The organism is Dehalococcoides sp. UCH007, assembly GCF_001010485.1.
Taxonomy (GTDB): Bacteria; Chloroflexota; Dehalococcoidia; order Dehalococcoidales; family Dehalococcoidaceae; genus Dehalococcoides; species Dehalococcoides mccartyi_A.
Window position 1 is genome coordinate 1,252,618 of the sequence record NZ_AP014722.1, and the last position, 220,931, is coordinate 1,473,548.

At 46.1% G+C, this 220,931-nt stretch carries 217 protein-coding genes, 4 tRNA genes, 2 pseudogenes and 1 CRISPR repeat array (1 of these 224 running past the window's edge); of the genes and pseudogenes, 82 read left to right on the forward strand and 141 right to left on the reverse strand.

The genetic code is table 11. The features are described 5' to 3' along the window. The 9 genes from UCH007_RS06670 to UCH007_RS06710 all read right to left on the reverse strand — a co-directional run. Nucleotides 1-435, reverse strand: partial view of a 4Fe-4S binding protein gene (locus UCH007_RS06670; protein ID WP_012882533.1) — the 5' portion only. 735 nt of this gene lie to the left of the window's left edge; 435 of the gene's 1,170 nt are visible here — the first part of the coding sequence; its start codon is at nt 433-435; its stop codon lies beyond the left edge, outside the window. Between the two features lie 172 nt (nt 436-607). Beyond that, nucleotides 608-889, reverse strand: a complete 282-nt coding sequence (locus UCH007_RS06675; RefSeq protein WP_012882534.1) for a hypothetical protein — start codon at nt 887-889, stop codon at nt 608-610. 40 nt (nt 890-929) lie between these two features. Then, nucleotides 930-2,486, reverse strand: coding sequence for a reductive dehalogenase (locus UCH007_RS06680; RefSeq protein ID WP_046961387.1), 1,557 nt, complete (start codon nt 2,484-2,486; stop codon nt 930-932). Between the two features lie 272 nt (nt 2,487-2,758). Continuing rightward, entirely contained in the window at nt 2,759-4,411 is a 1,653-nt protein-coding gene (locus tag UCH007_RS06685; RefSeq protein ID WP_046961388.1) for a recombinase family protein, read from the reverse strand. Then, nucleotides 4,398-4,625, reverse strand: coding sequence for a hypothetical protein (locus UCH007_RS06690; protein ID WP_046961389.1), 228 nt, complete (start codon nt 4,623-4,625; stop codon nt 4,398-4,400). Before UCH007_RS06690 ends, UCH007_RS06685 begins: the two co-directional genes overlap by 14 nt. A gap of 17 nt (nt 4,626-4,642) precedes the next feature. After that, nucleotides 4,643-4,837 carry a hypothetical protein gene (locus UCH007_RS06695; RefSeq protein WP_023652786.1) on the reverse strand — a complete coding sequence of 65 codons (195 nt, stop codon included), beginning with the start codon at nt 4,835-4,837 and terminating at the stop codon, nt 4,643-4,645. A 4-nt stretch (nt 4,838-4,841) separates the two neighbouring features. Beyond that, a complete protein-coding gene (locus UCH007_RS06700; RefSeq protein ID WP_046961390.1) occupies nt 4,842-5,465 on the reverse strand; it encodes a ParB N-terminal domain-containing protein in 624 nt (207 codons plus the stop codon). Next, nucleotides 5,452-6,165 carry a Mom family adenine methylcarbamoylation protein gene (locus UCH007_RS06705; protein ID WP_046961391.1) on the reverse strand — a complete coding sequence of 238 codons (714 nt, stop codon included), beginning with the start codon at nt 6,163-6,165 and terminating at the stop codon, nt 5,452-5,454. Before UCH007_RS06705 ends, UCH007_RS06700 begins: the two co-directional genes overlap by 14 nt. 59 nt (nt 6,166-6,224) lie before the next feature. Beyond that, nucleotides 6,225-6,392, reverse strand: a complete 168-nt coding sequence (locus tag UCH007_RS06710) for a hypothetical protein (protein ID WP_155760401.1) — start codon at nt 6,390-6,392, stop codon at nt 6,225-6,227. An 89-nt stretch (nt 6,393-6,481) separates the two neighbouring features. Between UCH007_RS06710 and UCH007_RS06715 the strand changes: the two genes are divergently transcribed. Then, nucleotides 6,482-7,618 (forward strand): hypothetical protein, encoded by a 1,137-nt coding sequence (locus UCH007_RS06715; protein WP_046961392.1) that lies wholly within the window; start codon nt 6,482-6,484, stop codon nt 7,616-7,618. Between the two features lie 163 nt (nt 7,619-7,781). On the opposite strand, the gene UCH007_RS06720 is transcribed toward UCH007_RS06715, so the two are convergent. Further along, complete coding sequence (locus UCH007_RS06720) at nt 7,782-7,991, reverse strand: helix-turn-helix domain-containing protein (RefSeq protein WP_023652791.1); 210 nt, start codon at nt 7,989-7,991, stop codon at nt 7,782-7,784. Nucleotides 7,992-8,123: 132 nt separating this feature from the next. Between UCH007_RS06720 and UCH007_RS06725 the strand changes: the two genes are divergently transcribed. Beyond that, nucleotides 8,124-8,609 (forward strand): hypothetical protein, encoded by a 486-nt coding sequence (locus UCH007_RS06725; RefSeq protein WP_046961393.1) that lies wholly within the window; start codon nt 8,124-8,126, stop codon nt 8,607-8,609. A 17-nt stretch (nt 8,610-8,626) separates the two neighbouring features. Continuing rightward, entirely contained in the window at nt 8,627-8,848 is a 222-nt protein-coding gene (locus UCH007_RS06730; protein ID WP_046961394.1) for a hypothetical protein, read from the forward strand. Nucleotides 8,849-8,876: 28 nt separating this feature from the next. Here the strand turns inward: UCH007_RS06730 and UCH007_RS06735 are convergent, their stop codons facing one another. Together UCH007_RS06735 and UCH007_RS06740 are read right to left on the reverse strand one after the other, a co-directional pair. Next, entirely contained in the window at nt 8,877-12,050 is a 3,174-nt protein-coding gene (locus UCH007_RS06735) for a DNA polymerase III subunit alpha (RefSeq protein WP_072555797.1), read from the reverse strand. Nucleotides 12,051-12,254: 204 nt separating this feature from the next. Further along, a complete protein-coding gene (locus UCH007_RS06740) occupies nt 12,255-13,436 on the reverse strand; it encodes a DNA polymerase Y family protein (RefSeq protein WP_046961397.1) in 1,182 nt (393 codons plus the stop codon). A gap of 98 nt (nt 13,437-13,534) precedes the next feature. Here UCH007_RS06740 and UCH007_RS06745 point away from each other — a divergent pair, with 98 nt between their 5' ends. Continuing rightward, nucleotides 13,535-14,368, forward strand: coding sequence for a DUF72 domain-containing protein (locus UCH007_RS06745; RefSeq protein WP_052753403.1), 834 nt, complete (start codon nt 13,535-13,537; stop codon nt 14,366-14,368). 260 nt (nt 14,369-14,628) lie between these two features. After that, nucleotides 14,629-15,141, forward strand: a complete 513-nt coding sequence (locus UCH007_RS06750) for a hypothetical protein (RefSeq protein WP_046961398.1) — start codon at nt 14,629-14,631, stop codon at nt 15,139-15,141. A 48-nt stretch (nt 15,142-15,189) separates the two neighbouring features. Here the strand turns inward: UCH007_RS06750 and UCH007_RS06755 are convergent, their stop codons facing one another. From UCH007_RS06755 to UCH007_RS06795, 9 genes are all read right to left on the reverse strand, one after another. Beyond that, complete coding sequence (locus UCH007_RS06755; protein WP_081372242.1) at nt 15,190-15,456, reverse strand: helix-turn-helix domain-containing protein; 267 nt, start codon at nt 15,454-15,456, stop codon at nt 15,190-15,192. 24 nt (nt 15,457-15,480) lie between these two features. Next, nucleotides 15,481-18,825: a Swt1 family HEPN domain-containing protein gene (locus UCH007_RS06760; RefSeq protein ID WP_046961399.1), complete on the reverse strand. Its 3,345-nt coding sequence runs from the start codon at nt 18,823-18,825 to the stop codon at nt 15,481-15,483. Nucleotides 18,826-18,838: 13 nt separating this feature from the next. Beyond that, complete coding sequence (locus UCH007_RS06765; protein ID WP_046961400.1) at nt 18,839-21,715, reverse strand: DUF1156 domain-containing protein; 2,877 nt, start codon at nt 21,713-21,715, stop codon at nt 18,839-18,841. Next, entirely contained in the window at nt 21,712-25,896 is a 4,185-nt protein-coding gene (locus UCH007_RS06770; RefSeq protein ID WP_046961401.1) for a sacsin N-terminal ATP-binding-like domain-containing protein, read from the reverse strand. The genes UCH007_RS06765 and UCH007_RS06770 overlap by 4 nt, the downstream gene beginning before the upstream one ends. After that, entirely contained in the window at nt 25,897-29,481 is a 3,585-nt protein-coding gene (locus UCH007_RS06775) for a helicase-related protein (protein WP_046961402.1), read from the reverse strand. Nucleotides 29,482-29,566: 85 nt separating this feature from the next. Continuing rightward, complete coding sequence (locus tag UCH007_RS06780; RefSeq protein ID WP_046961403.1) at nt 29,567-29,785, reverse strand: MarR family transcriptional regulator; 219 nt, start codon at nt 29,783-29,785, stop codon at nt 29,567-29,569. A gap of 781 nt (nt 29,786-30,566) precedes the next feature. Then, on the reverse strand, nt 30,567-32,318 hold the full coding sequence (locus UCH007_RS06785; protein ID WP_046961404.1) for a DEAD/DEAH box helicase: 1,752 nt from the start codon (nt 32,316-32,318) through the stop codon (nt 30,567-30,569). Between the two features lie 332 nt (nt 32,319-32,650). Then, on the reverse strand, nt 32,651-33,628 hold the full coding sequence (locus UCH007_RS06790; RefSeq protein ID WP_081372243.1) for a helix-turn-helix transcriptional regulator: 978 nt from the start codon (nt 33,626-33,628) through the stop codon (nt 32,651-32,653). 97 nt (nt 33,629-33,725) lie between these two features. Next, on the reverse strand, nt 33,726-34,196 hold the full coding sequence (locus UCH007_RS06795; protein WP_046961406.1) for a hypothetical protein: 471 nt from the start codon (nt 34,194-34,196) through the stop codon (nt 33,726-33,728). Between the two features lie 145 nt (nt 34,197-34,341). Here UCH007_RS06795 and UCH007_RS06800 point away from each other — a divergent pair, with 145 nt between their 5' ends. The 18 genes from UCH007_RS06800 (at nt 34,342) to UCH007_RS06885 (ending at nt 54,541) form a co-directional block, all read left to right on the forward strand. Next, nucleotides 34,342-35,652, forward strand: a complete 1,311-nt coding sequence (locus UCH007_RS06800; RefSeq protein ID WP_231854693.1) for an AAA family ATPase — start codon at nt 34,342-34,344, stop codon at nt 35,650-35,652. A 10-nt stretch (nt 35,653-35,662) separates the two neighbouring features. After that, entirely contained in the window at nt 35,663-36,133 is a 471-nt protein-coding gene (locus UCH007_RS06805; protein WP_046961407.1) for a zinc ribbon domain-containing protein, read from the forward strand. A 146-nt stretch (nt 36,134-36,279) separates the two neighbouring features. Next, nucleotides 36,280-37,752 carry a DUF2779 domain-containing protein gene (locus UCH007_RS06810; protein WP_231854694.1) on the forward strand — a complete coding sequence of 491 codons (1,473 nt, stop codon included), beginning with the start codon at nt 36,280-36,282 and terminating at the stop codon, nt 37,750-37,752. 49 nt (nt 37,753-37,801) lie between these two features. Beyond that, nucleotides 37,802-38,413 (forward strand): hypothetical protein, encoded by a 612-nt coding sequence (locus tag UCH007_RS06815; protein WP_046961408.1) that lies wholly within the window; start codon nt 37,802-37,804, stop codon nt 38,411-38,413. Nucleotides 38,414-38,483: 70 nt separating this feature from the next. Next, nucleotides 38,484-39,257, forward strand: a complete 774-nt coding sequence (locus UCH007_RS07880) for a uracil-DNA glycosylase family protein (RefSeq protein ID WP_081372244.1) — start codon at nt 38,484-38,486, stop codon at nt 39,255-39,257. Between the two features lie 76 nt (nt 39,258-39,333). Further along, on the forward strand, nt 39,334-42,012 hold the full coding sequence (locus UCH007_RS06825) for a CRISPR-associated helicase/endonuclease Cas3 (RefSeq protein WP_046961576.1): 2,679 nt from the start codon (nt 39,334-39,336) through the stop codon (nt 42,010-42,012). Beyond that, entirely contained in the window at nt 42,005-43,636 is a 1,632-nt protein-coding gene (casA, locus tag UCH007_RS06830) for a type I-E CRISPR-associated protein Cse1/CasA (RefSeq protein WP_046961409.1), read from the forward strand. The genes UCH007_RS06825 and casA overlap by 8 nt, the downstream gene beginning before the upstream one ends. Further along, complete coding sequence (casB, locus tag UCH007_RS06835) at nt 43,626-44,159, forward strand: type I-E CRISPR-associated protein Cse2/CasB (RefSeq protein WP_046961410.1); 534 nt, start codon at nt 43,626-43,628, stop codon at nt 44,157-44,159. Before casA ends, casB begins: the two co-directional genes overlap by 11 nt. Next, nucleotides 44,152-45,432 carry a type I-E CRISPR-associated protein Cas7/Cse4/CasC gene (gene cas7e, locus UCH007_RS06840; protein WP_046961411.1) on the forward strand — a complete coding sequence of 427 codons (1,281 nt, stop codon included), beginning with the start codon at nt 44,152-44,154 and terminating at the stop codon, nt 45,430-45,432. The genes casB and cas7e overlap by 8 nt, the downstream gene beginning before the upstream one ends. Beyond that, nucleotides 45,429-46,049, forward strand: a complete 621-nt coding sequence (gene cas5e / locus UCH007_RS06845) for a type I-E CRISPR-associated protein Cas5/CasD (RefSeq protein ID WP_046961412.1) — start codon at nt 45,429-45,431, stop codon at nt 46,047-46,049. The genes cas7e and cas5e overlap by 4 nt, the downstream gene beginning before the upstream one ends. A 21-nt stretch (nt 46,050-46,070) precedes the next feature. Further along, nucleotides 46,071-46,700, forward strand: a complete 630-nt coding sequence (gene cas6e / locus UCH007_RS06850; RefSeq protein WP_046961413.1) for a type I-E CRISPR-associated protein Cas6/Cse3/CasE — start codon at nt 46,071-46,073, stop codon at nt 46,698-46,700. Continuing rightward, nucleotides 46,700-47,629, forward strand: coding sequence for a type I-E CRISPR-associated endonuclease Cas1e (cas1e, locus tag UCH007_RS06855; protein WP_046961414.1), 930 nt, complete (start codon nt 46,700-46,702; stop codon nt 47,627-47,629). Before cas6e ends, cas1e begins: the two co-directional genes overlap by 1 nt. Further along, nucleotides 47,520-47,834, forward strand: a complete 315-nt coding sequence (gene cas2e / locus UCH007_RS06860; protein ID WP_072555805.1) for a type I-E CRISPR-associated endoribonuclease Cas2e — start codon at nt 47,520-47,522, stop codon at nt 47,832-47,834. The genes cas1e and cas2e overlap by 110 nt, the downstream gene beginning before the upstream one ends. Before the next feature lie 41 nt (nt 47,835-47,875). Further along, a CRISPR array of direct repeats spans nt 47,876-50,349; the repeat unit is 29 nt; unit sequence GTATTCCCCACGCGTGTGGGGGTGAACCG. Between the two features lie 317 nt (nt 50,350-50,666). After that, nucleotides 50,667-51,140: a DUF362 domain-containing protein gene (locus tag UCH007_RS07935; protein WP_052753405.1), complete on the forward strand. Its 474-nt coding sequence runs from the start codon at nt 50,667-50,669 to the stop codon at nt 51,138-51,140. Nucleotides 51,141-51,181: 41 nt separating this feature from the next. After that, nucleotides 51,182-51,526, forward strand: a complete 345-nt coding sequence (locus UCH007_RS06870) for a NifB/NifX family molybdenum-iron cluster-binding protein (protein ID WP_046961415.1) — start codon at nt 51,182-51,184, stop codon at nt 51,524-51,526. A 46-nt stretch (nt 51,527-51,572) separates the two neighbouring features. Continuing rightward, on the forward strand, nt 51,573-52,442 hold the full coding sequence (locus tag UCH007_RS06875; RefSeq protein ID WP_046961416.1) for an ATP-binding protein: 870 nt from the start codon (nt 51,573-51,575) through the stop codon (nt 52,440-52,442). After that, nucleotides 52,411-53,277 carry an ATP-binding protein gene (locus tag UCH007_RS06880; protein WP_046961417.1) on the forward strand — a complete coding sequence of 289 codons (867 nt, stop codon included), beginning with the start codon at nt 52,411-52,413 and terminating at the stop codon, nt 53,275-53,277. The genes UCH007_RS06875 and UCH007_RS06880 overlap by 32 nt, the downstream gene beginning before the upstream one ends. A gap of 112 nt (nt 53,278-53,389) precedes the next feature. Beyond that, nucleotides 53,390-54,541, forward strand: coding sequence for a Fic family protein (locus UCH007_RS06885; RefSeq protein ID WP_046961418.1), 1,152 nt, complete (start codon nt 53,390-53,392; stop codon nt 54,539-54,541). A gap of 207 nt (nt 54,542-54,748) precedes the next feature. On the opposite strand, the gene UCH007_RS06890 is transcribed toward UCH007_RS06885, so the two are convergent. Both UCH007_RS06890 and UCH007_RS06895 read right to left on the reverse strand, forming a co-directional pair. After that, nucleotides 54,749-55,021 carry a hypothetical protein gene (locus UCH007_RS06890; RefSeq protein WP_046961419.1) on the reverse strand — a complete coding sequence of 91 codons (273 nt, stop codon included), beginning with the start codon at nt 55,019-55,021 and terminating at the stop codon, nt 54,749-54,751. Nucleotides 55,022-55,044: 23 nt separating this feature from the next. Next, on the reverse strand, nt 55,045-56,589 hold the full coding sequence (locus UCH007_RS06895; protein WP_012882589.1) for a reductive dehalogenase: 1,545 nt from the start codon (nt 56,587-56,589) through the stop codon (nt 55,045-55,047). 285 nt (nt 56,590-56,874) lie between these two features. Here UCH007_RS06895 and UCH007_RS06900 point away from each other — a divergent pair, with 285 nt between their 5' ends. Both UCH007_RS06900 and UCH007_RS06905 read left to right on the forward strand, forming a co-directional pair. Next, on the forward strand, nt 56,875-58,155 hold the full coding sequence (locus UCH007_RS06900; RefSeq protein WP_046961420.1) for a PAS domain-containing sensor histidine kinase: 1,281 nt from the start codon (nt 56,875-56,877) through the stop codon (nt 58,153-58,155). Next, nucleotides 58,152-58,829: a response regulator transcription factor gene (locus UCH007_RS06905; protein ID WP_046961421.1), complete on the forward strand. Its 678-nt coding sequence runs from the start codon at nt 58,152-58,154 to the stop codon at nt 58,827-58,829. Before UCH007_RS06900 ends, UCH007_RS06905 begins: the two co-directional genes overlap by 4 nt. 173 nt (nt 58,830-59,002) lie before the next feature. Here the strand turns inward: UCH007_RS06905 and UCH007_RS06910 are convergent, their stop codons facing one another. The 6 genes and pseudogenes from UCH007_RS06910 to UCH007_RS07945 all read right to left on the reverse strand — a co-directional run. Then, nucleotides 59,003-59,770 (reverse strand): adenosylcobinamide amidohydrolase, encoded by a 768-nt coding sequence (locus UCH007_RS06910; RefSeq protein ID WP_023651786.1) that lies wholly within the window; start codon nt 59,768-59,770, stop codon nt 59,003-59,005. A 310-nt stretch (nt 59,771-60,080) separates the two neighbouring features. After that, on the reverse strand, nt 60,081-60,515 hold the full coding sequence (locus UCH007_RS06915) for a hypothetical protein (protein WP_231854695.1): 435 nt from the start codon (nt 60,513-60,515) through the stop codon (nt 60,081-60,083). A 38-nt stretch (nt 60,516-60,553) separates the two neighbouring features. Beyond that, the gene (locus UCH007_RS06920; RefSeq protein WP_012882594.1) at nt 60,554-60,856 is read right to left on the reverse strand and encodes a zinc ribbon domain-containing protein; all 303 of its coding nucleotides are present in this window, start codon (nt 60,854-60,856) and stop codon (nt 60,554-60,556) included. A gap of 57 nt (nt 60,857-60,913) precedes the next feature. After that, nucleotides 60,914-61,210, reverse strand: coding sequence for a hypothetical protein (locus UCH007_RS06925; protein WP_023652839.1), 297 nt, complete (start codon nt 61,208-61,210; stop codon nt 60,914-60,916). A 1-nt stretch (nt 61,211) separates the two neighbouring features. Beyond that, entirely contained in the window at nt 61,212-61,751 is a 540-nt protein-coding gene (locus UCH007_RS07940) for a 4Fe-4S double cluster binding domain-containing protein (protein WP_395843498.1), read from the reverse strand. Nucleotides 61,752-62,741: 990 nt separating this feature from the next. Further along, nucleotides 62,742-62,810: pseudogene (locus UCH007_RS07945) on the reverse strand (twin-arginine translocation signal domain-containing protein); the annotation flags it as partial. Nucleotides 62,811-63,092: 282 nt separating this feature from the next. Here UCH007_RS07945 and UCH007_RS06935 point away from each other — a divergent pair. Then, entirely contained in the window at nt 63,093-63,572 is a 480-nt protein-coding gene (locus tag UCH007_RS06935; protein WP_046961422.1) for a MarR family winged helix-turn-helix transcriptional regulator, read from the forward strand. A 252-nt stretch (nt 63,573-63,824) separates the two neighbouring features. Here the strand turns inward: UCH007_RS06935 and UCH007_RS06940 are convergent, their stop codons facing one another. From UCH007_RS06940 to UCH007_RS06950, 3 genes are all read right to left on the reverse strand, one after another. Beyond that, nucleotides 63,825-64,157, reverse strand: coding sequence for a hypothetical protein (locus tag UCH007_RS06940; RefSeq protein WP_046961423.1), 333 nt, complete (start codon nt 64,155-64,157; stop codon nt 63,825-63,827). A 368-nt stretch (nt 64,158-64,525) separates the two neighbouring features. Then, the gene (locus UCH007_RS06945) at nt 64,526-64,813 is read right to left on the reverse strand and encodes a hypothetical protein (protein ID WP_012882599.1); all 288 of its coding nucleotides are present in this window, start codon (nt 64,811-64,813) and stop codon (nt 64,526-64,528) included. A gap of 21 nt (nt 64,814-64,834) precedes the next feature. Further along, a complete protein-coding gene (locus UCH007_RS06950) occupies nt 64,835-66,391 on the reverse strand; it encodes a reductive dehalogenase (protein ID WP_023652842.1) in 1,557 nt (518 codons plus the stop codon). A gap of 231 nt (nt 66,392-66,622) precedes the next feature. Between UCH007_RS06950 and UCH007_RS06955 the strand changes: the two genes are divergently transcribed. Then, complete coding sequence (locus tag UCH007_RS06955) at nt 66,623-67,093, forward strand: MarR family winged helix-turn-helix transcriptional regulator (RefSeq protein ID WP_023652843.1); 471 nt, start codon at nt 66,623-66,625, stop codon at nt 67,091-67,093. A 225-nt stretch (nt 67,094-67,318) separates the two neighbouring features. Here UCH007_RS06955 and UCH007_RS06960 read toward each other — a convergent pair whose 3' ends face one another. Further along, nucleotides 67,319-68,293 (reverse strand): helix-turn-helix transcriptional regulator, encoded by a 975-nt coding sequence (locus UCH007_RS06960; protein ID WP_046961424.1) that lies wholly within the window; start codon nt 68,291-68,293, stop codon nt 67,319-67,321. 569 nt (nt 68,294-68,862) lie between these two features. Between UCH007_RS06960 and UCH007_RS06965 the strand changes: the two genes are divergently transcribed. Both UCH007_RS06965 and UCH007_RS06970 read left to right on the forward strand, forming a co-directional pair. Next, nucleotides 68,863-69,063, forward strand: a complete 201-nt coding sequence (locus tag UCH007_RS06965; protein ID WP_012882604.1) for a hypothetical protein — start codon at nt 68,863-68,865, stop codon at nt 69,061-69,063. Further along, nucleotides 69,053-70,558, forward strand: coding sequence for a glutamine synthetase family protein (locus UCH007_RS06970; RefSeq protein ID WP_046961425.1), 1,506 nt, complete (start codon nt 69,053-69,055; stop codon nt 70,556-70,558). The genes UCH007_RS06965 and UCH007_RS06970 overlap by 11 nt, the downstream gene beginning before the upstream one ends. Nucleotides 70,559-70,911: 353 nt before the next feature. Here UCH007_RS06970 and UCH007_RS06975 read toward each other — a convergent pair whose 3' ends face one another. From UCH007_RS06975 to UCH007_RS07015, 9 genes are all read right to left on the reverse strand, one after another. Beyond that, nucleotides 70,912-71,199 carry a hypothetical protein gene (locus UCH007_RS06975; protein ID WP_046961426.1) on the reverse strand — a complete coding sequence of 96 codons (288 nt, stop codon included), beginning with the start codon at nt 71,197-71,199 and terminating at the stop codon, nt 70,912-70,914. A 27-nt stretch (nt 71,200-71,226) separates the two neighbouring features. Further along, nucleotides 71,227-72,759 carry a reductive dehalogenase gene (locus UCH007_RS06980; protein WP_046961427.1) on the reverse strand — a complete coding sequence of 511 codons (1,533 nt, stop codon included), beginning with the start codon at nt 72,757-72,759 and terminating at the stop codon, nt 71,227-71,229. Nucleotides 72,760-72,944: 185 nt separating this feature from the next. Further along, on the reverse strand, nt 72,945-73,682 hold the full coding sequence (locus tag UCH007_RS06985) for a diphthine--ammonia ligase (RefSeq protein ID WP_046961428.1): 738 nt from the start codon (nt 73,680-73,682) through the stop codon (nt 72,945-72,947). 77 nt (nt 73,683-73,759) lie between these two features. Continuing rightward, entirely contained in the window at nt 73,760-74,026 is a 267-nt protein-coding gene (locus tag UCH007_RS06990) for a hypothetical protein (RefSeq protein WP_046961429.1), read from the reverse strand. A 30-nt stretch (nt 74,027-74,056) separates the two neighbouring features. Further along, complete coding sequence (locus UCH007_RS06995) at nt 74,057-75,529, reverse strand: reductive dehalogenase (protein ID WP_023652852.1); 1,473 nt, start codon at nt 75,527-75,529, stop codon at nt 74,057-74,059. 69 nt (nt 75,530-75,598) lie between these two features. Then, nucleotides 75,599-76,177, reverse strand: coding sequence for a YkgJ family cysteine cluster protein (locus UCH007_RS07000; protein ID WP_046961430.1), 579 nt, complete (start codon nt 76,175-76,177; stop codon nt 75,599-75,601). 136 nt (nt 76,178-76,313) lie between these two features. Continuing rightward, nucleotides 76,314-76,583 (reverse strand): hypothetical protein, encoded by a 270-nt coding sequence (locus UCH007_RS07005; protein ID WP_041331553.1) that lies wholly within the window; start codon nt 76,581-76,583, stop codon nt 76,314-76,316. A 27-nt stretch (nt 76,584-76,610) separates the two neighbouring features. Beyond that, nucleotides 76,611-78,086 carry a reductive dehalogenase gene (locus UCH007_RS07010; RefSeq protein WP_046961431.1) on the reverse strand — a complete coding sequence of 492 codons (1,476 nt, stop codon included), beginning with the start codon at nt 78,084-78,086 and terminating at the stop codon, nt 76,611-76,613. 187 nt (nt 78,087-78,273) lie between these two features. After that, complete coding sequence (locus UCH007_RS07015) at nt 78,274-78,792, reverse strand: MarR family winged helix-turn-helix transcriptional regulator (RefSeq protein ID WP_046961432.1); 519 nt, start codon at nt 78,790-78,792, stop codon at nt 78,274-78,276. A gap of 750 nt (nt 78,793-79,542) precedes the next feature. On the opposite strand from UCH007_RS07015, the gene UCH007_RS07020 reads away from it, so the two are divergent. Continuing rightward, nucleotides 79,543-80,004 (forward strand): zinc-ribbon domain-containing protein, encoded by a 462-nt coding sequence (locus UCH007_RS07020; protein WP_046961433.1) that lies wholly within the window; start codon nt 79,543-79,545, stop codon nt 80,002-80,004. A 379-nt stretch (nt 80,005-80,383) separates the two neighbouring features. Here the strand turns inward: UCH007_RS07020 and UCH007_RS07025 are convergent, their stop codons facing one another. From UCH007_RS07025 to UCH007_RS07050, 6 genes are all read right to left on the reverse strand, one after another. After that, nucleotides 80,384-80,656, reverse strand: a complete 273-nt coding sequence (locus UCH007_RS07025) for a hypothetical protein (protein ID WP_046961434.1) — start codon at nt 80,654-80,656, stop codon at nt 80,384-80,386. A gap of 33 nt (nt 80,657-80,689) precedes the next feature. Beyond that, complete coding sequence (locus UCH007_RS07030; protein WP_046961435.1) at nt 80,690-82,213, reverse strand: reductive dehalogenase; 1,524 nt, start codon at nt 82,211-82,213, stop codon at nt 80,690-80,692. A 368-nt stretch (nt 82,214-82,581) separates the two neighbouring features. After that, the gene (locus UCH007_RS07035; RefSeq protein ID WP_046961436.1) at nt 82,582-83,262 is read right to left on the reverse strand and encodes a response regulator transcription factor; all 681 of its coding nucleotides are present in this window, start codon (nt 83,260-83,262) and stop codon (nt 82,582-82,584) included. Beyond that, nucleotides 83,259-84,461: a PAS domain-containing sensor histidine kinase gene (locus UCH007_RS07040; RefSeq protein WP_082111143.1), complete on the reverse strand. Its 1,203-nt coding sequence runs from the start codon at nt 84,459-84,461 to the stop codon at nt 83,259-83,261. Before UCH007_RS07040 ends, UCH007_RS07035 begins: the two co-directional genes overlap by 4 nt. A 511-nt stretch (nt 84,462-84,972) precedes the next feature. Next, nucleotides 84,973-85,260, reverse strand: coding sequence for a hypothetical protein (locus UCH007_RS07045; RefSeq protein ID WP_012882610.1), 288 nt, complete (start codon nt 85,258-85,260; stop codon nt 84,973-84,975). Between the two features lie 26 nt (nt 85,261-85,286). Next, on the reverse strand, nt 85,287-86,804 hold the full coding sequence (locus UCH007_RS07050) for a reductive dehalogenase (RefSeq protein WP_041331540.1): 1,518 nt from the start codon (nt 86,802-86,804) through the stop codon (nt 85,287-85,289). A gap of 231 nt (nt 86,805-87,035) precedes the next feature. Here UCH007_RS07050 and UCH007_RS07055 point away from each other — a divergent pair, with 231 nt between their 5' ends. Next, complete coding sequence (locus UCH007_RS07055) at nt 87,036-87,506, forward strand: MarR family winged helix-turn-helix transcriptional regulator (RefSeq protein ID WP_023652843.1); 471 nt, start codon at nt 87,036-87,038, stop codon at nt 87,504-87,506. 113 nt (nt 87,507-87,619) lie between these two features. Here UCH007_RS07055 and UCH007_RS07060 read toward each other — a convergent pair whose 3' ends face one another. From UCH007_RS07060 to UCH007_RS07075, 4 genes are all read right to left on the reverse strand, one after another. Continuing rightward, nucleotides 87,620-87,889 (reverse strand): hypothetical protein, encoded by a 270-nt coding sequence (locus tag UCH007_RS07060; RefSeq protein ID WP_046961439.1) that lies wholly within the window; start codon nt 87,887-87,889, stop codon nt 87,620-87,622. Nucleotides 87,890-87,910: 21 nt separating this feature from the next. After that, entirely contained in the window at nt 87,911-89,434 is a 1,524-nt protein-coding gene (locus UCH007_RS07065; RefSeq protein WP_041331542.1) for a reductive dehalogenase, read from the reverse strand. Between the two features lie 174 nt (nt 89,435-89,608). After that, a complete protein-coding gene (locus UCH007_RS07070) occupies nt 89,609-90,247 on the reverse strand; it encodes a response regulator transcription factor (RefSeq protein WP_041331543.1) in 639 nt (212 codons plus the stop codon). A gap of 174 nt (nt 90,248-90,421) precedes the next feature. Next, entirely contained in the window at nt 90,422-91,114 is a 693-nt protein-coding gene (locus UCH007_RS07075) for a winged helix-turn-helix domain-containing protein (protein ID WP_046961440.1), read from the reverse strand. Between the two features lie 595 nt (nt 91,115-91,709). Here UCH007_RS07075 and UCH007_RS07080 point away from each other — a divergent pair. After that, nucleotides 91,710-92,195: a MarR family winged helix-turn-helix transcriptional regulator gene (locus UCH007_RS07080; RefSeq protein WP_012882616.1), complete on the forward strand. Its 486-nt coding sequence runs from the start codon at nt 91,710-91,712 to the stop codon at nt 92,193-92,195. A 180-nt stretch (nt 92,196-92,375) separates the two neighbouring features. Here the strand turns inward: UCH007_RS07080 and UCH007_RS07085 are convergent, their stop codons facing one another. The 13 genes from UCH007_RS07085 to UCH007_RS07145 form a co-directional block, all read right to left on the reverse strand. Beyond that, nucleotides 92,376-92,663, reverse strand: coding sequence for a hypothetical protein (locus UCH007_RS07085; protein ID WP_012882617.1), 288 nt, complete (start codon nt 92,661-92,663; stop codon nt 92,376-92,378). 24 nt (nt 92,664-92,687) lie between these two features. Beyond that, on the reverse strand, nt 92,688-94,205 hold the full coding sequence (locus tag UCH007_RS07090) for a reductive dehalogenase (RefSeq protein WP_046961441.1): 1,518 nt from the start codon (nt 94,203-94,205) through the stop codon (nt 92,688-92,690). 185 nt (nt 94,206-94,390) lie between these two features. Further along, entirely contained in the window at nt 94,391-95,128 is a 738-nt protein-coding gene (locus tag UCH007_RS07095; protein ID WP_046961442.1) for a diphthine--ammonia ligase, read from the reverse strand. Nucleotides 95,129-95,163: 35 nt separating this feature from the next. Then, nucleotides 95,164-95,709 (reverse strand): YkgJ family cysteine cluster protein, encoded by a 546-nt coding sequence (locus UCH007_RS07100; RefSeq protein WP_041331551.1) that lies wholly within the window; start codon nt 95,707-95,709, stop codon nt 95,164-95,166. Between the two features lie 136 nt (nt 95,710-95,845). Then, on the reverse strand, nt 95,846-96,115 hold the full coding sequence (locus UCH007_RS07105; protein ID WP_041331553.1) for a hypothetical protein: 270 nt from the start codon (nt 96,113-96,115) through the stop codon (nt 95,846-95,848). Between the two features lie 27 nt (nt 96,116-96,142). After that, nucleotides 96,143-97,618 (reverse strand): reductive dehalogenase, encoded by a 1,476-nt coding sequence (locus tag UCH007_RS07110; protein WP_041331556.1) that lies wholly within the window; start codon nt 97,616-97,618, stop codon nt 96,143-96,145. A gap of 516 nt (nt 97,619-98,134) precedes the next feature. Beyond that, nucleotides 98,135-98,653 carry a MarR family winged helix-turn-helix transcriptional regulator gene (locus UCH007_RS07115; RefSeq protein ID WP_012882624.1) on the reverse strand — a complete coding sequence of 173 codons (519 nt, stop codon included), beginning with the start codon at nt 98,651-98,653 and terminating at the stop codon, nt 98,135-98,137. A 200-nt stretch (nt 98,654-98,853) separates the two neighbouring features. Next, nucleotides 98,854-99,303: a hypothetical protein gene (locus tag UCH007_RS07120; protein ID WP_046961443.1), complete on the reverse strand. Its 450-nt coding sequence runs from the start codon at nt 99,301-99,303 to the stop codon at nt 98,854-98,856. A gap of 4 nt (nt 99,304-99,307) precedes the next feature. Then, a complete protein-coding gene (locus tag UCH007_RS07125) occupies nt 99,308-99,883 on the reverse strand; it encodes a YkgJ family cysteine cluster protein (RefSeq protein WP_023652857.1) in 576 nt (191 codons plus the stop codon). A gap of 64 nt (nt 99,884-99,947) precedes the next feature. Continuing rightward, a complete protein-coding gene (locus UCH007_RS07130; protein WP_012882627.1) occupies nt 99,948-100,217 on the reverse strand; it encodes a hypothetical protein in 270 nt (89 codons plus the stop codon). Between the two features lie 30 nt (nt 100,218-100,247). After that, a complete protein-coding gene (locus UCH007_RS07135) occupies nt 100,248-101,735 on the reverse strand; it encodes a reductive dehalogenase (RefSeq protein WP_041331559.1) in 1,488 nt (495 codons plus the stop codon). 308 nt (nt 101,736-102,043) lie between these two features. Further along, nucleotides 102,044-102,721 carry a response regulator transcription factor gene (locus tag UCH007_RS07140; protein ID WP_023652860.1) on the reverse strand — a complete coding sequence of 226 codons (678 nt, stop codon included), beginning with the start codon at nt 102,719-102,721 and terminating at the stop codon, nt 102,044-102,046. Beyond that, nucleotides 102,696-104,300: a sensor histidine kinase gene (locus UCH007_RS07145; RefSeq protein ID WP_023652861.1), complete on the reverse strand. Its 1,605-nt coding sequence runs from the start codon at nt 104,298-104,300 to the stop codon at nt 102,696-102,698. The genes UCH007_RS07140 and UCH007_RS07145 overlap by 26 nt, the downstream gene beginning before the upstream one ends. 214 nt (nt 104,301-104,514) lie before the next feature. Between UCH007_RS07145 and UCH007_RS07150 the strand changes: the two genes are divergently transcribed. Then, on the forward strand, nt 104,515-107,793 hold the full coding sequence (locus UCH007_RS07150; RefSeq protein ID WP_046961444.1) for a PAS domain S-box protein: 3,279 nt from the start codon (nt 104,515-104,517) through the stop codon (nt 107,791-107,793). 45 nt (nt 107,794-107,838) lie between these two features. On the opposite strand, the gene UCH007_RS07155 is transcribed toward UCH007_RS07150, so the two are convergent. From UCH007_RS07155 to UCH007_RS07165, 3 genes are all read right to left on the reverse strand, one after another. Then, on the reverse strand, nt 107,839-108,237 hold the full coding sequence (locus UCH007_RS07155; RefSeq protein WP_041331564.1) for a NifB/NifX family molybdenum-iron cluster-binding protein: 399 nt from the start codon (nt 108,235-108,237) through the stop codon (nt 107,839-107,841). A 164-nt stretch (nt 108,238-108,401) separates the two neighbouring features. Continuing rightward, nucleotides 108,402-108,671: a hypothetical protein gene (locus tag UCH007_RS07160; protein ID WP_012882556.1), complete on the reverse strand. Its 270-nt coding sequence runs from the start codon at nt 108,669-108,671 to the stop codon at nt 108,402-108,404. Nucleotides 108,672-108,697: 26 nt separating this feature from the next. Continuing rightward, nucleotides 108,698-110,182 (reverse strand): reductive dehalogenase, encoded by a 1,485-nt coding sequence (locus UCH007_RS07165; protein ID WP_046961445.1) that lies wholly within the window; start codon nt 110,180-110,182, stop codon nt 108,698-108,700. Nucleotides 110,183-110,656: 474 nt separating this feature from the next. Between UCH007_RS07165 and UCH007_RS07170 the strand changes: the two genes are divergently transcribed. Continuing rightward, nucleotides 110,657-111,172 (forward strand): MarR family winged helix-turn-helix transcriptional regulator, encoded by a 516-nt coding sequence (locus UCH007_RS07170; RefSeq protein ID WP_012882634.1) that lies wholly within the window; start codon nt 110,657-110,659, stop codon nt 111,170-111,172. Between the two features lie 64 nt (nt 111,173-111,236). Here UCH007_RS07170 and UCH007_RS07175 read toward each other — a convergent pair whose 3' ends face one another. Together UCH007_RS07175 and UCH007_RS07180 are read right to left on the reverse strand one after the other, a co-directional pair. Next, nucleotides 111,237-111,509, reverse strand: coding sequence for a hypothetical protein (locus tag UCH007_RS07175; protein WP_046961446.1), 273 nt, complete (start codon nt 111,507-111,509; stop codon nt 111,237-111,239). Between the two features lie 15 nt (nt 111,510-111,524). Continuing rightward, nucleotides 111,525-113,024: a reductive dehalogenase gene (locus tag UCH007_RS07180; RefSeq protein ID WP_046961447.1), complete on the reverse strand. Its 1,500-nt coding sequence runs from the start codon at nt 113,022-113,024 to the stop codon at nt 111,525-111,527. A 381-nt stretch (nt 113,025-113,405) separates the two neighbouring features. Here UCH007_RS07180 and UCH007_RS07185 point away from each other — a divergent pair, with 381 nt between their 5' ends. The 5 genes from UCH007_RS07185 (at nt 113,406) to UCH007_RS07205 (ending at nt 120,589) form a co-directional block, all read left to right on the forward strand. Continuing rightward, nucleotides 113,406-114,041, forward strand: a complete 636-nt coding sequence (locus UCH007_RS07185; protein ID WP_080775298.1) for a DUF4389 domain-containing protein — start codon at nt 113,406-113,408, stop codon at nt 114,039-114,041. A 54-nt stretch (nt 114,042-114,095) separates the two neighbouring features. Further along, on the forward strand, nt 114,096-115,022 hold the full coding sequence (locus UCH007_RS07190; RefSeq protein WP_052753406.1) for a 4Fe-4S double cluster binding domain-containing protein: 927 nt from the start codon (nt 114,096-114,098) through the stop codon (nt 115,020-115,022). Nucleotides 115,023-115,203: 181 nt separating this feature from the next. Continuing rightward, entirely contained in the window at nt 115,204-115,398 is a 195-nt protein-coding gene (locus tag UCH007_RS07195) for a hypothetical protein (protein ID WP_156171841.1), read from the forward strand. Then, the gene (locus UCH007_RS07200; RefSeq protein ID WP_046961448.1) at nt 115,395-119,534 is read left to right on the forward strand and encodes a hybrid sensor histidine kinase/response regulator; all 4,140 of its coding nucleotides are present in this window, start codon (nt 115,395-115,397) and stop codon (nt 119,532-119,534) included. The genes UCH007_RS07195 and UCH007_RS07200 overlap by 4 nt, the downstream gene beginning before the upstream one ends. Beyond that, nucleotides 119,534-120,589, forward strand: coding sequence for an HD domain-containing phosphohydrolase (locus UCH007_RS07205; RefSeq protein WP_046961449.1), 1,056 nt, complete (start codon nt 119,534-119,536; stop codon nt 120,587-120,589). Before UCH007_RS07200 ends, UCH007_RS07205 begins: the two co-directional genes overlap by 1 nt. A 104-nt stretch (nt 120,590-120,693) precedes the next feature. Here UCH007_RS07205 and UCH007_RS07210 read toward each other — a convergent pair whose 3' ends face one another. The 4 genes from UCH007_RS07210 to UCH007_RS07225 form a co-directional block, all read right to left on the reverse strand. Further along, complete coding sequence (locus UCH007_RS07210; RefSeq protein WP_012882641.1) at nt 120,694-121,095, reverse strand: hypothetical protein; 402 nt, start codon at nt 121,093-121,095, stop codon at nt 120,694-120,696. A 19-nt stretch (nt 121,096-121,114) separates the two neighbouring features. Next, nucleotides 121,115-121,657, reverse strand: coding sequence for a COG1470 family protein (locus UCH007_RS07215; protein ID WP_046961450.1), 543 nt, complete (start codon nt 121,655-121,657; stop codon nt 121,115-121,117). A gap of 150 nt (nt 121,658-121,807) precedes the next feature. Next, nucleotides 121,808-122,263: a YqhA family protein gene (locus UCH007_RS07220; RefSeq protein WP_041331578.1), complete on the reverse strand. Its 456-nt coding sequence runs from the start codon at nt 122,261-122,263 to the stop codon at nt 121,808-121,810. Next, entirely contained in the window at nt 122,260-122,874 is a 615-nt protein-coding gene (locus tag UCH007_RS07225) for an acetate uptake transporter (protein WP_046961451.1), read from the reverse strand. Before UCH007_RS07225 ends, UCH007_RS07220 begins: the two co-directional genes overlap by 4 nt. A 333-nt stretch (nt 122,875-123,207) precedes the next feature. Here UCH007_RS07225 and UCH007_RS07230 point away from each other — a divergent pair, with 333 nt between their 5' ends. The 4 genes from UCH007_RS07230 (at nt 123,208) to UCH007_RS07245 (ending at nt 130,512) form a co-directional block, all read left to right on the forward strand. Then, nucleotides 123,208-125,763 (forward strand): histidine kinase N-terminal 7TM domain-containing protein, encoded by a 2,556-nt coding sequence (locus UCH007_RS07230; protein ID WP_046961452.1) that lies wholly within the window; start codon nt 123,208-123,210, stop codon nt 125,761-125,763. A gap of 113 nt (nt 125,764-125,876) precedes the next feature. Further along, the gene (locus UCH007_RS07235) at nt 125,877-126,521 is read left to right on the forward strand and encodes a DOMON domain-containing protein (RefSeq protein WP_046961453.1); all 645 of its coding nucleotides are present in this window, start codon (nt 125,877-125,879) and stop codon (nt 126,519-126,521) included. 138 nt (nt 126,522-126,659) lie between these two features. Continuing rightward, on the forward strand, nt 126,660-128,606 hold the full coding sequence (locus tag UCH007_RS07240; protein ID WP_041331582.1) for an ABC transporter ATP-binding protein: 1,947 nt from the start codon (nt 126,660-126,662) through the stop codon (nt 128,604-128,606). Nucleotides 128,607-128,760: 154 nt separating this feature from the next. Further along, nucleotides 128,761-130,512, forward strand: coding sequence for a YgiQ family radical SAM protein (locus UCH007_RS07245; protein ID WP_046961454.1), 1,752 nt, complete (start codon nt 128,761-128,763; stop codon nt 130,510-130,512). 98 nt (nt 130,513-130,610) lie between these two features. Here UCH007_RS07245 and UCH007_RS07250 read toward each other — a convergent pair whose 3' ends face one another. The 4 genes from UCH007_RS07250 to UCH007_RS07265 all read right to left on the reverse strand — a co-directional run bounded on the left by UCH007_RS07250 (nt 130,611) and on the right by UCH007_RS07265 (nt 136,061). Continuing rightward, nucleotides 130,611-133,607, reverse strand: coding sequence for an efflux RND transporter permease subunit (locus UCH007_RS07250; protein WP_231854696.1), 2,997 nt, complete (start codon nt 133,605-133,607; stop codon nt 130,611-130,613). Between the two features lie 40 nt (nt 133,608-133,647). Beyond that, nucleotides 133,648-134,097, reverse strand: coding sequence for a MarR family winged helix-turn-helix transcriptional regulator (locus tag UCH007_RS07255; RefSeq protein ID WP_012882653.1), 450 nt, complete (start codon nt 134,095-134,097; stop codon nt 133,648-133,650). A gap of 245 nt (nt 134,098-134,342) precedes the next feature. Continuing rightward, complete coding sequence (locus UCH007_RS07260) at nt 134,343-134,615, reverse strand: hypothetical protein (protein ID WP_046961456.1); 273 nt, start codon at nt 134,613-134,615, stop codon at nt 134,343-134,345. An 18-nt stretch (nt 134,616-134,633) separates the two neighbouring features. Then, nucleotides 134,634-136,061 carry a reductive dehalogenase gene (locus tag UCH007_RS07265; protein WP_012882655.1) on the reverse strand — a complete coding sequence of 476 codons (1,428 nt, stop codon included), beginning with the start codon at nt 136,059-136,061 and terminating at the stop codon, nt 134,634-134,636. Between the two features lie 318 nt (nt 136,062-136,379). Between UCH007_RS07265 and UCH007_RS07270 the strand changes: the two genes are divergently transcribed. Further along, a complete protein-coding gene (locus UCH007_RS07270) occupies nt 136,380-136,904 on the forward strand; it encodes a MarR family winged helix-turn-helix transcriptional regulator (RefSeq protein WP_023652870.1) in 525 nt (174 codons plus the stop codon). Nucleotides 136,905-136,928: 24 nt separating this feature from the next. On the opposite strand, the gene UCH007_RS07275 is transcribed toward UCH007_RS07270, so the two are convergent. From UCH007_RS07275 to UCH007_RS07295, 5 genes are all read right to left on the reverse strand, one after another. Then, nucleotides 136,929-139,076 (reverse strand): B12-binding domain-containing radical SAM protein, encoded by a 2,148-nt coding sequence (locus UCH007_RS07275; RefSeq protein WP_046961457.1) that lies wholly within the window; start codon nt 139,074-139,076, stop codon nt 136,929-136,931. A gap of 116 nt (nt 139,077-139,192) precedes the next feature. Further along, nucleotides 139,193-140,854, reverse strand: a complete 1,662-nt coding sequence (locus UCH007_RS07280; RefSeq protein ID WP_041331589.1) for an MDR family MFS transporter — start codon at nt 140,852-140,854, stop codon at nt 139,193-139,195. Between the two features lie 15 nt (nt 140,855-140,869). Next, nucleotides 140,870-141,304 (reverse strand): MarR family winged helix-turn-helix transcriptional regulator, encoded by a 435-nt coding sequence (locus UCH007_RS07285; protein WP_023652873.1) that lies wholly within the window; start codon nt 141,302-141,304, stop codon nt 140,870-140,872. Between the two features lie 142 nt (nt 141,305-141,446). Continuing rightward, entirely contained in the window at nt 141,447-141,716 is a 270-nt protein-coding gene (locus UCH007_RS07290) for a hypothetical protein (RefSeq protein WP_041331592.1), read from the reverse strand. A 27-nt stretch (nt 141,717-141,743) separates the two neighbouring features. Continuing rightward, complete coding sequence (locus UCH007_RS07295; RefSeq protein ID WP_046961458.1) at nt 141,744-143,234, reverse strand: reductive dehalogenase; 1,491 nt, start codon at nt 143,232-143,234, stop codon at nt 141,744-141,746. A 226-nt stretch (nt 143,235-143,460) separates the two neighbouring features. Between UCH007_RS07295 and UCH007_RS07300 the strand changes: the two genes are divergently transcribed. Then, nucleotides 143,461-143,949 carry a MarR family winged helix-turn-helix transcriptional regulator gene (locus UCH007_RS07300; protein WP_023652876.1) on the forward strand — a complete coding sequence of 163 codons (489 nt, stop codon included), beginning with the start codon at nt 143,461-143,463 and terminating at the stop codon, nt 143,947-143,949. 71 nt (nt 143,950-144,020) lie between these two features. On the opposite strand, the gene UCH007_RS07305 is transcribed toward UCH007_RS07300, so the two are convergent. Both UCH007_RS07305 and UCH007_RS07310 read right to left on the reverse strand, forming a co-directional pair. Further along, on the reverse strand, nt 144,021-144,293 hold the full coding sequence (locus UCH007_RS07305) for a hypothetical protein (protein ID WP_046961459.1): 273 nt from the start codon (nt 144,291-144,293) through the stop codon (nt 144,021-144,023). Between the two features lie 18 nt (nt 144,294-144,311). After that, nucleotides 144,312-145,790 carry a reductive dehalogenase gene (locus UCH007_RS07310; RefSeq protein WP_023652877.1) on the reverse strand — a complete coding sequence of 493 codons (1,479 nt, stop codon included), beginning with the start codon at nt 145,788-145,790 and terminating at the stop codon, nt 144,312-144,314. Between the two features lie 272 nt (nt 145,791-146,062). Here UCH007_RS07310 and UCH007_RS07315 point away from each other — a divergent pair, with 272 nt between their 5' ends. After that, nucleotides 146,063-147,241 carry a PAS domain-containing sensor histidine kinase gene (locus UCH007_RS07315; RefSeq protein ID WP_023652879.1) on the forward strand — a complete coding sequence of 393 codons (1,179 nt, stop codon included), beginning with the start codon at nt 146,063-146,065 and terminating at the stop codon, nt 147,239-147,241. Continuing rightward, nucleotides 147,238-147,915 (forward strand): response regulator transcription factor, encoded by a 678-nt coding sequence (locus tag UCH007_RS07320; RefSeq protein WP_012882665.1) that lies wholly within the window; start codon nt 147,238-147,240, stop codon nt 147,913-147,915. The genes UCH007_RS07315 and UCH007_RS07320 overlap by 4 nt, the downstream gene beginning before the upstream one ends. Nucleotides 147,916-147,987: 72 nt before the next feature. Here UCH007_RS07320 and UCH007_RS07325 read toward each other — a convergent pair whose 3' ends face one another. From UCH007_RS07325 to gatB, 9 genes and pseudogenes are all read right to left on the reverse strand, one after another. Beyond that, nucleotides 147,988-148,344 carry a hypothetical protein gene (locus tag UCH007_RS07325; RefSeq protein WP_046961460.1) on the reverse strand — a complete coding sequence of 119 codons (357 nt, stop codon included), beginning with the start codon at nt 148,342-148,344 and terminating at the stop codon, nt 147,988-147,990. A 152-nt stretch (nt 148,345-148,496) separates the two neighbouring features. Then, a complete protein-coding gene (locus UCH007_RS07330; protein WP_046961461.1) occupies nt 148,497-149,330 on the reverse strand; it encodes a porin PorA family protein in 834 nt (277 codons plus the stop codon). 277 nt (nt 149,331-149,607) lie between these two features. Further along, the gene (locus tag UCH007_RS07335) at nt 149,608-149,880 is read right to left on the reverse strand and encodes a hypothetical protein (RefSeq protein WP_012882668.1); all 273 of its coding nucleotides are present in this window, start codon (nt 149,878-149,880) and stop codon (nt 149,608-149,610) included. Nucleotides 149,881-149,899: 19 nt separating this feature from the next. Further along, nucleotides 149,900-151,402 carry a reductive dehalogenase gene (locus UCH007_RS07340; RefSeq protein WP_041331600.1) on the reverse strand — a complete coding sequence of 501 codons (1,503 nt, stop codon included), beginning with the start codon at nt 151,400-151,402 and terminating at the stop codon, nt 149,900-149,902. 381 nt (nt 151,403-151,783) lie between these two features. After that, nucleotides 151,784-152,614 carry a prephenate dehydratase gene (gene pheA / locus UCH007_RS07345; RefSeq protein WP_012882670.1) on the reverse strand — a complete coding sequence of 277 codons (831 nt, stop codon included), beginning with the start codon at nt 152,612-152,614 and terminating at the stop codon, nt 151,784-151,786. 450 nt (nt 152,615-153,064) lie between these two features. Beyond that, nucleotides 153,065-153,280: an SAM hydroxide adenosyltransferase gene (locus tag UCH007_RS07950; protein ID WP_413544602.1), complete on the reverse strand. Its 216-nt coding sequence runs from the start codon at nt 153,278-153,280 to the stop codon at nt 153,065-153,067. A 186-nt stretch (nt 153,281-153,466) separates the two neighbouring features. Continuing rightward, nucleotides 153,467-153,855, reverse strand: a pseudogene (locus UCH007_RS07955) (SAM-dependent chlorinase/fluorinase); the annotation flags it as partial. A gap of 69 nt (nt 153,856-153,924) precedes the next feature. Then, nucleotides 153,925-154,143 (reverse strand): preprotein translocase subunit SecG, encoded by a 219-nt coding sequence (gene secG, locus UCH007_RS07355; protein ID WP_011309994.1) that lies wholly within the window; start codon nt 154,141-154,143, stop codon nt 153,925-153,927. Between the two features lie 2 nt (nt 154,144-154,145). Then, a complete protein-coding gene (gene gatB, locus UCH007_RS07360; protein WP_046961582.1) occupies nt 154,146-155,624 on the reverse strand; it encodes an Asp-tRNA(Asn)/Glu-tRNA(Gln) amidotransferase subunit GatB in 1,479 nt (492 codons plus the stop codon). Nucleotides 155,625-155,751: 127 nt separating this feature from the next. Between gatB and UCH007_RS07365 the strand changes: the two genes are divergently transcribed. Both UCH007_RS07365 and UCH007_RS07370 read left to right on the forward strand, forming a co-directional pair. Next, nucleotides 155,752-155,827, forward strand: a tRNA-Ala gene (locus UCH007_RS07365). A gap of 399 nt (nt 155,828-156,226) precedes the next feature. Next, complete coding sequence (locus UCH007_RS07370; protein WP_046961462.1) at nt 156,227-156,652, forward strand: hypothetical protein; 426 nt, start codon at nt 156,227-156,229, stop codon at nt 156,650-156,652. Between the two features lie 334 nt (nt 156,653-156,986). Here UCH007_RS07370 and UCH007_RS07375 read toward each other — a convergent pair whose 3' ends face one another. The 13 genes from UCH007_RS07375 to UCH007_RS07435 all read right to left on the reverse strand — a co-directional run bounded on the left by UCH007_RS07375 (nt 156,987) and on the right by UCH007_RS07435 (nt 168,137). Further along, a complete protein-coding gene (locus tag UCH007_RS07375) occupies nt 156,987-157,508 on the reverse strand; it encodes a putative immunity protein (RefSeq protein WP_231854697.1) in 522 nt (173 codons plus the stop codon). A 122-nt stretch (nt 157,509-157,630) separates the two neighbouring features. Further along, nucleotides 157,631-157,819 (reverse strand): hypothetical protein, encoded by a 189-nt coding sequence (locus UCH007_RS07380; protein WP_012882674.1) that lies wholly within the window; start codon nt 157,817-157,819, stop codon nt 157,631-157,633. After that, on the reverse strand, nt 157,816-158,148 hold the full coding sequence (locus tag UCH007_RS07385) for a 4Fe-4S dicluster domain-containing protein (RefSeq protein WP_313769646.1): 333 nt from the start codon (nt 158,146-158,148) through the stop codon (nt 157,816-157,818). Before UCH007_RS07385 ends, UCH007_RS07380 begins: the two co-directional genes overlap by 4 nt. After that, entirely contained in the window at nt 158,091-158,801 is a 711-nt protein-coding gene (locus UCH007_RS07390) for a MerR family transcriptional regulator (RefSeq protein ID WP_046961463.1), read from the reverse strand. Before UCH007_RS07390 ends, UCH007_RS07385 begins: the two co-directional genes overlap by 58 nt. 93 nt (nt 158,802-158,894) lie before the next feature. Next, entirely contained in the window at nt 158,895-159,932 is a 1,038-nt protein-coding gene (locus UCH007_RS07395; RefSeq protein ID WP_231854698.1) for a nitrogen fixation protein NifH, read from the reverse strand. 132 nt (nt 159,933-160,064) lie between these two features. Continuing rightward, the gene (locus UCH007_RS07400; RefSeq protein WP_046961464.1) at nt 160,065-160,361 is read right to left on the reverse strand and encodes a hypothetical protein; all 297 of its coding nucleotides are present in this window, start codon (nt 160,359-160,361) and stop codon (nt 160,065-160,067) included. Beyond that, the gene (locus UCH007_RS07405) at nt 160,361-160,753 is read right to left on the reverse strand and encodes a hypothetical protein (RefSeq protein WP_046961465.1); all 393 of its coding nucleotides are present in this window, start codon (nt 160,751-160,753) and stop codon (nt 160,361-160,363) included. Before UCH007_RS07405 ends, UCH007_RS07400 begins: the two co-directional genes overlap by 1 nt. A 236-nt stretch (nt 160,754-160,989) precedes the next feature. Beyond that, a complete protein-coding gene (locus tag UCH007_RS07410; protein WP_046961466.1) occupies nt 160,990-161,505 on the reverse strand; it encodes an NADH-quinone oxidoreductase subunit B family protein in 516 nt (171 codons plus the stop codon). A 10-nt stretch (nt 161,506-161,515) separates the two neighbouring features. Continuing rightward, a complete protein-coding gene (locus UCH007_RS07415) occupies nt 161,516-163,096 on the reverse strand; it encodes a hydrogenase large subunit (protein WP_046961467.1) in 1,581 nt (526 codons plus the stop codon). A 3-nt stretch (nt 163,097-163,099) separates the two neighbouring features. Further along, a complete protein-coding gene (locus tag UCH007_RS07420; protein WP_046961585.1) occupies nt 163,100-164,581 on the reverse strand; it encodes a proton-conducting transporter transmembrane domain-containing protein in 1,482 nt (493 codons plus the stop codon). Beyond that, nucleotides 164,581-165,261, reverse strand: coding sequence for a hydrogenase-4 component E-like protein (locus tag UCH007_RS07425; protein ID WP_023652896.1), 681 nt, complete (start codon nt 165,259-165,261; stop codon nt 164,581-164,583). Before UCH007_RS07425 ends, UCH007_RS07420 begins: the two co-directional genes overlap by 1 nt. A 3-nt stretch (nt 165,262-165,264) precedes the next feature. Continuing rightward, entirely contained in the window at nt 165,265-166,206 is a 942-nt protein-coding gene (locus tag UCH007_RS07430; protein ID WP_046961468.1) for a respiratory chain complex I subunit 1 family protein, read from the reverse strand. Then, nucleotides 166,203-168,137 carry a proton-conducting transporter transmembrane domain-containing protein gene (locus UCH007_RS07435; protein WP_046961586.1) on the reverse strand — a complete coding sequence of 645 codons (1,935 nt, stop codon included), beginning with the start codon at nt 168,135-168,137 and terminating at the stop codon, nt 166,203-166,205. The genes UCH007_RS07430 and UCH007_RS07435 overlap by 4 nt, the downstream gene beginning before the upstream one ends. A 278-nt stretch (nt 168,138-168,415) precedes the next feature. On the opposite strand from UCH007_RS07435, the gene UCH007_RS07440 reads away from it, so the two are divergent. Further along, nucleotides 168,416-168,847: a methylglyoxal synthase gene (locus tag UCH007_RS07440; protein ID WP_023652899.1), complete on the forward strand. Its 432-nt coding sequence runs from the start codon at nt 168,416-168,418 to the stop codon at nt 168,845-168,847. A 135-nt stretch (nt 168,848-168,982) separates the two neighbouring features. Next, a complete protein-coding gene (locus UCH007_RS07445; protein ID WP_012882686.1) occupies nt 168,983-169,225 on the forward strand; it encodes an FmdB family zinc ribbon protein in 243 nt (80 codons plus the stop codon). Between the two features lie 74 nt (nt 169,226-169,299). Here UCH007_RS07445 and UCH007_RS07450 read toward each other — a convergent pair whose 3' ends face one another. The 4 genes from UCH007_RS07450 to UCH007_RS07465 form a co-directional block, all read right to left on the reverse strand. Then, nucleotides 169,300-170,667, reverse strand: coding sequence for a mechanosensitive ion channel family protein (locus tag UCH007_RS07450; protein WP_023652901.1), 1,368 nt, complete (start codon nt 170,665-170,667; stop codon nt 169,300-169,302). Nucleotides 170,668-170,727: 60 nt separating this feature from the next. Then, nucleotides 170,728-171,219 carry a TetR/AcrR family transcriptional regulator gene (locus UCH007_RS07455; RefSeq protein WP_411814592.1) on the reverse strand — a complete coding sequence of 164 codons (492 nt, stop codon included), beginning with the start codon at nt 171,217-171,219 and terminating at the stop codon, nt 170,728-170,730. A gap of 194 nt (nt 171,220-171,413) precedes the next feature. Then, nucleotides 171,414-172,403 carry an SDR family oxidoreductase gene (locus UCH007_RS07460; protein ID WP_046961469.1) on the reverse strand — a complete coding sequence of 330 codons (990 nt, stop codon included), beginning with the start codon at nt 172,401-172,403 and terminating at the stop codon, nt 171,414-171,416. Continuing rightward, nucleotides 172,400-173,389, reverse strand: a complete 990-nt coding sequence (locus UCH007_RS07465; protein ID WP_046961470.1) for an NAD-dependent epimerase/dehydratase family protein — start codon at nt 173,387-173,389, stop codon at nt 172,400-172,402. The genes UCH007_RS07460 and UCH007_RS07465 overlap by 4 nt, the downstream gene beginning before the upstream one ends. A 445-nt stretch (nt 173,390-173,834) precedes the next feature. On the opposite strand from UCH007_RS07465, the gene UCH007_RS07470 reads away from it, so the two are divergent. The 7 genes from UCH007_RS07470 to UCH007_RS07500 all read left to right on the forward strand — a co-directional run bounded on the left by UCH007_RS07470 (nt 173,835) and on the right by UCH007_RS07500 (nt 177,695). Continuing rightward, entirely contained in the window at nt 173,835-174,476 is a 642-nt protein-coding gene (locus UCH007_RS07470; protein ID WP_046961471.1) for a peroxiredoxin, read from the forward strand. Between the two features lie 9 nt (nt 174,477-174,485). Further along, nucleotides 174,486-174,707, forward strand: a complete 222-nt coding sequence (locus tag UCH007_RS07475) for a hypothetical protein (RefSeq protein ID WP_046961472.1) — start codon at nt 174,486-174,488, stop codon at nt 174,705-174,707. Between the two features lie 132 nt (nt 174,708-174,839). Continuing rightward, nucleotides 174,840-174,916, forward strand: a tRNA-Arg gene (locus tag UCH007_RS07480). 169 nt (nt 174,917-175,085) lie between these two features. Continuing rightward, a complete protein-coding gene (locus UCH007_RS07485) occupies nt 175,086-175,295 on the forward strand; it encodes a hypothetical protein (RefSeq protein ID WP_023652912.1) in 210 nt (69 codons plus the stop codon). A gap of 200 nt (nt 175,296-175,495) precedes the next feature. After that, on the forward strand, nt 175,496-175,876 hold the full coding sequence (locus UCH007_RS07490; protein ID WP_046961473.1) for a zf-TFIIB domain-containing protein: 381 nt from the start codon (nt 175,496-175,498) through the stop codon (nt 175,874-175,876). A gap of 41 nt (nt 175,877-175,917) precedes the next feature. Further along, the gene (locus UCH007_RS07495) at nt 175,918-176,484 is read left to right on the forward strand and encodes a LemA family protein (protein ID WP_012882700.1); all 567 of its coding nucleotides are present in this window, start codon (nt 175,918-175,920) and stop codon (nt 176,482-176,484) included. A 17-nt stretch (nt 176,485-176,501) separates the two neighbouring features. After that, on the forward strand, nt 176,502-177,695 hold the full coding sequence (locus UCH007_RS07500; protein ID WP_041331611.1) for a M48 family metallopeptidase: 1,194 nt from the start codon (nt 176,502-176,504) through the stop codon (nt 177,693-177,695). Nucleotides 177,696-177,776: 81 nt separating this feature from the next. Here the strand turns inward: UCH007_RS07500 and cysE are convergent, their stop codons facing one another. From cysE to tatA, 14 genes are all read right to left on the reverse strand, one after another. Next, nucleotides 177,777-178,469, reverse strand: a complete 693-nt coding sequence (gene cysE / locus UCH007_RS07505; RefSeq protein ID WP_046961474.1) for a serine O-acetyltransferase — start codon at nt 178,467-178,469, stop codon at nt 177,777-177,779. A gap of 27 nt (nt 178,470-178,496) precedes the next feature. After that, a complete protein-coding gene (gene cutA / locus UCH007_RS07510; RefSeq protein WP_046961475.1) occupies nt 178,497-178,841 on the reverse strand; it encodes a divalent-cation tolerance protein CutA in 345 nt (114 codons plus the stop codon). A 4-nt stretch (nt 178,842-178,845) separates the two neighbouring features. Next, complete coding sequence (gene nadA, locus UCH007_RS07515) at nt 178,846-179,754, reverse strand: quinolinate synthase NadA (protein ID WP_046961476.1); 909 nt, start codon at nt 179,752-179,754, stop codon at nt 178,846-178,848. A 125-nt stretch (nt 179,755-179,879) separates the two neighbouring features. Then, the gene (locus UCH007_RS07520; RefSeq protein WP_046961477.1) at nt 179,880-180,545 is read right to left on the reverse strand and encodes a class I SAM-dependent methyltransferase; all 666 of its coding nucleotides are present in this window, start codon (nt 180,543-180,545) and stop codon (nt 179,880-179,882) included. Further along, nucleotides 180,542-181,615, reverse strand: coding sequence for an AIR synthase family protein (locus tag UCH007_RS07525; protein ID WP_046961478.1), 1,074 nt, complete (start codon nt 181,613-181,615; stop codon nt 180,542-180,544). The genes UCH007_RS07520 and UCH007_RS07525 overlap by 4 nt, the downstream gene beginning before the upstream one ends. 224 nt (nt 181,616-181,839) lie before the next feature. Beyond that, nucleotides 181,840-182,286 carry an RrF2 family transcriptional regulator gene (locus UCH007_RS07530; RefSeq protein WP_012882707.1) on the reverse strand — a complete coding sequence of 149 codons (447 nt, stop codon included), beginning with the start codon at nt 182,284-182,286 and terminating at the stop codon, nt 181,840-181,842. 198 nt (nt 182,287-182,484) lie between these two features. Next, entirely contained in the window at nt 182,485-183,519 is a 1,035-nt protein-coding gene (locus tag UCH007_RS07535; protein WP_046961480.1) for an FAD:protein FMN transferase, read from the reverse strand. 76 nt (nt 183,520-183,595) lie between these two features. Continuing rightward, complete coding sequence (locus UCH007_RS07540; RefSeq protein ID WP_023652922.1) at nt 183,596-184,789, reverse strand: 4Fe-4S binding protein; 1,194 nt, start codon at nt 184,787-184,789, stop codon at nt 183,596-183,598. Nucleotides 184,790-184,979: 190 nt separating this feature from the next. Further along, nucleotides 184,980-185,102: a hypothetical protein gene (locus tag UCH007_RS07900; RefSeq protein ID WP_023652923.1), complete on the reverse strand. Its 123-nt coding sequence runs from the start codon at nt 185,100-185,102 to the stop codon at nt 184,980-184,982. After that, nucleotides 185,066-186,217: an FMN-binding protein gene (locus tag UCH007_RS07545; RefSeq protein ID WP_046961481.1), complete on the reverse strand. Its 1,152-nt coding sequence runs from the start codon at nt 186,215-186,217 to the stop codon at nt 185,066-185,068. The genes UCH007_RS07900 and UCH007_RS07545 overlap by 37 nt, the downstream gene beginning before the upstream one ends. A 154-nt stretch (nt 186,218-186,371) precedes the next feature. Further along, nucleotides 186,372-187,160: a twin-arginine translocase subunit TatC gene (gene tatC, locus UCH007_RS07550; RefSeq protein WP_012882711.1), complete on the reverse strand. Its 789-nt coding sequence runs from the start codon at nt 187,158-187,160 to the stop codon at nt 186,372-186,374. Further along, complete coding sequence (locus tag UCH007_RS07555) at nt 187,157-187,444, reverse strand: Sec-independent protein translocase subunit TatA/TatB (protein WP_023652925.1); 288 nt, start codon at nt 187,442-187,444, stop codon at nt 187,157-187,159. Before UCH007_RS07555 ends, tatC begins: the two co-directional genes overlap by 4 nt. 66 nt (nt 187,445-187,510) lie before the next feature. Next, nucleotides 187,511-187,747 (reverse strand): twin-arginine translocase TatA/TatE family subunit, encoded by a 237-nt coding sequence (locus UCH007_RS07560; RefSeq protein WP_012882713.1) that lies wholly within the window; start codon nt 187,745-187,747, stop codon nt 187,511-187,513. A 90-nt stretch (nt 187,748-187,837) separates the two neighbouring features. Next, the gene (tatA, locus tag UCH007_RS07565) at nt 187,838-188,035 is read right to left on the reverse strand and encodes a twin-arginine translocase TatA/TatE family subunit (protein WP_012882714.1); all 198 of its coding nucleotides are present in this window, start codon (nt 188,033-188,035) and stop codon (nt 187,838-187,840) included. Between the two features lie 226 nt (nt 188,036-188,261). Here tatA and folP point away from each other — a divergent pair, with 226 nt between their 5' ends. From folP to UCH007_RS07610, 9 genes are all read left to right on the forward strand, one after another. After that, nucleotides 188,262-189,110 (forward strand): dihydropteroate synthase, encoded by an 849-nt coding sequence (gene folP / locus UCH007_RS07570; protein ID WP_046961482.1) that lies wholly within the window; start codon nt 188,262-188,264, stop codon nt 189,108-189,110. Beyond that, nucleotides 189,101-189,631, forward strand: a complete 531-nt coding sequence (gene folK / locus UCH007_RS07575) for a 2-amino-4-hydroxy-6-hydroxymethyldihydropteridine diphosphokinase (RefSeq protein ID WP_046961483.1) — start codon at nt 189,101-189,103, stop codon at nt 189,629-189,631. The genes folP and folK overlap by 10 nt, the downstream gene beginning before the upstream one ends. Then, entirely contained in the window at nt 189,631-190,002 is a 372-nt protein-coding gene (queD, locus tag UCH007_RS07580; protein WP_041331618.1) for a 6-carboxytetrahydropterin synthase QueD, read from the forward strand. Before folK ends, queD begins: the two co-directional genes overlap by 1 nt. A gap of 123 nt (nt 190,003-190,125) precedes the next feature. Continuing rightward, complete coding sequence (gene recA / locus UCH007_RS07585) at nt 190,126-191,139, forward strand: recombinase RecA (RefSeq protein ID WP_012882718.1); 1,014 nt, start codon at nt 190,126-190,128, stop codon at nt 191,137-191,139. A gap of 88 nt (nt 191,140-191,227) precedes the next feature. Then, nucleotides 191,228-191,872 (forward strand): regulatory protein RecX, encoded by a 645-nt coding sequence (locus UCH007_RS07590; RefSeq protein WP_046961484.1) that lies wholly within the window; start codon nt 191,228-191,230, stop codon nt 191,870-191,872. Nucleotides 191,873-191,940: 68 nt separating this feature from the next. Further along, nucleotides 191,941-193,524: a ribonuclease Y gene (gene rny, locus UCH007_RS07595; protein WP_023652930.1), complete on the forward strand. Its 1,584-nt coding sequence runs from the start codon at nt 191,941-191,943 to the stop codon at nt 193,522-193,524. 11 nt (nt 193,525-193,535) lie between these two features. Continuing rightward, the gene (locus tag UCH007_RS07600) at nt 193,536-194,306 is read left to right on the forward strand and encodes a TIGR00282 family metallophosphoesterase (protein ID WP_041331620.1); all 771 of its coding nucleotides are present in this window, start codon (nt 193,536-193,538) and stop codon (nt 194,304-194,306) included. 2 nt (nt 194,307-194,308) lie between these two features. Then, on the forward strand, nt 194,309-195,172 hold the full coding sequence (locus UCH007_RS07605) for a PHP domain-containing protein (RefSeq protein ID WP_046961485.1): 864 nt from the start codon (nt 194,309-194,311) through the stop codon (nt 195,170-195,172). Then, complete coding sequence (locus tag UCH007_RS07610) at nt 195,169-195,867, forward strand: glycerol-3-phosphate acyltransferase (RefSeq protein ID WP_023652933.1); 699 nt, start codon at nt 195,169-195,171, stop codon at nt 195,865-195,867. The genes UCH007_RS07605 and UCH007_RS07610 overlap by 4 nt, the downstream gene beginning before the upstream one ends. Before the next feature lie 29 nt (nt 195,868-195,896). Here UCH007_RS07610 and UCH007_RS07615 read toward each other — a convergent pair whose 3' ends face one another. From UCH007_RS07615 to UCH007_RS07625, 3 genes are read right to left on the reverse strand one after another with little or no spacing between them, the layout of a single operon-like run. After that, nucleotides 195,897-196,568, reverse strand: coding sequence for an endonuclease III domain-containing protein (locus tag UCH007_RS07615; protein ID WP_046961486.1), 672 nt, complete (start codon nt 196,566-196,568; stop codon nt 195,897-195,899). Beyond that, nucleotides 196,550-196,993 (reverse strand): tRNA (N6-threonylcarbamoyladenosine(37)-N6)-methyltransferase TrmO, encoded by a 444-nt coding sequence (gene tsaA / locus UCH007_RS07620; protein WP_046961487.1) that lies wholly within the window; start codon nt 196,991-196,993, stop codon nt 196,550-196,552. The genes UCH007_RS07615 and tsaA overlap by 19 nt, the downstream gene beginning before the upstream one ends. A 55-nt stretch (nt 196,994-197,048) precedes the next feature. Further along, the gene (locus tag UCH007_RS07625; protein WP_012882726.1) at nt 197,049-198,296 is read right to left on the reverse strand and encodes a homocitrate synthase/isopropylmalate synthase family protein; all 1,248 of its coding nucleotides are present in this window, start codon (nt 198,294-198,296) and stop codon (nt 197,049-197,051) included. Nucleotides 198,297-198,456: 160 nt separating this feature from the next. Here UCH007_RS07625 and UCH007_RS07630 point away from each other — a divergent pair, with 160 nt between their 5' ends. The 8 genes from UCH007_RS07630 (at nt 198,457) to UCH007_RS07665 (ending at nt 203,499) form a co-directional block, all read left to right on the forward strand. After that, entirely contained in the window at nt 198,457-198,939 is a 483-nt protein-coding gene (locus UCH007_RS07630; RefSeq protein ID WP_046961488.1) for an HIT family protein, read from the forward strand. 154 nt (nt 198,940-199,093) lie between these two features. Beyond that, complete coding sequence (locus tag UCH007_RS07635) at nt 199,094-199,366, forward strand: AbrB/MazE/SpoVT family DNA-binding domain-containing protein (protein ID WP_023652938.1); 273 nt, start codon at nt 199,094-199,096, stop codon at nt 199,364-199,366. Continuing rightward, nucleotides 199,363-199,677 carry a YbjQ family protein gene (locus tag UCH007_RS07640; RefSeq protein WP_023652939.1) on the forward strand — a complete coding sequence of 105 codons (315 nt, stop codon included), beginning with the start codon at nt 199,363-199,365 and terminating at the stop codon, nt 199,675-199,677. The genes UCH007_RS07635 and UCH007_RS07640 overlap by 4 nt, the downstream gene beginning before the upstream one ends. A gap of 16 nt (nt 199,678-199,693) precedes the next feature. Further along, nucleotides 199,694-199,885 (forward strand): PLD nuclease N-terminal domain-containing protein, encoded by a 192-nt coding sequence (locus tag UCH007_RS07645; protein ID WP_012882730.1) that lies wholly within the window; start codon nt 199,694-199,696, stop codon nt 199,883-199,885. Between the two features lie 3 nt (nt 199,886-199,888). Further along, nucleotides 199,889-200,830 carry an ABC transporter ATP-binding protein gene (locus UCH007_RS07650; RefSeq protein WP_046961489.1) on the forward strand — a complete coding sequence of 314 codons (942 nt, stop codon included), beginning with the start codon at nt 199,889-199,891 and terminating at the stop codon, nt 200,828-200,830. Then, entirely contained in the window at nt 200,827-201,588 is a 762-nt protein-coding gene (locus UCH007_RS07655) for an ABC transporter permease (RefSeq protein ID WP_046961490.1), read from the forward strand. The genes UCH007_RS07650 and UCH007_RS07655 overlap by 4 nt, the downstream gene beginning before the upstream one ends. Before the next feature lie 34 nt (nt 201,589-201,622). Beyond that, complete coding sequence (locus UCH007_RS07660; RefSeq protein ID WP_046961491.1) at nt 201,623-202,963, forward strand: InlB B-repeat-containing protein; 1,341 nt, start codon at nt 201,623-201,625, stop codon at nt 202,961-202,963. Between the two features lie 92 nt (nt 202,964-203,055). Beyond that, a complete protein-coding gene (locus tag UCH007_RS07665) occupies nt 203,056-203,499 on the forward strand; it encodes a PPC domain-containing DNA-binding protein (RefSeq protein ID WP_046961492.1) in 444 nt (147 codons plus the stop codon). 166 nt (nt 203,500-203,665) lie between these two features. On the opposite strand, the gene UCH007_RS07670 is transcribed toward UCH007_RS07665, so the two are convergent. From UCH007_RS07670 to UCH007_RS07690, 5 genes are all read right to left on the reverse strand, one after another. Further along, nucleotides 203,666-203,833: a desulfoferrodoxin FeS4 iron-binding domain-containing protein gene (locus UCH007_RS07670; RefSeq protein ID WP_012882735.1), complete on the reverse strand. Its 168-nt coding sequence runs from the start codon at nt 203,831-203,833 to the stop codon at nt 203,666-203,668. A 32-nt stretch (nt 203,834-203,865) separates the two neighbouring features. Then, entirely contained in the window at nt 203,866-204,075 is a 210-nt protein-coding gene (locus UCH007_RS07675; protein WP_023652944.1) for a hypothetical protein, read from the reverse strand. A gap of 124 nt (nt 204,076-204,199) precedes the next feature. Continuing rightward, a tRNA-Glu gene (locus UCH007_RS07680) sits at nt 204,200-204,275 on the reverse strand. Nucleotides 204,276-204,324: 49 nt separating this feature from the next. Further along, on the reverse strand, nt 204,325-205,350 hold the full coding sequence (gene argC, locus UCH007_RS07685) for an N-acetyl-gamma-glutamyl-phosphate reductase (protein ID WP_046961493.1): 1,026 nt from the start codon (nt 205,348-205,350) through the stop codon (nt 204,325-204,327). Nucleotides 205,351-205,405: 55 nt separating this feature from the next. Next, a complete protein-coding gene (locus UCH007_RS07690; RefSeq protein WP_023652946.1) occupies nt 205,406-207,109 on the reverse strand; it encodes a cation:proton antiporter in 1,704 nt (567 codons plus the stop codon). Nucleotides 207,110-207,263: 154 nt separating this feature from the next. On the opposite strand from UCH007_RS07690, the gene UCH007_RS07695 reads away from it, so the two are divergent. Both UCH007_RS07695 and UCH007_RS07700 read left to right on the forward strand, forming a co-directional pair. Beyond that, nucleotides 207,264-208,037 (forward strand): MBL fold metallo-hydrolase, encoded by a 774-nt coding sequence (locus UCH007_RS07695; protein WP_046961587.1) that lies wholly within the window; start codon nt 207,264-207,266, stop codon nt 208,035-208,037. A gap of 51 nt (nt 208,038-208,088) precedes the next feature. Continuing rightward, nucleotides 208,089-209,921, forward strand: a complete 1,833-nt coding sequence (locus tag UCH007_RS07700; RefSeq protein ID WP_046961494.1) for a TIGR03960 family B12-binding radical SAM protein — start codon at nt 208,089-208,091, stop codon at nt 209,919-209,921. Nucleotides 209,922-209,991: 70 nt separating this feature from the next. On the opposite strand, the gene gyrA is transcribed toward UCH007_RS07700, so the two are convergent. Then, nucleotides 209,992-212,421 carry a DNA gyrase subunit A gene (gene gyrA / locus UCH007_RS07705; RefSeq protein ID WP_041331633.1) on the reverse strand — a complete coding sequence of 810 codons (2,430 nt, stop codon included), beginning with the start codon at nt 212,419-212,421 and terminating at the stop codon, nt 209,992-209,994. Nucleotides 212,422-212,424: 3 nt separating this feature from the next. Then, nucleotides 212,425-213,231, reverse strand: a complete 807-nt coding sequence (locus UCH007_RS07710) for a tetratricopeptide repeat protein (RefSeq protein WP_023652950.1) — start codon at nt 213,229-213,231, stop codon at nt 212,425-212,427. Between the two features lie 213 nt (nt 213,232-213,444). Between UCH007_RS07710 and UCH007_RS07715 the strand changes: the two genes are divergently transcribed. Beyond that, a complete protein-coding gene (locus tag UCH007_RS07715; RefSeq protein ID WP_012882743.1) occupies nt 213,445-213,663 on the forward strand; it encodes a NifU family protein in 219 nt (72 codons plus the stop codon). A 56-nt stretch (nt 213,664-213,719) separates the two neighbouring features. On the opposite strand, the gene UCH007_RS07720 is transcribed toward UCH007_RS07715, so the two are convergent. The 3 genes from UCH007_RS07720 to UCH007_RS07730 all read right to left on the reverse strand — a co-directional run bounded on the left by UCH007_RS07720 (nt 213,720) and on the right by UCH007_RS07730 (nt 216,457). Beyond that, the gene (locus UCH007_RS07720) at nt 213,720-214,937 is read right to left on the reverse strand and encodes an aspartate kinase (protein WP_046961495.1); all 1,218 of its coding nucleotides are present in this window, start codon (nt 214,935-214,937) and stop codon (nt 213,720-213,722) included. A 112-nt stretch (nt 214,938-215,049) separates the two neighbouring features. After that, nucleotides 215,050-215,253, reverse strand: a complete 204-nt coding sequence (locus UCH007_RS07725) for a hypothetical protein (RefSeq protein ID WP_012882745.1) — start codon at nt 215,251-215,253, stop codon at nt 215,050-215,052. 22 nt (nt 215,254-215,275) lie between these two features. Beyond that, nucleotides 215,276-216,457 carry a cofactor-independent phosphoglycerate mutase gene (locus tag UCH007_RS07730; protein ID WP_046961496.1) on the reverse strand — a complete coding sequence of 394 codons (1,182 nt, stop codon included), beginning with the start codon at nt 216,455-216,457 and terminating at the stop codon, nt 215,276-215,278. 72 nt (nt 216,458-216,529) lie between these two features. Between UCH007_RS07730 and UCH007_RS07735 the strand changes: the two genes are divergently transcribed. Further along, nucleotides 216,530-216,607: transfer RNA gene (locus tag UCH007_RS07735), tRNA-Pro, on the forward strand. Nucleotides 216,608-216,609: 2 nt separating this feature from the next. Here UCH007_RS07735 and mazG read toward each other — a convergent pair. Together mazG and UCH007_RS07745 are read right to left on the reverse strand one after the other, a co-directional pair. Beyond that, entirely contained in the window at nt 216,610-217,404 is a 795-nt protein-coding gene (gene mazG / locus UCH007_RS07740) for a nucleoside triphosphate pyrophosphohydrolase (RefSeq protein ID WP_046961497.1), read from the reverse strand. Between the two features lie 113 nt (nt 217,405-217,517). Then, nucleotides 217,518-218,216 (reverse strand): zinc metallopeptidase, encoded by a 699-nt coding sequence (locus UCH007_RS07745; RefSeq protein ID WP_046961498.1) that lies wholly within the window; start codon nt 218,214-218,216, stop codon nt 217,518-217,520. 138 nt (nt 218,217-218,354) lie between these two features. Between UCH007_RS07745 and rpsT the strand changes: the two genes are divergently transcribed. The 3 genes from rpsT (at nt 218,355) to UCH007_RS07760 (ending at nt 219,962) form a co-directional block, all read left to right on the forward strand. Further along, nucleotides 218,355-218,621, forward strand: a complete 267-nt coding sequence (rpsT, locus tag UCH007_RS07750) for a 30S ribosomal protein S20 (protein WP_010937308.1) — start codon at nt 218,355-218,357, stop codon at nt 218,619-218,621. A 100-nt stretch (nt 218,622-218,721) separates the two neighbouring features. Further along, complete coding sequence (gene lexA / locus UCH007_RS07755; protein ID WP_012882749.1) at nt 218,722-219,366, forward strand: transcriptional repressor LexA; 645 nt, start codon at nt 218,722-218,724, stop codon at nt 219,364-219,366. Between the two features lie 14 nt (nt 219,367-219,380). After that, nucleotides 219,381-219,962, forward strand: coding sequence for an aldolase (locus UCH007_RS07760; RefSeq protein ID WP_046961499.1), 582 nt, complete (start codon nt 219,381-219,383; stop codon nt 219,960-219,962). On the opposite strand, the gene fmt is transcribed toward UCH007_RS07760, so the two are convergent. Further along, a complete protein-coding gene (fmt, locus tag UCH007_RS07765; RefSeq protein ID WP_046961500.1) occupies nt 219,959-220,906 on the reverse strand; it encodes a methionyl-tRNA formyltransferase in 948 nt (315 codons plus the stop codon). The two genes, UCH007_RS07760 and fmt, sit on opposite strands and share 4 nt — an antisense overlap. Nucleotides 220,907-220,931: the final 25 nt, after the last annotated feature.

Sequence of the window (220,931 nt, forward strand, 5' to 3'; positions counted from 1 at the left end):
GCCGTTTGAAGATATGGTGGCACCTGATATTGCATCTACATCTTCACCAAGGGTTAATGGTACACAGTAATTTAGCCCGATATATTGTTCAAAGAATCCGTATTGATAGAGGGTATCAAACCAAACTTCACTCTCTTTGTTTTTAGGAACGGTTATTGCTGCGATTGTGCCATCTGTACTATAGGTTGTAACAACCGTAAGAGGGCCACCATAACCATAGCCTTCTGATACAGCAACATAACCTAATATATTAGCATCATATCCGCCATATAAATAGTTGTCCCCGTTCGAACCTTCAAGCAAAAGAGAAAACTCTTGCGCTTCAGGTAAAGCTTCAGCTAGATACGCATCAATATCTTGATCGCCGCCGGTATTTCCATATATGCCGGCGCCCAATAAGACCAGCGCAATAATTGCAATAATAAACTTCTTCACTGTCTATTTGTATCCATTTTCTCGTTATATTTGCACATAAAAGAAAACTATAATCCCCCGAGTTGCCACGGGTAATACAACTCGGGGGTTAACTTTTATGAAATAGCTCTTGATTGCTTTATTAAGCGTGCAACCCAAGCGACTTACTACCTTATCTACTTAAAGATACCCGTTATTTGTCTACCCTGCGTCTTACTGATCTTGCCGCAAATAACAACGGTACTACAGCTAACAATAACACTATGACGCCCACTATCCATGCTGACGTATATTCAAATTCATATGTAGCACTGGCATATGTGTGTTGAATAGCAAACAAAGCTAGTAACAGCCCCAATATGCCAAGTACCCACTCATTCCACTTTAAAGTGATATTATTCTTTTTAAACCAGGTAAATAGCATAGTTAGTCCAACTGCTAATGCAATTGTTAAGAAAAAATATATAGCATCCATTTCAATTTCCTTTATTTTCTATCGAATTTAGTATCTATTTCTAAGTACCGGGATCAAAGCCGTATATCGGTCCTTCTTCTTTCCACCAGTTAGAATTTTCCATGGTTAAATCACCATATCCTAATGCTTTCTCCATATTGGTAAAAAAACTATTAAAAACAGTCGTGTTAGCAACAACACCTTTTACTATTTTGTGCACTAATGAAGCATTTTCCAAACCTAAATAAGTAAAAGGGCAGGAGGATTGACACATACCGCACTGGTTATGGCAACCACTCCAATCCGTTCGGTAGCCGAGATATCCTTGTACATTCCACCAATTACCTGAATCCCAAGTTGGTTCGTCTTCTTGGTGCACACCCCCAGAGACGCAAACGTCACGGCATATATAACAGGTTTTGCAAAACTCAAACATACCTGCATCAATTGGCGGGGTAGGAGCTATCGGTAAATCAGTTACTACTCTGTCAGAACCACGTTGTGAAGAACCAAACTTCCAATGGATAGCAGCACCTGTTCTACCCTGTTCACCTTGCCCGTCAAAAGTGGTAAAGCAACCACCCGGTCCCCATCCAATTGGCCAATATAAAGCGTGATAACCTAGATTCTTAATAAACATTTGGACTAAAGTGCCTACCCTAGCGAAATCTTTGTATACAGTATATGATCCAGCACCTGCTATACCACCCGTCCTCTTATTGAGTTCTTGTGGTTGAGGTAGGGTGAAAGTGAAAATGGATTCACACTTTGTTGGAATAACCCACTCTGCATCATTGTAGTAGCTATAATCCGCTTCCTTAAAGTTAATAGGTACGGCATGGTCAGGAACCTTGGGATAAAATTTTGCATCGATCATTCCTGGTCCACCTATTTCACTGTATGTTCCTTTTCCTAGAGTCATCGGCTGAGCTTTCTTATATATTAGTTTTTTGCATTTGGGATCTGCCAGGTTAAGAGCACCAACGCCACCAGCACCAAAATATTTTGCAGCTGCCCTCAGCATTAGAAAATTGTCTTCTGGAGTACCCTCCCATTTTGGTACGCTCCCATCAGGTGGCGCTGAATCATGTGGCGGACCATACAAACCCCATCTCGCGTAAAACTTACCGGGTTGATCAGGATAAGTTTGGAATAGTCCGTGCCCTTCCTCACCACTACCAGGAAATGGTTGAGTTACTGCGTAAAATAGTGCATCCGCCCGCTGATCCCCTCTCCCGTGTAACCCACCGTCCCAACCAGGGAACCTCTCTTTTTTAGCGGCCAAAATTCGCTTCTTTTGCTCTTCACCTGACATTCTCATCTGAAGCCTATTGCCCCATGATGTAAAGGGAGCATCTGGAGGGCCTTCATAGACACCCTTATGCTGATACCCGTCATATCTATCAAAAATATCCCAGTCAACTGTAATCGTAGGGTCAAAATGCTCTCGATGCTTAACGTACCAAGGTTGATCTTTAGTAGAATTTGCTTCGCTTGAAACAAATTCATCAATGTCATGAAAAACCGGAGCTGACGCCGCAACACCAATACCGCCCCCGGCTAATCCTAGTCCTTTCATGAAATCTCGGCGGCTAATCGTTTTATGAAATTTACTCATAAATTTATCCTAAAGATATATTTAGGTCTTTCCCTAGAGCCATTCAGTCTTTCCTGAACGCCAAATATCCATAAGCGTTTCCTCAGTACAAATACACAGTTGATTATTTGTATTCTAGCATTTTATATAGTAATGTCAATTGCACAAAATACGCAAAGATATATAAAATAAATGTACTTAAGTATTAATACTTAAGTACTAGTCTTTGCTAATTTACTACATATCGAACACGAGTTACTTTAAATAATAAAAACTACAGTTATTTTTGCATCTTAACATCCTGCAAACCCCATCACCATTGTTTCAGGGAGAGTCCAACCCTCCCCCGTCTCCACCAGAAACACGGACGAGCCGGCGGGTGAAGTACCCAAAGGCTCGTTTAAGATACGTATTTTGGATTCCTTCTTTGATACCGCCACCTGAAAAATGGGTTTAAAGGGCGGTTTTACCTTAACTGCAATCACCGAGCGGCTCTGTTTCACATCCACATACACCCCGTCCAGCATGGTTAAAAGTATCTTCCTCTGTTCAGCAAGGTTTGCCTTGCTCCAGAGTACAGGCAGATTCTGGATAAGTTTCCCAGCCTGCTCGGATGCATCATAATCAGGTACAACCAGTGATTCCAGACTGAGTTCCAGAAGTCTTTTCTGCCTTAAGTATTCTTCCTCAGGTATCAGACCATCTATATAGGTCTTGGCCATGCGGTGGAGCTTACCTGTTACCTGCTCTTTTTCTTTTTTAACTCTTTCCACTTCATCCTTAAGGCTTATGATGGAGAGTACCTCTTCAAGCCAGCCCGGACCAAGCTCTATAGCGGAAACAAGTTCCCTTATCTGATTATCTATTACATGGCAGGCTATAGTACCGCCATGTCCGGGGCATTCCTGTATGCTTCTTGAAGCCTGATGCTCCCGATAGTAGCTGTTTCCGCTTTTATAAGTTTGTGCCCACATAGGCATTCCGCAATAGGCACACCTGACCAGTCCTTTAAGCACGTATTCTCTACCAGGTGAAGTAGTCAAGGTTTCAGATCTGCCCGAATTCTTTTTTAAGGCTAGTTGGACAGTATCAAATAATTCCCGGCTGATTAAGGCTTCATGGGCACCGGTTAGGATTTCATCCCGGTGGTTTATCTGCCCGGTATAGAAGGGGTTATGCAGGATATTTCTGACTGAGGAACTGGTAAATAATCTTGGCCCTGAAACCAATTCTCCGTTGGCATCAGGTAGATTTTTGGTATTGCGGGTACGAAATCCCTGTTCATTTAGCCAGATAGCCAGTTGGGAGAGAGTGGTTGTACCAGAGGAATAGCGCCGGAAAAGCTCGGCTACGGCTGGTCCTTCCCTTGAGTGAATGTGAAGTCCCCCGGGGTGTTCCTTCTCGCAGCGCCTTTTCTTTTCTCCTTTGTCGCCTATCTCCCAACAGGATTCATAGCCGAATGGGATACAGCCATTGTGTTTGCCTTCCCTAGCTCTTTGGTCAAGTCCTTTTCTGACATGGGTACTTAAGGCTTCACTGAAATACTGGGCAAATGCCCCCAGCATCTGGGTGAAAAGGATACCATCCGGTTTAGAATAATCCAGATTTTCAACAATAGAGACCAGCCCTATCCCGTACCTGCCCAGTAGTTTTAGTGATTCCAGAGTAACGGTAAGATTCCTCGACCAGCGGTCAAGTGTATGTACAACTACAATCTCAAATTCATTTTTGGCTGCATCTTCCAGGAGTTTCCTGAAGACCGGTCGTTTATGAATACTGTCTACATGGGCGGATTTGCCTTCTTCCCGATATATACGTACAGCCTGCCAACCCCGGTTCTTGCAGAGCTCGGTAAATAGCCTTTCCTGGGCATCCAGAGAGTAACCCTCAACCTGTGAAGCCGAAGAGACCCGGACATAGGCAACCGCCCGTTTAGTTTCGACCATTTCCTGTTTCCCTGTTAGCTTCACGCTGAGAAACTGAAAATGCCACCTCTGCCAGAGTTGTCAGAAACTGTTCTACCATCATCTTTTGCATTACCTCAACCTCAGAAGTGGCGGTTAGTGTATACGCAGCACGTATACGTGTCAACTCATCCGATTTATCGGATCGAGTTATCCCTTCAGATGCAAGCTTGCCGCCATCTTCCTGTATAGACATCTCTAACAATTCCTAATTCATTTGCAGAAGAGTCTTTCAGATTTTTCTACTACCTGTCTCACATATTCTTGTTGAGTAATAAATCCCCTGAAATGCCTGCCATCTTTCGGGCAGACAAACATAATGAAAGGTTTACCGGATTTACGGCCGCTGGCCAGTTTCACCTCCAGCGTTTCACTGCAGACCGGGCATTTTATGGATTCGACTGCCATATCTTTACTCCTTATCCAAATACGATTGACATAATAGATACAAAGCCTGTCCTCTTAGAGTGGGATTATCACTTTTATTACCTCTGGCAAAGGGAATAAACCGGGTTATGGCTTCTTCTACAACTTTCTTCTGGTCATTTGTCAATTGAAAATTGAGATGACTCAATTTGGTAAGTCTGGATTGCTGCCAGTTTTGGAGCTGAACACTCAATTCTTCCTGGCCTATGGAAGCCAGAGAAGTCAGATTATCCGAGGATTCAGGTAATACCAAAAGTACTTCTTCCTGTTTAATCTGGGACAAAATTTCCCGTAGAAGTTGAGCTCTGAGCCCCAGGTCATCCACCCCGTGGATATGATTTAGAGCCTGAGTCAACAGTTTAGCTTCAGAGTCATTTAATTCAAGTACAATACAAGGCACAGTTTGTATCTTAAGTTCAACCAGTACCTTTAATCTCTGGTTGCCGGATAAGACTTCAAAATACCCATCTTTAGATCTGACCACCAGATTTTCAACCAGTCCATATCTTTTAATGCTCTGTTTCAATTTCTCAAGTGTCTTCTCATCCAGTTGGTTCGGGTTCCAGACCGCTTCCCTGAGAATCTCCAAGGGCAAATTAGTTGTTTCCACTACTTCCCTCCTTTATAGGGTAGGGTAATACCGCAGATTTCAGGTATTCCCTCCATTTCGAATCCAGAAAATATAAATATCTGTGCTTGGCAGATTGTTTAATCGCATTAATTTTTATCCCCTGTTTTTTTAGGTAGCCCTGTTCACGACTGCCCAGAAAATTATTTAAAGAGCGTCCGTGCCTGAGTCGGCCATCTCCCAAATCATACAGGGGCATCGCCGAGGATAGTCCGGTATAAAGCCAGCCGGTAGCCTGATAGATAATTCCCAAGTGACCTACCGATGGATCGCTGTAGGATATCAGAAACTTTAAATCTGTATGACGTTTTAAGTACCTGAATATCACCCCTAAAACCCTTGATTCAGCATTTTTAGGTAAATCATCTGATAACCAAAATCTGGTAAGAGTTAAACAATCTTGAGGCTCTGCCCCATCCACCAGTCGGTAAGCCAAGGCTGGACCGGCACCTAAAGTAATGGCACCGGTCAGCCGGTTATCCAACATAACCCCAAAACAAAGCATCGTGCCTGCCGGAAATGAATGCAGATAGTGCTCCCGCTCCAGAATCCGGGCAGCCGCTTTCCGGGGAATTGGGCAAACCAAGAGGTTATGGAGCGCCGCGCTGGGATTTAAACCCGCTCCTGTATCCCGGCAGGATACCATGCTACTCATCACACCCGCGGCGCAATTTACATCCATAAAAACCTTCCTTGCCTTAAGATCCCAAAACCATTTGGTTCCCCAAATTATCTATCTCTCTATTCATCATCATTTTCCGGGTCATAAGTTTCTTCCTCCTCTCTGCGGCGTGCAATTTCTCTGGCTCGGTACGCAAGAGTATGGAAAATAGAATCCTCCAGCAAGATTTCATCCGCCCTGATACCCAGCCGGTATAGTACACCCAAGAGTTGCGCTAAAGTTTTCATTGTTGCCTCCTCTTGCCAACTTTCTGTTGGCATCAATAAAAGTATGTCCTATAATTCATGAAGTGTAATTGCGTCATAGGGGGGTATCTATGACAACGGATAAAATACAATGGGCGTTAAATACCTTATTCCCCAAAGGTGAGGAGAATGGAGGGCCAGCGTATTTAATATTAGACAAATATCAACCCGCAATAACAAGTTTACGCAAAAAAGATCCTGCTTTAGCAAGAAGAGTTGAACGTACGCTTAAACTAATATTTCCAGAGTACTTTCCTCGGAGAAAATATATCAAATGGGACGATACTTATCGTGCGACAAAGGCTAGAATAAACCTTTTACCTCATAACCCATATCTTAGAAAAGATATCTCGGATATTAGAAATGCACTTGGTCTTCCTGATGAGCAAATTAAGATACCATTTGAACAAAAAATATATTCTGATAAATTACAATTATTGATGAAACCGAGAAAAAACCAGGAAAAAGTATCTCAAGAAGAGGCCCAAAGGATAATCGGAGTTGAAGTACTATTGGAGTGGTTAAAAGTATTTCATGAAGTCGAGACCAAACATCAAATAGCTGATAGTGATTTACCCCTAGATATCAGAAAGATGGCGATCAAATCTGCAGAGAAAACCTTCAATACTACGAATTTCCCTGTCTGGTTGCAAGAGCACCTTACATCAACAGTAAATGATGAAACTTCTTTTATAGATAAAGTTATAGACCTACTAATCAAACGACACAGACTGCCGTTTGATTTATATTGGAAGTATGCGATTCAACAATTAAAATACTATCTATTAACTAATAATCCAGAGTGGGTCACAAACTTGGGATATAAAAACATTATAATTTCACCAACATTTTATAAGGGTAGTTACGTAACTCATTTTAATGCCACTATCACAAATATCGATGAGACCTTCACTTTTGAAGATTGGACCAAGTTATGGAATAAGTATATAAAGCCAGAAAATAATGCACTACTGGAAGCAAGTGGTAGTATACCTCAAGGGCGCCTCCCTGTCGGAGTTGATTTTAATAAATTAGAGAAACGGATTAAATTTTTCGAACCCATGATTAATAACAATTTAAGTCCACAGGAGATCGCGAATGATTGTCCAAAATACTTAGATTTAAACGATGACGAGCAGAATTTAGAGCAAGAGTCGATTGTTGATTCAATGAAAAAGTTGAAGACACTTCTAGAACCAAATGATTAGAACGATATGAACTGGATCCCTAAGAGTTAACACTAGAATAAAATGCGCTGATTATTTAAAACAAATCGGCTTTTAATGGTATTAAAATTATCAGTAAAATACGAACATTTTGCAGGTAAATTTGTCATATTTATCATATTTTATAACACACCTTTGATGTAAACTATGGCGATGATTTTTGGGATTTTACCCAGTTAATCAGATCCTCTTTTATGAACACCCGTTTATTTCCCAGCTTATATGAAGGTAAACCTTTCTTAATCAGATTGTAGATTGTCTGGTGACTGATACCCAGAAATTCCTGAGCCTCTGAAAAAGATAAAAAACCGCACTCAATCTTCGTTTCTGACTTCTCTATTTTCTTTCTAACCATTGTAATACTCCATTTATTTATGGAATATTACACATCCGTATTGTTTTAGGCACATATTGATTATATTTGATTATTATTGACACCTATGCGTTTATGTTATATCATCTCTTTATCCATGTACGGGAGGATCTAATGCGAAAACTAATTATCTCATTAGCTGTTATTTTTACCTTGCTGCTTTCCATTTGCCTTACTGGCTGCAATACCAATATCTTTGACCCCTCAGGTAACAACCCGGGATTATTTAATCACCCTCTGGTAACCAAGATCTCATATTTTATGGATAATACATTTGATATTTCCGCAGGTGATTATTATAAATTCGAGTTTACTATTTCTTCGGATATGCTTAATACCCGGGTTGGGGGTTCGTTTTATGCTTCCGGTGGATCAGGTAATGATATCCGGATGCTTATTCTGGATAGTACCGATTACGTTAACTGGGCAAACGATCACTTTGTAACACCTTGTTATGACTCAGGCAAACTGACCACTCATTCATTTATGTTGAATCTTACCGCTGGCACCTACTATCTGGTTTTAGACAATACTTTCTCCTTCATTTCTTCCAAGCAGGTTAAAATCGATGCTGGGATGGAATGGCAGGAATACGAATAAACTTAAGGAGAATTTACATGGCACTCGGATTCAGCCTTACAATAATCGGTTTAATCCTGTTCGCAACCTGTTATGCAGCCTTTGGAATAGACCTCAGCCAACTGGGCATCAGAATCGGGCCTATTGAGTACCAAATGCTTCAATGGGTGATGATAATTGGAGGAGGGCTGTTCCTATTAGGATTAGTTAGGATCATTGCGAAATCTATTGAACGCAATAATCACGATAATAAAGAGTAGTAGATTTGCATTTAATATAAGAAGGTGACTATCGCCAATCCCTGGAGGCAGTCACCTTTTCTTTCACATCCAGAGACTCCACTTTCTGAATAACCAAATTACAGGCTCCGTCTTTCCGCGAAAGATAACCACTCACTATCAGAAAAGGTTTTTTGAAAGTAAGTTCACTCTGCCGGTAAACGCTAGGGAATACCATGCAAGGTATATGCCCAAATTCATCTTCAAGGGTAAGAAATACTACCTTGCCGCGGGGGCGTTGGCGGCGGATAACCAGTCCTGCAGTACTCAGATAATCCCCATCTTTCATTTTGTCTATGCCTTTACTCGTGCAAATGCCTTTGCCTAATTTGTGCCTTAAACTGTCCATTATATGCCCGGTCGGGTAAAGTCCAAGATTGGAATATTCATCTATCATTTTATCCCAGTTACATGGTGGAGCAAGTGTAGCCAAATCCTGTTCAACCGGCAACGGCAATGGAAGTTGGCTATTGGCTGGCTGGTAACGCAAACCTATCTCCCACTTTACTTTGCGCCTGTTAAGTTCAAAACTGTCAAAAGCGCCTGCGCTTGCCAGGTTTAAAGCAACATCTTCAAGTACCCCGCTTCTTTCCAGAAAATCACCAATGCGTTTATAATTACCTCTCTCAGTACGTGTTTCAGTAATGGCACTTGCTGCCGCCTCACCCAGGCCACTCACCATAAGTAAACCTAGTCTTACTGCCCCATTTTCTATCCGGCAGAGCCTATCGCTTTTATTTATATCTGGATTCAGAATCTTTATACCATGACGCTTGGCGTCTTCTTTTAGGGTTTCCAAGTTGTAAAAGCCCATCGGCTGCTGGTTAAAAATAGCTGTAAAAAATTCCAGAGGGTAATATAGTTTCAGCCATGAGGCCTGATAGGCAGTCACCCCGAAGGCAAAGGCATGGGATTCGGGAAACATATACTGACCGTTAAACTTGCTGAAAATAACCCCGGCGGTTTCTTCGTCTACCCCCCGCGCCAACGCACCGGCAAGAAACCTGCTCCGGTAATCTTCCAAGAGTGCCTGATTATGCCGGCGGCTAAAAGCCCGCCTTAGCTGATCTGCCTCGGCTGGTTTAAAACCGGCCACATCTATGGCCAATTGATTTACCTGATCCTGAAAAAGGACTATCCCCAGGGTGCGCTCAAGGGCATGCTTTTCAAGTGGGTGATCAAAAACTACAGGTTTTTTACCGCATCGTCTGGCCAGATATTCCTGCACCCCCCCATTTACACCCACCCCAGGACGTACTGCACCTACCTCATGGGCCATATCAAACAGGTTGCGGGGCTTTAAACGCACAATAGTCTGCATCTGGGCGGCAGATTCCACCTGGAAAATGCCTATGGTATCTCCTCTGCAGAGCATGTCATAGACCTTCTGGTCATTAAAATCTATTCTTGACATATCCGGCATAGTGCCGGTTCTCTCATAAATAAGCCCGGTGCATTCCTGTATCTGAGAAAGTGCACCCAGAGCCAGAAAATCTATTTTCACAAAGCCGGCATCATCTATGCTGTCTTTATCCCACTGGCAGATATAGCGTCCGGGAGTGGTTGCTGGCTGAACAGGCACTACATCTGAAATCGGAGTGGAAGAAATTATCATACCGCCGGGGTGCTGTCCAAGATACTTGGGGAAGCCGTCCAGTTCCCAGGAAAGACGTAAAAGGTCACACCAGCCGGGTGAATCCAGTTTTTCTTTAAATTGAGGGAGCTTTTGCATAACTTTTTCAAGCTTGCGGGCGCTCCCCCATTCAAGCTGAGCCGAAAGCTGGGCAAGTTCTTCCGCTGGCAGATCCAGTACTTTGCCCAGATCCCTTACCGCTCCGCGTATCTGATAAGTGCCTATAGTGCCGGTAAGAGCGGCATGCCGCCAACCCCATTTCTCATGGGTTCTCAGGATAAGCTCTTCCCGGATACTGCGGGGAAAATCCAGATCTATATCCGGTGCACAGCTAAGGCTGTCTTCAGGCATAAAGCGCTCAAGAGAAAGACCAAATTCAAGCGGATCAATATGGGAAATGCCGATAAGATAGCCGATAAGTAAAGATACTGATGACCCGCGCCCCCGACCGGGAGGGTTTTCCTCAAGCGGCAAATCTGCACTGCTTAGTCCCAAATCCACCATAACCTCCCGTCCCAGTTTGGCCACATCATGGTATAGGAGCAGGAAACCAGCCAGCCTGTGTTTCTTAACCAGACGCAATTCTTCCCTAAGCCGGAATTCAACTTGCGGGCTGACAGTACCGTAGCGTCTTAGGGCTGCCTGATTGCAAATTTCTTCCAGATACTCATCCGGACTTTTACCATTTTCAGTTTGGTACTCAGGGAAACTGTAACCAGATGCGGTTGCAAGATCAAAGTCGCATTTGGCGGCAATATTAAGTGTATTCTCCAATGCCTGTGGGTAGTCCTTAAAGGCCTCTTTAAGTTCATCTAGAGTGCGCAGGTAAAATTCTGAATTGGGCCGCCTTACCCGGTGGCTTTCCTCAAGTGTCTGACAGTGGCGTATTGCCACCAGACAGTCCTGAAGCTGGTGACGTTCGCGCTGGTGGTAATGGACATTACCGGTGGCAACCAGTTTTGCCCCAGTTTGGGCAGAAAGCTGGTAAAGTGTGCGGTTTCGCCCAACATCTCCATAAACCAGGTTTGACTGGATTTCTATGAAATAATTCTCCACCCCGAACCATTCCTGATATTCCTTGATAAGCCTGGCTGCTTCGTCTGATTTATGGGAATTCACCAGTTCAACAAGCTCGCCCTTTGTACAACCTGAGAGGACTATAAGACCTTCTGTATGTTCAGCCAGATACTCACGGGGAAGCTCCGGCTGACGGCGATCTCCCTGCCGGTAAGCTTCAGTTATCAAGCGGCAAAGGTTGGAATAACCCCGGCTGTCCTTTGCAAGCAGGGTCAGGTGATAACCGCCTTCAAGGGTAATTTCTGCGCCTATGATCCCCTTTATGCCCAAGCTTTTACACAACCGGGCAAAACTCATAGCACCACAAAGATTGTTATGGTCAGTAATGGCAAGAGCGGTATACCCAAGCTCTTTTGCCTTGAGTATAAGCTCTTCGAGTGAAGATGCCCCGTCAAGGAAAGAATAATAGCTGTGACAGTGAAGCTCGGCATACATAGTGCTTTCCCTAATAGTTCTGGCGAAACCAGCACCCATCCGCTAGGTTTTTAAAGAGACAGATCTTACAGCCGCTTGCCAGTCTTAATTCAAAATAGAGCCGGGAGACCACCTGAGGGCGCCACCATTCATCATCTATCCGCCAGCAACCCTCTACACCGGCTACAGTCTGCCAGATGCAATCCCTTACAGAAAGCGGGGTGCCACTTTTACTTTCCCTCACCAGGATTGCTTCCGGCAGATCTACTGGTTTAAAGGCACCAGGGCATAGCGTCTTTCGGGTATCCTTGACCATGGCTCCATTTCCTTCACTTTAAATACCTTGGGTGTACCGAAACGCATTTCCATCTGGCGGATATTATCTACCAACTTTTCACTGGACCTTACCTCAGTAAAAATACTGCCCTGCCAGCCTACCGGATAGCTAAGACGTGAAAGCCTGAGGCTCACTTGTTCCACCGGCCCAGGCTGGCTACAGTTTTCAAGCACCTGTCTTACACGCCTGATTATCGCCGTCTGGTTTAAAGCCGGCTCTTTAAAATTAATTTCCTGCTCCCAGCTTTCCCCGCGCCAGCCAAGCGTACGCATTGTGAGGCAGCGGATACCCAACCTGCGCTCACCCAGCCTGGCAAAGGCTTTAGCGAGCAGGGCTTCTGCCGTCATAAATAGCACTTCAAGTGAAACTGTGGGGGAAGGAAGACTGGTGCTTTCTTCTATGCATTCCTGTTTTATCCGCGGGCAAAACGGTGAACTATCCTGACCCCGGCAGAGTTTCCAGATACGTTGCCCGTCCGTACCGAACTGAGCCTGAAGCTGAGAAAGTGACAGTTCGGCTATTTTAGCCAAAGTATCCAACCCAAAAGCTTTCAGCATTTGGCGGCATTTTAGGCTCACCGGCAATATATGGCAGGGCAGTTTCTTAAAAAAATCACCGCTCAACCTGCCGGAAAGGTAATAAGTAGGATCTTCGGCATATAGTGCAGCAATACGGGCCTCAAATTTACTCTTACCAAGTCCAAGGCGAATTCCAAAGGCTTGAGCGGGCACAGCCATACGCGCCCGCTCAAGCAAAGCTACCCTGCCGCCATAAAGCTTTTCAAGCCCACTGGAATCTGCATATACTTCGCCAATTCCGTTTCCTTCTATAAAAGGGCTGAAATATTCAAGGCCATCCAGAACACCTTCAAACATCCGGTTATATTCCGGTATGTCTGCTTTCATCACCTGCATGTCAGGGTGGTGCGAAAGCGCCTGACCCAGCGGCATATCTTTCTTCAGCCCTTCAAGCCCAGGGGTATAATCCAACAGGTATTTCTGAGAATCAATACTGTAAACAAGCCCTGCCTTCTGCTCCCGGCAAAGTTTTCCGGCAAGTACAGCACATTCAAAGGCAAAATGCGGTATTAAGATGCATAAAATATCCATTGCTACTCCATTAAGAATCAATTAAAATATAACAGAACATCTGTTCTATTTTCAACAGGTAAATGTCTGTCTGATGTATAATTTCAGGGAGAAAAATTATGAGTAAAATTTATATAGGCACCTCAGGCTGGAGCTACCCAAAGGGCGAAGGTACATGGAACGGTTACTTTTACCCTAAGGGAACTAAAAACGAACTGGGATTCTACAGCCAGTGTTTCAACTGTGTGGAAATAAACAGTTCTTTCTACACCCCACTCAACCCGGCTTATGTCTGGAACTGGGTGAAGAAAACCCCGCCAGATTTCAGTTTCATGGTTAAGCTTTGGCAGAAATTTACCCACCCCGAGATGTTTGAAAAAGCAACCGGCAAGGTTGCCTCACTCTCAGGTGCAGATGTAGACATTTTCAAACGGGGAATAGCTCCGTTAGAAGCTACAGGAAAGCTGGGGGCAGTATTGGCACAGTTTCCACCCGGTTTTATAAATACCGACGAAAACAAACTCTACCTTGAGGCACTGCTTAATACCTTCAGCCAGTACCCGCTGGCAGTGGAACTGCGTCATAGGAGCTGGAGCGATGATATTAAAACTAGAAAACTACTTTCATCTCTTGATATAGCCTGGGTGCAGATAGACGAACCAGTATTTAAATCTTCAATAAGCCAGGAACTTCCACTCACCTCTTCAAAACTGGCATACCTTCGTTTTCATGGGCGGAATGCCCAGGATTGGTGGACAGGAAATGCTGAAACACGCTACCGCTACCTATACTCAGCAGAGGAAATAAATGAACTGGCAGAACGGGTTAAAAAAGCAGTAGGCTCTACCCAAACCACCTTTGCTTTTTTTAATAATCACTGGCAGGGATACGCACCAAAAAACGCAACAGACTTAAAGCAAGCTATTCAGGCGCGATTTGCTCTAGAAGAATAATTAGCTACTAATTGGGTTCATATTTTAGCAAGACAAGCACTGACTGTTTATATTAGCTACCAATATCTCATGACTTCGCTAATCGGTTTCATCCATTTTCACGTATATCAGAGACTTACAGATATTAGATATTAAGGCTATAATGCAGCTAGTACCTTTATAAAGAAAAACCGGATCAGAATACTAATATTATTAATCCTTCTATTAAGTGCGTTGCCCTCTCAAGTAACTCTAACTAGAAGAATTTTAAGAGGTTAGATATGGCAGATAATGAACAATTTAAAATTTATGATGATACTATAAAACGTAGCTGGGTTGACCAATACTACACTGAGGTTGAACATGTCCAGCAGAGATTTCACTTTTTCTTGGTGTTAATGTCCTTTTTGATTGTGGCATTTGTAACACTGGTCATTAATATAGATGCTAACCCATTTTGTCTGCCCCTAATCTGTATACTAATAGGTTTCGGCTTTATACTCTCAATTTACTTTAGTCTAATCTCATATTTTCAAACCAGAGTCATAATGCAAGTGTCAGAAGGCAAACTTTGTTCACCGGTGGCAGGTGATAAAAGAAAATCAACGGAATGGTTGAGCGAATGGTTACCTGACCATTTTGAATATTTATTTAGCCCGTTTGACTTCAACAAGAAAAGTCCGGTAAGCCATACATGGTTTGTGCCGTCTCTTTTCGCATTGCTTTGGTTATTTTTTGCCTTTCTTACTTACTGGATCATAAACTTTGAAATACTTGTATTCTGCTTTCACTAAATCGTCACTGTTCACCCGGGGAAATCACCTCTTAGGCTATAGGTATATTTACGCTGATAGAAGTATCTGCATTGAAATCATTTTATCCAACTGCATCCGGGGAATAAGAATCCTGCGGCCAAATCTGAGACTAGGAATTTTTCCAGTGTGAACTAGTTCGTAAACCCCACTTTTACTAACTCCTAACAGCTTAGTCACTTCTTGAACAGATAAAGTCAATTTTTCATCCTGAACTTCTAATGGTTTGCATATCAAACTTAGCTTATTACTTGCTTGCGCTGTCTTAGTTTCCGAGACAAATTTTTTAACAATCATACTGACTAATCATCCTATTGCCTTCTATTCTTTTTCAAAACCTTGACTGGTAAATTTCAGAGTGCGGCTATTCTCGGTAACTGTACGAACAACATTGTCTGGGGCTCCGGAAGGTATATTTGCTTCTATTTCAAGAGTTACTTTTACATCAGCTCCTTCTAAAGAAATGAGATGTGCGACTACTTCCTCGGCGATTTTACCAGCATCTCTTCCTACGCGAACTGGATCCAAACTAACTGTCCCGTAAAAACGCTTTGGAGCCTTTGGTTTTCCTAGTATAGTAGTTCCCGTATCCGGAGAGTAACCAGCGGTCACAGGAGCGGTGCCAGTTCCCTCCGGAGTAAAACCCCCGTTTGTGCCCAATTTCGGAGTTGTTTCAGCTGCAATTTGCTTTCCCGCTATCTCGGAGTTAACAACTACTCCAGAGACATTGCTACCAAGAGCATTCATCTGTTGCCCACAGCATAGACCACGATAACGTTTAGCATTTTCATCATAACTATCAGCATAAGCAAAAGTATCCTGTCTCCATAATAAAGACCTGACTCCTTGTTGAATTGCCAATATAAGTACTGAAGTATCTTTAAGACGTGGAAGATAGCAATACTGAGCAAAATCATCTGCAAGTTGCTTGACTTCAACATGATCCCCACGCCAAAGTGGAATTTTATCCAATTCGAGGCGTAGGTTTGTGCCAGCTAACCTGGTTAGCAATAACTCCTCATTTTTCATTCTCTTACTGGCGCGTATTGCCAAACTATCTTGACCTGTTAAGCGATAAGCCTTCCATTCCATGGATTTCTTATAGTCTGGTTGTACCGGCACTAGAAGCCACTGGTAAGCTTCAGGTATTCTTGCTACCACTACACCATCAGCACTGGTACGCTGAGTTTCCGCTCCTCTCACCTGATTCGCTGTGAGGTCGAGATGTTCACGGTCACCGATGATTGATTCCCATGCCAGGAAAATTCTCACTGCCTCATCCAAATCTTGTAATCTAGTTTTATCTACAGCTAAAAACACTAGAGTATTTCGATAATACCGTTGAGAACTGCCTCGAGTTTCCAGCATAGTTTTTGCTGCCGCTTCTGCCATATTTTCAGCATCTTTTACATATGGATATTCAATTCCTAAAACAACTAGCCTAGCATCCGTATCATCTGGTATATCTTGGCCAGAATGCGGGAAAGGATGAACTCGACTAAATTCTCCAGTGCTCCTTACGTCTACACGCACACGTTTTTCAATCTCAGCGGCGACTGCTTCGGGATTACGTTTCAAATCCTCAGCTCGTTCTGCTGCCATTTGTGTGAGAGTCGGCTGAGTGGAATACCAATACCTCGGGCCATCCTGATATAGATATGTGGCAGAGCTAGCTAGGCGTCGCATTGCATCTCCAAAAATTGCAGCGGATTCGCCAGGCATAACGCAACCTAATTTTATACGGCGATCTTCGATACCACGATGGGCAGCAGTGGCGGTTGGAGCGGACCCTAGATAAATTGTTCTTGTTACTCTGCGGCAGGCTGATAACTTCCCCAGGTTGGGAATCTCATTATCCATCCTCAACGGAAGAGAACTCGGCCCATCTACATCCTTTTCAATAACCGGAGTCCAGTTATCAGAGAGGTAACGAGTAAGTTCAAATTGAACGTATGAATCAGAGATGGGTATACTGCAAGGCATAATTAAAGGATTTTGGTCACCTTTTTCCCAAAGATTATGTATCACAGCAGCCATAAGCCTTAAAACACCACGTGTGCGTTGAAACTTTACTAGAGTTGACCAGTCAGAGTAGAGGCGATCAAAAACCTCAGGATGTATTGGGTAAGCTGCTTTTAAACGTGATTCGTATTCAGCATTGCGGCTTTCATTGGGGAATTCTTGCTGCTGAGTATTATATAAATCGTGAAAAGCACGTGCCACTGTATCTCTAGCGACGAATTGACTTTGTTCCGTTAGCGGTTCAAACAATCTACGACGGACAATTTCAAAACCTTCTTCTGCGCTGGCTGGTTTCCACGAAGATTCTATTCTACCGATAACATTGTGCAAACGTTCCAGCGCTTCTCTACCACGCTGTCCTCCTACCTCAGTATCGTCCGCTTGGGTATGGGGAGAGCCAGTAGTATCTGAGGCTGGTAAACTTATGACCAATAAACAGTTTTTCGCGAGTTTAGCAGACTCAGTTAGTGTTTGGGCAAAAGTAAACTGGGTTTCGAAGTTGCCGGCCGGGAGTTGAATACCATCTTTATCATGCAGTTGGCGGGCATAAGCTACCCATTCGTCTATCAGTATTATGCAAGGACCATATTGGATTAATAACTCCCGTAACCTATCACCTGGATTGGTAGCTTTTTCATCATCGGCACGGATTGTATCGTATGCCTTTTTACCACCTAACTGCCATGCGATCTCTCCCCAAAGAGTGTGTATAATCGTACCATCAGTTTTCTTGACGGGATTGCCTGGCGAAATGCGGTTCCCTACTAAAACTACTCTCTTAACAATTGGCAGTTTTTCAACTTTCGCCTCTTTCATTATGGCTTCCACACCAGGAAGATCAGTGGGTGGGGTACCGGAAAATAAATGATAAAGCGCTAACATCGAGTGGGTTTTACCGCCACCGAAATTGGTTTGAAGTTGTACTACTGGATCGCCGCCTTTACGGCTAACTCGTTGGATAGCTGAAATTAATAATTTTTTCAAACTATCTGTTAAAAAGGTCCGGCGGAAAAACTCTACTGGTTTCCGGTATTCATCGGAGCCTTCTCCAAGATGCACCTGCCATAAATCGGCAGCGAACTCTGCTTGTTGGTAAGTACCACTTGCTACGTCCTGATGGGGACTTACCACACTACGCCAAGGTTTGAGATTCCCCGCTACTTGACTTTCGAATAAACCATCTGATGCTTTACGTTTCTCATTTCGTACCTGTTCGTCAAAATTAAGACGCAGGAGCTCCTTTTTCATTTTATCGATGTCTTCTGCTTGGGGAGATGAAATTGCAGACAATAAACGATTGGCTGTATCCATTGTTCGATATGTATCATCTGATGAGAAAGCTTCCTGATGTGCCCATTTGTTGCGATAACCACGCAGCTCTCCCACAAAACCACGTTCCGCAGGTCCAAGAGTATTCTTAAATACTTCGTTCCAACTATCCCACATCAGGTGTAGCAAGCCAGCTACATCCCATTCTTTTATGGGTTTATTAGCATAAAGCCGGTCTTCCTGCATAATTCTATTGATTGCCATAGTCAGCCCGGTACCAAAGGCAGTTTTTGCTTCCCTCTCCACAAATGGACTCAAACCCTCTTTGAGCAAGTCCATTGCTTTAGTGACTCGTTCGTAATTCGTAATTGCCATACGCTTTCTCCTATTAAATCATCTGCCCTTGTCGTGGCTTTAGTTTGTCTTGTTCTTGAGCAAGACGAAGTATTTCAGGCCAGCTCTTTACGAGACTATTATAAAGCCCAGCTTCCGCTGAACGTTTTTTACGGACGCTGACAGTATATAGGCGGTACGCCAACTCGCGGGCAATTTCGGCTTTACTGCCCAGTTTGGTGACCAATTCTGCCGCCGGACCTTCACCGCCAGCTTCCAAGGCACGGATCAACTGATGTGTCATTTCCCAAACAGTCAATCTCTTGTCTTGTTCTGGTTCCCAGTCGGCCGGTAGCTCCGATGGTTTGAAAAGTCGGACTCTGCCACTACCGGAAGTGAGAATGCCAGCGCTTACCAATCCGCCTACACTAGTGTTTTTAGATTTGGATAACTGCTCCGCGATGCCGTAATCACCTTCGATGAAACCGAATTGGTCAAACCATACCAAAGCCCAACGAGTATCCGAATCAAAATCGCCTTCCTGTTCGGTAAGAACCTCGTAGAGAGTTTGGTTAATAAGGCGCAATGCATCTCGTACAGAGAGGGCATTCCCTTCAGCATCAATCACCTTTTCATAACTCGTATAAATTGCCATGCCAGGACCGATTGCAGCCTGTTCCAAATCCACCGGGGCAATATTCCCGCGTTGCAGATTGATCAAAGCAGGTGGTAATTCTGACTTTAGCCTCGCGACAAATTCCCGGCGGGTAGTTATTTTCGCTTCTGACGACCGAGGCCGGCAGACCATTACTATGCTCGATGCAAGTGCGTTTGTATCAATACTAATTGTTCTCCCTTGTTTTTCTGTTCGCATAGGCCAGGTTCCGGTAAGAACAAAACCTGCGTCAATTACTGCATTCAAAAATGTTTCCCATCCAGTACTTGATATCCCCTCTAAGTTCTCATCTTCGAATTGTTTGAAAGCATAATATATGGTAACAGGAAAGGACTGATGTGCCTGTTCTGCTAAACGCCGCATTGCTCTGGTCATGCCTCCAAGGAAGAATTCTTCAGCTTCTTGCTTGCTTCCATGACGAAAAGGCGAAGCTATTAACTCTTCAGCTTTAGGGGTGGTTAATGTTGAAAATAAGGTGGGAAAAACCGATTTAATCGATCGCCTAAGCCAAATGTAGAAGAAATCTGATAGATCAGCATAGCCTATGTTGTCATAGTACGGGGGATCAGTAGAAACTATCTTCGCCCTCGTTATCGTTTGACTATTCGCATCTGCTTGTGTTGCAAAACCTATCACCTTACTGCCAAGACTTTCAAAACTCTTCACTTGCCTTTCAAAAAGGTTGTTGAAGCTACCTGACGAATCACAAAAGGGGTTGCTTTCTGCAAAATCCCAGACCATAGGAATTGCTTGCCGCGCAAATACACTTCGCATCTGCTCGTTCGGAGAGTTCCATCCACAGAAAGAAGATGAATGGTTTGCCACTTGATTTACCAAGAACGCCAAGTACACTGCTACTGCATCCGCGTAAGCGTCAGCGCCGTTACCCCCAGTATCAATTCTCTTGCCGCCAATGGTTAACCCAGATGCAATAGCGTCTTTTACTATGTTGTTTCGCGCCTCTTCCACTAAACTAGAAAAAGTGGTCAAGGCGGTGAGTTGACGAAGTGTAAAAAGATCTCGCCAATGAGTCATTCCATATGCTTGGATACGGAACCCTAGTGCCTTCCTGGGTAATTCCGCTTCAGGCACTTCATTAGGATCTGCCTCCTTTGCAATAGACTCCATCTCGTCTGTAGGTGGCAAATAGATCCGTCCATGTTCTCCTTCCGCTACGATAGCCATGAGACGTGAACCCATTCTTCCTGCTTTTGCCTCATCTCGTAAGTATTCAAATGACATTGGAGCTTGAGACATCAGGCAAAAAAAACTGCTCCCGCTACTTCCGGTTTTAGTTCCTCGCAGTGTGCTAGTGTCCCTCGGCTTGCCAACTTTCACCGTGAAGCGATAATTGTTTCCTTCAATCATTGGCTGTACATAGGCTTCCTTGCCCGGTTTAGTCGAAACCATGAAGTTAGTCGCGAGCGGCACGTCTACATTCCTAAAAGCCGGATTTGGACTTTTCGCAGTGCGTGCCCACAGCCAGGCAATCACGGTCAGCTTTTGTCCAACTAATGGCCTCAAATCAGGCCTCTCTTTAGCCATTGCAGCAGTGACTTCGACTTTAGGGTATAAGCGGCCAATGCGCTTTTCGGCTTCATCACGCATCCACTTACCATAATAGCGCACATCTTCGGCTAATCCAGAGGCTCCATTCCAGGACCCGGAGTGCCCCATATTTCTTCTAGCTTCTGGATTCACCGGTGGTTTACCGGCAAATCTGGAAGGTATCTCAATCATCGCTTTATTTATAAGTACTGCCACAGGATTGAGGTCGCTAGCGTAGGCTTCTAATCCTAATCGTTGCGCTTCCAATGGTAAGGCACCACCTCCAGCAAAAGGATCATGAAACGCGGGTAATATGTGCCGGTTAAATAGCTCTTTTGCTTCCGGATGGTCAGCATTCTCAGCGCAGGTAGAACGCCAACTTTGCCATATTTCACTTCGCGCTGCTTCAAGAACAGTCTCGTTATTTGTATTCTCCCACTGGACCAAGTTCTCAATAATCTTAAAAAGGCGCTGTCGTTCTTTTTCCTGCTTTTCTGGGGTGGGGAAGATATCGGGGTGTGCTGAAGGATCATCCACCATCTGTGCAAAGATAACAGCACGGGCAGCCGCTAGAGGGCGTCGCGCCCACCAAAGATGTAATGTGGAAGGATGCCCGTGGCGAATAGACTTTTCTCTGGCTGAAGCTTCGTTTATTGCCTCCAACGGCAGGGCAACTTCAATCAATTTCTTGTTAGTTTTTACGCTCATCTTTTATACACCAACCTGTAAGAAGCTGAAGTTAATTCCAGTTCTTTGTTTTCACGCATGCTCATTAATCGGTACCCCGAGATTTCCTCAGGTTCATCTTGCGTATCTACTATGACTATAGAATAGAGCCTCGGAAACTTTTCACACAAACCCCAAATATCTGTGTCAATTTGCATGGGTTCGAGTTCTAAACAATGTTCTTTAACCCAGTAATACTGTGTAATTTCACCGGATTTATCGTGCATTTCCCAATGGAAGCCATTGCCATGCGATCGCTCAAGCCAACTTCCGTCAGAATGGTAATATCTATCATTTCCGTCTGTGGAAAAACCATTAATGAATGCAAATCGGTCTATCAAAGATGGTCGAATGGGCTTAATAGGCTTTGGCGGTTTAGGTTTCTCTTCGCCAGTATCCTTCAGTTCTTCGTTGGCAGGCTCAGGCTCGTGGATTTGTTCAGGAGGCTCTAAAGTAGGACCTACAACGATATCGACATTCTCATTTTTTTCGTTTTCGTCTTCTGCTGTGGATGTCTGGCCCTGTTGCACTACTTTAGGCTGAATCGATTCTATTGGCTCAGTTTCAATTTCACTCAGGGGAGCTAACTTAAAATTCTCCTCAATATATTCAATTACGAACTCAGGGGGGCGATCATAACATAGCATAATTGCGTCGTTGATTTCTTTATTCTGGAACAGTCCTCCGATTTCTTGTGGGACAGCCTTTGCAATCTTTGCCGGTGATTGTCTAGCTACATAAAGATTTGAATCTTTCCATAGAGCTGGAATGCTGCGAGCTGTGCCGGCAGGGGTTCCCGCGATATATGGAATGGTTTCGAGTGCATCGGTAATCTGCCATAACGTCTTTGAAAGCCGTCTGCCAAGCTGACGAATCCGGTTAGTTTCCTCCTCATTCGCAATAATGATACGGCTTAACCCTTTACCAAGTGCTTCTATCCATAATTTTGACTTTGGTGCATCAGAACGAAATATTGTCTCTTGAAAATGTTCTTCAATATTGTTTATCAATCTTGCGATATTAGAAAAGGGAGGTTGCTGACATTGACTTTCACTTAGAGACTGTAAATTCGCGGTCTTGTGTTTAATTACAGAGAACAAATGAGAATAAGGAACCAACGATTGCATCGTTATTACATATTCGAAATCTTCTATCGGTGTCCACTTCCCCTCAAGGTCTATCCAATGTCTGCATTCATTCCAAATACGATCAGGATAACGTGGAAGTAACGCTCTAACTCTCCTGAGATCTTCTGGAGTAAGCGATTGATTTGAAGTCAGACTTAAAAGCCAAGTGATGGCCAGGTCCGCTGTAGGCTTGGTAGCGATACCCAGTTTCTGCCATATCGCTAAATGACGAACCAAAGAATGGACGAGAGGTGCTCCTGGTACTGTTTCTTCATCTGGAGCTAAATAAACGTCTTCCAGACTTGCCCAACCAATCACACCATTCGTTTCGGTCAATACAATTTTCTCTTGTTCAAAAGTATCTTTAATATCCTGCAATTCTTCGGTGTCACATTTATTAGTTATCTGATCCAGACTTTGATACCATTTCAAGACTTCATGAAGTGGAGGCGAAGAAGCTTTCGACAATGCTCGTAAACGCTCCAACAATTTGTCGGGTCCAGTCGGTGTATCCCTTACTCCCAGCATTTGAAGTAATGGACGGTTTGTCTCCGTATCAATTTCAGCGGCAACGAATGACTCTACACCTAATAAAGCTTCTGTTTCTGGTGTTCGTCGCAGTAATTCGGCGGGTTGACGAGGTTCTCCGTGAGTATCCTCTAAGCATGCTAATTCACGAAACTTCATGATCCATTTAGGTACTATTACATCCGACGTAACTGCTGATGTGCTCCCGGTTGTAGCTACATGAAGTGCCCTGGCCGATAATGCTTTGGACCAATATGTGGAAGGTTGTTCGATTATATGATTCAGCAACTGCGACCAAAACTTCTTATCTTCTTTAGCCAATCCCTTCCAGTGTTCCCAAAAGGATTGTTCAAAATCCCAATCTAGAAAAGAAAAATGCTCTGTCTTATACCTGTAATCCAGTCTCCCATTGAATGTACGTTCACTAAGACGATTGTTCAGACTATATTTACTATAAATATTGCTTTTGGTGTTATCCAAGGGTACAAATGTTAATAAACGGCTACGGTCAGATTTTATCCACGCTGCCCAATCTTCGGTAGAGCAGCTTCCAGAAGACTTAGAATAATCCTCGTGAAGGACGTGCTCTTGGTACCATTTTTCTACAACAAACATATCTAAATCAGATGTGATATTAGCTAAAATGCCTTTCGCCGGACGCCGATAATTATCCTGAGTCACAAATTGGAATGTCTCGGAAATCTGAGCCCCTAGCTTGGCAGCAATATGAGCTAGCCTAACGCAATCAGAACGATTACAACTCTGTTGAGTAAAAAACTTTGTGCTGACCTGTTCCATCACGCTCCCCACATCAGAAGCTTGAACCAGATTCAATGCATTTAATACTTTGTACGCTGATTCTACTTGTTCAGCAAGCACTTTATCCTGCCTGTTTACAGAATTAAGGCGCTGCTCGGCCAAAAACCTGGGCCAGTTTTGATTTAATACAAGTAAATAAGCTGACAGGAATTCCCAATCTTCCTGGGATTCAAGTAACTGCTTTTCTCCCAGTCTAACTAGCTCCTGAGTAGAATAGAGGATGTCTTTACTTTGTACCGGGACTATTCGAACGCCGCGGTGGTCATTATAGTAGTACGACACAACCTGATCCGAGATGTAAGCCCATAAAATCATTAACTGACGCCAAGTACCCGGGTTAGGCACGTGTTTTGATTCCAGTACTTGCACTACTTGAGACTTGTCTATCACATCAACATATTGCCAATTGATTAGTTTTTGACAACATTTACTGCCTATACTCCTTGACAATATTGAGCGTTGCTGTTGATCAAATAGTACTGAGATTTGTTCAGGTTCCCAAATATCCAGAAGTACTTGTGGAACCGCAACGCATTCACCTTTTAAAACGATGGTCTCTTTTTCAGATATTAGGCACTTGTTTCCTTCAATATAACTCTCAAACGCGAGTTCAACCGCCGTAGCACAGGTACCTTCAAGGGTGTTTTCGTCTCTATCTACATCCGGCCACAATTCATAAGCTGCACATCGTTCGGTGACAGCCATGTCTTCCCTATTAAGCCAACCTAACATAGCTTCCGCCGCAAGTTTACCTATACGTGCCAGTAACCATCTGTTTGTAGGAGAACTGACCGGATCCTTAATCTTAAGTCTCGCTGGATCAGGCACAAAAGGAGCATTACAAGCAAACGGGAGTGTTGTCTTTACACCTGTAAAGAGTACGACAAATAGACGCCCTTCTCGGCCAAGAACGATATCTACTCGGCATGGGGGGAAAGTAGTCTCTTTATCAAGAACCATCCGTTCCTCTTTGATTTCTTGCAAAGAGTCCAGGGGAAACTCTTCCTCACCAGAAAAGATATAAAGATATTTGTTATCAGGAGCGCTAGACAGCGACATCCATTGGGAGTTTGTTACCGGTCCGTCTCCGTGAGATTGCCAGTGAATTTCCTTATTGTTTATTTTTAATCTTCTAATCGTTCTAAAAAACAACAGCGATGTGGGATTTCCTATCCACTCCTTAAAATTCTTTTCCAGATCTTCTCTGATGCGTTCATCTTTAATGGAAATGCGAATTTCAGTTTTGTTCTGATTTGAGGTTAAATCAGTGATCCAGATAGGCTCAGTAAAACGTCTTTTTCGAAAAGCGATGGCTAGACTGGGTGTGTATAGTCTTACCTCATCCCCAATACTAAAGGTGCTTTTAAATCCAATTCCTCTAAAACCGATTGTGTGGAGTGCTCGCTTGTTTGAGAATCCAAATCGGCATAGTGAGTAAAACTGCTCTTCCGTGAAATCCTCTCCATTATGCGAAAAGACGAACTCGCTATTAGCGATTTCCACTGAAGCTTCTGTCGCTCCAGCATCATCAGCATTTTGAAGTAGTTCAGAAACAACATGGCGGGGGCTCTGGGCTATTTGCTTGAATAGTTGATGCCAGGGCCCCGCGATATCAGGTTGTTTTTCAAGCAGATCCCAATTCTCAGAGGCTCTGGTTTTAATTGAGTGAAAATATCCCGGGGGATTCATCTAACTCGGTTCCTCTGCTCTATTCAATAGTTCTGCAAAATCATAGTTGACGCTGGTAACACCAAAATCGGGTTCTCTACGGAACGGTTGCCTCAGGTAGTGAATTCGATGACTAGTTTCGTTTATAAATTCAACAATAGCTAAAATGAAATCGTCCGGCTTATTCAACGAATACAATATCTCATTACGAGTGACGGTCAGTGTAATTGCGTCAGTAGTCCTGCCTTTAACTTCGAGGAAACGTAGTTTCCCAGTTCCTGGAACTCGACTTTCAATATCATAACCAACCTTTTCGGCTTCACGATCGATCGGATCAAATCCTAGTTGGCGCTCAATATTCATTACTAATTCGCGTGCTTTTACCGCAACCGCTAGCTTATCAACATCGGTTTCTAGGGTTTTCAAAGGCTGCCCTATTATCTTCGCTATCAATCCAATTGGAACTATAAGAAGACCACCAAGAATAACAGGCGGTAAAGCGGAAATTTGCTTTTCAAGAGTTAATTCAGCAAGTCGATTTTGTAACCGCTCTTGTAAGGCGTCTGCCCGCTTTCGGGCTTCTCCGGAATTTAGTTTGGCATTAACTTTACCGGCTTGTTCTTGAAATTTAAGAACTTCTGCACGATGGTCCCAATGATTGATTTCTTTTGAAAGGCGATCCTTTACTGCTCTTTCAGTTTTCGCTATTAAGTCTAACTTTCGGTCACGCACTTCTTTGAGATGATCTGGAACAACATGAGAAATCGCATACCCTTGTACCGTTTTCTCAAGTTCATGAGTGATCCAACCGCACTCAGGTAAACCTAATATGGTTTCACATTTTGGCTCGTTGTCTTTTAAGGGTCGATAGTCTAGATACGGAGCATATTGTGGGTGATACGCATTCCCATTTGAGCCTAATTCCACATAAAGCATCTGCTTGGAAATTACGCATCTATCTCCTGTTCGTGTTGTCGTACCGTCTTGAATCGCATGTTCTAGATAAAAAAGCACCCTTGGATCGGTCCCCAAATCATTATCATCTACCAAAACTGTGCCTCGGCGTAGCAAATCACGATTCCGTTCCAAAATAATGTCTGCAACGACATCAAGCAAGGGATGTCCAGGACATACAAACGTAGCTAATGGCTCGCCAGGTGGTGATATTAGTGTTTTTTCGAAAACAACCCTTTCATAACGTTGTACTATTGGATTACCTAATCCTATGATGCGATCTCGACTACGGATAATTGATGGCACGTTAGTAATTTCATAACGGCGAGGCTCACGCTGTTTGATTACGCCACCTAATTGCTCGAAAGCTTTAAGGAAAAAAGATTCAATATAGTGCGGTTGCAACCTTCGTGCTTCTGCCCTCTCCATATTCTCTCGAATTCGGTTTACGCGGCTGGAATCGATTGCATCATGAACTAGAGCTCTTTCCTCTAATAAAAGCTGAAGTTGCTTAGTATCAAAAGCATTAGCTATCACCTTTGTTAAGCGACCTTTAATCTCGGGTTGCTCTCCATATCTAATCGCCTCAATAAGTAAATCACGAAGAGGTTTGCCTTCGAATTGGACTTTTCCAAGCACGTCAAATACTCTACCGCCGAGTGCATTTCTAGCTTCTTCAAGTTTTCTTAATAGAGTTTGATATACTTCGCCCTCACGGGTCTCATTAGCAACCAAATTCCATAAATGACAAACTTCAGTTTGACCAATACGGTGAATACGCCCAAAACGCTGTTCAATACGATTAGGATTCCATGGCAGGTCGTAATTTACCATTAGATGGGCACGCTGTAAGTTAATGCCTTCCCCTGCTGCATCAGTTGCAAGTAATACTTGAACTTCGGGATCGTTGGTAAAAGACTCCTGGGATTTTTTCCTTTCCTCTCGTCCCATACTACCGTGAATACATACTATTGCCTCTGAGCGCCCTAATAAGGTACCTATCCGGTCTTGGAGGTATCGCAAAGTATCGCGATGTTCAGTAAAAATAATTAGCTTCTGCCGCGGCGAAGGAATTGGTTTTTCAATTTTTTCGTTGTTATAAGGAGCTCTTTCCTCAGCGACACCCTGTGAGATTGCTGCTGATGTAAATATTTCCTCAACTAATAGTTTGGCTAATTCCCGCCATTTTTTATCTTCGCCACTCCGGCGAACTGTATTCCCTAACGATTCTAAATGCTTAAGTGTGTCAATTTCAGCCTTAAGTTCAGCAATAGTTCCTGCGGCTGTTGCTTCATCTAAAACGGCTTCTTCAACCTCAGCGACTTCATTTTCGGGTACTTCATCAAGATCATCGATATCTTCTTCGCTATACTTATCCGCTCCAGATTCCAAAGCGTGAACAATGTCACTTCCCCGTTTTAACAATTCAATTTCACGTAATTTATTTTCAAGGCGTTCACGTCGCCGACGCAAAGACTGGTAGATCGCTTCTGGAGACGATGCTAGCCTCCGTTGGAGAATTGTAAGAGCAAACCCAACCGTACCGGCTCTTTTATCATTTTGAAGTTTTTCTGCCCTATTGAATTGTTCTCGGACATATTCAGTAACTTCTTTATAAAGTTGAGCTTCTCCATCAGATAGTCTATATGGTACGGTATATGCAATTCGTTCATGGAACAGCGGTGTCCCATCAAACTTTACTAGGCTCTCCTTAATCATGCGTCTCATTAGATCAGATGTATCAATTTGGTGAACACCGTCACGGAAGCGCCCTTCGAACCTATCTCCATCAAGTAATGCTAAAAACAGTTGAAAATCTTCCTCTTTACCGTTATGGGGTGTTGCTGTCATCAATAGTAAATGGCGTGTTAGTGTAGAGAGCAATTCTCCTAATCTGTAACGCTTTGTATATTTAACCTCTCCTCCAAAAAAGGTAGCAGACATCTTATGTGCTTCATCACAAACTACTAAGTCCCAACGACAATCTGGCATGCGTAGTTTTGCTTGGACATCTTCATTTCGAGACATTTTGTCGAGGCGAACGATAATAAGATTATGCTCACAAAACCAATTTCCAGTACGAGCTGATTCAAAATTATCGTTGGTCATAATTTCGAACGGCAGGGAGAATCTCTGGTATAATTCATCCTGCCATTGTTCCACCAGGCTACCCGGTGCAACAATCATACATCGCTGCAAATCTCCCCGGGCGATTAGTTCTTTTATTAGAAGTCCTGCCATAATGGTCTTACCAGAACCAGGATCATCTGCTAATAAAAAACGGAGGGGCTGTCGCTGAAGCATAGTTTCGTAGACACCAGTAATCTGATGTGGTAGAGGTTCTACTAGTGAAGTGTGAACAGCTAAAACTGGATCGAATAAATGAGCTAGCCGAATCCGATTGGCTTCAGAAACCAAGCGGAATAAGTTTCCATCACCGTCAAAGCTCCAAGGCCGACCTCGCTCAACGATGTTTAAACGTGACTCATCACTTCGATACAGAATCTCGCTGGCTACTTGTCCTTTAGGTGATTTGTATGTTATTTCAATTGCATCCGTGCCAAACCATTGGATATTAACAACTGTTACGAGTGAATCTGTCAAAATACCCGCGACTGATGCATTTGATTTTATTTCTTCAAGTTTACTCATAGCATTACTCCACGACCCTCTTTGTTGTCAAAGATATTGGTTCTGTATGCAACAGACAATCGACCTATTTAGCACTATTAGATTCTTACTTGGAAACACTTGCAGCGTAATAAATGCGAGCAGGTCCGACTTGACGGAAGGTAACCTCTTTCCTTTCCTCAAGCACTTTCAGAACTCCGGCCATAAATTGCCTATTTGCCTGTAGCTTCTCTGCCAATTCTTTAACACTTAACCCAAGTTCCTTAGACAATATCTTAATAACCTTATGCGTTAATTCTGGCTTATCAGTCCCGTTCGTAATCATTAGTTAATATCCTTGCCCTAACGTTAGTGATTGCATTATATTACTTGCCAGGGTCAAGATAAAGCTCACTAGGCGGCACAAAATGTCTGACGAAGCAGCTTGGATTGCAGAACAAATCAACGACTCACCCCATACTTGAATCTGTTTCGGTATGCATGATTGATTTGCTTAAAAGTCAATTGTCTGAAAGACAATTGACAACAACAGAGATTTCGGCAGCCGCTGGTTTGTTACGTACAAATATGGAATCAGTCGAGGAAGTGAGAGGAGAAGAGAAACCATGAAAATTACGGCGGTTGCTTTATCATAGTTTCGAGGTGCGGCTGATACTGCGTGTCTCTTATCGGAATGCAAATCTATGGTTGTCTGCGCCTAACCGCGTAAAATCGCCGTGGGGATCTTCTGTACAGAAATATTACTATGATAAGATACTCTATTAATCATTTTTAACTATTTATTACATCCCCCTCAAAGTAAGATTTAAAATAATTTTTCTTATCCTCATTCATTTAATTTAAAAATATCCTTAGCATATGATTCACTCTTTCTCATTTTCCAATCTGACATGAAACTGGGCTTACTTCGGGGGTCACGGCACTTTCCCGTTCGGTCCCTAATACCGTTTCTCCCCAATTCCACCAATTGGACCAATGCCTAAACCTAATCTTATTCGCAAAGATCAAAGGACCCCCAATATCCTTTCAATGGCCTCCCATTGTATACTAGCAAAGTATGTGTACATTTCCTTATTACCGTAATAAATTCATCTAAAACATTATCTTTATGAATAAACATATTCTTCAATAGTCCATTTAGTAGTAGAGTTATCTGGGCCGATTATTAATTTCTCACCTGTTAGATCCTCATCTACTTGTGCTAGAAAACTTACTAGATAGGCACAATCCTTATTTGGAGTTCGCCTAAGAGCCCTACCACATCTTTGTATCTGTTGTCTTTGACTTGTAGACCCACTCATAATCACTATTCCTGTTAAATCAGGAATATCTAAACCCTCATCAAGAGTCTGAACAGCACATAAACAATTGAATATACTCTTCTCAAATTCAACAAGTACATTTTGACGTTCTTCAGTCATCATCCCTGAATGATGTAATCTTATTTTTTCCTTACCGAGAGCACCTACGAGTAGGTTTTTAGTATTCATACATTCTTCGATTTCTTGATGGAAGAAAATCCATCTTCCATTGGTAAACTGTCTAATCCAGTATTCCTCCGAGAGGAATGATTTTAATAGCTCCCATTTATCTTGAGCCTTATTGAATAACCTTCGTCTCTTGATATAGATATTTTTTAATATATGGATTTTCTTAATTAAATCCCACACTTGTTTACATATAACAGTATTACGACGCTGTAATTCCACTAGCTCGCGTTCTAACTCCACAAGGTAGGCTATACTTCCACTATTGATTTTATTTTGATCTACCTTTATCACTCTACTATTATTTATTCTTTTCTTAATTTCTTTTATCTGCTCGCAAAAGTTTTGATGGGATTTGTTTTCATTATAATTTAGCGATACCATATAGTTCTTTTGGATCACACTAGTTAAAACTCCATCTTCTACGGCTCTGGACAGAGAATAGGAATAGATTGGACCGTCAGACGTCACACAATCAAAATCCCGGTAGACTTCGTCCATTACTCCGTCACTTCGAAGGGGTGTTGCAGTCAAGCCAAGAGTATAAACACTTTCAGGAATATGACTTACAAATCTAGATAAGGTTTGTTTAGCTCCAAGATGGTGTGCCTCATCAACTACGATTAAGTTATCTCTGCATGATTCACTTAATTGTTTTAATAATTCACAGCCATAACCAAGATCCTCTCTAAGAATCATCGCTTGCTGAGTAGCAATAACAATCTTGGTATTTCTATTCACCATGTCCGCATTACCATTCCCTATGTAGCAGTAATTATCTTCACGAATCTTGGGAAAACACTCATGAAGCCTTTCTTGCCACTGATCGAAAAGAGGTTGCCTGGGTACAATGATACAGACTATTCCATCTGGAAAATCATTATAAAATTTTTTCATACAGGCAAACGCCAATCTAGTTTTGCCAGTACCGGTTGCTGCTTCGACAATCCCTCGCTTGCCTTCACTTGTATACCATTTTTCCAATGCTTCCTCTTGCCATGGGTACAAATCATTCTCAACTCCGAGTAATCTGTTGGGTTCTATTTTAGTTTTTAATGAAAGTCCTTGAATATGGTCGTAAACTTCACTTAAAGTCGATTTGTTTAGGCGATATTTTGAATTTAGTTGCTTATTAATCTCAATCACATGGTTGAGAATATAATTTAGCTTATATCCCGATATCTTGCTTACTCTCCATTTATGTGCATGATTTGAGGGTTGAATTCTATATTCATCATATGGCTCTATCGGCAAAGACCAATAGTCCTTTAAGTCACCAACATTTTTATAAATGAGGTTAATTTTATGCTGAGAAAGGATAAATGTATGTCCATCCATGTTAAATTCGATAAATCCATCTTCTAAACCCATTATGTATCTCCCAAATAAGTTACCTTTTACTTAAGATTGGTATTTCTGCTACTGGTATCGGCAGTAATCATTTATTAAGAAGTTTTCACCAAATTATTTACACTATTTATAAATCAGAGACAATACTGATTACAGACATCTCCTCTATTTCTCAGTATAAAAGCTAATTCATTATCAGCAAGCCAATTTGGATTTTTACTTAATATATTTAGCCCTGAAGTATGAAATGGGGTATTGCATATATCCCAGCCCAATCACTTACCCAACTTTACGATATATTCATAAAGTTTATAAATAGTCTTCTCCATTTTACTAATTTTATCTATACGTGCTTAGCTGTATATATCCAGCATTCCCTGTGCAGTCTCTTTCACCTTTTCTCTCAGCTTTTCGGGTGCCAGCACTTCTACCCGTCCCCCCCAACTGAGCACCCAGGAGACAAAATCCGGCGTATCAGCCAGGCAGAATCTAACCAACACAGACTGGTCCGGCAAGATTTCGCTGCGCTGGGAGGGATGAAAAGTAGTTTCCTGCATTATCCGGCCTACCTCCGGAACGAATTTCAGCTTTATATCTTTGACTTCGCCATCTACCAGTATTCCCCAGTAAGGGGAATGGTATTTATCTATATCAAAAGCCGCAGGTATTTCATACTCTTTATCCAGCATTTTCAATGACCGGATACGTTCAAGCTTGAAGGTGCGGATTTCGTTGCTTTTACTGCAGCGGCCAATTAAGTAAGCTGAATGCCCGGCTGCCGCCGGTTCAATAAAATAAGGGGAAACCTCGCGCTCAGAATAATCCTCCTTACCCAAAGCCCGGTAGATTATGCTGACTTTTCTTTGTTCAGCCCAAGCCCGGCAAAGCAGAGCCATAGTCTGCTGGTTGTCTTCATCAGTTATTCTGTCATGCATTTTATCTAAAGTTTGGCTTATCTGCCTTTGAAAGGGGACGGGCATAATGGAATTAAGTTTGGTAAAAGTGGACTCTATATCCGGATTGTATTTATTGCAGTAATTGTAAAGCAAACGAATAGCCAGAAAGACAGATAAACCCTCGGTAAGTGTAAAGTGGATTGGCGGCAGGAAATGCCCTTCCATAACCTTCCACAAGTTTTTATCAGTTGTCAGGGGGACTTTCAGGACAGTCTCAAGGTCTCTCAAATCCCGGTAAGCAGTTCGTTTGGATACCTGGCATAACCGGGCAATATCTGTTACCGAAATACCTTGAGGGTTCTGACAGAGCAGGTGTTCAACCCTTAAAAGCCGGGCCAGCCGGTTCTGTTTCCCGTCCTTGTTGACCAAACTCATGTCCGCCTCGCATTTTTGTTGATTATATAACGCTGGCACCAGTTTTGGTAGATACATTTATCCCCATTTATTAAAACCTATAGCATTAATTGGATATTTATCCTTCCTCTCCGGCAGCTATCTTCAGGCTAAAAGAATACCTCCGCATACACAACTCGGGGCAACCGGACGCGGCGCACCGGGCAGATTCACTGAAAGAACACGCCAGCAGGATTCCTTTTATCCCTCTGAGTTTTTCGAATGAACCCGAACCGCACCAGCTGGACAAGCCAGCTAGTGTTTGTTCAGGAGGAATATTTACCAGGGTTTTATCCAGCCAACCCATATAAGCCAGCAAACGCCCTATATCTTCGGCAGTGGCTTCGGACGGAACAACTTCCAGCACATAAAGTTCAGTTTCCGGTTCATTAAGGAGTAATAAGTGGGCTTGGCCGATTGCAAGGTTGGCAAACCGAGCATGAAATTTTAAGGGTTGGTCAAAAGCAATTGCCAGCAACTCAGGTTCATTTTCCAGAAGTTCAATTACCTGTCCTGCCGGAAAACTTGTGCCCTCATTATTTTCAGTCATTTTATCCTCCTGACGGGTGGCAAATACACATACTAAAACAAATCTGTGACAACTGTCTGTCGTAAAAAATAATGGGAAATTGTGACAGCAAACCTGTCAATGCCCAAAAGTATAATCATTTTTATTTGAATTAAGGTTAGAGAAAATGAGTGAATCCGGGGTTGAAGTGGAGATGCTGGAAGCTGCTATTGACGGTGAAGACTGGCAGCTAACGTCCAGACAGGTGCACCTGAAGCGCCAGAAAAAGAACCAGACCGAGATTGACCAGTTTATAGACTCGGAAGCCCGGACTTATACCAGTGTAACCGCACCGGATTATTACGGAGACCTGCTGGCCTGGGCGCTGGAAACCTATCTGAAACGAAATAACTGGGAGATCTTGTACCGGTTGGGCTACCGGAATGACCGGCCGGATTATACCGGTATTCAGGTTTCAGCTGAAGAAACACTGGACTTGATGACTAACGGTCAGCTGCTTATCCGCCAGGGAGAAGTACGAATAGCTGCTACCCTGGATGTTACCCGCCGCGGAGCAGCTTTGCAGCTGGAATCTAAGCAAGCTGACCAGTGTCAATTGGACACCTTTAAATCGGAAATTAAACGGCTTATTAGTCAGGAAAACTTTTATAAGGGGCAGAAGATTGAATATACCGGTTTTCTGCATTTTATTAAACCGGCAGCCCAAATCTGGGATAGTGTTATTATTAACCCGGAAGATAAAGAGGAGATTTATCTTAACTCAATTCATTTTCTGAATAATCAGACCAAGTTCGTCCGGTTGGGTATACCCGGTAAGCGGGGGATTTTGCTGGTTGGCGAACCCGGAACGGGCAAAACTATTATCTGCAAAGCCCTCATGTCCAAAGCCAAAGGAATTACCTGCCTGACGACTGATTGTTATTCCCTTAGCCAATCTTTCTATGTTGACGAGTTATATAAAATTGCCAGGGAGTTAAGTCCCTCTATCGTATTCATTGAAGACCTGGATTTAATAGGTAAAAGCCGGGACGAATTCGGAGGTGAAACAGCCACTCCCCTCAGCGCTTTACTGGCTGCCCTGGACGGCCTTGAAGCAAATTACGGGGTAGTTACCATTGCAACGACTAACTTACTTGAGCAGCTGGATGATGCCCTGATTCGCCGTCCTGCCCGTTTTGACAGGGTAATAAAACTCAGCCGGCCAGACTTACCCCAGCGGCAGGAAATAATCAACCGGATTTGCCGCAAAATACGTCTCTCAGATGAGGTGCGTAAATATCTGGCCGCCAAAACTGCATACTACACCCCAGCCCAATTACAGGAGGTTATCTACAGTCTGGTCATCATCACTCAGGCAAAAAAAGAGGGAAGAAATGACCTGGGTCAGCTTACTAAATCAGATATTGATAACACCCTCCGCCGGATATATGGTATAAAAGATACCCAGATAGGATTTAATCTAGCTAGAAAGATATAGGTGACTAAATATGAGCTGGTTTAAAAAGCATCTTCACTGGACACTGGTTATCGGCTTGCTGATTATACCGAATGTTTGGTATGCATCTTTATTTATAACCGATTTTTACGGCTTTACAGGTGACACAGTACCTGATAAATATGGCTTTGTTATAATCCAAATCATAACAGGACTTGTATGCATTATCTGGCCATTTATCCTGTCCGGCTGGGTACTGAAGCAAAAAGGGCGGCATCTGGCCTGGCTTTTGCTGCTGTTTATACCTTCTGGTTGGATAAGCCTGTTTATTCTTGATAACCACCGCACAAATCCTCCTTCCAGACTACCAGATACCAAACCGGAAAACCCAATACTTCAACCCGCAACTGACGCAGACAACACAGCGGAGGGTGTGGCCTATTGCTCCCGGTGCGGAAACAAACTCTCCCCCGGGGATTTATACTGCCGGACTTGCGGCAACCGAGTGGAACAAACTAGATAGCCGGGTATTATAAATTAGATGCTTCACAACCATGCTGAAAGGGTGAGGGTGTTTAAAAGAGGGTCTGGGATTCAAATAAGTAAACGCTGATTTACACTATCTGGTCAGGTTTATTATTTAAACCATAATACCCCAGGAGTAAGATATTGAGCTATAAGAAAGGTCTAAGTAAATCTAAATACCTAATGGGTCTTCAATGCCCCCGCCTGCTTTGGAAGGCAACTAATGATGCTGCCAATATGCCGTCTGTCAGCCCGTCTACCCAGTTTGTCTTTGAGCAGGGGCATCAGGTCGGCGAACTTGCCAAGCAGCTATACCCGGGTGGACTAAACCTTAAAACCGAAAACTTCAGCCAGAACCTGAAAGATACCAAAGAGGCTCTTGGCTGTGTCTTGCCTGTCTTTGAAGCTGGGTTTGCAACTGAACGTCTGTATTCCCGGGTAGATATACTCGCCCCGGCTGAAGGAGACGGCTGGGATATCATAGAGATAAAAAGTACTACCGACATAAAAGAGGAACATTTGTATGACGTAGCCTTTCAGCGTTATTGCTGCCGGCTTGGCGGGCTGAATATCCGTAACTGTTACCTTATGCATATTAATAAAAACTATATAAAAAACGGGGGAATATACCCGGCTGAGTTTTTTACTTTAAAGGATATAACGCAAGAAACAGAAGGATACTCCGGCAATCTGGAAGGGAACATTGAAGCCATGCTGGCTATAATTGATTCAGATACCTGCCCGGAAGCCCGCCCGGGTAAACAATGCACCTCTCCCCATGACTGTCCGCTTAAAGACCAATGCTGGGCAGATTTGCCGGAACACAATATATTCACCCTGTATTACGGCAATAAAATCCTGCCGGAACTTCAGGCTCAGGGTATTTGGGATATCCGCCAGATACCGCCTGAATTTAAACTTAACCCCAAACAGCTAATCCAGAAAAATTGCGCTGTTTCCGGCCAGGTTTATACCAACCCGGCTGAGATAGGCGCGTTTCTGAATAAACTGGAATATCCCCTTCACTACCTGGATTTTGAGACTTTTGCCACGGCCATACCTGTATATGACTATACCCGTCCCTACCAGAATATTCCGTTTCAGTTTTCACTCCACATCCAGCAAAGTCCCAATTCGGAAACCAAACACTATTCGTATCTGGCTGAAGACGGGTATGACCCCCGTCCGGCTTTTCTGTCTGCCCTTAAGTCAAGTATTGCCCCGCAGGGAAGCATACTGGTTTACTCCGAGATATTTGAAAAAGCCAGACTTAAGGAACTGGCAGCCGCTTTCCCTGAATATGCAGGGTGGGTAGAAGGGATACTTGGCAGGATTTTAGACCTGATAGTCCCTTTCAGGGATTTCAGTTATTACCACCCCGGGCAGCACGGAAGTGCATCTTTAAAACATGTTATGCCCGCGCTGGCCGGGCTAGGTTATGATGAACTGGAAATAGGCGAAGGCCAGACTGCCAGCCTCAGGTTCATGGAATCTGTTTTCGGCAACCTGCCACCAGACGAAATCAGAAAAATACGGGCTGATTTAGAAATATACTGCGGCCAGGATACCGGCGGCATGGTGGAGATAGTCAGGAAACTTCGGGAAATTGGCGGCTAGTTTTAGAGCAATATCATAAATTTGATTAGTACTAAAAAGGATAATATTTATGAAAGATATATGGTACGGGGATAAACGTGACCTGGTTAAGTGGGGAGTACTGCTCACACTCTCAAAGGAATTTTCAGCCAAGCGTATATTGCAGGTTGCTTATTATAAAAAAGAGGAATTTGAGCAGCTTGAAATAGACGGCTCTAAATATAGTATCCCGGAAGAGGTAAAAAACCACTTCAGAAATATGCTGAATATACGGAATATGCCCAATACAATCCCGATAGATGTTTTCACCGATGAATTTGATAATCGGGATTCCTATTATGAAAAAGTTATCTATAACATTACGAGTGGCATACATCCCTGTCTGGTTTTTCTGGACCCGGATACCGGAATAGTCCCGGCCAGTGGTCACTATAAGGATAAACATGTGCTGGAAGATGAACTGAAAACCATCTGGGATAAGCTAAAAAATGGCGACATTCTGGCCTGCTACCAGCACCGCACAAATAGAAATAGCAATAAAGACTGGGCCATGGAAAAGAAAGACCAGTTTGAGCGGGCATTAGGTTTAGCTGCTGGTAGTTCCAAATTGGCTCAGGGGTCGAAAACAGCTGGAGATATGGTTATTTTTTACTGCCAGAAAATATGCGACATTAGTGAATAATCGGGTTATTGCTTCCGAGGAAAATCTGTTATAAAGTAGCAAATATATTCATAAAAAGGAGAATAAGGCCATGGATAACCCTTTATTTCCCTTCGGACAACCAATAAAAACCCTTACGCAGGAAGACCGCACCCCCAAGAAAGTCTTTGTCCTGGGTGTATATGCCAGCGCTGTTCATGCCAAATGGCTGGATGCCAATGGCAAAGTACTAATAAACGCACTGGCAGTAGCCAGTGAACCGTATATTTTCTGGCGAGGGGAGAATGCCGAAACCATAATCAGTAAAATACCTGTACCCCAAGGCGCAGGCAGCTTAATTTCTGCCGGTGAGAGATTTAACGGGCCGTCAGGCAGAGCGCTGGATGAATATTTTATTGCACCTCTTAAACTAGAGCGAAAAGATGCCTGGCTATGTGACCTTGTTCCGCACAGCTGTAAGAATACTAAACAGGCTAAAGCTATCAAAAATGCTGAGAAAAATTATAGTTTAACCCCTTCAAATTTCCAGGAAAAACCTAAAGCACTGGCAGATAACCAGCGCAGGCAAAGTATTCTGGATGAAATAAAAGAATCAAAAGCAGAGGTTTTAATAACCCTGGGTGATGAACCGATAAAATGGTTCCTTTCACATTTTGACGCAGAGAAACGGGAAAAACTGGCGGATTTCGGGCAGGATAAGGAAACTTACGGGAAGTTACACCAGATATCCCACCCCGATATAAGTATCAAGGTCTTGCCGCTGGTGCACCCCAGGCAAGCCGCTAAGCTTGGCTTGTATTCCAGGGAGTGGAATGAACTGCATACAGACTGGGTAAATAATCATGCCCACGGCCTATTGGGTTAGGGAAGCAGAAAAGTGTTTTTTACTTGGTATCCAGTCCGTAAGTATCAGACCAATAAACCGGATGAAGGTAATTATCATGGTAAATGGTCCTAACTTGAAATTATGGGCAAAGACTGGAAGAGATGGTGATCTTCACTATCATCCACTGCTCTACCATATGCTTGATGTAGCAGCAGTTGCCACCTATTTATGGGAACTTTTAAGTGAAGACCAGCGCAGGCGAATAGGCCATATAATAGGCAGCGAAGCGCGAACCATAACCTTATTTCTTGCAGGTGGACATGACATTGGCAAGGCCTGTCCGGGATTCCAACAACAAGCACCGCAACTATCCAAATTGATAGAACTACCAATGTCATTAAACAGCTGCCATAGACCTCATGCCTTCGTCAGTGCCTGCATATTAAACCGATTTTTCACAAATTTATTAGGCCAAATTGCCGGGGGTCATCATGGTATTTTCCCACAACCTCTAGATCTGCGTATGGGGTGTGACACTCTTGGAAATATTGAATGGGAAACTGCGCGGGATGGATTATTACAAGAACTAGCAACGGCACTGAAAATAGATATTAATGATGATACCGAATGCAAGCCTCAAATCATAGACCCATTTATTGTTCCAATGCTGGCTGGACTTATTTCGATTGCAGACTGGATAGGTTCCAATCAGGATTTTTTCCCATGCCTGACCGAACCGGGACAACAGTTTGACATAATAGCTGACAAATATTTTGAAAGTGCAAAAGACCGAGCGGGGAAAGCGCTCCGAGAATTAGGTTGGATGCCGGAAGTTACCTTTGCTAAAGAAGCACCTTTTACCAGTGTTTTTTCAAATTTTATACCTAATGATTTACAGAAGTCTACGGAGCATATGGCAATAGAGCAGGACTCTCCCTACCTTATGATCATTGAAGCTCCTACAGGTCAGGGCAAGACGGAGGCGGCTCTATATGCAGCTGACCTGGCTCTTTGCCGCGGGTTTGCCAGAGGTATTTACATCGCCATGCCAACTCAGGCAACCAGCAATGCCATGTTCAAACGGGTTCTGTTTGATTACTTAAAAAAGCGCGGACATAAGGGCAAGCTAAATTTACAGCTTGTTCATGGTAATGCCTTGCTTGCCGGAATAGGAGAAGCCCATAAAGGAGAAATCTCTGATTTTAAAATTACCGATATATGCGCTGATAATACATACGCTGATACCGAAGCTCAGTCATGGTTCACCGCAAAGAAACGGCCTTTGCTTTCCCCGTTTGGGGTGGGCACTATCGACCAAAGCCTGCTGAGCGTACTCCAGACCAGACACTGGTTCGTCAGGCTTTTCGGGCTTGCAGGTAAGGTAGTTATATTTGATGAAATACACGCCTATGATGCATACATGAGTACCATGCTTGAAAGGCTTTTACACTGGCTGGCAGAGGTTGATTGTACAGTGATTCTTTTATCAGCAACACTACCAAAAACGAAAAGAACAGCTCTTATTCATGCCTATTCCGGTCAGAACAGCTTGGAGAAACAGTGCTATCCACGCATTACACTGGCCAAACCTAGACATCATATTACACAAGAAACTGAAACACCCATAATTTGTAAGGAAATACCTGCCGAAGATAGCCACTGCATATTTCTGGATTTTTCTAAGAATGAACCGGAAATTTTAGCTGAAGAATTAAGACGCAAACTGGAACACGGTGGATGTGCGGCTGTGATTTGCAATACAGTCAACAGCTCAATCAAATTATTCCGATATCTGAAGACTAACTTGAATGAAACTGAGTGCCTGTTATTTCATGCCCGCACATTACAAGCATGGCGGCGCAAACGTGAAGATGAGGTCTTGCGTAAATTTGGCAAAGGAAAGAAACAGTCTGATGGAACTTATATAAATCCTGACCGTCCTTTTCGTGCCATACTGGTTGCAACTCAAGTAATAGAACAAAGCCTGGATTTGGACTTTGATTTAATGTTTTCTGAAATTGGGCCTGTCGACTTACTCCTCCAGAGAGCAGGGAGGCTTCATCGCCATTTACGCACCCGTCCGGCAGATTTAGAGAAACCACAATTAACAATTCTTTGCGGGGGAAACCTGTTAGGTCCACCTCCTGATACATTTGGCGATGATATTGAGCACATATATAGCCGCTATATACTTCTCCGAACATGGCTAGTGCTAAGAGGGAAAAACAAGATTGAGATTCCCGCCGAAACGGAAAATTTAATAGAGAAAGTATATGGCACAGATAACGAACTGTGCCAGCCGGACTGGCTTAAAGCCCTAGAAGAAGCAAAAAGAGACTTAACATATACACAACAAGAATCTCAAAAAGCTGCCTCCAGATTACTAATTAATCCACCAAATAATTCAGAGGATGTTATCAGGCAGTTCAATTACCAGTTATTTGATGATGATGATCCTGAAGTGCATAAAACTCTTAGGGCGGCAACACGAGAGGGTGATCAGCCCATTATGCTGGTGATAGTAAAGGCTAACTCTGTCATTATTTCCGAACCTACTCTTGACGAAGTCAGAGACCTGCTGGACCACTCTGTCATGCTAAGTCTTAAAGGGCTTTATCAGGAATTAATATGTAATTACCAAACGCCAAAGGAATGGAGAGATAATACCCACCTTAATCATGCCCGTTTAATACGTCTTGATGAAAACAGCCGAGCAAAGATAGGGGATTATATCTTAACAGTAGATGAAACCCTCGGTATTATGATTGAAAAGGAGAGTAAGGATAATGGCTGAATTTAATTTGGTTGAAGGTCCTTGGATTCCCTGCATAAGTCCTGATGGAAATATCAGCGAATATAGTATCCGAGATGTATTGCTTCAGTCACATAATTTAAGCGAAATATGCGACGATTCACCGCTCGTCACTGTGGCTATCCACCGATTGCTATTAGCTATTTTGTACCGAGCATTGGAGGGACCCAATAATATACAAGAGTGGAGAGACCTATACCAAAAACACAGCTTTGCGCAATCAAGAATAAATGAGTATCTGTACAAATGGGAGCAAAAATTTAATCTTCTCGATCAAAGTTATCCTTTTTACCAGATGAGTCAGCTTGTAACTGCTAAACCAATTTCAACTAATCGCCTGGCAACAGAAATTGCCAGCGGTAACAATGCTACCCTCTTTGACCATGGTGGGGATGATATCATAGTAGAGTGGACAGCCCCTCAAGCTGCCAGATATCTGGTTACCTGCCAATCTTTTGCGCTGGGTTTTGGCAAAAGCGGGAATGCGAAGATAAACGGAATAAATGAGACCCTGCCTTATTCATCAGATGCAATTGCATTGAGGGGTATGAATATCTGGATCCAAGGAGAAAACCTATTCAAAACTTTAATGATAAATTTATCACCTATTAAGGATATATCGCTTCCTCCTTGGGAACTAGAAAACCCGAATAAATATCGGGACAAACAAGAAAATAATAATAGAATAGTTTTCGGTTCTTTTGGGTTGGTCGACCAACTAACTTGGCAGAGCCGGCTCATGAGGCTAATTCCAGACAACCAAACCATTTCAAAGATGTATTTTACACAGGGTCGTTCCGCAGATAAATGTGCTATAGATCCAATGAAAGTTTATCGCTTATCTAAAGATGAAGGAGTCTCAGCATTAGCTTTCAGCAGTAACAAATCTGCCTGGCGAGATTTTCATTCAATCCTGATGATTCCAGAATCCGGAAGTAAAGAACACAGGCCAGAGTGTTTCAATATGGCAGAAGAAGCGATAAGCAACGATGATGTAAACGATTCTAAAATTTTTATTACTCACGTTGCAGGCCTCGCTACGGCACCAAATAAGGCTGGGAAATTCATATTTTGGCGCCACGAACGGATGCCTGTTCCTGCAGCATTGCTGAACAATACTGATTTACTAGAGCGGCTAGGAAAATGCCTTGCATATGCCGAGAGAGCGGCTGGAGTACTGAAATACCGCATACAAAGGGTTATTAAGCTATATTTATCACCTGATTGTGAGTTACCTGGTGGACACCAGCCTGACCCGTCTGATATAGCCAAACTGATTGAATCTTTAGACCCCCGCCCTGCCTACTGGTCTCGCATGGAGGACCACTTTATGACACTGATTGAAAACCTGCCCAACGACTGGGATACTGACACAGGAGATTCGAAACCTGATGAAAAGCAAATGGCAAGATTAACCTGGAGACAAAATATCAAACATCAGGCAAAGAATGCTTTTTTAGAAAGCATTGCAGCACTTGGTACTACCACACGTGCTATACAGGCTATCGCTCATGTCCCCGTTGATTTTTCTGATCTGGACCTGGACCGGCAGCCAATAGAAAAAATAAAAAGAAAGGAAAAGGAGAACTATAATAATGGGCCTTGATGAGAGACAAAAATTATTTATAGGTTACCTGTGTTCACTTGCTAAAAAGGGGCAGGAAGATCGCGGTGCTCTTGCTGACCTCCGTAGCGGCCTTGGTAAAAGACCAGATGAGATGGCTCGTATTCACAGGCATGTGGTGCCTTATCTACCAGATAAAAATTACAATGACCGATGGTATTACTTGATAGCAACACTTTTCGGTTATTATCCAGAACATCGTGGCAATTATTCACTGGGTAAAGCGTTCAAGCCTCTTCGTACAAAAAGCACAAGCATGGAGACCAGATTTATTGCACTGCTCAATGCCCATTACGAAGATCTGGATAAACATTTGCGCTACACTGTAAGCCTGCTAAAGGCGAATGAACAACCGCTGGACTGGTTTCAGTTATTTCAAGACCTTCTCCAGTGGGACAGCCCCGAAGGCCACGTCCAACTTAGATGGGCAAGAGATTTCTTCAGCGTTAATTCCAGTGATGAAAATACCAAAAAACAAACTATAGGAGAAGAAAACAATGAGTGATTCCGGTATAAAGTATGAAATCCACCTTATCCAAAATTTTGCTCCGGCAAATCTCAACCGTGATGACACCGGCCAACCAAAGAGTGCCACATTCGGAGGGTTTCGACGTGCCAGAATTTCAAGCCAGTGCAGCAAACGTAGTATCAGGCTACAAGGGCTTATGGCGAAACTTCTCGAGGATAAAGGAGCTATTCGCACTCGCCAGCTAATTATGGAAATAGCAAAGGGTATTAGCGGCGAAGAACCTGATGCAAAAACTATTGAGACAGTGGCGGGTGTATTTGAAGCAGGCGGGCTCGAACGACCGGCGAAGAGAAGCGGTAAGACAAAAAGTTCAGAGACCGAAACCGCAGGGGAAGACAATGAAACAAATAGTAATGAAGACTCTGAATCTAAAAACACAACCAAAATATTACTCTTTATAGATAAACAGGCTATAGCCAAACTTATTGATGTATTCAAAGATAACTGGGATGATCTGGCCAAAGGAAACAAAGAAACCAAGAAAAAGGCCTGCGATAAAGTAGGGCGCATATTGTTTGAAGCTGTTAAAGCTCCCGATATTGCTTTGTTTGGCCGTATGCTGGAATTAAAAAACAATACTCCATTCGGAAAATACAATATGCAGGTCGAAGCCGCTTGCCAAGTTGCCCATCCGATATCCACCCACAAAATAGATATGGAGATGGATTTTTATACTGCGGTTGATGACTTGAATCCTGAAGGGGAAACTGGTGCAAGTATGATGGGTATTGTGGGATTCAATAGTGCCTGTTACTACCGGTATGCGCTGGTTGACCGTGATCAGCTTGCCAGAAATCTGTCGCGCAAGACTGAGCGTAAGAATGGGGCATGGGTACAAGAGCTGGACATACAGGACTATCAGGAAGCAGATAAAGTTGTAAAGTCATTTCTTGAGGCAATGACCTATTCCATACCCACCGGAAAACAAAACTCGTTCGCAGCCCAAAATCTGCCATCCTTTGGGTTGCTTGTTAGAAGGCAGGGCGGAGTGCCAATATCCCTTGCCAACGCTTTCAGCACACCCGTGCGCCCGGAAAGAGGCGATGATGATTTAATAGGGTTGTCTGTAAATGCTTTGACAAAACACTGGGATTCTACCAAAGAACTATATGGGGAACAGGGGATTAAAACTGTCGCCTGTTTCCATCTTCAGCAAGAAAAACGACTGAACGGACTTGCTAATTCCGCCCAGACAAGTGTTGAGAAGGTTATTAATGAAGTTTTGAAACCGAATGAAGAAGAAAAATGAATGAGAAATATACACTGCTAATAAGACTTGAAGGCCCCCTGCAGTCATGGGGGTATCGCAGCCGGTTTGATTATCGTGATACCGCGCTTGAACCGACCCGAAGCGGTGTAATAGGCCTTATCTGTGCAGCAATGGGTATTGCCCGTAATGAAAATATCTCAAAGTTCGATGAACTTCGGATGGGAGTCAGGGTTGACAGAGGCGGCAAGGTAGAACAGGATTTTCACACGGCACTGGATGTGATAAAAGCAGATGGTAGCGGTAAGGATACAGTAATATCTTTTCGCGATTACCTCACCGATGCCTCCTTTACTATTGGATTGGAATCATCAAATCAAAGCCTGCTTGCAGAAATAACCAAGGCCTTGATATCTCCTAAATGGATATTATTCCTTGGCCGCAAAGCTTTTCCCCTAACCTCACCGCCAATTTTTGAACGTCATAATCCAGTCAAGCCGGGCTCTTTGGAAGAAAATCTGCTATGCGGATTCCCCGCAAAGCGCGTGCTTTTAGAATCACCGGATGGTGAACGGACTCAGCTTGACTGGCCACGGTGCTTTGATAAGCGGTATTTTAAACCTCGCCGGTTTACAGTGAAATATGTCCCGGCTGAATAAACTTTCATGAAAGGAGACGTTATGTATTTATCCCTTCTAACACTAAATTCTAGGTCAAAAAGGGCTTTGACGGAATCTTCACGCCCTTATGAACTCCACAGGTCATTATTAAAAGCCTTTCCTGACGCAGCGGACGGCGGGCCGGGCAGGGTATTATTCCGGCTGGATGTAAATGAACAAACCGGGAGTATTTCGACCCTTATCCAATCTGAAAAAAAGCCACTCTGGACAAGGATTAATGGGTACGCCAGCTTTGTTACGGAATGTAAGTGCAAAGAATTCAAGCCAGCTCTGTCTTTAGACCAGATATTTAGATTCCGTTTGCGGGCTAATCCAACTAAGCGTATGAAATCCACAGGGAAACGTGAAGGGATATTAAACACAACAGAGCAAGTAGAATGGTTGCGTAAGAAGGGGATGAATAATGGTTTTGAAATAATAGATGTCATTGCTCTAGATGAAGGATTCGTAAAAGATAAACTGACTGACACAGATAATACTGGACATAACACAAATATGTTCTCTGTACGTTTCGACGGTCTCCTGAAAGTAACTGACGTAGATGTATTTTATTCTACTCTCCGTAGCGGTATTGGTTCCGCTAAAGGGTTCGGATTCGGCTTGCTTTCAATCGCACCGATTAAAGAGTGATGCGAACACTTTATGAACTTCCTCGCTTCCGAGACCGCTGGAGCTATCTTTATTTAGAAATGGGACGGCTGGATGTTGATGCAGATGGCTTAGGGTTTCATCAGGAGAATTGCGTTGTGCCAGTACCCATAGACCAGCTCGGAGTAGTGATGCTGGGACCGGGTTCAACGGTAACCCATGCTGCAATTAAGTCACTTAGCCAAAACAATTGTTTAGTTGCCTGGACTGGTCAAGATGGAATCAGATTGTATGCTGCCAGCATTGGAGGTACATATAGCGCCCGTAGACTTATCCGACAGGCGCGGTTAGTAAGTGATGAAGAAAAGCGGCTGGAAGTGGCTTGGAGGATGTACAGGTTCCGCTTTAATGAAACCATACCTCCAGTTGTTAGTTTAGAAAGCATCCGCGGCATGGAGGGTATTCGTGTACGCCGCGCCTATGCCAAGGCATCTCAAGAATATGGGGTGGAGTGGAACGGCAGACATTATGATCAGAAAGATTGGAATAAAGGTGATCCCATAAACCGGGCCCTTTCAGCGGCAAATGCCTGCCTCTACGGTATTTGTCATGCTGCTATCCTGTCAGCAGGTTATTCGTCTGCGCTTGGGTTTGTTCATACCGGTAAAATGCTCAGCTTTGTATATGACATAGCTGATTTATACAAGACGGAATTGACTATCCCTGTGGCATTCAAAATTGCGGCAGCCAATCCAGAAGACCTTGAACGTCAGGTAAGAATGGAATGCCGGGAAGCTTTCTATAAATACAAACTTCTTGAAAGGTTGCTGCCGGATATTGCGGAGGTACTTGGTGTTAGTGATGATATTGGAGAAGGTCCCGACGAGTTTGAGGGGCGCATTGTCACGCTGGCTGTTGGAACCGAAGACGGGAGTTTTTCTTGGGAACCCGAGCGCCAGGGTGAGGGATGAACTCTGGGACAAGGCGATAAAGAAAACAAAAGCAAGCGGTGTTATCCTACAAATTTGGACAGACCAGAACCCTCAGGGGTTTTCTTCCCGCCAATATGGTGAGAGGGAACGAATGTTTATTGATTTTGAGGGGCTATCACTGGTAAAAATAGACAAGAATATTAGCACTACCAAAACGCAAAATTCTGATACTACAAACATCTAATCAGCTATGACCCATTTTCTGCTTAGCTTTATTCTTTTAGGGTATTCCCCACGCGTGTGGGGGTGAACCGGACTAAGCCTTAAAGACAAGGCGCTATATGTAGTATTCCCCACGCGTGTGGGGGTGAACCGCAGTACTCTCGGTAAATGTCGGTACGTCATAGGTATTCCCCACGCGTGTGGGGGTGAACCGCAACAGATGGAGTTAGATTTCATCAAGTTGATGTATTCCCCACGCGTGTGGGGGTGAACCGGGCATATCCGGGGGCAGAGGACAAATGAACTCGTATTCCCCACGCGTGTGGGGGTGAACCGAGCAGGTGGAGTTTGCTTCTCAAGTAAATGCCGTATTCCCCACGCGTGTGGGGGTGAACCGCAACCTAAGTGCGGATACAGCAAGCATGAGTAGTATTCCCCACGCGTGTGGGGGTGAACCGGTTTGCATCCGTTGCCGGTTTGGCATCCTGGTGTATTCCCCACGCGTGTGGGGGTGAACCGCACTAACAAAAAGCCAATAGAAGCCGTACTAGGTATTCCCCACGCGTGTGGGGGTGAACCGTCTGAGTTCATGTTTCAGGTAATGATGAACTCGTATTCCCCACGCGTGTGGGGGTGAACCGAGGTGAATATGGCTAATCCTGAATACGGCAATGTATTCCCCACGCGTGTGGGGGTGAACCGAAACCACTCCATTTCACCAGTGGCGCTAGGAGTATTCCCCACGCGTGTGGGGGTGAACCGGAATATTTTACCCCACTTGACAATCACTAATAGTATTCCCCACGCGTGTGGGGGTGAACCGACTGCCTGAGAGAGGCTATGCAGCTGCTCTCCCGTATTCCCCACGCGTGTGGGGGTGAACCGCCCATCCTATACAGACAGTAGGGTGGAAAGTGGGTATTCCCCACGCGTGTGGGGGTGAACCGCGATGGGACGCCCAGCATGATATCCGAAAGCCGTATTCCCCACGCGTGTGGGGGTGAACCGAAGGTCAAGACGCAGAAGATACTAAAGCCTTTTGTATTCCCCACGCGTGTGGGGGTGAACCGTAAAGAGCTGATAGAGCAGATAGCCAAAGAGAGTATTCCCCACGCGTGTGGGGGTGAACCGCGATGCGTTTATAGCTATTTTATGGCTTTTTGGTATTCCCCACGCGTGTGGGGGTGAACCGTTTGCACCCATGTAGTTACACCACCGGTCAACGTATTCCCCACGCGTGTGGGGGTGAACCAAAGGCTGAAATAATGAATAATGTAAAGACTGAGTATTCCCCACGCGTGTGGGGGTGAACCGCAAGAAAGAAATGCAATGCGGACAACAGGAAAGTATTCCCCACGCGTGTGGGGGTGAACCGTAATATCATAGCCAACAATCTTTTTAAGCTCAGGTATTCCCCACGCGTGTGGGGGTGAACCGACTAATTCCCCAGCCGAACTTGACCGAGTATGGTATTCCCCACGCGTGTGGGGGTGAACCGGGGGATGAGAACAGCGTGCTGGATGTCAGAACGTATTCCCCACGCGTGTGGGGGTGAACCGTTATGCTGGTGCTGTCTGACTTCCAAGCCAGAGTATTCCCCACGCGTGTGGGGGTGAACCGTTCTACAGCCAGAGCCTTAAGTGAACGGCTGAGTATTCCCCACGCGTGTGGGGGTGAACCGAGACATCATCAGGGAGCGGTCAATGGCGGGGAGTATTCCCCACGCGTGTGGGGGTGAACCGCTGAATGCCCCTATCAATACAGTAAAGGTTGAGTATTCCCCACGCGTGTGGGGGTGAACCGTAGGCTGTAATTGGCGACCCCAGGGCGTAGTAGTATTCCCCACGCGTGTGGGGGTGAACCGGTGGGTGATACGACTATAGAAATACCAAAGGAGTATTCCCCACGCGTGTGGGGGTGAACCGCGGTAGCCCATACTTCAATTGTATCTAGTATAGTATTCCCCACGCGTGTGGGGGTGAACCGCACTGGTGCTTCTCTTCCAGTGAGCAAGGATGAGTATTCCCCACGCGTGTGGGGGTGAACCGTATAGCTGTTGTTGTAGTCCCTTGTACAAAGTCGTATTCCCCACGCGTGTGGGGGTGAACCGGCTGATGGGTCTATCAAGGCTGGTGGATATATGTATTCCCCACGCGTGTGGGGGTGAACCGCAGTGTCTTACATGTGATTGATAGCTGTGCTAGTATTCCCCACGCGTGTGGGGGTTAACCGCAGTCAGCTACCTAGTGTCTTATTACGTGGGCGTATTCCCCACGCGTGTGGGGGTGAACCGGCAAACTGGCACGATATACCCAAACATCAAATGTATTCCCCACGCGTGTGGGGGTGAACCGCATAAGTAACTCCACCAGTTAGTGAATATACATGTATTCCCCACGCGTGTGGGGGTGAACCGGTATATATGCCAAATATTGTACCGGCGGAAAGTATTCCCCACGCGTGTGGGGGTGAACCGTATGTAGCAAGCATGGCTGGCTTGGAGTTATGGTATTCCCCACGCGTGTGGGGGTGAAACATTCGCTCTCCAATCTTTAATAAAGCTAATGACATAGTTTGGCCTTTCCGGGCAAGCCACGTGAACCGTTAATAGCGAATAGCAGTTAAGAATGATATTGAATATAATCTTATAATTGCCAAGCATATCTACTTTCAGGCCTCTTAGTAGAACTGACAAATCTCAGCCCCTATAAACAACCAACACCAAGTGGCAGACCCTTAGTTGACATACCTTAATCAGGGGGGTATCATTAAGGAAATGAGCATATGCTCATTTCCTTAACTCTGACTTTGCCGGAATTAGATTGAAACTAAGTTTTAAGAGGCTAGTAATAAGTTGCTATCAGTAAATAAAGAACTTTGCAATGGCTGCGGCGTTTGCCAGAAACTCTGCCCTCAAGAAGCCATAAACATTCAAGATGGAATAGCCAATATATATCAGGATATATGCACCCAGTGTAATTTATGCCTGAAGAAATGTCCCAAAGGTGCAATCTCAGAACAAACAAACACTAATAAAAATTTTAAAGAGAAAGGGGATACCCAAATGTTCTACAGGCAACATCGCAATTGTTTATTAAACAACCAACCCCGGATGGGCTTTAGTGAATTAAGTTCTAATTATCCGTATATTGGTCGCGGGAGGGGCGGTCTACCTAGATGCCAACAACCCGGATTACAGAGGATACCCGTAAATCCCGGTGCCATACCACAAGACGAAAACATTGGCCAGTTAAAAGCCGAAGCTGAGAGACTTAGCCGAGAAATCAGCAGGATAAATGAACGTATACAGTCTATAGAAAATCAGTAGCGCTTATTTAAAATTACTTCAGTAAATGGCCAGGGAGAAAAATGAAGATAGCAATCTCAGCAACCGGAGATACTCTGGAAGCCTATATTGACCAGAGATTCGGCCGATGCAAATACTTTATTATAGCCAACCCTCAAACGCTTGAATATGAATCCTTGGATAATTCGGAAATAGCCGGCAATGGCGGAGCAGGTATTAAAGCAGCCCAATTAGTCTGCGAACAGGGCGTTGAAGCAGTAATTACCGGGAGTTGCGGGCCTAATGCCAGTGAAGTTTTAAATGCCGCGGGAATAAAGATTATTACTAACACAGATGGACAAATCAAAACAGTCCTGCAAAATTTCCAAAAAGGAACCGGGGAATGTACACCTACTTCAGAAATATAGAATATTTAAGTTATATGCTTTGGCGTAAGGGTCTTTTTAAATCAGAATGATTATATCAGTTGCGTCCGGTAAAGGAGGAACTGGTAAAACCCTGGTATCTACTAGTTTAGCAATCTCACTGAAGGCACTATACAATACCCAATTGCTTGACTGTGATGTAGAGGAGCCTGATGTACATATTTTCCTAAAGCCAGTTATTCAAAGTAGTTCGATTGTATCTATTCCTGTACCGCAAGTTGACGAAAATAAGTGCACCTATTGTGGCCGTTGTGCCAGATGGTGCCAATTCGGGGCTATATCAGTTATCGGGGGAAAGCATATAAATCTCTTTCCTCAACTCTGCCACGCATGTGGCACCTGTACATATTTATGTCCTCAAAAAGCCCTGACAGAGGTCCCACACAGTTGCGGCAGAGTAGATTCAGGCAACGCAGGAAATTTATCGTTTGTCGCAGGCACACTTGATATCGGCTCTAACCAGACTATCCCTTTAATCCACAAAGTAAAGGCGATGGCAACAGACAACAATGTCGTCATTATAGACTGTCCACCGGGTACTTCCTGCCCCGCTTTCGAATCTATCCATGGCAGTGATTACTGCCTCCTGGTTAGTGAACCCACACCATTCGGATTAAACGACCTGAAATTAGCCGTAGAAACAGTTAGGAAACTGGACATTCCCTTTGGTTTAATACTTAACCGAACGGGCAATGTATTTACCCCGATGGATGAATATTGCCGAGCTGAAAATATATCTATTCTGATGTCTATTCCCTATGACGCCAAAATAGCTTCTCTTTATTCTAAGGGGCTGGTACTGGCGGAAGAAGACCCTAACTGGCTAAAAGAATTCCAAACACTATTTACAAATATAAGAGGGCAACTTGGCAAAAGAAATCGTTATCCTGAGTGGTAAAGGTGGCACAGGTAAAACCAGCTTAGTTAGTTCATTTGCTTCCATTGTTGAAAATGCAGTGCTGGTAGATTGTGATGTTGACGCAGCCGACTTACATCTCCTGGTACATCCTGAAATTCAGGTTGAACAACCATTTATATACGGACAAACAGCTGTAATAGATCCGCAAGTATGCAACCGATGCGGACGTTGTCAAGACCTGTGCAGATTTAACGCTATTGGCAATTTCCGTATAGACACTTCCCGCTGTGAAGGATGTGCACTCTGTTTTATGGTTTGTCCTCTTCAAGCCATTCAAATGGAACCCAAAATATGCGGACGCTGGTTTTTATCTGATACCAGATATGGACCAATGCTTCATGCCAGATTGGATACAGGGGCTGGCAACTCAGGCAAATTGGTTTCCTTATTGCGACAAACAGCCCGTGAGGTGGCACGGAAAGCCGACTGCGAGTTTATTCTAGTAGACGGTCCTCCAGGTATAGGTTGCCCAGTTATATCATCACTAACCGGGGCAGACCTAGTGATTATAATCACTGAGCCCACACTTTCAGGCATTCATGACTTGGGTAGAGTCATTGGCATTTGTAAACACTTTGAGATTCCATCACTCGTCTGCTTAAATAAATGTGATATTAATCCGGGAAATAGCCAACAAATAGAAGATTACTGCCGCAATCAGGGAATAAAAATAATTTCATATCTACCATTCAGTGATGTATTTACTGAAGCTCAGCTAAATGGAGTACCCCCTATTGAATACACTGATGGCAACCTGAGAGAATTAATCAGGAATACATGGGTGAAAATTACTAAACACATTGAGAAAGTTTAAATTGTTTTGGTGATTACTGAACATTAAATCTTATATGTTTATGAACATCTATTGACTTAATGTATATAAACATATAAGATTTATATACATATAAAGTGAGGATGTTCAAAACATGCCCACCATTCAAATAGGTAGATACATCCAACAACTCGGTGGTTTTAAGGCTTTCATACCAAGTCCATTTCCTCCACCAGAGGGATTTGCCTTCAGACAAGCTATCATAAAGAAAAGTATCCAGGCTACTCATCTTCTGGGAAAACTGGATGGTATAACCCAGCTCCTGCCGGATGTGGATTTCTTTATTTTAATGTATCTACGGAAAGATGCTGCGTCATCCAGTCAAATAGAAGGAACCAAGGCTACTATGGTAGATGCCATTGAAGCTGAGATAAAAATTACTGACAAACTTCCGGTAGATGTAGATGATATTTTACACTATATCCGTGCGTTAAATTATGGCATGAAGAGAGTTGCTGAAGATAACTTCCCAGTTTCATTACGCTTGCTTAGAGAAATACATAGAGAACTCATGCTTAACGCGCGTACAACCCAATACGCTGATCCCGGAGAATTCCGCCACAGTCAGAATTGGATTGGTGGAACACGCCCTGATAATGCGACCTTCGTCCCGCCACCAGTGAATGAAATGCATATTGCCCTGGGTGACTTGGAAAAATTTATTAACACAAATGATGATATACCCTCTGTTATCAAGACTGGCCTTATACATGCTCAGTTTGAAACCATTCATCCTTTTCTAGACGGAAATGGCCGAACTGGCAGAATGCTTATAACTTTTTATCTTTGGAAAGAAGGTTTGTTAGAAAAGCCTATCTTATTTTTATCTTCGTATTTTAAGAGGTATCAAAATATCTATTATTCAAAGCTAGCAGGCTACCATCAAGGTGGCTTGGATGAGTGGATTAATTTTTTTCTGGATGGAGTTATAGAAATGGCCGGTGAGTCAATAGAGATAGTGGGTAAGATTACGGCCTTACGCGAAAAAGATATGTCTAAAATTCAAACTCTGGGGAAAAGAGCGGCGGAAAGTGCCTGCAGTGTTCTTCCACGCCTGTATGGACAACCGATTGTGAATTTAGCAACAATTCAGAAATGGACCGGCTTCAATACTCGTGCTGGGGCACAAATTGTCATTAATAGGTTTATTGAACTGGGGATTCTTATCCCTAAAGACAAGAATAAAAAATATGGCCAATCCTATGTATATAGGGATTATCTAGATATTTTTACCGCTAACGATTAGTAATAATACATTCACCATATATTTTCGTCTCCACCAAAGTTAAAAACATGCCCCCGCTTTTAAAGGCGGGGGCATTTGTACGTAAAATATCGGACGGGGAGTTCAACCTATTAAAAACCCCATTTTTGATTTTGAGTAAATCTTGGAATAATAGAACAAGGAGGGAGTAACTCCCTCCTTGTAAAATGCCTGTTACTATTTCCTGAACTAAGCTTTCTTTGCCCTCCGAGCAGCCAACTGCCAGGCTAAGGCCAGCAGGATAAGCCCCGGCAGACCTATTACCAGCAGGAACATATAGGCAGCTTTAGACTCTCCTTCAGCTATGGAAGCGAAATAATTCTGAATAGTAAAAAGCAACATAGCCACACCTGTAAGGCTGATAACCCAATCATACCACTGCAGGCTGGTGTTACTCTTTCGTAACCACCAGATAAATCCCAGGGCAATTACACCTATTAGAATCCCTAACAATAACCACATTTTATTATCTCCTTTTGTATTGCTTAGTACCCGCCATAATAGGAACCAATGGTGCTATCCTGACCGAGTACGGGATAGTCTTTGTCCCACCATTCTTCCCATTTCTCAGGGGGTATCAACCCGTAACCGAAAGCTTTGTCGGCATTCCAAAGGAAGCCGTTAAAGACGCCGGTAGTACCTATTGTAGCCCGAACCATATCGTGTACCATGGCACTGCCATTGGTATTAAATACACAAGTACCCATACAACGTGCACAGCCATGCAGACCTATCCATCTGGAATAACAGGCAGGTGAATCTGTATGGAAGACTTTCTTGCCCGGAGTAGAATACTTGGTCTCTTTAGCAGGATCTATGGCAGACGGAGGTATTTCCCAAGTAGGTTCACTATCATAAGAGATAGCCTGAGAGGGGCAGGCCTCGGCACATTTCCGGCAGGTGTGGCAGAAACGGAAATAGCCGGCATCTATCGGCTTGTCCGGAGCCAGAGGCAGGTCGGTAAGGATACTGTAATAACCGGCCACTGTTCCAAATTCTGGGCTGATGCAGTAATTGTTATTCCGGGCCATTTCGGCAAAACCGGTTAAAATGGCATCCGCCTGAGAGGGCATCATGCCATGGAACAGGGACTCTGAAGGATAACCGATACCCTGATAACCAATACCTTTTAAGAATGACTGGGTAGCCACCTGCACCACATTATTAAGACGGTAACGCATGTTATTGGCAGCAAAACGAATACCGGCATTACCCTGTCGGTACATTTCCTTGCTCATCTGAATGGCTACACTGATTATATAAAGCGGCTTATTCGGCAGAACAAACTTTTGTCCTGCAACTTCGTATGCCCGGTCTACATCTTCAAATACAATGGGCGTATTGTGAACATGATGGGTGAAAATGAGTTTTTTGGTTTTTTCATTCAGCTCAGCAAAACGCACCTCAGAAGCACCAAAGAAACGCATAGCTGAACGCAGCATGCGTGAATTCTCCTCAGGTGTACCCTGCCACTTCGGTACTCCCCAGAAATCCGGCGGAGCGGAAGCTACCCAAAAAGATGATGCATTAGGCCAGGCAGCAGCGGTAAAACCAAACTGAGCCAGAACCTCGTTCTGGTTAATTTCGGGCAAAACAAAGCTAACAACTTTGTTTAATCCCATAAGTAATGGGGATGCACCGCCCTCAAGTGCCATATCCCGCAGGGTAAAGCCAGGTTCATTATTTTTCACCCCGGTAAAAGCCCTGTCAGAACCTTCTTTCTGCCAGTCCAGATACTTCTGCCCGGCAAAGAGGTAACCACCCTTTACCCCGTTCCGTACCCCGTGCATAATCCACGAGTTGTCAGAACGCTCTATCTGGTTCCAATCTACTTCGCAGGTTGGATCTTCGTATTCACGTTCCTTAACCCACCACGGGCGTCTGAAACCGCCAGCTACAGGCGCAGAGACAGCTTCATCCAAATCATGAAAAACCGGAGCGGCAGCTGCGGCAGCACCTAATCCTGCACTGGCTATTCCCAGCCCCTTCATAAAATCACGGCGACTTACGCTCGAATGGAATTTATTCATTTTCCCTCTCCTTATATTCAGATATTAATTATCTGAGCTCACCAAACAGGTATAACTTTTTTAAGTCGTTCTCACCCCCAATTTTGTTTAATCAAACGCCTTTACCGGAGATAATGACAAAAAAGTACAGCCAGCCGGAGAAAATGCGTTCAAAGGAAGTGTACCAACACATCAGTAACAGGAGAATTTATTTACGGTTATAAATAATGAAGTTGCGGTAAAAAATTGTAACAATCATTGTCCTTCTAAAATAAGGGGTATAAAATTAGATTCAAGGAGCACCGGATGAAAATGCCTTCATCAGAACGGATTGAGACAGCTGATTATTGCAACCAGATAGTTAAAATCATGCAGCATAACACTCTGGTAGGAATAACTATTGTTGACCAGAAGATGCATCAGATAATCCGAGCAAACCAGGCATTGTGCAAAATGCTGGGTTACCGAAAAAAAGAACTAATCGGGAAAACCATGTTCGATCTTACTCACCCGGATGACCTGGAAATCAGCTATAGACATGCCATGAAAATCTGGGACGATGAACACTGCTATTCTAAAATCGTCAAACGCTATTCCAAGAAAGACGGAGGATTTATCTGGGCAGAATCAGAGGGTTTTCTTTTGAAAGATAACTCTGGTAATGGGATTTTAAGTGTTACATTTATAAAAGATATCACAAAGGAAATATCACTCTCAGCTCCCGCACCTCTCAGCACTTCAAGAAATCTGCCATTATCCGTTGATGATAATCCCGTTATAGACGTGAATAAACTATTATCAGATGAGATTAATAAACGCAAACTCATCTATAACCAGCTTATGGTCTCTTATGAAAACGAAAAGAAACTGCGTAAACGCATACAGACCGAAATGAAAAGCCGCCTTGAGTTTACCCGAATTGTCGTTCACGACTTAAAAACACCCCTTACTTCCATAATCTCATCCAGCGGGGTGCTTTCAAATATAGCCGCTGACGTGAAATATAAAGCTCTGGCTTCAAACATTTATGAAAGCACTATGAATTTAAATACCCGTCTTGATGAATTGTTGGACATGGCTCAGTGTGAAGTCCGAGACCCTAAATTAAACAGAAGCCGCTTCAACATCAAGGAGATGCTGGAACATATAATCTCCATTCAGCAGGAAATATGCAATACCAACCATATTGTTTTTAATATTGTTATTGCACCGGAAGTGAAGTTTATAATCGCCGATGAAGACCGTTTAAAACAGATTTTGGATAACCTGATAGACAATGCTATAAAATACTCCGCAGATTCCGGAATTATATCTATCAATATCAACCAAGACCAAAATAACGTCCTTTTTTCTATCTCAGACAGCGGCATAGGAATAGAACCGGATGAAATCAAAAATATATTCAAACCTTATTACCGGGTGGAAAACAGGCAGAAAAAACTACAAGGTCTGGGGCTGGGTCTTAGTATTGTAAGGACATACGTGAAGCTGCATGGCGGACGTATCTGGGTTGAAAGCGAATACGGTAAAGGTGCCACATTCCTTTTCACCATACCCCAACCACCCTCAAAGGGGCCGCTGCCATGAAACTGCTGTTTATAGAAGACGACAAGAAGATAGTTGAATCTATCTTTCTGCTATTTAAATCATTTTGGCCGGATATGGAAACGAAAGCCGTGTACTTGGGTAAAACCGGCATTGAAACTGTCTATAAACATGATTTTGATATTGCCATAATAGACTTGGGATTGCCGGATATTGACGGCATAAATGTCTTAAAACAGATACGGGCATTTTCCAGCCTGCCCATACTTATTTTAACCGCCCGAAACAATGAACAGGAGATTTTTACCGCTTTTGAATTAGGTGCAGATGATTACATTACCAAACCTTTTCAGCCGCTGGAACTTATTGCCCGAGTAAAATCCCTTTTGAAACGTCTGAACAGAACCAACCAAGACCTGGGGCTAAAATACGGGCACTGGAAATTCGGTACCAGTCTAAAGGAAATATCTTATAAAAATAACATCATAAATTTAACGATCACAGAAGGCCAGCTGCTGCACATTTTATTGACCAAGGGCGGACGCATTGTCAGTTATGCCGATATATCAAAATCAATTTGGGGACGCAATGAGTATTACGCCAAAGAAACTATCAAAACCCACATAATGAGGATTAGACAAAAACTAAGCCGTATTGACAATGTCAAGGAATTTATCATTAATATACCCGGAGTTGGCTACCAGATAATTGAATAGAGGCTATCCGATATTGAACTAATCAGCTCTCTACTACCAAACATGAATATCATAAAAAAACCATACCGGTTATAAATTTAAATCCCTGAAACCTCTATACACATATCCTAAAGCAAATAATTAAACGGATTTTCTATAAAATATGCGGTTGGGATATCTGGCATAATCCTCCTCTAGTATCCGCGACAATTCCTGATAGCCTGTCTGACCGCCCTGGTGGCAGATTTAGCCATCATTTCACCCAGCTTGGTATGTCCGCCCACATAGGTATACTTATCCCCTGTACCCGATACACTGATTATCTGGTCTGTTCCTGTACCGGTTGCCTGCCATTCAGGGTGTACTGCACTCCGTATGTCCAGCTCCTGCAAGGCTACATTCTTAGCCTCGGTCAGGGTAATATACGATGAAGCAAGAGTGGGCGTTTCCAGAGTTGAGCCGGTAAGCAGTATGATATTTATCGTGCCTATCTTCTCAAACTTGCCATTACGTTCTATCCCGCTTGCCGCATCACAGCCTATCCGCATAGCGTTGGTCTTTACCCCGGCGGTAGCAAAGGCAAGTACCCAAAACTCCTCATAGGTTTCTTCCGCCCAGGCTATATTATCCTGGTCTACCCCGGTGGACAGGAATGAGACATTATCCAGGTCTGTACCGTATCTTTTAAGGACTTCTTCAAGTACGACCGAGTAGGCCGTCTGCCAGTCTGCTGAGTTGTCGTGCATAAAATTCCAGAGTTCGGGGGGTATGTGAGTATTCAGTATATACTTGGCTTTACCAAGACCGGTGCGGGTGGAGAGCATATTCCTTTCTTCCGGCAGTTCTATTACCAAGGTATTGGTAGCTGCTCCCAGAGCTTTGTGATAGACAATGCCCGCTTTTACCCCGTGGAAGCAGCCTAGTTCTTTATAACAGGTATCTGTTTTAAGTTCAGATATCATCCTTCTTTCCTCCAATTCAGCTTAATTTACCCCACCCCTAAAAATGAGCCCCCTCCCAAGAACAGGAGGGGGCTAAATATCTTTAACTCCACACCTGTCTCCCGTAGTCACCGGGAGGGCAGTACCTGAAACCGGACGCTTTGCTGGCTTGTGGTTTCACCACTCACAGTAGGCGCTACTGCTCCGGCTTTCCACCGGATTTCTTTCCCTTTTACCCTGCTTTAGGCCGGGCGTTTCAGGCAAATACTTTTATTCATTTATTAAAAAGTCCGGTTATAACGGTTTCCCCACTTTGGCTGTACAAGAGTTCTTACTCAATTATTACAAATGGTAGAGAAAGCCGTTCCCATAAATCTACATATATACTCACGTGATATTCACCCGGCATAAACCCTTCTGCAGGTGCAAATAATGTTAGTTTAATGGGAAACTGGGCATGCAAATTATCCTCAATCTGTATAGGATCCAACTGACTGTTTTGAAACCAGCGTACATTCAAGGTTTTGCAACACATATCATCCGACAAAGAAAAAACCAAAAATATCGCTTTGGCAGATGCCGGAAATACATTACCCGTGACAATAGGGCGACCATACGGATCCAGTGTATCCGTGACATCAGCCTGCGTAACCAGAAGACCCAAGTCAGGACAGGCATCCGGTATCACCTTTTCTGTGTCCGGTTCAGCACAGCCATTACCGGTAAGTGCCAGCAATACACATAGCACCAACACGCCCGATTTCATTATTCCAAACCGTTTTTGCACAATATCTGATACCATCATCAGGCTTGAGCTGATTTCGCAGTTTTTTCAGCCAATCTGTCCTGGGCAACCTTGAGCAGCCAAGCATTGGGGTCAAGGCTTTTGTCTTCGTTTAAACGCCGCTCGGCATAATGCATTTTTTCATCGGCGCTATCCTTAAATTTAACCAGATTTGACGTTTGATTTTTCCATGAGAAACCGGATACCACCCTTTGGGCCCTACCTCCACAACCGGGACAGCAATCGACCGGGTTATCATCCGGTTTGCCTATCTTCTCGTATGAGCTTTGGCAAAACTGGCATCTGAATTCATATAAAGGCATTTACTTCTCACTTATATCAGCGGTGCGGCATAATACCGCACCGCTGACTTATTTGATTTACTTTGCCTGGCGTCTTATTAATTGGAAGGTAAAAAGAGTAAGGACTATGCTTACTATGAACAAAACACCCCACCCGAAGAGGGCGCCCTGAACAAAGACCTTGCCTCCCAGTTCTTCACCCAGCTGGGCTCCCAACCAGGCAAAACCGGTAATCCATAAAACACCTGCTAAGAGCAGCATTGCCCAGTGCCACCATTTAACAGCTTTGCCGTACCCTTTAGCTACGGTAAATACTGACCAGGCTGCAGCTGCCAGACCAAGTCCCATAAGTACGTTTAAGAGCATCATCCACATATTACTTCACCCCCATCGGAGTATTAACAAAACTACTGACATATTCGTTGGTTTTAATCCACTTCGGAGGTTCGTAAACACCCTTATAGTTAGGAGGATTAAGGGCATCTTCATAATTCTTGGGATAAAGTGTTCTCTCAGCCCAGATAGCCACGTTCTGAGATGCACCGGTACCGTCATGTGACAAAACTTCACGCACAAAGCGGTGTACCCAGGTATTTTTCTTGGTCCACGGGCATACTGAAATACAGGCACGACAACCCATAGGCCCGGCTCCCAGATTCCATCCGTCGCGGCATTTAGCAAGATTAGTGTTGAAACGGCGCTGCCCGTAGATCTCAAACTTGGGCTTGTCATCATAGCTTATAGCCTGAGTAGGACAGACCTGAGCGCATAGTTTACAGCGGCTACAGAACTCTGCAAGGTTAAAATCTACCGGTTTATCTGCGGCCAGCGGCAGACTGGTAGTAATAACTGCGGGTCTTACGTTACCGCCAAAGTCAGGGGCAAGACAGTTGGAAGTACGCCCGATTTCACCCATACCGCATTCAGCAGCAATACCGGGAACAGGGAAGTCATAACCGCCGAACGGGGAATGCCAACGGGCGGGATAACCCAGATATTTAAGGAATTTGACCATTTGCTGGGCTATCTGGGAAGAAATATTGTAACCCGTCCAGGAATCACCATAGTTGGGATCCCCGGCGTTTACATCCCAGCTCATAGTACCAGTAACCAAAATGGCATTATCCCACCATTCAGGTATTTTGATAGGAGTGTTAATGCCAAACCCGCGTCCACCGGTACCGCCACCCAAGCCTCCCAGAGGTGCATGACTATAGGCAACCCAACCCTTGTTTAAGGGGGTAACACCTACGAAAGTTGCACCTAAATCAGCCGCCATGCGCTTGATAAGCTGGCTGGCAAGTTCTGGTGAATCAAATACTGCCCGTCTGGCTGAAACACCAGACCAGTCATTTTCTTCAGGCGGAGCAGTGATACTGGAAACAGGAACGGCTCTCTGAGCTTCAGATCTGGCCATAGCAATCAGACCTTCGTTGGCATTGAAATTGGCACGGCTTTCTATGCTTGCTTTGAAGCGTTCGACAAGCTGAGGTAGCCAATCATACTTGTACTCTTTGTCTATATCTACCATCATTGGATATAGGTCATAGTACTCCTGATAGAAGGTAGACAAACCCGCCAGACCATTGGATGGCCAAGTATTGGGCATAGCATCCAGATCACCTTTGGTCAAATCATAGCCGACTGCCGGGTTACTGCCGGCTACTGCGTGTCCGGCACTCTTAAACCGTTCACCATAATACCAGCGCATATCTATGCGGTGTATGCCCCCTACGGAATGGTTGTTCGGCAAATCAGGGCCGATAACTTCCCAGCTGAAAGGGGTAACCTTGTCAACACGGAATGGTTCACGGTTAAAATATTCATGACCCTGACGATGTTCCTGACCCTGCATGGAGAATGCAGATTGTCCCTCATGATAAGAATTCCAGTAACTACCGGCGGCGGCTACTCCGATACCAGCAGCCCCTACACCTGCAGCCTTGAGGAAATCTCTACGATTTACTTCTGCCATGATTCCTCTCACTTTTTTAATCACTTGTTTCCCCAAATACCACACAGTCTTTCCCGTGTGTCAATACTTCATTTACACCTCTCTTTAAAATAAACGGCCGAATATACTTTTGTATCCTTATATCGTATACGTATATTATCATATACGATATATATCATGTACGATACACTAGCCGGCCGGCAAATACATCGTCCAGATGGCGTAGTACTTTATGCTGAATTTTTGACGATTCACCTACAAGTTGATATTATTGAAGGTATTAAAGGAGTATCAAAACAAACCATGGAGTATAGCGAAGCATATAAATGGGACCCGAATGATGCAGCAAGCTTGCTGCTAATGCGCAGCCGCAGGGCTATATATAAAGAACTGGAAAAAGCGTATTTCAAGATTGGTATTTCCCCTGAACAAGCGGGGGTTTTTGATCAGATTGCCACTAGAGGCAAAGCTACTATAAGTGACATCACCCACCGCTTGCTGAGAGAGCCACACACAATCCTCGGGCTTATTAACCGGATGGAAGCAAACGGTTTGATTTTCAAGGAAAAAGACCCGGATAACCACAGCATGATCACCATTTCTCTGACGGAAAAAGGTTATGATGTATACTGGCAGATGCTGGAAATACGTAATAATATGGTGAAACCTACAAGTGTTTTGGCAGATGACGAACGGGAGCAGCTGGAAAAACTGCTGCAGAAGATTCTGGATGCCAGCCTTGACCGTCTCGGAAAATACATCGGCAATAAAGATGCACAATAGAATTTGGCATTGCTGTTTATAACAACTCGCCAATCTTGGGAATTTAATACTGTATTTGCATTTTAATATTACCGCCAACAACACCGGCTGGACTTAAATATAGTGTCCGGAGCTAAACACCACACCTAGATATTATCTAAGATATTTCTTTGTGTTAAACGCGATATCAGCCGGATTATTTGAGATACATGTTTTGGATTAGCTACAGGATATATATTAAAACAAACTCCACCTGAATCCCTTGCTGATAAGCTAGCTGATTACGATACCTATACAACAAAGTATTATTGTCTCAGCTATGACATCGAGTTTCCATGGACTGGTGAGGACACGCGGCATTACTATCAAAACAGAAGCAAGTATACATAACAATCCACTTCCGAAACCCAATCCCCAAGCAGTCATGAAGACAGGCAACAAAAACGGGTTACTGGCGAAAGAATGTCTGGTAATACCCAAATGCTCATCTAACGCCAGCCAGTTTAACGCAGAAATATCAAAAGCGTAGTAGATCACAGCAATTACAGCTAAAATTCCGGTGATAACCCAAAAATCCCTGCTCCTAAGAACCTTTGCATGGGTCATTCTGTTTCTTCATATATTCAGCCAAATCCAGTTGAAACCACAAATAGAGGCAAAAAAGGGCAATAGATTCGCACAATCCGCAGATTAACCTATCTGAGTTAATACCCTACAAACACTTATAACCTTAATAGGAAACCATTACATCGTACCTAAGTACCAACCACTATGATACTTTATACTTAATAATTATAAATTTTTAATATTTTGTCTTAATTTAGCCATATTGTGGTAATGAGCAACTCTAAATACCAAAAACGGAAATTTTAATTTTGCAAGCCGAATTTCCACGTCTTAACCAAATTTCCAAAAAATAATAAGAGGGGAAGTAAACTTCCCCTCTTTGAAACACAAGATAAAATTTTTCTAAACTAGGATTGTTTTGCTCTTCTGGCTACCAGCTGCCAGGCAATTACCATAAGCACCAGCGCGGGTATGCCGATAATGGCAAACCCCATCCAGGCTGCAAAAGTAAATAACTCTGTCATGGCGCCGAAAAGATGCTGAACTGCCAGTAAAAGCAGGGCAAAGCCTACGACGCCTATCAGCCACTCATACCAGTTTGCCTTTATATTTTTCCGCTGCAACCATTTAAAAAATTCAAATATGCCAATAGCTGCAACTGCCCCAATTAATGCAAAGGGAATGAAGTACTCCATAAAAACTCTATCCTCCTATAATTATTGGCGTAAACTATTAGGATGGGTACCGTAGATATGCCATTCATCAGGGCTATTCCACCATGATTCAGGGTCTTTGTCCTGCTTACCATAGTGAAGAATACCTTCCATACTGGTAAAGAAGCTGTTGAACAGGGGGGTGGTGGCGACAGTTGATTTGACTATGCTATGGACAAAACTGCCGTCAGCAATAGTGTTAAACGGGCAGTTACCCTTACATGCACCGCCACAGGGTGTATACGCACATTTGAATAAATTGCATCGCCAGCCTTTATAGCCAGGCAGGTTGAACATGACCTTTGTGCCGCCTTCCATCTTGTCATCAGCCCAGTTTTGCCCACAGTTATTATCCCAGCTGCGGTTAATGCCGCGTTCCGGTATGGCACCTACGGGGCATGTTTCAGCACAGATACCGCAGGTCTCACAGAATTTGGTAAAACCGGCATCTATCGGCTTAGTTAAAGCTAAAGGCAGATCTGTATAGAAGATGGCATGGGTGCGCATTAAACCACCGTATTCAGGAGAACCAATCGTCTGGCCCAAGCGGGCATGTTCTCCGACTCCACTTGCAATATCCCAAGCCAACGCTGGCTGCATGTCATGTCCGTAAGAGACATTGTAACCTAGCCCGCGGATAAACTGTTCAACTATGTTTTTTGCATATGCAACTCGCGCATAAGACATATTTTCAGTACATCCGCCAAGGGCTGCACCGAGACCTCTACGAGCTATTTCATCACAGGACAAATTATGAGTTGCTATCACATATCTTTGTGCACTAGGTAGATGAAAAGCAGGAGGGTCCTCGGTGAGATAGCTTTCGGTCGCATTATCATCAAATATTATGCGTCTTTGACCGGCCGTGGCTGGTATAGCTGGTAGTAAATTTGGACCGGTCGAAGCTCGAGCCGACGTTTGAAAAGGCATATAATCCCAAACGAATTTTTTAGTCTGCTCATTAAGCTCAGCAACGCCTACCATCGGCCCAAGCCCAACCAAACTGAAAACAGCCCGTATCATTAGAAGGTTTTCCTCTGGCGTACCCTGCCATTTTGGCATACCAATTTCTTCAGGACGGTGGGCGGGTAAATTTGTCGACGTACCCCCTTGAACCAAGTTGCCGCAATAGCCGGAGTTCCCATAGGACATTGCTTCAAATGCTGAGCCTAGCGCTTCATCCCTTGTAGTAGGACCTTTATAATCGGGCCAAAATTCCTTCGCCTTCTCAGCCGTGGCTTCCTCACCAGCATGCTTTAACGCTGCGAATGCTTGAGGTCCTTCAGGATACGCATTCATGGTTACACCAAAATTCCAATTGGGGAAACCTCTTTGGTCACGGCGCTTCATTATATTCCAATCAATCTCTATACCATAATCGCCATAATCTCTTTCTTTTACATACCAACCGCGTTTTAAAACGGCTTTAGTTGAACTGGCTGCTTCATCCAAATCATGGAAAACTGGGGCTGTAGCGCTTGCTGCCCCTATTCCTGCCACCCCAAGACCCAGACCCTTCATAAAGTCCCGTCTGCTTACTGTGCTATGGAATTGGTTCATAGTTACACTCCATTCATATTATTTTGGCAGGAAAGACCAAACCTTTTTATCCTATCTTCACCTCCTTATCTTCACCAGCAGCCACAAATCCAGCTGCATATGCGAGCTGCAGAGTGGTTTTTCTATGTAGTTTTTCTACACAGATAAATTGTATCACCTTAGTCAAGGGGATACTTGGTTTGAATATGAGAAAAGTAACAGCTAAAATTGGCATTATAAGGAGATAAGAATATGCCTAATTTCTACTTTTTTGATTTCGGGGATAAAAATGTCGAGTTGTTCGGCATAATAATGCGAACCAGAAATATCCTCTACAAACTCTCTAAGCGACAACTTCATCACCTAGATATAAGCCCGGAACAGTCAACTATTCTTAAAGTCGTAAAAAATAGCCCCACTCCCCCAACTCCCATCCAGATATCCCGCCAGCTCCTTAGAGAACCGCATACTATTGCTATTAATCTGAAACGAATGCAGAATAAGGAACTGATTACTCTGGAACAGGATTCTGAATGGAAAAACAGGCTAAGGGTTAAACTGACTGACAAAGGTCAGCAACTTTGTGAAAAATCTTTATCCCCTGATTTTTTTCAAGAAGTGTTTCAGGATCTGACCGAAAAGGAAATTGACCAGTTCAAAAGTACTTTGGAGAAACTTTTAGCAGCTAATATGAAAAGACTGAAAACCCAAAAACCGGAATGACTGACAGATTCCCTAGATAATATATTCACCTCAATTTATATTAGCCATAAACCCCAGCCGTCGTTCAGTCCATAGCCAACTCTCCCCCGTCTTCACCAAAGCTAATAAATATGGATTGGTCTTAATAAACCAATCCATATAGACATAAATAACCAGACGGGGAGTTCGGGGTATCTAAGCAACTTCTATCTCTATATCTGAGTAAAAATAGGCTTATGATATTGGTTATTCCAAGATATTCAGATTAGACTGCAAAAAAGTCGACAGATTGACACTTTGGTTGACAATTTTAAACTTGCGCCTGATATTCTCACGATGATGGTTTATGGTAGCGGGCGAAACACCCCGCAAACTGGCAATTTCTTTTGTAGTTAGCCCGTTCTTGACCATATTGGAAACAGCAATCTCTACGGGCGACAGACAGTTACAAACTCCAGACAGGTTTGTCACAAAGGAAGAGCTTATATCCTCCAAATTCGAAAGAATCAGTTGGGTATAGATCTTCTGTGAAGGAGGAAGTTGAGCCTCCAATGACAAGAGAATGGGTTTTAATATCTTATCAACGTTCTGGTTGATATCATTATATATATCCTGCCGAGCAGCTTCACCCCTGGATAAAATAACTTTTAAAGCCATATTTGCTTCCTGCAACGCCTGCCGCTCAAGTTTAAGCTGGCGGTTAATCTCCTCTAATTCCTCATCTATGGCGATACGTCCAGCTATATTACCAATCTGCACGGTTACGTTATTGAGTAAAATCCGTTCCTCTTTAAGGAATGGACCTTCGTAAACAACCGGGCGCTCTTCGGTGTAGTAAATAGTGCACTCACCTATCAGTTCACCATTCAACAAAACTGGAGAGGATTGGTACCAATTGCTAACTTTAAAACCGGTGGATAAAAAGAGGTGTCCTCTGAAAACTATCTTAGCTTTGGTGATATCAGGATACTGCCAGGCATTAGGCAGAAAATTGACAAGCTCAAACAGGAATCGGTTTAAAGAGGAATGATGGCGCTCCGCCAGCTGAAAAATGCCGTACATGCAGTTCAGTTCTTTAACCCGCTCCCGCAGAGCTATTTCAACTTCATCAGTTTGACCTTCAATGGGTAGCGGAATCGGCTTCAAACAAGAACCAGTATCTTGAGTCTCACCCGATGCAGGGTAAACCACCGAAGAATTATTGTTCTCTTGAAAATTCACTCAAAATTACCCATAAGTTATAGGCATTATATAGGTGATATTCTAGTATTTTCAATAAGGAGAATACCAGATACTCTTAACAGAGTCAATTTAAAGATGGAGAGCGACTGGCGCCCGAAACCAATAAAATACGGCTTGGAACAAATTTCGGCTTATCCCCACCTTGCTAGACCACAAAGGCAGCCTGACTATTTTCCTCTTCAAAAGGTTTTAAATTCTACTGCCGATGCAGGCGTGATGGGTAAATGCACATGTATAAAAGAGAGGAACAGGAAATTCTTCCTATTCCTTATCCTTCTTCTAATTCCATATACCGTATGCCATAAGTTTACATAAAGCAATCACAAGGCCAATAGATCGAATTATTGACACTCCGGAATCAGCGTTTGAGATTAAGACTTCCATGATGCGTCTGAGTGACAATCCTTATTTAAGGGGGTATTAAAAAGAGCAAAAACACATGCACCCAGCGAGTAATTTGCAAAAAAACAGGCAAACCCTTTATCGTCAATTTTACTGGCTGTACTAAACATTCCAGCCTGCCGAGACAAATTCAAAAGGAGAAACGTATGATTAAACTTGGGTTAGATCGGTTTGAAGTTCAAGCACTGTTCAAAAGGTCATTATCAAACCGGCAAATTGCTGAAAGTGATATATACAACTCCTTATCGGATTTAATAGGAGATGTGATAGAAGAGAACAATAATAAAATTTCACAGCAATTATCATTAAATTTATCTGAAAAGGAACAATGGAAATATGGCAAATGATAGCATAGCCCTAAACCCAAACCCGGTAACCCTGCATTTGGGGAAACCCCCCGAAGAGTTCACTAAAAAAGACCTGATAAAATTTATCGAAGACAATAACATTAAAGCTGTTAATTTCCGGCATCTGGGCGGTGACGGTCGCTTAAAAACCTTGAATTTTGTAATAAGCAGCAAGCCGCAACTGGACAGGGTGTTGTCCGCCGGCGAAAGAGTTGATGGCTCAAGCCTCTTTTCGTACATTGATTCAGCTTCAAGTGACCTGTATATTGTCCCTCGCTACAAAACTGCTTTTGTTAACCCGTTCTCGACTACACCGACACTCGAACTGTTATGTTCGTACTATACGAAAGATGGCACTCCTCTGCCGAGTGCCCCTGAGAATATTCTTAAAAAAGCCAATCAATCGTTGCTGAAAAGCACCGGTCTGACTTTTCAAGCCATGGGTGAACTGGAATACTACGTAATAGCAAATAAACAAAGCCAGTATTCCGCTACAACCCAAAAGGGCTATCAGGAATCAGCCCCTTTCTGCAAGTGGGAAACCCTAAGATACGAGGCAATGCAGGCAATAGCCAAGGCGGGAGGCCGTATAAAGTACGGTCACTCTGAGGTTGGTCACATATTTAACGAAGAGCACGAGATGGAACAAAATGAGATAGAATTTCTGCCTGTGCCAGTTGAAGACGCCGCCGACCAGCTGGTTATTGCCAAGTGGATACTGCGGATGATGGGGCACAAACACGGGGTTGTGGTAACATTTGCACCCAAAATTCTGGTTGGTCATGCCGGAAGCGGCCTGCATGTACATACCAAATTGATGAATAATGGCACAAATGTGCTGATTAACGGCGGTGGTCTCAGTGAAACAGCACGCAAGGCCATTGCCGGTTACCTAAGACTGGCTCCGTCACTAACTGCCCTTGGAAACACTGTTCCTCTCTCGTTCCTCAGACTGGTACCCCACCAGGAATCTCCCACCAATATATGCTGGGGTGACCGCAACCGCTCTGTTCTGGTACGTGTGCCTCTGGGCTGGTTAAATGTGGGGAATATGGCAAAGGATGCCAACCCGCAGGAAACAGACGAGCCCGCCGCCTTCAGCGACAGCCAAACAGTAGAATTCCGTTGCCCGGATGGATCGGCGAATATTCATCTCCTTATGGCAGGACTAGCTGTTGCCGCTCGGCATGGGCTTGAGATGGAAAATGCCCTTGAGTTAGCCAAAAAACTTTATGTTGATGTTAATATTTTTGCTGACGAAAATACCCAAATCCAGCAGGCACTCCCCCAATTGCCTTCTTCTTGCTGGGATTCAGCGGAATGCCTTATAAGAGACCGCCAGATATACGAAAAGGACAACGTATTCCCGCCGGCTGTAATTGATGGCTTGGCAAAAATTCTGAAGTCATACAATGACAATGACCTCAGCCAGAGGTTCTACGGTAAAAATGATGAAATTCAGAAGCTGGTAGACCACTATTTGCATTTTGCATAAACCAGACTATTACTCCCTACCTGATGTTTGTTTAGAAACATATATAAAGGGTGCGGCTTAAGCCGCACCCTTTAGTTTAATTAAATACCCCGCAACTTAAACTGTTTAAATATTCTTGAGGAAATACAACTAACCAAAACCCAGTCACCGTGTTTCAGATATATTCTCACCCTCTCCCCCGTCTCCACCAAAGATAAAAACATGCACTTGCTTTTGAAAGTAAGTGCATTTGTACGTGAATAACTGGATGGGGAGTTAGAGTTATTTTAAAACCTCATCTCCATATATGCATAAGACGGGAAAACAAAAAGCGGGGGATTCACCCCCGCCTGGGTATAACCAGAAACTCTAACCTAGGTCTGTTTTGCTCTCCTGGCTACCAGCTGCCAAGCAACTACCAGCAATATAAGTGCAGGTACACCTATAATGGCAAGCCCCATCCAAGCCGCAAAAGAAAAGAGCTCAACTGAAGCCCCGAAATAATGCTGCACAGCTACCAACAACAATACCAGCCCGATAATGCCTATCAGCCATTCATACCAGGTGACTTTGATATTGTGACTACGCAGCCAACCGGTAAGTGCATACAGGCCAACAGCTATAAGTGCCCCTATCACCACGAAAGGGATAAAGTATTCCATCTCAATTTTCTCCTTCTTCCAAAATGCCTATTGTTCCAGCAAAGCAGGGTGAGTCCCATATACATGCCATTCAGCAGGATTATTCCACCATGAAGAAGGTTCCTTATCCAGCAAGCCATAGCGCATAGTTTCTTCCATATTTCTGAAGAAACTGTTGAATAAGGGTGTGGTAGAAACAGTGGATTTTACAATACTATGCATAAAACTGCCGTCAGGTATAGTATTGAAAGGACAATTACTTTTACAGGCAGCACCGCAACCGGAGAAAGTACCCACAGTACAAGAGATAAGGTCACATCTCCAACCCTTGTATCCGGGGATATTGTACATACCCGCAATTCCGCCGGTACCGTCATCTCCAGCCCAATCCTGTCCGGTGAAGGTTTCCCAGTTTTGTCCTATCTCAACCTTCGGAACTGCTCCCATTGGGCAAGTATCGGCACAGATACCGCAAGTTTCACAGAACTTGGTTATGCCGGCATCAACCGGAGGAGTGAAGGCCAAGGGGAGGTCTGTGTAGAAGATGGCATGGGTACGCATGAGAGCACCGTATTCGGGTGATAAAGCTATCTGTCCCATACGGCAATGCTCCGCAAGCCCGCTTAAAAAGTCCCATACCGGAGCCGGCTGCAATTTATGCCCATAGGCTACGTGATAACCCAAACCCCGCATGAAGTTTTGGACAACGTTTTTGGCAAAGGCAACACGGGTATACGAAATACCCTCTGCCGCACCGCCAAAACCTGCAAAAGGCCGCCGCAACAACTCATCACAGGACATATTATGAGCTGTAATTACATATTTATGAGAAGTGGGTATATGAATTGTATTGGGATTTAAGGTTCGGTAGTATTCGCTGATACTGTCATCAAAAATAATACGTTCAGATGCAAATGACTGAGGGGCTGTACCGTCTGCAAACGGGTCATGGGTTGACGAGATATCCCAGATAAAGTTCTGGGTTTGGGAATTAAGTTCCGCTACACCTACTGAAGGGCCTAACCCCGCCACGCTTAATACAGCCCTGAGCATCAGAAGGTTTTCCTCAGGAGTACCTTGCCATTTGGGTATGCCGAGTTCATCCGGAGTAGCTACCTTTGCCATAGGGTATCCACCCATTTCAATATTATCCGCGTAGTGGCTGTTTACCCCGGCTGCACCCAAAGCACTCCCCAGAGCTACATCTCTGGTAGAAGCCTGATAGTCAGGCCAAAGTTCTTTGGTTTTATCCTGAACTGCCTTGGCACCAACCCCCAATGCATCGTGGAAGGCAGCCGGCCCGCCCGGATAAGACATGGCAATAGCCGCACCTTTCCAATAGGTAAATTTACTCTGGTCACGGCGTTTAAGCAGATTCCAGTCAAGCTCCATGCCTATGTCACCAAATTCACGGCTCTTGACATACCAGGGACGATTGAGTTTTGCTTGAGGTGAAGCTAATAGTTCATCTAAGTCATGGAAAACAGGTGCGGTTGCGGCAGCTGTTCCCAGACCTGCGCCAACTAATCCCAGCCCCTTCATAAAATCCCGACGGGAAACTGTGGAGTGTTTCTTAATCATAAAAGATCCCTTTCAGTTTAATTTCGATAAAGTCCCTGTTTATTAATAAGCATGTATTTGCTCCTGCAACACCCCCTTCCTTCACTTAAAATACATCACGGTTTATTCGCTCCCTCACATTTAGAAACATGACCTATCCGTAATAAAAACCCTGCGGTTTCAGGTAAACTTAATCTGCACCAATATCATTTGGCAGATACCGTCAAACTCTGGTCAGCTTTCTTGCTTTCCAGCTTGCAGCGCTTGATATCCATGTACCAGACGCCCATACCCCCGAATTTGGCCTGCTCGTCAAATACCCTGTCCCATTCCTCTATGACCAGCCGTGACTTGAAGATAGGCCCGTCGGTTACAAAAGTGTGGTAATAGCCCACATTCCCGTTCGGCGATAAACTGTGCCGCAGCTTAAGCTCCGAGAGCATTTCCTTATCCAGCTTGCGCCCCAGCCAGCTCTCTCCCAGCTCGGTGCTGTCTGCCGCCAGTATCCGTACCTCAAACCCCAGCTCTATCAGCTCCCCAAGCAGGGTGGCGCGGTTGTCCTCCCAGAGCGGCAGGTGGTATTCCATACCGGTTGGCTCACAGACACTCTTTATCCAGTTAAGGTGCTTTCCGGCAAAACTGTTGCCTATATTGACGTCCCCGAAGACTACCCCGTTAACCCCCTCTTCCTTAAGATGGTTAAGCATACGGCGGTAGTTGTCATCGTACCCCTCGGCGGCTGACGGCCACTCCAGAAGGGGTATGCCTATTGCTTCGGCCTGCATCCTGAGTGTTTCCGGTGAAAGCAGGTGTGGCCAAAGCCTGCCGCTGCTTTTGGTGATTATGCTGGCCAGGTATTTGACCTTAAGCCCGCTCTTTATAGATTTATAACAGGCAAGGGTGCAGTCTTTGCCCCCGCTCCACGATACTATTACTTCTTTCATACTTTGCCCCCTGTGTATAACGAGGGGGGGAAGGGGTCCAGACCCCTTCCCCCATCGGATACTGAACAGTCTGCCTTTTAGGCCTTCTTGCGGCGGACTATAATTTGCCACTCAATCAAGCCCAGCACTATGGCTAACCCTCCGAAAAGGGCTAAACCCTTCCAAGCCGCATTGCTTTCAAAGCCGGATACCGAACCGTTGTAATGCTGCACCCCGGCAGCCAGCAACACGATTATTGCCAAGCCAAATACCCAGTCATACCACTTCAATTTGTTACTGCGGTTTAACTGGTATACAAGCACTGCCAGAGCTATTCCAAGTATCAGCCCTATCCAATACAACATATCTTTAACTCCTTTTACTTTAAGCGTTTATCAGACCGAACTGTTTATGCCGCCTACCGGCTGCTCAGAATTCCACCATTCCGCAGGCGGTTTCGTACCATACTGGAAGTTTTTATCCATTCCCGTAAAGAAACTATTGAAAATGGAAGTGTTTGATACAGTTCCCTTAACCAGATCATGAACAAAGGATTTATCCATGGCATTGAACGGACAGACAGGCTGGCAGGCAGGGCAATGGCCGCATTTGCTACGGTCGTTACGCCAGTGGAGATAACCTGGGTTGTCCCATTCGTTAGATACTTCCCAGCTGGGTTCACCTTTCTGAATAGCACCAACCGGGCAGGCATCAGCACAGATACCGCAGGTTTTGCAGAATTCACGGCCGCCGAAATCTATAGGGCTGCATTGCTCAAGGGGCAAATCAGTCAGCACGCCGTGCATAACGCGTACCATAATGCCGTATTTAGGTGTCATCACTGCTCCCCAGCGGGCCAGTTCCCCGGCACCGGCCATAACACCGGTAGCACCGGTGGGTGCAAATCTGGCATTAATATTATCCAGAGAGATGTAGCCAAGCCCCCACAAAAATTCCTGAATTGTCTTGACTGTGCGTATCCAGTTTACATAACTGTACAATTGTCCGGCATTCTGGCAGGTACCGGTTCCGTGACGGGTCACCTCACCGGGCTGACGGGATGAGAACTGCAGGAACCACTTGACCTTGCGGGGGATAACAATCTTGGAAATGGGCTGAATTTCAGGCGTACACACGAAATCATCCACATCACCAAATTCAAATTTGGTAGGTGTTGCCATTCGGAGCATACGCTTTGTGCCCCACATTATCTTTAGGAATTTGTCATCAACCGGTATGGCGGTGACATCATCAAAGCCGTAGTAACGGGCAGCTGCCCTCACTATCTTCAGCGCTTCTTCAGGAGTACCCTGCCACTTTGTTCCGCCCCGTTGGTCAACCGGCATAACAGTACGCCACCCTTGAGGGCGGTCCTGCAGGGAAGTATATTTACCACCTGTAGCCGCTCTTACTTCAGCCGGGAACATTGTTGAATTGAACAAACCAGCTCCGACAGCTAAAGCATTGTCCTTTATATCACCGATATAATCAGGATAAGTCGTATCAGGCGAAGGGCCGGGAAGACCCAGCATGTTCGGACCGGGATCCCAGTCCGGATACTGTTTATACGTATAATCCAACATTACCTTCTGGTATTCGGCTCTGGTACGTATATTCGGCACTATCCCGCCGTTTTTGTCATTAGCTGTACCCAGGGTAGGCAGTACATTCCAATCAATGGGTGTAGTAGGTTCACTTACTTGTTTTACCCACCAGGGCATATTGATTCTTGACGAGGGTGCTGAAGCCATTTCATCCAAATCACGGAAAACCGGGCTAACCGCAGATGCTGTTCCCACCCCTGCGCCAATTAAGCCCAAACCCTTCATGAAATCACGCCTGCTAAGAATACTATGAAACTTAGACATGTTTTTCCTCTTTCTATTGATTAGACTTTGAATCTTTAGCGGATAGCACTCTGTGCTATTTTTATTTGCTCATATGACCTCCCTGCAGTCTTGTTGAGGCTCAGTTAAACAGGAATCAAAATCAGGTATAAACCGGTAGATATCTTCTTTAGTCCAGCCGCTCATGCCCCACTGGCTGCGGTCACGCCCGTTATTAGTCTTCCAGCACTTTACGTACTTCGCCTCCTGCGGGCGCACCGGGTGAATAAGGCAGCTTCCACCCTTTTCATCAAAGAATATGCAGTACCCCCGGTCAAAGGTGCGTATAGGCGGTATCCGCCCTCCGGTTATGTCTTCTTCCCCGTGTTTTGCCCAGCGCAGAAAAAAGGTGCGGCAGTCTTCGGTATCAGCTACCATATATTTGGAAACAAGCTCTGCCACAGTCAGCTTCAGGTAATCCGCTATCGCGGGCAGTTCTTCAGGGCGGGGTATGCAGACATATGTGTAGCAGCAATGCCCGCATCTCACGCAGCTCTTTACCCCGAGCATGGCGGCAGGCGGGTGCTTCTTGGCCATATCAGCCAGATGGGCTTCATATTCGCGGGCAAGAGATTTCCAGTAGCTCTTCTCCTGCTCCGTATACGACGGTGTGCCGCTTGGGTTAACCACCGGACAGTGTCCCTTGATTTGTTACTGCGGATATTTGTTGAAGGCGTTTCATCGGTCTTTCCCCCCTTGTATGGGTTCGGGCGGGCAGGTGGCAGTCTTTCCGCATACGCCTTCCTGCCCGCCCCTGACTTAATTGCTAAGCTGTTTTACTTCTGCCGGAAAGAAGTCTCCACTCCACCACTGCCAGTATCACTGCCAGTCCTGCAAACAGTGCAAACCCGAACCAGGCAGCACTGGTTTCAAAACCTGCCAGCGATGACAGAAGATGCTGAGTGCCGACACTCATCAAACCAATTATGAGCACACTAAAAACCCAGTCATACCACTTAAAGCTGACTTTGCGGTTCAGAGTGTATAAAACTGAGGCTATTACTATTCCTATGAGCAGCCCTATCAGATAAAACATTCCTATACTCCTTTTCGGATTATTGCCCTATATTGAGGTATCTATACCGGTTACCGGCTGTTCGGAATCCCACCACTCTGCAGGCGGCTTCCGCCCGTAATCAAAGCTCTTGTCCATAGTGGTAAAGAAGCTGTTGAAGATTGAAGTAGTGGAAACTGTGCCCTTGACCAGTTCATGTATGCCTGATTTATCAAAGGCATTGAACGGGCAGGTACCCTGACAGACCGGACAATGGGAACAAACTGCCATGTCGGTGCGCCAGGTCAGGTAACCGCCGTACTGGTACGGCTTAGCCGCATCCCAGGTGGGCTCATCCTTGCTGATAGCTCCCATCGGGCAGGCGTCTGCGCAGATACCGCAGGTCTTACAGAATTCACGTCCGCCGAAATCTATAGGTTTGCACTCTTCAAGCGGAAGGTCGGTAAGTACGCCGTGCATTACCCGGACAGAAATACCGTATTTGGGAGTCATAACACCACCCCAGCGGGAAAGTTCGCCGGCACCGGCCAAAATACCGGTGGCACCGGTGGGTGCAAAACGGCCGTTGATATTGTCCAGCGAGATATATCCCAGACCCCACAGGAAGTCCTGGATGCTCTTAACTATCTTTACCCAGCTGGTGTAATAATATGTTTGTCCGGCATTCTGAGCCGTGCCAAGGGCATGACGGGTAACCTCGCCGGGCTGACGGGATGAGAACTGCAGGAACCATTTCATCCTGCGGGGTATGACAATCTTGGTGGGACGTATGGCAGGCGTACACACGATATCATCCACATCACCGAATTCAAAGGTGGTGGGTGCACCATAGGTAAGCAACTGCTTCTCTCCATACATTACCTTAAGGAAATGGTCATCTACCGGTATGGCGGTGACATCGTCAAAGCCGTAAAAACGGACTGCCGCCCTTACAATTTTTAAAGCCTCTTCGGGAGTTCCCTGCCACTTGGTACCGCCGCGCTGCTCAGGCGGAGGCATAAGCCTCCAACCCTCGGGATGGTCAGTCAGACCCATATATTTACCCCCAGTTGCCATGATTAACTCCGTCGGGAACATACCCATGTTAAGCAGGGCTGATCCCATAACCAGAGCATTGTCCTTTATATCCCCGACATAATCAGGGTATTCAGGGTCTGCTGAAGTACCTGCTAACCCCAGTGTGCTTGCGCCTTTTTCCCAATTCGGGTATTTTTCCAGAATACGGTCCATCTTCATCCGGTGAATCTCGGATTCCGGATAGGCGGGAGGAATTAACCCCATAGGGGGAGGGCCTTTATAGGCAGAGCCGAGAATAGGCAGTTTGTCCCAATCAATAGGGGTGGTAGTCTCATTTACCTGTTTAACCCACCAGGGCATATTAACCCGTGCCGAAGGTGCTGAAGCCATTTCATCCAAATCACGGAAAACCGGACTAACCGCAGCTGCTGCACCTAATCCGGCACCTGCCAACCCCAAGCCTTTCATGAAATCCCGCCTGCTAAGAGTGTTGTGAAATTGAGTCATATCTTCCTCCTTTTTAAATGTGTATTGCCGCTATTAATTGGTATCGGAAAATAAACTGCAAGGCATTTCCCTATGGAAACATTCCATGGAAACTTTCCATAGAACTATACAACTAAAAACGGCTAAATGCAATACACAAAATGTAAAAAAGGAAATTTAGAGGGTTTTTACGTTGCGGATGGCAGGTTTACGGCAGATGGAGTGTTCCGGGTCTATAAAGATTGAGGCTGTGTTTATCAACCCTGGTCAGCAGTTCATTTATGATGTCAATTTCAGATTCGCTCAAAATCGTCCAGGGATTTTTCCGGTACTTAAACCATTCGGCAACCAGTGTATATAACTGCTCACCTTTGGGCGTAATCTCTATTTTGAGCAGATGTTTATTTTTAGGGTTTTTTACCAGCTTTATGCTTCCTTCGTGATGCATACGGGAGAGGATTTTTGATACTGCAGCCGGATTCCGCCGCATTACCTTTGATATTTTCACCGGGGTTAACGGCTCAGGACTGGTAACCACCTCAAGCAGAATAAAGGCCTTTTCCGGGGTTGTGCCTATTGAACGCAATTCTCTGGCTATTATCCTATCAGTTAAATCCTTTACCTGGGTAATCTTAAGACTGGCTAAAACGTATTTGTCATCCTGACCAAAAGAAGTATTAAACTTGCTGTAGTTTTCTTCTTCGTGGTGGCTTGCACTCATACTCATATTACCTATTCTCCATTTTATATTACCGGTAAATATATCCGGGAGGAATATCAGGATTGTTTAACTCTATGCAATAACTTAGTCCCCGATGATAACGCAATGGTAATTTTAATTTCAAGGTTACCTATAATAATACCTTGAAAGCTCTGCTTTCACAATCGCAAAGCTCCTAACAATAAGCTAATATATCAACCTCTTTCTGATACTTGCCATAATCTGACAGAGAACGCCTTAATAACTTCAGATACACTTGCGGCAGAAAAATTCCCAGACAAGTATTTCAGAGTATTAAACCCCGCCTGTTGAATTTCACCGCCAGATTTAATCTTTCGGGTCTTTCGGTTTTAGTGGTCTTTAATAGAGCAAAATTTTAGTTTGGAAAGGGTGGATTCATGCTTCGGATTAAATTTTTGCATTAGTTGTAAAACAGGAGGATAGACAGAAATACAGATACACCCTTGGGAGAGTAAAAGGGTTGGCGACAGGAAATAATCAACCGGATTTGCCGGAAAATACATCTATCAGATGGGTTACGTTAATATCTGGCCGCCAAAACTGCATACTACACCCCAGCCCAATTGCAGGAGGTTATCTAAAGCCTGGTCATCATCACTCAGGCAAAAGGAGAGGGTAGAAATGCCCTGGATCAGCTTACTAAATCAGATATTGATAACACCCTCCGCCGGATATATGGTATAAAAGATACCCAGATAGGATTTAATCTAGCTAGAAAGATATAGGTGACTAAATATGAGCTGGTTTAAAAAGCATCTTCACTGGGCACTGGTTATCGGCTTGCTGATTATACCGAATGTTTGGTATGCATCTTTATTTATAACCAGTTTTTACGGCTTTACAGGTGACACAACACCTGATAAATATGGCTTTGTTATAATCCAAATCATAACAGGACTTGTATGCATTATCTGGCCATTTATCCTGTCCGGATGGGTGCTGAAGCAAAAAGGGCGGCATTTGGCCTGGCTTTTTCTGCTGTTTATATCCTTTGGCTGGATAAGCCTGTTTATTCTTGATAACCACCGCACAAATCCTCCTTACAGACTACCAGATACCAAACCTGAAAACCCAATACTTCAACCCGCAACTAACGCAGACAACACGGCGGAGGGTGTGGCCTATTGCTCCCGGTGCGGAACCAAGCTCTCCCCCGGGAATTTATACTGCCGTGCCTGCGGCAACAGAGTGGTTTAGGTCAAATAACCGCATATCATTCTTAAAAAGACTTGGAGGAAATATACATCAGAACGAGACAATTTCCAATCAGAGCATATCCAGGCCAAAAGTTCGTTATCGATGACCATGGGGCCGAGGAATGGGCAAAGAAACTTATCAATAAAAAGGCTTTGAATTACGAATATTTCAGGTAATACAAGCAATTCTGTTGCTGATTTCATTTAATCGGGGGGAAAATACGGACAATCTATCAGAATAACTTAAAGCAAGAGCATTTAAACGTAAAATATCGGATGGGAGTTTCAGTTCCGATAACACTCATTTTCACAATTGAATTAATCAAAATAAATTGAGGGGGAGTATACTCCCCCTCATAAACTTTTCCTCAAAAACTAAACTAAGACTGTTTAGCTCTTCGGGTAGCCAGTTGCCACGGAAGTACTAATAGCACAACCGAAGGCAATCCCATAAACAATAAAATCATATAAGCGGGTTTTATCTCTGATTCCGCTAAACTGCCCAGGAAATTTTGGACAGCCAGAAATAATAACACTATCCCCGCTATACCCATCAGCCACTCATACCAGGTTAGCGACATTTTTTTACTCAAAAACCATATCACCAAACCCAGCAGGACAATTCCGAATAAAATACCTTCCCAAAAAATCATTTCTTGTCCTCCGTTTTAATTTGTATTAAACGCCTAGCGTCCCAGAAGTCTGGCGTAGTTAAGAGTTGAGACAGATGAACTTGAATCGCGATTCCACCAGCCATCATAATCAGTATCCACATCGGAATAGCCAAACAGCCTGTCGGAATCAGCGAAAAATTTGTTCAGGAGAGTTGTATTGGATATGGTAGATTTAATGATATTGTGCATAGAAGCAAAGTTCTGCTGAGAAAATACACAATACCCCTGGCAATATGAACAGCCGCGGCAGCGTACGTAATCAACATGCCAGTTCTTCACGCCCGGCCTGCTCCATGTATTGGGTGTGCCTGCAGGTATGCCATACTCAGGTCTGCCCAGTTTGGTGGGGAAGATGTCCCAAGTCGGTTCTTTATCCTTGTTTATGGCTTCATTCGGACACAGATCTGCACAAACACCGCATGTCTCGCAAAACTTGGTCATACCCCCATCAATAGGCGGTGTCGGCACAACCGGTAAATCAGTAAATATACCCAGATTTACCCTGTATGCAGAACCCAGTTCAGGGCTTATGCCAATTCCGTGTCTGCCTATTTCATTTATACCTGCCAGTGCACCACCGCCCGTGTTGTAGCACCAAACGCTTTCGGAATGCAGATATCCCAATACCTTCAGGAATGCTTGCATACGTATAAGCAGTGTAAGACGCTGATTGTAACCCAGTGCAAATGATGACCCATTAATGGGCTGCATATGACCGGGTTGTGCGGGGTCACCAAGAATCCGCATAGTGTCATGCGGTTGGGTTACCTGTAAAACTATTACGTATTTCATTTTGTTCGGGAATACATGTACGGGTGCAGGAAATCCTAACCCGAAACCGCGGGGAATGACTTCACCAGTAGCATACGGCTCATCACAATCTGCCCATTTTGTAGAATCCGCAAAGGTAAGTTTCTTTACCTTGTCATCTACTTCCAGGAAACCCACTTTGTATGCACCAAAATAATGAGCAGCAGCTGTTATCATACGGCTTGCCTCTTCGGGTGTTCCAGACCAGCGGGGTACTTTTTTAAACTTCGGTGTACCGGGATTACCCCAATCAGGCCACGCATCAGGAGTGGGATCTGCGTTCCATATTTGAGGAGCAAGGGAAGGCGGTCCCACAGTTTCGTCAATAGAATGATCAAACAAGCCGCGCTGCATGGAAGCTATAAAGAGTGCATAATCCTCCATGCGGTATCCAGGCTTAGTCTGGTCCATTTTCGAAGGGTTAGTCAAAGCATCTTCATGAGTGAGATAACCGGGATATGGGCTGGGATAGCCGAAACCTTCCATTCCTGTTTTTATAGAGTGGCTGGGAGTCAGCATATTCCAATCTACTTCTATAGTCGGATTGCCATGTTCCCTTTGCTTTACCCACCAGGGGTGAGAAACTTTATTGTCAGCGCTGGGCATAAGTTCATCCAGATCATGAAAGGCCGGAGCGGCAGCCGATGCGAGGCCAAGACCGGCTCCGGATAAGCCCAAAGCCTTAACAAAATCCCTTCTGCTGAGTGTACTATGGAATTTAGACATGAAAACCTCCTTTTGTTGTAATAACATCTGTATAAATCAAAATCCTGAACAAATTGAATTTAGGCAATCACCTCCTCTCAGGATTCCCGTTGTCGTCTTAATAAACCTTGCCCGGGTGCAAAATTGCACTTAATGCGACAAAGCCGAATCCGGACAAAACAAGTAAAGAGGAAAGCAGGTTTGGAATGGTTATGCATATTTTGAATAATGCAGTTTATCTCCATACCTATACACCGGATTTTTGTAGATTATAGGATGGGGAAATTACATTAAGACCGACAGAGATTACATAATTCAGGACAAAAAAATTACCGGATTGTAACCGGCTGAGAAGGGGAATACTTTAATGCTTTGAATGTATGAGGTATTCAGATAATACTCAAAGAATACCCGATAGTGGCGTGTGATTTGATAAGTCCGTTTATTTTAGCGGCAGATTCTATCTTTATACGTAAACGGCGTATGTAAACCCTCAGGGTTTCAGTGGCGCTGGGATAATCTTCCCCCCATACGGCATTTGCCAGTTGGCTATAGCTTACAACTGCTCCCCGATGCTCCAGTAAAACCCCGATAATAATAGATTCGGTTCTGGTCAACGGTATAATTGAACCATGGCAGGTAAAACGGTTGACTCCCGGTTCGAACTTACATTCGCCGTAACGGATTACCTCACCTACAGGTATACCGGTACGGCGGCGCAGAACCGCCTTTATCCTTGCCAGTAATTCCAACTGCCCGAATGGTTTTGTTATATACTCATCCGCACCAAGATTCAAGCCTCTGACAATATCATTCTCACCCTGTTTGGCAGATATTATAATAATGGGCACACTTGAAAAAAGGCGTATACGCTTTATGGTTTCAAAACCGTTTATATCCGGCAACCCCAGATCAAGCAGGACAACATCAGGACGTTCCTTTTCCAGCATTTCGGCAGCTTCCAAACCGCTATCGGTAGTTATTATATCCACCTTATCAGTGCCGGCTTCCAAGGCAAGAGTCATAAACTCAACAATCTCCGGGTTATCTTCAACTATCAGTGCTCTCACAAACTGATTTCCTTTCTATCTGACTCTCCGAAAGGTACTACCAAAGGTAATACAACAGTAAAAACACTGCCGGTACCCGGTTTGCTTCTGACCCTTATATCCCCGCCATGCAGTCGGACAATCATCTTTGAAAGCGGTAAACCTATACCCAAGCCGCTCATCTCATCACTAAGCTGTTTGCGACGGGAGTAGGGTTCAAAAATCCACTGCTGATTCTCCGGGCTTATGCCCTTTCCATTGTCTTTAATCGTAATCTTCACCCGTTCTCCATATTTGGCAACGTGTACATCAATGATCCCGCCCGGTGAAGTAAACTTAATAGCATTGCCTATAAGGTTAAGCATCACCTGCGAAAGACGGCTTTCATCACCCTGGATTACGGGTAAATTCGGAGTTATTTTTAAAGTAAGCGTATGCTTTTTATTTTCTGCCCAAGGCTTTAAATATAAAACCGTATCCTGCATAAGCTCGGTAATATCTATTTGCGAAACCTTTAACCGGAGCAGACCCATTTCTCCCCGAACCATACACATCAGGTCATCTACACGGGCATCCAGATTTTTTGCCCCGCGGTAAATATTTTCCGCCAACCGCTTCAGGGTAATATCAGACGCTTTTGCTATCAACATTTCACTCGCACCAAGCAAAGGCGTCAAAGGTGTTTTCAATTCATGAACCAGATACCGGTTAAAATCAATACGCCGATCCATCTGTTCCTGAAGTTGTTCAGTTAATCTTTTCTCTTTTTTATAGCGTTCACCTAGCCGGCGTTCCATATTTTTCCTGTCTGTTACATTCCGGAAAATAGTAAAACTGAATCCTTCCGACTTCATGATATGGGCAGTCACTTCAAATGGCACTATATGCCCGTCCTTAGCCACAAAAGCTATATTAAACTGAAGCCGTCTGTCAGATTCGGAACGTTGTCTTACATTTCTCCGTGACCGCTGAAAAAAAGGCTTGTAAGCGGGAGCAATCAAATCATCATTGCTTATACCTAAAAGCTCCTGGCGGGAATACCCCAGCCATTCACACATAATATCGTTTATATCAATGATATTGCCCAAGATACCATCGGTATAATCTATCAGCGCCAATCCGTCATGCGCTTCCTTAAAGAAACGATGATACACCCTATCTCCCGCAAGGGGGTAGGCGATCTCTCCATAAGCATTATTATTTGTATGGGACATAGACATAATCAGTAGTTTCCCGCCCGTTTTCAATAGTTTTATTTGAAAACTTAAATCCGCACCGGATTTACAGGATTTTAAATAACTAAACTAATAAATATTCCACTGTTCAGCATTGGTTTGGCAAATTTTCTGACCTCCTGTCAGATAGAACAAGCCAAACCAGATTCTCGCAAATAAACCTATTCTAGCATTGTTATTAACAGGTATAAAGACTCTAAATCCATCAAACCCATGCAGAAAAAATCCATCGCAACCGGGTAACTGAGGTGATTTTAGGGTTATTCCCTTATACTCGCATAAAACCCCAGCCATTATTCAGGAAGCAGCCAACCCTCCCTCATTTTCATTAAAGCAAAAAATATATCCTCGCTTAAAAAGCGAGGATATGTGTACATAAATGTATGGACGGGGAGTTAGAGTTATTTTAAAACCTCATCGCCACATTTGTATAAAAGCGGCAAATAAAAAGCGGGGGAAGGGATTCCCCCGCTTGAGTATAACCGGTAAATCTGGTTTAGGCCTGTTTAGCGCGCCGGGCCACCAACTGCCAGGCAATCACCATGAGAATCAGGGCAGGTATGCCTATAATTGCCAGACCCATCAAAGCGGCAAACGGGAAGAGCTCCTCTAAAGCTCCGAAAAAGTGCTGGACAGCCAATAAAAGCAGAGCAAACCCTATTCCGCCTATCAGCCATTCGTACCAGCTGACTTTCAGATTCCGGTTACGCAACCAGCTTGTAATACCGAACAAAGCAGCTGCAATAACAGCTCCAACCAGCATAAGGGGTACAAAATACTCCATATCAATTTTCTCCTTTTCTAAGTTGCTTACTGTCTCAACAGGTTAGGATGAGTGCCATAGATAAACCATTCATCAGGGCTATTCCACCATGATGTGGGATCCTTATCCTGCTTACCGTAATGCAGAACACCCTCCATACTGGTAAAGAAGCTGTTGAACAGCGGGCTGGTAGCTACAGTTGATTTAACAATACTGTGTACAAAGCTTCCATCACCGATGGTGTTGAACGGACAGTTACTCTTACAAGCACTGCCACAAGGCGTAAAAGTACAAGAGAACAGGTTGCAGCGCCAACCTTTATAACCGGGGATATTGTACATTAATTTGGTACCGCCGACCTGCTTGTCATCAGACCAGCTCTGGCCGCAGTTATTATCCCAGCTGCGGTTAATGCCGCGTTCCTGTATGGCACCTACGGGGCATGTTTCAGCACAGATACCACAGGTTTCGCAGAATTTAGTAAAACCGGAATCTATCGGATTAGTCACCGGTAACGGTAAATCAGTGTAAAAAACGGCATGAGTGCGCAGCAGACTACCATACTCAGGGGAGCCGGTAACCTGACCCATACGGCAATGTTCACCAAGACCGCTCCAGAGATCCCAAGCCACAGCTGATTGGATATCATGCCCGTAGGTTACGTTGTAACCCAAACCGCGGATAAATTGTTCCACAATAGCCTTGGCAAAGGCAACCCGTACATAAGACATTTCTTCTGTACCAGCAAAACCTGCACCTGACAGGGAGCGGCGTAAAAATCCGTCACAGGAGATATTATGGGTTGCAATGACGTACTTTTGCGAAGTGGGTATATGGAAACTAGTCGCATCCATATAGGATTCAGTTATGTCTGAATCCAAAACGATATGCTTATTACCTCCGGAAGATTCATTACCTGTCCAGCCTACACCGGAATATTCCCAAAGGAAGTTCTGGGATTTTTCATCCAGCATAGTGGTACCTATTACCGGCCCCAAGCCGACCAGACTAAAAACTGCCCTGAGCATAGCTGCATTTTCTTCAGGTGTTCCCTGCCATGCAGGCATATTTATTTCGCTGGGGCGGGGTGCCGGGGATGTCGTTGGCATACCATGCTGATTTAAACCACGACAAAATCCGGATTTACCATAGGCGGATGCCCAAAAGGAACTTGATAAAGCCTTATCCCGTATAGTCGGCCCGGCATAATCAGGCCAAATTTCCTTTGCTTTTTCAGTTACAGCCTCTGTGTTTTTCTCTAAGTTTGCATGAAATGCCTGCGGACCACCCGGATAGCTCATCATTACAGTCGGAAAATCCCAGTTTGCAAAACCGCGTAAATCACGGCGTTTCATCAGGTTCCAGTCTATCTCGACGGTGGGATTACCGTAGTCTCTCTCCTTAACCCACCAGCCACGTTTATTGGTTACTTTGGCTGAGCTAGCAAGTTCATCCAGATCACGAAATTGGGGGATTACCGCCCCGGCAGCACCCAAACTTGCTCCTGTAAGACCAAGACCTTTCATAAAGTCCCGTCTGCTTACTGTGCTATGGAATTGATTCATATTTACACTCCATTCATATTATTTTGGCAGGAAAGACCAAACCTTTTTATCCTATCTTCACCTCCTTATCTTCACCAGCAGCCAATAATTTGACTGTCCGTGAAACCTTTGAAGCAGTTTATCTATATAGTTTTTCTATGTAGATAAATTGTATCACCTTAGTCAAGGGGATACTTGGTTTGAATATGAGAAAAGTAACAGCTAAAATTGGCATTATAAGGAGATAAGAATATGCCTAATTTCTACTTTTTTGATTTCGGGGATAAAAATGTCGAGTTGTTCGGCATAATAATGCGAACCAGAAATATCCTCTACAAACTCTCTAAGCGACAACTTCATCACCTAGATATAAGCCCGGAACAGTCAACTATTCTTAAAGTCGTAAAAAATAGCCCCACTCCCCCAACTCCCATCCAGATATCCCGCCAGCTCCTTAGAGAACCGCATACTATTGCTATTAATCTGAAACGAATGCAGAATAAGGAACTGATTACTCTGGAACAGGATTCTGAATGGAAAAACAGGCTAAGGGTTAAACTGACTGACAAAGGTCAGCAACTTTGTGAAAAATCTTTATCCCCTGATTTTTTTCAAGAAGTGTTTCAGGATCTGACCGAAAAGGAAATTGACCAGTTCAAAAGTACTTTGGAGAAACTTTTAGCAGCTAATATGAAAAGACTGAAAACCCAAAAACCGGAATGACTGACAGATTCCCTAGATAATATATTCAGGTTATGCCTTTTATAGAAACTATTTCTACGAAAAACACAGGCGGGGGTATGCCCCCGCCTGTGTTTGCATGAACCAGTATGGTTTTAGGCTTTTCCTTTATTGCCTGCTATTAACCGCCAGTCTACAACACCCAGTATCACCGCTATAATGCCGAAGATACCCATGCCTACCCAGGCGGCTTTGGTATCATTTTCAGCCAGTGATCCATAAAAGTGCTGGACAGCTGCAAACAGCGCCAGAGTGGCAAGTACGGCAATCAGCCATTGCCACCAGGTTATCTGCTTATTTTGCTTTATAAGCCAGTATACAGACAGGGCAAATACTGCTCCGACAGCTAAACCTATAAAATACATATTGCTTCTCCTTTCAATTCCCTAGGCCGTGGTATCAAAACCATAAGTAGGTTGTTCAATATCCCAGAACTCCCACTGTGGTTTGCGGCCGTATTCCATAAACCTTTCCATGTTGGCAAAGAAGCCGTTAAAAGCAGGTATATTGGTTGTGGTAAGTTTTACCATATCATGGATAAAAGATTGTGAAGTTGAGTTAAAGGGGCAGGTGCCCTGACAGGTGGGGCAGTGCGGACAATCCGCATTATTGGTCCGCCAACCTCTATATTGACCCTGTGCCAAGCCATTTTTGGCCGCCGCCGGATTTTCCCAGGTTGATTCACCCTTCTGGATAAGTCCGAAGGGGCAGGCATCCGCGCAGATACCGCAGGTTTCACAGAATTTATATGCCCCGAAATCTATGGGTTTAGTAGGAGCTACCGGTAAATCAGTCAGCAGTGTCCATCCGCTAGCCCGGTTAGTCGTACCATTCTTAGGGTGAATAGCAGGGGAAGACATCCGCCCGTGTTCGCCAAGACCAGTCATAACAGCTAATGGATTAGAGAAATACAAGCCGCTCATATTCAGGCATTGATAACCCAAACCACGGATGAACTCCTGCATATGGCAAATCATCTTGACATAACGGGCATAACAATACCAGACGGTAAAACTCTCTGTAATACCAGCCTGACGACGGGTACCCTCGAAGCTCTGGCGGGCGGTAAAGGTGATTATGTATTTGCATTTGTTGGGTATGGCATATTCATCTGCTGTCTCATATGCCTCCTCTATATCCTTAAACGCAATCTGTTTACCGCCTGCATCACCGGTATTGAAGCCACTGCCGGCACCCTTGACCTTGTGGAAGAATTTTATAGTATCGGTATCAAGCTCCGCACACCCTACATCCTGACAACCCAGGAAACGGAAGGCATTGCGCAGGGTTTTGAAGTTTTCTTCAGGTGTACCCTGCCATTTTTGGGCACCAAAATCCTGCGGACGGATAGTAGTAGCTGCCTGAGGACCGAGAAAAGAACTGAAGGTGGCGGTGCCGCCAGCTGCCAGTATAGCACTGCGCACATTAATCCTCTTGCCTCCCTGGTATATCTCGGCCGGCCACTGCCCCATCATCATAAATTTACAGGCATTGTCCAATGCGGTAGAACGGATATCACCCGCACCGGCATAACCTTTATCCCAACCGGGGAATTCCTTTTCGCAGTAATCATACAGGGTCAGTGCTTCTTCAGGTGTTTCAAGGTCGGTCATATAACCGCCGATTACACCCGCAGTCTCAAATTCAGCCGCTGTAGGCCGGCGGTGAGATTTAAAATTGTTGGCATTCGGACGCTCAAGAGCATTCCAGTCAATCTCTACCGTGGGATTTTTGATTTCTCTTTCCTTGACATACCAGGGATATTTATTAACATTAGACCCAAAAGACGTTAATTCATCCACGTCATGAAATACCGGCGCTGCTGCGGCTACCGCACCCAGCCCTGCACCTGCCAAACCCAGGCCTTTCATAAAATCACGTCGTGATAATGTACTGTGAAGTTTTGACATACAGACTTCTCCTTATTTCACTTGTTTTTGCTATTAATATGGCACTTTCCGGTCTTTTCCGGATGTCATCTTTCAGCTTCACCTCCTTGGCAGCCATGATTTACGGCAAAAGGCCGTTCAGGCACATATAAGTAGAGACCAGATATTTTTACCGTCAGCAAGATTTTCACACTCCTACCCAAGCCAATAACCCACGCCTCTTTGCTGGATGATTTTAGAGCCTGACAGCTTACTTTTAAGCCTGCGCATGTAATAATGCAAAGTATCCAGACTGACTTTTTGTTTACCCCAAACGATATCTATAATGCTTTGGTATTCCATTAATTGCCCTTGATTTAATTTCAAACAGGTATTAATCCGGCTCTCGGTCGGGGTGAGCGAGGTTCGGTTTTTGCAGTGGAGGGGGTTACCATCTTTACTACGCCTGTTTTGGCCGCCCGTTTTATTGGGTGGAAACTTGCGTTTACGCCTGAGGATGGAAGTGATTCTGGCTTTCAGCTCCCTGGGATTGGGAGGCGAAGATATAAAGGAGTCTGCTCCCAGCTCAAGAATCTCGGCAGATTCATTCCGGTTGCCCAGTACCAATATAGGCATATAAGCCAGCTTGTTTATAAGATGGGCTAATTCAGGCAGAGGCAACTTAAGACGGGTTTGATTTACTATCACTAAATCTGCATAAACCCGAGAAGCTTTTTCTAAGCCATCAATTTCAGTTGCGGCTGTAATGATTTGATAATCCGCAGCTTTTAATAAAGTGATAAGTGCTGATGTATCAGCTATGTCATCTATTAGAAGAATAAGTTCTTTTGACATCTTAATACCTTAACCTGTGCCAAAACCATATCACATGAAGGTATCGAAACCGGTGGAGACTATACTGTTTAGGAGTATCTTTAATGAAGATTCGGTTTAATTTGGTGAATTTATGACGAAAAGCCTTAACCGCAAAACAACAATTCACCTGCTGTCAGGTGAAAAATATCCGGCTCAGAATTGCCTTTTCAGGCTGTAGCCTAACCCTCTTTCGGTAACAATTATCCTGGGATACTCCGGATTTACTTCTATCTTGGCTCTCAAATTATGAATATGCTTCTTTAAAAGGTTGAGATCCCCGCTGTATTCCGTGCCCCATACCTTCTCAAGCAATATCCTGTAGGTAAGCACTTGTCCGCTGTTTCTTGCAAGTAAAGCCAGCAGGCTGAATTCGATAGGGGTCAGATGAACAGGTGAACCGAACAGGGTAAGCTCCCGCCTGTTAAAATTGACTTCCAAACCGTTGCTGATAGGTATGGTACTCTCGACCTTGAAGCCCAAATTCATATTACGCCGTAAGAGTGCATGAGTAACCGCCTGACACTCTATCCCATTAATCGGCTTTTCTATGCATTCATCTGCCCCGTCTTCCAGAAACTGGACTTTACTGCCAACCTCGCTGATAGGATTAAGAATAATAATGGGTATATCAGAAAATTCGCGGATACTGACAAGGATATTCGGGGCTGCCGAATTTAATAGACAGGAATCCAGCACAATCAGATCTGGCGACAAATTCTCTATCAAACCTATCCCTTCGCTGATATTGCCAGATACGGTGTGTTCCAGATTTTGGTAACGGATTTTGAGGCACAACACCAGGTCTTTTAAGACTTGCGGATCGTCACATATTATTAGTATTTTCATTGCATGCTGATTTTCCTTATTTCAGATTAATCTCCAATACGGAACAGTTAAAGCTATCCATCCGCATATCAGGGTGATGGTAAAATTAGCATGTTGGCACTGCCCTTATTATGTTGCACGTAAAACCATAGATACTCCTTTCGCTCTCCAAGTATAGTTTGGTACATGCCGGAAATATTAAATATTCCCATTCAATAAATTTAACATACAAAAGTGTAGAAACAGGTTCATATTGTGTTTAAAAAGGTTTATTCTTCTGGAAATCCAGTTTAATATTGTGAATGTTGGACGATACCGAACAGATATTTTTTATTCACCTCCGGTATTTATGACCAGCTATGAATAGTATATAATAAGATTATCTACCTAGACTATCTTTACATCCATAGTTTATGGTCTGCATATATGATTGTCAATACCTGTTAATAAACAGCAATACTAATGTATCTATTTTGGCATTTAGGCAAAAACTATACGTGAAAAAGCTTCGGCGGATACGCACAAATAGGTAAGTACAAGTTATAAAAACACAAGTTCTGTGATAATATATATAGGTTAGGAACTATCAGTGATCAAGATTTGTTGGGAAGATAACATGGAGAAATCCAATCATCTTACAAAACACCACCTGCTGTGGATAATGATAACCCAGATTGAACACATAGTCGGGCAGTCATTTTCTCAAGAGCTGAGAAAGATCGGTCTGACACGGGAAAAATGGGCAGTTATCCATGAATTGGTGTATCTGGGCGGAGAATCTACCCCATACAGGCTTGCAAAGAGATTTGTATACGAGCCGCATTCTATTTCGGCTCTTCTTAGCCGTATGGAACGTGAAGGGTTCATACAGAAAACAAAAGATTTAGCCAAGAAAAATATGGTAAGAGTGTCCCTGACTGACAAATCAAAGGAACTTTACCCCAAAGCCATGAAAATTTGCCAGGAACTTTTTAAGGATATCATGGGGGATATCCCTGAAGAAGACGGCATCGGATTGATGGAATCTATAGCCCGGTTACGGGATTATTCAATTATCTCAGCGGCAAAGAGAAAACACCTCACACCTTTTAAATACGAATAACAGGCATATTCGGTATTATTCTCCTCGGGGATTTTTTATGAATTTCCCTTTAATGACCTCATCTTGCCCTGCTTGTACATGGTATCTCTGATTAAGGCTTGTACCTTAGGCAAAACAAGGTTAAATAAAAAAGGGGGAAGCCAGCTTCCCCCCCAAAAAAATCTGTTGACCTTTCCTAAACTAGGACTGTTTTGCCCTTCGGACTACCAGCTGCCAGGCAACCACCAGAAGAATCAGGGCAGGTATGCCTATAATCGCAAACCCCATCCAGGCTGCATAGAAAAACAGCTCTGTCATAGCGCCTAAAAGGTGCTGGACTGCCAGCAGAAGAAGCCCCAGACCCAGAATGCCTATGAGCCACTCGTACCAATTGACTTTTACGTTGTTCTTACGCAGCCAGGAGATAACTCCGAACAGGCCGGCAGTAACAACAACCCCAATCAGTATAAAAGGTATAAAATTTTCCATTACGGTTTCCCTTCTCTATTTTTGTTACTGGCGTAAAGAATTCGGGTTGGTGCCATAGACATACCAAGCCTCAGGTGTCTCCCACCAAGATGAAGGTTCTTTATCCATGTAGCCATACTTCAGGGTTTCTTCCATATTCCTGAAGAACCCGTTGAACAAGGAAGTATTTGACACGGTTGCTTTAACTATACTGTGCATAAAGCTGCCGTTATGCAACGCATTGAATGGGCAGCTAAATTTGCAGGCAGCGCCGCAAGCCGCTTTTGTTGTTACACAAGTGAATGTATCACATCTCCAACCCTTGTATCCGGGGATATTGTACATAGTTTCTGTGCCGCCGTTCTGGATATCATTCGCCCAGTCCTGACCGCAGGCATTATCCCAATTGCGTCCGATACCTACCGGAGATATAGCCCCGACAGGACAAGCATCGGCACAGATACCGCAGGTTTCACAGAATTTGGTTAAACCCGCATCAGAGGGATTGGTAAATGCCAGAGGCAAATCAGTATAGAAAGTGGCATGAGTCCGCATCATACCGCCATATTCGGGCGAGACAGCGTTCTGCCCCATGCGGGAATGTTCGGCAACACCGCTTAAAAAGTCCCAGACGAGTGCCGGCTGCAGAGCATGCCCGTAAACCACATGGTAACCCAAACCGCGTATAAACTCTTCAACAAAGTTCTTGGCTATGGAAACGCGGCTGTATGAAATAGATTCGGCCGGGGTGCCAAGCGGCGAGTAGGTGCGGCGGGTCAATTCGTCTAATGACAGGTTGTGGGTTGAAATTACATATTTGTGGGAAGAGGGTATGTGAAGTGTATTGGGATTTTGTGTCCGGTAAAACTCGCTTATATTATCATCAAAGATGACATGTTCACTGGGCTGACCTGTCGGTAACCAAGTCCAGGAATCACCGGTATATTCATAAACAAAGTTCTTGGTCTTTTCATTCAGTTCGGAGACACCTACCATAGGGCCCAAACCCATTACACTGAAAGCCGCCCTTATCATCATAAGGTTTTCTTCCGGTGTGCCTTCCCATTTGGGAATACCCAATTCCTCAGGAGTAGGAGCCGGGGCTACTTTCCAGCCGCCCTGAGTGGTATTTACGGCATAAGTGCCAAATGTACCAACTGATTCTAAAGCATGCGCCAAAGCAAGGTCTCTGGTGCTGGCCTTGTAATCAGGCCACAATTCCTTTAGTTTGTCACTATTTTTCTTTGCCGCACTTTCCAAACCTGCCATCAGGGCAGGCGGGCCGCCGGGGAATTGGAACGGCAGGTAATTCATAGTCCAGTTATCATACTGGCGCAAGTCTCTGCGTTTGATAAGATTCCAGTCAAGCTCTATACCTATATCCCCGAATTCCCTATTCTTTATATACCAGGGGCGGTTAAGGGTCGCCTGAGCGGAAGACATAAGTTCATCCAAGTCATGGAAAACAGGCGTAACCGCTGCAGCCGCACCGATTCCGGCACCAGCCAGACCCAGCCCCTTCATAAAATCCCGACGGGAAACTGTGGAGTGTTTCTTAATCATAAAAGATCCCTTTCAGTTTAATTTCGATAAAGTCCCTGTTTATTAATAAGCATGTATTTGCTCCTGCAACACCCCCTTCCTTCACTTAAAATACATCACGGTTTATTCGCTCCCTCACATTTAGAAACAGGACCTATCCGTAATAAAAACCCTGCGGTTTCAGGTAAACTTAATCTGCACCAATATCATTTGGCAGATACCGTCAAACTCTGGTCAGCTTTCTTGCTCTCCAAGCGGCAGCGCTTGATATCCATGTACCAGACGCCCATACCCCCGAATTTGGCCTGCTCATCAAATACCCTATCCCATTCCTCTATGACCAGCCGTGACTTGAAGATAGGCCCATCGGTTACAAAGGTGTGGTAATAGCCCACATTCCCGTTCGGCGATAAACTGTGCCGCAGCTTAAGCTCCGAGAGCATTTCCTTATCCAGCTTGCGCCCCAGCCAGCTCTCTCCCAGCTCGGTGCTGTCTGCCGCCAGTATCCGTACCTCAAACCCCAGCTCTATCAGCTCCCCAAGCAGGGTGGCGCGGTTGTCCTCCCAGAGCGGCAAGTGGTATTCCATACCGGTTGGCTCACAGACACTCTTTATCCAGTTAAGGTGCTTTCCGGCAAAACTGTTGCCTATATTGACGTCCCCGAAGACTACCCCGTTAACCCCCTCTTCTCTGAGGCCGTTAAGCATACGGCGGTAGTTGTCATCGTACCCCTCGGCGGCTGACGGCCACTCCAGAAGGGGTATGCCTATTGCTTCGGCCTGCATCCTGAGTGTTTCCGGTGAAAGCAGGTGTGGCCAGAGCCTGCCGCTGCTTTTGGTGATTATGCTGGCCAGGTATTTGACCTTAAGCCCGCTCTTTATAGCTTTATAACAGGCAAGGGTGCAGTCCTTACCCCCGCTCCAGGATACTATTACTTCTTTCATACTTTGCCCCCCTGTGTATTCCAAAACCGGCACTTTTACAGGTGTGAATCAAAATCAGGTATAAACCGGTAGATATCTTCTTTAGTCCAGCCGCTCATGCCCCACTGGCTGCGGTCACGCCCGTTATTAGTCTTCCAGCACTTTACGTACTTCGCCTCCTGCGGGCGCACCGGGTGAATAAGGCAGCTTCCACCCTTTTCATCAAAGAATATGCAGTACCCCCGGTCAAAGGTGCGTATAGGCGGTATCCGCCCTCCGGTTATGTCTTCTTCCCCGTGTTTTGCCCAGCGCAGAAAAAAGGTGCGGCAGTCTTCGGTATCAGCTACCATATATTTGGAAACAAGCTCTGCCACAGTCAGCTTCAGGTAATCCGCTATCGCGGGCAGTTCTTCAGGGCGGGGTATGCAGACATATGTGTAGCAGCAATGCCCGCATCTCACGCAGCTCTTTACCCCGAGCATGGCGGCAGGCGGGTGCTTCTTGGCCATATCAGCCAGATGGGCTTCATATTCGCGGGCAAGAGATTTCCAGTAGCTCTTCTCCTGCTCCGTATACGACGGTGTGCCGCTTGGGTTAACCACCGGACAGTGTCCCTTGATTTGTTACTGCGGATATTTGTTGAAGGCGTTTCATCGGTCTTTCCCCCCTTGTATGGGTTCGGGCGGGCAGGTGGCAGTCTTTCCGCATACGCCTTCCTGCCCGCCCCTGACTTAATTGCTAAGCTGTTTTACTTCTGCCGGAAAGAAGTCTCCACTCCACCACTGCCAGTATCACTGCCAGTCCTGCAAACAGTGCAAACCCGAACCAGGCAGCACTGGTTTCAAAACCTGCCAGCGATGACAGAAGATGCTGGGTGCCGACACTCATCAAACCGATTATGAGCACACTAAAAACCCAGTCATACCACTTAAAGCTGACTTTGCGGTTCAGAGTGTATAAAACTGAGGCTATTACTATTCCTATGAGCAGCCCTATCAGATAAAACATTCCTATACTCCTTTTCGGATTATTGCCCTATATTGAGGTATCTATACCGGTTACCGGCTGTTCGGAATCCCACCACTCTGCAGGCGGCTTCCGCCCGTAATCAAAGCTCTTGTCCATAGTGGTAAAGAAGCTGTTGAAGATTGAAGTAGTGGAAACTGTGCCCTTGACCAGTTCATGTATGCCTGATTTATCAAAGGCATTGAACGGGCAGGTACCCTGACAGACCGGACAATGGGAACAAACTGCCATGTCGGTGCGCCAGGTCAGGTAACCGCCGTACTGGTACGGCTTAGCCGCATCCCAGGTGGGCTCATCCTTGCTGATAGCTCCCATCGGGCAGGCATCTGCGCAGATACCGCAGGTCTTACAGAATTCACGTCCGCCGAAGTCTATAGGTTTGCACTCTTCAAGCGGAAGGTCGGTAAGTACGCCGTGCATTACCCGGACAGAAATACCGTATTTGGGAGTCATAACACCGCCCCAGCGAGAAAGTTCGCCGGCACCGGCCAAAATACCGGTGGCACCGGTGGGTGCAAAACGGCCGTTGCAGTTGTCCAGCGAGATATATCCCAAACCCCACAGGAAGTCCTGGATGCTCTTAACTATCTTTACCCAGCTGGTGTAATAATATGACTGACCAGCATTCTGGGTTGTGCCAAGGGCATGACGGGTAACTTCGCCGGGCTGACGGGATGAGAACTGCAGGAACCATTTCATCCTGCGGGGTATGACAATCTTGGTGGGACGTATGGCAGGCGTACACACGATATCATCCACATCACCGAATTCAAAGGTGGTGGGTGCACCATGAGTTATCAGCCATTTTTCACCAAACATTACCTTAAGGAAATGGTCATCTACCGGTATGGCGGTGACATCGTCAAAGCCGTAAAAACGGACTGCCGCCCTTACAATTTTTAAAGCCTCTTCGGGAGTTCCCTGCCATTTGGTTCCGCCGCGCTGCTCAGGCGGAGGCATAATCCTCCAACCCTCGGGATGGTCAGTCAGACCCATATACGCGCCATGGGTTGCCATGATTAACTCTTTAGGGAACATACCCATGTTAAGCAGGGCAGCCCCCATAACCAGAGCGTTGTCCTTTATATCCCCGATATAATCAGGGTATTCAGGGTCTGCTGAAGTACCGGGAAATCCCAGTGTGCTTGCGCCTTTTTCCCAATTCGGGTATTTTTCCAGAATACGGTCCATCTTCATCCGGTGAATCTCGGATTCCGGATAGGCGGGAGTGATTAACCCCATAGGGGGAGGGCCTTTATAGGCAGGCCCCAAGGTCGGGAGTACATCCCAATCAATAGGGGTGGTAGTCTCATTTACCTGTTTAACCCACCAGGGCATATTAACCCGTGCCATGGGTGCTGAAGCCATTTCATCCAAATCACGGAAAACCGGGCTAACCGCAGCTGCTGCGCCTGCCCCTGCGCCTACCAAACCCAAGCCCTTCATGAAATCACGTCTGCTTAGAACACTATGAAACTGGGCCATCTTAGCCTCCTTTTACTAATTGCCTTTAATAATTCCCGTGTATACCATTAACCCCGGTTGGATTTCTCTATACTCACACCTCCACGTACTTATGTATTGGTAATAGTCTTAATCATTTGGTTATTCAAGGCAGCCACCAACTTAATCCTTGAGACCAGCCACGGGAAACAGGTGATGCGCCCTTAAACCCGGGGGTTAAAAAATTCTGACAGAAACCCGGAATCCTTAAAGAACACCTGCTAAACGGCAGCACAGCCTTTTGAGGCCGCACCGTAAGAATCAGGCAACTTGTCAGTTTACTCATACTAAACATGTCAAACCTGTATGCAGGAGATTACCAATAGCTTTTTCCCAGCTTTATATTTGTCTTGCCCGATATGTTGTCATGTAAAGCTATACACGACAAGTTTACATGACAAGTGTTAATAAAAACATCGTACTAAAGTACTAGTACCACCTGAAAACAAAAAAGAGCGGCAGTGCCGCTCTCTAAGCTGAAGCTGGGGAAATTATTTGTTAATCAGCTTTGAATTTCATATTCTTAAGGACATCTGACGCAACTTTGTTAATCTTCTCCAGCATGACGATAAATGATTCAACCTCGGTTTCATTTAAAACCTTAAAAAGTACATCGTGTTGGGTTTTTATTGTTTTCTCAATACCCTCACAAATTTCCACACCCTTTGGAGTGAGTTCAATCCTTATCAGATTTTTGTATTCCAAATCTTTAATCAGATTTATAGTGCCGTTTTTTTGCATCCGCCCAAGTATTCTGGAGACCGCCGCTGCATCACGCCTGATTATCTTTCCGAGTCTGGTAGGAGTCATCGAAACTGATGAATTGTGAATTTCAACCATAATAATAGCCTGCTCCGGTGTAACACCAAGAGGCTGAAAACTCTTTGTAATAACTCGGTAGACTAAAACCCGTACTTGTTCAAGCCTTAAACCGGCTTTTATATATTTATCCTCTGTGCCAAAGGAAACCCAGTACTGGTCGGCTTCTTTTTGCTTTCTGCCCGGTACCACAGCCATAAAATAGACCTCTTTTTATTACTATATTACACTGACGATAATCATGCTAGATAATATATTCTAGGATTATATGCCATTTTACATACCTAAGACAAATTAAGCTGCATCTCAACTGAATAAAAAATGCCCTCACCTTAAGAAGCGGGGACACTTTAACTAAATAACCCGGCAGGGAAATTAAATAGAGCTAATCCTGTAAACTAGACCACCGTAAAATCCAGCCTTAAATATTCGCTTATGCCTATATATAGAGCCACCTGATAATGCCCCTTTAAAAACCCTCCTTCAGGTTTTTCCAGAGAGTCAGTATGCACGCAGGTAGACGAATCAATAAGGGAAATACTTTGTATCTCATTTCCTTCAAAAAACCAGACTACCATGGTAGCCGCACAGCATACATCCAACGAACGCGGCTGCCAACTGAAATATATCACAGGAGTATCTGAAGTGAAGGTGTCACAGCGGTCTGCCGCTATGCCGTCATTGCCTATAGCAGATGAAGTATGGGCATTAAATATCCTGGCGTAATCCAGTGAAAAAGGAACTGCGCCGGTATCTTGGGCGGCATCACCGCAACCACTACCAAACAACATTATCCCGCCTGCCAGCACTGCCGTCAGCCATATATTTATAAACTTGAATGATTTCATATACCTATACCCCTGTATCACTTGAATTTCTGAAATATTCTGCACTGAAATCCGGTATGAATCTATAAATATCATCCTGTTTCCAGCCGGTCATACCCCAGAGGTTCTTGTCCCGGCTCTGGCGGTCATCCCAGCACCTGATTATCTTGGCATCGTTCGGCCTGACCGGATGAATACGGCAGGTCTTCTTTTCCTTATCAAAGAAGATGCAGTAACCGCGGTCATAAGTCCGTCTGGGATGTATGCGGGCACCTGTTATATCCTCCTGCCCTTCCTTCGCCCACCTGAGGAAAAAGGTCTGGCAGTCCGCCGTATCCGCCACCATGTACCTGTCTATCAGCTCCTTGACCGAAATATTCAGGTATTCGGCCACAGGGGGAATTTCATCAGGACGCGGCATGCAGGGGTAACACAGGCAGCAGTAGCCGCAGCACTGGCACTTTTTAAAATTGAACTTAGAGGCCATGAAATGCCTTCCGGCCTGTTCACGGCAGTAGTTTTCATACCCGGCTGTCAGGGCGCGATAGTTTGAAATATCACGGGCAGAAAGATTGGACATAAACGGACGAAGCTCTTGCATGGTTTCCCTCCGGGTAAGGTAACAGTATCAGGGGGTACTTAGTACCCCCTGATATTTTAAAAGGCTATATGGACTGCTTGTGCCGTCTTAAGAGTGCCCAGGTAGTTGCCAGCAGGAGAACTGCCAAGATGAAGAAAACCAGAAACCCCATCCAGGCAGATTCGGGTTCATTCTCTACCAGAGACCCGAAATAATGCTGAACAGCACCTATGCCCGAAAGCAGACCCAGAGCACCTATCAGCCATTCATACCATCTGACGGCTGTCTTGGCTCTAAGCCAGTTTACCAGTAAGGTTAAAGCAGCACCGAAAAGTACGCCTATCCAAAAAATCATTTTATATAATCTCCTATACCGAAGTCGTTATTAGTAACTGGTATCGACCCCATACGGATAGTCATCCACTTCGTCCCACCAGGTAGCAGGATTCTTCCGCCCGTACTTAAAGGACTTTTCCATATTCTTGAAGAAAGTATTGAACACAGGTGTGGTGGAAACAGTGCCCTTGACTACGTCATGTATAAACGAGCCGGGGTGGGAATTGAAGGGACAGGTACCCTGGCAAATGGGACAGTGGGGGCACTTGGTATAGTCACAGCGCCAGCCCAGGAAACCTGCGTTGCCAAAGGTATTATCATCTCTCCATGTAGGTTCACCGGGATTGATAGCCCCGAAAGGACAAGCCTCGGCACAGATACCGCAGCTTTCACAGAATCTGCGGGCACCAAAATCAATGGGGCGGCTGGGTGGCAGCGGCATATCAGTCAGGAAACCCCAGGTAACTCTGACGGTAATGCCGTAAAGCGGGTGGTTTACATATGAAGCACGGGAAAGTTCACCCAGACCGCCCAGAACCGCCCAAGCACCAGCCGGAGAAAGGCTGTTGTTGCCGGCACTTATCATCTGGTAGCCCAAGCCGCGGGCAAAATCCTGGAAGTGGGCTTTGGTATTGTAGGCGCGTTCGTAACTGGTCTCTGTAGCCGCTCCTTCAAACCTGCCGGACTGGCGGCGGGTCCATTCGTATGGCTGACGCATAGTCCAGAGGAAAATATATTTGCATTTGTTGGGAATAGTAACTTTTCGGGGAGTTTCAATACATTCCTCAACATCCCCGAATTCAAGTGTTTTGCCGTACTGGTCAACAGTAAAGACAAGTTTTTTAAGGTTATCATCAAGTTCCAAAGCACCCACGTCTTCACCGCCAAAATAACGGATACCGGCTTTCAGGGTTCGGAGGTTATCTTCGGGAGTACCCTGATACTTGGTGCCGCCCATCTCTTCAGGGGTATGCACCATTTTAGGTCCGGCATAGCTATCGGTACTACCCAGGTAACCGCCGGCCGCCCGAACTGCCGCTACCAGGTCTACCATATTGCCGCCCAAATTCATCCTCTGGGGAAACTGACCGAAAGCGAACATTTCCGAAGCATGAGTAAGAGCGGTAGTCCGGATATCCCCGAACCCGTCTATACCCGGCTCAAAACCGGGAAATTCTTCACGGGCTTTGGCATACAGAATTTCGTCTTCGGCTTTTTTATCTTCCCAATCCAGCCATCTGGCCACCGGCGCACCGATAGCCTTCAAATTGTCATAAACCGGCAGGGTAGGATCCATGCGCGCCCAGGTATAAGGGCGTCTTTGAATCATATCCCAATCTATGGGGGTGGTAGGGTCTCCGTGCTCCCGCTCTTTGACAAACCAGGGTAAATTGCGGGTGCTGGGTGTTGAAGCTACGAGCTCATCAAGGTCATGGAACATAGGGGTTACGGCTGAGGCGGCACCCAATCCGGCTCCGGCCATACCTATCCCTTTCAGGAAATCCTTACGGGTAAGTGTACTGTGAAAGTTCGACATGTTTACCTCCTCTAATGGTTACTTGGCAGGAACTGTATTCAATTCTGCTTTTGTTTTCTGTCACCTCCTTTCAGTCTTTAAACCACAGCAGATGAAAGTATTTTTAGACATGGGAAAAGACATAAAACTTCGCTCTGAATGACAGTTTAATGATAAGGGAACACAGGTAAGCATTCGCATAAACGAATGCCCGTAATAATAAGGATTTGCTTATAAATACGTTAGAGTTTACTTATGCAGAGGAAAAACCGGACATGAAGCGTATAAACCAGGGTATTTTGCTGAAAAATGGGGACTAAACGGGGATTTTAGCCGTTACCGAGATAGTAACCCAAGCCATACTTGGTCAGTATCAAATCAGGCTGGTTCAGAACTGATGCAAGTTTTTCCCTCAACTGGTTAACAAGTACCCTGATAGCCTTATGACAACCCGGATACTCATCACCCCAGATAGCCGAAGCAAGGCTTCGGTAGGTGACATAATTCGGCCGCTGATTAGCCAGATGAAGGAAGATAATATTCTCGGTAGGTGAAAGCTTTAGCTCATGTCCATTTGATTCTATTTTGTTCAGGGCGGGATAGTAGGTCAGGTTACCCATAGCGTATACTTCACCCTCCGAAGGATGTGACCGCTTTAACACATTTTTCACTCTGGAGATTAGTTCCATCTGACGAAAAGGTTTGCTGATAAACTCGTCAGCACCCTTGCTGAGCGCCACCACCACATCCATCTCGTCTTTTTTTACCGTCAGCACTATAACGGGCACCTTTGAAAAACGGCGTATCTCCTGCAATACTTCTATGCCGCTCATATCCGGCAAACCCAGATCAAGGATGATAAAATCCGGTACTTCGGTCTCTGCCAGCTCTATACCCTCTTTGCCAAGCTGGGTTCTGACTATCTGTATATCAGGCCAGGCTACCGAAAAAGTGAGCGCTACCAGATCAATTATGGATAAATCATCCTCTATTATCAGTGTCTTCATCCCATTCGCTCCTTATCGGCAGTGTAAAGTAAAAGGTACTGCCGTGGCCGTATTCACTGGTAAACCATATTTCGCCCCGGTGCAGTTCAACAATCATCTTGGAAAGAGCCAGCCCCAAACCCAACCCTCCGTACCTGTCCCGCTTGGTATTGATACGATAATAAGGAGTAAAAATTCCCTGCTGCTTATTCTTGGGTATACCCGTACCCTGGTCTCTGACCGATATTTTTATATTATCCCCTGATTTCACAGCCTCAATACAAATTTCACTGCCGGTACGGGAAAACTTGAGTGAGTTGCTGAGCAGATTAAGCACCACCTGATGAATCATTTTTTTATCAAATAACGTTAACGGAATATCGCTGCCAAAATTCAGCACTATCCGTTTTTGCATTTTCTGGGCCTGCGGCTGAAGGTAATCTACACAATCCCCGATAACTTTTCTGATACTGGCATACTCAGGGTCTGTTTGCAGCTGGCCTATTTCCCCCTTGGCCAAGTTCATAAGGTCATCAATCTTGTTATTCAGATTAATAGCCCCATTCTGCATGTTTCGGGCATAACCCAGCAGAGCACTGCCTGAAAGCTCGGATACCAGGTATTCACTGGAGGCAAGCAGGGGAGTAAGGGGTGTTTTGAGCTCATGCACCAGTGCCCGCATAAAGTAATTACGCTGATTCAGCTGGTCTTCAACCTCCGCATGAGCCTGCAGTTCCCGCTCATAGGCTTCCCGAAGGCTCTGTTCAAGCCGCTTGGTTTCCGAAATATCACGGTAGACCACCACTGCTACTTCCCTGCCGCTCAAATAAATAAAGCTGGCATTTATTTCGCAATCCAGCCGTCTGCCATCTTTGGTAATATATACATTCGGGAAACGGAGTACCGCATATTCTGACTCAATAACCAGTTTGGTATTTTCCAGCGCATAATCTTTCATATCAGAAGCGGTAAGGTCAAGCGGGGTCATCTGAAGGAGCTCTTCCCGTGAATAATTGACCATCTGGCAAAAAGCCTTGTTTACTTCAATATATTTACCGGGCGGTGTTTCACCCGAAAAATCAATCAAAGTTAACCCGTCATTGCAGTTATTAAAAAACATGGAATAACGGGTAAACAGTTCGTTTAATTTCCGTTCCGTTTTCTCATGGTTTTTTATTTCCTGAACCAGTTTGCTGTTTATTTCGGCCAGCTCTTTGGTACGCTCGGCCACCTGTATCTGAAGCTGTTTACGGAGATTAACCGGGTCAGTCACATCCTGCAGGACTTCATACAAAAACTCCCTGCCATTTATGGTGACCTTGCTTGCGGTTTTTAAGATAGTAATCAGCTTGCCGCTGCTGGTCAGCAGCTGCCTTTCGGCATTGTCTACTGATTGTCCCATATCCAGTATCGGGCAATTACCCTCTGCCGCCGGACAAATGAACTTGTGGCAGGAATGGCCGATAATCTCGGATGCCCCTGCCCCGATAAGTTTCTGGGCAGCCCTGTTTATATTTACAATCTTTCTAGATGAAGTATCTATGACTACAATGCCCACCGGCAAAGCATCTATCTGGATTGTATCCAAGCTGTCAACCATAAAAACAGTTTCCCCGCAAAGCCCCGATACTTATAATAATATTAATATTACCATACAAAAACCCAAGTACAATCAGACAAAATAACCAAAGCCTGCCTATTTCAAATAAGGCCGTGCTGATTACGGCGGTAAGGCAAAGAGTGTATAATGGTATGAAAATATTGAATATAACTAATCGATATCATTCCGGGTAAACCGACAGAGGATTTGCCTTATGATTAACATCGATTTATTTTACAATCTGGCCCTTCTGATATTTGTAGTTGTCATAATAGACCTGATAATGCGTCATGGCGGCTACTTCACCCGTAACAGCAAAATTATTCTGGGTATGGTTATCGGCGGAGCTACCATACTGGGTATGATGAATGCCGTAAGCGTAGCACCCGGGGTTTTCTTTGACGGCCGTTCCGTACTTATCAGCGCCGGCGCGTTTATAGGCGGCCCGGTCATAGCCCTGATATCCTCTGTCATCGCCATTATTTTCCGAATCTCACTGGGGGGTGACGGCGTACTTGTCGGTTCAAGTGTAATTGTCTGGGCGGCTCTGGCAGGGCTTGCTTACTACTATCTGAGGCAGCGCTATTCCAAGATTACAAACCCTTTGCTGCTGCTTGCTTTCAGTCTGATTGTACATGCCGGAATGCTGGGTTTGATGCTGGCCCTGCCCGGAGGTATTTCCTCCACTGTTATCAGTGAAATTGCTTTTCCGGTACTCACTATATTCCCCATTGCCGGTTTGATTGTCTGTCTGCTGTTTTTAGACCAGGAATCTTATTACTCAACCATATCTCAGCTGTCACTAAGCGAGCATAAACTGAAAACCGCCCTTGAGGCTATACAGGAAAGCAGTGAAAAACTACGTCTGCATACCCAAAACTCTCCGCTGGCTACTATAGAATGGGATGCTGATTTTATAGTCACCCGCTGGGAAGGTGCCGCACCCCATATATTCGGCTGGGGCGCTTCCGAAACCATAGGCAAATCCGTCTATGACCTGAACATAGTATACGAACCGGATGCACCTATCGTCGAGCAGACTATTAAGACTCTTAAAGAGGGCATCAGCAGCCAGGTTGTAACTCTTAACCGTAATTACACAAAGGACGGGCGGGTTATTCACTGCACATGGTACAACTCGGCCCTTTATGACAGTAATAATAAGATGATATCCATGATGTCTCAAGTGGAAGACTCCACCGAACACGAACGGATTGAAACAGCTTTGGCTGAAAATGAAAAGCACTACCGCGAACTATACGAACAATCCCCCGCCGGATACCAATCACTTGACCAGAACGGGGTTTTCATAGAAGTAAACCGCCTTTGGCTGGATACCTTAGGCTACCAAAAAGAAGAGGTAATAGGACACTGGTTTGGTGAATTTGTAGCATCCGAGGATTTAGATAAATTTAAAAAGAATTTCCCGCGTTTTGTCAAAGCCGGCCATACCCATGTGGATTTCAAGATGAAACGGAAGGACGGGCAGATAATAATTGTTGCCTTTGAAGGACGGATTGCCTACACACCCAAAGGTGAGTTTAAACAAACCCACTGCATTATTCAGGATATAACCGAACGTTATAAAGCCGAAGAGGCAACCCGGGAACACAAAGAAAGATATGAGGCATTGTTTAATTCCAATAATGACGCCATTCTTGTCCATCAGCCGCAGGGCGAATTGACACCGGGGACTTTTATAGAAGCAAATGATGCCGCCATTACGCTTTTAGGTTATAACCGTGAGGAACTCTTAAAACTTTCCCCGTTTGATATTACTAAAAACGATAACATGAGTTCGGAACCGGTTAAAAGAACCATGGAATCTTTGAGGCAAACCGGGAAAGTGCAAAATGAGCGCATATTCATTCACAAAGACAGACACGAAATCCCGGTGGAAATAAATGCCAGATTATTTAAATACAAAGGTATTGATACCGTAATTACCATTGTCCATGATATAACTACCCGAAAACAGGCAGAGGCAGCTTTAACTCACGCAGCCGAAGAATGGCGCACTACCTTTGATTCCATTAAAGACATGATAGCTATTGTTGACCCGAAACATACAATCCTCAGGGTAAATCTGGCTTTCGCCAATGCCCTCGGGTTTAAGCCCAATGACCTGGTAGGCAAACATTGTTACGAGGTTATCCACGGGATGAATCAGCCCCATCCGATGTGCCCCCATGCCCGTACGCTGCAATCCAAGCACGTGGAATCCAGTGAGTATTATGATAAAAAACTGAAGCTCTGGGTGGAAGCATCTTCGTCACCTATATTTGATAACAAGGGCGATTTAACTGGCTCGGTTCATGTTATTAAGGATATATCCAAACGCAAACAGGAAGAACTGCAACAACAACAGCTTCGCAACAAAGCGGAAATGTCCAGCCGTTTGGCTGCGGTTGGCGAAATGGCAGCCGGTATTGCCCACGAGATAAATAACCCGCTTACCGGAGTAATAGGTTTTTCCGAACTTCTGCTGGAAAGGAAAGATCTGCCCGACGATGTCAAAGACAACCTGCAAATCATAAATGAAGGAAGCCAAAGAGCCCGGGAAATTATCAAACGGATGCTTACCTTTGCCCGGCAATCTACCCCCCAAATGAACCGGGTGGATATAACCAGTCTGATAGACCACACTCTGGAACTGCGTAATTACGTACTGGCTACAGCCAATATTAAGGTTATCAAAGATTATGATGCTAATCTCCCCTGGGTGATAGCAGACCCGGGTCAACTTCAGCAGGTCTTTTTAAATCTTATTGTAAATGCGGAACACGCTATGAAAAAAGCCCATGACAAAGGGATACTTACTATTCAAACAAAAAGCCTCGGCAATTACATACGCATATCAGTTACAGATGACGGGCCGGGTATGCCTGATGAAGTTTTGAAAAAACTCTTTCAGCCGTTTTTTACCACTAAAGAACCGGGGGAAGGCACTGGGTTGGGGCTGAGCCTTTCGCTGGGCATTATTCAGGAACATAACGGCACTATAAGGGCAGAGAGCAAAGCCGGTAAAGGCACTACGTTTATTGTTGAGCTGCCTGCAGCCGCTGATGCTGACGCAACCGGGGAAATACCGCCTGCGGCTGAACCTCAAAAAACCATAACTAAAGCCAATATTCTGGTGGTAGATGACGAACCCGCCATAAGGCTGCTTATAAAGACTATTCTCAGCCAAAACGGCCATACAGTTGAAGAGTGCGATGATCCCCGCAAAGCACTGGATAAGATTATATCCGCCGACTATAACGTAATCCTGCTGGATATCCGTATGCCCGGTATGAGCGGCATTGAACTCTTCAACAATATTCTGGTGAAAAAACCGGCCCTGTCTCAATCTGTAATATTTATTACCGGGGACACCTCTGACGAAGCCACCAAAACATATCTGGAAGCTCATCAGACTCCTTATATCAGCAAACCTTTCAACCGCAAGACACTGGAAACAGCAGTAGGTGAGATATTAGGGAAAAAACCCTAATTTTTCTTATCCGAACTGAATCCGGCAGGGCCGGCAACACCCCATCTAGTGCAAGCGCTCCGTTAAATTCGGCAGTTTACCCTCAAGATAGAGCTTCAGGGCTATATCTATATCCGCCACATCAGTCATATGCACATCAATACCGGCCTGTTCCAAACTTTGCCTGGCCCCCATGCCCATTCCGCCGGCTATAACAAGCTGACAATCAGTAATATTTGAAACCATACCGGCATGAATAGATTGGGAGTGGGCATTAAATCCGTGGCAAGCTCCGGCGGCATGGTTATGCTCATGACTCATACCGGCAGTGTGGTGACCGGCTTTAGGTCTTTGCTCTTTACCGGTTACACTGCCATTTTCGATACTTGCAACCAGATAATACTGGGCACGCCCGAAATGCTGACAGACTGTTTTACCGTTATCGGTTACTACGGCAATTTTCATTACTATTCCTCCACCTGATTGATAAAGCTATATTCCGTGATTTGTATTGAGCATATGCTCTTTACTAATATTAACTCATTACCCAAGGTATATCAAACCCGCCTTACAAATAAAAAGGCGGGGGATTTGTCCTCCCCCGCCTTAGGTATAACCGGGAACTCTGCTTAAGCTTTCCTGGTTTTCCTGACGGACAACTGCCAGGCTACACCCAGCAGTATAAGGGCGATAATACCAAAGATAAGCGCCCCCATCCAGGCTGACTGGGGTTCATTTTCACGCAGAGAGCTGAAATAATGCTGACCGGTAGCAAATAAGGCTAATACGCCCAAGCCGCCCAGCAACCATTCATACCACTTTGTGAACACTCCCTTTTGCACCAGCCGATTAGCCACAAGAGCTATAACTGCACCTGCAAGCAATCCAATCCAAAACATTACATTACTCCTTTATTCATTTTGCCTTAGTAGGATGTATTTATACCGTAGGTATAATCATCTATATTCCACCAATCACGCGGGTCCTTGCGTCCGTAACCCATGGTTTTCTCCATATTGGCAAAGAAACTGTTGAAAACAGGAGTAACGGAAACGGTATTGCGTACCAAATCATGTATAAATGAACCGTCACCATTGGTATTAAAGGGGCAACTGCCCTGGCAGACCGGACAATGCGGGCAGGTGGTGGTATTGGTACGCCACCCGTTGAAACCGGGGCGTGAACCGGGTTGGGTAGCTTCCCAGGACGGGTCGCCCTTCTCAATGAGGCCGAACGGACAGCTGTCTGCGCAGATACCGCAGGTCTTGCAGAAATCATACACGCCGAAGTCTATGGGTTTAGTGGACATAAGGGGCATATCGGTCATCATTACCCACATAGCCCGGTTAGTAGTACCGTATTTGGGAACCAAGGTGGGTGATGACATACGGCAATGTTCCCCCATGCCGGTCAAGGTAGCTATGGCATTGGTATGGTAACCCATCATATGGGTGGAAACCGCAGTATACCCCATAGCATGGATAAACTCCTGAATGATAGCCCCGACAAAGGGGAATCTTTGATAGGAGTAGTATACAGCAGCATCCTCATATTCACCGGCCTGGCGTCTGGTGGATTCGTAAGGCTGGCGGGCAGTCCACTGGAGTATGTATTTGGCTTTAGCGGGAATAACCAGCTTGGTTGCGGTCTCAGCCGCTTCGTCTACGTTTTCTATCACCAGCTGCTTTCCGCCGCTTGTCTCATGGAAGAGCTTGAAGACATCCGAATCCAGTTCCTGAGCACCTACATCACAGCCGCCAAGGAAACGGACTACCTGACGCAGAGTAAGCAGGTTCTCTTCGGGTGTACCTTCCCAGCGCGGTACACCAAAATCCTGCGGGCGGAGTGTTTCACTGGAGCGAAGACCCAGGAAGGAGGGGAAGGTGGCAGTGCCTCCGGCCTTAAGTATAGCCTGAAGAACATTGACCCTGTTGCCGCCCATGTTTATTTCGCCGGGCCACATGCCCATCCGCATAAATTTGGTAGCCATAAAGAGAGCGGTTGTCCGGTGGTCTCCCAGACCGGCATAGCCGGGTTCCCAACCCGGAAATTCCTTTTTCATGTAATCAAAAAGAACTTGCGCCTGTTCAGGGCTGGCCCAGACACCCGAACTGCCGCCGGGAATACCCATGGCATATCTCTCCTGAGCCGTCAGGGTTGGCCTGGCCTGATAGGGGAAAACGCCATCCAGCTTGGGCAGATTCTGCCAGTCAATGGGCACTGAAGGATCTTTGAAATCCCGCTCTTTGACCCACCAAGGCAGCTTCTGTACTCCGCCGGAAGAAGCAGTCAGCTCATCCACATCATGGAAAACCGGGGCGGCAGCAGACACTGCTCCGACACCGGCACCAGCCAGACCCAAAGCCTTCATAAAATCTCTTCGGGAAAGTGTTGAATGAAAAGTTTTCACTTAAGATCTCCTAATCAAGTATTTGACACTAATAACCAGTTTAAGGAAAATATAAATACGGAAGGGCACTAAAAGTTATCTCTAATCCAGCTAGCTTAAATACCTTCCTTTCTGGCGGCCTCTGATACAGGTCGCCGGTTTTTATTTTCAAAGCTCACTACTATCAAAACCTAATTTCCGTTTCCAGAGCGAGCCTTAAAACCATATATCAGACCATGCAACGCCATATATAATGTTCGTATCATAATGTTCGTATCATAATGTTCGTCATGGAATATTAACCCCCGCAGATAAAACCGTCAATACGCCGAAATGCGTATTTTAACTGAATTTTGGGGTATACTTTAGGATATATAACAATGCTAAACCTGTATTCTTTAGAGATTGATAGTTATTTGTATTTAATGTCTGGTTTATTGTTTAATACTTAGACAGGCTGATATTTACCAAAATACAGATTGGGGAAACAGGATTATGCCAAGCAACAATACTTTTGAGATTTGGTCTATGCTGATGCAGGCAAGGGCAGGCGCTTATAATGTCCGCCGCAAAGAGCTGCTTGATACAGGAATTACACCTGAACAGGCAGGTATACTGAATATTTTGCATGTGGGAAGAGATACCGTAGTAACTCCCGCCAAAATTTCCAAAATATTTTTACGCGAACCCCATACCGTCTCGGTAACCCTAAAGGGAATGGAAGCCAAAGGGCTGCTGGAACTAAGAAAAGACCTGGAAAGACGGAATATGATTCGGGTAGTGATAACGGAAGCAGGGGAGAACGCCAGAAACGCTGCGTTTTTACTGCCGAAAGTCCAGAAAATATTTGAGGATTTTTCTGACGAGGAAATAGACCAGCTTAAGGGTTTGCTCCAAAGAGTACGGGATAAATCTATAATCGAGCTTTCTACCCCAAAAATTAAAACCGGTTATGACTTGAACATACTTCACAGTTACGACACCGAAATATCGTATAAAAACAAACCCTGATAAAAATTGATAGATAAAGCGGGGGATTAAAATCCCCCGCTCTGAGTTGATTGGTAAACCTTATTTAGGCTTTCTTTACTCTCCGGGCAACCATCTGCCATGAAAGAGCCAGCAGAATAAGAGCCGGCAACCCAAGCACTAGCAGGAACATGCCGGCGGCCTTGGTTTCAAACTCATCTATACTGCCGAAATAATTCTGAATAGTAAGCAGGAGCAGAACCAAGCCTGCTATACCAATCAGCCATTCATACCACTTCAGGCTGAAATTGTTACGTTTCATCAGCCAGAACAGCCCCATAAGCAATGCGCCAACTATTAAACCAACTATTAACCACATATTTTATTCTACCTCCTAGTAACTTCCGCCCTGAATACCGCAGGTGCTGTCAAACCCACCGATAGGCTGGGGCATATCCCACCAGTTTTCAAGGTCTTCACCTTCTCTGAGACCATAACCAAAGGCCTTGTCTGCCTGCCACAGGAAGCTGTTAAAAACAGGAGTGGTGGACAAAGTGGCTTTGACATAATCATGGATAGCATTCTTGCCGGTATTAAACGTACAAGTACCCATACAGGCACCGCATGTACCCAGCTGGACTCTGCCCAACCAGCAGTCAACGCTGTTTGTCCAAAACTGTTTCTTGCCGGGTACGTGAGTGGTATCTTCCTGACCATACAGCTTGGGAATTTCCCAAGTAGGCTCGTGATCTGTGGGGATAGCATTCCAGGGGCAGCTGTCTGCACACTTGGTACAGGTATGGCAGAAACGCCACATACCGGCATCAATGGGTGGGGTAGGCTCAAGAGGCAAATCGGTAATCAGGTGGAAAAGGCCGGTTATTGAGCCAAATTCGGGATTGTTAAACGCACCTACGTTGCGGGCACCTTCACCCAGACCGGTCAGTATGGCACTGGCAATAGTAGGTACAGCACCATTCATGGGCAGGGTATAACCATAACACTGATAACCCAAAGATTTAATAAAAGCCTGAATCTTGGGCTGAATCTGCGACATGGTAGTATACCGGCTGAGGTTAGCCGCATTCTGAAGTGCGGAGCTGGGTGAACAACGGAACATTTCCTTTGACATGGCAACAGTGAAAGTAAACTCGTACAAAGGTACATTGGAGGGGAAGACCATCTTTTCAGTAGTCTCGTACCCAACCGGTACATCTTCAAAAAAGTACTGTTTGCACTGGGTAAGCGGGGGAGGCCAGGCACCTTGGTAAGCAGTGGCGGCATTACCCTTGTCAAAGGTACGGAAAAGCTTGTCCTTGTAACGCTGGGTTACCTCGCCATAACCTACCTGAGCAGCCCCGTAGAAGATTAAGGCGCTCCGAAGCATGCGGGAATTTTCGGCTGGTGTTCCCTGGTATTTTGCCACACCGCGGGCTTCGGGGGTAGCGGTTGACGGTCCCATAAAGCTCATGCTGGGTATTTGCCCCATTGCCATAGGCAGCATACTCATCACACCTGCGGCCAAAGCCTGGTCACGCAGTCTTAAACCGGGGGTATTGTTTTTCAAGCCGTCGGAAGTAAATTTTGTACCCACTGCATTGCGTCTGTTTACTTCCTCTTCGCCCAGATATTTTATCTGAACTGAACGTACCTGACCTACCATACGCCCATCAGACCGATACATCATATCCCAGTCTATTTCGGTGGTGGGGTCATCCAGTTCACGTTGTTTTACCCACCAAGGGCGTTTCCATTCCGCATTTGGGGAAGCTGTGACATCATCCAGATCCTGAAACACCGGTACAGCGGCAGCCGCAGTACCAATGCCGGCTCCAGTTAAACCCAAAGCCTTTACGAAATCACGGCGGCTTACTATCGAATGAAAATTGGGCATATTCCACTTCTCCTTTTAGTCTGCTTATAGTCTTTCCCATTGTCACCCAGTCTTCCCTGAGCGCCAAAATTCATGTTCCCCCCTTTTATCAGAATAATAATTGGCTTTGTGTATATACGATGTTTGATTACGATGTTTGATTACGATTATATATTTTGAGGTCAAGTCCGGCAATCAGCAAAAGGGATACTAATACTAAGCATTTAGTATAATTTCGGGTGCAGACTGTGTTTTATGTTTTGGCTAGTTCTCTTAGCAGCACAAAAATATAAGGTATGCCTTGATAACAAGGCAGGGAAAGGTATAATACAAAGGATACTTTCACAAACCGAAAGCCTATGGTACTTACAGCCGCAATAATTTTTAAGCAGGAGGGATAAAATAATGTCCAGTGCTACCCAGTATCCGGCCACGCTAAGCGTGGACTACCAGAATGAACCCCGTGACAAAGTAAGTGTAGCTTTCCGTCTCCTCATGATAATCCCCATTGCCATAATCTTGTCCCTTATTAGCGGAGGCACTTACGAGTATACCGTTGACCAGATAACATACTCCGCCAGCAATGCCGGAGGCATTATTGTTATGGCTACCGTGTTTATGATTCTTGTTCAGCAGAAATACCCCAAATGGTGGTTTGACTGGAATCTGGCTCTCAGCCGTTTCTGCTACAGATTTATCTCATATCTTGCCTTGCTGCGGGATGAATACCCCTCAACAGATGAAGAACAATCTGTCCATCTAAATCTGGTTTACCCGGATGTAAAAAATAACCTGAACCGCTGGATGCCGCTATTTAAATGGTTTTTAGCTATACCACATTATATTATCTTGTTTTTCCTGGGTCTGGCCGCATTCATGTGCACTGTTTTCGCCTGGTTCACTATTTTATTCACCGGCAAATACCCGAAATCATTGTTTGATTTTGTAGTTGGGGTCATGCGCTGGGGTCTGCGGGTATCCGCTTATGCAACCCTGCTGATTACAGATGACTATCCGCCATTCAGCCTTGAATCATAACCCGAATCTTGGAAAACCCCATTTTAAATATCAGGCAGATTAGAAAAATAAAACATGAGTGATATATCCGGCAGAGCTGTGGCGGAATTGACAGAAAACGGCTTCAAAGCCAGCACTGTTTCCTGCAAGCATCTGCCGGAACTGGAAGAGAATATTGAAAACCTTAAGCGGCAGGGCTTGGTTGACACTCTTCTTGCAAAAACATATCTACAGTTTAAATATGATTTTGATTCAGCTATGCCCAATACCCGCACGGTTTTCATCATCGCCATACCCCAACCTTTAACCCGTGCCCGCTTTACATGGAAAGGGCACATTTATAATGCAGATATACCGCCTACTTATATAGGCAGTAAAGACGATGCTGCCGTTTCAAATATTCTGACCAGCATAATCCAGGCCGAAGGATTTAAATCTGTTAGGGCGAATCTACCTGTGAAAATACTGGCAGCCCACAGCGGACTGGCCGAATATGGCAGGAACAACCTTGCCTATATACACGGCTTTGGTTCGTACCACCGATTAATCGCCTTTGTTTCAGACTGCCCTTGCACACAGGACAACTGGAATGAACCGAAAGAAATGAAGGCTTGCAGCAAATGCTTCAAATGCACCCGGAATTGTCCAAGCGGCTGTATTAGTGATGAACGTTTCCTGCTTAAGGCAGAAAACTGCCTTACATGGCATAACGAACGTGAAGATACCCTTGCCGGCTGGATAGACCCTGATTGGCACAATGCCCTTATAGGCTGTATGCGCTGTCAAACCGTATGCCCTTTAAATATCCGCCAATCTGCAAGAGTAATACCCGGACCCGAATTTACGGAAGAAGAAACAAACTTAATCCGGCAAAAACTGCCAGCCAACCAGATACCTGCCGACTTATACCAAAAGCTAAGCACTATAGCCATGGATGATTCCTATCCTGTCTTTGCCCGCAATTTGGAGTTGCTCGTAAACCCCAAAAACATAATCCGTTAAGCTATCAAGAGCATATACAACTTTACCCCGCAAACCTGCCTCAATACAGCTTTACCCAATCAAGAGAAATTGATGGGGTATTTACACTGACATTCATTTGGAGTAATACTATTATGAGGGGTTATATATGGACAGAAAGGGAAATTTTGATTCGGACAGCAGTTAAAAGGTGTGCACAAAATTGGCAGATACTAACACCCTGCAAATCCATGCCAAACACAAACTGCCTCCTAGCGAGTTTTGTATTACCCTGAGAATTAAAAACAAACAGACCGGCAAAATTAACTTAAGAGTGGGTAATCTACCCCGTACGTATTGTCTCCTCCGTCATATATTCACTCCATGGCTGACAGGTAAAGAGGTATCCGTACTGTGAAAGATACGCCGAAAAGAAATAAACTGCACCAGTCAAATATTTTGTATTCTACGCTGGTAGAAAAAAGCAATGACGGGATTATTATTATTCAGGATGAGCGGCTTATTTATGCCAACCCCAAAATGACCGTCCTAACCGGTTTCTCACTTGAAGAAATAACAGGAAAACCATTTGTAGATTTCATCTCCCCCGAATACAGACCGATGGTACTCGAGAGGTATCAAAGGCGGCTGGCAGGAGAGAACGTAACCAACCAGTATGAGATAGAGATTGTATCTAAAGATAACCGCAAGATACCGATTGAAATCAACGCCAGCTATATAGAGTACGAAGACAAACCGGCCAATATGGCTATATTACGGGACCTGACCGAATATAAAATGTCCCAGCTGAAACTGGCCGAAAATGAAGCCCGATGCCATGAACTATTCAAAAACAGCTACGATGCAATCCTGCTGACTATTCCTAACGGGCGTATTTTGGCAGCCAACCCGGCAGCCTGCAGTATGTTTGGCAGAACTGAAACTGAAATACGCGAGATAGGGCGGGACGGGCTGATAGATGTAACTGACCCGAGGTTACAACAAGCCCTGGAAATACGCGCCGCAACCGGAGAATTTAAAGGCGAATTAACTTTCCTCCGCAGTGATGGTACGACCTTTCCCGGTGAAATCACCTCCAAAATATATCCTGTAGGCGAAGGCGAACTCAGGACCGCCATGATAATACGTGATGTCAGCAAACGTAAAGAGGCTGAAGAAAAACTGAGGACAGCAGAGGAACGTTACAGGCTAACGCTGGATAACATGCTGGAAGGGTGTCAAATTATCGGACGGGATTGGCGTTATATATATCTCAACACTGTGGCTGTCCGCCATAGCCGGAAGCCTAAAGAAGCGCTTATCGGCCGCACTATGATGGAAGCATACCCCGGTATTGAAAATACCGAAGTGTTTATCCACCTTCGCCGCTGTATGGAGAACAGAACTGCAATCCGCATAGAAAACCGTTTTATTTTCCCGGATAACGCTGAAGGTTGGTTTGAACTAAGCATTGAACCCGTTCCGGAGGGGATTTTTATACTTTCACTGGATATTACCAGACGCAGGGAAACTGAAAAACAGCTGCAAATCAGCGAGGAGCGTTTTCACCGCATATTTGACCAGGTACCTATAGGTATAGCTATTACCGACCAATATTTTAAATTTACCCAGGTAAATAAAACCATGTGCCGCATGATGGGATACTCCGAAAAGGAACTCACCGCTATTACCTTTAAGGAAATAACCCATCCCAAGTATCTGGCATATGACCTTAAGCAGTTAAAACTCTTATCCGCAGGTGTTATAGATAATTTTGAACGCGATAAACAGTATATCCGCAAAGATGGGAGTGTTTTCTGGGGGCATATTTCTGTCGGCGCCATAAAAGATGACCAAGGCAAAATCCTGTATTACACCCCGTGTATTTTGGATATAACCAAACGCAAACAAACCGAACAAGCCCTGCAGAAATATAAACTTATTGCTGATGACAGCCGGGATATAATACTGTTTTTGGATAAGAATAGCGGGCAGATATTGGAAACTAACGCCGCCGCCACTAAGGCATACGGATATACCCGCAGGCAATTACTGAATAAAACCGTGTATGAGATCCGTCCGCCGGAAACACGGGCGGCTATACCCATGCAGCTGGCGCAGGCTGATTCTGAAGGTATACTCTTTGAATCGTACCACATGCGCAAGGACGGAAGCATTTTCCCTGTAGAAGTAAGCTCACGGGGAGCTACCATAAACAATACCAGGGTAGTGGTAAGCGTGATACGTGATATCAGCGAACGTAAGAAGGCTGAGGAAAAATTTAAAACTATATTTAAACACCAGGAAACCATACTGGCCACCGTGCCGGATATTATTGCCGAGGTGGATACAAACAAAGTCTACACTTGGATAAATGAATCCGGACTGGAATTTTTCGGGGACGATGTAATAGGCAAAGAGGCATCTCACTATTTTATAGGGAAACAGGATATCTACCAGAAAATCAGACCCGTTTTCAGCGGCGGTGAAAATACTGTTTACGTTGAAAGCTGGCAACGCCGCAAAGACGGGGAGCCCCGCTTGCTGGGTTGGTGGGCACATTCGCTAAAGGATATAACCGGCAAAACAGTGGGGGCGTTATCAGTTGCCAGTGATATCACCGACCGCAAGAGGATGGAGGAAAATCTGGTCAAATCCGCCGCAGAGTGGAGTACAACCTTTGACTCTATAAATGACATGATATGCATAGTAGACGCCGGATATATGATTCTGCGAGTCAATAATGCATTTGCCAAGTCCCTTAAGCTGCCGCCGGAGGAAATTATAGGCAAACACTGTTATGAGCTTATTCACTCAACCAAGCAGCCCCATTTTATGTGCCCGCATAAGAAAACCCTTGAAACCGGCCGTTCACAGGTAAGCGAATTCTTTGAAGAAAACCTTAATACCTGGGTTGAAGCCACTACCTCACCCGTGCTGGATGCGGATAACCGGGTAGTAGGGTCAATTCACGTAATAAAGAACATTAACGAAAGAAAGAAATCTGAAGAAGCTTTGAGAGCGGAGCGTGAGACCTACATGTCCCTTTTCAACAGCGTCACGGACGCAATTATCGTGCACCGCCCGAAATCAGACAATACTCCGGATAAAATTCTGGAAGTAAATGATGCATGTGCAGCCATGCTGGAATATAGCCGTGATGAGTTGCAAAATATGACGGTGAGGGATTTTGTAAAGGGCATGGCTGGTGATGCTGCTCTATTCACCAGTGTTATTGAACAAATTGAGAAAGATGAGACTACTACTCTTGAGCGGATATTCGTGACCAAAACCGGACGGGAAATACCGGTGGAAATCAGGCCAAGAATATTCCTTTTCGGGGGAAAGCCTACTGTCATTACCATGGCCAGAGATATCAGTGACCTGAAAAAAATAGAGGCAGAGCGGCAAAAACTGCGTGAGCGGGCAGATATGGCTAATCGTCTGGCCGCGGTAGGGGAAATGGCGGCGGGTATTGCCCATGAGATTAATAACCCTTTAACCGGTGTAGTTGGTTTTGCAGAGCTGCTTTCAAACAGGCCTGACTTGCCCGCTGATGTGCAGGACTCTTTAAAGGTTATAAACAACGGCAGCTTGAGAGTAGTTGAGATTGTAAAAAGACTGCTGACTTTTGCCCGTCAGACAAAACCGATTATCAGCAAAGTCAGTATTACCGATATTATTGATAACTCCCTGACACTGCGCAGTTATGTACTGGAAACAGCCGGCATAACCATAATACGTAACTATGCCCCGGACTTGCCATGGATAAATGTCGATCCCGCCCAGATACAGCAAGTTTTCCTTAATCTGATATTAAATGCCGAACATTCCATGAAAAAGGCTCATGAAAAAGGCACGCTTTCTATAAAAACTGAAAAAACGGGCGAATATATACGCATTTCATTTAAAGATGACGGAACGGGTATAGCAGCGGATGTAATGGATAAAATATTCCAGCCGTTTTTCACCACCAAAGACCCGGGACAGGGAACAGGATTGGGGTTAAGCCTGTCACAAGGCATTATTTTGGAGCACAACGGCAGAATATGGGCTGAAAATAACCCCGAAGGGGGTGCCACCTTTGTAATAGAACTGCCCGTAAGCACCACTTGTGAAATTCCATCCCAACCTTCAGAGAAAAGTGCTCCGGCATATTCGGCACCAAAAAGATCAGCTTCAGCCATGGTGATAGATGATGAGCCTGCGGTTAGATCCCTGTTGAAAATCATTTTAACCCAGGATGGACACCAGGTAGAGGAGTGCGAAAACCCGGAAAAAGCACTGGACAAATTACGCGAACATACATATGACATTATCTTTCTGGATATCCGCATGCCCGGCATGAGCGGAACCGAGCTCTATGATAAGATTATCAGCAACTGGCCCGGATTAGCCGGCCGTATTGTATTTATCACCGGCGATACCTCTGATGCCAAAGTCAGGGAATACCTTGATAACCACGATATCCCCTATGTTACCAAACCCTTTGACATGTCCCTGCTTAAAACTGCCATGCACAGGGTATTAAGCAAGATAGATGCGGATAACTGATGGATTTACAACAGGATACCTTACTGATAGTAGATGACGAGGAATTGATACGCCAATTACTCAGCGTAAAGTTTTCGAACGAAAACTACCAGTGCCTGACTGCCAGTAACGGCATAGAAGCCCTTGAACTTATTAAAGGGATACAAGTTGCTATAGTTCTGCTGGATATAAATATGCCCGGCAAAACAGGTATTGAAACCCTTCAGGATATAAAAACCCTCAAACCCGATACCGAAGTTATCATGGCCACCGCCATAAATGACATTGACATTGCCTTAAAATGCATACGGCTGGGTGCATACGACTATGTGATAAAACCGTTTAATCTGGACTCTCTTATTCACATTACCAAACGGGCACAGGAACACAGACGCCTGATACTGGAAAACAGAGGCTACCAGCTTGGGCTGGAACAGAAAGTGGCTGAACGGACGGAAGAACTAAAACAGGCCTTGGACAAACTGAAATCAGCCTCATTGGATACCATCTTCCGTTTATCACGGGCTGCCGAATATAAAGATGAAGATACCGGCATGCACATACGGCGTATAGGACACTACGCCGCCCAGATAGCCGAAAGTATGGGGCTCCCCCCTGAGGAGATAGAATCATTCCTGTATGCCGCCCCCATGCACGACATAGGCAAGATTGGTATTCCTGACAATATACTCCTGAAACCCGGAAAACTCACCCCGCAGGAATGGGAGATTATGAAGCAGCATACAGTCATCGGTGCCAATATTCTGGAGGGAGCCGCATCAGAAATCATTAAAAAGGCAGCAGTAATTGCCCTGAACCATCATGAAAAATGGGACGGAAGCGGTTACCCGAACGGGCTTAAGGGTGAAAATATACCTTTGGCCGGGCGTATTACCGCCATTGCAGATGTTTTTGATGCCCTGACTTCCAAAAGACCTTACCGGCCGGTATCATACTCGATAACCGAGGCTTTGAAAATGATAGAAGAAAATGTGGGCAAACAGTTTGACCCCGAAATATACAATGCCCTAAGAGGCAACTTGAAAAATATTCTGGCTATAAAAGAACACCAATAACCCCTCTGCCATAACTCCCTTACTCTGCCGGCACAGTTTATTCACACCGCATCCCATATAAATCAATTATCCGGTTCTACAGGCAACGACTCGAAACAGGCCGTTTACCTGAGCAAGAAGGGTATTACTACTGCCACCAGCCCGGTAAACAGGACCGCCAGCATAAACAGATTGTACCGGAGAGCATAGTCACTAAGCATGGAAGGGTCGTAGTAATCTGCCACACCCTGGTCTTTATACATTTTAAGCAAACCGTTAATGAGTTTAGTCCTCATCTGGCGGCCGCGGATAAGCCCCACCTCAACTACAAAATTTACCACTACGATAAGCGCCACAAAAGTAAGCATAACTACCGTCTGGGTATTTTCACCTGAAGAAGAAGCTATGCCAGAGTTTATACCCAGAGTAATCAGATTCAGGAAAATAGCTGTAAGGACAAATATTGTATCTGTGCGGGCATTGGATGCCAGCTCAGCAATCAAATGTTCATGCACACGTTCAATCATTTCATCACCTCAAAACCAGTTAATTACGATTAAAATGCCGGTACAGCAAAACAAACCCGCCAATCATCACCGCTCCCAGCCCCAGTCCTACCCATTGCCACAGCCCGGAAGTATCTCTGACTACCAGTATGGTGTTGCTGAAAGTGCGTATTTGCTGGTATTCGGCTATAAAGACCAGATTGTACTCTCCGCGGGACGCATCTAACGGGGCAAGCACCACCGCCTCTAGCGACATACGCTGACCAACACTCAGATAGTCAACAGATGCAGGGTTATATTCCACCACCCAGTTTGCAGGCAAATCTGCTGACAGGGTTATATCAAAAATTTCCTGAGTACCGGAGTTTTCAAGCTCCAGATAAAGTTTTTTAGCTTCACCGGGAATTATATCCATATAATAATACCCGGAAAGCAGATATAGGGAAAGGCTGGATTTTTCTGTCTGGGCGGTAACAGCGGCAGATGGGAAAAGCCCGCCCAGCATACTGCCAAACAGCAAACCGGCACACACCAGACCGGACAGAGTCCTGTATATTTTGAAATTTGTTATAAACTTCTTCATCTCAGGTTAATAATAAACGTTTGGCAAATACAGTGCAATTGGGGCAATAACTGATTTTTGCTTAGCGGGAATACTTAGTTCATATTATCAAATAAAAAGCGGGGGATTCTGCCTTCCCCCGCCGGTACTTTAGTTCAGGTAACCGCCTGATTATTCCGTTTTGCTGCCGACATAATTAAACGCTATCAATGCCACAGATACCACCGCCATACCCAAACCAAAGTAAAAAGTGCCCTGGGGATCCTGCCATTCCACCAGGTGCTTTAGAAAGATAATGCCCATGACCATTATAACCAAACTGCTCAGCTTAACCTTCAAATCATGGAGGTTTCTTATTATGAGCCACTCAGGGAGTGAAAGCTTACCGATAAACAGTTCGTAAATACCCAGTGCAAAAATAAGAAGCACCGTGGCTATCAGGAATATATCCATAAGTTCTATAAAAGGTATTAAATCAATACTTTCTTCCGCAAAACCTGAAAAAAAGCCTATCAGAATTTTGGCTGCCCTGATAATACCCAAAGAAAAGACCATAAGCGAAGCCAGCAGCATCGAAAAAACCGCTATCAGGGTAATGTATTTACTTTTCTCCAGCCATTGTTTCATGCTTTTCCCTGCAATTTCATTTTTAAATCTCCGGTTTCAAACGCAAAAACAGGCAATACAGATTTTCCGCAGCTTTCATTCAAGACTTCTGCCGCCGCAAGATATACGGCAGAAAGACCACAGACTATACCTTCCCAGCCGCCGATACGGATAAATATTTTGCCGGCATCTCCGGGTATCCAGTGGCCAATAGCCAACAGGAAAAATAATACTGTCAAACTTATGAAGACAAAGGCTGTTGCCCCATTTTTCTTGAGCGTGGGAAATACCATAAACAAAGTGAACAGTCCCCAAAGGCACAAATACCAACCCAGAAACGCAGGGGGTGCAGCCCATGCTTCGGGCAGACCCATTTGGGGTGCTATAAGAATAAATACCAAAGTCAGCCAGAACATGCCGTACGAAATAAAGGCGGTTGTACCGAATGTATTGCCTTTGCGGTATTCCAGTATACCGGCTATTACCTGGGCTATTCCTCCGTAAAAAATCCCCATAGCGAAAATGGCTACATTTAAAGGGAAAAAACCGGCATTATGAATGTTCAGAAGTATGGTTGTCATACCGAAACCTAACAGACCTAAAGGGGCAGGGTTTGATAATTTTGATTCCACTAAACTCCTTTATTTGAGGCTCTTGCCAGATTAAAAGACCTTGATTATACGGATATGCAGACAGTATTTCAAACCCATACTTGTTTACAGATAAATGCTGTCTAAAGCTGTCTGTTTTAGCAGGATTTTCTTGACGCACAGCCGGTAAAGCAAATATAGGAAGAAAGTTTTTTTTGTACAAAAGGGGCAAAACCTTGCTACAAATCTACTCAAGTAATACAATGAAGGGTACCAAAAAATCAGCCACCTGTTACCGGAAAAATTTTTTCTTTTAGCCTCAAATACTAAGGCAGGTAAAGATATATTCAGACCTGATAACCACGGAGAAGCCCGGTGAGCGAATCCTATCTGGTTTTTTATTTTCTAGCCATGACGATTTCGCTTCTGGCTTGTCTGACAGTAATAGTATTCAGCTGGAAAAACCGTGAAGCACCAGGAGCCCGGGCTATGCTGGCACTGGGAGTGGCAACATTTATCTGGGGATTCGGGTTTATGTGTGAAGCTGCCAGCCACAGCCTGAGCCAGCAGATGATATTCAACAATATCGGCTATGTTGGCTCAATGAGTGTTCCGGTAATCTGGCTGATTTTCGCGCTTCAATACACCAATGCCGATAAACAGTTTGAAAACTGGAAAAAGGCACTGCTTTTCATCTTCCCGCTCTTCGTAGTAATAATGGTTTGGAGCAATGACACCCACCATCTCATGTGGTCAAATGAACACCAGACTATTTCAGGGCCTTTTCTGGTAGTTGCTAAAACATACGGGCCTCTTTTCTGGGTAGCAGTGGTACATAACTATCTACTTATTACCGGTGTAACCATTATATTAATCCGCCAGTTATTTTTTGGCATACGTATATACCGCAAACAGGCCTTTATACTCTTATTTGCAATCTGCCTGCCCTTGATTTGGAACATCATATATATATTTGATTTGCTGTCATTACCCCGCAAAGACCTGACCCCGGTAATGTTTGCAATTTCAGGTATAGCCATAACCATGGGACTAATGCGTTTCAAACTGTTTAAAACAATCCCTTTTGCTTATCCGCTTATTCTCCAGCAAATGAATGACGGCGTTCTGGTCTTTGATAGATCCAACCGACTGCTGGAAACAAACCCTGCGGCCTGCAAAATGACCGGTTTGGATAACACTATGGTCGGGCAGGAACTGAATAATTTATGCCATATGTCACCCCTTCTGGAATGTTTGGCTATTGCAAATTTCGGGCATCTTGATTTTGAATCCGCCACCAGAGTAAAAGGGAAGTTTTACGAACTGGACAAACAACCCTTGCTGGATAAACAACAAAGGCAGGTGGGCTGGCTGGCCACTATCCGCGATATAAGCCAGCGCAAGCAAACGGCTCAGGAACTTAAAGAACGCAAGGAACAGTACTTTACACTGGTAGAACATGGCAATGACGGCATTATCATTGTCCAGAACGGGCTGGTAGTCTACGCCAACTCCAAAATGAAAGAGCTTTCCGGTTACCCGATGGATGAAATTCTGGAAAAACAATTCGCCCAGTTCGTATCAGCGGAACAAAGAGATATGCTTGAGCAGCATTACCAGAAGAGGGTGGAAGGACAGAAATTATACGGCAGATACGAAGCCTGCCTGATTAATAAAAAAGGCCAAGAGGTTTATGTTGAAATAAGCGCCAGCCTGATTGAATATGAAGGCCAGCCTGCAGATATGGCTATTATCCGTGATTTGACTGCCGATAAACAAGCCGAGCTTGAAAACCAGAGACTTCGCGATAAGGCGGAAATGGCCAGCCGTTTGGCGGCAATAGGCGAAATGGCCGCCGGAATAGCCCATGAAATAAACAACCCCCTGACCGGTGTCATAGGTTTCTCCGAGCTTTTGGCCACCAGAGAAGATTTACCCAAAGATGTGATGGCAGACCTTCAGGTAATCAACCATGGTTCCCAGCGGGTAGTGGAAATTGTAAGGCGGCTGCTTACTTTTGCCAGACAAAATAAACCTGTAAAAACACTTCTGGACGTGCATGAGCTTATAGATAATACCTTGGAATTCCGCGGTTATGTGTTTAAAACCGCCAATATAGAGATTATCCGCCGGTATGATTTAAACCTGCCCTGGATTACCGCTGACCCGGGACAGCTGCAGCAGGTATTTTTGAACCTGATTATAAATGCAGAACAAGCTATGAGAAAAGCCCACGACGGGGGAAAACTAACTATAACCACCGCCCAAACAAACAAATTTTTCAGCATACGCATTGCGGATGACGGGCCCGGCATGACCGCTGAAATAAAAGCTAAAATTTTCCAGCCGTTTTTCACCACCAAAGGCCCTAAAGAGGGGACAGGGCTGGGGTTAAGTTTGGCTATGGCTATTATTCTGGACCATCACGGTACAATTGATGTTGAAAGTGAATACGATAAGGGTGCAGCCTTTACTATCAACCTGCCGCTGAACTCTGATGCAGAGGAATATCCAATCAAGACACCCGCCCCTGCCTCTATGATAGAAGATAATCGGACTGCCAGTATACTAGTGGTAGATGACGAAGAACATATCTGCCGGCTGATTAGCCGGGTACTGGGGCAGATGCGGCATAACGTAGAGAGCTTCAATGACCCCGTCAAAGCACTTTTAAAGCTGGAGACAACCGGATACGATCTGGTATTGCTGGATATCCGCATGCCGGGGATGAGCGGTTTGGAATTTTATTCCCAGATGATTGCCAAACGCCCCGAGCTGGCAGGCAAGGTTATATTTATGACCGGGGATATGACCCTTTCAGACCTTGAAATCCATATGCAACAGACTAACCTGATGCACATTGCCAAACCTTTTCATCCCAGTACTCTGGAACAGTTTTTATCCAAAGCTTTGAAACAACAGGCGGGATAAAAAAATAATTTGGCAAGCATATAATGTAAATCCATTGGAACTTCATATTTGCTTAACATTTTTCTTTATAATTAGTATTATTATTCCAAATAAAAATCAAAAAGGGGACTCATGTGCTTTCTAACAAAAAATATATACCAGTAATACTTGGTATACTGATTCTGCCCAGCCTGCTGTTTTCGTCCTGTGCCGCCATTGCGGAGATGAATTCAAACCAGAATACCAATACTGATTCCGCTGATACTACCCAGATTACAGACCCGGCGGAACTGGCGGAATGGACAGCAGACGGTATTATAACAGCTAACGAATATACTAATAGCTCAACCCTCAGTGCCAACTTCACCCTGTTCTCCAGGACGGATGACCAGTATGTATATATCGGCATCAAAGCTAAAGCTACAGGCTGGATATCAATCGGTTTTCAGCCGGTGTCTGCCAAAGGTCACACAGGAGCTGATTTTGCACTGGGCGGAGTGAGTAATGGAGCGGCATATATTTATGACCTCTGGGGTATAAGTAAAGACGAACACTCTCTGGATACCAAACTGGGAGGAACAAACAGTATTCTGGAATACGGAGGCACCGAATCCGGCGGTTATACAATTCTGGAGTTTAAAAGACTGCTTGTTACCGGTGACAGTTATGACCAGAATATTGTCCACGGGTCTAATAATATTCTGTGGGCCTATAGTGACGAAGACGGCTTTGCCGCTATGCATACAGCCGAAGGCACAGGCAAAATAAACATACCCTGATAACTAATACGGCTAACAGATTTTGATTTACCTATAATCAAGCAGGGCATCGGATAATCCGGTGCCCTGCTGCTTTGTCTTCGAACAGAATGAATAAGTATACTGCCGTACAGGCTGAAAATGTTATAATGAACATTCATGATACACAGCTATTATTCCCGTATAAATGGCAACTCCCCTGATGAGAAGCCGAAAATCACCCGCGGCTTGCTGAAAAGGGTCTGGAGTTATGCCCGCCCTTACCGCTGGCTGGTGCTCTGGATGCTGGTACTCACTCTGGCCACTACCGGCCTGGGGCTTCTGACCCCTTTGATACTGCGTGACCTGATAGATGTCACTTTGCCGGACAAGGATTTGACCCGCCTAGGCTGGCTGATTGCAGCCCTGCTGACGATACCCCTTCTGACAAGTTTCTTAAACGTAGTGTTACGCAGATATAACTCACGGGTAGGTGAGGGAGTAATCTCTGACCTGAGGCTGGCTATGTTTTCGCACCTGCAGCGCATGTCACTCAGCTTTTTTACCCACACCAAAAGCGGCGAACTGATGAGCCGCCTTAATAACGACGTTATCGGCGCCCAGACGGCTATCAGCAATACTTTTGTATCTATAGTAACCAGCCTGATTCAGGCCATAGTGGTATTTTCAGTTATGATTACCCTTGAATGGCGGCTGGCACTGATAAGCGTGGCTATACTGCCCCTTTTCTTCTGGGCGGCCCAGCACCTGGGAAACAGGCTTCGGGATATTGCCCGAAACCAGCTTGACCAAAATGCCAGAATGAATGCCGTTGCCCAGGAACTGCTTAACATAAGCGGGGCTTTGCTGGTCAAACTTTTCGGCCGTTCGGCGGAAGAAGACCGCCGTTTCAAAGAACGCTCTGATGAAGTAAAAGATATTGGTATAAAACGGGCGGTGACCGGCTCACTCTTTTTTGCCAGTATAGGCCTTCTAAGCGCTATTGGCATAGCCCTGGTTTACGGGGTGGGGGGCTATTTTGTAATTCAGGAAACCCTGACTATAGGTACTATCGTAGCTTTAGGTGCTTTACTGACTACCCTGTACGGAGCTTTGCAGACCCTGACTAACGCCCCGGTGGATTTTGCCACCTCTATGGTTAGTTTTGAACGGGTTTTTGAAGTGCTGGACGTACCGCTTGATATTAAAGAGAAAGAAAATGCCTGCATTTTAGGCAATGTAAGCGGCGTTTTGGAATTTAGGAATGTAGTCTTTCATTATGAACGCGAAGAAAAAGGCCTGCTCAGGGAAGTGCGGCGTTTCGGACAGATGCAGGACGTAGTTTCGGTGCTCTCCGGGGCTGACGGAACACCTAAAAACGGCGGCGAAAAAAATGCAGACAGCGCCGGACGGGCAAACAGCGAGGTGCTGGAAAATATTTCGTTCAGAGCCGAACCCGGCCAGCTGGTAGCTTTGGTCGGACCAAGCGGCGCCGGCAAAACAACTCTTACTTACCTTATACCCCGTTTGTATGACCCGGTTGCCGGGCAGATACTGATAGACGGGCATGACTTAAGAGATGTCACCCTTGATTCACTGGCCGCCCAGATAGGTATGGTCACCCAGGAAACTTATCTTTTCCATGATACGGTGCGCACCAACCTGCTGTACGGCCGGCCGGATGCCACCCAGGCGGAAGTGGAAGCGGCTGCTAAAGCGGCCAATATCCACAAGTTCATCAAAAGTCTGCCCCAGGGGTATGAGACCATTGTGGGTGAGCGCGGCTACCGGCTGAGCGGGGGCGAAAAACAGCGGCTGGCACTGGCCCGGGTTATATTAAAAAACCCGCGGATACTGGTGCTGGATGAAGCTACCAGCTCACTGGACAGCCAGTCGGAATACCTTATTCAAGAAGCCTTAAAACACGTAATGGTGGGGCGTACCAGCATTGTCATTGCCCACCGCCTGAGCACTATTCTGGCGGCGGATATGATACTGGTGATGGACCACGGGCATATTGTGGAAAGGGGCACTCACCGCGAACTGCTGGCTCTGGGCGGGCTGTATGCAAATCTCTATGAAACCCAGTTTCGCAGCAAGGCCAATACGCCCTCAGCGGCGGAGTAATTAGCCGGGTTTTCAACTGATACAGCACCGCTTTTTACGGCCGTAAATCCTTTCAGGTAAACTTATTTTGGTTATTTTCTCCGCCTGAAAGCCGCCTGAACCCAAATAATTTCTCCTTACTGTATAATAAAACCACCCTTAGGAGTGAGAGATTATGTTTTTACCTACAACCCCCCAGGAGCTGATCAAAATGGGGTGGGACAGACCGGATATAATACTGGTAACTGGTGACAGTTACATAGACAGCCCGTTTATCGGCTCTGCCCTTATCGGCAAAGTTTTAAGCCGGGCGGGTTACCGGGTGGGTATTATTGCCCAGCCGGATATACATTCGGATACAGACATCTGCCGCTTAGGTGAGCCCAGGCTTTTCTGGGGGGTAACGGCCGGCAGTGTGGACTCTATGGTAGCCAACTATACTTCACTCAAAAAGAAGAGAAAGAGTGACGACTATACCCCCGGCGGGATAAATAACCGCCGTCCTGACCAGGCCAGCATTGTCTATACTAACCTTATAAAGCAGTACTTTAAGCATACCCGCCCCATAGTGCTGGGCGGTATTGAGGCCAGCCTGAGACGTGTTGCCCATTATGATTTCTGGACTGACCGTATCCGCCCCTCAATCCTGTTTGACGCCAAGGCAGATTACCTGATATATGGCATGGCTGAAAAAGCGGTGCTGGAACTGGCCGCCGCCCTGAAAAACGGAACTGAAACAAGAGATATACGGGGGCTTTGCTATATTGCCGGGGCAGAAGAAAGCGACGGAAAAAGGGCAGGCTATCTGGCACTGCCGCCGTTTGAAGCGGTTGAGAAAGATGCAAATTCCCTGACGGATATGTTTCACACCTTTTACCAAAATAATGACGCCCTGAGTGCCAAAGGGCTTTACCAGCAGACAGGCAACCGCTATCTTATTCAGAACCCGCCGCCCATGCCGCTTTCCCAAAAAGAAATGGACGAAATTTACGTGCTGGATTTTGAACTAGCCCAACACCCGTACTACCAGAAGCAGGGGGCAGTCAAAGCCCTGGAGACTATCCGCTTTTCCATTCAGTCTCACCGCGGCTGTTACGGGGAGTGCAATTTCTGCGCCATTGCCATGCACGAAGGGCGGACTGTCCAGTGGCGAAGCCCCGAATCTATTCTGGCTGAAGCCCGGATACTTGCCGGTTACCCTGATTTCAAGGGTTATATCCAGGATATAGGCGGCCCGACCGCCAATATGTACGGTTTTGAGTGTGAGAAAAAGCTGAAAGAGGGGGCATGCGCAGACAAACGCTGTCTATACCCCCAAGTATGCCCTTCGTTAAAGGTGAACCACCACAAACAGCTGGAAATGCTGAAAAAAGTCCGCACAGTTACCGGGATTAAAAAGGTATTTGCCGCATCCGGTATCCGTTATGACCTGCTGCTGGCTGACAGACAATACGGCGAACAGTACCTGAAAGAACTGGTGCAGCACCATATATCCGGCCAGATGAAGGTTGCACCCGAACATACCCAAGCAGCTGTTTTAAACAAAATGGGAAAACCGGGAATTTCAGGCCTGCTGCGCTTTAAAGAGCTGTTTGACCGCATGAATAAAAAATTCGGCAAGGAACAGTTCCTGACTTATTACCTGATTGCCGCCCACCCCGGCTGCACTAGAAGCGATATGCAAAAGCTGAGGCAGTTTACCCGTGATAACCTTAAGATGAACCCTGAGCAGGTGCAGATTTTCCTGCCGGCACCATCTACCTATTCCAGCCTGATGTACTGTACCGGGCTGGACCCGTTTACCAAAAAACCTCTCTTTGTGGAAAAAGACCCCAAAAACAAGGATCAGCAGAAAAATATTGCGGTTGCCAAGGAGCCGCCAAGCCCTGTTTTACCAAAACGCCCCCGCCTGAAACGCAGGACTTAGTTTACCTGTCTACCCAATACAACCGAAATAAATTCGGGGGTGCCGCTGCCTGAACGCCACCCCCGAATGATTTTAAGCCCCCGGACTGGAAAACCCTGTTACTTACCCCGGTAAACCATACTGTACACAGCCGGTATGACAAACAGGGTCAGGAAAGTAGAGCTTATCATACCGCCTATAACCACAACTGCCAGTTCAGCGCTTAACATAGTACCGGAACTGACACTCAGTGCCATGGGAATCATGGCCAATATAGTGGTAAGAGCGGTCATGACAATGGGCCGCAGGCGGATTTTGCCACCCTCTATCAGGGCGTCTTTGACGCTAAGACCGCGCTTACGCTGCTGCTCTACCATGGATACCAATACTATGGCATTGGTCAGCACAATACCCACCAGCATCAGCAAACCCATCAAGGCAGATACACCCAGTGTATAGCCGGTAATTATCAGAGCCAGCATAGAGCCGATAAAAGCCAAAGGTATGCTTAACATGATAAGCAGGGGATTGCGGATAGAACGCATCATCAGTATTACTATCAGGAATACAATGGCAATAGCTACCAGAATGGCAATACCCATCTGGATAAATGTATCACCCATCTGTTCGGCTATACCGGCAGTTACCACTTCTACGCCGGGATGGGGCGGCAATGCATCTACCTGTGCCTGAACCGCCATATTTACCGCACCCACATTAGCATCAGTTATAATTCCGGTAATAGTGGCCGAAAGCATGGTATCCGTATGGCTTACATGTGAGGGCACAGCCACTATGCCCACGGTAGCAATATCATTCAGAGTGACTGCCACCGGGAAACCTATTTTCAAATTTTTAGCCTGTTCGGCATCACTCAGGCTGTCAGCTATACCCTTGAAATAAACAGGATAACTGCCGCTATCAAGTGCAATGCTTACACCGGGTAGTGCCCCGCCGTTCATCAAAAGGACAAATTCCTGTTGCATTTGGGCTAACTGGGAAGGTGACAACCCTGAAGTGGCTACTTTTGCCAGGTCTACTGCAATATTCAGTACCGGCACCACGGTTGTCAGGTCACTTTTCAGTTCTTCCAGGCCGCTAACTCCCTTAAGCATCTCCAGCAGCTGGGCAGTAATAGCGGCTATCTCTTCCTGATTCTGCCCCTGTATGGAAAGGTTTATAGAAGAACTGGATATACTGCCGCCCATACTATCACCGGAACCGGAGCTGACCTGTATAACCCCGTCCGTATTAATGCCCTGGCTTGCCAGAGTAATATTTGAGAGCTCTGTTTGCAGATCAGCGTCACTGTTAAGGTAAACAATAATAGTGGCTGTATTGGCACCACCGCCGCCCTGAGAGGCACTCATTATACCGGCCATGGAAGTGGCAGAAGTGCCGATAGTGGCGCTGTAACTCCGGACTGCCGGGTTTGCACCAAGCAATGCTTCTACCTTGGCGGTAAGGGCACTGGTGGCATTGACATCAGATGTAGCCGGCAGCGAGATATTGATAGAAATAGTTTCTTCGCCGAAAGAACCGGACATAAATGAAGTACCTGCCATGGGTAAAAGCCCGGTACTGCCTATAAGCAGAAGTACCGCCGTAGCGACTACCGCCAGACGATGCCCCAGTGTCCATTTCAAAGCCTTGACATAAATTTTTTGATACCAGTTGTCTTTGGTGATAACCGCTTTCTGCTTGGAGCCGACCAGCCACTTGGAAAGCGCCGGAATAAGGGTCAAAGCAACTATCAGTGAAGCCATCATGGCAAAAGTCACGGTAAGTGCAAAAGGAATAAACATCTCACCCACAATGCCGCCGACAAACATCAGGGGGGCAAAGATAGCTACTGTAGCCAAAGTAGCCGTAGTAATGGGGGTGGCCACCTCTTTGGCACCGCCGATAGCCGCCTCCTTGAAACTTTCCCCGGCACGCAGACGGCGGTAGATAACTTCTATTATGACTATACTGTCATCAATAAGCCGCCCTACCGCTATGGTCATGGCACTTAAGGTAAGAATATTAAGGGTAATGCCAAATAAACTCATGCACAGGAAACCGAAGAATATGCTAAGGGGAATAGATATGGCCGCTATCAAAGATGCCCGTACAGCCCAAAGGAAGAAAAAAACCACCAGTACCGCCAGAATACCGCCCACAACCGCCTTTTCCTCAAGCTGGCTGATGCTGGTATCAATGAAATCTGACTGGTCAAAAACAGTGCTGATACTAACGCCGTCACCCAGTGTCCCCTGCAGCCCCGCTATTTTTTCATTTATGGCATTGGCAGTTTCAACTGTATTGGCAGATTCTGTTTTTACTACGGATATACCTACACTGGGTTTGCCGTTAGTACGGGTAATAGCTGAAGAAGGTGAAGGGCTGAGACTAACTGTGGCAATATCTGACAGCTTAATGCCGTTTATCCCCAGCGAAATCTGTTCAATATCACTCAGGGAAGAATAACCGGCTGAAAGTATGCCGGCAATCTGGGAAATGGTTATGCCGTACTGGGTCATCTTGGCAGGGTTGGGGGAGATTACAATATAATCCTTTTCCCCGCCCTCGGTATCCACCCGTAGTACTCCATCAATCTGGGAAAGCAACGGGACTATCTGGCTGTCTGCAATCTGTTTCAGCTGGTCTGGAGGTAAATCCCCGGACAAACTCAGGCTTATCATCGGCATAATATTCATATTGATAGGAATAATCTGGGGGTTATTGGCATTAGCCCCCATCATGGCGGCGAAATTGGTAACAGCCTGAGGGAAGGTGATTTTACTGATGCCCTCGCTCAAGCTTTCACCGACCGCCGTCATATCTGTGCCGTATTCGAATTCGGCCATGATTACTGACATTCCTTCGGAAGAGGTGGAGGTAAGGTGTTTTAGTCCTTTATCTGCCCACTCATCCCAGACAAATCTTTCAATAGGGGTAGTAACATCCCTGACCACCGCATCCGGAGTAGCCTGAGGGTACACGGTAACCACAGTGGTATAGGGCAGGCTGATATCAGGCATCAATTCTACTTTGATGCCCATAAATGCCCACAAGGAAGCACCGGCAACTGCCAGCGCCAAAAGAATGGTAACCAGTCTGCTACGTAATGCCAATTTGGTAATATGCCACATTTAGAAATGCTCCTTCATACTGTTAACCAAGCTCCTGCTGATGTGTTTTTATAGAAGAAATAAGCTCCTGAAGACCTTTCCTCAAGGATTCCAATCCATCTAAACTCATATGTTCCAAAATATCTGCCATATGTTCAGACTTGCTCTCTACCAGATTGGTTACCAGTTCACGCCCCTTGTCTGTAGCTGAAAGCCAAGTGACCCGTCTGTCTTCAGCACCGGGTTTACGGATAACCAGCCCCTGTTCAACCAAACGTTCTACAATGCCGGTTACATCCCCAGGGGTAACCCCTAAACCCTGTGCCAGAGCACTCAGATTTGTTTCACCCTTGCCCATGATAATAAATAAACTTTTCATCTGGGCAAGAGGAACATCCAGTTTGCACCATGAATTCATAGCATAGGGCAGGATAGTCTGGCCCATCTGGCTTTCAAGTGCAATTATATCCTCAATAATTCCGGCTTTATCCACATTCCTTAAACCTTTCTTTTTGCCGAAAGCAGATTTATCCCTGTAATTTGTAAGCTTCAGTGTTGAGAAACTTTTACCGATAAATACTTTACTTTATGTATATAATTTATCTGGTATATAATATATTGTCAAATCTGCATGGCTCTTTCAGCTTCGTGTATAACTGTGGCAGAGTAGTGTCTATCCCCCTAAAAATAAAAAACGGGGGATTCCTCCCCCGTTTCGGCTTAACGTTTAAGCTTCAGCTATGCCTTTTTGATTCTCCTTACAGTCAGCTGCCAAGTGAGCGCCAGCAGAATAACTGCCGGCAGACCGAGCACCAAGAGGAACATAGTTCCTGCTTTGGGTTCAGTTTCTCCCAGAGCATCTGTAAAGAACAGAATAGTAAAGAGCAGCAGAGCCAGCCCGATAATACCCAACAACCATTCATACCAGGTCAGGGATACATGGCTGGTTCTAAGCCACATGATCAAAGCAAGCGCCAATGCTCCTAATACAAAACTTATTATTAACCACATATTATCCTCCCTTGTATTTTAGTAATCTTTGCCCATGGTAACGTGTGCGGTGTCAAAGCCAAGTGTCGGCTGTGACATATCCCACCAGGCCTCTTTGTTTTCGTGTACACCATAACCGAAGAATTTATCCGCCTGCCACAGGAAGCTGTTAAAGATCGGCGTGGTTGACAGGGTTGCCCTGACAAACGAATGGATATTGGCAATGTCAGTATTGAAAGTACAGGTACCCATACAAGCACCGCAACCGCCGATGGTAGCTTTATACGACCAGCAGGCAACACCATCCGTCCAGAACTGTTTGCGTCCGGGAATGTGGGTGGTATCTTCCTTGCCATAAATCTTCGGTACATCCCAGGTTGGTTCATGCTCATGGGAAATACACTGGGCGGGACATTCGTCGGCACATTTGGTGCAGGTTTGGCAGAAGCGCCACATACCGGCATCAATGGGAGGTGTAGGTTCAAGAGGAAGGTCAGTAACCAAGCTGAATAGACCAACGCAGGGACCAAACTCCGGGCTTATAAAAGCACCATTGTTACGCGCTCCCTCACCCAAACCGGTAAGGGTAGCAGTGGCAATGGTAGGGATAGCCCCGTTAAACGGCCGGGTATAACCATAACAGGTATAGCCCAAAACCTGCATAAATGTTTGAACACGGGGCTGCATAATAGAGAACTGGCTGTAGCGCATACTGTTTCCGGCACTCATAAGGTCTGAACTGGGAGATGAACGGAACATCTCTTTGTTTAAGGGGTGAGTAAAAGCAAAGTCATAAAGCTGTACTTTGTCAGGAAATACCAGCTTATCAGAGCCTTCATAGCCTTTGGGTACATCCTCAAATATATATTTTTTATGGGCGGCATCTTTGTCATATTCCCGTATAAGCTTTGTTTTCACCAGATCAGTAATTTCAGCCATACCTACCTGTGCTGCCCCGAAGTGAATCATGGCAGCTCGAAGCATCTTGCTGTTTTCTTCAGGAGTACCCTGCCATTTGGGGACACCCAAAGATTCAGGAGTAGTGCTGGAGGTAGGTCCCATAAAAGTGATAGGGTACATATAGTTACCGGAAGATAAAGCCCTATCCCGAAGAGTCATACCGCTTTGATTGGTTTTCACCGCGTTGGAACTGTAGGCTGCAGCCGCTGCCCGCCGCTTTGCACCTTCTTCCGCACCCAAAAAGAAATCCTGGGTGGGATTGTTTTGACCGGTCCAGATACCGTCGGAACGGTACATAAGTGACCAGTCCAGTTCAACTGTAGGATCTTCTAATTCCCGGTTTTTCACATACCAGGGACGTTTCCATTCGGCTGTCGGAGATGATATAAATTCATCAACGTCATGAAATACCGGGCTTATAGCGGATGATGCTCCCAGACCCGCACCTGCCAGTCCGACAGCTTTCATGAAATCCCGACGGCTTACCATTGAATGAAATCTTGACATTTTTCTCCTCCTTTTTAACCGGATTGCATGTTCCCTTATAAATTACCAATCAAGCAGCACTCTATATCCTCATTTGCCCTCCCTAATATAGTTCAGATAAAATTAATGTTCGTTATAGAATATTACTCATCCCTTACAACCACTGTCAATTAGTATAAATACTTATTAAACTAGGCATTTAGTATACTAATGGTATATTTAATGCTTACTTTCTCTGTTTAGCCCGCCACGGGTGAGTATAATATTTGTATCAAACAGTAATTTTGGTGTTTAATTACCTGCGATGAGGTTCAGCAAAATACAACTTAGGAAAATGATATGACCCACACTCTGAAACTTAGCACTTTTGACATCTGGGGCATCATAATGCAGGCAAGGGCTGTAGCTTACAACGTAAGAAGAAAAGAGCTGATAGAGCAGGACCTGACGCCTGAACAAGCAGGTATACTGAATATCCTGCATAAAGGTAAAAACAGGATAATTACCCCGGCCCTTATCGCCAAAGAATATCTACGAGAACCCCATACAATATCGGTGATACTGAAACGAATGGAAGAGAAAGGGCTGATTGCCCTGAATAAAAACCTGACCCGCAGAAATATGATAAGGGTAACCCTTACCGAAAAAGGGGATGCCGCCAGAGCGGACGCCTTCCGGCTGGACAGGACAAGCAAACTTTTTAAAAACCTGTCGGATGATGAAACAAAAACGCTTTATAGTTTACTCACGAAAGTAATGGCCAATGCAGCAGAGGCACTGGCAGAATCAGAATCCGATGCCAACCGTGATTTGAGCATTTTCCATGAGTATGATAACAAAATACAGTCTGAGAATTTTCCCTGACAAAAGCCGGCTGATTAGCTAAACCTATGCCGGTTTATTTTTAAAGGATATAATCTGCATTTCCCGCAGCAGGCGTAAAAACTGACGGCAGTCTTTTTCGATGATATCCCTGGGGGCATTGTACCCGGCAGATAGCGCGTCTACAATCTGCTCCAAATCACGCCTGCCGTCACATAGACCCAATATAGCCAGCTCCGTACGGGTAAGCGTTATGAGACGGCTTCTAACCGGCTCATACACCACCGTGGTTTTTTCGGGAGTGGCAGACTGGGTAAGCTTGCGGCTGATATTCTGCCTGATTTTCACCAGATTGAAATTAAGTACCGCAGAGTTTAACTGTTTGCTTAACAGGGGAACTGCCGAAGCATTTACCGGATAATCCTGAGGCTGCGCTGCTTTAGGCGGTATTTCTGCGGCACTCAGCAGGTCCGTGATAAGCGGATAACGGGATACATACGGCAAAAGGTCAGCCACTAAGAGTCTTTTAAAAATATCACGGCTGGGGTGCTGGTTTATAAGTTCAGCCCAGCTATGGATACTCATTTCACAGGCTTCCTGACTGGAGAGGCCGCAAGACGTCTGATAACTGCGTGAGAGCTTAAACTCATCTGCTTTTTTATTTTCTATAACAGCGGTAACCCCATATTTTTCAGGCAGTTTGGACACAGCAGACCCCTTGCCCAAACTGAAAAAATCTATGTTGAAAGAGCGGATAATATCTCTGTTTTCAGCCAGAAAGTCAATTGTTTCCCTTGCCTCAGCCGCACTCTCAGTCGGGAAACCCAGAAATACGTACAGATGATTCCAGATATCTGCCCGGTAAATATTGCGGCAGACCTGTGCGGCTATCTCTTTGGTTGTACCTTTTTCCATATGCTCAAGGATACGATTACAACCGGACTCAAGCCCTAAAAATAATACCCTGAAACCGGCCTTGCGCATTTTAAAACACAGTTCCGGTGTAAAGCCAAGTTCCAGCCGCACATTCACCGAACAACTGGCCGTTATACCCCTGTTTATAAGTTCCTCTGAAAGTTTGTTTGCCAGAGAGGGAGCTAAACCTTCATCAGCAAAGGCAAATTTATCAATCTGATGCTTTGCTGAGAGCACCCGCATATCCTCTGCAATTTTAACGGCGTCTCTTTTCTGGTAGCGCCAGCCATAGGCCTCGTTATGGGAGCAGAAAGCACACTTGCCCCAGTAACACCCACGGGAAGCAAGCAGGGGCAGAACCGGCTCCGGCGAAAGGTAATCACCCAGATTCAATCCGTCAAAACAGGGGGCAGGCAGGGAATTTATTTTCACCGAAGGTTTATTTGGATTTACCTGTATATGGCCGTCAAAATAGATAAGGTTAGGTACTTCGGAAAGACTTCGCCCGCTTTCAAGGCATTTAACCAGCTCAAGCAGGGGCTGTTCACCCTCGTTGACCACTGCACTGTCAAAGAAAAGTTTAAAAAGCTCTTCATGGCGGGCAATCACATCTCCAAGCAGGGTAACAATATACCCACCGATTACTATATGCACCTTGGGGTTCGCCGCTTTGAGCTGACGGGCCAATGTGAGTGACGGAAGCAGCTGACTGTCACCTGCAATTGAGATGCCGATAATATCCGGCCGGCACTCAGCTATAAAAGGCAGCAGCTTTTCCCGGCAGAGTTTGATATAGGGGTTCTGTGCATTATCCGCGGTGGCATCTTTTATATCACGGTAAGACCGCTGGTAAGCGCCCATTTCAAAGGAACTCAAGTCCAGGCGGGTAGGGAAGTGGGCAGTAGAAATTATGGCCATAGCCTGATTTAAAGTCTCTCTGGCCTGTGCGAGTATATCGGGGTCATAGTAGCTGGTGCTGTCATGGAAGACAGCTTTTGCCTTTGAAATCCCGCCTGCCACCTTCTCCAGAGAGGCACCTGCAATAAAGAGGTCATTGTAGTATTGCTGGTCAAGCGGGGACAGACTGCGTGAAGAATCAAGACGCTTGAATTCAGCGTTCAGACCAGTTTTCAGGCTGCGCAGATATTCTTCGGAGAAAAAAGCATTGTAAGCTTCAAGATTGAAGTCATACTGGACGGTATCTATACCATTTTCCTTCAGGTAAGCTGTAAGCGAAGGCAGGCTGAGATATGTTTGGTAAGGAATCCACTGGGGCGGGAAAATCAGTAAAGTTTTCACCCCTTTATTATATCCAAAAGAACCGAAACCGTCTGTAAAAATTTAGGGGGGACTAAATCCCCCCTATACCAAAAATTAAAGCTGTTTGATCTTTAGCCTGTTACGGCAAAAACGGACTACAAGCGGGGTTCATTTTTCTTGTCAGATTGCCCCAGTTGAATTTCCAAACCCACTCCCGCTTCTTCAAGAGGGGGGTGGTTAGTCTTCCTAAGGGTTATCTGAGGCATGAAGAATACCGCTACCAGGGCTACAAACATGAGCATTGCCCCGATGAGATAAACCTGATCGATGGAGTTGCTGAAAGCTGTCTTCAGGGTTACCAGAAAATGGTCAAACGAGGCCGCAAGCTGGTCCTGAACGGCTGCCGGAGCCTGACTGATAAGCTGATATATATGATTTTGCCCGTCAGTAGATAAAAATGCCTGTATAGTATTGCCGTCTATAGTCGTAGGAGTGCCGGCAGGGTTAAGCTGTCCCATAAGCTCAACAAAAGGCTCATTAGCAATATCAATCAGCTGGGAGGATAGCTTGGCATTCATAACGCCGCCCAGCAAAGCACCGCCGACTGTACCGCCTATACTCCTGAAAAGCTGGGTACCGGCGGTTACCTCACCTAACTGCTTGTGGCTGAAAGCATTCTGCACGGCAATGGTAAAAATAGGCATGGTGACACCCAAACCCAGCCCAAGCAGTATCATGCACATTACCAGCTGGGTATTGGTAGTATTTATACCTACAAATGAAAAAATGAACATGGCAACAGTTGCCAGCGCCACACCCCCAACCGCCAGTTTTTTATAATTGCCGGTACGGGAGATTATCTGCCCGCTTATAGCTGAAGCTATTACCACTGAAAGCATCATGGGTGCCAGTATCAGGCCGGAAGAAGTAGCGGATACACCGACAACTCCCTGAGCAAAAACCGTAATGTATAAAAGTGCCCCGAACATACCCATGGAGGTCAAGAACAAAGTTATAGCCGAAACCGAGAAAATGCGTGTCTTAAATAAACCCATTGAAAGCACGGGCTCTTTTACCCTGCGCTCTACCATTACAAAGCTAAATAGGGAAATAATGGCGATGCCGAGCAGCAAGAGTATCTGCCATGAGTTCCAGGCATACTGGCTGCCGCCCCAAACAAACGCCAGCAGCAGGGGTACCAACCCCACAATTAATAAAGCCCCGCCCAAAAAATCAATGGAACGATCCTTAATTTTATGCTGAATAGGAGGAATAGCCATAGCCAGCACTGCCATAGCGGCAATGCCAACCGGGATATTTATATAAAAAATCCAATGCCAGCTGAAGGCATCAGTTATCCAGCCGCCCAGCAAAGGACCGGCCACCGCAGTAAGGCCAAAAACACCGCCTAATACACCCTGCCATCTGCCCCGTTCAGCAGGGGAGAATATATCACCGATAAGCGCCATGGAATTGACCATCATGGCACCGCCGCCGATACCCTGCAAGCCGCGGAAAAAGATAAGCTGAGTCATATCCTGAGCCAAACCCGAAAGCACAGAGCCCAAAAGAAAAATACCGATACCAATGAGGTACAGCGGTCTCCGCCCGAAAATATCAGAGAGTTTGCCGTAAATAGGCACTGTTACGGTGGAGCTTAACATATAAGCTGTAAAAACCCAGCTCAGATGTGAAAGACCATTCAGATCGGCCGCTATTTTGGGCATAGCCGTAGCCACGATAGTTTGGTCCAGTGAGGCCAGTATCATGGACAATATGACACCCAAAAGAATAAATAGTTTATTACCCTTTTTCACTAATGATTTGTCTCCCTAGTTTCCTGTAATCTTTTCTGCCAGTTTTTTATTCAACAACGCAAACGTAGCCAGTTCGTCATCACTCAACACCTCAAAGGCGGATATTACTTTTACTGCAGTTTGTTTCTTTATTTCAGCTATCCTGTCTGATGCCGCCGCCGTAATGCTGAGAGAGATAGCCCGCCGGTCTTTTAAATCTATCTCCCGCGTAAGCAGCCCTTTTTCCACCAGACCGTCTACTATCTGGGTAACCGCACTGGGGCTGATACTGAGCAAATTGGCCAGGTCTTTAATGCCTGTGCCTTCATTTTTTTCTACTGCCCTTAGTACCATCATTTGGGTATGGCCAAGAGCCAGGTCGTTTCCTCCGGCATGGCCAGCCGCAAACATAATTTTCTTTATAAGGCACATATTATTGTAAATATCTTCAATAAATGCTTGCCTTGTCATCTCATCTCCTTTTTTATTTAGTAACTTAATATTTTATATACTTAACTATTAAATGTCAAAACTGCCGGCATCTTAAAATTCAGGGAATAATAAAAAGGGGGAGGTTAAACCTCCCCCTTTTAAGCTGATAAACTAAGCTTTACTAGGCTGTCTTTTTGTGGCGGATAATAAGCTGCCAGTCCAGTGCGGCCAGTATAAGAAAGATAATACCGAATATCAACGCACCCATCCAGGCTGAAGTCGGTTCGTTCTCTTCAAGCGAACTGAAATAATGCTGGACGGTGGCAAACAAGGATGAGACCGCCAAAAGACCGATAACCCATTCGTACCACTTTATACCAAGCTGCCGGCGCACAAGCCAGACAACAAACAGGGTCAAAGCGACTGCTACTGCCAGTCCTACGAAAAACATATTTCCTACCTCCAATTCCTTAAGCTTTTAGTAACTGGTGTCAATACCGTAGGTAAAGTCATTGTCCAAATCCCAGAATTCTTCAGGATCTTTCCGCCCGTAATCCATAGCTTTTTCCATATTGGTAAAAAAGCTATTAAGCAGAGGAGTATTGGCAACTGTTCCCTTAACCACAGCATGGATAAATGAATCCGGTTTGCTGTTAAAGGGGCAGGTGCCCTGACAGGTGGGGCAGTGAGGACAATCTGCGGTATTGGTTCGCCAACCCTCAAATGTTCCCTGCTGGATGCCGGACTTGGCTGAGGCAGGGTTTTCCCAGGTGGGGTCACCCTGCTGAATCAGATTGAAGGGACAGGAGTCCGCACAAATACCGCAGGTCTTGCAGAATTTGTAAGCACCAAAGTCTATGGGCGGAGTAGGCAGCAAGGGCAGGTCTGTAATAAGCGCCCACATAGCCCGGTTGGTTGTGCCGTATTTGGGAGTAAGAGTGGGTGAAGACATACGCCCGTGTTCGCCCATACCGGATAAGGCTGCCAAGGGGTTAGCCAAGAAGCCCATCATACCCGGATTCAAGGCCTGATAACCCAAACCGCGGATAAACTCCTGGAACTGAGCACCGACCTTGGGGAAACGGGAATATGAATACCAGACAGAGAAGTTTTCGGTGATGCCGGCCTGACGGCGGGTGCCTTCCAGTGACTGCCTGGCACTCCACATCAGTACCCATTTGCACTTGCGGGGGATAACCATCTTGGTTGCGGTTTCATAAGCTTCGTCTACATCTTCAACGACTACATCTTTGCCGCCGATTTGAGAGTGAATAAATTTCAAAATATCATCATCAAGTTCAAGTGCGGCCACATCCGAGCCTCCAAAAAACCTGATAGCAGTACGGCAGGTTTTCAGGTTTTCTTCAGGTGTACCCTGCCAGACGGGAGCGCCAAAATCCTGGGGGCGGGTAGTGGTGTCCAACTGAGGCCCCAACCACGGAGTAAAGGTGGGACTGCCGCCAGCCGCCATAATAGCACCGATGACATTAACTCTTTTGCCGCCCATTTCCATATTGCCGGGCCAAGCACCGAACATCATAAATTTTGAAGCGTTGCAGAGTGAAGTAGTCCTGACATCACCCATACCTGCATAACCGGGAGTCCATCCCGGAAATTCCTTGGCCATGGCATCGTAAAGAGTAAGTGCCATTTCGGGGGTTTCAAGGTCTGTAGAAGTACCGCCGATAACCCCGGCCTTTTCAAAGTCAGCTACCGTGGGTCTGGGCAAACCCTGAAATACACCCCGCTGACGGGTTACTTTTGACCAGTCAATAGGAACAGTAGGATCTTTAAAATCCCTTTCCTTCACCCACCAGGGATTTTTGTTAATACCGATTGCCGAAGACGTAACCTCATCCAAATCATGGAAAACAGGGGCAGCAGCGCTCATAGTCCCTAAACCTGCTCCGACTACCCCGAGGCTTTTCATAAAATCACGTCGCGAGAGTGTGGAATGAAACTTTTTCATAGATTTCCCCTTTCGAATTCTATTAAACTACCGCTGTTGTTATAATTTTTATTTTTTAGCTTGCTATCACCCTCTTCCAATAGTATATTAGTCTATATAGACTAGTCTATATAGACTAATATACCGCTGATTCATTGTCAAGAGTATGTGCGGAGATTTGGCAAAAACTGCTTGAGGGATTAAGATATAACAATTAACTAACGATAATTACAAGCACAGGACAGAAATGAACAAGTACGAAACCATAACACTGGAGCATTTACTCTGGATAAACATCGTCCAGGCCCGGCACGTCATGAACCGGCTCTGGGAGCGCAAAATGAAGGATACTCACCTGACAACCGAAAAATTCGCCATTATACATGAGCTTTTGTGCCTGGGAGGAGAATCCACCCCCCATAATCTGGCCAAGAGGATTGTATTTGAACCCCATTCCATCTCAGCTATGCTCAGCCGCATGGAAAAAGACGGGCTGATTACCAAAACCAAAGACCTTAAAAAGAAACACATGGTCAGGATAAAACTAACCCAAAAAGCCATAGAGCTTTTCCCTGAAGCCTTAAATACTTCACTTGAGATATTTACTGATTTGATGAAAGGTGTTCCCAGAGAAGAAAAAATAAGGCTGACTGAATCTCTTACCCATATACGAAATAAAGCTTTAACCATCAGCCCCAAGAAGGATAAGAAGCTTACGCCCTTCAAATATACCTGACCCGGATTACAGCCGGAGAATTAAAAGGGGGGAGACTTTAAAGTCTCCCCCCTTCTGTTTTTACCGTGAATTTAGGCTTTCTTTACTCTTCGGGCAGCCAGCTGCCAGGCTAAGGCCAGCAGGATAAGTCCCGGCAAGCCCACTACCAGCAAGAACATATAGGCTGCTTTGGGTTCTATCTCTGCCAAACTGGCAAAATAGTTCTGGATGGTGAAAAGGAGCATAAGCAAACCGATTGCACCAATCAGCCACTCGTACCAGGTCATGCTAAAATTATTCCGTTTCATCAGCCAGACAAGCCCCAGTATCAAAGCACCTACTAATATACCTATCGTAAACCACATATCACTATCTCCTAATTCTTACTTTCCGTACCCGCCGTCTCTGACACCCATAGTGGTATCAAAGCCGTATCTGGGCAGGTCAAGATCCCACCATTCGGCCGCATCGTGATGGCCGTAACCAAAAGCAACATCTGCTTTCCAAAGGAAAGTGTTGAAAATGCCGGTGGTGGAGAGGGTGGATTTGACAATCTCATGTATCATGGCTTTGGTATTTACATTAAATACACAAACGCCGGTACATATCTGGCAGGTAGCCCCGGTGCTGTGCTGATACAGCTTGCACTCAGGTTCATTCTTGTAGTAAGCCTTTTTACCGCTGGTGCTCCAAGGGCCAGCCGGTTCCCAAGTAGGCTCTTCTTCAAAGGATATTGCCTTGGCCGGGCAGGTATCGGCACACTTCCGGCAGCTATGGCAGAAGCGGAAAGCACCGAAATCTATGGGTTTGCTGACGGGCAAAGGCAGGTCGGTGATAAATTTGTAGATACCTACTACCGCACCTTCTTCAGGAATAACACACTGATTAATTCTGTCCATTTCGCCCAGACCAGACAAAGTGGCCACAGCCGGAGAAGGACAAATACCGTTAGGCCAAGGGGCAGACTGCAAACCCTGATAGCCCAGCCCAAGCAGAAATTTCTGAACACAAGCCATGGTTTCCTGATTAAGCCGGTAGCGGCTCATATTGGCGGCATAACAAACACCCGAAGGTGCAGTGCGGTACATTTCCTTTGGCATGGGGGTAGTGTAGGTAACCACCCAGCGGGCTTTGTTGGGAATAATAAAGTGGGTATCGGTTACGTAGCCGTTATCACAATCTTCAAAACCATAAGCCATGGGCGGGCCGTTGAAGAACATACGGCTGGCATCTACAGGATAGAACATGCTTTTTACATTGTTATCCAGCTCTATAGATGCAATCTGACCGGCACCGAAAAACCTCATGGCAGATTTGAGCAAGGCAAAATTCTCTTCGGGAGTGCTTTCCCAGCGGGGTACTCCAAAACTTTCATGGGTATAGGTTTGGCCTACCAGCTCCGGTATGGGGGCTGCCCCTTCCAAAGCCGGATATACAGGTTCTCTCCAGCCGGCATGAGCTATAAAATGAGGCCAGGCAGCTTCCTGCATGGAGGTATCCAGCAGGGAAATGGCTTCTCTGGAGCCGGTCTTCTTGGCACCTGCGTTAAGATTGGCCACACCCTGAGCCATAGCGGCATTTACCCTGTCCCATCCCACAAAATCAGCTAACAGCGGGGGAAGGTGACAACCTTCCTGGGGAAACGGCAGCGAGGACGTTTTACTCCAGTCTATTTCTATGGTCGGCTTGTCAACCTCTTTCACCCACCAGGGGCGTTTGGCGACAGATGAATCTGCCGAGGCTACTTCATCAAGGTCATGGAAAACAGGGGAAGCGGCGGCAACTGCACCGATACCGGCACCTGCTAATCCTAATCCCTTCATGAAATCTCTTCGGCTGAGGCTACTGTGAAATTTACTCATAATTCTTTCCTTTCCTGCAAATATTTCAAGCATGCCATACAGTTTTTTACTCTGGTCTTGTCTACCCCTCCTTAACATTATTCAAGGATATCTGAATATTATAAATAACCGCAGTAAACCAAACGGTAAAGCTCTCAAGCTCAAAGTAAAGTTAATATAAGGCTTAATTAAGGTTTCTTTACTTTTGCTAATCTTGGTATAAACGGGAGTTATCTGGTTATATAGCATGTTTTGGCAGTATAATATAGCTACATACACACGAGAGAACTTGGGTGGAAATAGACGAACTAAAAGACGAAATAGCCAAATTAAAGCAATGCAACTACGCTTTGAAAAAAGAGCGCCTGAAATACCGTGAACTTTTCAACCGCGCCAATGATGCTATTCTGCTGTTCAAATTTAACAATCCCAATGAGCCGGTAACTATTACCGATGCCAATACCGCCGCCTGCAAACACTTTGGCTACACTTACGAAGAGCTGATAGGCAAGACAAACCTGTTTATAGATTCCCCGGAAACAGCAATCCGCGGGACAGAAATACTTAACGATTTATTTATAAAAGGGCATGAGGTTCTGGAGATAGCCCACAAAAATAAAAACGGGGAGAGTATCCCGGTTGAGATTAACCACAAAATAATTTATCTGGCCGGTGATACTATGATAATTTCGGTTATCCGGGATATAACCGCCAGAAAAAAGAATGAACAGGAATTACGGGAGTCTTTAGAGCGTGAAAAACAGCTCCGGGAAACCCTGGAAAACGAGATAAGCCAGCGGGTTACCTTTATGCGGGCTTTGGTTCATGAATTGAAAACCCCTCTGACCTCCATGCTGGCTACGTCTGAGCTGCTTAGCAAAAACCTGAAAGAAGAACCCAATCACAGTTATATCAAGTGTTTGTACGCCGGCATACAGGACCTTAACCTGCGGGTAGACGAACTTCTGGATATTGCAAGGGGAGAGGTGGGACTGCTCCGGCTGGAATGCGAACCGCTGAATATTTACGAATTGCTTAAAGATGTGGAAGAGATAATAAGACCCGTATTTGAATCCAACGCCCAAAAGCTGACCATCAGCCTGCAAAATTCGCTGCCGGTTGTGGTAGCCGATTATAAACGTTTGAAACAGGTAATTTTAAATTTGCTGGATAATGCTGCCAAATACACCCCTCTGGGCGGAGATATACGGCTGAGTGCCGCTGCCGGCAATAAATATCTGGTGATTGAAGTTAAAGATAACGGCAAAGGTATGAGCCCGAAGGAGACAGGGGCTTTGTTTAAACTATACTCACGCAGCAATAAAAAGGGCTCTCCCTCAGGCTTGGGTATCGGTTTAGCATTGTCCAAGATGATTGTTGACCTGCACGAGGGGGAAATAACAGTGAAAAGTAAACTCGGCGAAGGAAGCACCTTTACTTTTTCCATACCGCTGAGGCCAAACGCCAAATGAAGATACTTATTATCGAAGATGATTATAAGATAGTGCAGGCAATATCTTTTGCCCTGAAGATAGGCTGGCCTGATGTAACTCTGCTGAGTGCCTCCCGCGGGGAAAACGGGCTGAAACTGATTGAAGAACAAAAACCCAGCCTGATTATCCTTGACCTGAGCCTGCCGGATATGGACGGATTGGAAGTGCTGAAAGATGCCCGGCTTTTCTGCGATACGCCCATTATTATTTTGACTGTACGGTCAGAAGAATCTGATGTGGTGGAAGCACTGGAGCTGGGAGCAAACGAATATATAATAAAGCCCTTCCGCCAGATGGAGCTGCTTGCCCGAATCCGCTGCATACTCCGCCGCCCCATAACCACCAACAAGGATGCCTTGCTGGAGTGGGGGCCATTTAAACTGGATTATTTTAAACGTCTATTATTCATGAACCAAAAAACTGTAATCTTGACCACCATTGAAAGCCAGATTATGCATGAGCTTCTTAAGGATGCCCCCAATATAGTTACTTACTCACGGCTGTCTGAACTGATTTCAGGCGGGCATTACCCTGAAGTAATAAACAGCATAAAGGTACATGTATATAATCTGAGGCGAAAACTTGAGGCAGATTCATATGCCCCAAAACATATTATGAATATGCACGGGGTAGGCTATTTCCTGTCTAAATAAGGCTTAAATGCCGATGTCATGCAATATTTTGCCTGAAAGACAGCCCAAGCGGACAGGGCAATGTATCAAGTGCTAGCCGGTAAATTCATCTTTGCCCGAAAGCAATAGTATTACCGCCGGGATACCGGTCAGGACAAATGAGCAGGCCGCCGCTATAGCACCAATTAACGCCCAGTTCCATTTCTTCCGCAGAAAAACAAAGATGCTACCTACCAGAGCCACACATGCAACAGCAAGTGCCGGTATTGGGGTATCAAAGATAATACTGGGTACGAAAGGCGGAATATCCCCCTTGCCGAATCCGCTCCCGGCTGCCCCGAATATGCCCAAAGAATAATTCAGTATGCCCAGCATACCCAGTGCGGCTGAGAGAATACACAAAACCCCTGCAATCACCGGCCCGCGGGTTTTCTTTGATTGTTCATTCATACTCTTGCCTTTCTCCCCATGATAACCGCCACTCATCCTCAAATACAAGGGCAGAATGGCGGTAAAGCCGTACCCAAAAGCTCTGGGACATAAAAAAACGGGGAGCGGGTTTTAAACCCACCCCCCCGTTTAGACTTGATTAAGATTTAGCCCTAAGCTGTGCGGCTTCGGAAAAACCCGATTCCGATAAAGACAATGCCTACACCTATTATTATCCAGAAGGCATAGACACTGGCCCACATAATCATACTCTTGGTGGACTCAGCGGTACTTACCATCTCGTCAATGGTTTCGGTGGTATAGGCTATGGTTGAAATGAATATAGGCATGCTGACTGAGGGTGCGGGAGAGATTTTGAGGGTGGTAGTGGTATCTGAGTACACAGGCACTCCGCTAACCGGTTCTACTTTGATATTTATCAGGAAATCACCAGTTTGGGGTATGCCGGTATTAGCATAAGTACCCAGATTTATATTCTTCTGGTCTACCTGAAAGACATAAACAGTCAGACCCTGATAGGTTTCCTCTTTGACAAATTTGGCAGTCAGGCTCTGGTGGGCTGTTGCAGACCAGAAAGGATAATCCTGCTTCTGGGTATTTGCCGGAAAGGTAAACTGGCCGGTGCGGTCAATATCCCCGTAACCGGCAACATTCGCCCGGGTAGTTCTGTCCAACCCGTAAACTTCCTCTGAACCAAAGGGCAACTCTGTACCCGCCTGAGCGTGGGTAAAAGTAATCTTCTGGTCCATAAGCAGAACATCATCTTCCAGACCACTGGCCTTCAGGGCACGGGTAACATTGACCGGCATGGCGGGATTAAGCTGATTGGTAGCAGAGTTCAGTACCTGAACAGTACCGGAAAAATAATAATTCTGTTCGTAATCCGCCGGCAGTTTAGCCATAACCGGGAAAAACACATACACCCAGATAAAAGCCACCGCCACTAAGAGAGTACCTAAAAATGAGGGCCACCAACGTTTGAACAACCTAGTCAACCTCCTACTTCATTTTTGTATCACGCTAACTTGAAACCAAAGCAAATAATTTTAGGGTAGATATGCTAAAGGGTCATAAAAGGCATGCGGTACACTGAAAGCGAGTAATAATAACATATTATTTTACTTTTTGAAAGATTATTTCAATTTTATTCATTATTATAGGGAAATAATCACACCGATAGAAATACCAGTGCCCGAACTTCTCAGATTCGGGCACTGTAGCAAGTGTTAACGCGGCATATTTATACCTGCGGCATTACAGGTTTCAGACTTTAGCAATTCTCCTTGCGGCCAGCTGCCAGCTGAGCGCTAAGAGGATAAGAGCCGGCAAACCGGTAACCAACAGGAACATGTAGGCGGCCTTGGATTCTACTTCTTCAAAGCTACCCATAAAGTTTTGCAGGGTAAATACCAGCAAAAGCAGCCCAAGTATGCCGATAACCCACTCGTACCAGGTAAGGTTAAAATTTTTGCGTCTCAGCCACCAGATTAAACCCAGTACTAAAGCCCCAATTATGATTCCTATAAAAAACCACATAAAGCTTTAATCTCCTTTCCTATTTACCGTAACCGGCATCAGCCGCAACAATTGTTGAGTCCTGACCAAGGGTAGGCAGACTGAGATCCCACCATGTTTCGGCTTTTTCAGGGTCAGTACCATAGCCAAAGGCAGCACCCAGCTTGTAGAAGTAGGTGTTGAAGAGAGGAACATTGGCAATAGTGCCTTTGATAATCTGATGAACCAGAGCGCCTCGGTTTACGGTAAAAGTACATTCACCCCAGCAGATACGGCAGCCATGGGAGGTTTCGTTGGAATACTGGCGGCAGAGAGGCAGATTGTTATAAAAGGCTTTAGTGCCCTTCACCGAGTATATAGTCTCTTTGCCCTCCGTCAGCGGCAAATCCCAGGAAGGTTCTTTTTCTTTAGATATACACTGCGGCGGACAGGAATCTGCACACTTCTGGCAGGAGTGGCAGAAACGGTAAATGCCTGCATCTATGGGGTGGGTAGGTTCAAGAGGCAGATCCGTAAGTACGCCATACAAACGTCCGGGTGCACCATATTCAGGGGTGAGAGTATAAAGCTTCTGGCGGCTGGCTTCACCCAAACCGGCCATGATAGCTGCTCCTCCCTCGGAACCCACATAACGGGAATCATTACCGATAGTGCCGATAAGCTGGTAACCAAGGTAACGCAGGAAGTTGTAGGTGGAAGCGTGCAGGTTAGCACAATTGTAGAAGGTATTAGCATTTGCCATACCGCCTAGCAAAGTGCCAGCCGAACGCCAGAGTTCATTTGAACCTTGGGTTGAAAGGGCTATTTCCCACAGGGGTACATTGGGGATAACCAATTTTTCAGTAGTTTCATATGCTTTAGGTACACTTTCAAAGACAATAGGACGGGCAGCGGTAACAGGAACGGTAGTACCGATGTATTTTTCGTTGTTGGAATCGCCCTTCTCATACGAGAAAATAACATGGTCACGATGTTCCTGAGTAAGCTCGGTATAGCCCACCAGCGAAGCACCATAAGCCCGCATAGCCGCCCTAAGCATACGGGAAGCCTCTTCAGGTGAACCCGTCCACTTTGGTTCACCCCGTTCCTCGGGAGTTTTTACCGGAGCGGGGTCTTTGGTTTCAGCCCAACCGGGAGAAGTGCCCTGAGAAACCCGTTTAAAACTGCCGGCCAGTGCCCTGGAACGGTAAGTATACCCGGGATAATTTGAAGCAGTTCTTTCAGCCAGTTCGGCAGCGGATAAAGCTGCAGCACCCAAAACTCTGTCTGCCCCGTAATAAATCGCTCTGACTCTGGCGGATTGTCCCTGATTACGCCCGTCATGGCGTTCCATCATACTGAAATCCACCTCTATAGTAGGGTCATCAATAGGGCGCTCTTTGACCCACCAGGGACGCGGCTGAACAGCTGTATCAGAGGCGATAAGTTCGTCAATGTCATGGAAAACAGGGGCTGAAGCAGCAACTGCGCCAATACCTGCCCCAGCAAGACCCAGACCCTTCATGAAATCACGGCGTGATACCATTGAATGAAACTTGCTCATAAATTCCTCCAATCCTCTTAACTGAAACCTGTTCTTCCACAACGCCACCCAGTCTCTCCTGAGCGCCATAATGCAAGCCACACCTCACTAAGAAAATATCTTAATCAGTGAACACCAATTCATGAATAAATTATACAATCAGATAGGCCTTTTACTATCCGCTTTTATACGTAATATATGTTAGGCATTTTTACTTATTTCCTATATGTAAAAATACTTATAAAAAGCGGCATTATCCTAGTGGGTACAAGCAGGCTTTAAAGAGTAACTCGAAATGATTATTTCCTGGAATAAACCGGAAAACACAAAAAAACCGGCCCCGAAAGAGGCCGGCAAATCAGTAGCTTAAGGATATGTTTTCAATTTAAAGAAGTTGCAGGGCTATTCCTCAAATACTTTACCCTGTTCATATGAACCCAAAATATGAATGCTCTCGGTCACTTTTTCCAGTTCCTTCAGGGCACGCTGAGTTTCAGGGGTATTCAGTCCCCGTTCAAAATCCAGATAGAAATAATAACCCCAGGTACGTCCCATAATGGGGCGGGATTCTATCTTGGACAGGTTTATGCCCTGATCATAAAAACATTTGAGGCATTTGTAGAGGCTGCCGGCGTTGTTCTCAGCCTTTATAGCCAGAGAGGTTTTGTTCGCCTGAGGCGGGTATTTGGGTTCTTTGGCTATAATAAGAAAACGGGTGTAGTTTTGCTTTTCGGTTTCAATATCCTTTGCCAGTATTTTCATGTCATACAGCTGGGCGGCCAGATTGCTGCCTATGGCGGCAGCGGTCTTCAGGCTTTTTTCCTTTATCATGCGGACACTACCGGCGGTATCGTGGCTTTCTATACGTATCACACTGGGGTGTTTCTCAAGGAAAGATTCGGCCTGAATCATGGCAATAGGGTGGGTATAGACTTCGCGTATCTGTTCCATCTTCACACCCGGCAGGGCAATCAGGTTCAGGATAACATGCAGATAAGTTTCACCGACTATCTTGCTTTCGTAGTTAAGTAAATTATCATAATTTTCCAGAAACGAACCATAAAGAGAGTTTTCTATAGCTACAACTCCGTAATCAGCCAGCCCTTTTTTAACATCTTCAAATACCTGATGAGAAGTGTTGCTTTCAATAATCTCGGAATCGCCGGGAAATTTATGGCGCGCTACAATATCGTGAAAAGAGCCGCGAGCTCCCTGTATAGAAATTTTAATCATTTGCCTGCCCCTTTCCATACCCAGATTATGCTAATAATAGCGTTTACCGCAGATTGAGGCAAGAGTGTATGCACGCAGTGCATTTTCGTATAAGATACTTGCGAATGTACAAGGCGTGGTATAATAAGGATAGGCAAGAGAGTTCCTTGCCAATACCGGCAGAAGGAGGCAAGGCATTTGGAGAAACTGCAGGCTCTGTTATGTACTTGGTTTTTCCCTTGTACAGGCTCTTCGCTGGTGGAAGCTAGGGGGAGTTGAGCATTATCAATCCGGCAAAGAGCAGCGAAGGTTCCTGAGCTTTCCGGTTCACTCACTCTACGGTTAACGAGAAATCTGGCTTTTTTGGCCAGGCGGGGAAAGTAAGGAACGACCGTTTCCCCCGAAAATTGAATATGGCTTGGAATACAGTTGGGCCCCGAATCTTTTACGGGGCCCTTTTTTTGTCTGTTTTCAACCTTTGGAAGAATTTAGAAAACTAAGATGAAAGCAATCACCGGGGCGGACCGAAAGCAAACCGGCGGCACTGCCACCCTGAAGAGCAATCTCTAACCGCCCGCTGCTGCCAATAACAGCCAGCAAGCCGCTGGCCTGAGTGTAATTTTGGCAAAGCCCGTAAACGGTTCGGCCGGAAATCTCAAGCCTTATAGATTTATCCGAAGGCAGCATTTGGGGGGTAATATCAGTAATCAGATTTCCAAAGTGGTCTATGTACACTACGTGTCCGGTAAACGAACCGTCAACCTCCGCTTGCGGACAGGGCAAATGGAAAGCATTTATCCAGTTAAGACGCGGGCCAAATTCCGAAAGGGAAGTACCCAAACTGACATAAGCGGCGGCAGGTGCAAATATATCCCTTCCATGAAAAGTGGCACTGACCGGATTAAGCCAGAAAGCGGGATTGGATAACTGAAAGGCTTCTACACCCCGGGGAATATCCAGCTTCAGCAGGCCCTCTGCCGGAAGCAAATTACTGGTACTTTCGGGCAGATAGGGGCTGAGCACATAACTGAAAATACCATTGTCCGGACCTATGAATATGCCGCCCGGAGTGGATAAAATAATTCCCCGGCGGCCGCTGCCTACTCCGGGGTCTACTACAGCTAAGTGAATGGTGTCTGCCGGGAAATAGGGGCTGACCTCACCCAACAAAAAGGCCGCCTGCTGAATATTCTGGGGCTCTACCTGATGGGAAATATCCAGCAGCGGACATTTGAGTTTATACTCAGGATGGCCCCCTTCATGGCGGCCACATAGGCATCTTGCAAGCCAAAGTCAGTAGTAAGGGTAATAATACCCACAACTAGCCCCCTTTAGCTTAGTTTCAGCATAAGCAGAGATACCAGCAGGAACAGGACTACCAGTATGATGGTGAGTATAAAAAGAGTCTTTTCTATACCCCTTTTGGTGCGGTAGACGCTATCTGCCTGCCCGAAGATACCGCCCAGGCCTCCGCCTTTTACTTGCATCAGGACTGCCAGAGTGAGGGCTACGGCCAGCACTATCTGGGCTATAATCAGGTAGGTTTGCATGTTTATCCTTCCTCCAGAGCTTTCTTAAGCAACTCCATGGCTATGTTAGGGTTGGCTCTGCCCTTGCTTTGTTTCATCATTTGGCCTACTAAAAAGCCGATAACCTGGGTCTTGCCTTCGTTATATTCGGCAACCGCCTTGGGGTTATCCGCCAGCACCTTTTTAGCAATGGCTACCAGCTCGGAACTGTCGGAAATCTGGCTGAGACCCTTCTTTTCAATAATAGTCTCGGCATTCTGCCCGGTACTATACATATCCTCAAGCACAGCTTTGGCTGTAGCGGCATTTACTTTGCCGGCTGAAACCAGCACCAAAAGACGGCACAGACTGGCCGGGCTGACATTGAAGGCAAAAGCGTTTATATCCGCCCCGGCAGTATTCATTATGGAGCTTACCGGCCCAACCACCCAGTTAGCTACTTCCTTTACGCCCTTGTCCTGCGGTATATTCTGAAAATCAGCTTCGGACAGAACCGCTTCAAAATAGTCTGCCAGTTCACGGCTGGCAGTCAGCAGCGAAGCATCATATTCGGACAGCCAGTATCCCTGAATAAACCTTTCCTTGCGGACTTCGGGCAGTTCGGGCAGCTTAGCCCTGATTGCTTCTATCCAGTCACAGCTGATATGCAGGGGGGGCAAATCCGGTTCGGGGAAATAGCGATAGTCATGGGCAAATTCCTTGGAACGCTGGGAGATAGTCTGACATTTGTCGTCCTGCCAGCCGCGGGTCTCCTGGCTTATCTTTTTGCCTTCATCTGCCATTTTCCGCTGGCGGACTTCTTCGTATTCCAAGGCGGAAAAAACCGCCTTGAAGCTGTTCATATTTTTTACTTCCACTTTAGCGCCCAAAGCATCTGAGCCTTCAGGCCGTATGGAAATATTGGCATCACAGCGGAAACTGCCGTCTTCCATATTGGCAGTGGAAACACCCAGATAGCGCATGATGGTTCGCAGTTTCATAAGGTACTGGCGGGCTTCTTCCGGGGTGTGCATATCCGGCTCACTGACTATCTCCATCAAAGGTATGCTGGAGCGGTTTATGTCTAAAAGGCTGTAAGGCTGGCCGTTAATATCACTCTCATGGTGGAGTTTGGCCACGTCTTCTTCAAGGTGAATACGGGTTATGCCGATGCGGCGGATAGCCCCGTCTATATTTATATCCATAAATCCCCTGCCGCAAAGCGGCTGGTCATACTGGGAAATCTGATAACCCTTCATAAGGTCAGGATAGTTGTAATTTTTGCGGTCAAACTTGCTGAAGGAGGCAATATCACAGCCCAAAGCCAAGCCGGACATAATGGTGTATTCCACCGCCTGCTTGTTTATAGTGGGCAGTACCCCCGGCATGCCCAGACATACCGGGCAGACATGGGTATTGGGTTCGGCACTGGTATAGTCTGTACTGCAGCGGCAAAACATTTTGCTTTTGGTATTCAGCTGAACGTGGACTTCCAGACCGATTACTGTTTCATATTGAGTCATTGTAGTTACCATTTCACCTATCTCTGGTTAACTAGCAAGTATATCAATATTCTTCGTCCACTGGCAAGGCAGGCCGGGTGTTTTGCTTTAATGCTAAAGCGGGCTTATGTTATAATGCCCTTTACATGGGGCTGTAGCTTAGTTGGGAGAGCGCTGCGTTCGCATCGCAGAGGTCAGGGGTTCGAATCCCCTCAGCTCCACCAAAGGTATCCATAGGTAGAACTTGAACATTGGTTTTTTGTTGTTAGAGCTTTTTCTTACAATCTTTTCGGGTTTTTCTTTATTTAAGAGAAAACCTTCTTCGCAGTCAGACTCTGATAAGTTAGGATTTTGCCTACTATTTGGAGCAGGACTAAAAAGTTTGGAGTATGTGCAATAGTACCCAACCCATTTGGCCCATAAGGGGGAGTGCAATGTCAGACACTGGTGCTATTATACTTGCCTGCTTATTTATTATTATGGCTGTGTATAGATTACGCAAATTACGATCAGAAACAACGGAGTCCGGAGAAACGATTGTTTGTTATATAATAATATTTGCAGGGATTGCAGTGTTGTTAACTGCTCTTCATATAATCTAAATCATTAAGCTGGGAGGTGGTATGCAAAGGTACGCACGGATAGTTGCCTTTAGTTGCATCTTGCTTATAGCTATTGCCATTGTGTTTGTAATAATAATGGGCATACTCGAGCTATTACCCGCGCAATATCTGGATAAAGCCACTATCCAGATTTCAGTAGACACTTTTGTGATATTGGCATTGCTGTTCTGGATGGTTGGTCATAGTATGCCGAAGCTATTGAAAAAGCTGTTTTCTCGCCCTTTTACAGACCAGGGGGTTTACCTTGTTATCATGTTACGCATGTGCATTTTCTTTACTGTTGCAATAATGGGAGTAGCTATATTAGCAATTGGAGGTAGCCTGCTTTGGGTCTTCGTGGAACTTTTCCTTGGAATAAGCGCACTTTTCCTTTATTGGCCAAACACTAAGAATTGGGATAAAACCCAAAACGAGCTTACCAAATAATCCAGCAGATATTAATTGATTATCACTGACAGAGATAATCAATTGGCCATGTTCGAACAAACCATTGGATACTTTATCCGAGATAGAGGCGAATAAATAAGGTACTCGATACTCTTGATGAAGTTCTTAGAAAATTTGACCAAGAGATAAAACCTATCTCTGAAAACAACTGACTTGCCCCAATCATGGTACCAATTGTTAAGATTAACAACTGAGGATGAAAGTTAGATTGGATTCTTTTAACGTTCTACCTACTGGCACCTCAGCTCTATTTTCCTTGGCTGTATTTGTTACCTTCAGATTATCCCTGATTGGTCTTTATTTTAAAGAGATTCTACGATATGGCTCGGTCACTCTCTTCCTTGTTTAACATATTCGCCAATCGTTCAAGCTGCCAATCATACTCATGGAACCAACTATTTACATCTGCCGAATGGGCACCAACAGCTCTAATACTATACAGTGCCGCACTCAAAGCATGCGTCACAACATGGGCTGTGCCAACAGCCTGACCGGCAGCGTGGGCAGCAAAGACAGCGTCTTTTTCTTCCTTCCCTTTGGCTGCAGCATGGGCATCAAGAGAAGCTTTGCGTATGACAGCCATACTAAACACCCCAGTGTCAATCCAGTCCCGGAGTATTTCAATTGCTTTTCTTGGCCTGTCATCACCGGGATAATTCTCTTCAAAAAATGGCAGAACACGCTCCGCGCATTCTGCAGCCCAGATAGCTAAAAGTCTTTGGTCAGCTTTGAAGACCTGATGGTCTATATGTTCTGTAAAAGGTTTATCCAAAATCTCTGAGACAGACTTGCGAATTTCATATAACAGTTTTGTTGGCCTTATCTTTTCCTGCAATCCTAGCCTCCAAATAATACGCATTTTAAGTCATGCTCAAAAACAAGCACCTGCACAACTAAACCGAATATTTAACTCAAAGTCCATACTGATACTGTCTATCATTTACACGATCTGCAAACCTAACCTGATAAATAACGAATAAAAGATTTTCGATTTAATACAAGATGGATAAGTATTGAGGCAATAAAAGCTATTGCCACAACCACATGGTGGCCGGAATTGCCGGGTTGGACATGGGCTTCCGCAATTCCGGTTATTATGGTAGCCAAGAATAATACAGCCATAGACAAACAAATAACTTTTCTCATAGGGCTGCCCCTGAACTAACTATAGAACGCACCGGTGTAATAGCCTGCTGAGGACAGACCTTAGCACATTTCAAACACCCTTTGCAGACATCTGGCCTGCGGATATGGGCATGAGTGTGGGAAAAAATGCTGATACTTTCTATAACACCATTAGGACAATTTTCAACACATTTCCAGCAAGCAAAGCATTTGGACGTATCAAGATAAATATGTTCGGTTGAGTTGTGTCTAGGTATAGGATTGTGTAGTTTCACCAGTTTTCTCCTTGCGATTAGCTGTGTTCCTGAAGGTGACGGGCTTCCTGCCGATAGATTTTGGTAGCCAAACACCCCTTGAAATCACTTGCCAGTTTAAAAAATTCCTTAAGCGGGATTACTTCGTGGTTCGGCAGATGATGGATAATCTCATGCATAGTTTTGAATTCACTGCGGATTATTTCCATGTATTGCCTGTAAATCTCAAAATCAGCCGGTTTCAAGCCAAATGTAAACAGCCGTTTAGCTATTTGGGCGATACGTATATCTATACCTTCAAACACCGGCCCTTTTTCAGTTTCGGATGCAAAAATAACTCCCTTGGCAACCAGTTCCTTTATATCTGTTTCGGTTAAACCGGAGACAGATACCAGTTCAGCCAGAGATATACTGCCGGATTTAGTTTCATCAAGCGTTGGCTGAAATATATCACCCAGTACAGATTCCATCTCGGCCACATGCTCAATATCCTGACCATCCCGCCTGGCCTGTAATATAATTTTTATTACAGATAAAGGGAGGAATTTATTTGATTGAAGCTCTTTGATCAGCAGGATATCCTTAACGCAATCAGGGCTATAGTAGGCCATATTGTGAGCCGTCTTGAGGGAGGGAAACAGCAGACCTTCACGGGTATAGTAGTGGATAGTCGGCAAAGAAACCCCGGTTGCTTTTGCGACTTCACTTATACGCAGTAGTCCCTGTTTGTTTATATCTGATTTTCTCATCTCAACTACTCTATAGTGCATAGTATATACTTACACTATATACTAGTCAAGAGACAAAAAGCCCTATTACAATGTGAAATCACATCATAAGCATTACTCTGGAAAAGCCGCTTTCAAAACCCTGAGAGCCCGCAGGGTAATCCACTTGCTGGAATGTCTGTTTTTTTCTATGTCCATCCAAGTTTTGCCGGTAAAGCGGCATTCCATAGGCCAGCGTCCTTTGGGGTCTTGCTTGGAAAGCACCAAATCTATGGCTTCAGCCAAGCGGGGGTCACGGGCATAACCCAGAGCGGACAATACATCCAGCGTTTGCAGAATATCAGCTGCATAACCCAAGGGATAACCGAAACTAAACCAACTGGAACTTGGTTTGCTGCCGGTGCCAAAGGGGTAATCCGCCGCCGCAGGGTTGTACCGGAACAGGAAATCCAAGCCTCGGTCCAATGCCCGTATTACAGCCGGGGTACGTTTTGACGGAGGGACTCTGCTAAGGGCGTTGAGTGATTTTACAGCCCCCCAACCGCAAGGCAATCCTCCATTAGGACCGCAGTTGAACATTGGCCCGGGAGTATAAGCATAATAGCGGTCTGTTACACCCGCAGCCGCGGAATCTGCCATGCCATCCCCGGTAATAAATCTGGCATGTTTTTCAATGGCAGTTTGCAGACGTTCATCTTCCAGCCACCCCAAATCTATCAGAGCCGCTTCAAGGTTGCCCGCCAGACAGTGAATAAAACCTGAAGGAGTGCCGTTATAAGAAAACCAGCCGGCCTTGGACTGGTTATATTCAAACAGGTAATTGCAACCTTTTTTTACCCTGCCATCAGATTTATCTGCCCCCAGCTGGGCCAGAAAAACAATCTGCCAGACAGTACTCTGGTATTTGGGTGAATAACCCGCACCGGGGTGCAGCCAGTACCCTTCAGAGGACTGGGCAGCCAGTATAGAGGGAACAGACCCGCTTAACATAATGGAGGCCTTAGCTTCTTTCAGCACAGCGTCATTTTGCCCGCAGCCGATAATATCCCTGAGGGTAAAGTAACGGACTGCCGGCTGGGATAAATCTGTTTCCAGTAACCAAGGAATAGGGTCTGCCCGCAATTTGTCTTTCCATGTTACTTTTTCAGACATCAGCATGTTCCTCTGTATAGTCTTTTAACTATTATATTGCCGGTCTTGGGGCAAAATCCAGATTGCTTCTTAATAATAAAAAGGGCGGCTCTTAGCCTCCCTCTAAAAGAGATTAAAGATAGGGGACAAATACTATTTAGTTAAAGCTTTTTTAATAACTCCTTTGGGGTCACTGGCAAGCAGCACTATTTCCCATACCAGAAACCCGAAGATGATTACGCTTATTCCTAAGAAGGTTGCATCCTGATTAATTTCCAGAAATTCACCTCCTTCCTGAAGATAGGCTATTACATGATCAACCAGCCACATTATGCTTGCACCCCAGAACATAAGGCTGAGAAAGCCCAGTTTATACTTGTCATTCGGAGATTTTATATACCAGACAGCAGTGGTAATAATAGCGGCAGCCAAAGTCATTATCAGCCACATTATGCACCTGCACCAATGTTATTTGCCCTAACAGATGCTTTAAACTTGGCATCTGCAACAAGTACCATGACTGCCCAGATGGCAGTTACAGTAAGCGCCATAGCGCCGCCTATTGTAGCCATTTCATGCAGCATGGGAGAGATATCAGCCGGATTCTCCATAGCCGTCAGGAACGGCCACCACGGTACAACCTCGCCATGCCAGACATGCTCCAAAGCCAGCAGCACCGTGCCGCCCCAGAGCATTTTGTTGAGCCAGCCCAGTTTCCTGCCCCAGCTTATGCCCGATGTATTATCCGCTTTGATATCCTGCTGTTTTTCCTTTTTTTCTACTATTTTCTGAACAACCGTGGTAATCACGGCCTCGCCTGCAACCACCAAAAAACATGCCATACCCTGCTGTCTCCTTTCATTTATGAGGTGTTGCCTGAATGCTATTTGCAACTGTTTTATTATTGCATCTTGTTGCATTTAGTAATTGTTGCAATTATAAGGCGTACTGCTATGCGGCGTCAAGACCAAATGGAAATAATTTTTCGGGGGTTCAAAATGGCTGAGAGTCAAAGCAGATACAGAAATAGCAGAATGTAAAAAAGAAGACTCTGGCCGCAGGGGGCAACAGGGAGGGGTTATTTCTTCCGCAGCAACTGCATAAGTCCCAGCAGGGCAGTGATTATCTGGATTGGCTCAGGCGGGTTGCCCGGTATTTTCAGGTCTACCGGCAATATTTTATCAACCCCGCCCAGTACCCCGTAACCGCCGCAGACAATGCCGTTGCCGCAGGCATCATCTCCCAAGGCTATTACCAGCTTGGGGGAAGGCATGGCATCAAAAGTTTTCCTAACGGCAATAGCCATATTCTGGCTGACCGCACCGGTAACTATCAGTATATCTGCGTGGCGGGGCGAAGCAACGAAGCTGAGACCGAAACGCTCAATGTCATAATAGGGGTTGGAAAGGTTATTCAGTTCTATTTCGGCAGAGTTGTCACTGCCGCTGTCCAGCGCCCTGATAGCCAGACTCCGCCCGAAGACAGCGTGTATCTCGGTTTTCAGGGCAAAGCCCAGTTTATCAAAGTCCGAATCACCCTTTGGCATCTGCCGGCATACTTTGGGTTTAAAAATATTGTTTAAAACGTTTTTCACGGCAGATACCTCACAGGTCTGTCCCGGCATAAGACAGGTTCAGGCTTTTATTTATCAGGGGAAAGTCCGGAATAATATCCCCCAGCACCGCATGCTCTATGGCCTGCCAGTTGCAGTAAGAAGCGGTACGCACTTTATAACGTTCAATTTTCCCGTCCCTTAGCCACAGCCAGTGGAGGGACTGCCCGCGGGGAGACTCAACCAGCACTAGGCTGTAGCCGTTTTGCGGCTTAAGCGGGACTATATATTCACCGGCGGAAAGCCTGGAAGCGGTCTGAAGTATAAGTCCCAGTGAGGTTTGCACCTCTGAAACCCTCACTTTAAATCTGGCCATTACATCACCTTCGGGCAAAACAGGCGGCTCAAACGCAAGCTCAGAGTACAAGCCGTAAGGCTGGTTTAAACGGGTATCTATATCCGCCCCCGAAGCCCTGGCTGCCACCCCGGTAATATTAAGGGGTACAAGCAGGCGGTTATTTATAATGCCGGTAGTTTCAAAACGGTCAACCACCGAGGTCTTGGCCAGTGCCTTTTCAACCTGCTGGTTAAACCTGCCCTCAAAGACACGCAGGTAATCTGCCAGTTCATTTACAATCCCGGTAGGTATATCCCGAAGCAAGCCGCCGGGGGTAATTATGCCCTTTAAAAAGCGGGAACCGCTAAGGCGTTTGTTCCAGCGCATCAGTTCTTCACGCAGTGCCATAAGAACAGCCGCCCCCACCGGATAAGCTACGTCTGTGAGCATACCGCTAAGGTCTGAAAGGTGAGAATAGAGCCTTTCCATTTCCAGCAATATTAACCTAAGCTGTTCAGCCCGCCTGGGCGGACGGATAGAAGAGATGTGTTCAACCGCCGCAGAGTAGGCATAAGCATTGGCGGCGGATTCATCACCGCTTACAGATTCGGCTATTTTAAGCCCGAAATCTATATCCTTGCCCATGGCCAGTTTTTCAAGCCCGCGGTGAGTATAAAACAGCCTGACTTCCAGATTTAAAATGGGCTCACCTATGGCACTGAAACGGAAATGCCCCGGTTCAATAATACCGGCGTGCACCGGCCCTACTCCGACTTCATACACACCTTCGCCGCTTACTTTTTTAAACGGATACATGGCTTCATCCTCCACCCCGGCAGGCAGACAAAGCGGCTGATTTTTAAAACTTTTTACCAGCGGATGGAAATTGGCAGGGTAGGTTTCATGCAGCCAAAGCCGGCGGCGGTCAAAGGCATTTTCAAATTCACAGCCGTAGCCGTCCCGTATTTCCCTCTCAAAGTAGCAGGCGGAAGGGAAAATGGCGGCAACAGAGGCAACCGAACTGTCTGTACGGCGGATAATTACCAGCGTCCCGGAGTAATTCCTTTTTTCAAATACGTATAAAAGGCTGAGTCCTTCGTAACCTCTGAACCCCTCCAGGCCGAATAAGCCGATAAGCCCGAAGCCGTCTTCGGCCAGCTTCGGATAGAGAGTAGCGGCTTCAGTCCAGTCAAGCCCCAAATAATAGTCTTTGTTTGCCCCTTTTTCCAGCTTGAGAGGATTGATAGCAGGGCTTAGAAATTCGGACAGATAAGTATATAAATCAGGTATTTTCATAGCTTAAAAACCTAAACCTTTGACTATCTGGCTTAGAAAATCAGCCAGTACGGGAGGCTGGAAAACACCTAAAAACACTACTCCGGCCATAATAACATAAACCGGCAGTTTCATAGTCAGGGGAGTTCGGAAAACAGGGCGGTCGGCAGTTTGTTCACTGCGGGTAAAGGCTTTAAGCAAAAAAATGGCAAATGAGGAAGCCACCAGCAACAGGAAAAAGAGTACCACGAGCACCAGCCAGACCGAAATACCGCTTAGCTGGATAAGGACATTCAGTTCAGACAAAAAGACCGGGAACATAGGCAAGCCGGTGATAGCGGCACTGCCCATAATAACACCCCAGGCAGCCACCGGCTGGAGGCGGAATATATCAAATATACGGTCAAAACGGTCACTGCCGTATTGGCGGCGGATAATCCCGGCCGAAAAAAACAGCCCGCTCTTGACCAGCGAATGTGCCAAAGTATGAAAAAGCATCCAAAATACTGCCAGAGGTGTACCTATGCCTATAGCCAGCAGCATGATACCCATATGCTCTATGCTGGAAAAACCAATTAGTTTCTTCAAGTTGCGGCGGGAAAGCATACTAAAGGCAGCTACCCCTATGCTGAGTATACCTAAACCTATCAGCACATTTGAAAAAGTTTCGCCTATCTGGCTCTGGCAAAGGAGGGCACTCAGGCGGAGAATACCCACTATGCCTATATTCAGCACGGTAGCAGACATCAGGGCGGTAACCACTGATGGGGCTTTGGCATAAGCCGCCGGCAGCCAGTTATGCAAAGGGACTAACCCGCTCTTAGCCAGCAGCCCGGTCAGTATCAGCAAAGCACTTAAACCCAGCACCGATGGTGAAAGCAGGGGAGCTAAGCCAGCCAGTTCGTCCCAGTTCAAAGTGCCTGTACCGCTCACCTGACGGGTAAGGGAGAAAAGAATAATAAGCCCGATGAAGGCAAATATCATGGCGGTAGAGGCAATAAATATATACTTCAAAGCGGCCACCAGGTTGTCACGGGCATTTAAGGTGGCAATGAGCAGGGCGGAAAGAAGCGTGCTCAGCTCTAAAAACAGCCAGAATAAGGCCAGATTATTGGCAAAAAAGGCAAAGGTAATTACGGCAAGAATCAGGTTAAAACCCAGATAGAAAACGGGCAGGTTTTCCGTATCCAGCTCTTTATTTGAAATAAGATGGCTGACATAACCGCGGGAATAAAGTGCCGCCAGTATAAACACCACTGAAGCAATCAATACCTGAAATATACCCAGCCGGTCAATGAATAAGTAACGGCTTTCCATGAAATAATGGGGCAGGGGTAAAACTAAAAGTACCCATAGGCTCAGCCCCAGATGCCACAAGCCGTGCCCCAGACTGAATCCGGCCAGCATTTTCGGGGACAAGCTGCCCCTGACTAAACGCAGTCCCAGCAACCCTCCGCCCAGAATGAGTGAAGGTAAAATATAAGCCAGCAGTATCAGGTTTTCCATTACTTTTTCTTGAACCATTCACCCAGCGGCGTAAAGCGGGGGTGAAAATCCTCTATAGTTGAATCTATGCCGAAAGCCAGCACCGTAAGCAGCAGTACCAGTATCACCAAGTCTATCAGGACCAGTATTTCCAGTATAAAGGGCAGTTCCGCTACGAATAAACCAAACAGTATGGCCCCGTTTTCCATGCTCAGGTAGCCTACTATCTTGGTCAGCATTTTCTTGCGGCTGAAGATGACCATCATGCCCATTAGTGCCATGGACACCCCTATAACCGCCCCCAAAGTAAACAGCCGCTCAGGCATTACTTCGCCCAGAAGGTTTGAAAACACCTGATAGACACCGAAGATAAGCAGAATGCTAACTATCAGCGAACTGACAGGGTAAAGGAAGCGGAACTCCAGATCACGCCTGATATTCATCTGGTAAAGTATCCGGTTTAATATGCGGGGTATCAGAAAGACCTTGCCGAATAGAGTGAGCAGGACAATAAAAAGCAGGGTCAGGTGGCCGTCATGTATAAAAAATGCCAGAGCTACCAATGCCACCAGCAGTGACTGCAAGGCATAGGTTTTGAACAAGCTAACAAGACTGCGCTGCCATAAAACCAGTGAGGACGTAACCAGAACCAGCACCAGCAGTATTTTCAGTATGTCGTTTAAAGGTATATTTTCTAACATCTTCTACGCCAAAAACTTGAATAGTACGGTGATAAAGGAAAAGAAAAAGGCCAGCATAAAAAGCCCCGGCACCCTGAAAAGGCGGAATTTTGCCATAAGGGATTCAAATATACCCACTCCCACCGCAAGCAGACTGCCCTTTATCACAAAAGCCAGCAATGCTACTGCTATCCCGCCTGCCGCAGGTGCTGATGCCAGCCCCCAGGGAGCTATAATATTTAAAAGCACCCCCATCAGCAGGGTTTGCTTAAGGGCATGTGAAAGCTCTATCAGTGCCAAATCCGGCCCGGAGTATTCCAACGTCATGGCTTCATGTATCATAGTCAGTTCCAGATGGGTTTCAGGGTTGTCTACCGGTATACGGGAGGTTTCTACAATAAGGATTATAAATAGAGAAATACCGGTAAGTATCAGGCTGGGATTGGACAGGAAACTGCTTTCCCGCACCTGAGCGAACATATCAAACAGGCTGGTTGTCTGAAGCACATATGCCAGCGCCCCGAATACGATAATAATCACCGGCTCTATAATGGCGGCAAGAGTCATCTCCCGTGAACTGCCCATACCGCCGAAACTGCTGCTGGCATCCAGCCCCGAAAGCGCCATGAAAAAGCGGGACATAACCATGAGGTATAAAAACAAGATGATATTGCCCAGACCGGGGTCTGCCGCAGGTATAAAGACCAGAGGCACAGACAGAGACGCCACCATCATAAATGCCAAACTCAGGTATGGGGTAAGGCGGATTATGAATGAGGTCTGATAGGAATAAACCCTTTCCTTCTTGAAAAGCTTGTACAACTGGTAATAGGTCTGTAAAAGGGGCGGCCCCACCCGTCCCTGGGCATAAGCCTTGACCTTTTTAATAAGGCTGATAAAGAGGGGAGATACCAGCAGGGCCAGAGCGGTATTTATAAAACCGTATAACACCAGATTTAAGCTCACCACAGCCACCTTGCCGCCAGTATAACCAGCAGAACGGTTATAAAGCTGTACAGGATATGGCTGCCCAAATCAACGTCCTGCAGGCGGGATACGTAACGGGAAATACGCCCGAACAAACCGGCAATTGGCAGGTAAATATACTCATCAAAAAACTTTAATGTGTGAATGGCGGACTTGCCCTGCTTGAAAATAGCCTGCTGGTTATCTTCGTAACTGCGTTCATTGTAGTGGCGGGTGCGGTATATCAGCCGGAATATCTGGAAAAGAGGTTCGGCAAAACCGGCGGCGGTATACTCAAAGCGGGGGGTGGGGCGGATATATCCGCAAGCCCAGGTCTCACTCCGGCGGCTTTTCCGGGGGGAAAACAGCCTGACCATACCGAAGACCAAAACCCCGAATATAACCAGCACCAGGCCAACCAGTGACATATCCGGTAAGTCAAAACTGTAACCTGCCATTTCGAATATAGGAACAGTAAAAAGACCCAGTACCAGACAGGCAACTGCCAGTATAGCCGGCCCTATAATCATACTTTCTGAAACTTCCTTGGCAGAAGCCGCTTCCTGACTGCGGGGTATAGCCAGAAAGACCTCCCCAAAGGCCTTTACAAAACAGGCTGCCGCCAAAGCCGAAGTAAGTGCCAGTATGGCCAGCACACTGAAAAGAAGTATCTTTATACTGCTTTCGGCCAGAGAGAAGGACTGGAAAAAAGACTCAAAGAGCATCAGCTCACTCATAAAACCATTGAAGGGAGGCAGAGCGGATATGGAAACCGCCCCAACTAGAAAGATAACCGTGGTATAGGGCATAAGTTTCACCAGCCCGCCCATTTTTTCAATATTGCGGTCACCTACCGCAATCACCACCGACCCGGCAGTCATAAACAGCAGACTTTTAAAGATGGCATGGTTCAGGCTGTGAAATAAGGCCGCACCGAGTGCCAGCATAGCCATAGTATCCAGCCCGTAGCAACCGAAAATAACATACAGCCCGATACCCATCATAATAATGCCGATATTTTCTATACTGCAAAAAGCCAGCAGCATTTTAAGGTCATGTTCTTTAAATGCATAGATAATGCCGAGCAAGGCACTTATCATCCCCAGCAGAAGTATTGATACCCCCCACCATATTTCCGGGCTGAGAATATCCGTAAGGAAACGTACCAGACCATAAACAGCCACTTTGAGCATTACTCCGGACATAAGAGCGGAGACGTTGGAAGGACTGGCAGAATGGGCATACGGCAACCACTTGTGAAGGGGTATGATACCGGCCTTTATCCCAAAGGCCAGAAATGCCAGTATAAAAACGAGGCTTTGAATACCGGATGATGCACCATAAAGACTGAGTCCAAAACTACCGTTTTGGATATACATAACCACAGCCATCATCATCAGGAAAACAGTGCTTAGCTGGGTAAGCACAAAATAATAGACGCCTGCACGCTGGGTAAATACCCCCTGATAATCATTCATCATCAGGAAAAAGGAGCTAAGCGCCATTATCTCCCAGAAGAATAACAGACTAAAGGTATTGGCTGAGGCCACCACCCCAACCATGGAAAGTATGAAAACACTCATAACAGCTGAAAGCAGGTTGGCACGTTCGTTGGAAGACAGGTGATGGTTGTATCCCAGAGAGTATATTGCTACACAAAGCGAAATAAGGCTGATTATTATGACAAAAAACGATGCCAGATGGTCAAAATGAAAGGCTATGTCCAGCCCGGGTGCGATACTCCAGAGGAGAATATCAAGCGGACTGCCGAAAAATACCGGTAAAGACCCGCAAATCAGGCATACCGCAGCCGTTATAATCAGCCACAGCACCGCCTGCCAAACCTTTTTCCTGCCGTGATTTAACACTATGCCCGTCAGGGCAGCAGCAAGAAGTAACCCCCCGCCGCCAAGCAATAAACCCGCTGTCATTTTAAAATACAAATCCTCGTAAAAAGATAAAGAGCCCCTGTAGGCTCCTCTATTCTATCTCTATGTAAATAGTAGATTTATATTCTAGATATTGCCCTGTCCAAAGTCAAAACACTCCCAAAGCTGGGCTGCCCTAAACTATTTTACATAACGGAATATACCTTAAACAGCCCCTCAAATTTAACACAATCTTAATGTCCGCTTAGCAGTGGCTTAATAATGTGATGCTAGAATCACACTTACAGTAAGTGACGAGACACCCTCGGGAGTGATATGAAGTGGAAGAACCAAAGATTACCCTGGGTCTCATTGCCCATAATAACTGCAAGAAAGACATGTTGCAGCTGATTACGTCATATGCCCACTTGATGAAAGGGCATCACCTTATTGCCACGAAAAGCACCGGCGAGCTTATCCGCAAACACACCGGACTGCCGGTGATACTCAAGGAAAGCGGCCCTGACGGGGGTGAACTGCAACTGGGGGGATTTGTAGCCAGCGGTATAATCAAAGCCGTAGTCTTCCTGCGGGACCCGCTAAAACGTAAAAGCCATGAACCGGATGTTACTGCTCTGATGCGGGTATGTGATGCTCATAATATTCCACTGGCTACCAACAGGGCTACAGCTGCCTGCGTTCTTCATATGGCACTTTTCCACCCCGAAAAGCTGGATGATACACCAACCGAAGAAAGCCGTAATGACCGTTGATTATTTCATCTGCCCGTCATATATACTGCCTGTATGAGATATTTCCCGCACAAACCTGATAGGGTAGGCAGCACTTTACAACCATGTTCTATTTTTCTAAAATACTCTATACAAACGTTCTGGAGAGATATAAGCATGGCAATATATGAGTTTAGTTGCCCCAAGTGCAACCATGTTTTTGAAATAAACCTGAAGGTAGATGACAGGGATACCCCCCAGACCTGTCCGGAATGCAAAACAACCGGGTGTAAACGCAGCTACAGCAGTTCGGTAACCACCCGTTTTCCCGGTGATGCCAGACCAAACAGAAGCGGTACTAAATACAAAACACCTGAAAAAAAGGTAATCCACCTGAGTAATCTGAATAAACCCCGATAATTCCTTCGGGCAAAACGCAAATCAGGCAGTCTTTTGAAGACTGCCTGATTTTTATTTACCAACTAAAACCGTAACTACTCTGATTCGGTATCAATATCCGGGTGTTCTTCATTCGGCACCTTGGGAATTTGAACTTTGGTAGACGGCAAAGCATTGCCGAAAAATACCTTGGTATGCGGCCAGGGTATTTCAATATGCTCACGGTCAAAAGCAAGTTTTATCCGCTTGCGGAGCTCGCCTTTGATTGCCCACTGAGTACCCGGTTTGACATCACCCAAAACTTTTATATCTACCCCGGAATCACCCAGTTTATTTACACGGAGTACCCCGAGTGAATTTTTAACTACGGATTTACTCCATTCGGGCTCACTGGTGAATTCGGCACATACCTTGTTTATAACATCTATAGCGTGGTTTATATCTTCCTGATAGCCGATACTGATATCGAAATTAACACGCGAAAGGTATTTGGTGTAGTTGCTGGTTATCCGTATTTCGCCGTTGGAAACCACGTGAACTACCCCATCCAGGTCACGCACGATAGTACGGCGTAAATCTATAAATTCCACCTCACCCACAACATCCATTACCTTTATGACATCTCCCACTGAATACTGGTTTTCCAGTATTATGAACAAACCTGAAAGGTAGTCTTTTACCAAACTCTGGGCACCGAAACCGATAGCTACACCCAGAACGCCAACCCCGGCCAGTATCGGCCCGATATCCAGCCCCACCTCGGACAGGGCTACAAAAGCCCCCATGGCCACCACTACAACTTCGGCAGTGGAAACAGCCACCCCGATAAGGGTATCAGCCCGCTTTTTAGCCTCTTCTTTAGGTTTGGCAATCCCTCCAAACATTATCCCGCGGATAAGCGCCGGCACACCACGGCTGACGGCATACACACCGGCAATAATAAGACCTATGATAAGTAACAGCTTAACTCCGTGAGTACCCAGCCAAACAGTCAACCCGTCTGCAGCCACTCCGTATACGTTTATACCAGCAACAACCAGCATCAGGAGTGCCAAAAATGGCACGATGAAACGAAGGCTGTCTATAATATGGTCGTTTACCTTTGACTTGGCCTTGCCGGGTATTTCGGTCTTAAGCCAGCTAAGCAACCCCTCTATAAGTCCTGCCCCAATCCACAGGGTCAGGGCCACCATCAGTAATTCCAAAGCTTTGGAAATCTGTTTGCCAAGTTCGACTTCAATAGTCAGGTTTTCAGCTATAATATATAAAGCAATACACCAGATAATCAGCAAAACCGGCCAGCGGATTGATTTAAGCTCATTTCTAAGCAGGCTTAACTTTTTTTCTTCATCTTTACGGATAAATTTAGAAAATAACTTATTCACCAGCAGGAATAACGCCAGAGCCACAGCCGCCACAATAGCCAACATAACCAGACTATCCAACGTAAATTCAATCAGCATAGGGGTTTCTTTCCACTCCGAATTTCTATATCTACAGCCAGATTATACTCCAAAACTCTGCTAACCGCGCAAGCCGTGGATAGCCACTGAGATAACCTCCGGCATAAGATGGGGTTTGTTCAGCATTCTTTCAGCGATATTAGGTATGGCATACACACCCCGTCTGACTATCTGGTAATAAAAGAAAAAACCCTGCAGGCTGAGGTCCGGCCTGATATACCCGCCGGCTTTACCTTCGGCCAAGAGCTTGCCGATAAGATTGTCCCGCTGCTCTCCCCAGTAATCATCAATATACTCCTGCACTACCGGATAACGTTTAGCCGAAGTCTCCATAAGTTCACCCTGATACTGCTGGGTAAAGGCCTCCTGACTGAAAAACAAAGTCTCCAGCTTTTCCTCAAACGGCATCTTTGCCTCTATTATCCTACGGTAACTGTCTAGGAGATTGTCCAGAAAGACTTTAAATATTTCCTTTATCAGTTCTTCCTTGTTTCCGAAATGGTTATAGACCGTCACGGGTGAAACACCCGCCTGCCGGGCTATTTCCGGTATGCAAACCCGGCTAAAGCCGTGCTGCTCAAATAATTCAAGGGCAACCTTCAGGATAGCTTCTTTGCTCTGGGTCTTGCGTTTTTCAAATCCGTCCATATTTCACCGGTTTTTATTATTTTTATTAATAGTATACAAAATATAAGATTAAACACAAGCCATTAAGTATATAAATTTATAAAACTTGTATACCAACTTCAATCACCTAAATAGCCCATAGATTTAAACCACAAATAGGCGTCTGCCAGAGATTCCTCCGCCAGACGGGGGGAAAACCCAAGCACTGTGCGGGCTTTAGCCGAACTGATATTGGCATTACTCTGCAGTACCTCCAGTGAGTAAGAGGTAAAAAGAGGAGAACGGCGGGTTAGACGATAATACGGATAACTTATATAAGCCCCCAGCTTGGCAAGGGTATAAGGAACTTTGAAACGGGGAGGGCTAACCCCGCTAAGCCTGCCCAGTATCTCAAACAAGCCCTTGATGCTGACATACTGTCCAGAAAGTATATAGCTCTGCCCGTTCTGCCCCTTCTCAAAGGCGGCTATCATACCGGCAGCCACGTCCCGTACATCGACAAAATCGTAACCGCCGTCTACATAGGCTTTCAGTTTTCCGCCAGCGTAATCCAGCAAAACTCTGCCCATTTCAGATGGAGTGTAGTCATACGGGCCTATAACCCCGCTGGGACAAACTATAACACCTGAGAGCCCGTCAGATAGCCTCTTAAGCACCTCTAGCGCCCCCTGAGCCATACTGCGATTGTATCCCGGCGGGAAATGAGACGGATGATAACCCTGCTCTTCGGTAAAGGCCGCACCCGGCGGAGGTTCGGACAGGGCATGGATTGAGGAGGTGTAAAGCAAGCGGGTTACCCCGCACTCCAGACAGGCATCCGCCATATTGGCTGCCCCGTTTACATTGGTATGGTAAAGCTCTTTTTCCTGCCCCGGCACTATGGAAACTATACCTGCCAGATGAAAAGCTGCCTGACACCCTTTCAGTCCGTCCAGAACAGAGGAATAAACAGTTACATCACCCTCCACCCGCTCAATATCCAGCCCTCTGATAGCCTGTGCGGCATCTCCCGGTTTGATTAAAGCCTTTACCCCGTAGCCTGATTTTATCAGCTCCCTGACCAGTACGTTGCCCATGCGGCCGGAAGCCCCGCTTACTAATACTTTCATTGCGGGGTTTCTTCCGGCGGGATTTCCAGACAGGCATCTACCGTTTCTTTCAGAGCGGTATCCAATCCGCCTTGTCCATATCCCAAGGCTTTTCGCGAAAGAGCAGGGTCAAAGAAGGTATTGCGTGTCTGCAAAGTTATATAACGGACAGGATCAAGCCCTGATTCCCGCCCCTGCAAACGATGCAGGCTTTTGATACCAAAAGCAGCCAGACGCAGAATAAAACCCGGCAAATGAATAACCTTTTTGGGTTTACCCAAGATTACGCCTAACTTGGAAAGCAATGCATCCCAGCTTAGGTTTTCGTCACCCACCAGATAGCTGTGCCCCGCCTGCCCTTTTTCCACCGCTCCAGCTATAGCTTCTCCCACCCTTGCCGCCGAAACACAGTTTGTACCGCCGCGGGGATAAAAAAGCCACCAGCCGGAATTAAGGTATTTTATTAAGGGTCTCCAAAGGGGAATCCGGCCGGGCATCCTCCCGAATATATAAGGCAGACGCAAGCCGCAGATAGCCATTTCATTTCCGCCCAACTTAAAAATAGCTTCTTCCTGTTCAAGGCGGCTTTCAATATACGGGTGGTATTCACCAAGGCGCAAATCCGGCCAGAGTTTGGCAAAGTGGCAGAAATACGAGCCTAAAAACACACCCCTTTTTACCCCGGCTTCTTTGGCAGCAGAGAAAAAATGGAGGCAGTCTTCAACATTAGCCTTGTGGAAAAAAAGATATGCAGGCGATTTGGGAACTATCCGGTCATCAGCACCGGCGGCATAGACCACCGCATCCTGACCTTTAAGCATAGCCAGTAGCATGCCGTGATTAAGATTGCGGATATTTGAAAAAAACACCTCAACCGATGGGGGGAATAGATGGTCTGAAGGCATGGGCGGCAAAGCCACTACAGATACCTGATGCCCCCGGCGTACCAATTCCAGTACTGCATGATACCCCAGAAAGCCGGTTCCGCCTACTACAAGCACCCTCATATTTGCCTCCTGCCCGGTTTTTACGAGCTCCGTCTATAACATAACCTATACCTGTCAACCAAGTGCTGCCCCGTCTGGTTTTAACCCACCCGTTATACTTTTAAACACCACTTTTATATCTTCCTCGAGGCATTTCATAAGAAATGCGACAAAAACTGGAAGGCTAATACCTGTACCAAGTAACTTTAGCAGCCGCCGCAGGGAAATGCAGTGGATTAAGTCTAGCAGAGCCGTAGCTGGGTTAAATACGTGCAACTACGTAATTTTGACGCCGTTTTACCTGATAATAAGTATAAAAGTTCAAGTCACTTTGAGTATGACTTAAACACCCCACTGTCAGGCAGATGATACCGGTGCTACACTATAAAGAGGGTGTTTACTAAACACCATTTAGCCTGCAATAGTCTAAGGCAGATATTCAGGTGAACTAAAACAGGAGGACAAGATGGAAGAAGTAACCTACGCCATGCCCCGTATCGGGGACATAGCACCCCCGTTTGAAGCCTTGACTACTCACGGTGTTTTGAAACTGGAAGATTTCAAAGGCCAGTGGCTCATTATCTTTTCCCACCCTGCAGATTTTACTCCCGTCTGCACCACTGAATTTATTGCCTTCTCCGAGATTTACCCAGAATTGAAAAAACGTGAGGTCGAACTGCTTGGATTAAGCGTCGACAGCAATTCATCCCATATTGCCTGGGTAAGAAATATTGAAGAAAAAACCGGAGTAAAGATACCCTTCCCCATTATTGCCGACCTGAACAAAGAAGTGTCTTTTGCTTACGGCATGATTCACCCCGGACAGAGTAAAACCGAAACTGTAAGGTGTGTATTTATACTTGACCCCGGCCAGAAAATACGCCTCATCATGTACTACCCAATGAACGTAGGACGAAATATGCGGGAGATTTTGCGGGTGATTGACGCACTCCAGACTGCTGACGAAAACAAAGTAGCTCTGCCGGCTAACTGGCATCCCGGTGACAAAGTAGTAGTGCCGCCGCCTTCTACCCAGGAAATGGCTGAAGAAAGAATGGGGCAGGGGTATGAATGCATAGACTGGTATTTATGCAAGAAAAATCTCTAGGAGAATAAAATGCCCTGTTTTGAATCTGACGGAAGTCTGAGCGCCAGCGGCCGACAAACACTGAAAGCTATAAAGGAACATCCCGGCACACCCGAAGAAATAGCTCCTTTTGCAGGTCTGCCTTTGTATCGGGTCAAAAGCGGGGTACGCTCCCTGACTGAAGCAGGTCTGGCCGAAGAAAAAGAAGGCAAATATCACCTGACACCCAAGGGCAGTAAGCTGCTTAGCTAGAAACAAGTAGAAGTTATACATGCCCGTTATTCTCTTGAAGCGGGCATGTATTTTACCTGAACGGACCGACACCTGCCTGCTGGGCAATTGCCCGCCTTGCCAATTTTCAGCTATAATATGATTTTGTTGCGTGCCCCTGTAGCTCAGCAGGATAGAGCAGCGGTTTCCTAAACCGCGTGTCGGGCGTTCGAATCGCCCCAGGGGTACCACTTTCTGAAGCTAAAAAGCCCCTTTTGACGGTGTTTTTCCGCAAGGGGCTTTTCTTTTTGCAGGTCTTTTGCTAATCACTTTTCCGAATACGATACTATCTATTGCCAGTAGGCATTTTTTGTGCTTAAATTAGTCACGGTAGTGTTTTATTTAAGAGGTCAATCTCAAATGAACAAACTGGCTTTGCTTCTGGCTATACTCGGGGGTATATGTTTGGTGTTGGGTTTCCTGACCGCCTTGGAAATAATTCCGCCGTTGGTTGCCAGCGGGCATTTTTTTGGCCCAATAAGCAACACTACTATCGGCATGGGCGGCATGTCTGTTATCCTGCTGCTAGGTTGTATAGCCTGCCTTATTGCCCGCCGAAACCAAACTTAGCCTGAACCCTGTTTTATAAAAACTGCTGCCGCAGCCTTTTTAAGAGCCAGTCACCCTGTTTATTCTTCAATAACGCCATTTATTATTTATCCGCATGCATTCACCCTGCTTTCTCCAGCTTTGATTATCAACTATCCGCCCATTGACAAGAACATATGCCTATCCATACACTAAGAGACACGTTATATAAGGAGAAGTCTATGATTTGCCCGGCTTGCTCTAAAGATATGCTGGTAGTAGAGTACCACGAGATAGAGCTGGACTATTGCCCAGCCTGTCACGGGGTTTGGTTTGACGCCGGAGAACTTGGTTTGCTGCTGAATGAAGTAAATCTGAGTACTGTCCAAAAGATAGAGGAAATAACCGATAGCCATGAGGCAAAACGCCACTGTCCCATCTGCCGCCGTAAGATGAAAAAGACTGCCCTGTTAAAAGACCCCCTTCTCATAACAGACGACTGTCCGTCGGGACATGGCATGTTTTTTGACGGGGGGGAGGTGGACCAGCTTATTACCCGCTTGAGTAAAAATACCAACCAACCGGCAGTGGATTTCTTGAAAGAAGTCTTTAAAGCCAGATAATCAGATAATTTTTAGTATACAAAGAACATAGGGAGGAAAATATGTGGATTGCACTTATAGTTATTCTAGCACTGTTACTGATACTGGGACTGTGGTTTGCCGGTGTATACAACGGACTGGTAGGCCTGCGGAACCAAGTCAAAAACGCCTGGGCACAGATAGATGTCCAGCTAAAAAGACGCTATGATTTAATACCCAACCTGATTGAAACAGTCAAAGGCTACATGACCCATGAACGGCAGACCCTTGAGTCTGTGACCAATGCCCGTAATCTGGCCCAGCAGTTATCCACTTCTACCAGTGTGGAAGCCAGAGCCAAGGCCGAAGGTGAGCTGTCTTCCGCCCTCTCACGCCTGCTGGCAGTAGTTGAAAACTATCCCAACCTGAAAGCTAACCAGAACTTTTTGGCTTTGCAGGAAGAACTGACCTCTACTGAAAACAAGATAAGTTTTGCTCGCCAGTTTTACAATGACTCGGTTATGAAATATAACAACCAAACCCAAATGTTCCCCTCAAACATTGTGGCCGGCATGGCTAATTTCAAGGCCAGCGAATTTTTTGAGGTCAAGGTAGAAGAGGAACGCCAGGCTCCCAAGGTAAAGTTTTAAACAGGATTTAAACCGATATGTGGGAACAGATACAATCCAATAAAACCCGTTCCATTATGCTGGTTATCGGCATGGGGCTTATTTTGGTAGCTCTGGGCTACGCTCTGGGCATGGCCTTTACCGAAAATGGTCTGGTGGGACTGGTAATTGCCCTTGTCCTGTGGGGAATTATGAATCTGGTAGCCCTGACCCAGGGCGACAGTATTCTTCTGGGCATGGCTAATGCCAAGGAGATAAAACCGGCTGACCATCCGCGCCTTTACAACGTGGTGGAGGAAATGAAGATTGCCTCCGGGCTGGATACCATGCCCAAGGTATATATCATTGATGACCCCGCCTTAAACGCCTTTGCCACCGGACGGGACAAAAACCATATTTCAGTTGCCATTACTTCCGGACTGCTGCAGAAGCTGAACCGCGATGAACTGCAGGGTGTGATAGGGCATGAAATGGCCCATATCAAAAACCGGGATGTCTCACTGATGGTATGGTGCAGTATCCTTTTGGGGACTATAGTTATTTTAGCCCAGTACGGCTCACGGATGTTTATTTTCGGCGGAGGGTCACGCCGTTCTTCCTCAAACGAAGGGGGCGGCGGCGGGGCTCAGGCTATCTTGATGGTGGCGGCACTGCTGCTTATTATACTGGCACCCTTGTTTGCCCAGCTGATATATTTTGCCATTTCACGCAAACGCGAATATCTGGCAGATGCGTCATCTGCCCAGTATACCCGTTACCCGGAGGGGCTGGCTTCCGCCCTTGAAAAGCTGGGGGCTTCTACCGCACAGCTGCGCTCAGCCAACCAGGCTACCGCACCCATGTATATAATTAACCCCTTCAGGGCCAAGGGAAAAGCCGCCGCTGACCTGACTTCCACCCATCCCCCCATAAGCGAGCGGATACGGATTCTGCGGTCTATGAACGGAGCTTCCTACCACAACTATGACGAGGCCTTTAAACAGGTAAAAGGCGGGCATGTTATACCGCCTACCGCTATCAAGCTTGACCACGCCGAGACTATACGGGAGGCTTCGGACGAAGGGCCTTTGGCTACTGAAATCGGCCGCGCCCGCGAAACCTCAAACGCCCTCTGGAATATGAATAAATACCAGACGGTAGATTGTGACTGCGGGGTCAGGCTGCGTATCCCACCCGGCTTAAAGGGGCAGGAAATACAGTGCCCGCACTGCGGCAAAACCCACCAGACCTGATAAATGAGCTGTTAGACCGAAATATTAAAGGGGCGTAAAACCGCCCCTTTTTATTGTATCCGCAAAATCTCTTTTAAAAAGTCAGAGGTTAAACTCTTTCATAATCTCACGTATCTGCCCGCGAAGCTCATCCTGAGGCACTTTCAGCCCGCTGTTTTTTTCAAGCTGGGCAAGCCTGTCCATCAGCTTTTGCTGTTCGGCCAGCACCACTTTTAAGGCATCCGCTACCGGATCCGGCAGCTTGCCGTGTTCCAAATCAAGAACCATACGGCGTGATTCTTCAACTACCCGCCCCGGTATACCCACTACAGTTGCCCCGGCCGGAACATCCTTGGTCACTACCGAACCTGCCCCGATTTTTGCCCCTTCGCCCACTGTAATGCCGCCCAGCACTACCGCACCTGTGCCGATAACCACATTGCTGCAGATAGTAGGGTGACGTTTACCTTTGGATAAACTGGTGCCGCCTAAGACCACGCCCTGGTACATAAGCACGTCATCACCAATTTCAGAGGTTTCACCAATAACTACACCCATCCCGTGGTCAATGAAAAAACGCTGGCCTATTTTTGCCCCCGGATGAATCTCAATGCCGGTGCAGAACCGCCCGCAATGAGAAAGCCAGCGCGCCCAGAAATGGAGCTTGTGCCGCCAAAGCCAGTTTGCCACCCGGTGAAACCAGAGGGCATGCAAACCGGGATAACAAAAAAGAACCTCTGCCACACTTCTGGCAGCCGGGTCTTTGCTGAAAACGTTTCTAATATCTTTTATCATTTAAGCACACATTATAGCACCCATTGGCTATTCCGGAATATCCGGCGGGGCAGAAAGTTCTTTATCCAGCCAGTCCAGATATTCCGGGCTACCCCCGGCTACCGGCAATGCCAATATTTCGGGGTTTTCATAGCTGTGAACCTCATGCACTACCTCTATAAGGGAATCCAGCATGGACTGGCGGGTTTTAACAATAAGCAGGCTTTCGGCTGATTCCTCTATTTTCCCTTGCCACCAATACTGCGAGTTTACCCGCGGAACAATGCTGACGCAGGCCGCTTTGCGCTGGGTAAGCAGCACCTTTGAGATAAGGGCGGCTTCCTCTGCATCTTTGGCGGTTATGAAGACTACCAGGAATGAATTTGTCTTCACCCTTTTAAGTCACCTTCAGCATTCGTTCTACCGCACCCGCTGCCTTACGCCGGATTTCCTCCGGCACACTTACCACTGCCTGCATATTTTCCAGACTGGCAAGCAGCTTGGGCAGGGTGGTCATTTTCATATTAGCGCACACAGCCTGTTCAGATACCGGTATAAAGAGCTTGTCTGGATTTTCTTTACGCAGGCGGTAGAGCATACCTATTTCTGTGCCTACAATAAGCTCTTTGACGTCTGCCCGGGCAGCATAAGATACCATCTGTCCGGTAGATAAAACCTGGTCCGCTAAAGCAGTTACCTCAGGCCGGCTTTCAGGATGGACTATTACTTTAGCTTTTGGGTAGTGTTTTCTTAAGTTTAGAATATCTTCGGGCTTTATACGGGCATGGCAGGGGCAATAACCCGGCCAGCTTATTATCTTTTTGCTGGTGCGTTCTTTGACAAAAGCCCCCAGATACTGGTCAGGCACAAACAAAACCGTATCTGATTTCAGGCTTTCCACCACTTTTACGGCGTTAGCAGAGGTACAGCAGATATCAGACTCCGCCTTGACCTCCGCAGTAGAGTTAACATAACAAACCACCGGCAGACCGGGATAACGAGTTTTAAATTCCCTGAGTTCTGCCCCGCTTATCATATCCGCCATGGGGCAGCCGGCCTTTGGCTCAGGTGCAAGGACTGTCTTTTCGGGGCTGAGTATAGCCGCTGTCTCAGCCATAAAATGGACTCCGCAGAACACTATCACCTCGGCATCAATATTGGCAGCCTTACGGGCCAGTTCCAGCGAGTCACCCACAAAGTCCGCCGCATCCTGGATTTCTCCAAGCTGGTAGTTGTGGGCCAGTATAACGGCCTTACGCTCTTTTTTCAGCTCCGCTATCTTGTGCGAAATAAGCTCTCTGTACATATATCTGCCCCTTACGGCCTAATTTTACCACCCGAAGGATATAAAAACCTATATTATATGGCAAACCCGGCTAAACTCTATGGTTTGCAGCCGGGCTGGTTTATCTGAAGCAGTACAATTTTAGGCTAAAGCGGTTTACGCGCCTGAATAATCTGGAACATGCCTAAAAGACGCTGGCGGCGGTTAAGGATTTCAAATCCGCCATCCTTTAGTTCACCGCTTAAGATCCCCGGCTGCATCATCTGGTAGGCCGGCAAGCCCTCAAATACACGGATAAATACCCTGATACCCAACCCACCGATACCCTGGGGAAGATTATAGTCCAGCACGTTGAAAACACCCCCCGGTTTGAGCACTTTATAAATCTGTTTAATTGCTTCACGGCGGATAGGGGTGGGCATTTCATGCAAACCGTAAGATACGAAAGCCTTATCGAAAGTACCCTCAAGGAATGGCAGGTTGTCACCTGAGGCTTGACGGAAAACCACAGGCATGCCCGTTACTTTTTCTTTGGCTCTGGCCATCATATCCGGGGACAGATCAACACCTGTTACCTGACCATCTTTTAATTTTCCGGCTACCAGACGGGTAGTTGCACCTGTGCCGCAGCACATGTCTATGATATTGTCACCGGGTTGAATATTGGCCTCATCTACAAACTTGCGGCGAAAGCGTTCTTCGCCGCCGAAGGGTATAAAAAGTACACGTGTTAAAAAGTCGTAAACTTTAGAATAACGTTTCCAGTAATCTGTCTTGTAATAGGAGGGCGGGGTAACTTTGTCCTGCATCATTTTTTGCCTTCCAGTTCATTATACTTTTCCAGAGCATTATAAAAGGCCTTCCAGAACGGGTCAACCTGCGGATGAATAAGAGGCTTTACCTGCCCGTTTTCAACCAGTTTCATACCGCTGCCTGAGGGTGTTATTTCACCGGCTACCGAGGCTTTGATACCCTTGGCAGACATAGCTGAAAGGATTTCTTCTGCCCGGTGGGCACGGCAGGTAAGCAGCAGAGTGCCTTCGCTTATGGAAGCATACGGGTCTATTCCAAACAGGGTGCAGATTTCCTTCACCCCGTCTTCAACCACAATCTTGTCTTTTTCTATGGTAACACCCAGGCCGGCGGCTTCGGCTATTTCATACAACCCCCCCCAGATACCGCACTCTGTGGCATCATGCATGGCAGTTACCCCGTTATCCCGGACACCCACGGAGACAGCTGCCAGAGCATCTTCCACCACGCTCATTTTATAAAAAATACCCTGAGATTTCAGGCTGAAATCAGCCCCGAATTTTTTGGCCAGATAACCGGGGAACATGGCCGCAAAAATACCGCAGGCTTCTATAGCCGGCCCTTTGGTAATGATTATTTTGTCTCCGGGTTTTACAAATTCGGGGCCAACATACTGGTTTAGTTCACCTTCGCCGATTACAGTTGCCCCGCCAACGAAAGGATAACTGCAGTTTTCATATCGGGCGGTATGCCCGGTTACTATAGATACACCATTTTGGGCACATTGGTCATGGATGACCTGCCAGACCAGACTCAGCTGGTCTTTGGTAATACCCATAGGCAGATTAAGGTCTATGGTAAGGTATTTGGGTTTTAAACCTGAGGTAACCGAATCTGAAAGGAGGATATGTATGGCAAACCAAGCCGCTCTCTCCCAGCCGTATTCGGGCACGATAAAGACCGGGTCTGTGGTCAGGGAAACAGCCTTGCCGCCCATATTGACTACAGCGGAATCAACCCCGCTCCTGGGACCTATAAGCACATCCTGTGAAGCCGCCCCAAGCCTGGGGTAGATAAGTTCCCTGAAGATGTCCGGTGATATTTTACCTATTTCAGGCATTTCAGGCATATTCATTTGCTCCTTTATGATACTGGTTACAGGGGATACAGATATCGGTAAATTATACCTGAAATATCTCCCGAGACCAATTCTGCCCGAAAGACATGAAAAACAGCCACATTTTAATACCCTGAAAACCAAATTTCCGGCAGGTTATTTTAGAAATATCCTTACCGGAAATAGGACACTGTTTTAATTAAAAGGGAACCTGAAATACTAGCTGCAGGGGACTTTTAAATGCTCAGCTCCAGAGGAACTTCAGGTGAACCGCTTTCTTTCCACTGCTGTACCAAATTCTCCAAATTGATAGAATCCAGAATTTCATCTGTGGCTTTTTTAATCTTCAGCCAAACATTGCGGGTAATACAACCTTCACCGCGCCAGCAAACTCTGGGGTCATCCACACACTCTGAAGGGGAGGTAGAGCCTTCGGTAGCTTTTACTATATCACTCAGTCTTATTTCTTTGGGATCTCTGGCCAGTACAAAACCGCCATTTGCCCCGCGGACACTTCTAACCAATCCAGCTATCCTCAAGGGAATAAAAAGCTGGGCCAGATACTGTTCGGATATTTTTCGCCGCTGGGCGACATCACGAATCAAAATAGGGCCTTCACCGTAATGAACCGCCAGGTCAAACATGGCTTCCATGGAATGCCTGCCACGGGCTGACAACTTCATTGCATTAGCCTCCAAAAACTAACCACTAATAGTAGTATTATTTTTATTAATAAGATTAGGAAACACGTTTATGCTATATGAATAATGAATTTTTGTCAAGAAAAAGGCAATTCTGGGATTAAACAAATGCTATAAAAAATGAGGGCTCCCTGACTTTTGGTCAATTGTCCTCATTTTAGTAATACCTTTATCAATGAATCAGGTACCGAGATGTTCGCTAAGGACACGGTAACCGCTGGTTGTATAGCTCTTCAGGTCTTTATCTATCAGCAGAGCTTCTGCCCCGTCCAAACTTTCCAGCAGTTTAAGGGTCTCGTCTACCCCCATTACCATAGCAGCAGTAGCTAAAGCATCCGCCAGCAGGGTATCACGGGCAATGACCGTGGCACTGCACAATTGCTGCGGTGAAAAACCAGTGCGGGGATCAATGATGTGGTTATACTTGTAATCCGGAGTGAATGCATTTTCATAATCACCGGAAGTGGCCATGCAGGCATTTGAAGACTGGATAACATCATAGTAACCGGTATACGCTCTGGGGTGGGTGATACCCACTTTCCAAGGCTGGCCGTCTTCGCGCATGCCCTGAAGAGCCAAATCTCCGCCGGCTTCAACTATTATCTGGCTGACGCCGCGTCCGCGCAGATAGGAGGTTGCCATATCTACAATGTAACCCTTGGCAATACCATCAAGAGTAATAGCCATACCGTTCCTGCCCAAGATTATATCTTTACCCTTGATAGACATTTCACGGTAATCAACCAGGTATTTTACTTCATCAAGCCGGGAAGAAGAGGGAGGCAGCTTGGTTTTAGCGAAGCTGTCCTGACAAAGGTCCAACGCAGGCAGTACAGTGGGATCAAATGCCCCGCCGCTAAGTTCGGCACAATACTGGGCACTGGAAAGGACCGAGACAAATTCGCTTGAAGCGCCTATAGCCTGACCGCTTTTGTTCAGGCGGTAAAGTTCTGAGGTAACATCAAAGCGGTTAAATACAGAAGACAACCGTTCAATTTCAGCAAAAGTATCGTTAACCTTGGCTTTGGCATTGTCCTGGCTACTGTCTATCAGAGTAATTGTGATATATGTACCCAAAAGAGCTTTGGTCTCAGAATACTGACATTCAGCCGCAGAGGTTATCAACTCTTTAACACCCAAACCTCCGGCAGCCAAAACCCCAGCTCCCACGGCCGAAATCCTGATAAAATCTCTTCTGGTTAATTTATTCTTCACGTTATTATCCTCCACGGCACTAAACATCCAAAAAATCATGTCCGGTGCTGTAAAAACTTATGCTTTTTATTTTTAGCTATTTGCTGGAAAAATTCTTAACCAGCCCAATAGTGCTTTTCCGTATTTTAAGTATTATATCCATGGTAGCGCCTACAGGGCAGAGATAATGACACCAAAAGTCATGTATGAAGAGAGACACGCCCAGAGTAGCTATAACCAGAAGCCACTGGTCCAGCGCACCCTTCAGACTAAAGATGGTATTCCATGGCTCAAATACTGCCATTTGAGGGGACTGGAAAACTAAAACCAACACTACTATCAGCCAGAGAATGACATAGCGGGTGTTACGCATGGCAAGCTGAGTGCGGGTAATGGGACGGGTACGGCCGCCGCCGATAAAGTTAAGGCCTTCCTGGATGGCAGAGAATGGGCACATCCAGAAACACCACAGGTTTTTACCGAAAACGAGCGCAGCCCCGATAATACCGAACACCATAAGATAGAGAAGCATATTGCTCTGCCAGCTGGGAGCAAAGCCGGTGGGGAAGACGATAAAATTCACCAGGCTTAACGGCACAGACAGCCAGATACCGAATACTGCCAGCCCTATCAGCAAACTCATATAACGCAGTACATGTACCTTGCGTAAAGCAGGCACCATCCGCAGGGCAAATACGGACACAATGCCGGCAATAAAGAATACCTCGGCCAGCCCGAAATTAATAGGTTCAGGGGGGACGGGGTAGGGGTTGCCAAGCTGTTCGGAGAGTATCAGACGGCCTTCGCGGACACCAGTATCAACACCGGTTGAGGAACGGGTAGCCCCGGAAACCGCGTTTATATCTTCATTAAGCTGTAAAGGATCCTGATAAGAACGTCCGATAAACTGGGAAAAATAATCATTGGCGGCAAGTCTGTTGTACCAGGCAGGGGTATCGTTGGTTTGGGGTACATCCATTGCCAAAATAACGCCTTCGTTGCTCCAGGCAACTACAACCGTCATAGGGCCAGCATAACCCAAACCCTTGCCGGAAGTAACATAAGCAATCTGATTGCCGGCAGAATCAAGGGCGGCAAAGAGATAAAGATCATCTGATGCACGGTCAGCCAGTTTTTTAAAGCTGGAGGCTTCAGGGATAACTTTTGATAGATACTGCTCAACATCAGGCGAAGCAGAAACCTTGCCTATCACTCCGGCTATAACTACAGAGATAATGGCAAATATTATAAGCGCTTTTTTACCGTGTAGTTTCCAGAAACTGCTCTGCATTTAATGACCGCCTCACTTTCTGAGACACCTTGCTACTCGTCCATGTACCCCAGAAATGAATGTTTATTAACGACTATTATCAGATAAATAATTCACTGATAATAGTACAACTAAATAGTAAGTTTATCACGCATATATTTTGTTGGCAAGCTCAGGCGGGTACCAAAGACTTCCGTTTAAACCTGAAAATTCAGTCTATCAGCCCTGACGCTTTTACAAATATGACTACCAGACTGAACAGCGCACAGAATGACACCATGACAGTCAGAAATATATCTATCGCCTTGCTTTTTTCTTTAACAGGCTTTTCCATTTATTCCCCACCCATTTACGCACCTTGATTATTATATCCAGTGAAGCCCCTACAGGGCAAAGATAATTGCACCAGAAATTGTAGAACAGCAGAGCACCTACCAATGTGGCTATCATGAGTATCCATTCCTGAAAGTCCCCTTTCAGGCTGAAAAGTAAATTCCACGGCTCAAAACCTGATATATTTGGCGCTCTGAATATAAACACCAGCATCAATGCCAACCAAAGCAGCAAGTAGCGAACCCACTTAAAACGTTTCTGGGCATTGGCGGAAGGCGAGACACCTTCTCCGATAAAATGAAGACCTTCCTGAACAGCAGAGAAAGGGCACATCCAGTAACAGTAGTAATTTTTGCCGAAGAGAATAGCCAGCCCCAGTATCCCCCAAACTACAATATAAAAGATTATGAACTGCTCAAGGCTGGGGGCATAACCTACCAGAAAACTGGAGATATTGTTCAGGCTAAGGGGTACTGAAAGCCAGATACCCACTATAAAGAAGCTGTAGGCAAGAGCCAGATAACGGGCATATTTGGGGTTTTTAAACGGCCTGAAAGTGCGCACCCAGAAAACAAAGACCAGCCCCAAACATACCAGCAACTCCGGTAAACCGAATTTTATACCGGGCAGGGGGTCTTTATAGTCCGAACCCAGCTCTTTTACTATCAGAAGCCGGCCGGCCTTGACAGCCATGGCTACCCCGTTTGAAGAAACAGTAGACCCTGAAACAGCATCTATATCTTCGTGTATCTGGATAGGTTCTTCGTAACCGCGGCCTATATATTGTTCAAAAAAATGTCTGGCTTCAAGAACCCGCCACCAGGGAAGGTCCTCGTGCTGAACGGGAACTGATATCTGCTGGATAATACCGTCAAGACTCCAGTCAAGGGCAACCAGCAGAGGGCCGCCGTAACCCTGTCCCTGTGAAATAGTAACGTAGCTTTCCATCTGGCCTTCATCGTCCAGTATGCCGTAAAGCACACCCTGACTGGTAGCCATCAATTCGGTATATTCGGAATCTGCAGACACAACCTGAGGAATGTATTCCTTGTAGCCTAAATCCTGGTGGGTAAAACCATACAAAGCGGCAAGCCCCAAGCTTAACAAAGCCAGCAATGTAACTATCCTGCTGCGATTTGAAATAACCCTATTGAAATATTTCAATCATTTACCCTTCAAACCGGGTATATAAGGAGAGAGGCTTTATTCAAGCCTCTTTAAATACACCTAGTTTACTCTAATCTATTAGAGAAATTCAAATCGTCAAGGATTACTTAGACTCGCTTACTTCCCTCTTCTTGCGGTAAACCAGTTTGGACAGCCAGATGGATATCTCATAAAGAACTATAAGCGGACCGGCCATAATAGTCTGATTTACAGGGTCAAAGGTAGGTGTAATGAGAGCGGCAATGACAAAAGCGATTACTACCCAGATTTTGCGTTTGGAGGCCAGCCACTGGGGAGATACTACGCCCAGTCTTGCCAGCACCATAATAATGAAGGGGGTCTCAAATATGAGTCCGAGCGCAATAAGTATTCTGGTGACTACATTCATATAGTCTTTTATACCAACCACAGTGAGCACAACATCATCGCCCCAGTGCAACAGTATGTTTAAAGCAGGCGGCAAAGCCACATAGTAGGCGAAAGCCAAACCAGCCAGAAACATTACGGTTACAGCCGGTATGGCAATAAAAATAAACTTCTTTTCGTTGCGGTTTAGTGCCGGAGTAATAAAGGCAATCAGTTGATACAGTATGTAAGGGGAAGCAATAATGAAGCCTGCCCAGAGCGATACGTTAAAAAAGACCGAAGCATATTCCATAACACCCAGCTGGGCCGGTTTGAAATCAGGACCGCCGGGGGCAGTTAAAAAGCCTATTATGGGGGTAGCAAAGAAAAAGGCCACCATAACACCCATCACCAAAGCTATTATGCCGCGGGTAAAACGCTGGCGAAGCTCGTTAAAATGCCCACCGATAGGCATTTTGCCCTTGGCTTTAGCTTCTTCCGGGGGTTCCTCTTCTTCTACTTCGGGAGTCTCGTTTTTGCTGCTCACGCTTTACCACCGCTTCCGGGTCCGTTTAGAAAATTTTCAAGTGATTTGGATTTGCTGGTGGTACTGGTAGAACTGCCGGTTTTCTTTTTACTGGGAGAAGCCAGATTTTCAGCATCTATAGCTCTGGTAAAATCTCTGGTCATTTCACCGGTTACCTTGCGGAACGAATTAACGAACTGTCCGATTTGGCGGGCAAACTCAGGTATCTTGCCAGGCCCGAAAATAAGGGTGGCCACAATAAGCACGATAATAATTTCACCGAAGCCGATTCCCAGAAAATCCATAATTTAACGCCTTAATCCAAATTACTAGCGAATTTTACTTTTTAGCCTTATAAAAGATATAAGGGCTTAAGACTCTTTTTTAGTCTCAGCTATCTTTTCATTTATTTTGGCGGAAACTGCATCATCCTCAAGTTTTTTAACAACCTTCGGTTTGGGAGTTTCTTCTTCAAAGTCGTTCTTCTTGCGGATATTGTGCAGGGCTTTACCCAGTGATTCGCCGATTTTGGGAATACGGCTGGCACCAAAAACCACCACAATCAGAAGTACGATAATAAGTATCTCTATTGGGCCAATCTTAGGCATAGCCTACCTCCTATTTAAAACCTTTTAAAGGTTCACAAAACAAATCCCTTCGTACATGCGGGGAAGGGGATTATCATGATTATATTTGGTCTATTCGGATTTTTCAGCAGGCTTGGTTTCTTCTTTGGTTTCTACTTCTTCTTTTTCTTCTTCACCGGATGAAGCTTTTCTGAAATTCCTGATACCTTTGCCGATAGCATCGCCAACCTGAGGAAGCTTGCCTATACCAAACACCACTACAACCAAAAGAACAATGATAAGTATTTCCATAGGACCGATCTTAGGCATGTGTAACCTCCTAAATTAAACCTGAAAATGAGCTTTCGATGAGGCTAATTGCAAGTATAACAAACACTCACAACCAACGTTCTATGATACTCGCTAAAATTTAGCTTGTCAAACTACATAAAAAATTAGTTCAAGCCCAGCAATGCTCGAAAATTGCGGCTGGCTTAGAGCTTTTTCTTGCTCCCCGGGGCATTTGCTGAGATAATCATCACAGAGGAAAATGGTGATGAATTTACCCGTTGGAAAACCCGAAAGCAGCTGCTTCGGCACAAAGCGGTTTGGCTGGGGGGAGCGCACCTATATAATGGGCATAGTAAATGTCACCACTGACTCATTTTCAGGTGACGGACTGGGTGCCGACCCTAAAGCGGCACTTGAGCAGGCCCGCCGTTTTGCCAAGGAAGGGGCAGATATACTGGATATCGGCGGTGAAAGTACCCGCCCGGGCAGCCAGCCGGTAAGCATGCGGGAAGAACTGGATAGGGTAATACCGGCGGTTAGGCTTATTTCCCGAAATCTGGATATACCCGTAAGCGTAGATACCTACCGGTATGAAGTGGCGGAAGAAGCCCTGAAAGCCGGAGCCTGCATAATAAACGATGTCTGGGGGTTAAAAAAAAACCCTTCCCTTTTTGAGTTGGCAGCCAAAAGGCCTGCCGGCTGGGTAATAACCTCCAACCAGCGGGAACACCCGGCAGAAGATATAATGGCGACAGTAATCAGTGAACTAAGGGAAACTGCCCTGAAACTGCTGGGGTTGGGAGTACCCGCCCAAAATATTATTGTTGACCCCGGGGTGGGGTTCGGCAAAACTCTGGAGCAGAATCTGGAAATTGTCCGCCGTTTGTCAGAACTGAAAGCCCTAAATCTGCCTATACTGCTGGGCACTTCCCGCAAATCCCTTATAGGACAGGTGCTGGACACCCCACCGGACGAAAGGCTGGAAGGGACGGCCGCCACTGTTGCCCTGGGTATAGGGGGAGGGGCGGATATTGTAAGGGTGCATGATGTCGCCTATATGAAACGGGTCTGCCGGATGAGCGATGCTGTTATAAGAGGTAAAATATGGAAATAATCTATTTGGGGCTTGGGTCAAACACAGGTGACCGGGAAAAATATCTGAAAGATGCCCAGACCCGTCTTTCGGGAAAAATCATTATTAGAGGCCTTTCATCAATATATGAAACCAAACCGCTGGACTGCCCTCCCCAGCCGGATTTTCTGAATATGGTGATAGGAGCCCATACAGAGCTTTCACCTGAAGACCTTCTGGCGTTTATCCAAAAGGTGGAGACAGAAATGGGGCGAAGCCCCAACAGCCATAACCAGCCCCGTATAATAGATATAGATATCCTGCTGTACGGACAGAAGCGCTTAAATACTCCCGCCTTGACTATACCTCATCCACGCCTGACTGAAAGAGCTTTTGTAATGCTGCCACTTCTGGAACTGGCAGCTGATTTTATCTATCCGGGCAGCCGCTTGAGCCTGTCAGACTTGCTTGAAGAACTGCCGCCCGGCCAGTCTATCCGCCTGTTTTCCCGCCTGCCGCAGGATGGCCCGGATAGGGAAGAAGATGATGAGGAGGACAATTAATGTATTACCTGAGCGTAAAAAGGCATTTTGAAGCCGCCCATTTCCTCAGGGGATATAAAGGCAAGTGTGAAAACCTGCACGGCCACCGCTATGAAGCAGCCCTGAAGGTAAGGGTAAGCAAACTGGACGAATGCGGTATGGGGGTTGATTTCAAGTTGCTCAAAACCAGTCTGAGTGAGGTTTTGCAAAGCTACGACCATACCTGCCTGAATGACTTGACACCCTTTGACAGCCAAAATCCCTCAGCTGAAAATATAGCCAAAGATATATATAACAGACTCAAACCGGTTATCACCAAGAATGGCGCAGAGCTTTATGGGGTAGAGGTCTGGGAATCACCGGACAGTTCTGTGCTGTACCAGCCTGACTAACCCCACCCTTGACTAAAGGTCTGGACAAGACCGTTTTCACGCACGCCAAAGGGCTGAAAAGTCAAGGGCTTATTGTAGAATAACTTACTATATGCTATCATTTTGACTAGAAAACGAGGCGAAATGACCACGGAAAAAGATAAGGCACTGGAACTCACTGTCGGTATAATAGAAAAACGTTTTGGCAAGGGTTCAATAATGAAACTGAGTGACCCTTCCTTCCGGCAAACAGTTGAGTTCATCCCTACAAGTTCACTGGCACTTGATATTGCCCTGGGCGTTGGCGGAATTCCCAGAGGACGGATAGCTGAAATATTCGGCCCTGAAGGCTCCGGCAAGACTACTCTTGCCCAGCATATTATTGCCCAAGCCCAAAAAATGGGCGAAAAAGCCGCCTATATAGACGTGGAACATGCCCTTGATCCTAAATACGCTTCAACCTGCGGGGTTAATCTGGATGAGCTTTTAATATCTCAGCCGGATACCGGTGAGGAAGCGCTTGGTATTGCCGAAGAGTTGGTGAGAAGCACCGCCATAGGGGTTATAGTGATTGATAGTGTGGCAGCGCTGGTACCCAAAGCCGAAATAGAAGGCGACATGGGTGACTCACATGTAGGTTTGCAGGCCAGACTTATGTCTCAGGCACTGCGGAAATTGACCTCTTCCATCGGGCAAACCAGAACGGCCGTTATCTTTATAAACCAGTTGAGAGAAAAAGTGGGTGTCATGTTCGGCAATCCCGAAGTCACCCCCGGCGGCCGGGCGCTTAAATTTTACAGTTCGGTGCGTATAGATCTAAGGCGCATAGAAACCATCAAGCAGGGCACCATAGCAGTTGGTACACGCGTAAGAGCCAAAGTGGTAAAAAACAAGGTTGCTCCTCCTTTCAGGACAGCCGAGTTTGATATCATGTTTGACTCTGGTATCAGCCGCGAGGGCAACCTTATTGATTTGGGCGTAACCAGTGAAGTTATAAGGAAAGCAGGGGCTTTCTTTTCCTACGGTGACATTCGCCTGGGGCAAGGCAGAGAGAGCGCCAAAAACTATCTGGCGGCAAATCCAGATCTGGCGCAGGAAATTGAAGAAAAAATACGTGCCTCAGCAGTCACCCTTTGCAGTATTGGCGATGGCGATTAATCCCTAGCTTTACGTAAAAAGGCAGTCGGTTTGTATTTTGGGGCTGAGGCAGAATATGTCTCGGCTTTGTCTTTTTTTGGGGGATTATATGCCAAGCATAACGGCAATAAGAAAAACCCGAGGTACTAACCAGAGGTGCAAAATATCTCTGGACAACAAGGATTTCTTCAGTCTGTCTCATAGTGTGTGTGAAAGGGAAGGCCTGAAAGTAGGTCAGGAACTGAACTTAAGTCAGATTGAAACTCTAAAGCTCATAGATAATTGCCAAAGCTGCTATGAGGCAGCCATGGGCTATTTATCTTATCGCCCGCGCAGCCAGTCTGAACTAGCCCAAAAACTGGTGCGGCGGGGGTTTAGCAGTCATGATATTGATTCCATACTAGCCAAGTTGAAAGAACAAGGATTGGTAAATGACCAGGCTTTCGCCCAGTTCTGGAATGACAACCGCCAATCATTCCGTCCCCGCAGCCGCAGCTTGACTTCACTGGAACTCAAGAGAAAGGGTGTATCCAGCGAGATAATTGAAAACGTGGTAAGCACAGTTGATGAATTGGACAGTGCTTACAGGGCAGCCATAACCAAGGTGAAAACCCTGCCCAAAGATAATTACCACCTGTTCCGCCAGCGCCTCAGCCAGTATTTGCTGCGCCGCGGATTCGGTTATGAGGTAATTAACCGCACCGTTTCCCGCCTGTGGGATGAATATGGAAACGGCTCAACAGACGAATTTTAGGTCTTAGATAGTCACGGCTCTCTGATACCCCCGTTGAAGAGAGCTTCTAAAGAAAGGGGTTTACATATATGTTTGAGTTTTTCATGGAGACAGCGCCGACAACAACTACCGGCCTGCCTTTGTCTGCCATTCTGGCAATCTTTTTTAGTTTTATTATAGGTATTGTATTCGGCGGCATGGCCCTTTTTGTATTCAGGGGCTTTATAATGAACCGCCAGCTCCGCATCGCCCAGCGAAAAGCAACCAAAATGCTGGCTGACTCTAAAACGGAAGCTAAAGATGTGCTGGTGGAAGCCAAACACGAAGCGGACAAGGTCCGCAATTCCGCCGAGTCTGAGCTTAAAGAACGCCGTTCTGAACTGGCTAAACAGGAAAACCGGGTTATGCAGAAGACCGAAGCCCTGGACCGTAAGCTTGAAAATCTTGAACAGCGCGAACAGTCTTTGACCAACCGGGAAAAAAGTATTGACGAAACCCAGTCTCAGATTGAAGAAATACGCACAGCCGAACTGAAACGTCTGGAAGAAGTGGCCAACATGACTACTGAGCAGGCCAAATCAAGTCTGCTTGAAATGCTGGAAGGTGAAATGCAGCAGGAGACCTCCCGCCGCCTGCGTGAGTGGGAGATAAAAATAAAAGCCGAAGCGGATGAAAAAGCCCGCGAGGTTGTTTCCCAGGCTATCCAGCGTTGTGCCTCTGATGTAGTTACCGAAACTACCACCAATGTCGTACCCTTGCCAAGCGATGAAATGAAGGGCAGGCTGATTGGCCGCGAAGGCCGCAATATACGGGCTCTGGAGCAGGCCACCGGCGTAGACCTAATTATAGATGACACTCCGGAGGCAGTTACTATCTCCAGTTTTGACCCGGTAAGGCGTGAAGTTGCCAGACAGGCACTTTCAAAACTTATCATCGACGGGCGTATTCATCCGGCCCGTATTGAAGAAGTGGTAACCAAAGCCAAAGAGGAAGTAGAAGCCGCTATGATAGCTTCCGGCGAACAGGCCGCTTATCAGGCAGGCGTTCACGGACTGCGGCCCGAAATAATCAAAGTAATGGGACGGCTGAAATACCGCACCAGTTACGGACAGAATGTTCTTCAGCACAGTATAGAGGTAGCCCAGATGTCCGGCATGATAGGCAGCGAGTTGGGTGTAAATGTTACCCTTGCCAGACGGGCCGGCTTCCTGCATGACATAGGCAAAGCGGTTGACCGTGACGTGGAAGGCACTCATACCCAGATAGGTGCGGATATGGTTAAACAGTGGGAAAAATCACCCGAGGTTATCAAGGGTGTGGCTGAACACCATTTTGACACTCCCACTGTCTCCATCTGGGGTTTTATAGTATCCGCCGCAGACGCCATTTCTTCGGCCAGACCCGGCGCCCGCCGCGAATCACTGGAAAACTATATCAAACGCCTCAAGGCCCTCGAAGAAATTGCCGACAGCTTCAAAGGGGTTGAAAAATCCTTTGCCATACAGGCCGGGCGTGAAGTGCGCATCATGGTTAAACCTGACGAGATTGATGACCTGGGTGCTATGCGGCTGGCCAGAGATATTGTCAAGAAGATTGAAGACGGGCTGGAGTACCCCGGACAGATTAAGGTTACCGTTATCCGGGAAACCAGGTCCGTAGACTTTGCCAAGTAAAGCGGGTAGTGATGAAAATACTGGTAATCGGTGATGTTATCGGCAAGCCGGGGCGGGATGCCCTGCGAGATATCTTGCCGGGGCTGAAACAGGAATACAAGATAGACTTCACCATTATAAACGGAGAAAATACGGCCGGGGGGATTGGCATAACCCCGGCCACTGCCCAAGACCTTATTTCGGCCGGGGCAGACGTAATCACCACCGGCAACCACGTCTGGAAGCACCGTGACATAGCCACGGTAATGGAGGATGAGAGCCTGCCGGTTATCCGCCCCTTAAACTACCCTCCGGGCGTACCCGGACAGGGTTATGTCCTTAAAGACAAGGTTTTAGTGGTAAACCTGATGGGGCGTACCTTTATGTACGATATAGACTGCCCATTCCGCAGTATTGATGCTTTGCTTTCCAAGCTGAATTTCAAACCGTCCGCTATTATTGTAGATTTCCATGCGGAAGCCACCTCAGAAAAAATGGCCCTGGGCTTTTATCTGGACGGACGGGTAAGTGCCGTTCTTGGCACCCATACCCATGTGGCCACCTGTGATACCCGTTTGCTGCCTAAAAACACCGCCTATGTCAGCGATATAGGCATGGTAGGACCTATTGATTCCATAATAGGGGACGAACCGGATTCGGTTATCCAGCGTTTCCTGACCGGCATACCCGGCCGCCTGAGTGTAGCCCAGGGCAGGGTGATGCTGAATGCCGTAGTAGTCACCGTCAATACCAAAACCGGACTGTCCACAGGTATAGAACGCATTTACCGGGAGATAAGCTAGAAATGTCTTCCAAAGTAGACCTGCATATTCACACCACCGTTTCAGACGGTGTCCACTCACCAGAGAATATTGTTGCCAAAGCCGCCAAAGTTAATATGGAGTATATTGCCATATGTGACCATGATAATCTGGGCGGGGTTGGCATTGCCTTAGAAGCTGCCCGGAAGTACCCCAAACTAAGGGTCATACCCGGCGTAGAGATAAGCACCGACTACAGCGGCGGGGATGTCCATATTCTGGGGTACTTTGTAGATTACAAGGACCCTTTTCTGAATGAGACTCTGACCGAAATGCGCCGCTCCAGAGTGGAACGCGCCCGTGATATGGTAATAAAACTTAACGGCCTGGGTATGGAAATAAGCTGGCAGAGGGTTTCGGAAATTGCCGGCGAAGGCACGGTGGGGCGTCCGCATATTGCCGCTGCTATGCTTGAAAAAGGCTATATCCAGAACATGGGCGAGGCTTTTGACAAGTTCATAGGGCGGGGAGGGCCTGCCTATGTAGAGCGGATAAAAATGAGCCCCGAAGAGGCGGTTCATCTGGTACTTTCCTGCGGGGGCATACCGGTCATGGCTCACCCCCTGACTATAATGGACCACGAACCCATGGTGGAACGGCTGGTAAAGGCCGGACTGATGGGCCTTGAATGCCACTACGGGGGTTTCAACCCCCAGCAGATAGACGGGCTGGTAAAGCTGGCAGCCAAACACAACCTGCTCACTACCGGCGGCAGCGATTACCACGGTCTGGACGAACTTACTGAAACACCCATCGGCGAGGCGGAAGTACCCATGCAGGATGCCAAAAAGCTGATTGCCAAGGCCCGCCAAATAAAGGCCAAAGGGCTGGCGGAGGATATGGAATGAGCCTTGTATTTATAATCATGGCTATAGCCGGTTATCTGGTAGGGGCTATCCCCATGGCCTACCTGCTTTCCCGCTGGCGCAGGGGTATAGATATACGCCGTTACGGCAGCGGCAATGTGGGAGCTTCCAATGTGATTACTACTGCCGGCAAGAGACTCGGTCTGGCCGTTTTTGTGTTTGATGTTTCAAAAGGGGCTGTTATGATACTCATGGCCGGCTCTTTTGGGCTGGCACTCTGGCAGCAAATAATAGTCGGCCTGTTTACCATTGCCGGGCACAACTGGCCGGTCTTTCTCCGTTTTAACGGAGGGAGAGGTATTGCCACCTCTTTGGGAGTAGCTCTGGTGATGGCACCGGTTCCGGCCTTAATAGCTTTGGGAACAGCACTTGCCTTCGGCTTTTTCAAAAAAATGGCTCCTGGGGTGTTTCTGGGGGTAGGGGCATTGCCGTTTATGTCCGGGTATTTTTACGAATTCTTTGGAGTACGGGAATACCAGACCATTACCTGGGGTTTCATAGGTATTTTTTTTATTATGATTGCCCGCCGCCTGATGGCACCTGACAGTGAATACTCGCATACCGTTTCCAAAGCCGAACTGGTATTTAACCGCATTTTTCTTGACCGGGATATTAGAAACCGCTCTGTCTGGATAAACCGGAATTCTTCTGTTGCTGAAGAAAGCCCTGGCGCTTAATAATCGCGGGCTTCAACTGCAGAGAAAATTTATCCGCTGGAGCTAAATTTACAGACAGCTTTTAGTACACACCCTTTGCAAACAGGCTTGACCCTGCAATGCTCTTTGGCGTGCCTGACTATGAGAGCATGGTATTCGTTATAAAGAGCGGCATCAGCGGCCAGATTTGACGTAAAAAGCCCTTGAAGACGGTCATAGCCAGCTTCCTTTTCCGCCAGACCCAAACGGCTGAAAATCCTTCGGGTATAAGCATCTATAACAAAAACGGGTTTCCCGCAGGCATATAAAAGAATGGAGTCTGCTGTTTCCTCACCTACACCCCACACTCCCAGAAGTTCCTTGCGAAGAGTAGTGCCATCTGAATATGGCAGTTTATCAGCCTGTCCGCTATAACTGGCCTGAAGCCAAGCTGATAAGGCTTTCAGTTTACGGGCTTTTAAATTAAAGTAACCTGATGAACGGATAGCTTCGGCCAGATAGTATTCATCTGCCTCCAATATAGCTTCCGGTGAGAGCAAGTCAGCCGCTTTTAATCTTGAAATGGCTTTTTCTACATTTGTCCAGGCGGCACTCTGGGTAAGTACTGCACCCGCCATCATCTCAAAGCGGCTTTCAGCCGGCCACCAATGCTGAGGGCCGTATTTTTTTAACAGACAGCGGTATATATCAGTAAGATTTGGGGTTAAACTGGCTTGATCCAAGGTGCTATCATCGCCTCTTTATCAGAATCATAATCCATTATAAAAGGTTTGATATCTAAAACCGGCGTACCGTTTATGGCATCCAGCCCTTTGACTTTAAGTACATTGCCTTTATGCTCAAGCAGTCTGACCAGCGTCTTAGCGATAGGATTCGGGCGGAAGGGAGAGCGGCTGGCAAAAACTCCTATTTTACCGAATTCCTTTTGACCTCTGGGATAAACAAGGAGTGTCATACCCTCGGGCTGTGACTGATGGGGAGACCAAATAATATTAAGGTGGGAAAATTCCTCTATACGCTCAAGTCCCTCAGCCAATTCCGGATTTATATGTATTTCCGAAACCACATCCCCCCATTTAAAAGTCTGGGCAGGCTTTGCGGTAATAGTATTTACAATAGTGCCTACAGGTCTCATTTGTATATTCATCTTACCCTCCAAATGAAAAAGGGGATTTAAAATCCCCTTTTTAAAGTCCGGCTTTTTAGTCATTCATAAGCGGTGTCAGGGTAAGCAGGCGGCGGCTTATCTCCGGATATTTGGCAATAAAGATAAGCTCATCCTCCACCAGAGGTTTATGGGCCTCTACGTTGGCATAACGTACCAGTTCCAATATCTTGTTAGCCTCATCTTTATCTTCGGGCAGTTCTACAGACATATTGCCCATAACGTGGCGGAAGCCTGAGATGCCGCTGTACTGGCCGGCACAGATTTCACGCCCGGTTTCCACCATCAGGGCTTCGCCCCGTCCCAATTCCTCGTAGCCGTAAAGCTCGTAGTTCTGGGAGTCTTTGATAACACCGTCAGCATGTATGCCGGAGGCATGGGCAAAACAGTTGCGTCCCACACCCGGCTGGTTAATAGGTATCTCCACATCAAAAGCATACGAAGCAAAGCGGGCTATCTTCCAGGCTTTGGAAAGGTCTACTTCATGGCCCAGCTGATATTTTTCACCAAAACCCTTGGATTTAAGAACAGCCAGCAAGAAAGCCACCAGATCCGCATTTCCTGCCCGTTCGCCAATTCCGTTTATAGTGGTATTTACGTATACATCCTGACCGCCATCAACCACGCCCTTGGCACCGGCCAGAGAGTTGCCTATAGCCATACCCAAATCACCGTGGCAGTGAATCTCTATGGGCATTTCCACTTTTTCTGACAGAGTACGGGCAGTTTCATAGATGGTAAAGGGGTTGTCATAACCCAGAGTATCACAATAACGCAGACGGGCAGCACCCGCTGCTTTGGCAGCCTTGCCGAACTCAATCAGATTTACTATGGAAGTGCGGGAAGCATCTTCGGCATTTACACCCACTGTCTCAGCACCTTTGGCATAAGCGGCATTGACAGCTACAGTCATATCATCAATTATATCGGTAAAAACCTTGCGCCCCTGAAACTTGCCGTTTATCATCTGTTCCGAAGTGGATATGGACAAATTCAGATGTTTAAGGCCGGGTGCCCGGCGGAAAGCCAGATCTACATCAGCCACGATAGCCCGTATCCAGCCTTCCAGACGCAGATTCTTGATAACGCCCATTTTGGCCAGCTCAAGGTTGGCTTCAACATAACCGCGCTCATGTTTGGTAGTGGGAAAACCGAACTCAGACTGGAATATACCCATTTCATCCAGATACATATTTATCAGGGTCTTTTCCAGCTTCGAAAGGCCGAGACGAGCCGTTTGGACACCGTCTCTGTTGGTTACGTCAATTATAAAAATTTTTCCCACGTAATTATACCCCCTGTAATAGATGCGCTAAATAAAACATTTTATCATAGCCTGCTTCACCTCACAAACTCCCATATCTATTTTATTTATTATATGATTCAAAAAACCTTTGACTTAGGTGATTTTTACGTTTAAAATCATAAACAGACAAGGAGCTGGCATGGATAATTTATGGGCACCCTGGCGGGCAAAATATATAGAAAAAGCAGTCAAAAACGAAGATAGCGGCTGTATATTCTGCACTTTTCCGGCTGAAAGTGAAGACCGGAAAAACCTGATACTTTTCCGCGGCAAATACAACTTTGTTATCCTGAATGCCTTTCCTTACAATGCCGGACACCTTATGGTTGTACCCTTTCGCCATACTTCCGCCCCGGAGGAGCTTCCCGAAGAAGAACGCAATGAGCATTACCGTCTGGTCTGCCGGGCGGTCGCCATACTCAAAAATGAGTACAAGCCTGAAGGCTTCAATATAGGCATGAATCTGGGACGGGTAGGCGGTGCCGGTATAGACAAACACATCCACACTCATATTGTGCCCCGCTGGAACGGGGATACCAACTTCATGCCGGTCATAGGCCAGACCAAAGTCCAGAATGAATCCCCGGCAGATACCTACCGCCGCCTTAAACCCGGCTTCTAGTCCGTTTAAATAAGCCCGTTTTTATAAGCTAACCTTAGCTGCTTTTTAAAAAATCTGCTCATCAGGGTATTGCCTTTTAGTAATACTTGTTATACTATTCATACTAGTAGGATATGTATTATTATCCCCAGATATTTAAACGGGAGGCAGTGGAATGAACCCACAACAGATGGAAATTTTTTACGGTTCGGGTTCGGTGGGAGCTAAGGGGCAGATAGTCATACCGGTAAAATTCCGCAAAATATTCAATATCCACCCCGGAGACCAGGTGATTTTCATGGGGAACCCCCAGCAGAATGCTTTTGCGGTAATGCGGGCTGACCAGCTATCCGCCATGCAAGCCCAACTGGACCAGGCAAAAGCTCAGATACAACGGGCTAATGCCGAACTGGGAAACGAAACAAAAAAGGAGACCAAAACCAAATGATACTTACCAATACCGAAGATGTAGCCGGACACAAGATTATCAAAAACCTGGGGCTGGTAAAAGGAAATACTATTCGCGCCAAGCATCTAGGCAAAGATATCATGGCCAGCCTGCGCAGTATTGTGGGCGGTGAAATTGAGGAATATACCCAAATGCTGGATGAAGCTCGGAATGAAGCTTTAAAACGCATGGAGGCTGAAGCCAAGGAAAAGGGGGCTAATGCTATTATCTGCATCCGCTTTTCAACCTCGGCGGTTATGCAAAACGCTTCCGAAGTAATGGCCTACGGCACAGCCGTAATAGTGGAATAAAAGGCGGGAAAATAAAATGGATATTAACTGGGCACTTATTGCACCCTTGATTGTCCTCCAGCTGATACTGCTTATTATAGCGGTAGTGGATTTAGTCAAACGCCCCAAAGTCCGCTGGAATAACAAGTGGGTCTGGGCAGTGATAATTGTATTTGTAAACATTATAGGCCCGATAATCTACCTGACTCTGGGCAGGGAGGAAGACTAAACCTTGGATGCCATACTTTGCCAAAAGCTGACCAAGAAATTCGGTGGTTTTACCGCCCTGGACGGGCTGGACCTTGCAGTTGAAAAAAACCGGGTTTTCGGGTTTTTAGGCCCGAACGGGGCAGGTAAGACTACCGCCGTCCGGATGCTGACCGGTCTTTCCCAGCCAACCTCCGGCAAGGCTTACGTATCCGGCGAGGAGGTAACACCACGAAACCTGTCACTCCGCTCCAAGATTGGCTTTCTGCCGGACGTACCTGCCTTCTACGGCTGGATGACAGGACGTGAATTTATGCTTTTTTCAGGTGAACTCCACAAATTAGCTCCCAAAGATAATAATCTGCGGGCAGATGAACTGCTGGAGCTGGTAGACCTTAAAGAGGCCGGCAAACGACGGGTGGGCGGGTACTCTCGGGGCATGAAACAGCGGCTGGGTATTGCCCAGGCTCTGGTAAATAAACCCGAAGTGCTCTTTATGGACGAACCCACCTCTGCCCTTGACCCTATGGGGCGGAGAGATGTGCTGAACCTTATTGAGCGCTTAAGCGGGGACACCACTGTTTTCATGTCCACCCATATTCTTTCAGACGTGGAAAGGGTATGTGACCGGGTAGCTATTATAAGCGAAGGCAAACTGATAACATCCGCCAGCGTAGAGGAGCTTAAACGCAAATACTCCACTTCGGCTTTTGAGATACAGTTTGAGGAAGAACCCACCCCTATTCTAACCCAGCTTCTGAAAATGCCTTATGTCAAAACAGCCGAGGTACGAACCGAAGGTGACCTGAAGGTGGTGTATGTTCAGGCCAGTGACCTTGCCAAAGCCAAAACTGAAATACCCGGCATAATTGCCCAAAGCGGGCTGACCCTGACCCATTATGAACTTACCACCCCCAGTATTGAAGATGTATTTATCCAGCTTGTAGGGAATGGTGCGAAGGCATGAGCGGACTGATACCTTTATTTAAAAAAGAACTGAAGGAGCAGTGGAAAACCTATAAAACACTTATAGTAGCCATTGCCTTTGCCTTCTTCGGTATATCCACTCCGCTCATTCTGGCCTACCTGCCCCAGATTATTGAGATGAGCGGGCAGGGGGGCGACATCCCGGTAGTTATGCCTGACCCCACTCCCCTTATGTCCATGCAGGAGTTTGGACAGACCATGCTTCAAGTAGGCGTGCTTATCTGCATACTGATTGCCATGGGTGCAATTTCCGGGGAACGGGAAAAAGGAACTGCCATGCTGACTTTGTCCAAACCTGTCAGCCGCGGGGCATTTGTAATGTCCAAGTATCTGGCCCTTGGGTTGCTGGTACTTGTTTCCATGCTGTTTAGCGCCGGACTATGTTACTGGTACACCGTTATGCTGATAGGAGACTTTGCATTTATGCCATTTTTGGGCAGCACTATGCTTATGACCCTGTTTTTGCTGCTCTGTTTGGCAGTTACCCTGTTTTTCTCCAGTTTCTTTAAAAGCTCACTGGCTGCCGGTGGCACTGCACTAGTATTCCTGATAGCCCAGGGTTTGGCTACCCAGCTGCCCTGGATAGGCAAATATCTGCCCGGCAACCTTTCCAGCTGGTCAGCGCGGATTCTTTCAGACAGCGGCGACCCAGCCTGGGGAGCACTGGTTGTAAGCATAGGCATTATTGGTATTTGCTTGTATTTCGCCCTTATCAGGCTGGAAAGAAAAGAGTTATAATAGGGGGAGAAAATGCGGAGAAAGGTGGAAGGATATGGCTGAAAAAGAGCTTAACCCTGAACCCGAAAATTCCAGAGAACCCCTTGACGAAGACTTTGAGCCTGTAGGCAAAAATATAGAATCTTCCAAAGAAACCCGTGATACCGAAGACGAATATAAAGAACCTCCGCTGGAGCCTGAAACTCCGGCGGAGGTTTCACAATCAGAAAAAATACCCGGCTATTACTTTTATCGCCGCAAAAAGGCTAAAGCCAAGGTAAAGGGCAAGCACTCCAAAATGCCTGCTTGGTTTAACATAAGCCTGGCGGCACTGATTGTACTGGGCATAATATTCGGCGGCTGGGGACTTGCATCCGGGCACTTCCCTCCTTGGGGTATGAGTGTTGATGTCTCCATTTCCCCGGTGGGCGGAGGAAAGGTAAACTTAAGCCCGGACAAATCTTCTTACAGCAGCGGCTCAAGCGTAAACTTAAATGCTGTTGCAGCTGCCGGTTACCGGTTTGACCACTGGAGCGGAGATTTGAGTGGCAACAGTCCATCCGTAAGCCTCAGCCTCAATTCATCTAAAAATATTGTGGCTAACTTTGTGAGGCAGTTTCAGCTTAACATAAGCACTTCCCCTCAGGCCGGAGGCAGTCTAAGCACAATAAGCGGCAATTTTGATGCAGGATCTATCATAGACATAACAGCTAATCCTATGCAGGGTTACCGTTTTGACCATTGGAGCGGAGACATAAACGGTACCAACCCCACAATCAGCTTCATAATGGACACAAATAAAAATATTGTGGCCAATTTTGTGCCCCTGCTTCTGCTTACCATCAATATCACCCCGAATGCTGCCGGTATTGTCACTCCCGAAGGGAATTACTTTGATTACGGGGCCAGTATCACCCTGACAGCCCAGGCTGCTCCCGGCTACCAGTTTATAGGCTGGACAGGGGACCTGACCACTAATTTAACTACAATTAACATTACTATGGATAAAAACTATACCTTAACCGCCAACTTTGCACCTGTTATTCAGACAGTATCTCTGGTTATGCCCAACCGTATCGGCGAATCCACCTGGGTAAGCTGGAGCAAAGAGCTTTTAAAAGACCAATATATAGTTATCAATTCCAGTCTGGCGGGTGCATTTAATTTATCTGACTCAAGCCACCTCTGGCGGGTAGAGGTATTCCGCCCGGATGGAGAACATATTGAAAACTGGTTTGGCGACTACTGGCTGAACCCGGAACATGTCTTTGCCTTTACCGCCCAGATAAGCGGCACCTATATGCTGAAAGTATCCCATTACAGTTCATTTATAAAAGACCTAAATATGTCATTCAGTCCCGGGGGCTGGGTGATAAGCGGTTATTCCTGGAGCTGAAGCAAAGACCTGTAAGTGCTAAACTCAGACCGGTATAGAGGCAAGACCTATGCCGGTCTTTGCGTTCACATATATAGCCTAAGGAGAGAAAGATGAAAGCCAGTCAGGGAAGTATAGGCAGAGTATTTATAATACGGCTGGAAGACGGCGATAAAGTACCTTCCTGCCTGGAAGATTTTGCCCGCACCCAGCATATAAGCCATGCCCAGGTGGTGCTTATCGGGGGAATTGAGGGAGGACAGGTGGTAGTAGGGCCGCGCCAAAGCCATGAGTACCCGCCTGAGCCGGTGCTGATACCCCTTGACGGAGCACATGAAGTGGCCGGGGTAGGTATAATAACGCCTGATGAAAGCGGTAACCCCAAGCTGCATATCCATGCCGCTCTTGGGCGAATGGGTAAAACTACTACCGGCTGCCTGAGACCTGGGGTAAGTACCTGGATTGTGGGCGAAGCGGTTATGTATGAAATACTGGGGGCAAAGGCTGCCCGCCGTTTTGATGAAAAAACTCGGTTCAATCTGCTGCAACCCGAATAACCGCTGCCAAAGCCCATAACCGGTGTCTTTTCCGTGAAGGATAGATTAACTTGATTTGAACAGCAGGTTATAAAAACATTTGTCTGCCGGTTGTGGCTGGTTGGCAGAAAAGTAGCGGAGACCTGCTGTTCCGCTTGAAAACTTGATAAACACTGAGAATCAAAAGTTATTCACCGCTGGAATCAGGCAGGTTTACCGGGGCTTTATATGAATCTTCTATCCGTTTCATTTCCTGCCCGCAGCAGACCAGCGTACCGCCGCCCACCTTGATAACCCGCACAATATTGCCGCATATATCGCATTTGTAGGTTTCACCCAGCTGTTTTACACCCATTCCCGGAAGCCTCCGTTTCGTTAAGAATACAGCTAGTCTTTTTTAACAGGTTTGATAATTATTTCTTCTTCGTATTCTTCGGGTTCGCGGATAAGTTTGAAACCCAGCAGAAACAGCCCCATGAAAAGTATCCCGCCCACAATAAAGAGCGGCCAGTAAAGTATACCTGCCAGCATGACAAAGAAACACACCAAGAGGACAATAGTATAGGCTACAACATGTGTACGAAAGTATTCCAGCATATCTGTTACCTCCCGTTAAAGGACTGTATGTATATATTATACCAGTCCGCTTAAGAAACATAGCCGGGAAATAAACCATATTTAACCTGCTGTAGGTTAAATATAAGATAACCGAGGAATAAATTGGTACCCCCAAGGGGATTCGAACCCCTGTTGACGGCGTGAAAGGCCGCTGTCCTGGGCCTCTAGACGATGGGGGCACACAGGGTAATCAGTATAGCAAAACTACAGGTGGCTGGCAAACTGAAGCTATGGCAGGGCAGCCATAGCTTCCAGACCTGCACTTTCGTCCAAGCCCAGCATAATATTCATATTCTGTACAGCCTGCCCCGCCGCACCTTTTACCAGATTATCTATGCAGCTTATAACTACCAGCCGTTCATTCAGGGCATCTACCACCGGGTGAATAAAGCACATATTGGTACCGCGGGTATAACGGGTGTGGGGCGGCTCGGCGGTTATCTTTACAAAAGGCTCATCTTTATAAAAACGGCGGTAAATCTCTTTGACTTCTTCGTCTGTAACCGGCCGTTTCAAACGGGCATAGGCACTTGAAAGTATACCCCGGCTCATGGGTATTAGGTGAGGGCAAAAAGTAATCCGCGGGATTACCCCTCCACCAGCGTAAGAAAGTTCCTGAACTATCTCCGGCTGGTGGCGGTGAGAGCCAACAGAATAAGCGCAAACATCTTCGTCTGCTTCACAAAATATATTTTTGGCAGTAGGGGTCCTACCAGAACCGGAAAGCCCGGACTTGGCATCTATAATAGCACTTGGCTCTATCAGATCCATTTTAAAAGCAGGGGTAAGCCCAAGTATGGCAGAGGTGGGGTAACAGCCCGGATTTGCCACCAGACGGGCGCTGGCAATATCCTTACGCTTAAGTTCAGGCAGACCATACACCGCTTCGGGAAGAAGCTCCGGGCAGGGATGCTCAAACCCGTACCATGCCTGATAAAGTGACGGGTCTTTCAGCCGGAAATCAGCGCTGATATCTATTATCCGTATTCCTTTTGCGAGCAAATCCGGCACCAAGACCGCCCCTTCCTTGTGGGGCAGAGCCATAAAGACAATATCCACCTGCCCTTCCAGATTTTCGGTAATAGGCAGATTGAGACGGTGAAGGTAAGGAAATGCATCCGAAAGCTTTTTGCCGGCCAAACTCCGCCCGGTTACCGAACAAAGCTCTACCGAAGGGTGGCTTGCCAGAATACGGGCAAGCTCCAGCCCTGCATAACCGGTTACATTTATAATACCTGCTTTATATTTCTTCATCTGCTTATCCCTTTAAAAGATGTTAAAAGTATAACATATCCGGCCGAAGCCGAAGCTACTCATTTTTACCCATATTCCGCAGGCTGTTTAAAATGTACTGGATTTCAATGGTAGTCATACCGAAGCGGTGCATGGCATGGCGTGAAAGTTCCAAACCTACCTCAAACTCAGGCTGAACTACCTCGCTGACACCCATTTGTTTGAGTTTTGCAGCCTGAGTGTCACTGGTCACCCTAGCTACTATATCCAGCCGCGCATTTATCTTGCGGGCATTTTTAACCACCTGTTCGGTATCCGCAAAACCAGGCATAGCACAGATGAGCAGACGGGCTTTCTCTAAACGGGCAAACCTGAGTATTTCGGGATTGGCGGCATCTCCGTATATGGCAGGTGCTTTCTGGCGGCGAAGTTCGGCAATGGTTTGGGGGTCTAAATCTATAACCAGAAAGGGGAAATTGCGGCGGTTCATCACCCGGGTCAGAGTCTTGGCAACACCCCCCTGCGAACAGATAACCGCATGGTTGGAAATATCCAAATCCATAAACTCCGCCTGCCCGGAGGTACGCAGGCTGACCAGTTTGCTTGCCAGCGGCCACTGGCTGACCTTTCTGTAAGCCGCACCGCTGAAACTTAAGGCAAAAGGGGTGATTATCATGGTAATAACGGCACTGCTGATGGTAATGGCATAAATACTGTCAGAAATAACTGATGATGCCAGACCCACCCCGGCCAGTACAAAGCTGAATTCACCTATCTGCATCAGACCGATACCGGTAGTAAATGAGGTCTGGAAAGTATAGCCGAACAGCCATGGCACTACCCCGGCCACCAGACTCTTGATGACCAGCAGGAAGACAACTACCAGCAGAACCAAGCCCATATTCTCCACTGCAAAATTAAGGTTTGCCAGCATACCCAGAGAAACAAAGAACAAAGCCCCGAAAATATCCCTAAGGGGGATTATATCTGCCAGTGCCTGCTTGGCATACATGGATTGCCCAATAAGAAGCCCTGCTATAAATGCACCTACTGCCGGTGAAAGACCCAGCGCAGTTGCCCCCATGGCCGCCCCCAGAGACAGGGTGATAACAGACAGAAGAAAAAGCTCATGGGAATGGGCAGCCACTCTACCCAGCAGACGGGGGAAAACCCAAAATCCCAAAGCAAACATAACCAGAATAAAAGCCGCAGCTTTGGCAAAGGCAACACCTATTGTCAGGCCGACGTCTCCGCCTTCACTCCCCAAAGCCGGTAAAATAATCATCAGGGGAATAAGGCAAATATCCTGCACCAGCAGGATGCCCAGCATCACCCGCCCGTGAGGGGCTTCCGCCTCACCTCTGTCCATAAGTATTTTAAGGACTATCAGGGTAGAGGAAAGCGAGACCATAAACCCGAAGAAGATAGAGGCATTTATATCCCAGCCAAGGCCTCTGCCCAGCAAAAACCCAAACCCGGCGGTAACAATTATCTGGATAAGACCGCCCAGCACCGCCACCTTTCCCACCCGCTTCAGCTCATCCAGCGAAAAATCAAGACCAAGGGTAAAAAGGAGCAGAATAACGCCGACTGTAGCCATGGATTCAATAACGCCCGGAGACTGCACCAAACCGAAACCGTTTGGGCCTATGGCTATACCAGCCCCCAGATAACCCAGAAGAAGCGGCAGTTTGAAACGGCGTGCCAGTAAACCGGCCAGAACGGCCGCTATAAGCACAATAATTAAGTCCAACCCGAAGCTGGAGCCTAATTCTTCCAAAGCCCTCTCCTTATTCGGGGAAAATCAGGGATGCAATATTCTAACACATAGACCCGTACTTTCTACACAAGCTCTTGTAACTGATGTCCCAAGATAACCAAAATATTTTATGAATTGGCATTTGGGGAAATAATGTCTATACTAAATGTTTGATATGAACTATACCGAAGAAACCAACAGCCTCACTTTTCTGGGTACAGGCGGTGCCAGATTTATGATCAGCCGTCAGATACTGGCTTCAGGCGGAATCTGGCTGAACCTTGACGGCAAACGGTTCCTGATTGACCCCGGCCCGGGCAGTATTGTGCAGGTATGCCGTCTGGGCTTAAACCCGGAAAACCTGAGCGCTATTCTTTTGTCCCACCGCCATCTGGACCACTCCGGTGATGTAAACGTAATGATAGAGGCCATGACCCAGGGCGGCTTTAACAAAAACGGCCATTTTCTGGCCCCTGAAGATGCCCTGGATAACGAACCGGTTATATACTCGTATCTAAGGCCGTTTCTGAATGACCTGACTGTGCTTGAGGAAGAACACGAATACAATCTGGACGGGATAAAGGTTTTCACTACCCGGCGTCATCAGCACCCGGTGGAAACATACGGATTTATATTTGAATCTTCCAATCACCGCATAGGTTTCGTAAGCGATACCCGCTATTTTGAGGAAATACCCCAAATCTACGCAGGCTGTGACGTTCTGATAATAAATGTTGTTCTTAGGGAATCTATAGAACGTATTTACCATTTGAGCATAGCTGATGCCGCCAGACTGATTACAGGGGCTAAACCCAAAACAGCCATACTTACCCACTTCGGTCTGCAGCTTTTCCGGGCAGACCCGGCCAAGATGGCAGCCAAGGTTGAAGCCGAAACCGGTATACCCGTCATAGCCGCTGTAGATGACCTGCTTTTCAAGCTGGAATAATGCCCGTAAACAATTTATTTTTGCCAGAATTCGCCCCAGAGAGGAACGCTTTTGAACTACCCCGAACATATTCTCCATCAGGTTGAAAAACCCGGCCGCTATACCGGCGGGGAATGGAATTCCGTTTGCAAGGAATGGTCTAAAACCCCGCTTAAGGTTGCCCTGAGCTTTCCGGATACTTATGAAATAGGCATGTCCAACCTGGCCATACCCCTGCTTTATGATATTTTAAACCGCAACCCGGATATTCTGGCCGAAAGGGTTTTCAGCCCCTGGCTGGATATGGAAAACCTTATCCGTGAGAGAAAGCTTCCCTTTGTCAGCCTGGAAAGCGGCCACCCCGTAAAAGAGTTTGATATCTTGGGTTTTTCACTGGGGTATGAGCTTACCTATACCAATATACTGAATATGCTTTCTCTGGCAGGCATACCCATGCTTGCCGCCGAAAGGGGAGGGGATTTTCCGCTGGTGATTGCCGGCGGCAGCTGCAGCCTCAACCCCGAACCTCTGGCAGATTTTATAGATGCTTTTGTAATAGGCGACGCCGAAGAGGCAATACAAGACCTGTGCCAAGCCGTCCTTGATGCCAGAAATTATAACCTTAGTAAAGACCAAATGTTGCGGGAACTGGCCAAAATCCCCGGTATTTACATACCCTGCCTGTATAAGGCCGAATATAACCCTGACGGTACTTTGAAATCCATCACCCCCACCGCACCTGAAGCACCTCCCGTAATAAACCGCCGCATTTTGCCCGCTTTGCCGCCGCCAACCGTAAAACCGGTAGTACCGTATATAGAGGTGGTACAGGACAGGGGAGCGGTGGAGATAAGCCGCGGCTGCAGCCGGGGTTGCCGTTTCTGCTCTGCCGGCATTATTTACCGCCCGGTCAGGGTACGCCCGGCGGCAGAGGTTGTAAGTGCCGTTGAAGGCATAATGGATAACTGCGGTTATGATGAAATTTCCTTGCTTTCGCTGAGCTGCTCGGACTACCCGGGTATTGAAAATCTGGTAAAAACCCTGGCGGAAAAATACGCAAACAAACACCTGGCCCTATCACTGCCCAGTTTACGCCTGACCCCAGATTCGGTCGGGCTGGTAAACGTGCTGGCGGGCGGGCGTAAAAGCGGGCTTACCTTTGCACCCGAAGCAGCCAGCGAGCGTCTCCAGCGGGTTATAAATAAACTTACCTCTGAGGAAGAGCTGTGTGATACCGCCTGTACTGCCTTTGAAAGCGGCTGGACCAGCTTCAAGATGTATTTCATGATAGGATTGCCGACTGAAACTGACGAAGATGCCGCCGCTATCTGCCAAATGGCAGGCAGGGTAAATGCCCTATCCCGCGGCGCTCCCGGACGCCGCCCCCAGATACGCCTGAGCCTGGCCTCATACGTACCCAAAGCCCATACCCCATTTCAGTGGGAAGCCCAGCTGGATGAGGAATCCCTCTACCGCAGGGCGGATATAGTAAGGCAGGGGCTGAAACGCTGGGGAATAAAGGTTTCCTGGTCTGATACTAAAATGAGCCTGCTGGAAGCCGTGTTTTCCAGAGGAGACCGCCGTCTGGGCAAAGTGATATATACCGCCTGGCAAAAGGGTGCCAAGTTTGATGCCTGGAGTGAGTGCTTCAATTTTACCCTTTGGCAGGAGGCTTTTGATGAATGCAGTTTAAGCCCCTCGTTCTATGCCCACCGCAAACGCCCGCTTGACGAAACGCTGCCCTGGGGGCATATAAATGCCGGGGTAAGTGCCGAATTCCTGAAAAAGGAATATGCCCGCTCAGTGGAAGGGCAGGATACGCCTGACTGCCGCGAAGGCAAATGCCATGCCTGCGGACTGGAAAAAACGGTAACCGAATGTAACAACCGCCTGCACAGAAAATAAACAGCCGGGTAAAACGCCAATAAAAAAGGGGGCTTTAAAGCCCCCTTTGTGTTTAACAGTAATATTTCAGCTAAAAAGTAGCCACCGCAACCACCCGGTCGCCTTCCTCAAGGCGCATTACCCTGACACCCTGAGTGGCTCTGCCCATGATGGGTATGCCATGAGAGGGATCTTCTTCTTTGACCTGAGTACGGGTAACCATGCCGTCAGCGGAGATAAGCATCATCTGGTCAGTCTCGCTGACTACCTTTGAGGCCACAACCTCACCGGTTTTGTCTACAACCTTGAAGTTTATAACCCCGCTGCCAGCCCGGTGCTGCTGGGGGTATTCCTCTATGGCAGTCAGTTTGCCGGCACCATTTTCGGTTACAGTTATTACCAGCGTACCCTCCTGGGCAACGTCCATACTTACTACTTCGTCCCCTTTAGAAAGGACTATAGCCTTGACACCGCCGGAAGCCCTTAGGCTGGTACGGAGTTCGCTTACCGGGAAACGGATAGACTGCCCCAGACGGGTAGCCAGCAGAATATCTTTTTCCTCAGTAGTTTCAACCGCCGCCACCAATTCATCCGAAGTAGCCAAATCCATGGCTATCAACCCTGAAGAACGGACTGCGGTAAACTCCTGAAGTGAGGTCTTTTTGATTTCACCTTTATTGGTAGCCATCAGCAGGAAATGGTCTGCCGGGAAGCTCTTTAAGTCCAGTATGGCGGTTATCCGTTCGTCCTGTGTAACAGGTATCAGGTTTACGATAGCCGTACCCTTGGCAATGCGGGAGGCATCATCAGGTATATCAAAACAGCGCAGGCTGAATACCTTGCCCCGGTTGGTGAAAAAGAGCAGGGTATCATGGGTATCTGAAACTGAAAGGAAACGGACTGCATCTGCTTCGCGGGTGGGCATACCCATTATGCCGGTACCGCCGCGGTGCTGCAGGCGGAATACATTAGCCGGCACCCGTTTGATAAAGCCCCTTTCACTCAAAGTAACTATAACATCCATATGGGGTACCAGATCTTCCTCACGGAATTCTATAACACCCTGATTGGAAATCTCGGTGGCACGGGACTGGCCATAGCTCCCTCTAAGGTCTTTGGCGTCTTCTTTTACCAGAGCATAAATCTTTTCAGGGTGAGACAGCAAATCTTCCAGATAACCTATGCGTTTCATAAGCTCGGCGTATTCGTCCAGTATCTTCTGGCGTTCCAGATTGGCCAGACGGCGAAGCTGTAAATCCAGAATAGCTTGAGCCTGGATTGCTGAGAAATCAAACTCGGCCATCAGGTTTTTGCGGGCTGTATCACCGTTTTCGGAACTGCGGATAATGGCAATAATACGGTCAATAAAATCCAGCGCCTTTTTAAGACCTTCCAGTATATGGGCGCGGTCTTTGGCGGCTTTAAGTTCAAACTGACTCCGTCGGGTGATAATAAGGTGGCGGAAGTCTATAAAGTTTTTAAGCACTTCTTTCAGGCTGAGTACCTGCGGCTGACCGTCTACCAGCGCCAGCATGTTTACAAAGAATGAGGTGCGCATGTTGGTATGTTTGTAGAGGCTGTTTAAAACCTGCTGGGGTTCGGCATCACGTTTAAGTTCAATAACTACCCGCATACCCTGCCGGTCAGATTCATCCCGCAAGTCAGAAATGCCTACCAGCTTTCGGTCCTTGACCAATTCGGCAATCTTGGCTACCAGTTCGGCCTTGTTTACCTGATAGGGAATTTCGGTAACAAATATAGCCTTGCGGTTGTCCACTTCGCCGATATGGGCTTTGGCCTGTATAACAATCTTGCCCTTGCCGGTTGCGTAAGCACTCTTTATGCCGTCGGTGCCCAGTATAGTCCCGCCGGTAGGGAAGTCCGGTCCGGAAACAAACTGCATCAGTTCATCTACGCCGCAATCAGGGTTGTCAATAAGGTAGCAGATGGCCTGGCAGAGTTCCGCCAGATTGTGGGGGGGTATATTGGTTGCCATACCCACCGCAATACCTGAACTGCCGTTCATAAGCAAATTGGGTATACGGGCCGGAAGCACAGTGGGTTCTTCCAGCGAGGAATCGAAGTTGGGCATAAAGTCTACGGTATTTTTATCTATGTCAGTCAGCAGCTGTTCAGCTATCTGAGCCAGGCGGGCTTCGGTGTAACGCATTGCAGCCGCGGGGTCATTATCCACGCTGCCGAAGTTTCCCTGACCATCTACCAGCGGATAGCGATAGGAAAATGGCTGGGCCATACGTACCATAGCGTCGTAAACAGAAGAGTCACCGTGGGGGTGATATTTACCTAAAACTTCACCCACGATACGGGCACTCTTTTTATACGGGGTATTATGCTTCATGCCCAGGTCATTCATAGCATAGAGAATGCGCCTCTGTACCGGTTTCAGACCATCCCGCACATCCGGCAGGGCACGTGAAACGATTACACTCATAGCATAATCAAGGTACGAACCCTTCATTTCATCTTCTATATTTATCGGCCTGGTGTTACCTGTTACCATATTCTAAACCTCCAGATCACCCTCGTTTTCATCATCAGTATATGTCTGGCTTTCAGCCTCAGCTTCTTCTGCCATCAGTTCAGTTTCATCTACTTCTATCTCGTATCCGCCTTCTTCCTTGTCACTCTCATCAGGCTCGGTGCCGGCAGAGCTCTTGGAAAGCCCTCTGGACGAGAATGAAGGTATACCCATCTGCGAGGGATGCTGGAAGGTTTCCCTGATAATAACCACCAGTTTTTCTTCATTGGAACTGATGACGGTGGCTGAATATTTATTGCCGCCCTTCATCAGTTTTATCAGCCGCTTGGAAGTAGGTATATCAACCATACCCAGCACTTCCCCGCCGCAGTTTTCCACCCACAGATTCGCACCGTCTATCCGCAGACAAAGCTGGTCACCAGCTACGATTCTGGCCAGTACCCCTTTGGGAGCCAGACGGGTCAGGTTTATTACCCCGGCTTTACCGATTTCTTCAAGAAAATCCTGGGGCTGAACCCGGTGAATGACCGGCCCAGCCGTTGTATTTTCCTTGCTGAGTACTTCCAGCCGGTGCAGATTTTTTTCAGCTATTACATTATAAGGATCTATTTCTCTGGCACGGGTATAGGCAGCAATAGCCTCCGGATAAATAGCCAGCTCCAGATAGGCCCGCCCCAGACGGTTAAATGCTTCCACATCATTCGGGAACTGGTCAATAATTTTTTTATTAACCTCCACCGCCTCTTGCCAGCGTCCTTCCATGGCTAAACTTACAGCCTGTTTACTGCTCTGGCGCTTGAGTCTTAGCTGTTCCTCTTCTTGATATGCCATAGATTCCTCATTTTTAGTTATTTGCTAAACGAGTAGTTATTTTACTGTATGCTAAACCCGTCTACAAGTATGAGAAACCCGTTATCTGGTTATTATACTCCAAATAGCTTAAAAATTCGCTTTTCAGGCGGGCAAATTGACACCATTTCTATGCTATGGTACTGTAATTTATAGGTGTTTTAATAATTTTTATACTGCTGGAAGGAGCTACTAATGCTGGAAAAAGTAGAAGCCGTTCTGGATAAAATCAGACCGGCCCTGGAAGCCGACGGCGGCAATGTTGAACTGGTAGATGTTGTGGACGGAGTAGTAAAAGTAAAACTGGTTGGCGCTTGTGCCGGCTGCCCCATGTCTACAATGACCCTGAAAAACGGCATTGAGCGTATCCTGAAGCGCGAAATACCCGAAGTCAAAGAAGTAGTGGCTGCCTAAAGCAGCCACTCTCTTTTTATACAGATTAAATCTTTCGTTTATATCCTTTGAAACCTCTAGTCTTTTTCCATCTCAAAGGCTTTGTGTATAGCCCTTACCGCATCTTTTACCTTGTCTTCTTCTATAATGCAGGTTATGCGAATTTCCGAAGTGGAAATTAGCAAAATATTTATACCGGCATCTGACAAAGCTTTGAACATGCGGGCGGCATAACCGGGGGCATTTAACATACCCGTACCGATAATACTGACTTTACCTATCTTGGAATCACTCAGCACTTCTCTGGCCTGAATTTCCTTGGCAATAGGACCTATAACCTCCAGCGCCTTGCCCAAATCTGACTTGGTTACTGTAAAGGTGAGGTCTGTTATATGGTCCTGGCTGGAGTTCTGGACTATTGTATCCACGCTGACTCCGGCTTTGGCCAGAGGTGCAAAAAGACCGGCCGCTATGCCCGGCTTGTCAGGCACCCCTAGTATGGTTATCTTGGCAACCTCAAAATCATGGGCTATACCGCTGACCTTGTTTCGTATTTCCATATTTTCCCCTCCCTGTATCAGTGTGCCGGGATTTTCATTAAAACTGGAAGCTACCAGAATAGGTATATTGTACACCTGACCTATTTCCACCGCCCGCGGGTGCATTATTTTTGCCCCGTAAGACGAGAGTTCCAGCATTTCTTCATAACTGATTTCCGAAAGACGCCGGGCATCCGGTATCAGGCGGGGGTCAGCGGTATAAACGCCATCCACGTCTGTATAACGTTCGCATCTGCTGGCACCCAGACTAGCTGCCAGAGCAACCGCAGTGGTATCAGAACCGCCACGCCCCAGGGTGGTAATATCCTGGCAGTCCGAAATACCCTGAAAACCGGCCACGATGACAACCCTGCCTTTGTCCAGCTCTTCATGAATACGCTTGGGGTCAATGCCGGTGATTCGGGCTTTTGAATGAGCCGAATCTGTGCGTATACCCGCCTGCTGGCCTGAAAGGCTAATCGCATCCTGCCCCATGTTTTTAAGCGCCATAGCCAACAGGGTGCTGGAGACTATTTCACCGGTAGAAAGCAAAACGTCCATTTCCCGCGGTTCGGGACAGTCATTCAGCTTGTGGGCAAGGGCAATCAGGTCATCTGTGGTGTCTCCCATAGCCGAAACCACCGCCACTACATCGCTGCCCTTCTGGCGGGCGGCAATAATCCGCTTGGCTACGTGTTTAATTCTTTCAGCATCACCAACCGAAGTGCCGCCGTATTTATGAACTACAATTGCCATACTAAACCCCAAACAATCTGTTTATATTTTGCCTGTCCGTTTTGTTGACTGCGCAGGCTTAAAAGCCGGATTTTGTCCTATATTATAAACCTTTAGCCTGAAAATAAAAGGCTCAGGCGCGGCTGCCCCACCAAAGAACAAACATGATTATCACCAAAACCACCGCCCCGACTATAATCCAGGTAAAAAGGCTGCGTTCCACGCTCTTGCGGCGGGCATTTCCAGCCAGCCGCCTGCGGGTGCAATCCACACAGGTACAGGCCGGGGGATGCCCGTTGTACATGGCGTTCCGGTATCTGTCATCTTCTCTGGGCATATTTATCTACCTCTAACTAAATCTACTTGAGAAAAGTCTGCATCAGATTGCAGCCCTTTTCAAATATTATACCTGTTTTAGCCGCTTCTTTCTCTGTAAAGCGGTAGACACCGTTAGAGGCAAAACCTTTGCCCCACATCAGGAAGGGTACCGGCTCTGCCACATGGGTTTTAAGTTCAAGCGGGGTAGGGTGGTCCGGCATAACCAGCACCCGTATATCTCCGGGATAAGCCAGAAGCTGGCCAACCATAAGCTCATCTATAAGCTCTATTGCCTTTACTTTATCTGCCAGGCTGCCGGCATGACCGGCTTCATCCGGCGCTTCTACATGGATTACCGCCAGGTCGTTATCTCCAAGTGCCAAAAGGCCGCCCCGCATCTGGCCGGAAAAATCATTGTTAAGGCCGTCTGTTATGCCGTTTAGTTCCAGTATTTTCATATTCATCATAATACCCAGCCCCCGCAGCAAATCCACACCTGAATTTAAAACTGCATCCAGCCCGTAAGCCTTTTTGAAAGAAGGCATGGGCGGGATAGGACCGCTGCCCCAAAACAGCCAGATGGAATTTGCCGGCAGTTTGCCCTGACTCTGGCGGCGGAGGTTGAGCGGGTGGTCTTTGAGTATCTGCTGGGAGGAGCTGATAAGCTGGTTTAATATAAGGCTGCCCTCACCCTGCGGCAAATACGGGGATACCTCATGGTCGGAAATATCGTGGGGAGGGGTGCAGAGCGCTTTGGCCGTATCACCCATGCCCTTTAGTTTAAGCAGGTGGCGGTAATTTACCCCGGGGTAAAACTTTACCCGCTCACTGCCAAGCTCTTTGGCTACTGCCTCAAGCAGTTCGGCAGCCTCTTCGCTGGAAATATGCCCGGCCGAGTAACTGGCCATTTTGCCGTCTATTACAGACACCAGATTACAGCGGAAAACGACTTCATCAGGGGTAACATCTACCCCCATGCTGACAGCTTCTATAGCCGCCCGCCCTTTGTAATATATTTCGGGATCGTACCCCAGCAGGGACATACAGGCACAGGCAGACGAAGGCTCCATTCCAGGCGGCACATTGGTACTTTGGCCCATAAAGCCGTTTTTGGCCATTTTATCCAGATTGGGGGTGCGGGCCAGTTCCAGTGCGGTTTTACCGCCCTGTTCCTTAAGCCCCCAGCCGGAAGCACCGTCAGTAATAAGTACGCAATATTTCATTTTATTTAACCCCTGCTTGCTTTAGCTTCAAGTTGCCCTTATAAGCAATTGTCTCTATAATAGTAAATCTGGCGGGGCGTAGCGCAGCCTGGTTAGCGCGCAGCGTTCGGGACGCTGAGGCCGGAAGTTCGAATCTTCTCGCCCCGACCATTCTAATCTGCTTTTTCCCCGTTTTCTTTCTTTTTAGCCGCCTGCCAGAGTTCGTTCTGTTCGGCAAAGCTCAGTTTAGATATATCTTTGCCCGTGTTCCGGCAAAGCTCTTCCATGTGTTCAAAGCGGCTGTAAAAACGCTTGTTCGCCCCCCTGAGGGCAGACTCCAAATCTATACCCTGTCTGCGGGCATAATTGGCCAGGGTAAAAAGTATATCCCCGAATTCCTTTTCTTTTTCAGAAAGGGTAGGGGCAGAGCTGTATTCGGCTATTTCTTCTCCCAGCTTTTCCAGCACCCCTTCGTCTTCTTTCCAGTCAAAACCCACTCTAGCCACCCGTCCCTGTATTTCCTGACTGTAACTCAGAGCCGGCAGCTGTTTGGGTACACCGGAAAGCATGGGCTTGTCATGACCGCGTTCAGTCTTTTTAATCTCCTCCCAATTATGCAGAACTTCAGCCGGAGACGTAAATTTAGACTGACTGAATACATGGGGATGGCGGCGGATAAGCTTGGTATTTATAGCCTCTATCACATCACCCATGTTAAACTCTTTGGCTTCAGCGCCGATTTCAGCATGGAAAACTATCTGGAGGAGCAAATCACCCAGCTCACCACAAAAACGCCCCGTGTCTTCTGCGTCCAAGGATTCCAGCACTTCATAGGTTTCTTCAAGCAGGCTGTCCCGCATGGATTTATGGGTCTGCGCCCTGTCCCAGGGACACCCCTCCGGACTGCGAAGCATATGCAGAATCTGCTGCAAACTTTCAAAACTGCGCAGGTCTTGCGGCTGTTTCATGGCATACCCCCTAAGACTACTGGTGTGATTATACGTTTATAACCCTTGGCTTGACAAGAAAAAACCCCGCTTTTGGGGCGGGGCTTTGAATGGATAAGCGTCGGATTAAATATTTAGTCTCTCCGCCCGAACCCTACCAGTATAAGCACAAAATAAAGCAGCTGGCCTACCGCCTGAAGCAAAGCCGCCACGTAAGTAAGGGCTGCCGCACCCAATACTGCTTTGACCCCAGCTGACTCTCTGACTGAAACCAGTGAGCCGCCGCTAAGCATAGCCATGGCCCTGCTGGAAGCGTTAAACTCCACCGGCAGGGTAATGAGCGAAAATATTACCGCCACCGCAAATAAAGCAACCCCCGCCCAGGCAACCGGAAGCCCGAATGATAAGGAGAAGCCGTAAAGGAACAATCCCACCAGTACCAGAATGAAACCGAACTGACTGCCGAAACTGGCAACCGGGAAAAGGGAATTACGGACTTTCAGGGGGGCGTAAAACTCCCTGTCCTGAACGGCATGGCCTACTTCATGGGCAACAATACCTATAGAAGCCACCGAAGCGGTATTAGCTACTTCGGGAGACAGCCTGAGTACCTTGGCTCTGGGGTCATAGTGGTCTGAAAGCTTGCCCTTGGTAAGCTCCACCTGAACATTTCCCAGCCCATGTTCGTCCAGCAGCCGTCTGGCCGCCTGAAGACCGCTGAGACCGGCCAGATTGCCCACTTTGGAATATTTTTTAAAAGAACTGCTTACCCGCCACTGGGCATACAGCATCAGCGCCAGAGGAGGCAGCATAAACAGCAGATACAAAAACATGATATGCTCCTTAGGTTACATAAATATATTATATTTTAACAGAAATATCCCAGCCGATAAAGGCGGTGTGCCTGCGGTTGCATTTGGATTGCATATTTGCTATATTCCATAGGTACATTTTATTGGAGGTAGACTCACTTGCCTAACACAAAATCTGCGGAAAAAGCTTTGCGCGTAGCAGATGCCAACCGTCAGGAGAACCGCCGGGCCAAGAGCCAGGTAAAGACCAGCCTGACCAAGGTCAAGAAACTGGTTGACGCCGGTTCGCTAACCGAAGCTGAAGCCGCTGCTGTGTCCGCTCAGAGCACTTTAGATAAGGCTGCCGAAAAGGGCATTCTTCACCCCAAAAACGCCGCCCGCCGCAAAAGCCGCCTGATGAAAAAGCTCAACCAAGCCGCTAAATAACTCCGCTTTTTATTTGCGTTTTTCACCTTCCTTTGTGTATTGACAGGGAAGGTGTTTTTGATTTATTATGTAGAACAAGTGTTCTTATGCGGGGACAGAGTTGACTTTGAAACTGACCACCAGACAGCGGGCTATGATAGATTTTATTGCCCGTTTCCGCCGCCGTTACGGATATCCCCCCAGCATACGGGATATTGTAAACGGCTGTAATATCAGCTCTACCTCTGTGGTTGATTATAATCTGAAAATCCTGCAGAAAATGGGGCTTATCCGCCGTCAGGCTGAGATATCCCGCGGGATTGAGCTGGTGGGCACGGAAGAAACCGAAGAAGGGCGTATAAGCATACCGGTTATCGGCCAGATTGCCGCCGGCATCCCCATACCCGTTCCCGAATCAGACAGCTTTGCGGTAGTCACTTCTGACGAAAATATAGAGGTGACCGAAGACCTTACCCGCGGCCGGGAGAATATCTACGCTTTGCGGGTTAAGGGCGTCTCCATGATAGAAGATTTGATAAATGATGGAGACCTGGTAATAATGCAGCACACCCAAACAGTGGACAACGGCGAAACGGCTGCTGTCTGGCTGAAAGACCAGAAAGAAGTCACCCTGAAAAAGGTTTATATGGAACCGGGCAGGGTGCGCCTGCAACCGGCCAACCGCACTATGCCGCCCATATATACCCAGCCGGATAATGTTGAAATACAGGGGCGGGTTATAGCTGTAATCCGCCAGATGGATTAGGGGACAAGCCGGCTTTGAATAGACAAATACCCCCTGAAACCCTGAACTGGTTTATACAGGCCGGAAAACTGCTTTTCAGCAGGGGGCTGGTTTCTTCGCACTCCGGCAACCTTAGCCAGAGACAGCAGGACAAGCTTTACATAACCAGAACAGGCAGTTCGCTGCCCCTCTTTGCCGAAACAGACCTGATACTTACAGGTATAGATTATGATGACCAGTTTACCCCACTTGCTTCAAGTGAACTGCCGGTACACCGGGCTATTTACCGCCGCACTTCCGCCAAAGCCATAGTCCATGCCCACCCGCCGTATGCGGCCGCCCTTTCCCTGCTTAAGGCGGAAATAATACCGGACTGCGGTGAGGGACTTTATTGTATGGGGGCTATACCGGTTATCGGTTTCGGGGAGAGGGTTCACCCCGGCGGTATGGCGGAAGAAGCAGCCCAGGCACTTGAAAATCGCAAGATTATAGTAGTAGCCGGGCATGGCAGCTTTGCCATAGGGGAAACTATTGAAGAAGCCCTGAAATACACCTTTGCTTTGGAAGAAATGTGCCAGGTGACTTATTTAGCCCGCCAGCTGAAGCGGGCTTGCTAAACCCCCAGATAAGCCCCGTCAAAGTGGCGCTGACCGCGCAGGAAATCTGCCGCAGAGCAGGCGGCTTTGCCCTCCAGCTGAAGCCGGATTATCTCAAGCTCTCCCGAAGCTGAGCCGACCATTATTCTGTCACCTTCATAAACCCTGACCTGAGACGGCTGTAAGCCCAAACCCAGATTTTGGGGGCTTGCTTCCAGTATTTTCAGGGTCTTTTGATTATATAAAGTAAAAACACCCGGCCAGGGGAAAAAAGCCCTTACCCGCCGTTCAATTTCCGCTGCCGGAGTCTGCCAGTTTACCTGCCCCATGTCCTTGGTGACCATACCGAAATAGGTAGCCTTTGCATTATCCTGAAGCTCCGGCTGGGGCAAAAAGGGAATCCGGCTTAATAAATCTAAAAGCAGACAGCCGCCGATAAAGGCCAGTTTGTCAGCCAAAAGAGGTGTGGTATCTTCCGGGCGGACAGCGACCATGGAACGGGAATAGACCGGCCCGGTATCCAGCCCGGCTTCCAGTTTCATCAGGGAAACGCCAGCCCATTCGTCACCCCCCAGCAGGGTAGCAGCCACCGGGGTTGCCCCTCGGTAACGGGGGAGCAGGGAGGGGTGGATATTTAAGACCCCGTATATGGGTATATCAAGCACCGCCTGGGGCAAGATAAGGCCGTAAGCCGCCACTACTATTACATCCGGCTTAAGCTTACTTAAGACTGCCTGATCTTCAGGTTTCTTAAGGCTTTGGGGCTGGTAAACCGCCAGTCCGTGTTCCAGTGCCAGTGCCTTTACCGGGGGAGGACAAAGCTCACGCCCCCGCCCGGCCGGACGGTCAGGCTGGGTATAAACCCCGCAGATATCGTATCCTTCGACAAGGAGCATCTTAAGCGGAGTAAGGGCAAATTCGGGGCTGCCCATAAAAACAATCCTGAGTTCATTCATCACCGCCATTGTAACACCGCCTAATTACCATAAC

Coding starts and splice junctions, on each gene's coding strand:
- UCH007_RS06675 (WP_012882534.1), bottom strand. CDS start 889: ATGGATGCTATATATTTTTTCTTAACAATTGCATTAGCAGTTGGACTA.
- UCH007_RS06680 (WP_046961387.1), bottom strand. CDS start 2,486: ATGAGTAAATTTCATAAAACGATTAGCCGCCGAGATTTCATGAAAGGA.
- UCH007_RS06685 (WP_046961388.1), bottom strand. CDS start 4,411: ATGGTCGAAACTAAACGGGCGGTTGCCTATGTCCGGGTCTCTTCGGCT.
- UCH007_RS06690 (WP_046961389.1), bottom strand. CDS start 4,625: ATGTCTATACAGGAAGATGGCGGCAAGCTTGCATCTGAAGGGATAACT.
- UCH007_RS06695 (WP_023652786.1), bottom strand. CDS start 4,837: ATGGCAGTCGAATCCATAAAATGCCCGGTCTGCAGTGAAACGCTGGAG.
- UCH007_RS06705 (WP_046961391.1), bottom strand. CDS start 6,165: ATGGATGTAAATTGCGCCGCGGGTGTGATGAGTAGCATGGTATCCTGC.
- UCH007_RS06710 (WP_155760401.1), bottom strand. CDS start 6,392: ATGAAAACTTTAGCGCAACTCTTGGGTGTACTATACCGGCTGGGTATC.
- UCH007_RS06715 (WP_046961392.1), top strand. CDS start 6,482: ATGACAACGGATAAAATACAATGGGCGTTAAATACCTTATTCCCCAAA.
- UCH007_RS06720 (WP_023652791.1), bottom strand. CDS start 7,991: ATGGTTAGAAAGAAAATAGAGAAGTCAGAAACGAAGATTGAGTGCGGT.
- UCH007_RS06725 (WP_046961393.1), top strand. CDS start 8,124: ATGCGAAAACTAATTATCTCATTAGCTGTTATTTTTACCTTGCTGCTT.
- UCH007_RS06730 (WP_046961394.1), top strand. CDS start 8,627: ATGGCACTCGGATTCAGCCTTACAATAATCGGTTTAATCCTGTTCGCA.
- UCH007_RS06735 (WP_072555797.1), bottom strand. CDS start 12,050: ATGGGTGCTGGTTTCGCCAGAACTATTAGGGAAAGCACTATGTATGCC.
- UCH007_RS06740 (WP_046961397.1), bottom strand. CDS start 13,436: ATGGATATTTTATGCATCTTAATACCGCATTTTGCCTTTGAATGTGCT.
- UCH007_RS06745 (WP_052753403.1), top strand. CDS start 13,535: ATGAGTAAAATTTATATAGGCACCTCAGGCTGGAGCTACCCAAAGGGC.
- UCH007_RS06750 (WP_046961398.1), top strand. CDS start 14,629: ATGGCAGATAATGAACAATTTAAAATTTATGATGATACTATAAAACGT.
- UCH007_RS06755 (WP_081372242.1), bottom strand. CDS start 15,456: ATGATTGTTAAAAAATTTGTCTCGGAAACTAAGACAGCGCAAGCAAGT.
- UCH007_RS06760 (WP_046961399.1), bottom strand. CDS start 18,825: ATGGCAATTACGAATTACGAACGAGTCACTAAAGCAATGGACTTGCTC.
- UCH007_RS06765 (WP_046961400.1), bottom strand. CDS start 21,715: ATGAGCGTAAAAACTAACAAGAAATTGATTGAAGTTGCCCTGCCGTTG.
- UCH007_RS06770 (WP_046961401.1), bottom strand. CDS start 25,896: ATGAATCCCCCGGGATATTTTCACTCAATTAAAACCAGAGCCTCTGAG.
- UCH007_RS06775 (WP_046961402.1), bottom strand. CDS start 29,481: ATGAGTAAACTTGAAGAAATAAAATCAAATGCATCAGTCGCGGGTATT.
- UCH007_RS06780 (WP_046961403.1), bottom strand. CDS start 29,785: ATGATTACGAACGGGACTGATAAGCCAGAATTAACGCATAAGGTTATT.
- UCH007_RS06785 (WP_046961404.1), bottom strand. CDS start 32,318: ATGGGTTTAGAAGATGGATTTATCGAATTTAACATGGATGGACATACA.
- UCH007_RS06790 (WP_081372243.1), bottom strand. CDS start 33,628: ATGAGTTTGGTCAACAAGGACGGGAAACAGAACCGGCTGGCCCGGCTT.
- UCH007_RS06795 (WP_046961406.1), bottom strand. CDS start 34,196: ATGACTGAAAATAATGAGGGCACAAGTTTTCCGGCAGGACAGGTAATT.
- UCH007_RS06800 (WP_231854693.1), top strand. CDS start 34,342: ATGAGTGAATCCGGGGTTGAAGTGGAGATGCTGGAAGCTGCTATTGAC.
- UCH007_RS06805 (WP_046961407.1), top strand. CDS start 35,663: ATGAGCTGGTTTAAAAAGCATCTTCACTGGACACTGGTTATCGGCTTG.
- UCH007_RS06815 (WP_046961408.1), top strand. CDS start 37,802: ATGAAAGATATATGGTACGGGGATAAACGTGACCTGGTTAAGTGGGGA.
- UCH007_RS07880 (WP_081372244.1), top strand. CDS start 38,484: ATGGATAACCCTTTATTTCCCTTCGGACAACCAATAAAAACCCTTACG.
- UCH007_RS06825 (WP_046961576.1), top strand. CDS start 39,334: ATGGTAAATGGTCCTAACTTGAAATTATGGGCAAAGACTGGAAGAGAT.
- casA (WP_046961409.1), top strand. CDS start 42,005: ATGGCTGAATTTAATTTGGTTGAAGGTCCTTGGATTCCCTGCATAAGT.
- casB (WP_046961410.1), top strand. CDS start 43,626: ATGGGCCTTGATGAGAGACAAAAATTATTTATAGGTTACCTGTGTTCA.
- cas7e (WP_046961411.1), top strand. CDS start 44,152: ATGAGTGATTCCGGTATAAAGTATGAAATCCACCTTATCCAAAATTTT.
- cas5e (WP_046961412.1), top strand. CDS start 45,429: ATGAATGAGAAATATACACTGCTAATAAGACTTGAAGGCCCCCTGCAG.
- cas6e (WP_046961413.1), top strand. CDS start 46,071: ATGTATTTATCCCTTCTAACACTAAATTCTAGGTCAAAAAGGGCTTTG.
- cas1e (WP_046961414.1), top strand. CDS start 46,700: ATGCGAACACTTTATGAACTTCCTCGCTTCCGAGACCGCTGGAGCTAT.
- cas2e (WP_072555805.1), top strand. CDS start 47,520: ATGATATTGGAGAAGGTCCCGACGAGTTTGAGGGGCGCATTGTCACGC.
- UCH007_RS06870 (WP_046961415.1), top strand. CDS start 51,182: ATGAAGATAGCAATCTCAGCAACCGGAGATACTCTGGAAGCCTATATT.
- UCH007_RS06875 (WP_046961416.1), top strand. CDS start 51,573: ATGATTATATCAGTTGCGTCCGGTAAAGGAGGAACTGGTAAAACCCTG.
- UCH007_RS06885 (WP_046961418.1), top strand. CDS start 53,390: ATGCCCACCATTCAAATAGGTAGATACATCCAACAACTCGGTGGTTTT.
- UCH007_RS06890 (WP_046961419.1), bottom strand. CDS start 55,021: ATGTGGTTATTGTTAGGGATTCTAATAGGTGTAATTGCCCTGGGATTT.
- UCH007_RS06895 (WP_012882589.1), bottom strand. CDS start 56,589: ATGAATAAATTCCATTCGAGCGTAAGTCGCCGTGATTTTATGAAGGGG.
- UCH007_RS06900 (WP_046961420.1), top strand. CDS start 56,875: ATGAAAATGCCTTCATCAGAACGGATTGAGACAGCTGATTATTGCAAC.
- UCH007_RS06905 (WP_046961421.1), top strand. CDS start 58,152: ATGAAACTGCTGTTTATAGAAGACGACAAGAAGATAGTTGAATCTATC.
- UCH007_RS06910 (WP_023651786.1), bottom strand. CDS start 59,770: ATGATATCTGAACTTAAAACAGATACCTGTTATAAAGAACTAGGCTGC.
- UCH007_RS06915 (WP_231854695.1), bottom strand. CDS start 60,515: ATGAAATCGGGCGTGTTGGTGCTATGTGTATTGCTGGCACTTACCGGT.
- UCH007_RS06920 (WP_012882594.1), bottom strand. CDS start 60,856: ATGCCTTTATATGAATTCAGATGCCAGTTTTGCCAAAGCTCATACGAG.
- UCH007_RS06925 (WP_023652839.1), bottom strand. CDS start 61,210: ATGTGGATGATGCTCTTAAACGTACTTATGGGACTTGGTCTGGCAGCT.
- UCH007_RS07940 (WP_395843498.1), bottom strand. CDS start 61,751: ATGGGTGAAATCGGGCGTACTTCCAACTGTCTTGCCCCTGACTTTGGC.
- UCH007_RS06935 (WP_046961422.1), top strand. CDS start 63,093: ATGGAGTATAGCGAAGCATATAAATGGGACCCGAATGATGCAGCAAGC.
- UCH007_RS06940 (WP_046961423.1), bottom strand. CDS start 64,157: ATGACCCATGCAAAGGTTCTTAGGAGCAGGGATTTTTGGGTTATCACC.
- UCH007_RS06945 (WP_012882599.1), bottom strand. CDS start 64,813: ATGGAGTACTTCATTCCCTTTGCATTAATTGGGGCAGTTGCAGCTATT.
- UCH007_RS06950 (WP_023652842.1), bottom strand. CDS start 66,391: ATGAACCAATTCCATAGCACAGTAAGCAGACGGGACTTTATGAAGGGT.
- UCH007_RS06955 (WP_023652843.1), top strand. CDS start 66,623: ATGCCTAATTTCTACTTTTTTGATTTCGGGGATAAAAATGTCGAGTTG.
- UCH007_RS06965 (WP_012882604.1), top strand. CDS start 68,863: ATGATTAAACTTGGGTTAGATCGGTTTGAAGTTCAAGCACTGTTCAAA.
- UCH007_RS06970 (WP_046961425.1), top strand. CDS start 69,053: ATGGCAAATGATAGCATAGCCCTAAACCCAAACCCGGTAACCCTGCAT.
- UCH007_RS06975 (WP_046961426.1), bottom strand. CDS start 71,199: ATGGAATACTTTATCCCTTTCGTGGTGATAGGGGCACTTATAGCTGTT.
- UCH007_RS06980 (WP_046961427.1), bottom strand. CDS start 72,759: ATGATTAAGAAACACTCCACAGTTTCCCGTCGGGATTTTATGAAGGGG.
- UCH007_RS06985 (WP_046961428.1), bottom strand. CDS start 73,682: ATGAAAGAAGTAATAGTATCGTGGAGCGGGGGCAAAGACTGCACCCTT.
- UCH007_RS06990 (WP_046961429.1), bottom strand. CDS start 74,026: ATGTTGTATTGGATAGGGCTGATACTTGGAATAGCTCTGGCAGTGCTT.
- UCH007_RS06995 (WP_023652852.1), bottom strand. CDS start 75,529: ATGTCTAAGTTTCATAGTATTCTTAGCAGGCGTGATTTCATGAAGGGT.
- UCH007_RS07005 (WP_041331553.1), bottom strand. CDS start 76,583: ATGTTTTATCTGATAGGGCTGCTCATAGGAATAGTAATAGCCTCAGTT.
- UCH007_RS07010 (WP_046961431.1), bottom strand. CDS start 78,086: ATGACTCAATTTCACAACACTCTTAGCAGGCGGGATTTCATGAAAGGC.
- UCH007_RS07015 (WP_046961432.1), bottom strand. CDS start 78,792: ATGAGTATGAGTGCAAGCCACCACGAAGAAGAAAACTACAGCAAGTTT.
- UCH007_RS07020 (WP_046961433.1), top strand. CDS start 79,543: ATGAGCTGGTTTAAAAAGCATCTTCACTGGGCACTGGTTATCGGCTTG.
- UCH007_RS07025 (WP_046961434.1), bottom strand. CDS start 80,656: ATGATTTTTTGGGAAGGTATTTTATTCGGAATTGTCCTGCTGGGTTTG.
- UCH007_RS07030 (WP_046961435.1), bottom strand. CDS start 82,213: ATGTCTAAATTCCATAGTACACTCAGCAGAAGGGATTTTGTTAAGGCT.
- UCH007_RS07040 (WP_082111143.1), bottom strand. CDS start 84,461: ATGTCTATGTCCCATACAAATAATAATGCTTATGGAGAGATCGCCTAC.
- UCH007_RS07045 (WP_012882610.1), bottom strand. CDS start 85,260: ATGGAGTATTTTGTACCCCTTATGCTGGTTGGAGCTGTTATTGCAGCT.
- UCH007_RS07050 (WP_041331540.1), bottom strand. CDS start 86,804: ATGAATCAATTCCATAGCACAGTAAGCAGACGGGACTTTATGAAAGGT.
- UCH007_RS07055 (WP_023652843.1), top strand. CDS start 87,036: ATGCCTAATTTCTACTTTTTTGATTTCGGGGATAAAAATGTCGAGTTG.
- UCH007_RS07060 (WP_046961439.1), bottom strand. CDS start 87,889: ATGTATTTTATAGGTTTAGCTGTCGGAGCAGTATTTGCCCTGTCTGTA.
- UCH007_RS07065 (WP_041331542.1), bottom strand. CDS start 89,434: ATGTCAAAACTTCACAGTACATTATCACGACGTGATTTTATGAAAGGC.
- UCH007_RS07070 (WP_041331543.1), bottom strand. CDS start 90,247: ATGTCAAAAGAACTTATTCTTCTAATAGATGACATAGCTGATACATCA.
- UCH007_RS07075 (WP_046961440.1), bottom strand. CDS start 91,114: ATGAAAATACTAATAATATGTGACGATCCGCAAGTCTTAAAAGACCTG.
- UCH007_RS07080 (WP_012882616.1), top strand. CDS start 91,710: ATGGAGAAATCCAATCATCTTACAAAACACCACCTGCTGTGGATAATG.
- UCH007_RS07085 (WP_012882617.1), bottom strand. CDS start 92,663: ATGGAAAATTTTATACCTTTTATACTGATTGGGGTTGTTGTTACTGCC.
- UCH007_RS07090 (WP_046961441.1), bottom strand. CDS start 94,205: ATGATTAAGAAACACTCCACAGTTTCCCGTCGGGATTTTATGAAGGGG.
- UCH007_RS07095 (WP_046961442.1), bottom strand. CDS start 95,128: ATGAAAGAAGTAATAGTATCCTGGAGCGGGGGTAAGGACTGCACCCTT.
- UCH007_RS07105 (WP_041331553.1), bottom strand. CDS start 96,115: ATGTTTTATCTGATAGGGCTGCTCATAGGAATAGTAATAGCCTCAGTT.
- UCH007_RS07110 (WP_041331556.1), bottom strand. CDS start 97,618: ATGGCCCAGTTTCATAGTGTTCTAAGCAGACGTGATTTCATGAAGGGC.
- UCH007_RS07115 (WP_012882624.1), bottom strand. CDS start 98,653: ATGGCTGTGGTACCGGGCAGAAAGCAAAAAGAAGCCGACCAGTACTGG.
- UCH007_RS07120 (WP_046961443.1), bottom strand. CDS start 99,303: ATGAAATCATTCAAGTTTATAAATATATGGCTGACGGCAGTGCTGGCA.
- UCH007_RS07125 (WP_023652857.1), bottom strand. CDS start 99,883: ATGCAAGAGCTTCGTCCGTTTATGTCCAATCTTTCTGCCCGTGATATT.
- UCH007_RS07130 (WP_012882627.1), bottom strand. CDS start 100,217: ATGATTTTTTGGATAGGCGTACTTTTCGGTGCTGCTTTAACCTTACTG.
- UCH007_RS07135 (WP_041331559.1), bottom strand. CDS start 101,735: ATGTCGAACTTTCACAGTACACTTACCCGTAAGGATTTCCTGAAAGGG.
- UCH007_RS07140 (WP_023652860.1), bottom strand. CDS start 102,721: ATGAAGACACTGATAATAGAGGATGATTTATCCATAATTGATCTGGTA.
- UCH007_RS07145 (WP_023652861.1), bottom strand. CDS start 104,300: ATGGTTGACAGCTTGGATACAATCCAGATAGATGCTTTGCCGGTGGGC.
- UCH007_RS07150 (WP_046961444.1), top strand. CDS start 104,515: ATGATTAACATCGATTTATTTTACAATCTGGCCCTTCTGATATTTGTA.
- UCH007_RS07155 (WP_041331564.1), bottom strand. CDS start 108,237: ATGAAAATTGCCGTAGTAACCGATAACGGTAAAACAGTCTGTCAGCAT.
- UCH007_RS07160 (WP_012882556.1), bottom strand. CDS start 108,671: ATGTTTTGGATTGGATTGCTTGCAGGTGCAGTTATAGCTCTTGTGGCT.
- UCH007_RS07170 (WP_012882634.1), top strand. CDS start 110,657: ATGCCAAGCAACAATACTTTTGAGATTTGGTCTATGCTGATGCAGGCA.
- UCH007_RS07175 (WP_046961446.1), bottom strand. CDS start 111,509: ATGTGGTTAATAGTTGGTTTAATAGTTGGCGCATTGCTTATGGGGCTG.
- UCH007_RS07180 (WP_046961447.1), bottom strand. CDS start 113,024: ATGCCCAATTTTCATTCGATAGTAAGCCGCCGTGATTTCGTAAAGGCT.
- UCH007_RS07190 (WP_052753406.1), top strand. CDS start 114,096: ATGAGTGATATATCCGGCAGAGCTGTGGCGGAATTGACAGAAAACGGC.
- UCH007_RS07205 (WP_046961449.1), top strand. CDS start 119,534: ATGGATTTACAACAGGATACCTTACTGATAGTAGATGACGAGGAATTG.
- UCH007_RS07210 (WP_012882641.1), bottom strand. CDS start 121,095: ATGATTGAACGTGTGCATGAACATTTGATTGCTGAGCTGGCATCCAAT.
- UCH007_RS07215 (WP_046961450.1), bottom strand. CDS start 121,657: ATGAAGAAGTTTATAACAAATTTCAAAATATACAGGACTCTGTCCGGT.
- UCH007_RS07220 (WP_041331578.1), bottom strand. CDS start 122,263: ATGAAACAATGGCTGGAGAAAAGTAAATACATTACCCTGATAGCGGTT.
- UCH007_RS07240 (WP_041331582.1), top strand. CDS start 126,660: ATGATACACAGCTATTATTCCCGTATAAATGGCAACTCCCCTGATGAG.
- UCH007_RS07245 (WP_046961454.1), top strand. CDS start 128,761: ATGTTTTTACCTACAACCCCCCAGGAGCTGATCAAAATGGGGTGGGAC.
- UCH007_RS07260 (WP_046961456.1), bottom strand. CDS start 134,615: ATGTGGTTAATAATAAGTTTTGTATTAGGAGCATTGGCGCTTGCTTTG.
- UCH007_RS07265 (WP_012882655.1), bottom strand. CDS start 136,061: ATGTCAAGATTTCATTCAATGGTAAGCCGTCGGGATTTCATGAAAGCT.
- UCH007_RS07270 (WP_023652870.1), top strand. CDS start 136,380: ATGACCCACACTCTGAAACTTAGCACTTTTGACATCTGGGGCATCATA.
- UCH007_RS07285 (WP_023652873.1), bottom strand. CDS start 141,304: ATGACAAGGCAAGCATTTATTGAAGATATTTACAATAATATGTGCCTT.
- UCH007_RS07290 (WP_041331592.1), bottom strand. CDS start 141,716: ATGTTTTTCGTAGGACTGGCAGTAGCAGTCGCTTTGACCCTGTTTGTT.
- UCH007_RS07295 (WP_046961458.1), bottom strand. CDS start 143,234: ATGAAAAAGTTTCATTCCACACTCTCGCGACGTGATTTTATGAAAAGC.
- UCH007_RS07300 (WP_023652876.1), top strand. CDS start 143,461: ATGAACAAGTACGAAACCATAACACTGGAGCATTTACTCTGGATAAAC.
- UCH007_RS07305 (WP_046961459.1), bottom strand. CDS start 144,293: ATGTGGTTTACGATAGGTATATTAGTAGGTGCTTTGATACTGGGGCTT.
- UCH007_RS07310 (WP_023652877.1), bottom strand. CDS start 145,790: ATGAGTAAATTTCACAGTAGCCTCAGCCGAAGAGATTTCATGAAGGGA.
- UCH007_RS07320 (WP_012882665.1), top strand. CDS start 147,238: ATGAAGATACTTATTATCGAAGATGATTATAAGATAGTGCAGGCAATA.
- UCH007_RS07325 (WP_046961460.1), bottom strand. CDS start 148,344: ATGAATGAACAATCAAAGAAAACCCGCGGGCCGGTGATTGCAGGGGTT.
- UCH007_RS07335 (WP_012882668.1), bottom strand. CDS start 149,880: ATGTGGTTTTTTATAGGAATCATAATTGGGGCTTTAGTACTGGGTTTA.
- UCH007_RS07340 (WP_041331600.1), bottom strand. CDS start 151,402: ATGAGCAAGTTTCATTCAATGGTATCACGCCGTGATTTCATGAAGGGT.
- pheA (WP_012882670.1), bottom strand. CDS start 152,614: ATGATTAAAATTTCTATACAGGGAGCTCGCGGCTCTTTTCACGATATT.
- UCH007_RS07950 (WP_413544602.1), bottom strand. CDS start 153,280: ATGCTGCCTTCGGATAAATCTATAAGGCTTGAGATTTCCGGCCGAACC.
- secG (WP_011309994.1), bottom strand. CDS start 154,143: ATGCAAACCTACCTGATTATAGCCCAGATAGTGCTGGCCGTAGCCCTC.
- gatB (WP_046961582.1), bottom strand. CDS start 155,624: ATGACTCAATATGAAACAGTAATCGGTCTGGAAGTCCACGTTCAGCTG.
- UCH007_RS07370 (WP_046961462.1), top strand. CDS start 156,227: ATGCAAAGGTACGCACGGATAGTTGCCTTTAGTTGCATCTTGCTTATA.
- UCH007_RS07380 (WP_012882674.1), bottom strand. CDS start 157,819: ATGAGAAAAGTTATTTGTTTGTCTATGGCTGTATTATTCTTGGCTACC.
- UCH007_RS07390 (WP_046961463.1), bottom strand. CDS start 158,801: ATGAGAAAATCAGATATAAACAAACAGGGACTACTGCGTATAAGTGAA.
- UCH007_RS07395 (WP_231854698.1), bottom strand. CDS start 159,932: ATGTCTGAAAAAGTAACATGGAAAGACAAATTGCGGGCAGACCCTATT.
- UCH007_RS07400 (WP_046961464.1), bottom strand. CDS start 160,361: ATGTGGCTGATAATGACTTTGGCTGCCGCTATTATTACCACTGCTGTC.
- UCH007_RS07405 (WP_046961465.1), bottom strand. CDS start 160,753: ATGGCATGTTTTTTGGTGGTTGCAGGCGAGGCCGTGATTACCACGGTT.
- UCH007_RS07415 (WP_046961467.1), bottom strand. CDS start 163,096: ATGAAAATACCTGATTTATATACTTATCTGTCCGAATTTCTAAGCCCT.
- UCH007_RS07420 (WP_046961585.1), bottom strand. CDS start 164,581: ATGGAAAACCTGATACTGCTGGCTTATATTTTACCTTCACTCATTCTG.
- UCH007_RS07425 (WP_023652896.1), bottom strand. CDS start 165,261: ATGTTAGAAAATATACCTTTAAACGACATACTGAAAATACTGCTGGTG.
- UCH007_RS07435 (WP_046961586.1), bottom strand. CDS start 168,137: ATGACAGCGGGTTTATTGCTTGGCGGCGGGGGGTTACTTCTTGCTGCT.
- UCH007_RS07445 (WP_012882686.1), top strand. CDS start 168,983: ATGGCAATATATGAGTTTAGTTGCCCCAAGTGCAACCATGTTTTTGAA.
- UCH007_RS07450 (WP_023652901.1), bottom strand. CDS start 170,667: ATGCTGATTGAATTTACGTTGGATAGTCTGGTTATGTTGGCTATTGTG.
- UCH007_RS07460 (WP_046961469.1), bottom strand. CDS start 172,403: ATGAAAGTATTAGTAAGCGGGGCTTCCGGCCGCATGGGCAACGTACTG.
- UCH007_RS07465 (WP_046961470.1), bottom strand. CDS start 173,389: ATGAGGGTGCTTGTAGTAGGCGGAACCGGCTTTCTGGGGTATCATGCA.
- UCH007_RS07470 (WP_046961471.1), top strand. CDS start 173,835: ATGGAAGAAGTAACCTACGCCATGCCCCGTATCGGGGACATAGCACCC.
- UCH007_RS07475 (WP_046961472.1), top strand. CDS start 174,486: ATGCCCTGTTTTGAATCTGACGGAAGTCTGAGCGCCAGCGGCCGACAA.
- UCH007_RS07485 (WP_023652912.1), top strand. CDS start 175,086: ATGAACAAACTGGCTTTGCTTCTGGCTATACTCGGGGGTATATGTTTG.
- UCH007_RS07490 (WP_046961473.1), top strand. CDS start 175,496: ATGATTTGCCCGGCTTGCTCTAAAGATATGCTGGTAGTAGAGTACCAC.
- UCH007_RS07495 (WP_012882700.1), top strand. CDS start 175,918: ATGTGGATTGCACTTATAGTTATTCTAGCACTGTTACTGATACTGGGA.
- UCH007_RS07500 (WP_041331611.1), top strand. CDS start 176,502: ATGTGGGAACAGATACAATCCAATAAAACCCGTTCCATTATGCTGGTT.
- cysE (WP_046961474.1), bottom strand. CDS start 178,469: ATGATAAAAGATATTAGAAACGTTTTCAGCAAAGACCCGGCTGCCAGA.
- nadA (WP_046961476.1), bottom strand. CDS start 179,754: ATGTACAGAGAGCTTATTTCGCACAAGATAGCGGAGCTGAAAAAAGAG.
- UCH007_RS07520 (WP_046961477.1), bottom strand. CDS start 180,545: ATGATGCAGGACAAAGTTACCCCGCCCTCCTATTACAAGACAGATTAC.
- UCH007_RS07525 (WP_046961478.1), bottom strand. CDS start 181,615: ATGCCTGAAATGCCTGAAATAGGTAAAATATCACCGGACATCTTCAGG.
- UCH007_RS07530 (WP_012882707.1), bottom strand. CDS start 182,286: ATGAAGTTGTCAGCCCGTGGCAGGCATTCCATGGAAGCCATGTTTGAC.
- UCH007_RS07540 (WP_023652922.1), bottom strand. CDS start 184,789: ATGCAGAGCAGTTTCTGGAAACTACACGGTAAAAAAGCGCTTATAATA.
- UCH007_RS07900 (WP_023652923.1), bottom strand. CDS start 185,102: ATGGAAAAGCCTGTTAAAGAAAAAAGCAAGGCGATAGATATATTTCTG.
- UCH007_RS07555 (WP_023652925.1), bottom strand. CDS start 187,444: ATGGATTTTCTGGGAATCGGCTTCGGTGAAATTATTATCGTGCTTATT.
- UCH007_RS07560 (WP_012882713.1), bottom strand. CDS start 187,747: ATGCCTAAGATTGGCCCAATAGAGATACTTATTATCGTACTTCTGATT.
- tatA (WP_012882714.1), bottom strand. CDS start 188,035: ATGCCTAAGATCGGTCCTATGGAAATACTTATCATTGTTCTTTTGGTT.
- folP (WP_046961482.1), top strand. CDS start 188,262: ATGAATTTACCCGTTGGAAAACCCGAAAGCAGCTGCTTCGGCACAAAG.
- folK (WP_046961483.1), top strand. CDS start 189,101: ATGGAAATAATCTATTTGGGGCTTGGGTCAAACACAGGTGACCGGGAA.
- queD (WP_041331618.1), top strand. CDS start 189,631: ATGTATTACCTGAGCGTAAAAAGGCATTTTGAAGCCGCCCATTTCCTC.
- recA (WP_012882718.1), top strand. CDS start 190,126: ATGACCACGGAAAAAGATAAGGCACTGGAACTCACTGTCGGTATAATA.
- UCH007_RS07590 (WP_046961484.1), top strand. CDS start 191,228: ATGCCAAGCATAACGGCAATAAGAAAAACCCGAGGTACTAACCAGAGG.
- rny (WP_023652930.1), top strand. CDS start 191,941: ATGTTTGAGTTTTTCATGGAGACAGCGCCGACAACAACTACCGGCCTG.
- UCH007_RS07600 (WP_041331620.1), top strand. CDS start 193,536: ATGAAAATACTGGTAATCGGTGATGTTATCGGCAAGCCGGGGCGGGAT.
- UCH007_RS07605 (WP_046961485.1), top strand. CDS start 194,309: ATGTCTTCCAAAGTAGACCTGCATATTCACACCACCGTTTCAGACGGT.
- UCH007_RS07610 (WP_023652933.1), top strand. CDS start 195,169: ATGAGCCTTGTATTTATAATCATGGCTATAGCCGGTTATCTGGTAGGG.
- tsaA (WP_046961487.1), bottom strand. CDS start 196,993: ATGAATATACAAATGAGACCTGTAGGCACTATTGTAAATACTATTACC.
- UCH007_RS07630 (WP_046961488.1), top strand. CDS start 198,457: ATGGATAATTTATGGGCACCCTGGCGGGCAAAATATATAGAAAAAGCA.
- UCH007_RS07635 (WP_023652938.1), top strand. CDS start 199,094: ATGAACCCACAACAGATGGAAATTTTTTACGGTTCGGGTTCGGTGGGA.
- UCH007_RS07640 (WP_023652939.1), top strand. CDS start 199,363: ATGATACTTACCAATACCGAAGATGTAGCCGGACACAAGATTATCAAA.
- UCH007_RS07645 (WP_012882730.1), top strand. CDS start 199,694: ATGGATATTAACTGGGCACTTATTGCACCCTTGATTGTCCTCCAGCTG.
- UCH007_RS07655 (WP_046961490.1), top strand. CDS start 200,827: ATGAGCGGACTGATACCTTTATTTAAAAAAGAACTGAAGGAGCAGTGG.
- UCH007_RS07660 (WP_046961491.1), top strand. CDS start 201,623: ATGGCTGAAAAAGAGCTTAACCCTGAACCCGAAAATTCCAGAGAACCC.
- UCH007_RS07665 (WP_046961492.1), top strand. CDS start 203,056: ATGAAAGCCAGTCAGGGAAGTATAGGCAGAGTATTTATAATACGGCTG.
- UCH007_RS07670 (WP_012882735.1), bottom strand. CDS start 203,833: ATGGGTGTAAAACAGCTGGGTGAAACCTACAAATGCGATATATGCGGC.
- UCH007_RS07675 (WP_023652944.1), bottom strand. CDS start 204,075: ATGCTGGAATACTTTCGTACACATGTTGTAGCCTATACTATTGTCCTC.
- argC (WP_046961493.1), bottom strand. CDS start 205,350: ATGAAGAAATATAAAGCAGGTATTATAAATGTAACCGGTTATGCAGGG.
- UCH007_RS07695 (WP_046961587.1), top strand. CDS start 207,264: ATGAACTATACCGAAGAAACCAACAGCCTCACTTTTCTGGGTACAGGC.
- gyrA (WP_041331633.1), bottom strand. CDS start 212,421: ATGGTAACAGGTAACACCAGGCCGATAAATATAGAAGATGAAATGAAG.
- UCH007_RS07710 (WP_023652950.1), bottom strand. CDS start 213,231: ATGGCATATCAAGAAGAGGAACAGCTAAGACTCAAGCGCCAGAGCAGT.
- UCH007_RS07715 (WP_012882743.1), top strand. CDS start 213,445: ATGCTGGAAAAAGTAGAAGCCGTTCTGGATAAAATCAGACCGGCCCTG.
- UCH007_RS07720 (WP_046961495.1), bottom strand. CDS start 214,937: ATGGCAATTGTAGTTCATAAATACGGCGGCACTTCGGTTGGTGATGCT.
- UCH007_RS07725 (WP_012882745.1), bottom strand. CDS start 215,253: ATGCCCAGAGAAGATGACAGATACCGGAACGCCATGTACAACGGGCAT.
- UCH007_RS07730 (WP_046961496.1), bottom strand. CDS start 216,457: ATGAAATATTGCGTACTTATTACTGACGGTGCTTCCGGCTGGGGGCTT.
- mazG (WP_046961497.1), bottom strand. CDS start 217,404: ATGAAACAGCCGCAAGACCTGCGCAGTTTTGAAAGTTTGCAGCAGATT.
- UCH007_RS07745 (WP_046961498.1), bottom strand. CDS start 218,216: ATGTTTTTGTATCTGCTGTTTATGCTGCCTCCTCTGGCGCTGATGCTG.
- fmt (WP_046961500.1), bottom strand. CDS start 220,906: ATGGCGGTGATGAATGAACTCAGGATTGTTTTTATGGGCAGCCCCGAA.